The sequence below is a fragment of the Rhizobium sp. BK008 genome (assembly GCF_014197345.1).
GTDB classification, from domain to species: Bacteria; Pseudomonadota; Alphaproteobacteria; order Rhizobiales; family Rhizobiaceae; genus Rhizobium; species Rhizobium anhuiense.
Genome location: NZ_JACIFK010000005.1, coordinates 172,627 through 400,184, shown reverse-complemented (window position 1 = coordinate 400,184; position 227,558 = coordinate 172,627). Strand labels below are relative to the sequence as shown.

Annotated in this window: 217 protein-coding genes, 1 tRNA gene, 1 pseudogene and 1 riboswitch (2 of these 220 only partly in view); of the genes and pseudogenes, 90 read left to right on the top strand and 129 right to left on the bottom strand. The window is 61.4% G+C overall.

Annotation, left to right across the window (positions count from 1 at the left end; translation table 11 throughout):
* Window positions 1–939 carry the 3' portion of an acyltransferase family protein gene (locus FHT69_RS22245; protein ID WP_028755837.1) on the top strand. 282 nt of this gene lie to the left of the window's left edge, so only the last 939 of its 1,221 coding nucleotides appear in the window; its start codon lies off the left edge, out of view; the stop codon is at window positions 937–939.
* Between the two features lie 167 nt (window positions 940–1,106).
* The gene (locus FHT69_RS22240; RefSeq protein WP_028755838.1) at window positions 1,107–1,844 is read left to right on the top strand and encodes a sugar transferase; all 738 of its coding nucleotides are present in this window, start codon (window positions 1,107–1,109) and stop codon (window positions 1,842–1,844) included.
* 148 nt (window positions 1,845–1,992) lie between these two features.
* On the opposite strand, the gene FHT69_RS22235 is transcribed toward FHT69_RS22240, so the two are convergent.
* From FHT69_RS22235 to FHT69_RS22175, 13 genes are all read right to left on the bottom strand, one after another.
* Window positions 1,993–2,400 (bottom strand): F0F1 ATP synthase subunit epsilon, encoded by a 408-nt coding sequence (locus FHT69_RS22235; RefSeq protein WP_028755839.1) that lies wholly within the window; start codon window positions 2,398–2,400, stop codon window positions 1,993–1,995.
* Window positions 2,400–2,639 (bottom strand): hypothetical protein, encoded by a 240-nt coding sequence (locus FHT69_RS22230; RefSeq protein ID WP_027682592.1) that lies wholly within the window; start codon window positions 2,637–2,639, stop codon window positions 2,400–2,402. Before FHT69_RS22230 ends, FHT69_RS22235 begins: the two co-directional genes overlap by 1 nt.
* Window positions 2,639–4,075, bottom strand: a complete 1,437-nt coding sequence (gene atpD, locus FHT69_RS22225) for a F0F1 ATP synthase subunit beta (RefSeq protein ID WP_028755841.1) — start codon at window positions 4,073–4,075, stop codon at window positions 2,639–2,641. The genes FHT69_RS22230 and atpD overlap by 1 nt, the downstream gene beginning before the upstream one ends.
* Before the next feature lie 23 nt (window positions 4,076–4,098).
* On the bottom strand, window positions 4,099–4,983 hold the full coding sequence (locus FHT69_RS22220; protein ID WP_028755842.1) for a F0F1 ATP synthase subunit gamma: 885 nt from the start codon (window positions 4,981–4,983) through the stop codon (window positions 4,099–4,101).
* Window positions 4,984–5,011: 28 nt separating this feature from the next.
* On the bottom strand, window positions 5,012–6,541 hold the full coding sequence (atpA, locus tag FHT69_RS22215; RefSeq protein WP_028755843.1) for a F0F1 ATP synthase subunit alpha: 1,530 nt from the start codon (window positions 6,539–6,541) through the stop codon (window positions 5,012–5,014).
* Window positions 6,541–7,107 (bottom strand): F0F1 ATP synthase subunit delta, encoded by a 567-nt coding sequence (locus FHT69_RS22210; RefSeq protein WP_028755844.1) that lies wholly within the window; start codon window positions 7,105–7,107, stop codon window positions 6,541–6,543. Before FHT69_RS22210 ends, atpA begins: the two co-directional genes overlap by 1 nt.
* A gap of 255 nt (window positions 7,108–7,362) precedes the next feature.
* Entirely contained in the window at window positions 7,363–7,752 is a 390-nt protein-coding gene (locus FHT69_RS22205) for a DUF4345 family protein (RefSeq protein ID WP_028755845.1), read from the bottom strand.
* A gap of 78 nt (window positions 7,753–7,830) precedes the next feature.
* Complete coding sequence (locus FHT69_RS22200) at window positions 7,831–10,047, bottom strand: primosomal protein N' (RefSeq protein WP_183905963.1); 2,217 nt, start codon at window positions 10,045–10,047, stop codon at window positions 7,831–7,833.
* Between the two features lie 106 nt (window positions 10,048–10,153).
* Entirely contained in the window at window positions 10,154–11,044 is an 891-nt protein-coding gene (locus FHT69_RS22195) for an ABC transporter ATP-binding protein (protein ID WP_028755847.1), read from the bottom strand.
* Window positions 11,041–12,075, bottom strand: a complete 1,035-nt coding sequence (locus FHT69_RS22190) for an ABC transporter ATP-binding protein (protein ID WP_168333345.1) — start codon at window positions 12,073–12,075, stop codon at window positions 11,041–11,043. Before FHT69_RS22190 ends, FHT69_RS22195 begins: the two co-directional genes overlap by 4 nt.
* 4 nt (window positions 12,076–12,079) lie before the next feature.
* A complete protein-coding gene (locus FHT69_RS22185; RefSeq protein WP_028755849.1) occupies window positions 12,080–12,937 on the bottom strand; it encodes an ABC transporter permease in 858 nt (285 codons plus the stop codon).
* Window positions 12,938–12,943: 6 nt separating this feature from the next.
* A complete protein-coding gene (locus tag FHT69_RS22180) occupies window positions 12,944–13,948 on the bottom strand; it encodes an ABC transporter permease (protein ID WP_063473454.1) in 1,005 nt (334 codons plus the stop codon).
* 67 nt (window positions 13,949–14,015) lie between these two features.
* The gene (locus tag FHT69_RS22175) at window positions 14,016–15,917 is read right to left on the bottom strand and encodes an ABC transporter substrate-binding protein (protein ID WP_063473453.1); all 1,902 of its coding nucleotides are present in this window, start codon (window positions 15,915–15,917) and stop codon (window positions 14,016–14,018) included.
* 349 nt (window positions 15,918–16,266) lie between these two features.
* Between FHT69_RS22175 and FHT69_RS22170 the strand changes: the two genes are divergently transcribed.
* Window positions 16,267–17,892, top strand: a complete 1,626-nt coding sequence (locus FHT69_RS22170) for a GH39 family glycosyl hydrolase (protein WP_168333346.1) — start codon at window positions 16,267–16,269, stop codon at window positions 17,890–17,892.
* Window positions 17,893–17,951: 59 nt separating this feature from the next.
* Here the strand turns inward: FHT69_RS22170 and FHT69_RS22165 are convergent, their stop codons facing one another.
* Entirely contained in the window at window positions 17,952–18,623 is a 672-nt protein-coding gene (locus FHT69_RS22165) for a GntR family transcriptional regulator (RefSeq protein ID WP_028755853.1), read from the bottom strand.
* Window positions 18,624–18,653: 30 nt separating this feature from the next.
* Complete coding sequence (locus FHT69_RS22160; RefSeq protein WP_168333347.1) at window positions 18,654–19,679, bottom strand: Gfo/Idh/MocA family protein; 1,026 nt, start codon at window positions 19,677–19,679, stop codon at window positions 18,654–18,656.
* Window positions 19,680–19,922: 243 nt separating this feature from the next.
* Between FHT69_RS22160 and FHT69_RS22155 the strand changes: the two genes are divergently transcribed.
* Genes FHT69_RS22155 through FHT69_RS22145 form a run of 3 tightly spaced genes read left to right on the top strand, consistent with a single transcriptional unit; the run spans window position 19,923 to window position 23,451 of the window.
* The gene (locus FHT69_RS22155) at window positions 19,923–21,632 is read left to right on the top strand and encodes an IlvD/Edd family dehydratase (RefSeq protein ID WP_168333348.1); all 1,710 of its coding nucleotides are present in this window, start codon (window positions 19,923–19,925) and stop codon (window positions 21,630–21,632) included.
* Window positions 21,632–22,504, top strand: a complete 873-nt coding sequence (locus tag FHT69_RS22150; protein ID WP_028755856.1) for an amidohydrolase family protein — start codon at window positions 21,632–21,634, stop codon at window positions 22,502–22,504. Before FHT69_RS22155 ends, FHT69_RS22150 begins: the two co-directional genes overlap by 1 nt.
* Window positions 22,505–22,518: 14 nt before the next feature.
* Complete coding sequence (locus FHT69_RS22145) at window positions 22,519–23,451, top strand: dihydrodipicolinate synthase family protein (protein WP_047615565.1); 933 nt, start codon at window positions 22,519–22,521, stop codon at window positions 23,449–23,451.
* Here FHT69_RS22145 and FHT69_RS22140 read toward each other — a convergent pair.
* Together FHT69_RS22140 and FHT69_RS22135 are read right to left on the bottom strand one after the other, a co-directional pair.
* Window positions 23,432–23,896, bottom strand: coding sequence for a GNAT family N-acetyltransferase (locus FHT69_RS22140; RefSeq protein WP_168333349.1), 465 nt, complete (start codon window positions 23,894–23,896; stop codon window positions 23,432–23,434). The two genes, FHT69_RS22145 and FHT69_RS22140, sit on opposite strands and share 20 nt — an antisense overlap.
* A 14-nt stretch (window positions 23,897–23,910) precedes the next feature.
* Window positions 23,911–24,861, bottom strand: a complete 951-nt coding sequence (locus tag FHT69_RS22135) for a GNAT family N-acetyltransferase (protein ID WP_097543610.1) — start codon at window positions 24,859–24,861, stop codon at window positions 23,911–23,913.
* Between the two features lie 139 nt (window positions 24,862–25,000).
* Between FHT69_RS22135 and FHT69_RS22130 the strand changes: the two genes are divergently transcribed.
* The gene (locus tag FHT69_RS22130; RefSeq protein ID WP_047615569.1) at window positions 25,001–25,936 is read left to right on the top strand and encodes a tyrosine recombinase XerC; all 936 of its coding nucleotides are present in this window, start codon (window positions 25,001–25,003) and stop codon (window positions 25,934–25,936) included.
* Window positions 25,937–26,037: 101 nt separating this feature from the next.
* A complete protein-coding gene (locus tag FHT69_RS22125; RefSeq protein ID WP_063473447.1) occupies window positions 26,038–27,114 on the top strand; it encodes a TraB/GumN family protein in 1,077 nt (358 codons plus the stop codon).
* A gap of 12 nt (window positions 27,115–27,126) precedes the next feature.
* On the opposite strand, the gene FHT69_RS22120 is transcribed toward FHT69_RS22125, so the two are convergent.
* From FHT69_RS22120 to sdhC, 18 genes are all read right to left on the bottom strand, one after another.
* The gene (locus tag FHT69_RS22120) at window positions 27,127–27,627 is read right to left on the bottom strand and encodes a cytochrome b (protein WP_047615571.1); all 501 of its coding nucleotides are present in this window, start codon (window positions 27,625–27,627) and stop codon (window positions 27,127–27,129) included.
* A 105-nt stretch (window positions 27,628–27,732) separates the two neighbouring features.
* Window positions 27,733–29,139, bottom strand: coding sequence for a dihydrolipoyl dehydrogenase (gene lpdA / locus FHT69_RS22115; protein WP_127431283.1), 1,407 nt, complete (start codon window positions 29,137–29,139; stop codon window positions 27,733–27,735).
* Between the two features lie 97 nt (window positions 29,140–29,236).
* Window positions 29,237–29,989 carry an SDR family oxidoreductase gene (locus tag FHT69_RS22110; protein WP_097543605.1) on the bottom strand — a complete coding sequence of 251 codons (753 nt, stop codon included), beginning with the start codon at window positions 29,987–29,989 and terminating at the stop codon, window positions 29,237–29,239.
* The gene (locus FHT69_RS22105) at window positions 29,986–30,513 is read right to left on the bottom strand and encodes a hypothetical protein (protein ID WP_097543604.1); all 528 of its coding nucleotides are present in this window, start codon (window positions 30,511–30,513) and stop codon (window positions 29,986–29,988) included. The genes FHT69_RS22110 and FHT69_RS22105 overlap by 4 nt, the downstream gene beginning before the upstream one ends.
* Window positions 30,510–31,259, bottom strand: coding sequence for a DUF4241 domain-containing protein (locus tag FHT69_RS22100; RefSeq protein ID WP_097543603.1), 750 nt, complete (start codon window positions 31,257–31,259; stop codon window positions 30,510–30,512). The genes FHT69_RS22105 and FHT69_RS22100 overlap by 4 nt, the downstream gene beginning before the upstream one ends.
* A gap of 13 nt (window positions 31,260–31,272) precedes the next feature.
* Window positions 31,273–32,535 (bottom strand): 2-oxoglutarate dehydrogenase complex dihydrolipoyllysine-residue succinyltransferase, encoded by a 1,263-nt coding sequence (odhB, locus tag FHT69_RS22095; RefSeq protein ID WP_047615577.1) that lies wholly within the window; start codon window positions 32,533–32,535, stop codon window positions 31,273–31,275.
* A gap of 39 nt (window positions 32,536–32,574) precedes the next feature.
* Window positions 32,575–32,883, bottom strand: a complete 309-nt coding sequence (locus FHT69_RS22090) for a YciI family protein (protein ID WP_047615578.1) — start codon at window positions 32,881–32,883, stop codon at window positions 32,575–32,577.
* Window positions 32,884–32,898: 15 nt separating this feature from the next.
* A complete protein-coding gene (locus FHT69_RS22085; RefSeq protein WP_063473907.1) occupies window positions 32,899–35,883 on the bottom strand; it encodes a 2-oxoglutarate dehydrogenase E1 component in 2,985 nt (994 codons plus the stop codon).
* A gap of 172 nt (window positions 35,884–36,055) precedes the next feature.
* Window positions 36,056–36,958 carry a succinate--CoA ligase subunit alpha gene (sucD, locus tag FHT69_RS22080; protein WP_063473779.1) on the bottom strand — a complete coding sequence of 301 codons (903 nt, stop codon included), beginning with the start codon at window positions 36,956–36,958 and terminating at the stop codon, window positions 36,056–36,058.
* 13 nt (window positions 36,959–36,971) lie between these two features.
* Complete coding sequence (locus FHT69_RS22075; protein ID WP_063473780.1) at window positions 36,972–37,463, bottom strand: DUF1579 family protein; 492 nt, start codon at window positions 37,461–37,463, stop codon at window positions 36,972–36,974.
* Between the two features lie 8 nt (window positions 37,464–37,471).
* Entirely contained in the window at window positions 37,472–38,665 is a 1,194-nt protein-coding gene (gene sucC, locus FHT69_RS22070; protein WP_063473781.1) for an ADP-forming succinate--CoA ligase subunit beta, read from the bottom strand.
* 34 nt (window positions 38,666–38,699) lie between these two features.
* On the bottom strand, window positions 38,700–39,662 hold the full coding sequence (mdh, locus tag FHT69_RS22065; protein ID WP_007822364.1) for a malate dehydrogenase: 963 nt from the start codon (window positions 39,660–39,662) through the stop codon (window positions 38,700–38,702).
* A 177-nt stretch (window positions 39,663–39,839) separates the two neighbouring features.
* The gene (zapE, locus tag FHT69_RS22060; protein ID WP_183905962.1) at window positions 39,840–41,003 is read right to left on the bottom strand and encodes a cell division protein ZapE; all 1,164 of its coding nucleotides are present in this window, start codon (window positions 41,001–41,003) and stop codon (window positions 39,840–39,842) included.
* A 47-nt stretch (window positions 41,004–41,050) separates the two neighbouring features.
* Entirely contained in the window at window positions 41,051–41,569 is a 519-nt protein-coding gene (locus tag FHT69_RS22055; protein WP_183905961.1) for a protease inhibitor Inh/omp19 family protein, read from the bottom strand.
* A gap of 383 nt (window positions 41,570–41,952) precedes the next feature.
* Window positions 41,953–42,732 carry a succinate dehydrogenase iron-sulfur subunit gene (locus tag FHT69_RS22050; protein ID WP_003567268.1) on the bottom strand — a complete coding sequence of 260 codons (780 nt, stop codon included), beginning with the start codon at window positions 42,730–42,732 and terminating at the stop codon, window positions 41,953–41,955.
* Window positions 42,733–42,750: 18 nt separating this feature from the next.
* Window positions 42,751–44,592, bottom strand: a complete 1,842-nt coding sequence (gene sdhA / locus FHT69_RS22045; protein WP_047615587.1) for a succinate dehydrogenase flavoprotein subunit — start codon at window positions 44,590–44,592, stop codon at window positions 42,751–42,753.
* A gap of 7 nt (window positions 44,593–44,599) precedes the next feature.
* Window positions 44,600–44,980, bottom strand: coding sequence for a succinate dehydrogenase, hydrophobic membrane anchor protein (gene sdhD, locus FHT69_RS22040; RefSeq protein WP_047615588.1), 381 nt, complete (start codon window positions 44,978–44,980; stop codon window positions 44,600–44,602).
* Between the two features lie 10 nt (window positions 44,981–44,990).
* Complete coding sequence (gene sdhC, locus FHT69_RS22035; protein WP_047616030.1) at window positions 44,991–45,386, bottom strand: succinate dehydrogenase, cytochrome b556 subunit; 396 nt, start codon at window positions 45,384–45,386, stop codon at window positions 44,991–44,993.
* Window positions 45,387–45,701: 315 nt separating this feature from the next.
* On the opposite strand from sdhC, the gene FHT69_RS22030 reads away from it, so the two are divergent.
* Window positions 45,702–46,196, top strand: coding sequence for a hypothetical protein (locus FHT69_RS22030; protein ID WP_047615589.1), 495 nt, complete (start codon window positions 45,702–45,704; stop codon window positions 46,194–46,196).
* Between the two features lie 160 nt (window positions 46,197–46,356).
* On the opposite strand, the gene FHT69_RS22025 is transcribed toward FHT69_RS22030, so the two are convergent.
* From FHT69_RS22025 to FHT69_RS22000, 6 genes are all read right to left on the bottom strand, one after another.
* Window positions 46,357–46,710 carry a RidA family protein gene (locus FHT69_RS22025; RefSeq protein ID WP_047616031.1) on the bottom strand — a complete coding sequence of 118 codons (354 nt, stop codon included), beginning with the start codon at window positions 46,708–46,710 and terminating at the stop codon, window positions 46,357–46,359.
* 175 nt (window positions 46,711–46,885) lie between these two features.
* The gene (locus FHT69_RS22020; protein WP_183905960.1) at window positions 46,886–47,755 is read right to left on the bottom strand and encodes a LysR family transcriptional regulator; all 870 of its coding nucleotides are present in this window, start codon (window positions 47,753–47,755) and stop codon (window positions 46,886–46,888) included.
* Window positions 47,756–47,887: 132 nt separating this feature from the next.
* Window positions 47,888–48,952 (bottom strand): ABC transporter ATP-binding protein, encoded by a 1,065-nt coding sequence (locus tag FHT69_RS22015; protein ID WP_183905959.1) that lies wholly within the window; start codon window positions 48,950–48,952, stop codon window positions 47,888–47,890.
* A gap of 10 nt (window positions 48,953–48,962) precedes the next feature.
* On the bottom strand, window positions 48,963–49,802 hold the full coding sequence (locus tag FHT69_RS22010; RefSeq protein WP_047615593.1) for an ABC transporter permease: 840 nt from the start codon (window positions 49,800–49,802) through the stop codon (window positions 48,963–48,965).
* On the bottom strand, window positions 49,799–50,683 hold the full coding sequence (locus tag FHT69_RS22005) for an ABC transporter permease (protein WP_183905958.1): 885 nt from the start codon (window positions 50,681–50,683) through the stop codon (window positions 49,799–49,801). Before FHT69_RS22005 ends, FHT69_RS22010 begins: the two co-directional genes overlap by 4 nt.
* Window positions 50,684–50,776: 93 nt before the next feature.
* Window positions 50,777–51,853, bottom strand: a complete 1,077-nt coding sequence (locus tag FHT69_RS22000) for an extracellular solute-binding protein (RefSeq protein ID WP_183905957.1) — start codon at window positions 51,851–51,853, stop codon at window positions 50,777–50,779.
* 260 nt (window positions 51,854–52,113) lie between these two features.
* Between FHT69_RS22000 and speB the strand changes: the two genes are divergently transcribed.
* The 5 genes from speB to FHT69_RS21975 all read left to right on the top strand — a co-directional run bounded on the left by speB (window position 52,114) and on the right by FHT69_RS21975 (window position 56,643).
* Complete coding sequence (speB, locus tag FHT69_RS21995; protein WP_183905956.1) at window positions 52,114–53,175, top strand: agmatinase; 1,062 nt, start codon at window positions 52,114–52,116, stop codon at window positions 53,173–53,175.
* Window positions 53,176–53,260: 85 nt separating this feature from the next.
* Complete coding sequence (locus FHT69_RS21990) at window positions 53,261–54,058, top strand: transporter substrate-binding domain-containing protein (RefSeq protein WP_183905955.1); 798 nt, start codon at window positions 53,261–53,263, stop codon at window positions 54,056–54,058.
* 143 nt (window positions 54,059–54,201) lie between these two features.
* A complete protein-coding gene (locus FHT69_RS21985; RefSeq protein WP_063473787.1) occupies window positions 54,202–54,870 on the top strand; it encodes an amino acid ABC transporter permease in 669 nt (222 codons plus the stop codon).
* Complete coding sequence (locus tag FHT69_RS21980; RefSeq protein WP_063473788.1) at window positions 54,867–55,514, top strand: amino acid ABC transporter permease; 648 nt, start codon at window positions 54,867–54,869, stop codon at window positions 55,512–55,514. The genes FHT69_RS21985 and FHT69_RS21980 overlap by 4 nt, the downstream gene beginning before the upstream one ends.
* Window positions 55,515–55,671: 157 nt before the next feature.
* Window positions 55,672–56,643: an ornithine cyclodeaminase family protein gene (locus FHT69_RS21975; protein WP_183905954.1), complete on the top strand. Its 972-nt coding sequence runs from the start codon at window positions 55,672–55,674 to the stop codon at window positions 56,641–56,643.
* A gap of 135 nt (window positions 56,644–56,778) precedes the next feature.
* On the opposite strand, the gene FHT69_RS21970 is transcribed toward FHT69_RS21975, so the two are convergent.
* Complete coding sequence (locus tag FHT69_RS21970; RefSeq protein WP_063473790.1) at window positions 56,779–57,462, bottom strand: GntR family transcriptional regulator; 684 nt, start codon at window positions 57,460–57,462, stop codon at window positions 56,779–56,781.
* 112 nt (window positions 57,463–57,574) lie between these two features.
* Here FHT69_RS21970 and FHT69_RS21965 point away from each other — a divergent pair, with 112 nt between their 5' ends.
* The 10 genes and pseudogenes from FHT69_RS21965 to FHT69_RS21920 all read left to right on the top strand — a co-directional run bounded on the left by FHT69_RS21965 (window position 57,575) and on the right by FHT69_RS21920 (window position 68,994).
* Window positions 57,575–58,228, top strand: coding sequence for a GntR family transcriptional regulator (locus FHT69_RS21965; RefSeq protein ID WP_183905953.1), 654 nt, complete (start codon window positions 57,575–57,577; stop codon window positions 58,226–58,228).
* Between the two features lie 115 nt (window positions 58,229–58,343).
* Window positions 58,344–59,180, top strand: a complete 837-nt coding sequence (locus tag FHT69_RS21960; protein WP_063473792.1) for an ABC transporter substrate-binding protein — start codon at window positions 58,344–58,346, stop codon at window positions 59,178–59,180.
* A gap of 77 nt (window positions 59,181–59,257) precedes the next feature.
* Complete coding sequence (locus FHT69_RS21955) at window positions 59,258–59,950, top strand: amino acid ABC transporter permease (protein WP_127431289.1); 693 nt, start codon at window positions 59,258–59,260, stop codon at window positions 59,948–59,950.
* Window positions 59,951–59,965: 15 nt separating this feature from the next.
* Window positions 59,966–60,856 carry a 4-hydroxy-tetrahydrodipicolinate synthase gene (gene dapA / locus FHT69_RS21950; protein WP_063473794.1) on the top strand — a complete coding sequence of 297 codons (891 nt, stop codon included), beginning with the start codon at window positions 59,966–59,968 and terminating at the stop codon, window positions 60,854–60,856.
* Window positions 60,853–63,801, top strand: coding sequence for an FAD-dependent oxidoreductase (locus tag FHT69_RS21945; protein WP_183905969.1), 2,949 nt, complete (start codon window positions 60,853–60,855; stop codon window positions 63,799–63,801). The genes dapA and FHT69_RS21945 overlap by 4 nt, the downstream gene beginning before the upstream one ends.
* Window positions 63,798–64,526: an amino acid ABC transporter ATP-binding protein gene (locus FHT69_RS21940; RefSeq protein WP_063473796.1), complete on the top strand. Its 729-nt coding sequence runs from the start codon at window positions 63,798–63,800 to the stop codon at window positions 64,524–64,526. The genes FHT69_RS21945 and FHT69_RS21940 overlap by 4 nt, the downstream gene beginning before the upstream one ends.
* Before the next feature lie 11 nt (window positions 64,527–64,537).
* On the top strand, window positions 64,538–65,971 hold the full coding sequence (gene hydA / locus FHT69_RS21935; RefSeq protein ID WP_063473797.1) for a dihydropyrimidinase: 1,434 nt from the start codon (window positions 64,538–64,540) through the stop codon (window positions 65,969–65,971).
* Entirely contained in the window at window positions 65,968–66,381 is a 414-nt protein-coding gene (locus FHT69_RS21930) for a DUF3830 family protein (protein ID WP_183905952.1), read from the top strand. The genes hydA and FHT69_RS21930 overlap by 4 nt, the downstream gene beginning before the upstream one ends.
* A 476-nt stretch (window positions 66,382–66,857) precedes the next feature.
* Window positions 66,858–67,028: pseudogene (locus tag FHT69_RS21925) on the top strand (ornithine cyclodeaminase family protein); the annotation flags it as partial.
* 163 nt (window positions 67,029–67,191) lie between these two features.
* The gene (locus tag FHT69_RS21920) at window positions 67,192–68,994 is read left to right on the top strand and encodes an adenine deaminase (RefSeq protein ID WP_127431290.1); all 1,803 of its coding nucleotides are present in this window, start codon (window positions 67,192–67,194) and stop codon (window positions 68,992–68,994) included.
* An 83-nt stretch (window positions 68,995–69,077) separates the two neighbouring features.
* On the opposite strand, the gene FHT69_RS21915 is transcribed toward FHT69_RS21920, so the two are convergent.
* Genes FHT69_RS21915 through tsaD form a run of 5 tightly spaced genes read right to left on the bottom strand, consistent with a single transcriptional unit; the run spans window position 69,078 to window position 72,536 of the window.
* Window positions 69,078–69,725: a methyltransferase gene (locus tag FHT69_RS21915; RefSeq protein WP_183905951.1), complete on the bottom strand. Its 648-nt coding sequence runs from the start codon at window positions 69,723–69,725 to the stop codon at window positions 69,078–69,080.
* Complete coding sequence (locus tag FHT69_RS21910) at window positions 69,722–70,153, bottom strand: EVE domain-containing protein (RefSeq protein ID WP_127431292.1); 432 nt, start codon at window positions 70,151–70,153, stop codon at window positions 69,722–69,724. Before FHT69_RS21910 ends, FHT69_RS21915 begins: the two co-directional genes overlap by 4 nt.
* A gap of 2 nt (window positions 70,154–70,155) precedes the next feature.
* The gene (locus FHT69_RS21905) at window positions 70,156–70,449 is read right to left on the bottom strand and encodes a YciI-like protein (protein ID WP_132574315.1); all 294 of its coding nucleotides are present in this window, start codon (window positions 70,447–70,449) and stop codon (window positions 70,156–70,158) included.
* 9 nt (window positions 70,450–70,458) lie between these two features.
* Window positions 70,459–71,442: an NAD(P)H-dependent glycerol-3-phosphate dehydrogenase gene (locus tag FHT69_RS21900; RefSeq protein WP_127431294.1), complete on the bottom strand. Its 984-nt coding sequence runs from the start codon at window positions 71,440–71,442 to the stop codon at window positions 70,459–70,461.
* Window positions 71,439–72,536 (bottom strand): tRNA (adenosine(37)-N6)-threonylcarbamoyltransferase complex transferase subunit TsaD, encoded by a 1,098-nt coding sequence (gene tsaD / locus FHT69_RS21895; protein ID WP_127431295.1) that lies wholly within the window; start codon window positions 72,534–72,536, stop codon window positions 71,439–71,441. The genes FHT69_RS21900 and tsaD overlap by 4 nt, the downstream gene beginning before the upstream one ends.
* A gap of 72 nt (window positions 72,537–72,608) precedes the next feature.
* Between tsaD and hemC the strand changes: the two genes are divergently transcribed.
* The 6 genes from hemC (at window position 72,609) to FHT69_RS21865 (ending at window position 78,460) form a co-directional block, all read left to right on the top strand.
* Entirely contained in the window at window positions 72,609–73,538 is a 930-nt protein-coding gene (gene hemC / locus FHT69_RS21890) for a hydroxymethylbilane synthase (RefSeq protein WP_047615613.1), read from the top strand.
* 8 nt (window positions 73,539–73,546) lie between these two features.
* Window positions 73,547–74,254: a uroporphyrinogen-III synthase gene (locus FHT69_RS21885; RefSeq protein WP_183905950.1), complete on the top strand. Its 708-nt coding sequence runs from the start codon at window positions 73,547–73,549 to the stop codon at window positions 74,252–74,254.
* Window positions 74,255–74,322: 68 nt separating this feature from the next.
* Window positions 74,323–75,594, top strand: a complete 1,272-nt coding sequence (locus FHT69_RS21880; RefSeq protein ID WP_174824502.1) for a COG4223 family protein — start codon at window positions 74,323–74,325, stop codon at window positions 75,592–75,594.
* A 4-nt stretch (window positions 75,595–75,598) separates the two neighbouring features.
* Window positions 75,599–77,215, top strand: a complete 1,617-nt coding sequence (locus FHT69_RS21875; protein WP_168333354.1) for a heme biosynthesis protein HemY — start codon at window positions 75,599–75,601, stop codon at window positions 77,213–77,215.
* Window positions 77,216–77,232: 17 nt separating this feature from the next.
* Window positions 77,233–77,718 carry a TerB family tellurite resistance protein gene (locus FHT69_RS21870; RefSeq protein ID WP_028757788.1) on the top strand — a complete coding sequence of 162 codons (486 nt, stop codon included), beginning with the start codon at window positions 77,233–77,235 and terminating at the stop codon, window positions 77,716–77,718.
* The gene (locus FHT69_RS21865) at window positions 77,687–78,460 is read left to right on the top strand and encodes a glutamine amidotransferase (protein WP_047615617.1); all 774 of its coding nucleotides are present in this window, start codon (window positions 77,687–77,689) and stop codon (window positions 78,458–78,460) included. Before FHT69_RS21870 ends, FHT69_RS21865 begins: the two co-directional genes overlap by 32 nt.
* 22 nt (window positions 78,461–78,482) lie before the next feature.
* Here the strand turns inward: FHT69_RS21865 and FHT69_RS21860 are convergent, their stop codons facing one another.
* Complete coding sequence (locus tag FHT69_RS21860) at window positions 78,483–79,718, bottom strand: MFS transporter (RefSeq protein WP_097543593.1); 1,236 nt, start codon at window positions 79,716–79,718, stop codon at window positions 78,483–78,485.
* A gap of 140 nt (window positions 79,719–79,858) precedes the next feature.
* Between FHT69_RS21860 and FHT69_RS21855 the strand changes: the two genes are divergently transcribed.
* Window positions 79,859–80,149: a YggT family protein gene (locus tag FHT69_RS21855; RefSeq protein ID WP_028757791.1), complete on the top strand. Its 291-nt coding sequence runs from the start codon at window positions 79,859–79,861 to the stop codon at window positions 80,147–80,149.
* Complete coding sequence (locus FHT69_RS21850) at window positions 80,146–80,457, top strand: DUF167 domain-containing protein (protein ID WP_028757792.1); 312 nt, start codon at window positions 80,146–80,148, stop codon at window positions 80,455–80,457. The genes FHT69_RS21855 and FHT69_RS21850 overlap by 4 nt, the downstream gene beginning before the upstream one ends.
* A 4-nt stretch (window positions 80,458–80,461) precedes the next feature.
* Here FHT69_RS21850 and ppa read toward each other — a convergent pair whose 3' ends face one another.
* From ppa to FHT69_RS21830, 4 genes are all read right to left on the bottom strand, one after another.
* Entirely contained in the window at window positions 80,462–80,998 is a 537-nt protein-coding gene (ppa, locus tag FHT69_RS21845) for an inorganic diphosphatase (RefSeq protein WP_028757793.1), read from the bottom strand.
* A gap of 181 nt (window positions 80,999–81,179) precedes the next feature.
* Window positions 81,180–81,686 (bottom strand): GNAT family N-acetyltransferase, encoded by a 507-nt coding sequence (locus FHT69_RS21840; RefSeq protein WP_127431301.1) that lies wholly within the window; start codon window positions 81,684–81,686, stop codon window positions 81,180–81,182.
* A gap of 205 nt (window positions 81,687–81,891) precedes the next feature.
* Window positions 81,892–83,712, bottom strand: a complete 1,821-nt coding sequence (gene typA / locus FHT69_RS21835; protein WP_018243938.1) for a translational GTPase TypA — start codon at window positions 83,710–83,712, stop codon at window positions 81,892–81,894.
* 157 nt (window positions 83,713–83,869) lie between these two features.
* Window positions 83,870–85,957, bottom strand: a complete 2,088-nt coding sequence (locus FHT69_RS21830; protein WP_097543592.1) for a M3 family metallopeptidase — start codon at window positions 85,955–85,957, stop codon at window positions 83,870–83,872.
* Between the two features lie 229 nt (window positions 85,958–86,186).
* On the opposite strand from FHT69_RS21830, the gene FHT69_RS21825 reads away from it, so the two are divergent.
* Window positions 86,187–86,618 (top strand): hypothetical protein, encoded by a 432-nt coding sequence (locus tag FHT69_RS21825; protein WP_183905949.1) that lies wholly within the window; start codon window positions 86,187–86,189, stop codon window positions 86,616–86,618.
* A 26-nt stretch (window positions 86,619–86,644) separates the two neighbouring features.
* Here FHT69_RS21825 and FHT69_RS21820 read toward each other — a convergent pair whose 3' ends face one another.
* Window positions 86,645–87,286 (bottom strand): LysE family translocator, encoded by a 642-nt coding sequence (locus tag FHT69_RS21820; protein WP_168333356.1) that lies wholly within the window; start codon window positions 87,284–87,286, stop codon window positions 86,645–86,647.
* A 555-nt stretch (window positions 87,287–87,841) separates the two neighbouring features.
* Here FHT69_RS21820 and FHT69_RS21815 point away from each other — a divergent pair.
* Window positions 87,842–88,648 carry a class I SAM-dependent methyltransferase gene (locus tag FHT69_RS21815; RefSeq protein ID WP_168333357.1) on the top strand — a complete coding sequence of 269 codons (807 nt, stop codon included), beginning with the start codon at window positions 87,842–87,844 and terminating at the stop codon, window positions 88,646–88,648.
* 405 nt (window positions 88,649–89,053) lie between these two features.
* On the opposite strand, the gene FHT69_RS21810 is transcribed toward FHT69_RS21815, so the two are convergent.
* A complete protein-coding gene (locus FHT69_RS21810) occupies window positions 89,054–90,277 on the bottom strand; it encodes an argininosuccinate synthase (RefSeq protein ID WP_132574333.1) in 1,224 nt (407 codons plus the stop codon).
* Window positions 90,278–90,454: 177 nt separating this feature from the next.
* Between FHT69_RS21810 and FHT69_RS21805 the strand changes: the two genes are divergently transcribed.
* Both FHT69_RS21805 and FHT69_RS21800 read left to right on the top strand, forming a co-directional pair.
* Window positions 90,455–91,306: an SDR family NAD(P)-dependent oxidoreductase gene (locus FHT69_RS21805; RefSeq protein ID WP_127431306.1), complete on the top strand. Its 852-nt coding sequence runs from the start codon at window positions 90,455–90,457 to the stop codon at window positions 91,304–91,306.
* An 85-nt stretch (window positions 91,307–91,391) separates the two neighbouring features.
* Window positions 91,392–92,033, top strand: coding sequence for a LysE family translocator (locus tag FHT69_RS21800; RefSeq protein ID WP_028756603.1), 642 nt, complete (start codon window positions 91,392–91,394; stop codon window positions 92,031–92,033).
* Between the two features lie 33 nt (window positions 92,034–92,066).
* Here the strand turns inward: FHT69_RS21800 and FHT69_RS21795 are convergent, their stop codons facing one another.
* The 5 genes from FHT69_RS21795 to FHT69_RS21775 all read right to left on the bottom strand — a co-directional run bounded on the left by FHT69_RS21795 (window position 92,067) and on the right by FHT69_RS21775 (window position 96,989).
* A complete protein-coding gene (locus tag FHT69_RS21795; protein ID WP_028756602.1) occupies window positions 92,067–92,861 on the bottom strand; it encodes an ABC transporter ATP-binding protein in 795 nt (264 codons plus the stop codon).
* Window positions 92,858–93,736 (bottom strand): ABC transporter permease, encoded by an 879-nt coding sequence (locus FHT69_RS21790; protein WP_168333358.1) that lies wholly within the window; start codon window positions 93,734–93,736, stop codon window positions 92,858–92,860. Before FHT69_RS21790 ends, FHT69_RS21795 begins: the two co-directional genes overlap by 4 nt.
* A 121-nt stretch (window positions 93,737–93,857) precedes the next feature.
* Window positions 93,858–94,811: an ABC transporter substrate-binding protein gene (locus FHT69_RS21785; RefSeq protein ID WP_028756600.1), complete on the bottom strand. Its 954-nt coding sequence runs from the start codon at window positions 94,809–94,811 to the stop codon at window positions 93,858–93,860.
* A gap of 93 nt (window positions 94,812–94,904) precedes the next feature.
* On the bottom strand, window positions 94,905–96,131 hold the full coding sequence (rlmN, locus tag FHT69_RS21780; protein ID WP_097543589.1) for a 23S rRNA (adenine(2503)-C(2))-methyltransferase RlmN: 1,227 nt from the start codon (window positions 96,129–96,131) through the stop codon (window positions 94,905–94,907).
* A 348-nt stretch (window positions 96,132–96,479) separates the two neighbouring features.
* Window positions 96,480–96,989, bottom strand: a complete 510-nt coding sequence (locus tag FHT69_RS21775) for an invasion associated locus B family protein (RefSeq protein WP_028756598.1) — start codon at window positions 96,987–96,989, stop codon at window positions 96,480–96,482.
* A 336-nt stretch (window positions 96,990–97,325) separates the two neighbouring features.
* Here FHT69_RS21775 and FHT69_RS21770 point away from each other — a divergent pair, with 336 nt between their 5' ends.
* Window positions 97,326–97,886, top strand: a complete 561-nt coding sequence (locus FHT69_RS21770) for a sigma-70 family RNA polymerase sigma factor (protein ID WP_028756597.1) — start codon at window positions 97,326–97,328, stop codon at window positions 97,884–97,886.
* A gap of 21 nt (window positions 97,887–97,907) precedes the next feature.
* On the opposite strand, the gene FHT69_RS21765 is transcribed toward FHT69_RS21770, so the two are convergent.
* Both FHT69_RS21765 and FHT69_RS21760 read right to left on the bottom strand, forming a co-directional pair.
* A complete protein-coding gene (locus tag FHT69_RS21765; RefSeq protein ID WP_168333359.1) occupies window positions 97,908–98,300 on the bottom strand; it encodes a YkvA family protein in 393 nt (130 codons plus the stop codon).
* 66 nt (window positions 98,301–98,366) lie between these two features.
* Window positions 98,367–98,672 (bottom strand): 4a-hydroxytetrahydrobiopterin dehydratase, encoded by a 306-nt coding sequence (locus tag FHT69_RS21760; protein WP_028756595.1) that lies wholly within the window; start codon window positions 98,670–98,672, stop codon window positions 98,367–98,369.
* 35 nt (window positions 98,673–98,707) lie between these two features.
* Here FHT69_RS21760 and FHT69_RS21755 point away from each other — a divergent pair, with 35 nt between their 5' ends.
* Window positions 98,708–99,208, top strand: a complete 501-nt coding sequence (locus tag FHT69_RS21755) for a low molecular weight protein-tyrosine-phosphatase (RefSeq protein ID WP_080759901.1) — start codon at window positions 98,708–98,710, stop codon at window positions 99,206–99,208.
* On the opposite strand, the gene thpR is transcribed toward FHT69_RS21755, so the two are convergent.
* Entirely contained in the window at window positions 99,115–99,708 is a 594-nt protein-coding gene (gene thpR / locus FHT69_RS21750; protein WP_028756593.1) for an RNA 2',3'-cyclic phosphodiesterase, read from the bottom strand. The two genes, FHT69_RS21755 and thpR, sit on opposite strands and share 94 nt — an antisense overlap.
* 68 nt (window positions 99,709–99,776) lie before the next feature.
* Entirely contained in the window at window positions 99,777–100,421 is a 645-nt protein-coding gene (locus FHT69_RS21745) for an arylesterase (protein WP_168333360.1), read from the bottom strand.
* A 72-nt stretch (window positions 100,422–100,493) separates the two neighbouring features.
* Here FHT69_RS21745 and FHT69_RS21740 point away from each other — a divergent pair, with 72 nt between their 5' ends.
* From FHT69_RS21740 to FHT69_RS21725, 4 genes are all read left to right on the top strand, one after another.
* Window positions 100,494–101,201, top strand: coding sequence for an ABC transporter ATP-binding protein (locus FHT69_RS21740; protein WP_047615632.1), 708 nt, complete (start codon window positions 100,494–100,496; stop codon window positions 101,199–101,201).
* Entirely contained in the window at window positions 101,198–103,741 is a 2,544-nt protein-coding gene (locus FHT69_RS21735) for an ABC transporter permease (protein WP_168333361.1), read from the top strand. The genes FHT69_RS21740 and FHT69_RS21735 overlap by 4 nt, the downstream gene beginning before the upstream one ends.
* A 180-nt stretch (window positions 103,742–103,921) precedes the next feature.
* Entirely contained in the window at window positions 103,922–104,650 is a 729-nt protein-coding gene (locus tag FHT69_RS21730; RefSeq protein WP_028756589.1) for a Bax inhibitor-1/YccA family protein, read from the top strand.
* Between the two features lie 109 nt (window positions 104,651–104,759).
* The gene (locus FHT69_RS21725; RefSeq protein ID WP_028756588.1) at window positions 104,760–105,317 is read left to right on the top strand and encodes a GNAT family N-acetyltransferase; all 558 of its coding nucleotides are present in this window, start codon (window positions 104,760–104,762) and stop codon (window positions 105,315–105,317) included.
* 6 nt (window positions 105,318–105,323) lie between these two features.
* On the opposite strand, the gene FHT69_RS21720 is transcribed toward FHT69_RS21725, so the two are convergent.
* The 3 genes from FHT69_RS21720 to acnA form a co-directional block, all read right to left on the bottom strand.
* Window positions 105,324–105,725, bottom strand: a complete 402-nt coding sequence (locus tag FHT69_RS21720; protein ID WP_003582910.1) for a DUF2794 domain-containing protein — start codon at window positions 105,723–105,725, stop codon at window positions 105,324–105,326.
* Window positions 105,726–106,108: 383 nt separating this feature from the next.
* Window positions 106,109–106,849 (bottom strand): DUF1223 domain-containing protein, encoded by a 741-nt coding sequence (locus FHT69_RS21715; protein WP_028756587.1) that lies wholly within the window; start codon window positions 106,847–106,849, stop codon window positions 106,109–106,111.
* Between the two features lie 324 nt (window positions 106,850–107,173).
* Window positions 107,174–109,864 (bottom strand): aconitate hydratase AcnA, encoded by a 2,691-nt coding sequence (acnA, locus tag FHT69_RS21710; RefSeq protein WP_168333362.1) that lies wholly within the window; start codon window positions 109,862–109,864, stop codon window positions 107,174–107,176.
* A 262-nt stretch (window positions 109,865–110,126) separates the two neighbouring features.
* Here acnA and ccmA point away from each other — a divergent pair, with 262 nt between their 5' ends.
* The 5 genes from ccmA to FHT69_RS21685 are packed head-to-tail and all read left to right on the top strand — an operon-like array spanning window position 110,127 to window position 113,072.
* A complete protein-coding gene (gene ccmA, locus FHT69_RS21705; RefSeq protein WP_028756585.1) occupies window positions 110,127–110,774 on the top strand; it encodes a heme ABC exporter ATP-binding protein CcmA in 648 nt (215 codons plus the stop codon).
* A 52-nt stretch (window positions 110,775–110,826) separates the two neighbouring features.
* Window positions 110,827–111,486 (top strand): heme exporter protein CcmB, encoded by a 660-nt coding sequence (ccmB, locus tag FHT69_RS21700; protein ID WP_028756584.1) that lies wholly within the window; start codon window positions 110,827–110,829, stop codon window positions 111,484–111,486.
* A gap of 48 nt (window positions 111,487–111,534) precedes the next feature.
* On the top strand, window positions 111,535–112,296 hold the full coding sequence (locus FHT69_RS21695) for a heme ABC transporter permease (protein WP_183905948.1): 762 nt from the start codon (window positions 111,535–111,537) through the stop codon (window positions 112,294–112,296).
* Between the two features lie 3 nt (window positions 112,297–112,299).
* Window positions 112,300–112,467, top strand: a complete 168-nt coding sequence (gene ccmD, locus FHT69_RS21690) for a heme exporter protein CcmD (protein WP_028758040.1) — start codon at window positions 112,300–112,302, stop codon at window positions 112,465–112,467.
* Window positions 112,464–113,072: a DsbE family thiol:disulfide interchange protein gene (locus FHT69_RS21685; RefSeq protein ID WP_097631147.1), complete on the top strand. Its 609-nt coding sequence runs from the start codon at window positions 112,464–112,466 to the stop codon at window positions 113,070–113,072. Before ccmD ends, FHT69_RS21685 begins: the two co-directional genes overlap by 4 nt.
* A gap of 6 nt (window positions 113,073–113,078) precedes the next feature.
* Here FHT69_RS21685 and FHT69_RS21680 read toward each other — a convergent pair whose 3' ends face one another.
* From FHT69_RS21680 to FHT69_RS21655, 6 genes are all read right to left on the bottom strand, one after another.
* Entirely contained in the window at window positions 113,079–113,672 is a 594-nt protein-coding gene (locus tag FHT69_RS21680) for a DUF2585 domain-containing protein (protein WP_183905947.1), read from the bottom strand.
* Window positions 113,669–114,313 (bottom strand): septation protein A, encoded by a 645-nt coding sequence (locus tag FHT69_RS21675; RefSeq protein ID WP_028756579.1) that lies wholly within the window; start codon window positions 114,311–114,313, stop codon window positions 113,669–113,671. The genes FHT69_RS21680 and FHT69_RS21675 overlap by 4 nt, the downstream gene beginning before the upstream one ends.
* 78 nt (window positions 114,314–114,391) lie before the next feature.
* Window positions 114,392–115,957 (bottom strand): signal recognition particle-docking protein FtsY, encoded by a 1,566-nt coding sequence (gene ftsY / locus FHT69_RS21670; protein WP_127431317.1) that lies wholly within the window; start codon window positions 115,955–115,957, stop codon window positions 114,392–114,394.
* 16 nt (window positions 115,958–115,973) lie between these two features.
* Window positions 115,974–117,248, bottom strand: coding sequence for a tRNA (N(6)-L-threonylcarbamoyladenosine(37)-C(2))-methylthiotransferase MtaB (gene mtaB, locus FHT69_RS21665; protein WP_028758036.1), 1,275 nt, complete (start codon window positions 117,246–117,248; stop codon window positions 115,974–115,976).
* The gene (gene dapF / locus FHT69_RS21660) at window positions 117,245–118,150 is read right to left on the bottom strand and encodes a diaminopimelate epimerase (RefSeq protein ID WP_097631151.1); all 906 of its coding nucleotides are present in this window, start codon (window positions 118,148–118,150) and stop codon (window positions 117,245–117,247) included. The genes mtaB and dapF overlap by 4 nt, the downstream gene beginning before the upstream one ends.
* A 78-nt stretch (window positions 118,151–118,228) precedes the next feature.
* A complete protein-coding gene (locus FHT69_RS21655) occupies window positions 118,229–118,453 on the bottom strand; it encodes a hypothetical protein (RefSeq protein WP_028756611.1) in 225 nt (74 codons plus the stop codon).
* 492 nt (window positions 118,454–118,945) lie between these two features.
* Between FHT69_RS21655 and ffh the strand changes: the two genes are divergently transcribed.
* From ffh to FHT69_RS21595, 12 genes are all read left to right on the top strand, one after another.
* A complete protein-coding gene (gene ffh / locus FHT69_RS21650; RefSeq protein ID WP_028756610.1) occupies window positions 118,946–120,529 on the top strand; it encodes a signal recognition particle protein in 1,584 nt (527 codons plus the stop codon).
* Between the two features lie 16 nt (window positions 120,530–120,545).
* Window positions 120,546–120,866 carry a chorismate mutase gene (locus tag FHT69_RS21645; RefSeq protein ID WP_027682490.1) on the top strand — a complete coding sequence of 107 codons (321 nt, stop codon included), beginning with the start codon at window positions 120,546–120,548 and terminating at the stop codon, window positions 120,864–120,866.
* Between the two features lie 49 nt (window positions 120,867–120,915).
* A complete protein-coding gene (gene rpsP, locus FHT69_RS21640; protein ID WP_028756609.1) occupies window positions 120,916–121,287 on the top strand; it encodes a 30S ribosomal protein S16 in 372 nt (123 codons plus the stop codon).
* Between the two features lie 115 nt (window positions 121,288–121,402).
* Window positions 121,403–121,972 (top strand): ribosome maturation factor RimM, encoded by a 570-nt coding sequence (gene rimM, locus FHT69_RS21635; RefSeq protein ID WP_028758033.1) that lies wholly within the window; start codon window positions 121,403–121,405, stop codon window positions 121,970–121,972.
* Between the two features lie 4 nt (window positions 121,973–121,976).
* Window positions 121,977–122,678: a tRNA (guanosine(37)-N1)-methyltransferase TrmD gene (trmD, locus tag FHT69_RS21630; protein WP_132574361.1), complete on the top strand. Its 702-nt coding sequence runs from the start codon at window positions 121,977–121,979 to the stop codon at window positions 122,676–122,678.
* Window positions 122,679–122,892: 214 nt separating this feature from the next.
* Window positions 122,893–123,444 (top strand): 50S ribosomal protein L19, encoded by a 552-nt coding sequence (rplS, locus tag FHT69_RS21625; protein ID WP_132574363.1) that lies wholly within the window; start codon window positions 122,893–122,895, stop codon window positions 123,442–123,444.
* A gap of 164 nt (window positions 123,445–123,608) precedes the next feature.
* A complete protein-coding gene (locus tag FHT69_RS21620; RefSeq protein ID WP_063473818.1) occupies window positions 123,609–124,406 on the top strand; it encodes a basic amino acid ABC transporter substrate-binding protein in 798 nt (265 codons plus the stop codon).
* 21 nt (window positions 124,407–124,427) lie between these two features.
* Window positions 124,428–125,240 carry an amino acid ABC transporter permease gene (locus FHT69_RS21615; RefSeq protein ID WP_132574365.1) on the top strand — a complete coding sequence of 271 codons (813 nt, stop codon included), beginning with the start codon at window positions 124,428–124,430 and terminating at the stop codon, window positions 125,238–125,240.
* Between the two features lie 70 nt (window positions 125,241–125,310).
* Window positions 125,311–125,676, top strand: a complete 366-nt coding sequence (locus FHT69_RS21610) for a hypothetical protein (protein ID WP_132574367.1) — start codon at window positions 125,311–125,313, stop codon at window positions 125,674–125,676.
* Window positions 125,673–126,026: a hypothetical protein gene (locus FHT69_RS21605; protein WP_132574369.1), complete on the top strand. Its 354-nt coding sequence runs from the start codon at window positions 125,673–125,675 to the stop codon at window positions 126,024–126,026. Before FHT69_RS21610 ends, FHT69_RS21605 begins: the two co-directional genes overlap by 4 nt.
* Window positions 126,027–126,324: 298 nt before the next feature.
* Window positions 126,325–127,734, top strand: a complete 1,410-nt coding sequence (gene leuC / locus FHT69_RS21600) for a 3-isopropylmalate dehydratase large subunit (protein WP_028757783.1) — start codon at window positions 126,325–126,327, stop codon at window positions 127,732–127,734.
* A 312-nt stretch (window positions 127,735–128,046) separates the two neighbouring features.
* Window positions 128,047–128,400, top strand: coding sequence for a hypothetical protein (locus FHT69_RS21595; protein WP_047616056.1), 354 nt, complete (start codon window positions 128,047–128,049; stop codon window positions 128,398–128,400).
* Window positions 128,401–128,481: 81 nt separating this feature from the next.
* Here FHT69_RS21595 and FHT69_RS21590 read toward each other — a convergent pair whose 3' ends face one another.
* Window positions 128,482–129,312: an aldo/keto reductase gene (locus FHT69_RS21590; RefSeq protein ID WP_063473819.1), complete on the bottom strand. Its 831-nt coding sequence runs from the start codon at window positions 129,310–129,312 to the stop codon at window positions 128,482–128,484.
* 131 nt (window positions 129,313–129,443) lie between these two features.
* Complete coding sequence (locus FHT69_RS21585; RefSeq protein WP_063473820.1) at window positions 129,444–129,965, bottom strand: L,D-transpeptidase; 522 nt, start codon at window positions 129,963–129,965, stop codon at window positions 129,444–129,446.
* A 166-nt stretch (window positions 129,966–130,131) separates the two neighbouring features.
* Here FHT69_RS21585 and FHT69_RS21580 point away from each other — a divergent pair, with 166 nt between their 5' ends.
* Complete coding sequence (locus FHT69_RS21580; protein ID WP_003582964.1) at window positions 130,132–130,815, top strand: response regulator transcription factor; 684 nt, start codon at window positions 130,132–130,134, stop codon at window positions 130,813–130,815.
* Between the two features lie 97 nt (window positions 130,816–130,912).
* Window positions 130,913–131,368, top strand: a complete 456-nt coding sequence (locus tag FHT69_RS21575) for a cyclic nucleotide-binding domain-containing protein (protein WP_028757779.1) — start codon at window positions 130,913–130,915, stop codon at window positions 131,366–131,368.
* Between the two features lie 33 nt (window positions 131,369–131,401).
* On the opposite strand, the gene FHT69_RS21570 is transcribed toward FHT69_RS21575, so the two are convergent.
* The 6 genes from FHT69_RS21570 to tesB all read right to left on the bottom strand — a co-directional run bounded on the left by FHT69_RS21570 (window position 131,402) and on the right by tesB (window position 139,019).
* Window positions 131,402–132,205 (bottom strand): exodeoxyribonuclease III, encoded by an 804-nt coding sequence (locus FHT69_RS21570; RefSeq protein WP_028757778.1) that lies wholly within the window; start codon window positions 132,203–132,205, stop codon window positions 131,402–131,404.
* 133 nt (window positions 132,206–132,338) lie between these two features.
* The gene (locus tag FHT69_RS21565; protein ID WP_028757777.1) at window positions 132,339–133,007 is read right to left on the bottom strand and encodes an outer membrane lipoprotein carrier protein LolA; all 669 of its coding nucleotides are present in this window, start codon (window positions 133,005–133,007) and stop codon (window positions 132,339–132,341) included.
* Window positions 133,008–133,146: 139 nt separating this feature from the next.
* Entirely contained in the window at window positions 133,147–135,837 is a 2,691-nt protein-coding gene (locus FHT69_RS21560; protein ID WP_028757776.1) for a DNA translocase FtsK, read from the bottom strand.
* 281 nt (window positions 135,838–136,118) lie between these two features.
* Window positions 136,119–137,546, bottom strand: coding sequence for an ammonium transporter (locus tag FHT69_RS21555; RefSeq protein ID WP_028757775.1), 1,428 nt, complete (start codon window positions 137,544–137,546; stop codon window positions 136,119–136,121).
* Between the two features lie 27 nt (window positions 137,547–137,573).
* A complete protein-coding gene (locus tag FHT69_RS21550) occupies window positions 137,574–137,924 on the bottom strand; it encodes a P-II family nitrogen regulator (RefSeq protein WP_281414280.1) in 351 nt (116 codons plus the stop codon).
* A 210-nt stretch (window positions 137,925–138,134) separates the two neighbouring features.
* On the bottom strand, window positions 138,135–139,019 hold the full coding sequence (tesB, locus tag FHT69_RS21545; RefSeq protein ID WP_183905945.1) for an acyl-CoA thioesterase II: 885 nt from the start codon (window positions 139,017–139,019) through the stop codon (window positions 138,135–138,137).
* A gap of 84 nt (window positions 139,020–139,103) precedes the next feature.
* Between tesB and FHT69_RS21540 the strand changes: the two genes are divergently transcribed.
* Window positions 139,104–140,318 carry a ubiquinone biosynthesis hydroxylase gene (locus FHT69_RS21540; RefSeq protein WP_183905944.1) on the top strand — a complete coding sequence of 405 codons (1,215 nt, stop codon included), beginning with the start codon at window positions 139,104–139,106 and terminating at the stop codon, window positions 140,316–140,318.
* 15 nt (window positions 140,319–140,333) lie between these two features.
* On the opposite strand, the gene FHT69_RS21535 is transcribed toward FHT69_RS21540, so the two are convergent.
* From FHT69_RS21535 to FHT69_RS21520, 4 genes are all read right to left on the bottom strand, one after another.
* Complete coding sequence (locus FHT69_RS21535) at window positions 140,334–140,522, bottom strand: Trm112 family protein (RefSeq protein WP_017962471.1); 189 nt, start codon at window positions 140,520–140,522, stop codon at window positions 140,334–140,336.
* Between the two features lie 9 nt (window positions 140,523–140,531).
* Window positions 140,532–141,218 carry an LON peptidase substrate-binding domain-containing protein gene (locus FHT69_RS21530; RefSeq protein ID WP_025554693.1) on the bottom strand — a complete coding sequence of 229 codons (687 nt, stop codon included), beginning with the start codon at window positions 141,216–141,218 and terminating at the stop codon, window positions 140,532–140,534.
* Window positions 141,219–141,387: 169 nt separating this feature from the next.
* Window positions 141,388–142,362, bottom strand: coding sequence for a thioredoxin (gene trxA / locus FHT69_RS21525; RefSeq protein WP_028757772.1), 975 nt, complete (start codon window positions 142,360–142,362; stop codon window positions 141,388–141,390).
* A 160-nt stretch (window positions 142,363–142,522) separates the two neighbouring features.
* Entirely contained in the window at window positions 142,523–143,032 is a 510-nt protein-coding gene (locus FHT69_RS21520; RefSeq protein ID WP_028757771.1) for a prolyl-tRNA synthetase associated domain-containing protein, read from the bottom strand.
* Window positions 143,033–143,288: 256 nt separating this feature from the next.
* Between FHT69_RS21520 and FHT69_RS21515 the strand changes: the two genes are divergently transcribed.
* Window positions 143,289–143,363 (top strand) — tRNA-Gly (locus tag FHT69_RS21515).
* Between the two features lie 95 nt (window positions 143,364–143,458).
* Here the strand turns inward: FHT69_RS21515 and FHT69_RS21510 are convergent.
* Window positions 143,459–144,073 (bottom strand): TetR/AcrR family transcriptional regulator, encoded by a 615-nt coding sequence (locus tag FHT69_RS21510; RefSeq protein WP_028757769.1) that lies wholly within the window; start codon window positions 144,071–144,073, stop codon window positions 143,459–143,461.
* A gap of 96 nt (window positions 144,074–144,169) precedes the next feature.
* Between FHT69_RS21510 and FHT69_RS21505 the strand changes: the two genes are divergently transcribed.
* The 10 genes from FHT69_RS21505 to FHT69_RS21460 all read left to right on the top strand — a co-directional run bounded on the left by FHT69_RS21505 (window position 144,170) and on the right by FHT69_RS21460 (window position 157,052).
* Window positions 144,170–144,898: an NIPSNAP family protein gene (locus FHT69_RS21505; protein WP_028757768.1), complete on the top strand. Its 729-nt coding sequence runs from the start codon at window positions 144,170–144,172 to the stop codon at window positions 144,896–144,898.
* A 272-nt stretch (window positions 144,899–145,170) separates the two neighbouring features.
* On the top strand, window positions 145,171–146,613 hold the full coding sequence (locus FHT69_RS21500; RefSeq protein ID WP_183905943.1) for a M81 family metallopeptidase: 1,443 nt from the start codon (window positions 145,171–145,173) through the stop codon (window positions 146,611–146,613).
* Window positions 146,614–146,823: 210 nt separating this feature from the next.
* Window positions 146,824–147,555 (top strand): FadR/GntR family transcriptional regulator, encoded by a 732-nt coding sequence (locus FHT69_RS21495; protein WP_047615671.1) that lies wholly within the window; start codon window positions 146,824–146,826, stop codon window positions 147,553–147,555.
* 89 nt (window positions 147,556–147,644) lie between these two features.
* Window positions 147,645–149,153 carry an ABC transporter substrate-binding protein gene (locus FHT69_RS21490; RefSeq protein WP_183905942.1) on the top strand — a complete coding sequence of 503 codons (1,509 nt, stop codon included), beginning with the start codon at window positions 147,645–147,647 and terminating at the stop codon, window positions 149,151–149,153.
* A gap of 63 nt (window positions 149,154–149,216) precedes the next feature.
* Complete coding sequence (locus FHT69_RS21485) at window positions 149,217–150,164, top strand: ABC transporter permease (RefSeq protein WP_047615673.1); 948 nt, start codon at window positions 149,217–149,219, stop codon at window positions 150,162–150,164.
* The gene (locus FHT69_RS21480) at window positions 150,161–151,036 is read left to right on the top strand and encodes an ABC transporter permease (protein ID WP_047615675.1); all 876 of its coding nucleotides are present in this window, start codon (window positions 150,161–150,163) and stop codon (window positions 151,034–151,036) included. The genes FHT69_RS21485 and FHT69_RS21480 overlap by 4 nt, the downstream gene beginning before the upstream one ends.
* Window positions 151,037–151,057: 21 nt before the next feature.
* Window positions 151,058–152,842 (top strand): gamma-glutamyltransferase family protein, encoded by a 1,785-nt coding sequence (locus tag FHT69_RS21475; RefSeq protein ID WP_183905941.1) that lies wholly within the window; start codon window positions 151,058–151,060, stop codon window positions 152,840–152,842.
* A 2-nt stretch (window positions 152,843–152,844) separates the two neighbouring features.
* Window positions 152,845–153,600, top strand: coding sequence for a DUF1028 domain-containing protein (locus FHT69_RS21470; RefSeq protein WP_028757761.1), 756 nt, complete (start codon window positions 152,845–152,847; stop codon window positions 153,598–153,600).
* A gap of 24 nt (window positions 153,601–153,624) precedes the next feature.
* Window positions 153,625–155,463, top strand: coding sequence for an ABC transporter ATP-binding protein (locus tag FHT69_RS21465; RefSeq protein ID WP_047615680.1), 1,839 nt, complete (start codon window positions 153,625–153,627; stop codon window positions 155,461–155,463).
* Window positions 155,464–155,717: 254 nt separating this feature from the next.
* On the top strand, window positions 155,718–157,052 hold the full coding sequence (locus tag FHT69_RS21460) for a glucoamylase family protein (protein ID WP_028757759.1): 1,335 nt from the start codon (window positions 155,718–155,720) through the stop codon (window positions 157,050–157,052).
* A gap of 99 nt (window positions 157,053–157,151) precedes the next feature.
* Here the strand turns inward: FHT69_RS21460 and FHT69_RS21455 are convergent, their stop codons facing one another.
* From FHT69_RS21455 to FHT69_RS21430, 6 genes are all read right to left on the bottom strand, one after another.
* A complete protein-coding gene (locus FHT69_RS21455) occupies window positions 157,152–158,189 on the bottom strand; it encodes an ABC transporter ATP-binding protein (RefSeq protein ID WP_028757758.1) in 1,038 nt (345 codons plus the stop codon).
* The gene (locus FHT69_RS21450) at window positions 158,186–159,853 is read right to left on the bottom strand and encodes an iron ABC transporter permease (protein WP_183905940.1); all 1,668 of its coding nucleotides are present in this window, start codon (window positions 159,851–159,853) and stop codon (window positions 158,186–158,188) included. The genes FHT69_RS21455 and FHT69_RS21450 overlap by 4 nt, the downstream gene beginning before the upstream one ends.
* A gap of 63 nt (window positions 159,854–159,916) precedes the next feature.
* Window positions 159,917–160,933 (bottom strand): iron ABC transporter substrate-binding protein, encoded by a 1,017-nt coding sequence (locus tag FHT69_RS21445; RefSeq protein ID WP_028757756.1) that lies wholly within the window; start codon window positions 160,931–160,933, stop codon window positions 159,917–159,919.
* A gap of 202 nt (window positions 160,934–161,135) precedes the next feature.
* On the bottom strand, window positions 161,136–162,674 hold the full coding sequence (locus tag FHT69_RS21440; protein WP_028757755.1) for an aldehyde dehydrogenase family protein: 1,539 nt from the start codon (window positions 162,672–162,674) through the stop codon (window positions 161,136–161,138).
* A 25-nt stretch (window positions 162,675–162,699) separates the two neighbouring features.
* Window positions 162,700–163,983 carry an NAD(P)/FAD-dependent oxidoreductase gene (locus tag FHT69_RS21435; protein ID WP_063473830.1) on the bottom strand — a complete coding sequence of 428 codons (1,284 nt, stop codon included), beginning with the start codon at window positions 163,981–163,983 and terminating at the stop codon, window positions 162,700–162,702.
* 67 nt (window positions 163,984–164,050) lie between these two features.
* On the bottom strand, window positions 164,051–165,484 hold the full coding sequence (locus FHT69_RS21430; RefSeq protein ID WP_168333633.1) for a VOC family protein: 1,434 nt from the start codon (window positions 165,482–165,484) through the stop codon (window positions 164,051–164,053).
* A gap of 84 nt (window positions 165,485–165,568) precedes the next feature.
* Here FHT69_RS21430 and FHT69_RS21425 point away from each other — a divergent pair, with 84 nt between their 5' ends.
* From FHT69_RS21425 to FHT69_RS21415, 3 genes are all read left to right on the top strand, one after another.
* Entirely contained in the window at window positions 165,569–166,477 is a 909-nt protein-coding gene (locus tag FHT69_RS21425; protein WP_063473832.1) for a LysR family transcriptional regulator, read from the top strand.
* A 68-nt stretch (window positions 166,478–166,545) separates the two neighbouring features.
* The gene (locus FHT69_RS21420; RefSeq protein ID WP_003543721.1) at window positions 166,546–166,782 is read left to right on the top strand and encodes an Lrp/AsnC ligand binding domain-containing protein; all 237 of its coding nucleotides are present in this window, start codon (window positions 166,546–166,548) and stop codon (window positions 166,780–166,782) included.
* Between the two features lie 145 nt (window positions 166,783–166,927).
* Window positions 166,928–168,106 carry a glycosyltransferase family 4 protein gene (locus FHT69_RS21415; RefSeq protein ID WP_047616077.1) on the top strand — a complete coding sequence of 393 codons (1,179 nt, stop codon included), beginning with the start codon at window positions 166,928–166,930 and terminating at the stop codon, window positions 168,104–168,106.
* Window positions 168,107–168,119: 13 nt separating this feature from the next.
* Here FHT69_RS21415 and FHT69_RS21410 read toward each other — a convergent pair whose 3' ends face one another.
* The 9 genes from FHT69_RS21410 to epmA all read right to left on the bottom strand — a co-directional run bounded on the left by FHT69_RS21410 (window position 168,120) and on the right by epmA (window position 181,079).
* The gene (locus FHT69_RS21410) at window positions 168,120–171,431 is read right to left on the bottom strand and encodes an oligosaccharide flippase family protein (RefSeq protein ID WP_063473909.1); all 3,312 of its coding nucleotides are present in this window, start codon (window positions 171,429–171,431) and stop codon (window positions 168,120–168,122) included.
* Window positions 171,432–171,621: 190 nt separating this feature from the next.
* Window positions 171,622–172,800, bottom strand: a complete 1,179-nt coding sequence (locus FHT69_RS21405; RefSeq protein WP_063473833.1) for a glycosyltransferase family 4 protein — start codon at window positions 172,798–172,800, stop codon at window positions 171,622–171,624.
* A 94-nt stretch (window positions 172,801–172,894) separates the two neighbouring features.
* Window positions 172,895–175,369, bottom strand: coding sequence for a glycoside hydrolase family 2 protein (locus FHT69_RS21400; RefSeq protein ID WP_183905939.1), 2,475 nt, complete (start codon window positions 175,367–175,369; stop codon window positions 172,895–172,897).
* A 16-nt stretch (window positions 175,370–175,385) separates the two neighbouring features.
* Entirely contained in the window at window positions 175,386–176,348 is a 963-nt protein-coding gene (locus FHT69_RS21395) for a DUF1839 family protein (RefSeq protein ID WP_063473910.1), read from the bottom strand.
* A gap of 8 nt (window positions 176,349–176,356) precedes the next feature.
* A complete protein-coding gene (locus FHT69_RS21390; RefSeq protein WP_047615705.1) occupies window positions 176,357–177,265 on the bottom strand; it encodes an amino acid--[acyl-carrier-protein] ligase in 909 nt (302 codons plus the stop codon).
* Between the two features lie 5 nt (window positions 177,266–177,270).
* On the bottom strand, window positions 177,271–178,452 hold the full coding sequence (locus FHT69_RS21385) for an acyl-CoA dehydrogenase family protein (RefSeq protein WP_183905938.1): 1,182 nt from the start codon (window positions 178,450–178,452) through the stop codon (window positions 177,271–177,273).
* On the bottom strand, window positions 178,452–178,703 hold the full coding sequence (locus FHT69_RS21380; protein ID WP_028757744.1) for an acyl carrier protein: 252 nt from the start codon (window positions 178,701–178,703) through the stop codon (window positions 178,452–178,454). Before FHT69_RS21380 ends, FHT69_RS21385 begins: the two co-directional genes overlap by 1 nt.
* Before the next feature lie 265 nt (window positions 178,704–178,968).
* Entirely contained in the window at window positions 178,969–180,021 is a 1,053-nt protein-coding gene (locus FHT69_RS21375) for a lysine-2,3-aminomutase-like protein (RefSeq protein ID WP_097543562.1), read from the bottom strand.
* Window positions 180,018–181,079, bottom strand: a complete 1,062-nt coding sequence (gene epmA / locus FHT69_RS21370) for an EF-P lysine aminoacylase EpmA (RefSeq protein WP_097543561.1) — start codon at window positions 181,077–181,079, stop codon at window positions 180,018–180,020. The genes FHT69_RS21375 and epmA overlap by 4 nt, the downstream gene beginning before the upstream one ends.
* A 147-nt stretch (window positions 181,080–181,226) precedes the next feature.
* Here epmA and efp point away from each other — a divergent pair, with 147 nt between their 5' ends.
* Window positions 181,227–181,796, top strand: a complete 570-nt coding sequence (gene efp, locus FHT69_RS21365) for an elongation factor P (RefSeq protein WP_028758989.1) — start codon at window positions 181,227–181,229, stop codon at window positions 181,794–181,796.
* 109 nt (window positions 181,797–181,905) lie between these two features.
* On the opposite strand, the gene FHT69_RS21360 is transcribed toward efp, so the two are convergent.
* The 6 genes from FHT69_RS21360 to metA form a co-directional block, all read right to left on the bottom strand.
* The gene (locus FHT69_RS21360; protein ID WP_168333628.1) at window positions 181,906–182,634 is read right to left on the bottom strand and encodes an SIS domain-containing protein; all 729 of its coding nucleotides are present in this window, start codon (window positions 182,632–182,634) and stop codon (window positions 181,906–181,908) included.
* A gap of 17 nt (window positions 182,635–182,651) precedes the next feature.
* Window positions 182,652–183,803 (bottom strand): N-acetylglucosamine-6-phosphate deacetylase, encoded by a 1,152-nt coding sequence (gene nagA / locus FHT69_RS21355; protein ID WP_183905937.1) that lies wholly within the window; start codon window positions 183,801–183,803, stop codon window positions 182,652–182,654.
* The gene (locus FHT69_RS21350) at window positions 183,803–184,834 is read right to left on the bottom strand and encodes an SIS domain-containing protein (RefSeq protein ID WP_063473839.1); all 1,032 of its coding nucleotides are present in this window, start codon (window positions 184,832–184,834) and stop codon (window positions 183,803–183,805) included. The genes nagA and FHT69_RS21350 overlap by 1 nt, the downstream gene beginning before the upstream one ends.
* Window positions 184,831–185,604, bottom strand: coding sequence for a GntR family transcriptional regulator (locus FHT69_RS21345; protein ID WP_028759060.1), 774 nt, complete (start codon window positions 185,602–185,604; stop codon window positions 184,831–184,833). Before FHT69_RS21345 ends, FHT69_RS21350 begins: the two co-directional genes overlap by 4 nt.
* A gap of 130 nt (window positions 185,605–185,734) precedes the next feature.
* Window positions 185,735–186,757, bottom strand: coding sequence for an aldose epimerase family protein (locus tag FHT69_RS21340; RefSeq protein ID WP_028759059.1), 1,023 nt, complete (start codon window positions 186,755–186,757; stop codon window positions 185,735–185,737).
* A gap of 226 nt (window positions 186,758–186,983) precedes the next feature.
* Window positions 186,984–187,907, bottom strand: coding sequence for a homoserine O-succinyltransferase (gene metA, locus FHT69_RS21335; RefSeq protein ID WP_028759058.1), 924 nt, complete (start codon window positions 187,905–187,907; stop codon window positions 186,984–186,986).
* A gap of 48 nt (window positions 187,908–187,955) precedes the next feature.
* Window positions 187,956–188,033, bottom strand: a riboswitch (SAM riboswitch).
* Between the two features lie 114 nt (window positions 188,034–188,147).
* On the opposite strand from metA, the gene FHT69_RS21330 reads away from it, so the two are divergent.
* Entirely contained in the window at window positions 188,148–190,037 is a 1,890-nt protein-coding gene (locus FHT69_RS21330; protein ID WP_183905936.1) for an ABC transporter ATP-binding protein/permease, read from the top strand.
* Between the two features lie 73 nt (window positions 190,038–190,110).
* Here the strand turns inward: FHT69_RS21330 and FHT69_RS21325 are convergent, their stop codons facing one another.
* From FHT69_RS21325 to FHT69_RS21310, 4 genes are all read right to left on the bottom strand, one after another.
* Window positions 190,111–190,740, bottom strand: coding sequence for a hypothetical protein (locus FHT69_RS21325; protein WP_183905935.1), 630 nt, complete (start codon window positions 190,738–190,740; stop codon window positions 190,111–190,113).
* Window positions 190,741–190,859: 119 nt separating this feature from the next.
* Complete coding sequence (locus FHT69_RS21320; protein WP_168333624.1) at window positions 190,860–192,680, bottom strand: ABC-F family ATP-binding cassette domain-containing protein; 1,821 nt, start codon at window positions 192,678–192,680, stop codon at window positions 190,860–190,862.
* A 2-nt stretch (window positions 192,681–192,682) separates the two neighbouring features.
* Window positions 192,683–193,339, bottom strand: coding sequence for a thiamine diphosphokinase (locus FHT69_RS21315; RefSeq protein WP_183905934.1), 657 nt, complete (start codon window positions 193,337–193,339; stop codon window positions 192,683–192,685).
* Between the two features lie 57 nt (window positions 193,340–193,396).
* Window positions 193,397–193,924, bottom strand: a complete 528-nt coding sequence (locus tag FHT69_RS21310; protein ID WP_183905933.1) for a MarR family winged helix-turn-helix transcriptional regulator — start codon at window positions 193,922–193,924, stop codon at window positions 193,397–193,399.
* 115 nt (window positions 193,925–194,039) lie between these two features.
* Between FHT69_RS21310 and FHT69_RS21305 the strand changes: the two genes are divergently transcribed.
* Together FHT69_RS21305 and FHT69_RS21300 are read left to right on the top strand one after the other, a co-directional pair.
* Window positions 194,040–195,578 carry an MDR family MFS transporter gene (locus FHT69_RS21305; RefSeq protein ID WP_183905932.1) on the top strand — a complete coding sequence of 513 codons (1,539 nt, stop codon included), beginning with the start codon at window positions 194,040–194,042 and terminating at the stop codon, window positions 195,576–195,578.
* Between the two features lie 387 nt (window positions 195,579–195,965).
* Window positions 195,966–197,510 (top strand): M48 family metalloprotease, encoded by a 1,545-nt coding sequence (locus tag FHT69_RS21300; RefSeq protein ID WP_028756523.1) that lies wholly within the window; start codon window positions 195,966–195,968, stop codon window positions 197,508–197,510.
* Between the two features lie 153 nt (window positions 197,511–197,663).
* On the opposite strand, the gene FHT69_RS21295 is transcribed toward FHT69_RS21300, so the two are convergent.
* From FHT69_RS21295 to FHT69_RS21275, 5 genes are all read right to left on the bottom strand, one after another.
* Window positions 197,664–198,527 carry an RNA polymerase factor sigma-32 gene (locus FHT69_RS21295; protein WP_018244054.1) on the bottom strand — a complete coding sequence of 288 codons (864 nt, stop codon included), beginning with the start codon at window positions 198,525–198,527 and terminating at the stop codon, window positions 197,664–197,666.
* Window positions 198,528–198,905: 378 nt separating this feature from the next.
* Window positions 198,906–199,478, bottom strand: coding sequence for a CarD family transcriptional regulator (locus tag FHT69_RS21290; RefSeq protein ID WP_003543775.1), 573 nt, complete (start codon window positions 199,476–199,478; stop codon window positions 198,906–198,908).
* Window positions 199,479–200,145: 667 nt separating this feature from the next.
* On the bottom strand, window positions 200,146–200,484 hold the full coding sequence (gene fdxA, locus FHT69_RS21285; RefSeq protein ID WP_007632346.1) for a ferredoxin FdxA: 339 nt from the start codon (window positions 200,482–200,484) through the stop codon (window positions 200,146–200,148).
* Window positions 200,485–200,677: 193 nt separating this feature from the next.
* Window positions 200,678–201,082, bottom strand: a complete 405-nt coding sequence (locus FHT69_RS21280) for an RNA-binding S4 domain-containing protein (RefSeq protein WP_028756524.1) — start codon at window positions 201,080–201,082, stop codon at window positions 200,678–200,680.
* A 2-nt stretch (window positions 201,083–201,084) separates the two neighbouring features.
* Entirely contained in the window at window positions 201,085–204,294 is a 3,210-nt protein-coding gene (locus FHT69_RS21275) for a helicase-related protein (protein ID WP_028756525.1), read from the bottom strand.
* 807 nt (window positions 204,295–205,101) lie between these two features.
* On the opposite strand from FHT69_RS21275, the gene FHT69_RS21270 reads away from it, so the two are divergent.
* From FHT69_RS21270 to FHT69_RS21260, 3 genes are all read left to right on the top strand, one after another.
* Entirely contained in the window at window positions 205,102–205,257 is a 156-nt protein-coding gene (locus FHT69_RS21270; protein ID WP_017962528.1) for a DUF3309 family protein, read from the top strand.
* 27 nt (window positions 205,258–205,284) lie between these two features.
* The gene (locus tag FHT69_RS21265; protein ID WP_018244057.1) at window positions 205,285–205,542 is read left to right on the top strand and encodes a YMGG-like glycine zipper-containing protein; all 258 of its coding nucleotides are present in this window, start codon (window positions 205,285–205,287) and stop codon (window positions 205,540–205,542) included.
* Window positions 205,543–205,734: 192 nt separating this feature from the next.
* Complete coding sequence (locus FHT69_RS21260) at window positions 205,735–205,893, top strand: hypothetical protein (protein WP_168333622.1); 159 nt, start codon at window positions 205,735–205,737, stop codon at window positions 205,891–205,893.
* An 82-nt stretch (window positions 205,894–205,975) separates the two neighbouring features.
* On the opposite strand, the gene FHT69_RS21255 is transcribed toward FHT69_RS21260, so the two are convergent.
* Together FHT69_RS21255 and FHT69_RS21250 are read right to left on the bottom strand one after the other, a co-directional pair.
* The gene (locus FHT69_RS21255; RefSeq protein WP_028756526.1) at window positions 205,976–206,701 is read right to left on the bottom strand and encodes a beta-ketoacyl-ACP reductase; all 726 of its coding nucleotides are present in this window, start codon (window positions 206,699–206,701) and stop codon (window positions 205,976–205,978) included.
* Between the two features lie 71 nt (window positions 206,702–206,772).
* Window positions 206,773–207,954 carry an acetyl-CoA C-acetyltransferase gene (locus FHT69_RS21250; protein WP_028756527.1) on the bottom strand — a complete coding sequence of 394 codons (1,182 nt, stop codon included), beginning with the start codon at window positions 207,952–207,954 and terminating at the stop codon, window positions 206,773–206,775.
* A 239-nt stretch (window positions 207,955–208,193) separates the two neighbouring features.
* Between FHT69_RS21250 and phaR the strand changes: the two genes are divergently transcribed.
* Complete coding sequence (gene phaR / locus FHT69_RS21245; RefSeq protein ID WP_028756528.1) at window positions 208,194–208,766, top strand: polyhydroxyalkanoate synthesis repressor PhaR; 573 nt, start codon at window positions 208,194–208,196, stop codon at window positions 208,764–208,766.
* Here phaR and FHT69_RS21240 read toward each other — a convergent pair.
* From FHT69_RS21240 to mtgA, 5 genes are all read right to left on the bottom strand, one after another.
* Window positions 208,761–209,168, bottom strand: a complete 408-nt coding sequence (locus tag FHT69_RS21240; RefSeq protein ID WP_028756529.1) for a hypothetical protein — start codon at window positions 209,166–209,168, stop codon at window positions 208,761–208,763. The genes phaR and FHT69_RS21240 overlap by 6 nt on opposite strands.
* 143 nt (window positions 209,169–209,311) lie before the next feature.
* Window positions 209,312–209,497, bottom strand: a complete 186-nt coding sequence (gene rpmF, locus FHT69_RS21235; protein WP_003543812.1) for a 50S ribosomal protein L32 — start codon at window positions 209,495–209,497, stop codon at window positions 209,312–209,314.
* 155 nt (window positions 209,498–209,652) lie between these two features.
* Window positions 209,653–210,300: a glutathione S-transferase family protein gene (locus FHT69_RS21230; protein WP_183905931.1), complete on the bottom strand. Its 648-nt coding sequence runs from the start codon at window positions 210,298–210,300 to the stop codon at window positions 209,653–209,655.
* 13 nt (window positions 210,301–210,313) lie between these two features.
* A complete protein-coding gene (locus FHT69_RS21225; RefSeq protein WP_028756531.1) occupies window positions 210,314–211,036 on the bottom strand; it encodes a DUF1868 domain-containing protein in 723 nt (240 codons plus the stop codon).
* Between the two features lie 222 nt (window positions 211,037–211,258).
* Complete coding sequence (gene mtgA / locus FHT69_RS21220) at window positions 211,259–212,011, bottom strand: monofunctional biosynthetic peptidoglycan transglycosylase (protein WP_183905930.1); 753 nt, start codon at window positions 212,009–212,011, stop codon at window positions 211,259–211,261.
* Window positions 212,012–212,147: 136 nt separating this feature from the next.
* Here mtgA and FHT69_RS21215 point away from each other — a divergent pair, with 136 nt between their 5' ends.
* Window positions 212,148–213,062, top strand: coding sequence for a polyprenyl synthetase family protein (locus FHT69_RS21215; RefSeq protein WP_183905929.1), 915 nt, complete (start codon window positions 212,148–212,150; stop codon window positions 213,060–213,062).
* Window positions 213,063–213,197: 135 nt separating this feature from the next.
* Here FHT69_RS21215 and hisC read toward each other — a convergent pair whose 3' ends face one another.
* The 4 genes from hisC to FHT69_RS21195 all read right to left on the bottom strand — a co-directional run bounded on the left by hisC (window position 213,198) and on the right by FHT69_RS21195 (window position 217,758).
* Window positions 213,198–214,259 (bottom strand): histidinol-phosphate transaminase, encoded by a 1,062-nt coding sequence (gene hisC / locus FHT69_RS21210; protein WP_028756534.1) that lies wholly within the window; start codon window positions 214,257–214,259, stop codon window positions 213,198–213,200.
* 16 nt (window positions 214,260–214,275) lie between these two features.
* Window positions 214,276–215,526 (bottom strand): flavodoxin-dependent (E)-4-hydroxy-3-methylbut-2-enyl-diphosphate synthase, encoded by a 1,251-nt coding sequence (gene ispG / locus FHT69_RS21205; protein ID WP_183905928.1) that lies wholly within the window; start codon window positions 215,524–215,526, stop codon window positions 214,276–214,278.
* 199 nt (window positions 215,527–215,725) lie between these two features.
* Window positions 215,726–216,916: an MFS transporter gene (locus FHT69_RS21200; protein ID WP_028756536.1), complete on the bottom strand. Its 1,191-nt coding sequence runs from the start codon at window positions 216,914–216,916 to the stop codon at window positions 215,726–215,728.
* Window positions 216,917–216,981: 65 nt separating this feature from the next.
* Window positions 216,982–217,758, bottom strand: a complete 777-nt coding sequence (locus FHT69_RS21195; protein ID WP_028756537.1) for a DeoR/GlpR family DNA-binding transcription regulator — start codon at window positions 217,756–217,758, stop codon at window positions 216,982–216,984.
* Window positions 217,759–217,969: 211 nt separating this feature from the next.
* Between FHT69_RS21195 and FHT69_RS21190 the strand changes: the two genes are divergently transcribed.
* The 4 genes from FHT69_RS21190 (at window position 217,970) to FHT69_RS21175 (ending at window position 221,414) form a co-directional block, all read left to right on the top strand.
* The gene (locus FHT69_RS21190; RefSeq protein ID WP_183905927.1) at window positions 217,970–218,827 is read left to right on the top strand and encodes a DMT family transporter; all 858 of its coding nucleotides are present in this window, start codon (window positions 217,970–217,972) and stop codon (window positions 218,825–218,827) included.
* Between the two features lie 152 nt (window positions 218,828–218,979).
* A complete protein-coding gene (locus tag FHT69_RS21185; RefSeq protein ID WP_017995516.1) occupies window positions 218,980–219,753 on the top strand; it encodes an amino acid ABC transporter substrate-binding protein in 774 nt (257 codons plus the stop codon).
* 201 nt (window positions 219,754–219,954) lie between these two features.
* A complete protein-coding gene (locus FHT69_RS21180) occupies window positions 219,955–220,635 on the top strand; it encodes an amino acid ABC transporter permease (RefSeq protein ID WP_012759450.1) in 681 nt (226 codons plus the stop codon).
* Window positions 220,632–221,414, top strand: coding sequence for an amino acid ABC transporter ATP-binding protein (locus tag FHT69_RS21175; protein WP_183905926.1), 783 nt, complete (start codon window positions 220,632–220,634; stop codon window positions 221,412–221,414). Before FHT69_RS21180 ends, FHT69_RS21175 begins: the two co-directional genes overlap by 4 nt.
* 279 nt (window positions 221,415–221,693) lie before the next feature.
* On the opposite strand, the gene FHT69_RS21170 is transcribed toward FHT69_RS21175, so the two are convergent.
* The 3 genes from FHT69_RS21170 to FHT69_RS21160 form a co-directional block, all read right to left on the bottom strand.
* A complete protein-coding gene (locus FHT69_RS21170; RefSeq protein WP_183905925.1) occupies window positions 221,694–222,266 on the bottom strand; it encodes an NADPH-dependent FMN reductase in 573 nt (190 codons plus the stop codon).
* Between the two features lie 190 nt (window positions 222,267–222,456).
* Window positions 222,457–225,921 (bottom strand): pyruvate carboxylase, encoded by a 3,465-nt coding sequence (gene pyc / locus FHT69_RS21165; protein WP_183905924.1) that lies wholly within the window; start codon window positions 225,919–225,921, stop codon window positions 222,457–222,459.
* A gap of 216 nt (window positions 225,922–226,137) precedes the next feature.
* Window positions 226,138–226,893, bottom strand: coding sequence for a LuxR family transcriptional regulator (locus tag FHT69_RS21160; protein WP_168333616.1), 756 nt, complete (start codon window positions 226,891–226,893; stop codon window positions 226,138–226,140).
* A 323-nt stretch (window positions 226,894–227,216) separates the two neighbouring features.
* Here FHT69_RS21160 and FHT69_RS21155 point away from each other — a divergent pair, with 323 nt between their 5' ends.
* On the top strand, window positions 227,217–227,558 hold the 5' end (the start) of the coding sequence (locus tag FHT69_RS21155) for a glucan ABC transporter ATP-binding protein/ permease (RefSeq protein ID WP_028758321.1). Its footprint extends 1,422 nt past the window's final position; the window shows 342 of its 1,764 coding nt (coding positions 1–342); it begins with the start codon at window positions 227,217–227,219; its stop codon lies beyond the right edge, outside the window.

Sequence of the window (227,558 nt, the reverse complement as noted above, 5' to 3'; positions counted from 1 at the left end):
GGCTTCTGGGTTGCCGCCACCATCAGCTTCGCCCTCAGCCTGACGCTGCTTGCCCTGCCGCTGACACCGGAGCTTGCACTCCGCTATGTCTCCGGGCTGCTGTTCATGAGCCAGTGGCACTGGCGCACCTTCTTTCCTGTCGAAGCCGACGGGCCGCTCTGGTCCATTCCCTTCGAGGTCACCAGCTATGTGCTCCTGCCGGTCTGCTTTCTCCTGCTGTTTCGTTTGCCCATCCTGAGACAACGCCCGCTGCTTGCGCGCTTCGCCTGGCTATGCGTCATCACAGGCGTACTCCTGGCCCATCTGCTGATCCTCACCCTGTTTCCGCTCGGCGACATCGGACGCGGTTGGCAGTACGGCCTGCAGGGTGGGGCGAAGGAATGGATGCCGAGATATAATCCGATCGGCTTCTTCGCCGTCTTCGCGCTCGGTGCGCTCGCCGCCGGCCTCGAGACCATGCTCCCACGAAGACGCTCTTCCTGGTTCGATGCCGCAGCGCTTCTCGCCCTCGCCATTGCCGGCTACCGCCTCGTGATATCGCCCGGCGGCTCCGCCGAGGGTTACGGCTGGCTCGAAATCCCCTATGGCTTTCCGGTCTTCCCGCTGGCGGTCGGGGCGGCCCTCGTTTCGCTCAGCCATTCGCAACGGTTGGGCAGGCTGCTCGACAACGCGCCTGTCCGCTACGTCGCGAAGATCTCCTTCGGCATCTATATCTGGCAGGAGATTATCCTGCTATTGATCCAGAAGCTCGACCCGGGCTCGTTCGGCGCTTCCTCGGAAAATGTTGTGACCGGCTGGCTGCAGTCTTGCGGACTGGCGGCAGCGCTTATCCTTCTGGTAGCAAGCCTCAGCTACCATCTGCTGGAGAAACCGGCGATCGATTTCGGAAACCGGCTGACAGCTCGCCAATCCAATCGGGCTACTCCTTTCAAAGTATAAGTTTCCGGATAGCGCAACTACAGGCATTAAGGTTAACGCGAAATACTCCCATTTTTGGTGTCTTTAGGGTTACGGAATTCTTATTTATACCGATGACAAACGATACGTGACCATGTATCTGTCTCCTTGCTGTTCAGTATCGCATCTAAACTTGTGGACCTTGCGTAATGAATGCTTTTACTTCGAAGACGAATTCACGCTTCGATCCGTCTCAGCGTCAGGACAAAACCAAGACCCTGGTTATCGCGAACTCCAATATTCGCCAGCCGGATAGCTTTTCCCCTGTCGAAAGAAAAATGGCTGTGCGACTGAGCGTGAAGCGGTTGATCGACATCGTCGCCTCACTCAGCGCCCTCGTCGTGCTGGCGCCGATTTTTCTGGCAATCGCTCTTTTCATCAAACTCGATGATGGCGGTCCGGTGTTTTTCCGCCAAATCCGCTGGGGGCTGAACGGCCGGAAGATCACGATCTTCAAATTCCGATCGATGCGCGCGGAAGCTTGTGATCCCAGCGGCGTTCAACAGACCGTCAAGGGTGACAGCCGAGTGACCGGCATCGGCGCGGTGCTCCGCAAGACCAATATCGACGAGCTGCCGCAGCTCTTCAATGTCATCAGGGGCGACATGTCGCTGGTCGGCCCGCGCTGCCATGCCATCAACATGCGGGCAGCCGGCCGGCTCTACGAAGAACTGGTGCCGGACTATCATCACCGCCACATCATGCGTCCCGGCATCACCGGTCTTGCGCAGACGCGCGGCTGGCGCGGCCCGACGGCGCGACGGCTGGAAGCCCGCGCCCGCATTGCCTGCGATATCTATTATGTCAGGAATTTCAGCCTGCTGCTCGACTTGAAGATATTGTTCAAGACGATTGCCATCGAGCTACGCGGCGGAACCGGCTTCTGAGCCGAAGCCGGCCACTCGGTACACATCGGCAAAGCGGCCCCATCGGGCCGCTTCTTCATTTCAAGCCGCCCGCGCTATCGCGACAGCTGAACAGGCACAAAAAAGGGCGGCTGTTGCAGCCGCCCTTGATCGTCGCAGTCGATGGCGATCAATCCTGTTGGACGATGCCGCTCAGATGCGTCAGTTCCATGATGAAATGCTCGAGCTTCGACTTGTGCTCGTGCAGCTCGGCATGCTCGAGCTCCTGGCGGGCAGCCTCGATGCGGCGGGTCAGCTCGTCCTTGTGGAGTTCCTCGACCGGAACCGCGGATTCGGCAAGCAATGTGCAACCGGTCGGCAGGATATCGGCAAAACCGCCGAACACCACATAGTCCTGCTTCTTGCCGGAGGCCGAACGCACGCTCACGACACCCGGCTTGATCGTCGTCATCGTCGGCGCATGATTCGCCATGACCGTCATCTCGCCTTCAGTCGCGGGAATGACCACCTCGGTCACCATCTCCGACAACAGCAGACGCTCCGGCGAAACGAGCTCAAAGTTGAAATTGTCAGCCATCAGTGACTTACCTTCTCGGCTATGGCTTTCGCATCTTGCAATTTGGTCCCGCAGAACGGGCAGTGCATTATCGCTTGGTCGAGATAACCGAGGCCTTCCTCGCTCTGGACCAGACCCACCACCATCATCAGCACGCCGTTATCGGCGCGATAGATAGTCGGCGCGGCTGGTTCCGGAAGATCCGCCACGACCCCTTTCAGGGAGTCGCAGCAGAATATCTCGTCCAGCGCGTCGCTCATTAAGCAGCTGTGAGCTTCTTGGCCTTTTCGACCGCTTCTTCCATCGATCCGACCATATAGAAGGCAGATTCCGGCAGGTGATCATATTCGCCGTTAACGAGGCCCTTGAAGCCCTTGATCGTATCTTCGAGAGCAACGAGCTTGCCCGGCGAGCCGGTGAAGACTTCGGCGACGAAGAACGGCTGCGACAGGAAACGCTCGATCTTGCGGGCCCGGGCAACCGCGATCTTGTCCTCTTCGGACAGTTCGTCCATGCCAAGGATCGCGATGATGTCCTGCAAGGCCTTGTAACGCTGCAGCGTCGACTGGACCTTGCGGGCGACTTCGTAATGCTCTTCGCCGACGACCAGAGGGTCGAGCATGCGCGAGGTGGAGTCGAGCGGATCGACGGCCGGATAGATGCCCTTTTCGGCGATCGAGCGCGACAGAACCGTCGTTGCGTCAAGGTGCGCGAACGAGGTTGCCGGAGCCGGGTCGGTCAAGTCGTCGGCCGGGACGTAAATGGCCTGGACCGAGGTAATCGAGCCGGTCGTCGTCGTGGTGATGCGCTCCTGCATCTGGCCCATGTCGGTTGCGAGCGTCGGCTGATAGCCGACGGCCGACGGAATGCGGCCGAGCAGAGCCGACACTTCGGAACCTGCCTGCGTGAAGCGGAAGATGTTGTCGACGAAGAACAGAACGTCCTGGCCCTGGTCGCGGAAATGTTCAGCGACCGTCAGGCCGGTCAGGGCGACACGGGCGCGGGCGCCCGGCGGTTCGTTCATCTGGCCGTAAACCAGCGCAGCCTTCGAACCTTCGCCGCCGCCATGCTTGTTGACGTTCGATTCGATCATTTCGTGATAGAGGTCGTTGCCTTCGCGGGTACGTTCACCGACGCCCGCAAAAACCGAATAACCACCATGCGCCTTGGCGACGTTGTTGATCAGTTCCATGATCAAAACGGTCTTGCCGACGCCAGCGCCGCCGAACAGGCCGATCTTGCCGCCGCGTGCATAGGGAGCGAGAAGGTCAACGACCTTGATGCCGGTGACGAGAATCTGCGATTCCGTCGACTGCTCGACATAGGACGGCGCATCCTGGTGGATGGCGCGCTTGTGAGCGGTGACCAGCGGACCGGCTTCGTCGACCGGCTCGCCGATGACGTTCATGATGCGGCCGAGCGTCTCGTTGCCAACCGGAACCATGATCGGAGCGCCGGTATCGGCGACTTCCTGGCCGCGCACGAGACCGTCGCTCGAATCCATCGCGATGGTACGGACGACGTTTTCGCCAAGGTGTTGCGCAACTTCGAGAACCAGGCGGTTGCCATTGTTGCTGGTTTCCAGCGCATTCAGGATCTTCGGCAGTTCGCCTTCGAAAGCAACGTCGACGACGGCGCCGATAACCTGGGTGACTCTGCCGACAGAGCCGATCTTGGGGGTAGCTGCCTCAGCCATTTTCTGACCCTCTTTTCCTAGCCTCAGAGCGCTTCCGCGCCCGAAATGATTTCAATGAGTTCCTTGGTGATCTGCGCCTGACGCTGGCGGTTGTAGCTCAGCGTCAGCTTATTGATCATCTCACCGGCATTACGCGTCGCATTGTCCATCGCGCTCATCTTGGCGCCCATTTCACCCGCGACGTTCTCAAGAAGCGCGCGGAAGACCTGGACGGAGATGTTGCGCGGGATCAGATCTTCAAGGATCGATGCCGGATCCGGCTCGTATTCGTAGACAGCGCCTGCATGGGCGGCATCTTCGGCCTGCACAGCTCCCGTTGAAGCCGGGATGAGCTGCTGCGCCGTCGGAATCTGGCTGATCACCGATTTGAACTCGGAATAAAACAGCGTGCAGACGTCGAATTCGCCGGCAGCATACATCTCGATAAGGCGTTTACCGATCTGATCCGCATTCTCGAAGCCGACCCGCTTGACGTCCCGCAATTCCTTGCGCTCGATGATCAGCGAAGCGAATTCGCGGCGAAGGATGTCGTAACCCTTCTTGCCGACGGTGAAGATTTTCACCGTCTTGCCCTCGGCAACCAGCTTGCGCACATGTTCGCGCGCGAAGCGCGCAATCTGCGAGTTGAAACCGCCGCAAAGACCGCGTTCGGCCGTGCACACCACCAGCAGATGAACCTGGTCCTTGCCGGTGCCGGTCATCAGCGCCGGCGCGCCATCGGCGTCGGTGACAGCCTTGGCGATATTCGCCAGAACTGCACCCATGCGCTCCGAATATGGCCGAGCGGCCTCGGCCGCCTCCTGCGCGCGCCGAAGCTTCGCCGCGGCGACCATTTTCATCGCCTTGGTGATCTTCTGCGTCGCCTTGACGGAGGCGATCCGGTTTTTCAGATCCTTAAGTGAAGGCATCCGTTATCCGTCCTAACTTAGGGCCCGATTACGAGAAAGACTTTGCGAAGCTATCGAGAGCAGCGGTAAGCTTGCCCCTGGTATCGTCGCTGATTGCCTTTTCCGTGCGGATCGCGTCGAGGATGGCGGAGCCTTCCGAACGCAGATATGAGAGGAAGCCCTGCTCGAACTTGCCGACCGAAGCGACCGGCAGCTTGTCGAGATAGCCGTTGACGCCTGCAAAGATCACGGCGACCTGCTCTTCCGTCTTCAGCGGCGAGAACTGCGGCTGCTTCAGGAGTTCGGTCAGGCGTGCGCCGCGGTTCAGCAGGCGCTGCGTCGCAGCGTCGAGGTCCGAACCGAACTGGGCGAAGGCGGCCATTTCGCGATACTGGGCGAGTTCGCCCTTGATCGAGCCGGCAACCTGCTTCATCGCCTTGATCTGTGCCGCAGAGCCGACGCGGGAAACCGACAGACCGACGTTCACGGCCGGGCGGATACCCTGGTAGAACAGGTCGGTTTCAAGGAAGATCTGACCGTCGGTGATCGAGATCACGTTGGTCGGAATGAAGGCCGATACGTCGTTGCCCTGCGTTTCGATAACCGGCAGAGCGGTCAGCGAACCGGCGCCCTTGTCGTCGTTCATCTTCGCAGCGCGCTCGAGCAGGCGCGAGTGCAGGTAGAAAACGTCGCCCGGATATGCTTCGCGGCCCGGCGGGCGGCGCAGCAGCAGCGACATCTGGCGGTAGGACACGGCCTGCTTGGACAGGTCGTCGTAACCGATCAGCGCATGCATGCCGTTGTCACGGAAGTATTCGCCCATGGCGCAACCGGCAAACGGAGCCAGGAACTGCATCGGCGCCGGATCGGACGCGGTGGCGGCGACGATGATCGAGTACTTGAGCGCGCCGCGCTCTTCGAGCACCTTGACGAACTGCGCGACGGTCGAACGCTTCTGGCCGACAGCGACGTAGACGCAATAAAGCTTCTCGCCTTCCGGACCGTTGTCGTGAATAGCCTTCTGGTTGAGGAAGGCATCGAGAAGGATCGCGGTCTTGCCGGTCTGGCGGTCGCCGATAACAAGCTCGCGCTGGCCGCGGCCGACCGGGATCAGCGCGTCGATGGCCTTGAGGCCGGTCGACATCGGCTCGTGAACCGACTTGCGCGGAATGATGCCGGGAGCCTTGATGTCGACGCGCGAACGGCGCGTCGCGTTGATCGGGCCCTTGCCATCGATCGGATTACCGAGCGCGTCGACCACGCGGCCGAGCAGCTCAGGGCCGATCGGAACGTCGACGATGGCGCCAGTCCGCTTGACGGTGTCACCTTCCTTGATGTCGCGGTCGGCGCCGAAGATGACGACACCGACATTGTCGGCTTCAAGGTTCAGCGCCATGCCGCGGATGCCGCCCGGGAACTCGACCATTTCACCGGCCTGGACATTGTCCAGACCATAGACACGAGCGATACCGTCACCGACGGAGAGAACCTGGCCGACTTCCGAGACTTCTGCCTCTTTGCCGAAATTTTTAATCTGGTCTTTGAGAATTGCGGAAATTTCCGCGGCGCGGATATCCATCAGCCAACCTCTTTCAATGCGAGCTTAAGGGTAGAGAGTTTGGTACGAAGAGACGTATCAATCTGACGGGACCCGACCTTCACGATCAGACCACCAAGAATTGACGGATCAACCGTGACGGCAATCGTCACGTCTTTGCCGGTAACGCTCTTGAGTGCCACCTTCAATTCGGTTTCCTGCGCTTGTGAAAGCGCATGCGCCGAGGTGACCTCGGCGGAGATTTCACCGCGATGGTTCGCGGCGATGATGCGGAAGGCCTTGATCATGCCCGGCAGGGCGAACAGGCGGCGATTGCGCGCCACGACCTTCAGGAAATTGGCGAAGAAACCGCTGATGCCAGCCTTCTCGCTGATGGCGACGATCGCCTTCAGCTGGTCGTCGGCGGAGAAAACCGGGCTTACGACGAAGCGCTTAAGATCGGCGCTCTCATCCAGCATCGCCTGGAAACGGTCAAGATCTGCGGTTACGCTGTCCACGGCGCCCTGCTCGAGCGCCAGTTCGAAAAGCGACGAGGCATAGCGCTCGGCAACGCCAGAAGTAAGCTGGGACGTGTCTGCCACTGGCACAAATTTCCCTGATTTCAACCCAAAATCCGGCTCTCGGCGGGCGCCGAACCTATGATCTTGAATTCGTTTTGATTTCCCCCAGAAATCACAAGAGAAGCCTCTTGCTTCTTCCGAAATTCGGGGTCCGTCTAACATAGGATGTTCGGACTCGCAACACGCGTAATGCCCGAATACGCCTTTCACATGAATTTCTGTCCGCAAAATTGCGCAATGGCCTGAAAGCAGGCCACGGAAGCCGTCTGCCGGCAGCAAGAGTTACGTCTGGGTGAAGCCGAAAACGTAGAGCAGTGGTAACGCGGCCAAAGCGATCTGCACAACCAGGAGTAAATAGTTGACGATATTACTCCCCTTATCGGACAGGATCGAGATGATCCGGGCAAAGGCAGCCATGGCGAAGGAGGCACCGAGCGCCATGTAGATCCAGTCCTGGGCGAGCATGATCGCCGACAGGCCGAAGCCGAGATAAAAGCCGCCCATCGAGCGTCCCTCGCCGAAGCCTTCCGGCCGCCCCTCCTGTGCCTGCAGACCGAGGAGACGGAAAGTTTGGCCCGGGGCGAACATCATGATGAAGCCGGCGAGCGCCGTGAAAGCGGCGGAGCAAAAGGCAAGCTGCTCGCCAAGCTCGGTCGGAAAATAAAACTCCATGCGTCAGCCCCAAATCACCCGGATGAATCAGTGTTTTATGGCATGCGCCGAAAAAGGAGGAAATGGCGACGTTCTGTTTTAGAGAAAACTCTGCGGATCGATATCCAGCTGCACCTGCACCGATCCGCGCTCCTTGGGCGATTGCGACAGCATCACCCGCAAGAACCCCTGCATGTCGGAGTTCCGCCGCCCGTGCACCAGCAGGCGGAAACGGTGGCGGCCGCGCACCAGCGCGAGCGGCGCTTCGGCCGGGCCGAGGACCGAGATGCCCGACACCTGAGGTGCGGCGTTGCGCATGCCGCGCGCATGGTTTTCGGCGTCGTGGCGGGTTTCGGCCGAAACGATAATCGAGGCGAGCCGGCCGAAGGGCGGCAATACGGCGCGTTCGCGTTCGGTGATCTCGCGCTCATAGAAGGCGTCGGAATCGCCTGACACGATCGCCTGCATGACCGGATGCTGCGGCTGGTAGGTCTGCAGCAGCCCATGGCTCTTGAGGCCGGTGCGCCCGGCACGGCCGGTCACCTGCGACAAAAGCTGGAAGGTGCGCTCGGCCGCGCGCGGGTCGCCATTGGCAAGGCCGAGATCGGCATCGACGATGCCGACCAGTGTCATCAGTGGAAAATTATGCCCCTTGGCGACGAGCTGGGTGCCGATGACGATATCGGCCTCGCCCTTGGCGATCGCGTCCAGCTCCAGCCGCAGCCGCTTCACCCCGCCCATGATATCCGAGGAAAGAACGATCGTTCGCGCCTCCGGGAAATGCCGCTCCACCTCCTCGGCGATGCGCTCGACTCCCGGCCCGCAGGCGACGAGATGGTCGAGCGTACCGCATTCCGGGCACGCTTCCGGCGTGCGCTCGGCATGGCCGCATTGATGGCATTGCAGCTGCTTGCGGAAGCGATGCTCCACCAGCCAGCTCGAACATTGCGGGCACTGGAATCGGTGACCGCAGACCCGGCAGAGCGTCAGCGGCGCATAACCGCGCCGGTTGAGAAAGAGCAGTGCCTGTTCGCGCTTCTCCACCGTCTTGCCGATCGCCCGGATCAGCACCGGCGACAGGAAGCCGCCTCGCTCCGGCGCATGCCGGCGCATATCGATGAGATGCAGGTCCGGCAGCGCCGCATCGCCGAAACGCGTCGGCAGGTGAACGGTGCTGTAGCGGCCGCTCTGCCCGTTGACCTGGCTTTCGACCGACGGCGTCGCCGACACCAGAATGACGGGAAAATCGCCGATGCGGCCGCGCACGACGGCCATGTCGCGGGCATTGTAGAAGACGCGATCCTCCTGCTTGTAGGCGGGATCGTGTTCCTCGTCGACGATGATCAGACCGAGATCCTCGAAGGGCAGGAAGAGCGCCGAGCGGGCGCCCGCCACCACGCGCACTTCGCCGGTCACCGCCTGCCGCCAGACCTTTTCGCGCATGCGCGGCGCCAGATCGGAATGCCATTCGGCCGGCTTTGCCCCGAAACGATCCTGGAAGCGCTCCATGAAACTTGCCGTCAGCGCGATCTCCGGCAGCAGGATCAGCACCTGCTTGCCGCGTTTCAGCGTCTCGGCAATCGCCTCGAAATAGACCTCCGTCTTGCCGGAGCCGGTCACCCCGTCGATCAGCGACACCGAAAACTCGCCCTTGCGGACGTCGGAAACGATCTCCTCGGCCGCCTGCTTCTGGGGTCCTTCGAGACGGGCTGCGGCAAAATCCGGATCCGGCATCGCCACCACCGGCGGCGGCGGCAAAAATATCGTCTCGAAGATGCCGAGCGTGATCAGCCCATCGACGACGCTCGTCGAAACGCCCGCCGCATGCGCCAGGCCGCTGCGCGTCCAGGAAAAGCCGTCGGAGGCCGTGTCGAGCACCCGGGCGCGCGCCGGCGTCATCCGCTCCGGGTCGCCGCCGACGAACTTCAACCCCTCCACCATCGGTTCCGGCTCGAAGGCGTTCGGCGCCCGCAGCGCCATGCGCGCGACGAGGCCGGGCGGCGAGAGCGTATAGGTGGCCACCCAATCGATGAAATCCCGCATCTCTTTGGAAAGCGGCGGGCAATCGAAGACATGGCTGATCGGCCGGAGCTTCTTCGGATCGACGCCGTCCTCGCCGCCGTCCCAGACGACGCCGATCACCTGCCGCGGGCCGAGCGGCACCTTCACGACCGAGCCGGGCTCGACCGCCATGCCATCCGGCACCGAATAGGAATAGGGCTTTGGCGCCGGCATCGGCACCAGCACCGGAACCGTTCGGTTCGCGGGCGGTGCCTCGAAAAGCGCGCCAAAGAGATCGGACGAATCTGTGCTCATCGGGCGAGACCATGCCCGCAAATCGATGGAATTGGAACCGCAAAGACAGAGCGATGGGTTCCGGGGCGTCGCGACGATTTGACGACCGAAGCTCAGAGCGCCAGCTTCATCTGGCCAAGCGGTCGCCATCGCCGGAATAGGCTTCATTTGTCTCGCCGTTGCGCTGCCGCAAGCGGATGATCGCCGACGCGTCGCGAGGATTGGGCGGTAGCACCGCGTTCTTCAAGGCGATCGAATAGGCGTGTTTCGGATGTTCCAGCACGTCCCTGGCATCTCCGCTCTCCACCACCACACCCTTGCGCATGATCACCACGCGATCGGAAATGTAATAGGCGGTCGCAAGATCATGGGTGATGTAGACGATCGAGACGTTGAGAGAGTCGCGCAGATCGCGGAAGAGATTGACGATCGACATGCGAAGCGATGCGTCCACCATCGAGACGGGCTCATCGGCGACGATCAGCTTCGGCTCCGGTATCAGGGCGCGGGCGACGGCAATGCGCTGCAACTGACCGCCTGAAAGCTCATGCGAGAAACGACCTTTTATCTCCGCCATCGAAAGGCCGACGCGCTGAAGGGCAACGTCGGCAAGCGCCTCTTTCTCGGCGCGGCTCTTCGCGCCCTTGAAGCGATGGGCGGTGGCCAGCAGATACTCGTCGATCCGGGTCAGCGGATTGAAGGCCTCGAACGGATTTTGGAAGACCGGCTGGACCTTTGCCATGAAAGCCTCGCGGTCCCCGCGAGAATGCACCGACTTCACATCAGCGCCGTCGAAGCGGATGCTGCCCCGATCGGCCTTTTCATTACCGAGGATCATCTTTGCCAGCGTCGATTTGCCGGAACCGGATTCACCGACGATCGTGAATATCTCGGGCTTGTCGGCGGCAAGGGCGAAGCTGACATCGTTCACCGCCTTCATCTTTTCGCGCGAGAAGAAACCGCCGATCGGAAAGAGCTTGGTCACATGGTCGAGTTCGAGGAGGAAATGGCTGCTCATTGGATCTGGTACTCCCCGGCGCGGAAGCATGCGACCCGCCCGCCTGTGGCGCTCGGCAGCATGGCCGGCACTTCACGGGCGCATTTGTCGATCGCAATCGGACAGCGTGGATGGAACCGGCATCCTGAAGGCGGATCCGAAAGCGCCGGTGGCTTGCCTTTAAGGCTCTTTCGCGTCGAGACGTCGCCGATGCGCGGCAAGCTGCCGATCAGATGGACGGTATAGGGATGCTGGGGATTGTCGAAGATCGCCTGCGTCGGCCCCTCCTCCGCCAGCCGGCCCGCATACATGATGGCCAACCGGTCGGTGATGGCGGCATGCACGGACATATCGTGCGTCACGAAGATGACCGAGGACTGCATGCGCATCTGCACTTCCTTGATCAGCGCCAGCACGTCCTGCTGGACGAGCACGTCGAGCGCCGTCGTCGGCTCGTCGGCGATGATGAATTCCGGCTCGCAGACAGTTGCAAGGGCGATCGTCAGACGCTGGCGCATGCCGCCCGAAAGCTGGTGCGGAAAGGCATCGAGCACATGGGGATCGAGATGCAGCCGGGCAAGATGTGCTTCGACACGGGCGTGGAAGGCAGCGGGATCGAGGTTCATATGGCGGGAGGCGAAATCGGTGAAGGCGTGTTTGACCCTTCTGACCGGGTTCAGCACGTTCATCGAGCCCTGCATGATGTAGGAAAGGTGGCGCCAGCGTGCCGCCTTCATCTTGTCCGGTTCGGCATAGACATCGATAGGCCCGTCGGCAAAATTGAATTTCACCGTTCCGCCGACGACGCGCATCGGCGGGCGGATGGCGCCGGCCAAAGTCTTGATCAGCGATGTCTTGCCGCTCGAGGATTCGCCGGCAATGCCGTAGATCTCGTTTTTGTGGATGGTCAGGCTGATATCGTCGACGGCGCGGATCTCCCGCCGCACGCCGAAATAATCATTGACGTAGTAGCATTTCAGCCCATCGATCGTCAGGGCGTCCATGGCGTTTTCGGCAAGGGTCAACGGCCGCCTTCTCATCAGATTCTGCATCGCCTCAAGCTCCCATCCGGGCCAGGCGCGAACGCGGGTCGATATATTCGTTCACCGACATGGCGAGCATGAACAGGCCGAGGAACAGGATGACGACGAAGAGCATCGGGAAGGCGACCCACCACCATATGCCCGATACCATTGCGGAATGCGCATTGGCCCAGTAGATCATGCCGCCGATCGTCGGCCGGTTGATGTCGGAAAACCCAAGCACCGAGAGCGTCACCTCGAGGCCGATCGCCCAGATCAGGTTGTTCATCGTCGTGAAGAAGACGATCGGCATCACATAGGGCAGATGCTCGCGGATGAGGATCTGCCGTGTGCGCATGCCCGAGAAGACCGCGTGCCGGGTGAATTCCCGGTGGCGGAGAGACAGGGCGACGGAGCGGATCAGACGGCTGTCATGCGTCCATCCAAGCAGCGCTGCGGTGATCGCCAGCATGAACCACGTCATCTGGTCGCGAAGCACGAAAACCAGAAGCAGCAGGATCGGAATATTCGGCAGGGCGCCGAGCGTATCGTTGACCGCCATGATGATCTGGTCTGTCCGGCCGCCGATATAGCCCGAGATCAGCCCCACGGCGATGGCGATGATGCGGCTGACGAAAGCGACGATGATGCCGAAGAACAGCGTGTTGCGCATCGAGGCGGCGATCTGCCAGAAAACCTCCTGGCCGCGCGAGGTGGTGCCGAGCCAGAATTCGGCCGAAGGCGGCATGTCGGGCGCGACGACATAGATGGCGTTCTCGTCATAGGGCGAGAAGAACGATGCCACGATCAACGCCAGGATGAGGCAGATCAGGACGGTTCCGAGCAGGAACTCCTTGTTGTAGCGCAGCAGGTCTCTGAGGACTTTGAACATCACGGATTATCCCAGTTTCACGCGCGGATCGATCAGCGGATAGATGATGTCGATCACGAAAACCGCGGCGGCGACGGCGATGATGGCGATTGTGGTGACGCCGAGCACGAGGCTATAATCGCCGGAATAAATGCCGGAGATCAAAAGCTTGCCGATCCCGGGATAATTGAAGACGAACTCGACGATGACGGCGCCGCCGAAGACGTTGCCGAGACTGAGCGCCAGGCCGGTGACCTGCGGCAGCATGGCGTTGCGCGCGACATATTGTGAAAAGATGCTGCGCGAGCGCACGCCGCCGAGTTCAGCGTAAACGACATGATCGTCGGTGACGATGTTGGATACGAGCGAGCGCATCGAGATGAACCAGCCGCCGATGCCGACGAGCACGAGGGTCAGGGCCGGCAAGATGCCATGCTCGATCACCGAGCTGATGAAGGCCCAGTTGAAGCCGGGCGGGAGATTGACCTGTGCGCCGTCGCTGATCGGCAGGATAGGCCAGATGAAACCGAAGAGGATCACCAGGCTGAGGCCGATGATGTAGGTCGGGATCGGCTGTAGCGCCATGATGACGACACCGGCGACCTTCAGCAACTTACTGCTGTGGAAATAACCGGCAAGCGCGCCGAGGAAATTGCCGATGATCCAGGAAATGATCGTTGCGAGCGTCAGAAGCCCGACCGTCCAGGGAAGAGCCCGGCCGATCACGGTCATGACGGGGGTCGGGAAGGAAGAGAGCGACGGACCGAAATCGCCGGTCAGGACGCGGCCCCAGAAGGTGACGTACTGGTCCAGCAACGGCCCGCCGGTGCCGTAGAGTTCACGCAGCGATTCGCGAAGGATCTCGACGGCCTGCGGATCGGTGGAGCCGAAGCTCGTCAGCAGCGACACGGTCTGCTCGATCGGATCGACCGGCGAAAAATGCGCGATCAGGAAGGCCAGCGTGATGCCGGTGAAGACCACGAAGAGAAATTGCAGAAAACGTTTTGCCGCATAGATCAGAAAGCCATTCATGACATCGACCCTTCAATAGCAGAACGGAAACAGCCGGCGGCCGGCTGTCTCCCTTATGGTGCCCCGATCAAGGCTTCGGCGCATCAGGGTTGGCCTTCAGCCCGACCACCATGTAGCGGATGTTCGACCAGTTCGGACCCGAGGCCGAATAGGGATTGTCCGCGCTTGGATAATTGGTCCAATAGGTCGTATCGAGCGGCGCGAACTTGTTGTAGGCCATCAGCGGGATCATCGGCATTTCCTCGACGGCGAGCTTCAGGAAGTCCTGACCGAGCTTGGCGACATCCGGCGAATCGAAGGCGATCGATCGGTTCTTCTCGATGAGCAGGTCGAGACGCGGATCCTGCCAGCGCTGCAGATTGCGCGGCGGCTGGATCTGCCCGAGCGGCTTGATGAACTCCGAATGATAGCTGTCGAGGAAGAAGGAGAGATCGGGATGACCGCCCCAGGTCTCGATGCTCCAGTAGATCGCCGTCTCGAAATCGCCTGTGCTGAGGCGTTGACCGTTGGTTGGGCCGGCGACATCGACCTTGGTCGCGATGCCCGCCTGCGTCCATTGCTGGGCAATCACCGTGCCGGCGCGGGCCAGTGTCGGAATGGCATCGCCTTCCACCTGCAGACGGATCGTAAAGGGCGTTCCGTCAGGCTTTACCCACTGGCGACCGCTCTTCTTGAAGCCTGCCTTCTGCAGCAGTTCGGTGGCGGCCTGAACGTCCTTCTTCCACCAGCCGAAGCCGAATGTACGCTGTAGTTTGGCCGGATCCGTCGGGATCTGATCGGCCCATTGGCTGCGCACCATATTGGCGATCTGCGCCGAGATGTTCGGATCGTAAGGCTTGATCTTGCGGGAACCGGTGTCGAGCTCGAAATTCGTCAGCCAGTCTTGCATCGGTGCGTAATAGTCGTCAGGGGCAGAACCCGTCGGCGGAGTGGCTAGGGCTGCGATATTGGCCGCACCGCGATAGGAGCCGAGCGCCACTTCGCGGATATCGATCAGCAGCGCGAGAGCCCAGCGAACATCCTTATTGTCGAAGGGCGCCTTCTTCGTATTGAAGAGAACGGAAGGCAGCGTCGGATCCGGATGCGCGAAAGGGAAACCCTTCAGCCACGAGGCCGTACTCTTGCTGTCACGCATGATCGAGAACATGCCCTCGGGCGCCATGTCGTTGATGACATCGAGATTGTGGTTGCGCTGTTCGATAACGCGGGCTTCCGGATTGCCGGCGGCGCGATAGACGACATATTTGACCTCAGGCGGCTGTTTCGCAGCCAGGCCGATCGACGTGCGCTGCCAGTCGTCGCGCAGCCTCCAGATCGTCCAGTTGCCGCCCTTGTCATAGCTTTGCAGCTGATAGGGCCCGAGCGAGACCGGCGGGTTGTTGTTGTACGACAGCGGATCTGCAGCCTTCTCGAAGACATGCTTCGGCATGATCCAGGCGGCATTCCAGCGCACGGTGAAAAGCGTGTGGAAGCGCGAGTTCGGTTTCTTCAGATGGAAGACGACCGTTTGCGGATCCGGATTTTCCATGCTCGCGACATTGACGGTGAAGGGCGCGCTCCAAGCCATGCCGGGATGATCGATCTGCGTCTGCACGGTATAGACCACATCGTCGCTGGTGAATTCGACACCGTCGCTCCAGAAGATGCCCTTGCGCAGCTTCACCGTCATCTCGGTGAAATCGGCGTTGTAGCTCGGGGGCTCGCTGGCAAGGGCGTTCTGCCAGGCGTCCTTGCCGCCTTCGGGATTGATGAACCATAGCGTATCGGTGGTCAGCTGCTGCAGGCCGTTGAGGTTTGCCGCCGCCCCGCCCCCAGGAGCCCAGAGGTTGAACCAGTCGGCATTCTGCTGCGGCGTGCCTTGGATAATCAGCGTTTCGTTGCGCGGTATGCCGGCAATGAAATCCTGCGCAAATGCCGGAAGGGCCATAAGAGACATTAGCGCGATGGCTGCATATCTACGGAACTTCATCGGATGTTCCTCCTCCTCAACTCGCCACGGCGAGCGCTTCCCATAATCAATTGACGATGCGTCCAGCGAACCCCTGCCTGCGCGTGCCGCAGGGACACATGCACTCCTCGACGGCGGGCGAGCTCACGCTACAGTTATCGACAATTTTTCGAGAAACGGCAACCGATAATTTTGATGACTATAAAAAATAGCGCATTTTCAGGCATTTTTGACGCTCAATGATAAAGCATATTTTTATATTATTGACAAAGTGAGCATTTTGCTTAGCTTTTGCGGCGAGCGCGGCACCCTCCCAAGAGGCCGTACTTCATCACCAGACAGGTCGGCCGCTTTCGGGAGGGGCTTTGGCATGATCGTTCAAGAGGACACCACGATGAGCAGCCCTTATGACGTGACGATCTCCGTTCACGCCAACCGGCCGACCGGCAAATACGAACCCTTGTGGAACTGGTTCGGCTATGACGAGCCGAATTACACTTACTCCCCACACGGCAGGAAGCTGCTCAAGGAACTCACAGAACTCAGCCCCGAGCCGCCCCGCATCCGCGCGCACAATCTTCTGACCAGCGGCGACGGCCTGCCTGCCCTCAAATGGGGTTCGACCAATGCCTATACCGAGGATGCTGACGGCAATCCGGTCTACGACTGGACGATCATCGACAAGATCTTCGACACCTATGTCGAAGCCGGCAACATTCCGCTGATCCAGATCGGCTTCACACCGGAAGCTCTCTCCGATTTCAACGGTCCTTACCGTCACCAATGGGAGCCGGCCGATAAATACGCGACGATCACCACCGGCTGGACGGCTCCGCCGAAGGACCTGAAGAAATGGAGCGACCTGATCGAAGCATGGGCGCGCCATCTCGCCGAAAGATATGGCGAGGCCGTCGTTTCAAGCTGGCCGTGGGAAGTCTGGAACGAGCCGGACGGTCACTACTGGACCGGCACCATCCCGCAATTCTGCGAAATGTATGATGTCAGCGCCAAGGCTCTGAAGCGTGCCTTGCCGAATGCCCGTGTCGGCGGACCGCATACCTGTGGCGCCTTTGCCAACGAAAAGGCCCAGACCTTCCTGCGTGCCTTCCTCAAGCATGTCGTCGAGAACAAGTCGCCAATCGATTTCCTCGCTTTCCACGCCAAGGGCAATCCGGTGATCTATGAGGGTCACGTTCGGATGGGCCTGCACAAACAGCTCCGTGACATCGAGACAAACCTTGCCATCATCAATGAATTTCCGGAACTCCGGCACCTGCCCGTGGTAATCGGCGAATCCGATCCGGAAGGCTGCGCGGCCTGTTCCGCACGCGTCCATCCCCAGAACGGCTATCGCAATGGCCCGCTCTACGGCGTCTATATCGTCGAGAGTATGATCCGCACCTATGAGCTTGCAAGACGCGCCAACATCCATATCGAAGGGGCGGTCACCTGGGCCTTCCTCTTCGACGACCAGCCCTATTTCGACGGTTTCCGCGATCTTGCGACCAACGGCGTCGACAAGGCCGTTCTCAATGGCTTCCGCATGCTCGGCAAACTCGGCGGCGAGTGGCTGGAATCGGAAAGCGATTATCGCCGCGACATCGAGGATATCATGAACCACGGCGTGCGCGGCAAGCCCGATGTCAATGTCGTGGCGACCCGCGACGATAAGGGCGTTTCCATTCTGCTCTGGCATTATCACGACGATGATGAAGCCGGGCCGTCCGCAGACATTTCGGTCAATCTCGACGGCTGGGGCGACAAGTCCGCGTCACTCAGGCATTTCAGAATGGACGAGGAACATTCCAACGCCTTCGGCGTCTGGACGGCGATGGGCAAGCCGCAGAATCCGACCGGCGAAGGTTATGCCAGGCTGGAAGCGTCGGGAAAGCTCGCCGAGATCGACGAGGCATCGGTTAAGGTTGATGGCGGCAAGATCGTCCTCAAGGTCTCCCTACCGCGTCAAGGCGTGTCTCTGCTGCGCCTCGATTGGTGAGCCGGCAGGCGAAGGGAGCGCAATCGAACGATGCGCTCCCCTTCAAACGGCTAGCCGCGTCAATGATCGCTGACATAGGCGAGATAACGTTTCTTGCTGGGCTGCAGATGGTCGACGCAGAGCTGGGCAAGAACCCAGTTGTCAGTGCCGCGCAGCATCTCGATCATCAGCCGGTGATGCTCATGCGAGATGCGTAGCGACTCCTTGCTCGACATCGAATTGGCGCGCACCGGCAGGCTGAGACGCATATAGAGCTCGATCGATTGCACGAGATGCGCATTGCCGCAGGCGCCGAAAAGCGTCAGGTGGAATTTGTCGTTGGCCTCGTGCACGCCTCTGAGATAACCGGATTCGACGTGACGGCCATGCTCCTCGTGCAGCGCCAGCAGTTCCTCGATCAACGCTTCAGGTGCCGGCAACTTTATCCACAGCGCAGCCTGCCGTTGCAGCAACTCACGGACATCGTAGATTTCCTGAACCTGGCGAGCAGTCAGCGAGCGGACGGTCGCCCCTTTGTTGCGCTCCCGAACCACGATACCCATCGTCTCGAGCTGCACGATCGCCTGGCGGGCGAAATGGCGCGTGACGTGAAAGCGGGCTAGAAGCGCGTCTTCGGTCAGACGGGTCCCGGGCGCAAGCCGGCCGAAAATAATGTCCTCCTCCAGCGCGCGGGCAATGCTTAGATCATCATGCTCGATGCCGTCTTCGCGGCTTTCGTTGAGCGTCTGCAATGTCATCTCCTCTGACGGGCGCGCGCCATATTACCGTGGATTGCGCTCCGGGTCGAACCGGCTCAAGCGATAGATATCCTCGACAAGAGCAAGCGTCTTCATGTTATCGCCCGGCGATGTTTCCATCGCGACCTTTCCATCGAGACTGTCGAGGAAATGCGCAATGGTCGCGTCATAAGCGCCTTGGTAGGTCTCGTCGAGATCGAAGCTCTCCCGGCGCTGCTCCGCACCCTGCGCTAAGAGCAGATTGCCTTGGAGTTCGAGCGTGGCGCGCGTTCCGAAGATGCGTAAGTGATCACGCGGCACCGGCGGAGCGCCATGCGCGGCGAGATTGGCGTTGACGGTGACAAGAACGCCGTCGCCCAGCCGGCGCAGGACGACGCATGCCACATCCTCCGCGACGATATCGCGATTGCTCCTCTCAAGCCGCGCACCGACCACCTCCATCTCGCCCAGAAGATATCTCAGCGTATCGAGATGATGAATCATGACCTCCATGACCAGCAGCCGCTCCTGCGTCCGGAAGAAGGGTTGGCGCACCAGCGCCGGCCTTCGCCCCTCTGCATCCGCTAGCATGCCGCTGGACAGGAATTCGAACTGCGCCTGACGGACATCGCCTGCAAGTCCTTCGTCGAGCCATGCCTTCAGCCGCCGATAATAGGCGCGGAACCGCCAGTTCTCGTGGACCATCAGCCTGCCCTTGCCGGAGAGCTCTGCCAGCAGGTGAACAGCCTCGTCGTAGGAAGAGGCGAGCGGCTTCTGGCAGATAATATCGAGCCCCCTTGCCGCCGCCAGCCGGACCAGTTCGGCGTGAAACTCCCGCGGCGCGCAGATATCGACGGCATCGAGCTGCTCGGCTTCCAGCATCGCCTCAGCGCCCGCATAGTTGCGCGCGACCTCGAAGGCGGTCAGCCGGGCCTCGATCGCGCTCCGCGACGGGTCGGCGATCGCCACGACCTCGGCGCGATGCAATTGCCGCCTCCATGCCGATAGATGGTGGGCGCTGACCCAGCCGGCGCCGACCATTCCGATACGCCGCCGTCTCGTCCCCGTCATGGCGCTTCCCTCTGCTTCAAATTCATTTTATCAATAATCTATCCGGTTTCTTTATAAAAGCCAATCATCGACTCATCAAAATAAGGCGACGATCGATCGATATTTCCTTGGAAATTTATGGATATCGCTGAAGATATCCAAAAATACGATATGGTGACGCCATCTTATTTATTGACAATCCTCCATATCCCACTACGCTGACAGCACATTGGCCATGGTCAAGTTGGCGAGGGAGGAACAGGTTTGTCGAACGGTCTTCGTCGCAAGCTGACGAGTTATGGCGATCAGGGATTCTCCCTTTTCCTGCGCAAGGCATTCATCAAGGCCATGGGCTATTCTGACGATGCACTCGACCGTCCCATCGTCGGCATCGCCAATACTTACAGCGATTTCAATCCCTGTCACGGCAATGTGCCGCAACTCATCGAGGCCACCAAACGCGGCGTTATGCTGGCGGGCGCGATGCCTATGGTGTTTCCGACCATCTCGATCCACGAGAGCTTTGCCTCGCCGACCTCGATGTATCTGCGCAATCTGATGGCGATGGAAACGGAAGAGATGATCCGCGCCCAGCCGATGGATTCCGTCGTGCTGATTGGTGGCTGCGACAAGACCTTGCCGGCCCAGATCATGGCGGCCGCCAGCAGCGAGATACCGGCGATCTTCCTGCCGACCGGTCCGATGGCCGTCGGCCACCACAGGGGCGAACGGCTTGGTGCCTGCACGGATTGCCGCCGTTTCTGGGGGCGCTTCCGCGCCGGAGAGATCGACGAGGCCGAGATCACCGAGGTCAATAACAAGCTGGCCAGCTCGATCGGCACCTGCACGGTGATGGGCACGGCGAGCACCATGGCGAACCTGACCGAAGTCATGGGTCTCTGCCTTCCCCGCGCCGGTTCGGCACCCGCCGTCGAATCCGAACGCGTCCGCCTTGCCGAGGAGACCGGCCGTGTCGCCGCACGGCTCGCCGTGGATGAGGCCGCCCCGACGGTGCGCGAGATCCTGACGCCACAGGCGATCCGCAACGGCCTCGTGGCGCTGCAGGCGATGGGCGGCTCGACCAATGCCGTCGTGCATCTTGCCGCAATCACCGGCCGCCTCGGCCGTCGCCTCGACATGGCCGAACTCGACCGGCTGGGCCGGAGCATACCCCTGCTCGTCGACTTGCAGCCGTCCGGCCAGCATTATATGGAGCAGTTTCACGAGGCGGGCGGCGTCCCGGCGCTGTTGAAGGCGGTGCGTCATGAAATCGATGGCAGCGCCCCGACGGTCTACGGCAGGACGATCGGCGAGATTATCGACAACGTCGTCGACGAGCCGGGCCAGACGATCATCCGCACCGTCGAGAAACCGTTAAAGCCGATCGGCACGATCGCCGTCCTGCACGGCAATCTTGCGCCGCGCGGCGCCGTCATCAAACAATCCGCCGCCTCCAAGGATCTTCTCCAACATATTGGCCGCGCCGTCGTTTTTGATTCCGTCGAGGATATGACGCTGCGCATCGACAGCGACGATCTCGACGTCAAGGCCGACGATGTTCTGGTCCTGCGCAATGCCGGGCCGAAAGGCGCGCCCGGCATGCCGGAAGCCGGCTATCTACCCATTCCCCGCAAACTCGCCCGGCAGGGCGTGAAGGACATGGTGCGGATTTCCGATGCCCGGATGAGCGGCACGGCTTTCGGTACGATCATCCTCCACATCGCGCCTGAAGCCGCCGATGGCGGCCCGCTGGCGATCGTCCGTACCGGCGATCGCATTCGCCTCGATGTCGAGGGCCGGCGCATCGACATCGATATCGACCAGGCGGAATTCGATCGCCGCATGCTGGAGATCATCGACCGACCCTCCCCTGCCCCGTTGCGCGGCTATGCAAAACTTTATCAGGAACGCGTGCTCCAGGCTGACGAAGGCGCCGATTTCGATTTCCTGCAAAGCGACGAGCTCGACGCATGATGAGTACCGCTGATATAGAGGCCCCGCTTTGCCTGCCCCGCCGGCAACTGGCGCGCTTGCCGCGGCCGGCACTGCCGCAAGGCACGGTCGATACGCATTTCCACGTCTTTCGCGCCGACGCTCCGCTCAACACCCCGCGCAGCTATACGCCTGACATCGCGACGATTGCCGACTGGATCGAATTCTCAGAAAGCCTTGGCATCGCCAAGGGCGTATTGGTACAGCCAAGCGTCTATGGCCTCGACAATAGCGTGCTGCTGGAAGCGCTCGCCGCCTTTCCGGGCCGTTTGCGCGGCATCGTCGTCATTGATCCCGAAACTGGAGAGACCGAGATCGAGCGGCTCCACCGGCACGGCGTGCGCGGAGTGCGGATCAACACACGCAACAAGGGCGGCCTTCCCTTGGCTACCGCCAGGACACTGGCGGAAAGGATTGCGCCTTTCGGCTGGTCGCTGCAACTGCAGATCAATCCCGAACAGCTTCCCGATCTTCCGGCAACATTATCCGGCATCCGCCTGCCCATCGTTGTCGATCATCTCGGCTTCATTCCGCTTGCCACAGAGACGAGACCACGGCATGTCGATGCGCTGAAAAGGCTGATGGACGCGGCTGATGCCTATGTCAAAGTGACCGCGCCCTATCGGTTGACGAAGGAGACGAACGACCAAGGCTTCGCCGAGGTCACCCGCACGCTTGCCGCGAGCCATGGGGAGAGGCTGCTCTGGGGCAGCGATTGGCCGCACACCGAATTATGGGATGGCATGCCCGATGACGCCGAGTTGATCGAGGCCATGCAGGCCGCCATCGACGATCCCACGGCTGCCGAAAAGATTTTTGTTCGAAATGCCGAAGTGCTGTTCTTCGGCCGCTGAATGGGAGACCACGAATGGCCAGACTGACCGAAGATGCCAAGGGCGTCTATGTGATCGCCGTAACCCCCTTCACCGATGATGGCTCTCTCGATCTCGCCAGCATCGACAGCATGGTCGATTTCTACGAAGGCGCCGGCGTCACCGGGCTGACGGTGCTTGGTCAGCTCGGCGAGGCCCCGAAATTGACCGCCGAGGAATCGAGGGCCGTGGTCGAACGGGTGCTGAAGCGCCTTGACGGGCGCCTTCCCGTCGTTGTCGGCGTCTCGGCGCCGGGACTTGCGCCGATGCGCGAACTCGCCGAAGCCGTCATGGGGGCGGGTGCTGCCGGCGTCATGGTCGCGCCGCCCTGGACCGTCAAGACTGACGATCAGGCTTTCGCCTTCTACCAGTCGGTCGGCGAAACCCTTGGCGATACGCCCTTCGTGCTGCAGGATTATCCGCTCACCACCAATGTGACGATCGCGCCCAAGGTCATCGAGCGCATCGTCAACGAGGTGCCGAATTGCGTCATGCTCAAGCACGAGGATTGGCCGGGTCTTTCGAAAATATCAGCGCTTCGCGCTGCCAGCGACAGGGGCGCCATGCGGCGCATATCCATCCTTTGCGGCAATGGCGGGCTTTTCCTGCCCGAAGAGATGGGCCGCGGCGCCGATGGCGCCATGACCGGCTTTTGTTATCCGGAGATGATGGTCGGCGTCGTCGAGGCCTATGCGGCCGGAAATCCCGATCGCGCCCATGCGATCTTCGATGCCTATCTGCCGCTCGCCCGCTATGAACAGCAGCAGGGCATCGGCCTTGCCTCGCGCAAATACGTGCTCGCCAAGCGCGGCGTGATCAGGTCCGCCGCCCTGCGCAAGCCGGGCGCCGGGCTGTCGGCGCTCGATATTGCCGATGTCGAGCGGCTGCTGGCGCGCCAGGCCATCCGCCTCAACGAGATCGGGGCGTGAAGCTCGACCCATGCAGATCGAAACGATGTGTGTGTCCGCACTGCCCGTTGGCCTGAAATCCGAGCGACTCCCAGAATTTCGCCGCGCCATCGTTTCCCGCATGAACGGTGACGATGCAGCAGCACGACCGCGCATGGTCGAGCAGTGCCAGGGCAAGCATCCGGCCGATGCCGCGCCCGCGCATTGCGGGACTGATATAGAAACGCCGCATCCGCAACGCCCCTGACATGGCCGCTTCGACGGTCATGCCCCCGACGCCGGCAAGCACCGCATCGACATAAGCGCCGAGCAGCCTTTCGCCGTTACCCTCGAACCTGACATCGCCGGCCGACCATTCGTCGATAAGGCGGGTGATATGGCGATAACCTTCCTGCCGGGCCTCGCTTTCGAGATCTGCGATCTGCTGCGGCAATCGATCGCGGATCATGCGGATATCGACTGTCATGGTGGTGCGCGAATCTAGGCTGCAGGGACCGGAATCTCGCGGCGCACTGCCGCATCCGGCAGGCCGACCGGAGCGAAGGTCGCATCACCATCGACCGCCATGTCACGCACCGTATGTTTCTCCAGCGCTTTCGTCACCTCGGTGAGGTCGCCGTCCAGATGTTCGGCCGGGATGAGATTGCCGATCACGAAATCGAAGCGATCGCCGCGTTTGTTCAGCAGCTCGTGAAACACCGTCATGTCGCGAAGCTCGGTCGACCATTTCGCCAGCCAGTAGAACAGGCCGGAATTGCGCGCCGTCATATGGACGGGAAGGATCGGCAGATTGTATTTGCGCGCCAGTCCGACGGCCGAGGTCTTCCATGGGCGTTCGTTCAGCCGGCCGTTCGCCCAATAGGCGATGCGGCCTGAGGGAAAGAGCACGGTCGCCTTGCCCTCCTTCACCGCATGGTTCGTCAGTTGCAGCGTCTCGCGCGCCTTCAGCTTGCTCTTGTGCTCCTCCCGCCATTCGACGGGAATGATCATCTCGGCAAAGCGCGGATTGACGCGGATGGCATCGCGATTGGCAAAGAACATCATATCAGGCCGGCGTGCTTTCAGGAGATCGAACACGGCAACACCGTCGGCGATGCCGGTCGGATGGTTGCTGACGAGGATGAAGCCGCCGGTTTCCGGAATGCGTTCGCCATGGCTGATGCCGATGTCGAGTTTCAGCACGTCGCTCAGATATTCGAACGACTGGAAGCCCGGCATTTTCGCAACCGCATTGGCGAATTCGAGCGCCTTGTTGTAGCGCAGCAGCGTGTAGAGGAACGGTCGCATCACCGGCCAGAGTGGATTTTTGACGATCCTCTGGCCGCGTTCGGCAATCAGCGTGTCGACGATATGACCGGGCTTTCCCTGTGAAACGAGAGCGATCGCTTCCGCGAGCTGTCCGAAAGCCGTCATGGAATCGCGCCGTGCCATGAAAGATCCTGTCTATGGGGTATAAGCTATCGCAGTACAATATGATCGAAGGATGACAAAGGCTTGGCCGGCATTAGCAATTCCATAACCGTTCCTGCTTCAAATTGGCGGACTTGAAGGCAAATTCAAGGCTCGCGACGTGAACGAACTGCTTGTTATCGCCGATCCGCGCCTGATGGCGGAGCGGGCCGCATGGCTCGAAAACCTCGCCCGCGAGCGCCGTCTTTCCGAGCACACGCTGGACGCTTACGAACGCGACACCCGCCAGTTTCTGACCTTTCTGACCGGCCACCTCGCCGGACCGGCGACGCTTGGCGACATCAGGGAATTGCGCCCCGCCGATTTCCGCGCCTTCCTGGCCGCCCGACGCAAGCAGGGTTCCGGCGCCCGATCGCTCGGCCGCAATCTCGCCGGCCTTCGCTCGCTGCTGCGCCATCTCGAAAAGAAGGGCCTGGTCAATGCCGCCGGTGCTGCCGCGATACGCTCGCCGAAACAGCCGAAATCATTGCCCAAGCCACTCTCGGATACCCAGGCGATCACCGTCGTCAGCGACGAAGCCCAGCTCCATGACGAACCCTGGATCGCCGCGCGCGATGCGGCTGTGATGACGCTGCTCTACGGCTGCGGCCTGCGCATCTCCGAAGCGCTGGATCTCGTTCCCGCCGACCTGCAGAAGGGCGCGACGACACTGCGCATCACCGGCAAGGGCAACAAGACGCGGCTGGTGCCGCTGCTGCCCGTGGTCTTCGACGCGGTCGAGAAATATCGCGCGCTCTGCCCATATCACCTCGAAAGTAGCGAACCGCTGTTTCGCGGCGCCCGCGGCGGCAGGCTGCAGCCGGCGATCATTCAGCGGACCATGCAGAAGATGCGCAGCGCCTTCGGCCTGCCGGAGACGGCGACACCGCATGCGTTGCGCCATTCCTTTGCCACCCACCTGCTTGCCGGCGGCGGCGATCTGCGCACCATTCAGGAACTGCTCGGCCATGCCAGCCTTTCCACAACGCAGGTCTATACCGGCGTCGATGCGTCGCGGCTGCTCGAGGTGTATGATCGGGCGCATCCGCGCGCGTAACTTTTCGTTCGCAACTTTTCGTTAACGCATTCTCTTAAAGGAATATGCGCAAGCCGGGCGTAGAGCATGAAGCCACCAGAGCATGTGACGGAACACCCATCATGACGACATCAATCGGCCGCCGGACGTCTTACCTCGCAGTGCCGGCTCATCTGTTGCTCTGGCTGATTGCAGCCTTTCACATGCTGCTTCTTGCCGCGCTGTTTGTCGCTTTCCTGGCTGCAAGGCCGGCGGCGGCCGAAGAGGCGGCCTGCGCCGGCCGCAACCTGATGGTCGAGCTGCAGCAGAACGATCCCGCCCGCTACGCCGAGGCGCTGAAGGAAGCCGACGCCACGCCGAATGGCAAGGGCATTTTCTGGAAGATCGAAAAGCCGGGACTGGCACCCTCGTGGCTGCTCGGCAGCATGCATGTCACCGATCCGCGCGTGCTGGCTCTACCGCCCCGCGCCCAGGCCGCCCATGACGCCGCCGGCACGATCATCATCGAATCCGACGAGATCCTCGACGAGCGGAAGGCAACCGCAGCCCTGCTCGCAAAGCCTGAATTGACGATGTTTACCGATGGCACGACGATCGACAAGCTGCTTTCTCCCGAAGATTACAAGCGCCTTGAAGCCGGGCTGAAGCAGCGCGGCATTCCGCTCGGTGCCGTTTCCCGCATGCGGCCCTGGATGATTTCGAGCGCCGTCGCCCTGCCGGCCTGCGAAATCGCCCGCAAGGCGAAAGGCGTGCAGTTCCTCGACCAGAAGATCGCCACCGACGCCGTTGCTCAGGGCAAACAGGTCAAGGGGCTGGAAACCCTTGCCGAGCAGATCCAGGCCATGGCCGATCTGCCGATCGAATTCCATCTGAAGTCGCTGATCGAGACGTTGGAACTCGGCGACAAGATGAGCGATGTCGTCGAGACGATGACCGACCTCTACCTCTCCGGCGACATCGGCCTGACGATGCCGATGTTGAAAACGGTAACACCGGAAGACAAAGGCGAAACCAACGATTATGCGGCCTTCGAGCAGCGCGTCATCCTCGACCGCAACAAGGTGATGGCCGAGCGCGCCGCTCCCATCCTCGACGGCGGCAACGTCTTCATGGCCGTCGGCGCCCTGCACCTGCCCGGCAAGGACGGCGTCATCGAACTGCTGCGCCAGCAAGGCTTTACCGTCACCGCGATAAACTGAACCCGCCGACGGTCAGCCGAGCGTCATGCGGCGCAGCACGTTGCTTTTCCAATAGAACTGATGGACGAGGGCGCCGGCGACATGCGCCACGATCAGCGCCCAGAGAATAACCTTCATGATATCCGCGTGGAACGAACCGGCGGGAACGATGCCGAAGTAGTAGGCGGCGATGCCCGAAAGCGGCATCGCGAAGATCAGGATGTAGAGGCCGGCATGGGCAAGCCTGGCGGCAAGACGGAAGATCGCCGGCTCCTGCGCGACCTCGGCCGGCACGCCCTTGCTAAAACGCAGTCCCAGCCTGAGAACGGCAAGCAGCAGGATGGCGATGCCGACATAGGCGTGGATATTCGCCGACGAAATCTGTTCCGGCGTCGGCACCTCGCCTCTGCGTATCAGCCGACGCCAGGTATTCATGCCATCGGGAAACAGCAGGTTGAAGAAAATCAGCAGCGCGATCGCCCAGTGAAGAAAACGCTGGCTCAGGCTGTAACCCGCAATGGACGGCTGCTCCATTTTTCCTCACCTTCGTCCGATATTTGAATTCTGCAATGCGCAACAATTAAAACAGCCGCCTACCTCACGGCAAGCGGCTGCATGCTTTGTTACGAATATGTAAGATTACATATGGATCGGCTTGAAGAAGGTCGCGAGCGCAGCCTCCTTGACCGCTTCCGACATCGTGGGATGCGCATGGCAGGTCCGGCCGAGATCTTCTGACGAACCGCCGAACTCCATCAGCACGGCAATCTCGTGGATCATCTCGCCGGCGCCGAAGCCGACGATATGGCCGCCGAGCACCCGGTCGGTTTCCTTGTCGGCAAGGATCTTGACGAAGCCGTCGGTTGCCAGCATCGCGCGGGCGCGCCCGTTCGCAGTGAAGGGGAACTTGCCGACCTTATAGGCGACGCCTGCCGCTTTCAGCTCTTCCTCGGTCTTGCCGACGGAAGCGATTTCCGGCTGGGTGTAGACGACGCTCGGAATGACCTCGTAGTTCACATGGCCATGTTGCCCGGCGAGGATTTCGGCAAGCGCCACGCCCTCGTCTTCCGCCTTGTGCGCGAGCATCGGACCCTTGACCACATCGCCGATCGCATAGATGCCGTCGATATTGGTCTTGAAGTGACCGTCGATCTCCACGCGGCCGCGATTGTCGAGCACGACACCGGCCTCTTCCAGCCCGAGACCCGCCGTATAGGGCTTGCGGCCGGTGGCGATCAGCACGACTTCGGCGTCGAGTGTCACCTTGTCGCCGCCCTTGACCGGCTCGAACGTGACCTTGGCGCCCTTGTCGCCCTTTTCGACGCCGGTGACCTTGGCGCTGAGATTGAAATCGATGCCCTGCTTGGCGAGCATGCGCTGGAACTGCTTGGAGACTTCGCCGTCCATGCCGCCGAGGATGTTGTCGAGATATTCGACCACCGTCACCTTGGCGCCGAGGCGCGACCAGACCGAACCGAGCTCGAGGCCGATAACGCCGCCGCCGACGACGATCAGCGTTTCCGGCACCTTCTCCAGCGCGATGCCGCCGGTGGACGAGATGATGGTCTTTTCGTCGATTTCGACCTGCACACCGGGAATGCCGGCGACGTCCGAGCCGGTGGCGATGACGATGTTCTTACCCTCGATCTCCTGCACCTTGCCGTCGTCGGCGGTGACGGAAACCTTGCCGGCCGAAACGACCTTGCCGGTGCCCTGGAAGGCATCAATCTTGTTCTTCTTGAAGAGGAAGGCGACGCCGTCGACATTCGCCTTCACCGTCGCATCCTTGTGGGCCATCATATTGCCGAGGTTGAGCGTCGGCGCCGAGACGTCGATGCCGAGAGCGCCCATCCCGTGGCCGGCTTGATGGAACATTTCGGAGGCATGCAGCAGCGCCTTCGACGGAATGCAGCCGACGTTCAGGCAGGTGCCGCCATAGGTCGCCCGCTTTTCGACGACGGCGACCTTGAGGCCGAGCTGGGCTGCCTTTACAGCGCAGACATAGCCGCCCGGGCCGGTTCCGATAATGATCACATCGTAGGACATTGTTTCTTTCCCTTTGGATTTTTCGTTTAATCGGCCGCGCGCGACGTCAGGCCGAGGAATTCGAGAATATGCTGCATGCTGTTTTCACCCTGTCGCTCTAACGGCCGCCGCTCACATTGAGGATCGCGCCGGTGATATAGGAAGCCGAAGGTGACAGAAGATAGAGGATCGCATCGGCCACCTCCTCGGGCGTGCCCGCCCGCTGCATCGGGATCGACGGCGCCAGCTCGCGCGGGCGATCCGGCAAACCGCCGGAAGCATGGAGGTCGGTTTCGATGACACCCGGCCTTATGGCATTCACGCGGACGCCCTCGGCGGCAACCTCGCGCGCCAGCCCGACGGTGAACGTGTCGATCGCCGCTTTCGAGGCGGCATAATCGACATACTGCGTCGCTGAACCGAGCACCGCCGCCATCGACGAGATATTGACGATCGCGCCGCCCTGGCCGCCATGCCGACTCGACATGCGGCGTATCGCTTCTGCGGCGCAGAGGATGGAGCCGGTCACATTGACGCGCAGCATGCGCTCGATCCGCTCCACCGACATCTCGTCGATCCGCTGGGGATAGTCGACGATGCCGGCATTGTTGACGAGCCCGTCGAGGCGGCCGAAATGCCGGTCGACCGCCGCAAATATCGAGACGATATCCGCGGCCTTGCCGACGTCACCCTGGATCGCCACGGCCTCGCCGCCGGCCCCCGTGATCGAAGCCACGACGGCATCCGCGGCTTGACGGTTGGCGGCGTAATTCACCGCGACACGCCAGCGCTGGCGCGCGGCGAGCCGTGCGGCGGCAGCACCGATACCCCGACTTCCGCCGGTAATGAGAACAACAGGGGCATCGCTCATGTCGCACACTCCTTGAAAATCAGCACGTCCCAGGGGGCCACCATAGCCTTGCCCTCGCCCCAGGCGCTGGATTCGCGAATGGCGGGACCAAGGCCGGGGAGAACGACCTTTTCGGCCGCCGCGGCGCCCTCGGGCTGCAGATTGTCCATCTCGCCCTCGGCATCCATGCCATAGACGGCGCCCTGCCAGACCGTGCAGGCATTAAGATCGGCGCCGGTCGCATCACCCTCTGGGCAGTTGAACATCAGGATGCCGATGGCCCGCACCGGATCCTCCGATGGCATGACATAACCTTCCATCACGACTGACGTCTTGAGCGCGCTGATCTTGAATTGGTTGCTGGCGGCAGCCGACGGAGAATTCAGCGGCGCAAAGCGCAATTCATAGGCGCCGTCGCGATCGACGTAGACGGCTCGTTCCTGCTTGCAGGCGGCAGCAAAGGCGGACACCGGAGCGGCGAAAAACGCTGCGGCTGCGATTGCAGCCACGCCTTTCCCCGCCGTGATCCCGACCTTTCCGCTCATTGCAGCTTCGGCTCCTTCCGCCCGTCGGCATTCTCGACAACGCTGAAATCCGTCAGCAGCACCAGCGCGCGGCCGTCCTTGTCGAGGCCCCAAAAGACCGGATAAAAACCGTCGCCCCAGCCGCTCCAGAACACCGCGACATTGCCCTTCTTGCCGGCAACCGGCCGATGCAGCGCATAGGCGCCCTTGTTGGCATCGAGGTCCGAGGCCAGCACGTCGTCGTAATAATTGACGTCGGCATCGGTTTTTTGCGCCTGCGCCTGCGCTTCGCGCTCTCCGATCAGATCAAGCGTATCGGCATCCATGTAGCAGCCGAGGCCGGCATCGACGGGATAGCCGAAAATCTCTCCGTCCTTCAGCGTCGCCGGATCCTGCCCGGCCAGGACCGCAAGCTCCCAATGATCCGGCTTGCCCTCGGCAAACCGCATGCTGGCGGCAGCGATGCGCCCGAACGCCTGGTAGAGCGTCACCGGATATTCGCCCGGTGCAACCGTTCTGGCGAGCGCCGGACGATCGGGCTGGGCGAGCGGATCGGCCGCGACGATGCGCCCCGACGTCAATTCGACATTGCCCATATGGATCACGCCAATCGATCGGCCGGAGAGTTCGGCATCGGTGAGCGCCACCAGGTCGAAATTGCTGCTTGCCTTGCTGATGTCCCAGCCGGCGGCCGATGCGGAGACCGGGACATGCGCGGCGGCAGCGCAAAGAAGAAGGCGCGCCGCTCGCATGATCCGGTTCCGCATCGAAAGCGCTCCCTTAGAGATCGAGAACCAGACGTTCCGGATCTTCCAGGCTTTCCTTGACGCGCACGAGGAAGGTGACCGCTTCCTTGCCGTCGACGATGCGGTGATCGTAGGACAGCGCCAGATACATCATCGGACGGATGACCACCTGGCCGCCGATCGCGACCGGCCGCTCCTGGATCTTGTGCATGCCGAGAATGCCGGACTGCGGCGCGTTGAGGATCGGCGAAGACATGAGCGAACCGTAGACGCCGCCATTGGTGATGGTGAAGGTGCCGCCCTGCATGTCGGCCATGGAGAGCGAGCCATCACGGGCTGCCTTGGCAAGACGGCCGAGTTCCTTCTCGATTTCGGCGATCGACATCTGGTCGGCGTCGCGGATGACAGGAACGACGAGGCCCTTGTCCGTGCCGACGGCCATGCCGACATGGCAATAGTTCTTGTAGATGACGTCGGTGCCGTCGATCTCGGCATTAACAGCCGGCAGTTCCTTCAGCGCATGCGTCACCGCTTTGGTGAAGAAGCCCATGAAGCCGAGCTTGACGCCGTGCTTCTTCTCGAAAATGTCCTTGTACTTGTTGCGCAGATCCATGACCGCCTTCATGTCCACCTCATTGTAGGTGGTGAGCATGGCGGCAGTGTTCTGCGCGTCCTTGAGGCGCTTGGCGATCGTCTGGCGCAGGCGCGTCATCTTCACGCGTTCTTCGCGCGAGGCATCCTCGACCGTCGACGGGCCGCGTGCAGCAGCAGGGGCGGCGGGTGCGGCCGCCGGAGCGGAAATGCCCTTGGCGACGGCGGCGATGACATCGCCCTTCAGCACCTGGCCGCGCTTGCCGCTGCCGTCGACCTGGTCGGCGGAAAGATTGTTTTCAGCCAGCATCTTCGAAGCCGCCGGGGCCGGCGGCATGGTGGAGACGGAGGCGCTTGCCGACGATGCCGCCGCAGCGGCAACCGGTGCCGGCTGAGCGGGAGCAGCCGGGGCCGGCTGAGCAGGCGCGGCGGCCGGTGCAGCAGCAGCCGGCGCGGCAGCAGCGGCAGCGCCTTCGGCGATCTGGCCGAGCAGTGCGCCGAGACCGACGGTTTCGCCGGCGGCAGCGACGATTTCCGAAAGCGTGCCGGAGGCGGGTGCCGGAACTTCGATGGTCACCTTGTCGGTTTCAAGCTCGAGAATCGGCTCGTCGGCCTTGATGGCGTCGCCGACCTTCTTGAACCAGGTGCCGACGGTTGCCTCGCTGACGGATTCACCGAGAGTTGGAACGCGGATTTCTGTGGCCATTGTTCAAATCCTGATTTCGTGTGTTTTCGTTTATGCGTTTCAGACGGCGGGTGGCCGCGAGATGATCGAGGGCATCGGCAGGATATCGAAACGGAAACCGAAACCGGAAGCGATGATCGGATCGCCGTCGGCGAGGGCCTGTGCCGCCGCCTGATCCTCGACTTCGACGATTGCCATGCCCCAGGCGCCTTCACCCTCGAAGACGGGGCCGACTATAACAGCCGATCCCGCAAGGGCGTGCCGATGCCAGTATTCGACATGGCGTTTCATCGCCGCCATTTCCTCCCCGGTCCCGTCATGCGGGAAAGTGGGGCGCGGCGGCAGCAGTCTCAGAAAGAAATAAGCCATTGCGCCCCCCTAATTTTAGCCGCCCAATGCATCCTCGAGGAATGCGGCGAGCTGCGACAGATGCTTGGACATCAGGCCCGTCGCCGGCGAGGCGGCGGCCGGACGGCCGGTATAACGAACGCGCTGATACTTCGCGTCGATATGGGCGAGCACCCATTCGAGGAAGGGGTCGATGAACGACCATGCGCCCATGTTTTTCGGCTCTTCCTGGCACCAGACCATCTCGGCATTGCGGAAGCGCGACAGCTCGTTGATCAGCGCCTTTGCCGGGAACGGATAGAGCTGCTCGACACGCAGGAGATAGATGTCGTCGATGCCACGCTTCTCACGCTCTTCCAGAAGATCGTAATAGACCTTGCCGGAGCACATGACGACACGACGGATCTTGTTGTCCTTCTGCAGCTTGATCGGGCCGTCTTTGATCACCTCGGCATCATCCCAGAGCAGGCGATGGAAGGCGGATTCGCCGGCCATTTCGGCAAGGGTGGAGACTGCCCGCTTGTGGCGCAGTAGCGACTTCGGCGTCATCAGGATCAGCGGCTTGCGGAAGTCGCGCTTCAGCTGCCGGCGCAGGATGTGGAAGTAGTTCGCCGGCGTCGTGACGTTGGCGACCTGCATGTTGTCTTCGGCGCAAAGCTGTAGGAAACGCTCGAGGCGGGCCGAGGAGTGTTCCGGACCCTGGCCCTCATAGCCGTGCGGCAGCAGGCAGACGAGGCCCGACATGCGCAGCCACTTGCGTTCGCCCGACGAGATGAACTGGTCGAAGACCACCTGCGCGCCGTTGGCGAAATCGCCGAACTGCGCTTCCCAGAGCGTCAGCGCATTCGGGCGGGCGAGCGAATAGCCGTATTCGAAACCGAGCACGGCCTCTTCCGAAAGCATCGAATTGATGACTTCGTAGCGCCCCTGCGTCGGCGAAAGATTGGCGAGCGGGATGTAGCGCTCTTCGGTTTCCTGATCGTAGAGAACCGAGTGGCGCTGCGAGAAGGTGCCGCGTTCGCAATCCTGGCCGGACAGACGGATCTTGCTGCCTTCGACGCAGAGCGCGCCGAAAGACAGCGCTTCGGCCATCGCCCAGTCGATGCCCTCGCCGGTGGCGATCATGTTGGCGCGGTTTTCCATGAAGCGCTGGATCGTCCGGTGCACATTGAAGCCGGCCGGGATCTCGGACAGCTTGCGGCCAATCTCCTTCAGAGTCTTCATCGGCACGGCGGTCTTGCCGCGGCGCTGCTCGTCGGCATTGTCGGCCGTGCGCAGGCCCGACCACTCGCCGTCCAGCCAGTCGGCCTTGTTAGGCTTATACTGCTGGCCAGCCTCGAACTCCTGCTCGAGGTGGAGGCGCCAATCAGCCTTCATCTTCTCGACTTCGCCTTCAGTGAGCAGGCCCTCGGCGACGAGGCGGGCTGCATAGAGCTGCAGCACGGTCTTGTGGGCGCGGATCACCTTGTACATCTTCGGCTGCGTGAAGGACGGTTCGTCGCCTTCATTGTGGCCGTAGCGGCGATAGCAGAACATGTCGAGCACCACAGGCTTGTGGAACTTCATGCGGAATTCGGTGGCGATCTTCGCGGCATAGACCACCGCTTCCGGATCGTCGCCGTTGACGTGCAGGATCGGCGCCTCGATCATCTTGGCGACATCGGACGGATAGGGCGACGAGCGCGAGAAGGCCGGGTTCGTGGTAAAGCCGATCTGGTTGTTGATGATCACATGCATGGTGCCGGCGACGCGGTGGCCGCGCAGACCGGAAAGGCCGAGGATTTCGGCAATGACACCCTGACCGGCAAAAGCCGCGTCGCCGTGGATCAGCAGCGGCAGAACCTTGGCGCGTTCGGAAAGCGGGATGATGTCACCGTCCCAGACCGCGGCATTCATGTCCTGCTTGGCGCGGGCTTTGCCCATGACGACGGGATCGACGATTTCGAGATGCGACGGGTTCGCCGTCAGCGAAACGTGGATCTTGTTGCCGTCGAATTCGCGGTCTGAGGAGGCACCGAGATGGTACTTGACGTCGCCCGAGCCCTCGACCTCGTCGGGAGCGGCCGAGCCGCCCTTGAATTCGTGGAAGATCGCCCGGTGCGGCTTGCCCATGACCTGGGAGAGCACGTTCAGGCGGCCGCGATGGGCCATGCCGAACACGGCTTCCTTGAGGCCGAGATGGCCGCCGCGCTTGAGGATCTGTTCCAGCGCCGGGATCAGCGATTCGCCGCCATCGAGGCCGAAACGCTTCGTGCCCTTGAACTTGACGTCGAGGAACTGCTCGTAGCCTTCGGCTTCGACAAGTTTGGCAAGGATCGCCTTCTTGCCTTCCGGCGTGAAGGCCACGCCCTTGTCCGGTCCTTCGATGCGCTCCTGGATCCAGGCCTTTTCTTCAGGATTGGAGATATGCATGAATTCGACGCCGAGCGTCGAGCAATAGGTGCGCTCGAGGATTTCGATCATCTCACGGATGGTCGCGTATTCCAGGCCGAGCACGTTGTCGATGAAGATCTTGCGGTCGTAATCGGCGGCCGTGAAGCCGTAATTCTCCGCCGACAGCTCGCGATAATCGTCAACCGGAGCGGCGATGCCGAGCGGGTCGAGCTTGGCATGCAGGTGGCCACGCATGCGGTAGGCGCGGATCATCATGATGGCGCGCACGGAATCGCGCGTCGCCTGCAGCACCTCGGTGCTGTCGGCAGGCTTGCCTGCAGCTTCGGCCTTGGCCTTGACCTTTGTCTCGATCACCTTCTCGACGATGCCCCAGTCGCCATCGAGCGCCGAGACGAGATCGCCGCTTGCCTGCAGCGGCCAGTTCTTCTTGCGCCAGGAAGCGCCCTTGGCCGCCTTCTTCACATCGTTCGGATCGTCTTCCAGCGCCTTGAAGAAGGACCGCCACTGATCGTCGACCGAGTTGGGATCGTCTTCATAACGGGCGTAGAGCTGCTCGATATAGGCAGCATTGGCGCCATCCAGAAACGAGGTGATCTGAAATTGCTCGTTGGCTTCTTGCCGTGCCATGGTGATATGCGGACGCTTCCGTCCGCCTCCTGACTTTGATGAATTTGCCGGCTCGATCGCCGGCTGCCGCATTCCGATTGCCGCCTGTCCGCGGCGCATCTGCTGGTCTCGTACCGTCAAGGCCGGGCGGAAGGCGCAGATGCCGTTCCTCCGCCCGGGTCTTTAAGTGGTTTTAGCCCTTGAGGACTTCAACCAGCGTCTTGCCGAGGCGGGCCGGAGACGGCGACACTTTGATGCCTGCCGATTCCATCGCCGCGATCTTCGATTCCGCATCGCCCTTGCCGCCGGAAACCACAGCGCCGGCATGGCCCATGGTGCGGCCCTTCGGCGCCGTACGGCCGGCAATGAAGCCAGCCATCGGCTTCTTGCGGCCCTTCTTGGCTTCGTCCTTGAGGAACTGCGCAGCATCCTCTTCAGCCGAACCGCCGATTTCGCCGATCATGATGATCGATTGGGTAGCTGCGTCGGCCAGGAACATTTCCAGGACGTCGATGAACTCGGTGCCCTTGACCGGGTCGCCGCCGATGCCGACGGCCGTCGTCTGGCCGAGGCCTTCGTTTGACGTCTGGAAGACGGCTTCATAGGTCAGCGTGCCCGAGCGGGAAACGATACCGACCGAACCCTTGCGGAAGATCGAGCCCGGCATGATGCCGATCTTGCACTCTTCCGGCGTCAGGATACCCGGGCAGTTCGGGCCGAGCAGGCGCGACTTGGAGCGGTCGAGGCGCGCCTTGACACGCACCATGTCCATGACCGGGATGCCTTCGGTGATGCAGGTGATGAACGGGATCTCGGCGTCGATCGCCTCGATGATCGCATCGGCTGCGCCAGCCGGCGGAACATAGATGACCGTCGCATCAGCGCCGGTCTTTTCCTTGCCTTCGGCAACGGTTGCGAAGATCGGCAGGCTTTCGCCCTTTGCGCCGGTCCAGGTTTCGCCGCCCTTCTTCGGATGGATGCCGCCGACCATCTGGGTGCCGTAGTAAGCGAGCGCCTGTTCGGTGTGGAACGTGCCGGTCTTGCCGGTTAGGCCCTGAACGAGAACCTTGGTGTCTTTGTTGACGAGAATGGACATGCGAGGCCTTTGTTTAGGAGAGGTTGGAAGACGTGGAGGACGCGCGACGATAGACGCCGCTGACGACCTCCTGCCAAGTATCGCTGCCTGCAGGCGAAAAGCTGACGCCCATCCGGTAGCAGTCTTCATTTTCAAACGTGAATACGGTGCGCTGGCTGCCGCGCGGCGAAGTCTTCATCAGCACAAGCTCACTGCCGTTCCACTCGCCGGACGCCGGTACGGGCGGCGCAAAACCTGCGGTGTCGAACTGGTAGAGTTTGTAGGTCTGGTCCGAAGCATCGAAGCCGAAAATATTTCGCGCCTCGAACGAAACAGCACCATCCCGCGTCTGGCGATAGCGCTGCTCGAGGAAGAATCCGCCGAACAACGCCTCGCCGGAAAACTCAGCACTGGCCTTGCCTTCGCTCGTCCACGCCGACGCCGCGACGCGCTCGTCCCCTTCCCACACGCCGGCGAAGGCGTTGAGGCGGAAATGAGCAGCGGAGGGCGTGGACTGGAAGGCCATGATCGTCCTCAGCCGTTGATCGCCGCGACGATCTTCTTGGCCGCATCGTCCAAGTCGTCAGCCGCCGTGATCGCGAGACCCGACTCGTTCAGGATCTTCTTGCCGAGCTCGACATTGGTGCCCTCAAGGCGCACGACGAGCGGAACCTTGAGACCGACTTCCTTGACCGCGGCAATCACGCCCTCGGCGATGACATCGCATTTCATGATGCCGCCGAAGATGTTGACGAGAATACCTTCGACCTTGGGGTCCGCGGTGATGATCTTGAAAGCCGCTGCCACCTTCTCCTTGCCGGCGCCGCCGCCGACGTCGCAGAAGTTGGCCGGCTCCTTGCCGTAAAGCTTGATGATATCCATGGTCGCCATGGCAAGGCCGGCGCCGTTGACCATGCAGCCGATATTGCCGTCGAGCGCGACATAGGCGAGGTCCCACTTCGAGGCCTCGATTTCCTTGGCATCTTCTTCGGTCTCGTCGCGCAGCGTCTTGACGTCGTCGTGACGGAAAAGCGCGTTGCCATCGAAAGACATCTTGGCATCGAGGACGCGCAGATGGCCATCCTTCATGACGATCAGCGGATTGACTTCCAGGAGAGCCATGTCCTTTTCGCCGAAAGCCTTGTAGAGCGCCGGGAAGAGCGCCTTCGCATCTTCGGCGGCAGCGCCGTCAAGCTGAAGCGCCTTGGAGATCGCGGCAACGTCGGCAGCCGTCACGCCGGCTTCCGGATCGATGGCGATCGTCTGGATCTTTTCGGGTGTGTCGTGGGCGACGGCTTCGATGTCCATGCCGCCTTCGGTCGATACGACGAAGGCAACCCGGCCGACCGAGCGGTCGACCAGCAGCGAGCAATAGAGCTCGCGGGCGATGTCGGCGCCGTCTTCGATGTAAAGGCGGTTGACCTGCTTGCCGGCTTCGCCGGTCTGCGCGGTCACCAGCGTGTTTCCGAGCATTTCCTTGGCGTGGGAAACGACTTCCTCGATCGACTTGGCGAGGCGAACGCCGCCCTTGGCATCCGGACCGAGTTCCTTGAACTTGCCCTTGCCGCGGCCGCCGGCATGGATCTGGCTCTTGACCACGTAAAGCGGACCGGGAAGCGACTTGGCGGCAGCCTCGGCTTCTTCGACCTTGAGAATGGCCACACCCTCGGCAACCGGCGCGCCATAGCCCTTCAGCAGAGCCTTGGCCTGATATTCATGAATGTTCATGGGTCTATCCCTGTTTCGATTACTTCAGCGCCGATTACTTGAGGGCAGGCGCGATGTTGATGCAGGCCTCGCAGAGACCGGCGACGGCGCCGACGGACTTGTCGAAGGCTTCCTTCTCGGTCTTGTTGAGGTCGATCTCGATGATGCGCTCGACGCCGCCGGCGCCGATGACGGTGGGAACGCCGACATACATGTCCTTGACGCCGTACTGGCCGGTGAGATGGGCCGCGCAGGGCAGAACGCGCTTCTTGTCCTTGAGGTAGGATTCGGCCATCTCGATCGCCGAGGCGGCCGGCGCATAATAGGCCGAGCCGGTCTTCAGCAGGCCGACGATTTCGGCGCCGCCGTCACGGGTGCGCTGGATGATTTCTTCGAGGCGTTCCTTGGTGACCCAGCCCATGGTGACGAGATCGGTGAGCGGAATGCCACCGACCGTCGAGTAGCGGGCGAGCGGCACCATCGTGTCGCCATGACCACCGAGCACGAAGGCCGTGACATCCTGGACGGAGACGTTGAATTCCTTGGCTAGGAAAAGACGGAAACGCGAGGAGTCGAGAACGCCGGCCATGCCGACGACCTTGTTGGCCGGAAGGCCGGAGAATTTCTGCAGCGCCCAGACCATGGCGTCGAGCGGGTTGGTGATGCAGATCACGAAGGCGTTCGGCGCATACTTCTTGATGCCGGCACCGACCTGCTCCATGACCTTGAGGTTGATGCCGAGAAGGTCGTCGCGGCTCATGCCAGGCTTGCGCGGAACACCGGCAGTGACGATGCAGACGTCAGCGCCCTCAATCGCCGAATAGTCGCTGGCGCCGGTCAGATTGGCATCGAAGCCTTCGACCGGAGAGGACTGTGCGATGTCGAGGCCCTTGCCCTGGGGAATACCGTCCGCGATGTCGAACAGGACGATGTCGCCCAGTTCCTTCAGGCCGGCGAGGTGCGCCAGCGTGCCACCAATCATGCCAGAACCAATGAGTGCGATCTTGTTACGCGCCATTTCGCTGTTTCCTTTGCGATCAAATTCGTCGGACGGACGCAACAAGGCACCGCCCAATGACGCAATCGCATAGACCCAAAGCCAAAAAATGGCAATCCATTAATTTTGATGCAGCGTTTTCAATCGTTTAGATACAAAAATTCTTACGTAAACGTAAGACGTTTCGTCACCGGATTGTTACTCGGCGGCGCGTTTCTCATGGTGCAGCGCAAGATATTCTGCACTGCGCATCTCGAAAAGCCGCGACGTCGTGCGGTCGAATTCGAAACCTTCGGTACCCTTGCGGTGCACCAATAGTTCCTCCGGCATCGCCGCCGCGGAGATGTAAAGCCGCACGGCATGATCGTAGAGCGTATCGACCAGAATGATGAACCGTTTGATCTGGTTCCGCTTTTCCGGCCCGAGCAACGGAATGTGATCGACGAAGACCATATCGAAGCGTTCGGCGATTGCCAGAAAGTCGGCTGCTCCGAGCGGCTTGTCACAAAGATCGGTGAAGGAAAACCGCGCCATCCGGTCGACGGCGAACGGCACATGGATGTGGCGCCCCTTCATCGGGATATCCAGCGGCTGCGCCTTGCGCCCATGCAGCGCCTGCGTCCAGGACGCATCCATCGCCATGTCATTATGCTCGTTGATCGGCACCAGATAGACCGGCTGGCTGTTCAGCTTCTCCATCCGGTAATCGGTGGGCGAATCCAGCGTTACGACATCGACATGCTGCTTGAGTAAGGTGACGAAAGGCAGGAAGAGGCCGCGATTGAGGCCATCCTTATAGAGATTGTCGGGCTCGACGTTCGAGGTCGCGACCAGCACGCATCCGCGTGCGAAAAGCTCGGAGAACAGCCGCGACAGGATCATCGCATCGGCGATATCCGTGACCGTGAACTCGTCGAAGCAGAGAAGCTCGGCTTCCTCGTAAAGCGCGGCGGCGACGGGCGGCATCGGATCGGCCTGCTTCGTCTCGCCATTCTTGAGCTTCAGCCGGTGCGCGGCGATGCGGTTATGCACATCCGCCATGAATTCGTGGAAATGCGCCCGGCGCTTCTTCCTGCACGGCGCCATCGAGAAGAACATGTCCATCAGCATGGTCTTGCCGCGCCCGACGCTGCCGTGGATGTAAAGCCCCTTGTGGCCGTCGACGGATTTCTTCTTGGCGGCAAACAGCCAGCCAAGCGCGCTCGATTTTGCCGCCGGCCGCCGTTGCTTGAGCCCGGCAAGCACCCGGTCGAGGCTCTTTGCCACGTCCATCTGTGCGGAATCGACCTGAAGTGCCCCCGATGCTGTCAGCGCTTTAAGCTGTTCGCAGACGCTGAGCGCATAATCCGGCATTGGTTGCATGAGGGCATATCCGCCTGTCAGTCGTCGCAGCAGAGCTGCCGGAACATTTACCGGCTGAGGCTGATCGGCTGACCCGTGTTCGTCTGTCCGTCAAAGCGGTTGTCGGCCGTCTTGTAGACGCTGCCGATCTGGTTGCCCGAACGGTCCTTGAGCAGCACCTGCTTGCCGGAAACTTCCCAGGACCCCATTGCCGTCAGCTCGCCGACGCAGCCGCGGGTACCGCCGCGCGAACCGCTGCCGAGATTGGTCAGCGTCAGGAACATGTCGCAGCCGCCGTTGACGCGCCAGCTTCCGACCATCGATTCCTTGGTGACATCAAGCGCATTCGCCGCCATTGCGCCAGGCTGAGCGCCCGGCATCGGCGCCGTCGCCGTCGGCGCGGCCGGAAACTGCGAACTTCCGGTCGGTGGCGGAAGCTGCCCGCCCTGTACCGAGGGCACCGGCTGCGCCGTCAGCGGCGCCGGCGCGGCACTGGCGTTGTTGGAGCTGTAATCATATGCCGTACGCTGACAACCGGCTAGCGCGAGAGCCACCACCAGACCTGTCATCGCATATCGCAACTGCATCATCATACTCCTGAATTCGGCTATCGCCGTAGAGAAACGGGCGTGAGACAAGTCCGATTATCGTAATTCGCTTTGGTTAATCAAGTCGGGCTGCACAAATTGCCCGTGACAACAACTAACCGAAAAACGATACAGTTCAACTGTCCCGCTGCAAAACTTCCTGCACATAGAATTTGTCAGCAAGGTGTTGCGCGCGTTCATCTCTGTCAGGATGCCTGTCGAACTCGCGCAATGTCTCGGAAGAGCGCTCCAGCGAACTCAAGAGAATTGCACCATCACCATGATGCGAATGCCCTGTTCGTGCACAGATGCAAAGCCGCGACCTGATCTCTGTGACGGCTTCGGGATCGAAGCCGTCTATTCCGTCGTGGCATGCACGCTGATCAAACCCGGCGCTCGACCATCATCTTCTTGATTTCGGCGATCGCCTTGGCCGGGTTGAGGCCCTTCGGGCAGGTCTGCGCACAGTTCATGATCGTGTGGCAGCGATAGAGACGGAACGGATCCTCGAGATTGTCGAGGCGTTCGCCGGTCGCCTCGTCTCTGGAATCGATCAGCCAGCGATAGGCCTGCAACAAAACGGCCGGACCGAGATAACGGTCGCCATTCCACCAGTAGCTCGGACAGGAGGTCGAGCAGCAGGCGCAGAGGATGCATTCATACAGGCCGTCGAGCTTCTGCCGGTCCTCGTGGCTCTGCTTCCATTCCTTGGCCGGCGCCGGCGACACCGTCTTCAGCCACGGCTCGATCGAACGATGCTGGGCATAGAAGTTGGTGAGGTCGGGAACCAGATCCTTGACGACGGGTAGATGCGGCAGCGGATAGATCTTCACCGCACCCTTGATATCGTCGAGGCCCTTGGTGCAGGCGAGCGTGTTGGTGCCGTCGATATTCATCGCGCAGGATCCGCAGATGCCCTCGCGACAGGAACGGCGCAGCGTCAGCGTCGGGTCGATCTTGTTCTTGATGTAGAGCAGACCGTCGAGCACCATCGGCCCGCAATCGTCGACATCGATGTAGAACGTATCGATCGACGGGTTCTGGCCGTCATCCGGGCTCCAGCGATAGACGCGAAACTCGCGGGTGTTCTTGGCACCCGCCGGCTTCGGCCAGACCTTGCCTTCGCGCATCTGAGAATTCTTGGGGAGAGCGAGTTCAACCATAGCAGGTTCCTCTTGAGATCAGTACACGCGAGCCTTCGGCGCGATCTTCTGCGGATCGATGCCTTCGGCGATGAGCTCGGTGTGAACCGGCCGGTAGTCGAGTTTCACGTCGCCTGCCTCGTTGACCCAGGCGAGCGTGTGCTTGCGCCAGTTGACGTCGTCGCGGCCGGCGAATGCACCCTCGGTATAGTCCTCGCGCGCATGCGAACCACGGCTCTCCTTGCGGGCCTCGGCGCCGTAGATCGTCGTGATGGCGTTGGCCATCAGGTTCTGCAGCTCGAGTGTTTCCACGAGATCGGAGTTCCAGATCATCGAACGGTCGGTGACCTTCAGATCGCCCATTTCCTGCCAGATCGCCGAAATGCGCCGGCAACCGGATTCCAGCGATTCCTGCGTGCGGAAGACGGCGGCGTCTTCCTGCATGGCGCGCTGCATCTTCTCGCGCAGTTCCGCCGTCGGCGTGGCGCCGCTGGCGTGGCGCAGACCGTCGAAGCGGTCCATGATCCTGTCGCAGGCTGCGACGTTGAGATGCGGGACCGGCGCTGCGCGGTCGATCACCTCGCCGGCGCGGATCGCAGCGGCGCGGCCGAAGACCACGAGGTCGATCAGCGAGTTGGAGCCGAGGCGGTTGGCGCCGTGCACCGAAGCGCAGCCGGCTTCACCCACGGCCATCAGGCCGGGGATGATCCGTTCCGGATTGGCGCTGTCGGCGTTCAGCACTTCGCCCCAATAATTCGTCGGAATGCCGCCCATATTGTAATGAACGGTCGGCAGAACCGGGATCGGCTCGCGCGTGACGTCGACGCCAGCGAAGATCTTGGCGCTCTCGGAAATCCCCGGCAGGCGTTCATGCAGAACGGCCGGATCGAGATGGTCGAGATGCAGGAAGATGTGGTCCTTGTTCTTGCCGACGCCCCGGCCCTCGCGGATCTCAAGCGTCATGCAGCGCGAAACGACGTCGCGCGAGGCAAGGTCCTTGGCCGAAGGCGCGTAACGCTCCATGAAGCGCTCACCCTCGGAGTTGACGAGGTAACCGCCTTCGCCGCGGGCGCCTTCGGTGATCAGACAGCCCGAACCATAGATGCCGGTCGGGTGGAACTGCACGAATTCCATATCCTGCAGCGGCAGGCCGGCACGCGCCACCATGCCGCCGCCGTCGCCGGTGCAGGTGTGGGCCGACGTTGCCGAGAAATAGGCGCGGCCGTAACCGCCGGTCGCCAGCACCACCATCTTGGCGGCGAAGCGATGGATCGTGCCGTCGTCGAGGCACCAGGCGACGACGCCGGTGCAGCGGCTGCCGTCTTCCGACATGATCAGGTCGAGCGCGAAATACTCGATGAAGAATTCGGCATTGTTGCGCAGCGACTGACCGTAGAGCGTATGCAGGATGGCGTGGCCGGTACGGTCGGCAACGGCGCAGGTGCGCTGGACCGGCGGGCCTTCGCCGTAATTCTGCATGTGGCCGCCGAACGGGCGCTGGTAGATCTTGCCTTCCTCGTTGCGCGAGAACGGCACGCCGTAATGCTCGAGCTCATAGACCGCCTTCGGCGCTTCCATGGTGAGATACTGCATGGCGTCGACGTCGCCGAGCCAGTCGGAACCCTTGACGGTGTCGTAGAGGTGCCACTGCCAGCTGTCCGGCGTCATGTTGCGCAGCGAGGCGGCGATGCCGCCCTGGGCCGCGACCGTGTGCGAACGGGTCGGGAATACTTTGGTGATGCACGCCGTGCGAAAACCCTGCTCGGCCATCCCCAGCGTGGCGCGCAAGCCGGCGCCGCCGGCGCCGACGACGATCACGTCGTAGGAGTGATCGACATACTTGTAGGCCTTGCCATTCTGGGCGGGTGAAGTCGGTGCCATATCAAGCTTATCCTACGAATGCGATTTTCAGAATGGCGAAGAGACAGAGGCCGGCGATCAGGATTGCAAAGAACGTGTTCAGCATCAGCAGCGCGATCTTGCCGAACTCACCGTGCACGTAATCCTCGATGATGACCTGCATGCCGAGTTTCATGTGGATGACGCCGGAGATCACCATCAGCCCCATGACAACAGCGACGAAGGGGTTCGACAGCGCGCGAACCACATCCGCATAAGGCGCGCCGGCATAGACGAGCATGAAGATGAGAAAGAAGAGGATGAGCGGAACATTGGCGACGGCCGTCAGCCGCTGGCGCCAGAAATGGTCCGTGCCGTCCTTGGCGGAGCCGAGCCCGCGAACCTTGCCGAGGGGGGTGCGCATATCCATGAGAGGACCTTCAGAAGCGAATGAGGAAGCCGATCACCCAGACCAGCACGGTCAGACAGAGCGACCCGATGATGTTGGCGATGGCGAGCTTGGTCGAGAATTCCTTCCCGAAACCGTAACCGAGATCCCACATGAAGTGGCGAAAGCCGCCGAGCATGTGGTGCAGCAGCGCCCAGGTGTAACCGAGAAGCACGAGCTTGCCGAGAAGGCTGCCAAGCACCCAGTTGGCCCAGTCATAGGAGCCCTGGCCGCTTGCCGCCGCGATCAGCCACCAGGCGACGAGCAGCGTGCCGACGTAGAGCGCGCCACCGGTAATGCGGTGGACGATGGACATGATCATGGTGGGAATAGGTTTGTAAATCTGCAGATGCGGCGATAGGGGCCGGTTATTTGTCACGTTCGCCATCAGAACCTCGCGGCGGCTTCTCTGCGCTCCCGGATTTCGGAGCATGCTCAGTCAACCACACGAATGACAAAATTCTCTGTGTGCGTTGCATCAATTGCGACGTTTAATCACCGGAAACGCCGACGACAAGCACAATCGCTGTCTGCTTTTAATTTAATCGATTCGCGTTACCGGGAAGTTTGCAGGCTAAAGAAACTGGTCTCCTCCGCTCAAATTTGATGCCGATGCTCGGACCTGAATGGACAAGCTTCGGCTTTTGGCGCAATCTGGCGTTAACGATTTGTTAAGGATCGGAATTCCGGAGGCCGGCCACCCATGTTTCGCAGTTTGTCCGCAGTCACCCTGCTTGCCCTGTCCGCACTTGCCGCTTTGCCCGCCGAAGCCGGCGACCGCCGCAGCGATCATCGCTTTCCCGGCCATCGCCACGCTGTCCACGGCGGATTGTTCCTCGGCGAACGTGTCGGCTGGCGCGATCGCGGCATCCGTTTCGACAATGCCTATCGGTATCGCAACCGCAAAGAGCGGATGCCGTTCCTGAAACAGTTTTCATCGCCGGCGACAAATCGCATCGCCCGCAGCAATCTCATCTTCGTCCTGCCCCAAGCGCAGGGTGGCGACAGCGGCGGCACCTATGCCGGCTCTTCCTATGCCTATCAGGTCGATGGCGGAACCTATGTCGGCGGCGACGGCTATGGTTTCTATCCGGCCCCGCGGCCTGAACAGCTGGCGCCGAAGGCGAAGGTCATCGACGTCGCCGTGCAGGACGATCCCTGCGCCTACGAGGCCAATGTCTGCATCATCCGGCCTTAATGCATGTCGCCCAAAAGTGTACAGCGGTTTTGGGACAACGACATGCATAAAACAATGACTTAAAGCGCGTCGCATGATTCCGATTTGACGCGACGCGCTTTAGAGCCTTTCCCTGGTCAGCTTTGCTGACAGGAATATGAAGATGACGAACGCCGGCGGCTCAAATTTGCCCGGCCCCACTCTTTCGCGACGCGGCTACGTCAATACGGATGGCGCACATCGGCGGGAGATTCTTGTCCTCAAACGTCGCCCGCCGTGGCGTTCCGCTATCCGGCATCCAAGCATCCCAGGCTCTGTTCATTTCCTCGAATGAGGCAAGGTCGCTGAGCCAAATGTTGGCGAGAATGATCTCCGCCTTATCGGTCCCTTCGCGCAGCAGCATGTCATCGATGCGCTCCAGTATTTCGTTGGTTTGCGCCATCACGCTCGCTCCTCTCGTCAGGTTTGCGACCTGACCGGGCAGATAGGCGGCATCTGCGAGGAGAGTTTCGTCAACTTTGGCTTGCCCCATCATCGTATTCGCGACTTCCATGAATGCTTGAGATTGGGCCGTTCGACCCTTCATTGGAATCACTGTGGGGCTTGGCTGGCCATTCCGGTAGAGGGAATTAAGTTGAGCCGATATAATAGAAGCTGAACGCTCCTAAAGCCTTCCTGGTCAGATTGAAGCATTCTGTTGGCTCAAGGCTTTAGCTGGACAAAATGGCCGTATGCCGCGAAATGAAGTCCACAAGATAGCGCGCGCCCTCGGCCGTCTCGGACTGAGCATAGAGACCGATCTCGATGCGCACCGGCCCGGGCAGATCCGCCGATTTGTCAAGCGTCCGGCAGCCCTCCGGTTTCGTGTTGAGCATCATCGGTGCGATACCGATACCGACGCGAACCGCGGTCGCCATGGCCACCAGCGTCGATGCGACGCACGCCGTCTTCCACTTGATGTTCCGCTGAGACAGAGCGGCAATCGTCGGGAGCGTCCAGGGACACTCCTCCTCGAACATAATGATGGGAAGCGGTTTTTCCGCATCCGCCACAAAGTCGGATCTGACCGTCCACATCAAATATTCGGTCCAGATCAGGGTCGGTTTTCGCGAGAGGCAGGTGATGTCGCAAACCACGAGATCCAGCTTCCTGTCTTCAAACAGGCTGGCGAGGCGGCGATTCGGCTCGACGATGATATCGATCTCGACCTTCGGGTTCTGGGCTCTGAAGTCGCTAAGAATGTCGATCAGGTGGCCGGCTGCGAAGTCCTCAACGACGCCGAGGCGGATGCGGTCCTCGATCATCTTGCCTGTCAGCCTTTTCTCGACCTCGTCGCTGAGGGCGACCATTTCGCGGGCATAAGCCAGCATGATCTGCCCATGGCTCGTGAGCTCGAGGCCTTTTGACGAACGCGAAAACAGCGTAACGCCGACAAGCTCCTCCAGCTTGCGGATCTGCATGCTCACCGCCGCCTGCGTTCTGTTCAGCTTGGCGGCTGCTCCATTGACGGTGCCGATCTCCGCGACGGTCAGAAATGCACGAAGCAGATAGGAATCAAGATCAAGCATCTGGAGCCGCATTCCATACTTTGTGGCGCTCGAGAGCCGAGGGCCTCTCTGCCGATAAGCGGATATTGGACGAACCATGTTCTTCCGGCAACCGGCGATCCTTTGCCCGGGGCGCAGCGCAAGCTGCGTCCCGTCAATGCCAGCTTATCGCGCGAAGAGGACGCATGCCTCCGGCGGAATGGAAACGCTGATCTCCTGCCCGCGAGCGAAGGCTATGTCTGGACGGTTAGGGCAAGCCGAGATTATGCGGTCACCGCTGACGAGGTCCAGAACGATATGCCTGAACGCACCGAGTGTCACAACGTCGGCAACGCGTCCGGGCATGGCCGCGGCTCCCGGAGCGCCGGACGATATCTCGACGCTTTCCGGCCTCACGCAAATCTCGGCGGCACCGGAAAGGCTTCCCGTGGACGCGACCGGAAACTCCCAGCCGGATTCGGAGCGAAATTTGCGCGCCGATCCGCCCGCTGCCAAAATCGAGCCGTGAATCCAATTCGTCCGTCCCATGAAATCCGCGACGAAACGCGAGTCTGGACGCCAATACACATCATCCGGCCTGCCGGATTGCATGATTGCTCCACGGTTCATCACGAATATGCGCTCTCCCAGGCTCATCGCCTCTTCCTGGTCGTGGGTTACCACGATTGCGGTCGAGCCGACCGCGGCGAGCACATCCTTTAATTCAGTGCGCAACTCATGCCGAAGCTTGGCGTCGAGGGCCGACAAGGGCTCATCCAGAAGAACAAGGCTCGGATGGGTGGCAAGCGCCCGCGCCAGCGCAACACGCTGCTGCTGGCCGCCGCTCAACTGGTGCGGCCGCCGCTGTCCGAAACCGACGAGCCGGACGAGCTCAAGCATCTCGGCAATGCGGCGAGGTATTTGCTCCGGCGGATGGTTGCGATGGCGAAGTCCGTAGCCGATGTTCTGTTCGACGGTCATATGCGGGAAAAGAGCGTAATGCTGGAACAGCAGCCCGACATTGCGCTCATAGGGTTTCAATCCGGCCATCGGCTCGCCGTCGATCAAGATCGAGCCTTTGTCGGGCCGCTCGAATCCGGCAATGAGCCGAAGAATGGTGGTCTTGCCGCAGCCGCTTGGTCCGAGCAGTGCGATTGTTTCACCTGGATTCACCGAGAAGGAGATATTACCGAGGGCGACGGTTTCGCCGAAGCGCTTGCTGACCCCTTGAAATTCCACGGCAGAAATCATCGTATTGTCCTCAAGAACGAAACAAACCCTGGCCGACGACAGTGTCGAAGCCGACGACCCGGTCCAGCACGACGATCAGCAACGCGGTGACGGCAATCAGGACCACGGCCGCCGCAGCGATCGTCAGGTCGAAAGCCGCCCGCATGTTGCTGACCAGCGTAACAGGCAAGGTCGTTGCGGACGGATCGCTCAGAAAGAGACTGATCGATACGTCATCTATCGAAATGGCGAAGGCGAAGATCGCCCCGGTGACGACGCCCGTCCGCATAAGCGGCAGGGTAATGGTCCAGAAGGCCTGGCGCTCGGTGGCGCCGAGAACCATTGCGGCTTCCGTCAATCGTTGATCGCTGCCGAGAAGGCTGGCGAGACTGGTCCTTATGCAATAGGGCAACGTCACGATCACGTGGCCGAGGAGCAGGCGCGCCATACCATTCGTGATGCCGGCCTTGGAAAGAAAAAGCAGCAGGCCGAATCCAATGACGACGGGCGGGACGATGAGTGGCGAGAGAAAGGCCGAAGTCAGGGCCGCCTTTCCTGGAAAATTGCCACGGGCAAGCCCAACAGCCGCCGCAGTTCCAATCGTGACGGACAGAACCGTCGTGAGCACCGCCAAGATGAGGCTGGTGCGTAGGCTGGTAAGGATATCCGCCTGGGAAACCAGCCGTTCGAACCAGTGAAGCGACAAGGCAGGTGGCGGCATTGGACCAAGGTAGGTCCTGGCGTCAAAAGCCATGATGCATGTTATCACCAACGGGATGGCGAGGAACGCCAATCCAAGGCCGATGACACCGTAGGCAAGGGAAACGGCGATCCGGTCTCCGGTTCGCGCTGCAAGAGACTGTCTGCTCATCGGGAAACCTTCCAGGCCTGCGCAAACGTTATGACAGCGACCACCGCCAACGCCGCCGCAAGCATGACGAGTGAGATCGCCGCGCCGCTCGGATAGTTGGCGATATCGCTGAACCGGGTGTAGATGACGTTCGATATGAAAAGCACCCGGCCCCTCCCGAGCACCTTGGGAATGACGAAGGCGCTGATCGCGAAAGTCAGCGAGACAAGCGTGCTTGAGATCAGAGCCGGGAAGCTCAGGGGAAGCGTGATCGACAGATGGGCTTTCCATCCCGGCGCGCCGAGCGACTGGGCTGCATCGAGCAGACGCGGATCGATCGATTGCATCGCGCCAATCAGCGTCAGCGTTGCGACCGGTATGATCGAGTGAACCAGACCCGCAGTCACGACGATATTGATATATTCGCGGCTGTTTGGCGAAAGGCCAAGTGTCAAGAGGAAGGGGCGGAAGATGCCGACCGACCCGAAGGTCAGTTCGATCGCATAGGTCTTGATCAGGACGCTGGAGAGAACAAGCGTAATCAAAAAGCCGAGAGTGAGCGCCCGCATCCGCGGGGGAATGCGCCGTACGATGAAGTAGGCCAGCGGGAATGCCACGAGCTGGCCGATGATCGCGGCAGCTCCACCGATCCAGAAAGTCGTCAGCAGGACGCTCGCAAACGCCTGGTTTGCAAGCTCGTAGTAGTTTTGAACTGTCGCCGCGGCATTTTCAACGGAACCGACGCGCCCCGGCGTAAACTCCTTGAAGCTTTCGATTGCCAGATTGACTAATGGCGACAGAAAACCGAAGGCGAATACTAGGACGGCTGGTCCGAGCGTCAGGGCGACATCTCGGCGATCAGGAATAGAAATGGCAACGGGTTGCCGCATTGCTTTGGTCATGGTGGAACAGCCTTTTCCTCGCCCTTGCGGGGCATGAGAAAGGGAGGTTATCGAAGCCCGCGCCGCGCCTTCGATAACCTGCCCGGAGGTGCTTTAGAGCAACGGGGCGATGTCCTGTTCCCAGCGTTTCGACCAGGCATCCTGCTGTTCGAGAACGACATTGTAGTCTGGCACATAGACGAAGCTCGAAAACTCGTCCGACGTGAAGGACAGATGCTTGAGATTGTCGGGCGTGACCGCCTTGCTGTTCAACGGCGCTTCGCCCGCCACCTTGGCGTAGAGCGAGTTCATGTCCGGGCTGATCGCGAAGTTGACGAAATCGAGCGTTGCCTTGGTGTTCGGCCTATTCTTCAGCACGCCGAAACCGCTCTGGTAGAGGAAGGCCTTGAAGTTACTGTCCTTGGTGAAACGCGTAACCGGGAAGTTCTTCGCCACGGCCGCCCAGCCGGGCTCAGCGAAGAAGCCGACGGAGGTCTCGCCCGACGTCAACGAATTGGTGAAATCGATATCGGTGATGGCGACGCGGCCGATATTGCCGGATTTCGCCAGTTCCGTCATGAGCTTCCACCCGGGTTCCATATTCGTTTCACTGCCGCCGGCGTGAAGGGCGAGCGCGACGATCTGGAGCATCATGCTCTGTGTCGGGCCTGGCCAGCAGATCGCCCCCTTAAGATCGGGGCTCAGCAGATCATCGATGGTCTTCACAGCGATCGGAGCCGTGTCGGTTCGGGCGCCGAAATACATGCCGCCAACGGCGCGTGGGACCGCTTTGATATTCCCCCTGCCGTCCCGAATGATGATTTTCTCGGGAATATTCGCAAGGTTGGGAACATCGGCAGGATTGATGGTCTCGAGCCAATCCTCCTTCACCATGCTGTTGAATGAGCCCTCCCAGCCGGCGACGTAGTCGTAGTCGACATTCGGCCAGACGGCCTTGATCTTTGGCAGGATCGCGCCCGCGCCGCCCTGATGGAGAACCCAGTTGAACGTCGCCGCATTCTGGTCGGCGGCAATCTGCTTCATGGCCTCGACGACATCGCCGCCCCATTCAACGGCGGTCAGATTGCCGCTGCCGGCTGCGGCGGATCTCGCAAACCCGGTCATCGTGCCGGCAATCCCCGCGGCAGCGGCGGATCCGAGGAAGCGGCGGCGTGTCATATCGTGCAACATGGTAGGTTCCCTTTGTTGTCGGCCCTCTGCCGGACCGTTCGTATCGGAGACTGCTGGGAGGTTGCCGACCGCGGTAGTGGGAAAATTCTCGCCGGGTTATAAAGTTTTCTGAACGTACCGATGAACGCACGACCCGCATCGCGGCGCCTCGGCGGATCCGAGCTATCAGCAATCGTTATATCCCCTCTCGAATTTTCGCGGTTCCAAGAGAAGCGTGCGGCGCTGATGATGATGGCAGCATCAATACGTGGGAGCCTGCCTTGACCATTGATCGGGATTTTCTGGAAAACTTGAGAAAGCGCTTCGGCAGCGCCGCAGGCGGGGAGATGGAAGATCCGCACTTCCGCGCCGTGGCGGCGAGCGTATTCAAGGACGGCGACAGCCGCAAATGGCCCTTTGCCGATCCTGCGACCTTTCTGGACGCCCGTTTCATCGAGAATGGCTTGCGGCCCGAGGTGCTTGAGGCGCTTGACGTGGCTCTGATCGGTGTGCCGATGGACCTCGGCGTCACCAATCGCGCCGGCGCGCGGCTGGGGCCGCGGGCCGTCCGGGCGATCGAGCGTGTCGGCCCCTACGAGCATGTTCTGCGTGTCGCGCCGATGGGAGGGTTAAAAGTCGCCGATGTCGGCGACGTGCCGATGCGCAGCCGGTTCGACCTGGCCGAATGCCATGCCGACATCGAGGCCTGCTACCGGATGATCGCGGCAACCGGGGTCATCCCGCTGTCGGTCGGCGGCGACCATTCGATCTCCGGCGCCATTCTCAAGGGCCTGGCGGCCAGCGAGCCCGTAGGCATGATCCACATCGACGCTCATTGCGACACCGCAGGTCCCTATGAGGGCTCCAAGTTCCATCACGGCGCGCCGTTCCGCGAGGCGGTTCTGGCCGGTGTGCTCGATCCGAAGCGGACGATCCAGATCGGCATCCGCGGCGGCGGCGAATATCTCTGGGAGTTCTCCTTTGCCTCCGGCATGACCGTCATCCACGCGGAAGAGGTGGCGGAGATGGGCCTCAAGGCCGTGATCGCAAAGGCTCTGGAGGTTGTCGGCGCCGGTCCGACCTATCTCAGTTTCGACGTGGACAGCCTCGATCCGGCCTTCGCTCCGGGAACCGGCACGCCGGAAGTGGGCGGGCTTCAGCCGAGGGAGGCCTTGACCCTGCTGCGCGGCTTCAAAGGCATCAACCTCGTCGGCGGCGACGTCGTGGAAATCGCGCCGCAATACGACAACACCACCAACACCGCGCAGATCGCCGCGCAGGTCCTGTTCGAACTCCTGTGCCTCGCGTTGTTCAGTCCCGCGGTCAGGACAAACATGACCTGAGAACCAGCTTCACACCGGCAGCGTGCCTCGTGTCCGCTGCCATCCATCACCTGTCGCACAACACGTCTCAAAAAAGGGGAACGACATGACTGCTCTTATGAAATTGCGCTACGCCGCCACCGCGGCAATTGCCGTATTCGGCATCCTGGCAGGGGCCGCACAGGCTGACGAACTTGCCGATATCAAAGCCGCAGGCGAGATCAACATCGGCATCTTCTCCGATTTCCCGCCCTTCTCTTCGGCAAGCGCCGATATGAGCATCAAAGGCTATGACGTCGACGTCGCCCAGAAGATCGCCGACGGGCTCGGCGTGAAACTCAATCTCGTGAGCGTGACTGGTCAGAACAGGATCGCCTACCTGAACGACGACCGCGTCGATCTGCTGATGAGCGTCGGCTATTCGAAGGAGCGTGCCAAGGTTATCGATTTTGCAGCCCCGTACGCCCCCTACTATATCGCCGTCATCGGTCCGGCTGCGCTGAAGGTGAGCGGCAAGGAAGACCTTGCCGACAAGACCGTTGCCGTCAATCGTGGGACGCTCGAAGACACCTCGCTGACGGCCGCCGCCCCCGGCTCGGCTGCGATCCAGCGTTTCGAGAACTACAATTCGGTCATCCAGGCTTTCATATCCGGCCAGACCCAGTTGATGGTCGTCGGCAACGATGTCGGTGCGCAGGTTCTGGCACGACAGGACGAACTGAAGCCGGAGCAGAAATTCCAGCTCCTCAGCTCGCCCTCGCATATCGCGCTCCGCAAGGGCGAGGAGGGCCTGAAGAAGGCCGTCAATGACAGCGTCGCCGCAATGATCGCCGATGGTTCACTCGACGCAAGCTCGAAAAGCTGGCTGAAAGCACCGCTCAACCCTGAAAACCTGAAGGACTGACGAGGCGGTCTCCCACCCACCAGAGCATGATGTCGAAAACCGCAAGCGATTCCGGCGGCATCATGCTCCAATTCTTTGGTTGAGAGGCGGATCCAGATTTCGGGCCGACCCAACCCAGATCATCCGGCTCCAAAGGACAAGCGATGAGATACAGCCTCGATTTCAATTGGCTATGGGACGGAATGGGCGCTCTGGCTTATGGCGCGGGCACGACGCTTGCACTGACGGCCTCCACATCGGTCCTCGGGATCGTTCTCAGCGTTCTCGGCGCGGCCGCGCGCCGGGGACCTTATCCATGGTTGCGCAAGGCCGTCGGCCTGTATGTGGAAGTCATGCGCAATACGCCATTCCTGGTGCAGCTGTTCTTCATCTTCTTTGGCTTGCCCAGCCTCGGCATTCGCCTTGATCCGATCTCTGCCGCAGTTCTTGCCATGACCCTCAACATGGCGGCCTACACGATCGAGGTGGTCGGGGCCGGGCTCGATGCCATACCGAGAGGCCAGAAGGAGGCGGCACAGGCACTCGGCCTCAGACCTCGGCTGGTGTTCTTCAAGATCATTCTGCCGCAAGCGCTCGCCATCATTTTTCCGGCGCTGACGAGCCAGATCATCATCATGATGCTGGAATCGGCGGTGGTTTCGCAAATATCCGTCCGCGAGCTGGCGCAGGAGGCCGATCTGCTTCAGTCGCGCACCTTCCGCTCCTTCGAGACCTATCTGGTGGCGACGTTGATCTACCTTTCGATGTCCGCCGCACTTCGCCGGCTTCTTTTCGCCGGGAAACGCCGTTTTCTGGGAGCCGGTCTGGCATGATTGAGTTCACCTTCTGGGACATTCTGCGCAATCTTGTCTTCGCAACACGCTGGACCCTGCTGCTTTCGCTCGCAGCCTTTGCCGGCGGCGCCATCGTTGGCCTGGCGATCCTCTCTGCACGGATATCGAAAACGCGCTGGTCGCGCAGCTTCGCGTCCGGCTACATTGCCCTGTTTCAGGGAACGCCGCTCCTGATGCAGCTCTTTCTGATGTTCTTCGGCCTGCCGATGCTGGGTTTCCGCATCGAGTCATGGACTGCCGCCGTCTGCGGCCTGACGTTCTATGCCAGCGCCTATCTTGCCGAAATCTGGCGGAGCGGCGTCGAGGCGGTGCCGCGCGGACAATGGGACGCAGCAGCCAGCCTGGGCCTGCACCGTCTCCTCGAACTTCGCCTTGTCATCCTGCCGCAGGCTTTCCGGATCACGCGCGCGCCGACCGTCGGGTTCTTGGTCCAGTTGATCAAGAGCACCGCACTGGCCTCGATCCTCGGCTTCGAAGAACTGCTGAAGACCGCAAACGCCATCAACAACGCGACCTTCGAACCTTTCAAGGTCTACGGTCTCGTCGCCGTGATCTTCTTCGCCCTGTGCTATCCGCTGACGCAATACGCCAGAATTCTGGAGAAAAAGGCGGCGTTTGGCTGAGCGGTGCCGAGTTGCCCCGCATTCCGATCGCAACGGAGTGTCCAAAGGGCCGATGCCGGTTGAAAAGCTGGTGCGCCGCGCAGCGGCGACGCGGCCTCGTTCAATCACACAGAACTCGCTTTATCCAGCAGTCAGAACTCACTGAGAGATCGCTTCAATGACCGACACACAAATCCGTATTCTCGATGCCCGGACAACGGGCGAGCTTCTGCCTTTCGACGCGCTGGTTGCGACTTTGCGGCAAGCATTTGCCGAAGGCTGTGTTGTGCCGGTACGGCATCACCACACGATAGCCAATAGCGGCGAGCCGGATGCGACGCTGCTTCTGATGCCGGCCTGGCATGAAACGCACCGGTCGGAGCGCTACCTTGGCATCAAGATCGTTACCGTCTTTCCCGGAAACACGGCGCGCGGCATTCCCGGTTTGACCTCGACCTATATGCTCTATGATGGCCGGACCGGGATGCAGCTTGCGCTCCTTGACGGCAACACGATCACGGCGCGCCGTACGGTGGCGGCATCGGCCCTTGCCGCGGATTATCTCGCTCGAAAGGACGCGCACCGTCTGCTGGTGATCGGCGCAGGCCGCGTCGCGAGCCTCATACCCGATGCCTACCGCGCCGTCCGGCCGATCGCGCATGTCGATATCTGGGATATCGATCCCGCCAGCGCGGAACGGCTGGCGCAGAGCCTCCGGCAACGCGGCCTCCAGGCCACCGCCGTCACGGATCTGGAAGCCGCGACGCGGCAAGCCGATATCGTCAGCGCAGCGACGCTGGCGACCGCACCGCTTATCCGAGGCGAATGGCTGAAGCCGGGCACCCATGTCGATCTGATCGGCGGCTTCACGCCGGCGATGCGCGAGGCCGATGACGAAGCGCTTCGGCGCTCCTCGGTCTATATCGACACGCACGAAGCCCTTCACGAAGCAGGCGATCTGGTTCAGCCGATCAGGGCTGGCGTCATGTCTACAGATGCAGTGCGTGCGACACTTGACGAGCTGTGCCGCCGGGATATTCCGGTGCGGACGTCCAACGACGAGATCACTCTCTACAAGGCAGTCGGAACGGCGTTGGCTGATCTTGCCGCCGCGACGATGGTCTATGAAGCCGCCTTGATCGCCGGCTGACGTCTTTTGGTCCGGGCGATGCCCAGCGAAAAGAAGATGGCTGATCGAGGCATCGAGGACTTTGACTCGAACAAAAGCCTCTGATTGAGGCTCCATCATCGTTTCACCGGGCTGCTCCTACGGTCCACTCGATCGCTAGAGGTCAGCGACGTGTAGATGCATCCGGGTAAATGCGATTAAGCTTTCGATGTGGTGGGCGACAGCTCGGCGAGTTTCCTCGACGTCGCCCCGGTCGATCGCCTCGATGATAACGAGGTGTTCCGTGGAGTCCGGCTTCAGGCGATCTTTCAGGCGGTCGATTTCGAAGAGACGCGTGGTCGCCCGAAGCTCCCGTAGTACCTTGGCCATTACCGCGTTGCCGCAATGATCGATGATCATATTATGGAGATTGTCGTCCGAGAACCAATGGGCGTCTGTGTGATACGCCGTGGCGTCCAGAAGGTCGTGGATTTCCTGCCGGACGCTCATCAAAAGTCGTCGCGGAATAGCGTTTATCGACAGTACTGCTGCTTCAGGTTCGATCAACAACCTCAGTTTCAAGCTTTGAAGATACTCGCCGACATCCACCTGTCGCACGACGTAGTTTCGGCCGTCGCCCTTGCGAACCAGGCCTTCGCCCTCCAACCTCTGCAGCGCTTCCCGCAGCGGCGTCCTCGAAATCCCAAGTGTCTCGGCAAGCCTTGCCTCAACGATGACATGCCCGCCTTTCAGCCGGCGATGCCGGATCATGTCGGACACGGCCTTGTAGGTCAGCGATGCAAGATTATGCTGCCCTTTCTCCGCAATTTTCCGACCCGAGGCCTCTAAGGCGTCTGTCACCGTTTGCCATTTCCTTGTTCTTTAGGTCGTTGGCCGCTCGACGCGGCATCGTGCTTTCCTTACGCGATCACTTGTTACATATGATAGCCGATTTGGAAAAGGACTGGAACGAGTGCAGATGGACGATGGTCTGAATGAAGTTGGCGACTCCAGCCTTGCTGACGAAACCTACCGTTCCCTGCTGGCCGATATTCTATCAGCCAGGCTCGCGGGGGGATCGGTCGTCCAGCAACGTCGCCTGGCGACCAAACATGCTGTTTCGCGTTCTCCTATGCGTCACGCGCTGGGACGTCTCGAAGGGGAAGGACTTCTTGTCAGAAACGAAAAAGGCGTTCTCTCGGTCAGGGTCATCAGTCTCAAGGACTACCTTGACAGCCTCACCATGAGGATGCTGCTCGAACCAACTGCGGCCGCGCTCGCCAGTCCCCACGTTTCGCGACTTGAACTGGACGCTTTGACAGGGATGCTTGACGAGATCGAGGACGACCCCGAACCTGACCCTGAGGTAGTCTGGGCGTTTGACGATGCGCTTCACAACTATATCGCAAGCGAGAGCCGCAACCCCTTTATGGCAACCACGATCGCGGAGATGCGGCGCTACACAACGATCTTCGAGCGACAGCTGCCTGTCGTACGCGCGAAGCCGGGCGTGCGAGAACATCGAGCGATCCTGCTTGCCTTGGCCTCCAGCGATGCCGAGGCGGCTCGCCAAGCCATGACCGATCATCTCGAAGTCGTACGTCAGGGCGTCCTAGCAAACTACTGAATCGATGAATTGAGAATGCACTTGCATCAACGGTGAACTTTTGTATAAAAGTGGGATCCCACTTGAATGCAAGGTTGGGATCCAACGATAAAGAACCGAACTCCAGAGGCTCTCCATGCTCCGTTCACACTTCTCTCGCAGCATTCTTTCCGCGTCCTTCCTGTCGATCACAGCGTCTTTTGCCTTCGCTCAATCCTGCGAACCAAAAGTGGCGGCAGGCGAGTTGATCAAGCCCGGCACGCTCGTCATGTCGACCAATCCAACGCTTCCGCCGCTCCAATTCATCGACTCCACGGGTGATCTGAAGGGCATGCGCATCGACCTCGGCAAAGAGATCGCCAAGCGCCTTTGCCTTGAGCCCGAATATGTCCGCATCGAATTCTCCGCGATGGTTCCGGGCCTGCAGGCTGGCCGCTGGGACATGATCAATACGGGCATTTTCTTCACCGAAGAACGCGCCAAGATCATGCAGATGATCCCCTATGAAGATCAGGCCATCAGCATCTCCGTGGCACCAGATTCGAAGAAAAACGTCGCCGCAAAAGATGATCTGGCCGGCATGACGATCGGTGTCGAAATTGGTGGTTTCGAGGAAACAAAGACACGCCTTCTCGACAAGGAACTGCGTGACGCTGGCAAAGAAGGCTTGACCATCCAGACGTTCGATAATTTCGCCCTGGCCTACCAGGCTCTGCGGGCGGGCCAGGTGCAGGGTGTCGTGTCGATCGACGCCGTCGCCAAGGAGTACGATTCTCGCGGGGACTTCAAACGGGCAATCAGTGGCCTCTACCCCGCTCCGGTTTCTGTCGCATTCAAAAGCCCGGCTTTGGCTGATGCCGTGTCTGCGACGTTGAAAGACATGAAGGCGGATGGATCTCTGAAGGCGCTCTTTGACAAATACGGTCTGCCGATGGTCGCGGGTGACTATTCGGTCAAAGGCCCCGGTCGCTGAACTGATTTCAAAGATCGTTTAGAGATGAGGCGGGACGCGACCACGTCGCGCCAAACCTCTCGCAGAAAGTCGTCTTCATGTCGCTTTGGAACTGGTCTGGTTTTTTCGGTTATCTGTTCAACCCCTTTATACTTGGCGGGGTGTTCACGACCGTTTGGCTCACCATCGTCTCGTTGGTTGCGGGGCTTATTCTGGGCTTTGCTCTTGCATTGATGCGGCGATCGTCGCGGCGGGTGCCATACTACATTGCCAAGGCGTATATCTGGCTTTTTCGCGGCACGCCGCTTCTCGTACAGTTGATTGCGATCTATACGGCGCTTCCGCTGTTCGGCATCAAGTTCACCGTCATAGAAGCGGCGTTGCTCGGATTGGCTCTCAACGAGGCAGCTTATCTCGCGGAGATCATTCGCGCCGGTATCGAAGCCGTGCCGGAAGGCCAGACCAGGGCAGCGCGCGCGCTCGGCATGACGGAGCGTCAGATCATGCGCTACATCGTGATGCCGCAAGCCTTCAAAGTGATTGTTCCGCCTCTCGGCAATTCGGTGAACGGTCTCTTGAAAACGACTTCTGTCACCTCCGTCATCTCGGTCGAAGAACTCCTTCGCCGGACTCAGGTTCTCATCCAGGAGCGGTTCATGGTGCTCGAACTGTTTGCTGTCGCGGCGATTTATTACCTCCTCCTCACAACACTCTGGGACTTCTTCCAGAGCCACATCGAAAAGCGTCTCGGTCAAGCCGGATCTCGGCTTTCCATTAACGAGAAGCGCTAGAACCAGGATTTTCAAATGCAGAAGACGTTCCGCGGTGTCTACACCGTGATGATTACGCCCTTGGATCCCAGCGGCGCGGTAGATCTGAAGGGGCTGGCTGCCTTTACCGACTGGCAGGTCAAGGAAGGTATCCATGGCCTGATCCCTCTTGGATCGACGGGTGAGTTTCTATCGCTCAGCGAGGATGAGCGCGATAGTGTGGCGAGGATCGTCATAGAAACTGTCGCGGGACGAGTGCCTGTTCTGATCGGCACGGGAGCGGAAGATACGCGGGAGTCCATTCGCCTTAGCGTCAAGGCCGAGGCAATGGGAGCTGACGGTGTCATGATTATTCCGCCGTTCTATTCCACCCCAACGGATGACGAACTCGTTCATCACTACAAGAGCATTGCGTCTGCCGTGGCCATCCCGATTATGGTCTACAACAATCCCGCGACCGCAAACGTCGACCTGACGCCGGAGTTGGTCAAGCGCATCGCCGAAATCGACGGCTGCGACTATATCAAGGAGTCCACCCTCGAAGTGACACGCGTGCGCGATATCATCCGGCTGGCTGGCGACGATATGACTGTGTTTGGCGGTATTCTCGGGTTTGAGTCTTTCGTTATGGGTGCGCAGGGCTGGGTGGCAGTGGCTTCAAATGTTGCGCCAGGACCGATGGCGCGGATCTTCGAACTTGTTGCAAATGAGAAAAAGTTCGATGAGGCAAGAGAGCTTTACCTCAAATGGTTGCCCGTCATTCAGGCGGTCGGCGGCCAGGCCTATGTCGCAGGAACGAAGTCACTGCTGACCCACATGGGATTTGGCGCAGGCCTGCCGCGGCCGCCGCGCCTACCGTTGCCGCCCGCGCAGGACGCCGCCATGAAGACGCTGGTGGCCGATTTCGGTCTGACGTTCGGCGCCTGAGGAATTCCATGATGCCCGTCGCTTCCATAAACCAGAGCTTGAGACCCGACGATGCGCGGGTCAGGCTCTCGGTCGACGGTCTGCAGATATTTGCCGAAAAGGGCATGTCTGTTGCCGCTGCCATCGAGGCGACGGGGCGGCATGAATTTTCCCGAGGCATCAAAGGCGAAGGCCGTGGCCTCTTCTGCGGAATGGGTGTCTGTCACGATTGCCTCGTGACGATCGACGGGAAAGTCAGCCAGCGGGCCTGCATGACCATCGTCGGTGAGGACATGCAGGTCCTGCGTCCTGCTGCGCGGCCCGACCTTGCCACTGGTCAGATTGCCGATCTCTGCAGTGTGCCGCATTCCTTAGCGACAAGGACGATGGACGTTCTCATTGTCGGAGCGGGGCCTGCGGGACTGGCCGCAGCTAAGGTCCTTGCTGCGGCCGGCGCCAAGGTGACTGTCATTGATGAACGGCCGTCTGCCGGCGGGCAGTATTTCAAGCAACCCTCGACACGCAGCGCCGCCGAGCGATTGAGTGGCGACGAGCAGGCTTTATCCGGCGCAGCGCTTATAGGGGAAGTGCGCGACCATGGCGTGACATTTCTAACCGCTACAGTGGTGTGGGGTGCCGCACGTGACGACGACGGTTCGCCTATTATCGCCTGCTATGGGTCCGGCCATGCGTTTTACTGCAAGCCGAAAATACTCATCATCGCGACGGGGGCCTACGAACGCCCAACGCCAGTGAGGGGTTGGACACTTCCTGGTGCGATGACAACAGGGGCCGCCCAGACGTTGCTGAGGAGCTATGGAACCGTTCCCGGCCGAAGGATCATCATCGCCGGAAACGGTCCTTTGAATATGCAGGTCGCAAACGAACTTCGAAAGGCGGGAGCCTCCATAGTCGCTTTGCTGGAAGCAGCACCGCCACCGTGGTCTCGGCCTGTCGCAGCCCTCGGCCTTCTGACAACGGATCCCGCTCTCGCCCGTCACGGATTGCGCCAGATATCAACGCTCAGGTCCGCGGGCGTCAAGATAGGCTGGAATAGCGTGCTTACCTCGATCAACGGTTCTCAGTGTGTGGAGAGCGTCACCTTCGCCGGACCAAGCGGTGAGACCAATCTCGAAGCTGACACGGTCCTTATCGGCGGCAATTTCGCATCCTCCAATGAGCTGTCCCGGCTGCTCGGCTGCGGCCATGAGGTCGTCGGCGGCGATCTGCGGGCAGTGCGAGATCTCGACGGTCAGACAACGCTTGCAAACGTGCATGTTGTCGGTGAAGCGGCGCATTTCGGCGGCGCGCATGTTGCGATGGCAGAAGGGCAGATCGCCGCCGCGGCGATTGCGCGAAAACTGGGCCTCCTTGTCCAAACTGACGAAAGCGTGGTGAAAAGGCTTGCCCGCCATCGACGGTTTCAAGAAGCCCTTTGGCAGGTCTTTGCGCCGAAGGACGATGCAGGGACAAAGACGGCAATTCTGCCAGACGATGCATTGATCTGCCGTTGCGAAGGGGTGACTTACGGTGTCTTGAGGACGCTCAGCGCAAATAGTGCGCAGGACATTTCGACATTAAAGCGCCTGTCGCGTGCGGGCATGGGGCGATGTCAGAGCCGCTACTGCGGCAAAGCGATCGCTGACGTCACGAAAGAACGGCACCTCACTGGCGAAACAAGCGGTTTTCTGGCTCCGCAAATGCCACTTCGACCTATTCCGCTGGCGGCGCTTGCGGTCGAAAAGCCGGAATGGGGCGGCCACAAGCGCGCACTTTTGCCGGAAAAACCCCCAGTGGCGAATTCTCAAGCTTTGCCGGTGACGGAAACGTCCACGCTGGTAATCGGCGCAGGCATTGCGGGCCTTTCGACGGCGCTCTTCCTTGCCAGGGAAGGCGAGGACGTTGTGGTGGTGGAGCGCGCTTTTACGAACTCGCTGGCATCTGGAGGTAATGCAGGAAGCCTTCATGCCCAGTTGCTTTCCTTCGACCACGGTGCCCGTGCCGAAGGTGGCGGCGGAGCGGCCGCTCAAACGCTTCCCCTCCAGCGTGATTCAATCGCTCTTTGGGCCGCACTGCAAAGCGAGATCGGACAGGATTTCGAGATGAAGGTTACAGGCGGCCTCATGGTGGCCGAAACCAATGACCACATGCGTTTTCTGGCGGAAAAGGTCAGGGTGGAGTGCGCGGCCGGGATCGATTGCCGCTTGATCGGGCAAGAGGAACTGCGCTGCCTGGAGCCTGCTCTGTCTTCTCATTTCGTCGGCGCTGCCTACTGCTCCCAGGAGGGCAAGATCAATCCTCTCGTCGCTACGCAATATATATTGGAGGCGGCACGGCGAGACAGCGCGCAAGTCTTCGAAAATTGCGAGGTCACCGGAATAAGAACCTCGGACGACGGGTTCGAGGTCAAGACATCGAGGGGCATCTTGCGGACAAGACGCATCGTCAATGCAGCCGGAGCCTTCGCTTCAAGGATCGGCGCGATGCTCGGTGTCGACGTGCCGGTCTTTGGTGCTCCGCTGCAGATGGTGGTTACCGAGGCCGCAGCACCTTTGATCTCGTGTCTCGTCGCCCATGCCGACCGCCATTTGACCCTGAAGCAGGCGGCAAACGGGAACTTCATCATCGGCGGTGGCTGGACCGCAGGCCTCGATCCCGTCCATCAACATCCACGCCCGCTGCTGTCGAGCCTTGAGGGGAACCTTTGGGTTGCCCAGCACGTCGTTCCTGCTCTGCGCAAACTTCACGTCATCCGAAGCTGGGCGGCGATGAACATCAACATCGACGGTGCGCCGATCCTCGGCGAACATCCGTCAATGCCGGGGTTCTTCAACGCCGTCACTTCAAACGGCTATACGCTCGGCCCGATCGTCGGCCAGTTAACATCTCGGCTCGTTCTCGGTCGCGAGACCGATAGAGCCTTGCAACCCTTTTCCATCGCGCGTTTCCAGAAAGGCCGGGCATGATTGAGATCACTGGCGTTACCAAATATTATGGACAGTTCGCTGTCCTTAAGAACTGCTCGGTGAACGTCGAACGCGGTGAGGTCGTGGTTGTCTGCGGTCCCTCGGGGTCGGGCAAATCGACATTGATCAAATGCGTCAATGGGCTCGAGCAGTTTCAGGAAGGTTCGATCCGGGTGCATGGTATCGAAGTCGGCGACCCGAAGACCGACCTGCCGAACCTTCGCACGCGGGTAGGTATGGTCTTCCAGAACTTCGAGTTGTTTCCTCATCTGACGATCATCGACAATATCATGCTGGCGCAGAAGATTGTCATTGGCCGCAGCGAAACGGCAGCTCACACCAAGGCCATGGCGCTTCTTGATCGGGTCGGGCTGACGGACCACGCGAAAAAATATCCAAGCCAACTCTCCGGCGGGCAGCAGCAGCGCGTGGCGATCGCGCGGGCGCTCGCGATGGATCCGCTCGCCATGCTCTTCGACGAGCCGACCTCCGCGCTTGATCCAGAGATGATTTCCGAAGTGCTCGACGTCATGACCGGACTGGCAAAGGACGGCATGACGATGATGGTCGTCACCCATGAGATGGGATTTGCCCGCCGGGTGGCGACACGCGTGATTTTCATCGATCAGGGCGAGATCGTCGAGGATCGTCCGAGCGAGGAGTTTTTCGCGGGAAAACACAACCCACGAACCGAAGCCTTCCTTGGCAAAATCCTGCAACACTGAAGGTCAGGCTTGTGAGCAACTACGATCTCATCATTCAGAACGGCACGGTGGCGACTGCTGCGGATGTTTTCCAGGCGGATATCGGCATTAAAGACGGCAAGATTGTCCAGATCGGGCAAAGCCTGTCGGGCGCTGCGCACACGATCGACGCCTCGGGCAAATATGTCCTTCCAGGCGGCATCGACAGCCATGTCCATATCTCCCAGCCTTCGGGCGACGGGATCGAGATGGCGGACGACTTCGAGAGCGGAACGCTGTCGGCGGTGTTCGGCGGCAATACGACCGTCATGCCGTTCTGCCTTCAGGAAAAGGGCAAGTCGCTGCGAGAGGTGCTAACGGCCTATCATGCGCTCGCAGAGGGCCAGTGTTATACCGACGTCAGTTTTCATCTGATCATATCCGACCCGAGCGACGCCGTGCTGGGGCAGGAGTTGCCAGCGCTTGTGGCCGACGGCTATCCGTCGCTGAAGGTTTTCATGACCTATGAGAGCCTGCGCCTTGATGACGCACAGATCCTGAAGACGCTCGATGTCGCGCGACGGACGGGCGCCACCGTCATGGTCCATTGTGAAAACGAGGACGCAATCAGGTTCCTGATCGAAAAACACGAGCTGGCGGGCGACGTTGCCCCACGCGCTCATGCCTCCACCCGTCCGGTCGCCGTCGAACGCGAAGCTACGCACCGCGCCCTGACGCTGGCCGAAATCGTGGACGTTCCCGTTGTCATTGTGCATGTCTCGAACGGCGAGGCCATGGAAGAGATCGCTCGCGCAAGGATGAGAGGCGTCAAAGTCGTCGGGGAAACCTGCCCGCAATATCTGACGCTCACCGCCAAGGACCTCGACGGCATGGATTGGGAGGGCGCCAAACTTGTCTGCTCTCCGCCGCCGCGCGATGAAGATGCCCAGAAGGAATGCTGGCGCGGGATCGAGACCGGGGCATTCGAACTCTTTTCATCCGATCATTGTCCATTCCGTTACGACGACCAGCACGGGAAGCTTAATCCCAAAGGTCGCATGAATTTCAGGCACATCCCCAATGGCATTCCAGGCGTCGAAACCCGCCTTCCCATCCTATTTTCGCAAGGGTTCATGGCCGGGCGCATCGATCTGCCGCGCTTTGTCGCCCTGACATCAACGAACCATGCAAAGACCTATGGCCTCTATCCACAAAAGGGAACGATTGCCGTAGGGGCGGATGCAGACATCGCGATCTGGGATCCAACCATCGAGCGGACCATCCGTCATGCGGAACTGCATGATGGCGCAGACTATTCGCCCTACGAGGGGATCGAGATCACCGGCTGGCCGATAACGACAATTGTCGCCGGAAAGCCTGTGGTCGAAAACGGCGTCCTAGTGGGTACTAAGGGCCACGGGCAATATCGGAAAGCCGCGGCGAGACAAATCAACAAACGGTCAAATCTAACAAGAGCGACATCATGAAACTGAAAATTACAGCAGGGCCATTCATCTTCGACGCTCTCCTGGAAACTGCCAGAGCGCCCAAAACCTGTGACGCATTCATCAAGCAGATGCCGTTCGATGGTAAAATCGTGCACGTTCGCTGGTCTGGCGAGGGCGTTTGGATTCCGCTTGGCGACCATGATTTCGGCGTCGGTTATGAGAACCATACGAGCCATCCGGCCCCCGGTCATATCATCCTTTACCCAGGAGGCATTAGCGAAACGGAAATCCTGCTTGCCTATGGAGGTGTCGATTTTTCATCGAAAATGGGCCAACTGGCTGGCAATCATTTCATCACAATCACATCCAATCTCGACCAACTCGCCGAAATAGGGCGCCTCACGCTGTGGGAAGGCGCGCAATCCATTCGATTTGAGGCCGTATCCTAGAGCATGATGCCGAAAAGTGTGGGCGGTTTTCGGATGACATCATGCTCTAACTATCTAATTTAGAACAGGATTCAGATTTTAGGCCGACGCGGCCTAAAATCATTCTGTTCTAGGCGCAATAGCGCGAGACGACAGGGTTGACGCCGGCGTGCCAGCACCGCCTAACGTAGCGGTTGGCACGTTTCCTGCATTCTAGTCTTCGAGATTTCCAAATGGTGGACGAGGCCCGAAATGTCTTTTGATTTTGACTTCGAACTTGCGAAAAGAGCGGCGCAAGAACTGCCTCCGCCGCAGAAGCAGCCAAAACCGCGTAAGATGTCTCTTCTACAGAGACTCATGGCTTCGCCGCCAAGTCCTCCTCGTCCGTCTCTCAGCATTCCGCGCCCATATAGAGGTGGTGATGCGCGATGACGCTGTGATACCCCTGTTGAGCAGATAAGGCGGTGCTGTGCACACGGTTCTATTCCCGTCAAGGCGGTGTCCTTTCCACAGATGTGGTGCGTGCAACACTTGACGAGCTGTGTCGCCGGGATGTTCCAGCGCGGACGTCCAACGACGAGATCACTCTCTACAAGGCAGTCGGAACGGCGTTGGCTGATCTTGCCGCCGCGACGATGGTCTATGAAGCCGCCTTGATTGCCGGCTGACGCCTTCTGGCCCGGGCGATCGCGCATGATCGGAACGCGGCTGTTGCCCGGTTCCAGCAGCCAGGGACCCGCGCCAGAAGCAAGAACTATTCGTGCTTCCCTCCCCCGACGGCGTTCCCTACACTCTGGCCTGTCCTCCCCGAGTCCTGGAAATGAGGTTTTCATGAGCACGCTTACCCGCTTCTCCGTTCAGCCGCTCTCGACCATGACCCGCCGTCTTGCGGATGTCGCCTCAGCTCGTCGCGAACCCGACCTGGTCATCCAGGGCGCGCGCGTCCTGTCTACCTATTCGGAGCGCTTTCTCGACGGACGCGAAATCTGGATTTCGGGGGGCCGCATTGCAGCCGTCAAGCCGGCCGGCAGCTACAGAGGCGGGAGCGCCAAGCTCTACGACGCCAGAGGCGGCATCATCGCCCCCGGCCTGGTCGATCCGCATATCCATATCGAATCCTCGATGGTCACGGCCTGCGCCTATGCGGAAGCGGCACTCCTCAACGGCACGACGACGATCTTCTGCGACAGCCACGAGATCGGCAACGTCATGGACGTCGCCGGCGTCGAGGCCATGCTCGAGGATGCGCGGCAGGCGCCGCTGTCGATCTTCCTGACCGTGCCGAGCACCGTGCCGGCGACGACGCCGGACCTGGAAACAGCCGGCGGCGACCTGACGCCGGACAAGATCGCCGCCCTGTTCGACAAATGGCCGGAAGCCGTGGCTCTCGGTGAGAAGATGGATTTCGTCCCCGTTGCGATGGGCGACGAGCGCAGCCATGCGATCCTGGCTGCAGCACTCGAGCGCGGCAGGCCGGTGTCGGGCCATGTCTACGGACGAGAGTTCGTTGCCGCCTATGCCGCATCCGGCGTTACCGACACGCATGAAGCCATCGACCGCGATATTGCCGACGACCTGCTGGAAGCCGGCGTGTGGATCTTCCTGCGCGGCGGCCCGCCGACGACTCCCTGGCATTCGCTGCCGCAGGCGATCAAGACGATCACCGAGCTCGGCGCCTCCCACAAGCGCGTCGCCGTCTGCACCGACGACCGTGATGCGGAAGATCTGCTCGCCTTCGGCCTGGACTGGGTGACGCGCGAAGCCGTGAAATACGGCATGAGGCCGGAAGAGGCCTGGGCGATGGGTTCGCTGCACGGCGCGACGCGGTTCGGCATGGAAGGCGAAATCGGCGGTCTGGGCGGCGGGCGCCGGGCCGATCTGGTGCTTCTCAGCGACGACCTTACGCCGGTCAGCACCTGGTATGGTGGCGAACTCGTCGTCGACGGCAAGAAGATCACGCCGATCCTCGACGAAGCTCTGTCGAAACCGTACCGCTATCCGGATGCCGCCTACCACACGGTCAAGCTGCCCAAAAATCTCAAGCTGACACCGGACCTGCCGACGGAGACGGTCGTCGCTCATACGATCAAGACGGAGCTGCCCGGCATTACCCTCGGCCACGTCACCGTCACGCTGGAGCCGGCCAATGACTGGCAGGCGCATTTCGACAGGCACGACCTCTGCTTCGTGACGGTGGTGGAGCGCCACGGCAAGTCAGCCGGCAATGTCGCCCACGGACTGCTCAACGGCTTCGGGCTCAGACAAGGCGCGGTCGCATCCTCGGTCGGCCACGACAGCCACAACATCATCGTCGCCGGCACCAATGCCGCCGACATGCAGGTGGCGCTGGACGCGATCGAAGAAAGGCAGGGTGGCGTCTGTGTCGTCATGGACGGCAAGGTGACGGCCATGGTGCCGCTGCCGATCGCCGGGCTCTTGTCCGACCAGCGCGTGCACCAGGTCGCGGACGAAGTAAAGGCCTTGAAGCTCGAATGGGAAAAGGCAGGCTGCACCATCGCCTATATGGGCTTCAACCTCATCCCGTTGTCGGTCATCCCGGAAATCCGGATAACCGACAAGGGCCTGGTGCTGGTGCCGGACATGGTGATCTCGCCGCTCTTCGAAAAGGCTTGACCGGCAAAAACCAGCCGGCGAGTGCTTGCTGGAATGCCAACATAGAATAGCCCGCGTGATCGAAACCTGAATGTCGGCCCGACCTAGGGAGCGAAGCGCCACACCGTCGTCCTCTTGATTTCGCTGTCCTCCAGCGCCCGCGTCACCGGCACCTCGTAAACCGCGCAAAATTCCAGCCGATCCCGCGGCAGGTAACTGCGTCCGGGATCGCCGACCAGCACCGCCTTGCCCTCGGCCGCCAGCATCGCGAACCAGGGAACGAGCGCGTCGGCGAAAGCGCGGTCGTAGAAGACGTCGCCGGCAAGCACGATATCCGCATCGACGGCCTGGCCGATCAGATCGGCGCCGGTAAATCCGAGCAAAACGCGATTGGCCTCGGCATTCATCCGGACTGCGGCTTGCGCCCAGGGATCGATATCGCAGGCGGTGACCTTGCGGGCACCGGCCATCACAGCCGCAATGCCGACAAGGCCGGAACCGCTGGCGAAATCGAGCACGCGCTTGCCGCGCACCGTTTCCGGTTGGTCGAGGATGTAGCGCGCCAGTCCCTGACCGCCCGCCCAGGCAAAAGCCCAGAAGGGTGGCGGCAGACCGATCGCCTCCAGCTCCTCCTCCGTCTTCAGCCAGAGTTCATGCGCCTCGCTCGCCAGATAGAGCGAAATCTCCGGCACATGCGGCGGCGGCATCAGGCTGGTATTGGCGCGGATGAAGGCTTCGGGATCGGTCTTCAATGCGGCGGATTGTCCAGCCCGCCCATGCGGCAGACTTCGAGATATTCTTCTTCCGTCACCGGCTGCACCGACAGCCGCATCGAGGTGACGAGCGCCATCTTGGCAAGCTTCTCGCTCGCCTTGACATCCTTCAGCGTCACCGGCTTCGGCATGTCCATGACGGCGCGGATATCGACGCAATCCCACTTCGGATCGCCCTTGGCGGAAGAATCGGGATGGGAGAGGGCGCAGACTTCGACGATGCCGACAATCTCCAGCCCGTCATTGGAATGATAGAAGAAGCCTTTGTCGCCGATCTGCATCGCTCGCATATTGTTGCGCGCCAGATAGTTGCGGACGCCGGTCCATTCCGTGCCCTTTTCGCCGGCAGCCTTCTGCTGCTCCCAGGACCAGGAGGCGGGTTCGGATTTATAGAGCCAGTGCGCCATGCTCACGCCTCCGGTTTGTTGAAGACCCAGTTGTAGGCCTGGACCTCGACGCTTTCGAACAGTCCGGCCTTGGCGTAAGGGTCGGCATCGGCAAGCGCCCGCGCCGCCTCTTTCGATTCCGCCTCGACGATGATCAGGCTGCCGCAGGGCTTGCCGTCATCGTCGAGAAACGGGCCGGCGATCTTCAGCGTGCCCTCGGCATTCAGCTTGTTCAGATGCTCGATATGCGTCGGACGCGTATCCATGCGCACGTTCAGATGTCCCGGTTTGTCCTTGCAGAGAAGGGCGAAAAGCATGTCTGTCTCCTATTCGGTGGTGATCGGACGCGTCATCAGCTGCTCGATCGCCTCTGATATATCGAGCCTGCCGTCGATGATGGCGGAAACGGCATCGGTGATCGGCATGCTGACCTTCAATTCCGCCGCAAGCCGCGAGGCGACGGAGGCGGCAAACGCGCCTTCCACCAGCGCACCATGCAGGGGATCGGTTTTGTCGCCGCGCCCGAGTGCGATGCCGAAGCGCAGGTTGCGCGATTGATGGCTGGTCGCCGTCAGCACCAGATCGCCGAGGCCGGAAAGCCCGCGCACCGTATCCGCCTGCCCGCCCTTGGCGACGACGAAACGCGACATTTCCGCAAGCCCGCGCGCAATCAGCGCCGCACGCGCGGAATCGCCGATGCCGCGGCCTTCGACGATGCCGCAGGCGATCGCCAGCACGTTCTTGAGCGCGCCGCCGAGCTGCACGCCGATCCGGTCGCTGGAGGCATAGAGCCGGAAGGTCCGGCCTGATATCGCCTGCGCCAGCCGCTCCGCCGTCTCCATGTCGGCTGCCGCAATCGCCATCGCCGTCGGCAGGCCCTTGGCGATATCGGCGGCAAAACCCGGGCCTGAGAGCACGGCGACGGAATGGTCCGGCAGTTCCCGTTCCAGCATGTCGGTCAGAAGATTGCCCGTCGCCCGCTCGATGCCCTTGGCGCAGGTGACGACGACGGCATCTTTGGCAAGATAGGGGCCATATTGCCGCGCCGCATCGGCCTGCGCCTGCGATGGCATCGCAAAAAGCACAATGGAGGCGCCGGTGATTGCATCCGCCTCGGCGGAAAATTCCAGCGTGTCAGGCAGAGAAATGCCGGGCAGCACCGCATCATGCAGCCGCTCGCTCTTCAGATCTTCCATCAGCGCCGGATTGCGCCCGACAAGCGTCACCGCACTGCGCCCGGCAAGGGCGATGACGGCGGCAAGCGCCGTGCCGAAAGCCCCCGATCCAACGACGGCGATGGTCTCGCTCATGCCTTGGCTCCTCTTTTTCCGAAACCGACCAGCCTTTCCGCGTTGGAATCGAGCGGCCAGCGCGACCGCGGCTGTACGTCGAGCGCATCCGGCGCGGCACCCGCTGCCATCCGCTCCAGTCCCGCCCAGGCGATCATCACGGCATTGTCGGTGCAGAGGTGCAGCGGCGGTGCAATAAAACGGAAGCCATTCTTGTCGCACAGCGCCTGCAGCGTGCCGCGCAGTTCGAGATTGGCGGCGACGCCGCCGGCAACGACGAGCGCCGGCTTTTCGCTTGCAGCAGGGAATTCCGTCTTGAACCGCTGCAGGCCGCGGCCGATGCGATCCTTCAGCGTCCGCGAAATCGCCTTCTGGAACGAGGCGCAGATATCCGCCACGTCCTGATCGCTGAGCGGCGCGATATCCTGTGCCGCCTGCCGCACGGCCGTCTTCAAACCGGAGAAGGAGAAATCGAGCCTTGCCTCACCGACCAGCGGCCGCGGAAAATTGAAACGATCGGGATTGCCGTCCCGCGCCATGCGCTCCACCGCCGGTCCGCCGGGATAGGACAGGCCGAGCAGCTTTGCCGTCTTGTCGAAGGCTTCGCCGAGCGCATCGTCGATCGTCGTGCCCCAGCGCTCGTATTGCCCGACGCCGCGCACCAGGATGAGCTGGGTATGGCCGCCGGAGACGAGCAGCATCAGATAGGGAAAGGTGAGCCCGTCCGTCAGCCGCGCCGTCAGCGCATGGCCTTCGAGATGGTTGACCGCATAGAGCGGCTTGCCGGCGGCTCTGGCGATCGCCTTGCCGGTCATCAGCCCCACAAGCAGCCCGCCGATCAGCCCCGGCCCCGAGGTGGCGGCAATGGCGTCGACATCGCCCAGCGACACATTGGCGCGCTTCAGCGCCTCTTCGATCAGCTCGTCCAGCGCCTCGACATGGGCGCGCGCGGCGATCTCCGGCACCACGCCGCCATAGGCGCTGTGCTCGTCGAGCTGCGACAGCACCACGTCCGACAGCACGTTGGAATGCCCCTCCGCATCGCGCTCGACGACGGCGGCGGCGGTCTCGTCGCAGCTTGTTTCGATGCCAAGGATGCGTAGAAAGGGAACCATGAAGCCTGTTCGTTGATTGCGATGGGATGGAAACCCGTTTACGAGAACTCCGGTAACAACGGAATTGAGCGGATGCAAACAAAACCTTTCCGGATCGGCACGCGGGGTAGCCCGCTGGCGCTTGCCCAAGCGCATGAGGCCCGCGACAGGCTGATGGCGGCGCATCATCTGCCCGAAGAAATGTTCGAGATCGTCGTGCTGACGACCAAGGGCGACCGCATCACCGACCGGTCGCTTTCCGAGATTGGCGGCAAGGGCCTCTTCACCGAAGAGCTCGAACAGAAGCTTGCCGCTGGCGAGCTGGATTTCGCCGTGCACTCCGCCAAGGACATGCCGACGCACCTGCCCGAGGGCCTTCATCTTTCCGCCTATCTGCCGCGCGAGGATATCCGCGACGCCGTCATCGGTCGCACCGCGCGCAAACTGATCGACCTGCCGCATGGCGCCACCGTTGGTTCCTCGTCGCTGCGCCGCCAGGCGCTGATCCGCCGCATGCGGCCTGATATCAACGTCATCACCTTCCGCGGCTTGGTGGAAACGCGCCTGCGCAAGCTCGAGGAGGGCCAGGTGGACGCGACCCTGCTGGCGCTGGCCGGCCTGAAGCGTCTCGGCAAGGTCGATGTGCTGACCGATATCCTCGATCCCGACACCTTCCCGCCGGCGCCGGCGCAGGGGGCGATCTGCATCGAAAGCCGCATCGGCGATGCCAGGGTCGACGATCTGCTGGCACCGGTCAACGATATCACGACTTTCGACACTGTCTCCTGCGAACGCGCCTTCCTCGCCGCACTCGACGGCTCCTGCCGCACGCCGATCGGCGGTTATGCCGTCTGCGAAGGCGACCTGATCCGCTTCTCCGGCCTCATCATCACCCCCGACGGCCGCAGCCAGCATGCCGTGACGACCGACGGCCACCGCCGCGACGCGGCAGCACTCGGCACCCGCGCCGGCCAGGACGTGCGCGCAAGGGCAGGCAGCGCCTTTTTCGACGATTGGCACTGAGGCGGCTGATGCGCGTGCTCGTCACCCGCCCCGCCCATTCGGCGACGAGAACCGCACAACGTTTGCGCGATATGGGCCACGAGCCCTTGCTGCTGCCGCTGCGTCAGCCGCTGCACGACAGCGCCGCCGCCGCAGCGGCCCTGGCGACCACCAGCGGCGCAATCGCGGTGACCAGCGCCGAAGCGATCAGGGTCGTTTCCGCCCTCGGTGAGCAGCTTCGTCCGCATCTTACCCGCCCGTTTTTCGCGGTCGGAGAGACGACGGCGGGAGAGGCGCGCAGCCTTGGCTTCCGATATGTCGCCGCATCCGCGGGCAACGGCCGCGATCTTGCCGATCTCATCGCGGCGCAGGGAGCCGACGGGTTGCTCTATCTTGCCGGCACCCCGCGTGCCGAAACTTTCGAAGGAAGATTGCGCGAACTTGGCATCCAATTTTCCGTCGCCGAATGTTATCGCATGCAATCGGCCGTCCCCGATTCTGCCGAGGTCGACGCGATCTTCGCTGACGGTGGCCCGGACGTCATCCTCTTCTATTCCCGCCAGACGGCTGAGGATTTCTTTCGTCTGCCGGAGCCGCGGTCCGCCCTACCGAAGCGCAGCACAATTCGCCTCCTTTGCCTGAGCGAGGCGGTGGCGGGGGCCGTTCCGGCAGTACTTCGAAAAAACGTGACGATTGCGCCGATGCCGGATGAGAGAAGCCTTTTGTCGCTGCTTTGAAGGCTCTAACTGCCCAAATTTGATCTAACCTCTTCCCTTAACTGGGATCACTGTCTAGTTTCGTTGCAATGCAGGATAAAGAGGACCTCATGGTATCGGGAAACCCGCCACGCCATTCGAAGAGCGCCGACGAGCCGGTCACGATCGACCTCGATGCACAGGAATTCGCCTCCGCAGCCGATACCGAAAAGCCGGTAGAGAGCCCAGCCGGTGATGCCGACACTACCGCCGCCACGGACGACGGCCTGACGCCCGAAACCGAAGCTGCCTCGCATGCCGAATATGAAGAAAAGCCTGCGGCGGAGGCGCTTGAGGAGGAACCGGTAGCTTCGGAACCGTCCTACACCCCTCCTCCCGAACAGCCCGCGCCGAAGAGCGCCGGCACCTCCGGTCTCATTGCCGCCGGCATCTTCGGCGGCCTCGTGGCGCTGCTCGGCGCCGGCGCCATCCAGTATGCCGGTTACCTCCCGAGCTCGTCTGCGCCACAGGCGACCTCGCCGGAGACCGCCGAGCTTTCCGGCGAGATCGACGGCCTGAAACAGGCCGTCGCCAACCTTGCCGCCAACCCGGCGAGCACGGATGACGGCGCGCTCGAGAAGCGCGTCGCTGCGCTGGAATCGGCGGCGAAGGCTCCCGCAGCCGGTGCACCGGCCGATTCGGCAAATGTCGAGGCGCTCAACCAGAAGATTGCGGAACTGACCGGCCAGGTCGATCAGCTGCGCGCCACACTTGCCCAGTCTTCCGAACAGCAGACGACGAACGGCGCCGATATATCCAAGCGCCTCGAAGAGGCCGAAAAGAAGCTGAACGAGCCGCGCGAGGACGTCGCCGTCGCCCGGGCGATCGCGGCCGCCGCCCTTAAGGCGGCGATCGATCGCGGCGGTCCGTTTGTGGCCGAACTCGACACTTTCGCCGGCGTCGCGCCCGACGATCCTGCTGTCGCCGACCTCCGCGCCTTTGCCGAGACCGGCATTCCCTCACGCGCCGAACTGGTGGCAGCGGTTCCCGATGTCGCCACCGCGATCGTCGAAGCCGTCAACCAGCCGGATCCGAACCAGAGCTGGTCGGACCGGCTGATGTCGAGCGCCAAGTCGCTGGTGAGCGTTCGCCCCGTCGGCAATATAGAGGGTGAAAGCGTCGAAGCCATTGCTGCCCGCATGGAGGACAAAGTGAAGAGCGGTGACCTGCCCGGCGCTTCCGCCGAATGGAACAATCTGCCCGCCCTCGGCAAGCAGGCGTCGACCGCCTTCAAGCAATCACTCGAAGCGCGCATCCGCGTCGAGGAACTGGTCGGGGGCGCGCTGTCGAAAGCCGTTTCCGGCACCGGCAAGGAAGGATAAGACCATGCTGATCCGCCTTGTCGCCTTCGCCCTCTTCGTGCTGCTTCTCGCCTATGGCTTCTCCTGGCTTGCCGATCGCCCCGGCGATCTCTCGCTGATCTGGGAGGGCCAGATCTACCAGACGAAGCTGATCGTTGCCGCCAGCGCCATCATCGCTCTCATCGCCGCCGTGATGATCGCATGGTGGTTCGTCCGCCTGGTCTGGACTTCGCCGCATTCGGTGACGCGATATTTCCGCGCCCGCAAGCGCGACCGCGGTTATCAGGCGCTGTCCACCGGCCTGATCGCCGCCGGCGCCGGCAATGCCCTGCTTGCCCGCAAGATGGCCGCCCGCTCGCGCGGCCTCATCCGCGCCGATCAGGAACCGCTGATCAACCTGCTCGAAGCTCAGGCCGCCCTGATCGAGGGCCGCCATGACGAGGCGCGCGCCAAGTTCGAGGCCATGGCCAACGATCCCGAGACGCGCGAACTCGGCCTGCGCGGCCTTTATCTCGAAGCCCGCCGTCTCGGGGCCAACGAGGCGGCCCGCCAATATGCTGAAAAGGCGGCCGACAACGCGCCCTATCTGCCTTGGGCCGCCCAGGCGACGCTCGAATATCGCAGCCAGGCCGGCCGCTGGGACGATGCGATCCGCCTGCTCGAACAGCAGAAGGCTGCCCGCGTCGTCGAAAAGGCCGAAGCCAACCGTTTGCACGCCGTCCTGCTGACGGCGCGCGCCGGCGAGAAGCTGGAAAGCAACCCGGCCGGTGCCCGCGACGACGCCCAGCAGGCGCTGAAGCTCGCCGCCGATTTCATTCCGGCAGCTCTCGTCGCTGCAAAGGCGCTGTTCCGCGAAGGCGGCGTGCGCAAAGCCGCCTCGATCCTCGAACAGGCATGGAAATCGGCACCGCATCCGGAGATCGGCCAGGCCTATGTCAGGGCCCGCAGCGGCGATTCCACGCTCGACCGGCTGAAGCGTGCCGAACGGCTGGAAGGGCTGCGCCCGAACAATGTCGAATCCCTTCTCGTCGTCGCGCAGGCGGCACTCGACGCGCAGGAATTCGCCAAGGCGCGCACCAAGGCGGAAGCGGCGGCACGCATGCAGCCGCGTGAAGCCGCCTTCCTGCTCTTGGCCGACATCGAAGAGGCCGAGACCGGCGACCAGGGCCGCGTGCGCCACTGGCTGGCCCAGGCGCTCAAGGCGCCGCGCGATCCGGCCTGGGTGGCGGATGGTTTCGTCTCCGACAAATGGCTGCCGATATCGCCGGTGACCGGCCGTCTCGACGCCTTCGAATGGAAGGCGCCTTTCGGCCAGATCGAAGGTCCGCTCGAAGACGGTTCGACGCCGGCCTCGATCGAAACAGCTCTGAAGACGCTGCCGCCGCTGCGTGACGTCAGGCCGGAAAGCCCCGTCAACGACCATCGCATCATCGAGCTGGAACGCGCTGCGACGATTGCCGAGGCTGTGCGCCCCACGCCGGCACCAGCGCCGGCAAAATCGAAACCCGTCGAACCGGCCGTGAGCGATAAAGCGCCGGCGCCGAATGAGGCAAAACCTTTCTTTGGCGGGTTGCCGGATGATCCCGGCGTTCGCGATCCCAGGGTGGAACCGGAACCCAAGACACGGCTCCGCCTTTTCTGAAATGGAACGAAAACCGCATGTTCGAACGCTTTCAGGCATTCTTCCAAAAGCTCACCGCCGACCACCCGAAGAAAGGATTTGCCCCTGATGATCCGCGCATCGCAGTGGCAGCGCTCTGCATGCAGGTCATGGAGGCCGACGGTCAGATCAAAGCCAGCGAGAAGAAGCGGCTGCGCAAGCTCCTGAAGGAGCAGTATGCCCTCGACGGCAAGCAGCTCGATGCTCTGATGGCCGCTGGTCTGGAGGCGGAAAGCACCGCCGTCGACTATTATCGCTTCACCGCCGACCTGAAACGCCATCTCAATACCGAGCAACGGCTGGAGCTGATCGGCATCCTCTGGGACATCGTCTATGCCGATGGCGAACGCAGCGAGATGGAAGACCATGTGATCTGGCGTATCGCCGATCTGCTCGGCGTCTCCTCGCGCGAGCGCATCCAGAAGCGGCAAGAGGCCGCCGCCAGGGTGACGGATGTCCAGGTTGCGCAAGATGATGCCGACTGAGCAGAACCCGAACCGCGACGGGCGCCCGATCCTCATCGTCCTGCATCAGGAGCGATCGAGCCCCGGCCGTGTCGGCCAATTGCTCGTCGAAAAGGGCTACCGCCTCGATATTCGTCGCCCGGTTCTCGGCGAGCCGCTTCCGACGACGCTCGAAGACCATGCCGGCGCCGTGGTCTTCGGCGGGCCGATGAGCGCCAATGATCCCGATGACTTCATCAAGAAGGAGATCGACTGGATCGATATTCCGCTGCGGGAAAAACGCCCCTATCTCGGCATCTGCCTCGGCGCGCAGATGCTGGTGCATCATCTCGGCGGCAAGGTGCAGCCGAATGCCGACGGCTCGACGGAGATCGGCTGGTATCCGCTGCACCCGACCGAGAAGGGCCGGTTGCTGATGCACTGGCCGAAGATGGTCTATCATTTCCATCGCGAGGGTTTCGAACTGCCGCGCGGCGCCGACCTGCTGGCCGAAGGCGATGCCTATCCGAACCAGGCCTTCCGCTACGACGGCAACGCCTGGGGCCTGCAGTTCCATGCCGAGCTCACTCGGGTGATGATGCATCGCTGGGTCGTGCATGGCGCCCATCGCTTCATCCTGCCGAACGCCCAGCAGGGCCGCGAACATCTCGAAGGCCGCATGCTGTTCGACGCGCCGCTGAGAGCCTGGCTGACCGAATTCCTCGACATCGTCTTCGAGGGAAAGGCGGCGAAGGCGACGTCTTCTATCGCTCTTCGCGCATAATCGGTTTCGAAATCGATCCCGACTATGCGGTGGGCGCGTCGAGCGTATCGATCTGCCGCAATTTCGGGAAACTCGAAGCCCAGATCGCCGCCACAGCAAGCGTTCCGATCCCGCCGATAACAACCGCCGGCACCGCACCGAAGATCGATGCCATCGTTCCTGCCCTGAATTCCCCGAGTTCGTTTGAAGCACCGACGAAGACCATGTTGACGGCGTTGACCCGGCCGCGCAGATGATCCGGCGTCCAGAGCGCAATCAGGCTCTCGCGCACATAGACCGACACCATGTCGGCCGCCCCCATCAGCGCCAGCGCCGCGATCGAGACCTCGGTGTTGGTCGACACGCCGAAAATGATCGTTCCAAGGCCGAACAGGGCGACGCCGATGAACATGTAGATGCCGGCGCGGTGTTTGAGCGGGTAGGCGGCCAGGAAGATCGCCATGACGATGGCGCCAAGGCCGGGTGCGGCACGCAACAGCCCGAGCCCCCAGGGACCGAGTGTCAGAATATCACGCGCAAAAATCGGCATCAGCGCCGTCGCGCCGCCGAGCAATACGGCGAAGAGATCGAGTGAGATCGCCCCGAGCACCACCCTTTCGGCGCGGATGAAGCTGAAGCCACCGAGGATCATCGCCCAGCTCTTGGTTTCGCCCGTCGTCTTCTGTTCCGGCTTCGGGATCATGTAGAGAAGGGCTGCACCGAGCACGGAAAAGATCACCGCCACACTATAGGCGGTCGTCGCGCTGACGCCGTAGAGCAGGCCGCCGAGCACCGGCCCGGTGATCGCCGCAAGCTGCCAGGACGACGAATTCCAGGCGATCGCATTGGAAAGAGCCTGCTCCGGCACGAGATTGGGCGCCAGCGACTGCACCGCCGGCGACATGAAGGCACGTTCGATGCCGAAGATCAAAAGGACGGCGAAAACAGGCAGAGGTGTAAAGGTGCCCATGATAGTCATGACCAGCAGCGCCAGTGTGCAGAGCGCGCTCACCAGCGAGCAGAGCGCGGCGATCGCCCGGCGATTGTACCGGTCGGCCACCGAGCCGGTGACGAGCATGAGCAGCAGCGACGGCAGGAATTGCACGAGACCGATCAGGCCGAGATAGATCGCCTTGCCCGTCTGGTCGTACATCTGCCAGCCGACGGCAACGCTGACGATCTGCTGCGAGAAGGAAAGCAGGAAGCGCGCGAAGAAGAACCGCGTGTAGGACGAATGCCGAAACGCGGCAAAACGGTCTCCGGTGGGCGCAAACGACATGGATGTTTTCCGAGGAGACGGGCGCCGCAATAGCTGCAGAGCCGCCCGTTAAACATGATTCACCGCGCGTCTCCACACGGCACTTGCTCGTTTAGTCGCCAATGTCTACATGTCTGTCAACAACGAATTTGGAGATGACGATGTTTGCGCTGTTTCAAACCATTGATTTGGCTTTGAATATTTACACCTGGATCCTGATTGGCAGTGCCATTTTTTCCTGGCTCTATGCCTTTAACGTCATCAACTCCAGCAATCAGTTCGTCAATTCGGTCGGCACTTTTCTCTATAACGTCACCGAACCGGCGCTGAAGCCGATCCGCCGCTTTCTGCCGAACCTTGGCGGCATCGACATTTCGCCGATCATCCTGCTGCTGATCATCTTCTTCCTGCGCACCTTGCTGTGGACCACGCTGTACCCGCTGGTCGCTTGAGCCGTCCCTGGCGCCTTTTCGATGACCATCTGCGCCTCGCCGTCCGGCTGACGCCGAATGGCGGGCGTGACGCAATCGATGGCATCGAGGCCGACGGCGAGGGTGAAGCCCTCCTGAAGGCGCGCGTCACATCGGTCCCGGAAAAGGGCAAGGCAAACAAGGCCCTCATCCTGCTGATCGCGCAATCGCTGCGCATTCCCAAATCCAGCGTCAGCTTTGTCTCCGGCGAGACCGCACGCAAAAAAATCCTCCGGATCGACGGCGACCCGGAGGATTTGGCAAGAAAGCTCGAAGCGTTTCTTCGCTGAACGATCAGCCCTTCGTCGTCTTGGCGCGCTCGACGGCTTCGAGGATCAGTTCACCGGCTTCCTTGGAGTCGCCCCAGCCGAAGATTTTCACCCACTTGCCGGGCTCCAGATCCTTGTAGTGCTCGAAGAAGTGCTCGATCTGCTTCAGCGTGATCTCGGGAAGATCGGTGTAGTCCTTCACCTTCTCGTAGCGCAGCGTCAGCTTCGGCGACGGCACGGCGATGATCTTCTCGTCCTTGCCGGAATTGTCTTCCATCTTCAGGACGCCGATCGGGCGGACATTGATGACGCAGCCGGGAACCAGCGGGCGGGTGCTGGCGATCAGCACATCGATCGGGTCGCCGTCTTCCGACAGTGTGTGCGGCACGAAACCATAATTGCCGGGATAGGTCATCGGCGTATAGAGGAAACGATCGACCACCAGCGTGCCGGCTTCCTTGTCCATCTCATACTTGATGGGATGACCGCCGACCGGAACCTCGACGATAACGTTGACGTCCTCAGGTGGATTATTACCGATGGAAATAGCGTCGATGCGCATAAGAAACTCCCGCGAGGTTGAATTTGCTCGCAGCCAGATAATCAGTTTCATGTGGCAACGCAACATCGCACAGCGCCAATGCTTGACTGCAGCGGCGCACATTCACATCAAAAACTTCCGGTAAGAGATAGACGAAGGCACGACTCTCGCGCCGTGCGTCTTTTCAGACGCTAGGGATTGATCAGCTCCAGATGAAGCCGATCTTCTTCAATTGCCTGTGGTCGAAGCTTTCCATGCCTTCGCAGAAATCGACACCGCCATGATGGCGGTAGAAGCGGCTGGCGGTCTCGTTTTCCTCAAGGCACCAGACGACCAGCCCGTTGCAGCCAAGCGACTTCAACAGCCGGCGCGCCTCGCCGAACAGCATTCTGCCGAGGCCGATGCCCTGATATTCGGGCCGAAGGTAAAGCTCGTAGATTTCGCCTTCCTGCGGCAGAGCGCGGGCGCGGTTCAGGCCAAGCGTCGCATAGCCGGCGACAGTGCCGGCGACATCGAGAACCAGCAGCGTTGCCGGACCGCGCGTCGCCTTGCGCCACCAGCTTTCGCCGCGCCGCTCGATCATCTGCGTCAGCGCACGATGCGGAATGATGCCCGCATAGGTGTGCTGCCAGGCGAGCCTGTGTGTTTCCGATATGGCGCGGGCATCATGCGGCTCGGCCCGCCGGACATCGATCGACAACGTCTTCATAACGTTTACTCTGGTCCCGCCAGAGGCAATTAACCATATGCGATACCGCATTCCGGTCCATTGCCCACAGACTTAACATGTGGACGATGGTCAAAAGTTAACGCTTTTTTAACGATTGTCACAAGATGGAATCGACGCGGCGCACAACAAAAACCCCGGCGCGAGGGCCGGGGTTTTAAGGACTTCTCTAAACTGCGCCAGGCTCTCAGAGGGCCGCCTTCGACTTTTCGAAACGCTTGCGATCGTTTGCGTCGAGATACATCTTGCGCAGACGAATATTCTTCGGCGTCACTTCCATCAGCTCGTCGTCCTGGATCCAGGAGAGTGCGCGATCAAGCGTCATGCGGATCGGCGGCGTCAGCTTCACCGCTTCGTCCTTGCCGGCGGCGCGGATGTTGGTGAGCTGCTTGCCCTTCAGGACGTTGACTTCAAGGTCGTTGTCGCGCGAATGGATGCCGATGATCATGCCGGCATAGACCTTTTCGCCCGGCTCGATGATCATCGGGCCGCGATCTTCCAGGTTGAACATCGCATAGGCGACGGCTTCGCCGGGAGCGTTGGCGAGCAGCACGCCGTTGACGCGGCCACCGATCACACCCTTGTAGGGCTGGTAGTCGTGGAACAGGCGGTTCATGATCGCCGTGCCGCGCGTATCCGTCAGCAGCTCCGACTGGTAGCCGATCAGGCCGCGGGTCGGTGCGTAGAAACGCAGGCGGAGACGGTTGCCGCCCGACGGACGCAGCTCGACCATTTCGGCCTTGCGCTCGGACATCTTCTGCACGACGACACCGGAATGTTCTTCGTCGACGTCGATGACGACCTCTTCGACCGGCTCCAGAAGCTGGCCGCTTTCATCCTTGTGCATCACGACACGCGGACGCGACACGGCAAGCTCGAAGCCTTCGCGACGCATGGTTTCGATGAGGACGGCGAGCTGAAGTTCGCCGCGGCCGGACACGTAGAACGAATCCTTGCCTTCGGCTTCTTCGATCTTCAGGGCGACGTTGCCCTCCGCTTCCTTGAAGAGGCGGTCGCGGATGACGCGGCTCGTGACCTTGTCGCCTTCGGTGCCCGCCAGCGGGCTATCGTTGACGATGAAGGACATGGTGACGGTCGGCGGATCGATCGGCTGCGCCGGCAGCGGTGCTGTGATCGAAGGATCGCAGAAGGTGTCGGCGACCGTGCCCTTGGAAAGGCCGGCGATCGCAATGATGTCACCTTGATGCGCTTCTTCGATCGGCTGGCGTTCGATGCCGCGGAAGGCGAGGATCTTGGAAATGCGGCCGGTTTCAATCGTCTTGCCGTCGGCGTGGAGAACCTTCACCGCCTGGTTCGGCTTGATGGAACCGGAATTGATGCGGCCGGTGATGATGCGACCGAGGAAGGGGTTGGCTTCGAGGATCGTGCCGATCATCGTAAACGGACCTTCGTGGACGGTCGGCTCCGGAACATGCTTGAGCACCAGGTCGAGAAGCGGGGTAAGACCCTGATCCTTCGGACCTTCTGGATTGACGTTCATCCAGCCATCGCGGCCCGAACCGTAGAGGATCGGAAAGTCGAGCTGCTCGTCGGTCGCGTCGAGGTTTGCAAAGAGGTCGAAGACTTCGTTGATGACTTCTTCGTGGCGGCCGTCGGGACGGTCGATCTTGTTGATCGCGACGATCGGGCGAAGGCCGACCTTCAGCGCCTTGCCGACGACGAATTTCGTTTGCGGCATCGGGCCTTCCGAGGCATCAACGAGAACGATCGCGCCATCCACCATCGAGAGAATGCGCTCGACTTCACCGCCGAAGTCGGCGTGGCCGGGGGTGTCGACGATGTTGATGCGGACACCCTTCCATTCCACCGAGGTCGCCTTGGCGAGAATGGTGATGCCGCGTTCCTTTTCGAGATCGTTCGAGTCCATCACGCGTTCAGCGACACGCTGATTTTCGCGGAACGAGCCGGACTGCTTGAGAAGCTCATCCACCAGGGTCGTTTTGCCATGGTCAACGTGCGCGATGATCGCGATATTGCGAAGTGCCATATGTGAAATCTCTGAGGCTGGGGCGCACGCTCTAGAGGACGCGCCTATTAGTTTGGGGCGTCCATACAGTTTTTTTTGCGTTTGCGAAAGGGGGGAACGCGCAAAAGCTGCGGCAAGGCTTTCGCCCCGCCGCATCACAGCGTGTCATCAAATTGTCTTAGGCGTCGCTGCCTGTCAATTCCTCGAAGGTCGAAAGTCCTTTTTTGACGAGCATCGCATCCGGGCTCGGCAGCTTGCCGCGGAAGGCCTTATAGGCATCCTCTGGATCGACCGAGCCGCCGACGGAATAGATATTCTCCTTGAGCTTGCGCGCCATCTCGCCGTTGAAGGCGTCGCCCGTCTCCTCGAAGGCGGCGAAGGCGTCGGCGTCGAGCACCTCCGACCACATGTAGGAGTAATAGCCGGCCGAATACCCGCCGGAGAAGATGTGCTGGAAGTGCGGCGTTGCGTGGCGCATGACGATAGACTTCGGCATGCCGATCTCGGCCAGCACCTCCGCCTGCACCGCCATCGGGTCCTCGACGGTCGTTCTCGTGTGAAACGCCATATCGACCAACGCCGACGAGGTGAATTCCACGGTATTGAAACCGGCATTGAAGGTTCGCGCGGCCAGCACCTTGTCGAGCAAGGCCTGCGGCATCGGCTCGCCGGTCTCGAAATGCACGGCATAGCGCTTCAGGATAGCGGGCACCGTCAGCCAGTGCTCATAAAGCTGCGACGGCAGCTCGACGAAATCGCGCGAAACACTGGTGCCGGAAACGGAAGGGTAGGTAACATTCGACAGCATGCCGTGCAGCGCGTGGCCGAATTCGTGGAACAGCGTGCGCGCGTCGTCGAGCGACAACAGCGCCGGCTTGCCTTCCGCCGGCTTGGCGAAGTTGCAGACATTATAGATGATTGGCAATTCGCCGTGGCGGCCGTTCTTCAGCTCAAGCCGGTGCTGCGACTGCAATGAGCTCATCCAGGCGCCGGAACGTTTCGAGCTGCGGGCGAAATAATCGCCGAGGAACAGGGCGACCAGCCGGTCCTCGCGGTCCCTGATTTCGAATACCCTGACGTCAGGATGATAGGCGGCCACACCCTTCTTCTCGACGGCGCGGATGCCGAACAGCCGCCCGGCCACATCGAAGCAGGCCTCGATGATCTTCTCGAGCTGCAGATAGGGCTTGAGTTCGGCCTCGGAGAAATCGAACTTTTGTGTCCGGATCTTTTCGGCATAGTGGCGCCAGTCCCAGGGCATCACCTCATGGTTCCGGCCCTCGTCTGATATCAGCGCCGCAATATCGGCCTCCTCCTCGCCGGCGCGTTTCACCGCCCGCGCCCAGACGGCTTTGAGCAGGCCGTTCACCGCCTCCGCCGTCTTCGCCATCGTGTTGTCGAGCTTCAGCTCGGCGAAATTGCCGTAGCCGAGCAGCGTCGCCACCTGATGGCGCAGCGCCAGCGTTTCCTTGATGACGGCGCGGTTGTCCGTCTCCCCGTCATTTTCGCCGCGCGCCACCCACGCCTTGAAAGCCTGCTCGCGCAGATCGCGGCGCTCCGAAAAGGTGAGGAACGGCTCGATGATCGAGCGTGACAGCGTCACCGCATATTTGCCCTCTTCGCCGCGTTCGCGCGCGGCCGCCGCCATCGCGTCGCGAAGGAATTCCGGCAGCCCGGCGAGCTCGGCGCCGTCGGAAAGCAGCAGTGCCCAGGCCTTCTCGTCGGCCAGCACGTTCTGGCCGAATTGCGTCCCGAGGCCGGCAAGCTTTTCGTTGATCGCGGCGAGCTTCTCCTGCTCGGCCTTGTCAAGCTTGGCGCCCGACTTGACGAAGCCTTTCCAATGGCGTTCCAGCACGCGCGTCTGTTCGAGCGTCAGGCCAAGGCTCTCGCGTCTCTCCCAGAGCGTATCGATGCGGGCAAAAAGCGCAGCATTCATCCCGATCTTGGAATAGTGGCGCGACATTTTCGGCGAGATCTCCCGCTCCAGCGCCTGAATCACATCATTGGTATGGGCGCCCGCCTTGTTCCAGAACAACGCCGAAACGCGCGACAGTGCGTCGCCGGCAATCTCCAGCGCCACGACTGTATTGTCGAATGTCGGCGCATCGCCGTTTCCGGCGATCTCGTCGATCTCCCTTTCATGCGCAGCAAGGGCGGCTTCGAAGGCGGCGGCAAAGTCGCCGTCATCAACGGCATCGAAGCGCGGCAGGCCGTGAAGACCGTCCCAGCTTACCAGCGCCGGATTGAAATCATGTGGAGAAGGCATTGGAAAATTCCTTTTTGGCATGCAGGTGGATCGTCAATATAGGAGAGCAGCCATGGAATTGGTATGTTGGCGGGGAAGACCTTTTGCCTCGTCCACCAAATCTGGCGAACGCCTGCCAAATCCGGTGGACAAAAGTTGACGCGTGACAATTAACCAATCGTTAACGATTGACGCGAATCACGCGCAAGCGCTAGTTTTCAGGTGTTCTTCTTGTAAGGGGACATGCGCCATGGAAATTTTTTCTGTGCGGTCTTCTCAGAGTTTGCTATTTAAAAACAATCCTAATAACGCAAAAAGTTCGAAGACCTCTGATATTCAAATCGAGACCAAAGCTCCGGCCCCGGCCTCGTTCCAGATCGAAGACAATGTTGACGAAGGGCCTGATTTTACCGCGGTCAGCCCTGGAGAGCTGCGCAATTACGCGCGCCAGAGTTTCGACAGCGGCCTGATCGATCAGAACACCTATGCCGCGATCTCCGAGCCGCTGCCGATGCATGCGATCGATCCGCATGGCAACGTCATCGATCTCTCCAGCGTCACCGACGGCACCAGCTTCAATTTCCTCGATTATTACAAGAACCAGCTCCAGATCGCCATGTCGATCGGTGACCCCGACGAGGTCCAGACACTGAAATCGATCGTCAACTTCCTGGACGGCTGATCAGAACAGGATGCGCCCTCTTCTGATCAAGCCTTGCGCCAGCCGAGCAGGCCGGGTGTGGCATGCCAGAGCGCCTGGGCGGCAAACCCCATGAAGAGTACGCCGGAGCAGCGCACGATCAGCCGCTCATGGGCGCGGTAGAAGCGGCGGACCGCGCCCGCGCCGATGACGCCGATCAGGATGATATCGGCAGTGACGAAACCGACGAACGACACGCCGAGAAGCACCGGCAACGCCTCGAAATCGAGCGCGCCGGCCGAGCCCGCGACCAGCGCCGTGAAGGTCGCGAGCGCCACCGGATAACCCTTCGGATTGGTGACGCCGAAAATCAGGCCGCGACGAAACGGCCGCTCGACCACGACAAGCGCCTGCCCTTCGGCTTTCGGCTTGGCATTGACGGCACTCCAGCCGATCCAGGCGAGATAGAAACCGCAGGCAAGGCCGAGCAGATCGAAGACGAAGGTTCCGATCGTCTTCGCGCCGACGATCGCGATCAGCGCTAGCGACGACCAGATGATATCTCCGACCAGATGCCCCATCATGAAGAAGGCGCCGGCCTTGCGGCCCTGCCCGGCGCCGATGCCGAGCAGTTGCAGGAAGGCGGGGCCTGGAATGAGCACATAGAAGAGCGCCGCCAGAAAGGCGCCGAAGAGCAAGGAGTGCGTCATAAAAATGCTCCGGAGGATGATCGCATGAGACTAAGCGATCACAGCCATCCGTCAAGGGTGGTGCACTGCCATGAAAAGCGGGATCAGGTGGCAAACGCTACCGGAGGCGGCTTTCGGCCCGAGGCGGACATCTGTTCGTTGAAGGATGCGAATGCTTTGCGCCCCTTTAGCAATCATTCAGCAAGCTGCTTTGCGGCCCTTTAGCAATCATTCAGCAACGGGATTCTCGCGCTAATAGCGAACGCTGTTCAGCGATCCGCAGCTCTGGCTGGCAATTGATCCTTTTGACCACGGGCCGGGCTGAAGGATTGCAGTTAGTGGGCGAAGCGGGCTCCCACCGTGCGACCTACGCGGATCACACTAGTCAAACCAACCAAGCGGCACCTCGGAGTCCCCCCGAGGCGAAGGCCAGTGTGTTTTCAGGGGTTCCCGCTGTGTCATATTTTCTTGAGAAGCGTTAACAAGGTTCCGCTGGATTGCTCGGTGTGACGGCGATACGCGCGACCCGAATGGCCGTGTTACGGTCCATTCTTGATCGAGAGAGGATGGCAAGCCATGGAAGCCGCAGAACTACGATATAATTGGGCTGATCCCAACGTCTACGAGACATTCATCGGGCGCTGGAGCGAACATCTGGCAAGTCCATTTCTCACACGGGCCAATATTGCTCCGGGCAGTCGCGTGCTCGATGTAGCATGTGGGACAGGTGTGTTGTCGAAAGCACTGGCCGAGGCGGGAGCGCATGTGATCGGTGTTGACGCGTCGGAGGGATACCTGGAAGGAGCCCGCCGTCGACGATCCCACCCCAATATCGCATATGAACACGGCGATGTCCGGCAGATGCGGTTCGACACTAACTTTTTCGATGCGGCCGTTTCCACGCTGGCTCTGGACGTTATCCCGGAAATTGAACATGTAGTTGCCGAGATGAAGCGCGTGACCCGTCCAGGCGGCGTGGTCGCGTCCGCCGTTACTCAGTTCTTGGGCGGCATGCCCGCCTTCGATCTCGTCATTAACACCGGCGCCGTGCTTGAGACCGACTTCGCCAGGCTGAGATCCATGCGGGCGGGGCGCCAGCTCTTCTGGCCTAATGGTCAGGCGACGTTGTGGCGGAAGATCGGCCTCGTCGACGTAACGGAGATTCCCGTTGTCGTGGATTGCGAGTATGCGTCCTTCGCGGATTATTGGGCTACGTTCACCGACGGCCCAGGCAGCACCACAAGCACATTGATGGCACTTTCGGACGACGCCCGTGGTTCGATCGAACAGCATGTTCGTGCCGGGTATCTGGTTGACTTGCCCGATGGACCCCGGTCATTTCCCATGATGTTCCGTGTGGTGCGTGGCTTGGTCCCAGCCTGATTCTGCAGAGCATGCAATGGGCCTGCGAGGGGCCGGTGTGGGCCGTCCTCAGACCTTAACCCCGCGGGTTGATCATCAGCTGTCGTTCCTCGGCAGCCAAAAAGCTACCAGGCCGCTAACGACCCCGAAGCAGTCATTCGAATGCTGGCGGCAAAGAATATCGAGCATTCCGTTTTTCGTAATCTGTAAGCGGAGCGCGGCTTAGTACCCCCCGATATTTCTGAAGAACCCAGTCACCGAGATCGGGCGAGATTCGGCTCATTGTTTCGACTGTTGGTGCCATCCAGTTCCAACGGGAATAGCCATCATCTTTGATGCCGTTCGGAAGCGGGGCTACCTCGTCGTAAGAAAAAGCCCGCGCGGCAAGGCCGGCGGGCTCTTATCCAATTCAAAACAGAACCGTGATTACTTCACGAGATTGCGCTTGCCGAGCGTGCGCAGGCGCAGCGCATTGAGCTTGATGAAACCGGCAGCATCCTTCTGGTCGTAGGCACCCTGATCGTCCTCGAACGTGACAAGCTTGTCGGAATAGAGCGACTTTTCGCTCTCGCGGCCGATGACCATGACATTGCCCTTGTAGAGCTTCAGCGTCACTTCGCCTTCGACATGCTCCTGGCTCTTGTCGATCAGCGCCTGCAGCATTTCGCGCTCCGGCGAGAACCAGAAGCCGTAATAGATCAGCTCGGCGTAGCGCGGCATGATCTCGTCCTTGAGATGGGCAGCACCGCGGTCGAGCGTGATCGATTCGATGGCGCGATGCGCCGAGAGCAGGATCGTGCCACCTGGCGTTTCGTAGACGCCGCGCGACTTCATGCCGACGAAGCGGTTCTCGACGAGGTCGAGACGGCCGATGCCGTTGTCGCGGCCGTAATTGTTGAGCGTCGCGAGCAGCGTCGCCGGCGACATCTCGACACCGTTGATCGAGACCGCATCGCCCTTGCGGAATCCGACCTTGATGGTGGTCGCCTTGTCGGGCGCAGCCTCAGGCGAGATCGTGCGCATATGCACATATTCCGGCGCCTCCTGGGCGGGGTCCTCGAGAACCTTGCCCTCGGAAGAGGAATGCAGAAGGTTGGCGTCGACGGAGAACGGCGCTTCGCCCTTCTTGTCCTTGGCAACCGGGATCTGATGCTGTTCGGCAAAGGCCAGCAGGTCGGTGCGGCTCTTGAAGGCCCAGTCGCGCCACGGCGCGATGATCTTGATGTCGGGGTTCAGGGCATAGGCGGACAGTTCGAAACGAACCTGGTCGTTGCCCTTGCCGGTGGCGCCGTGGGCGATCGCATCCGCGCCCGTCTTGCGGGCGATGTCGATCAGATGCTTGGAAATCAAAGGACGGGCGATCGAGGTGCCGAGCAGATAGACGCCCTCATAGACGGCATTGGCGCGGAACATCGGGAAGACGAAATCGCGCACGAATTCCTCGCGCACGTCCTCGATGTAGATCTCCTTGATGCCGAGCATCTCGGCCTTCTTGCGCGCCGGCTCCAGCTCTTCGCCCTGGCCGAGATCGGCGGTGAAGGTGACGACTTCGGCGCCGAGTTCCGTCTGCAGCCACTTCAGGATGATCGAGGTGTCGAGGCCGCCGGAATAGGCGAGCACGACTTTCTTCACGTCTTTGTATGATGCCATGATGATGAGGTCCGTTGCATAATAGGCCGGCGAAAACCCGGTGTCGCGGCACTTTTAGCGAGATTGGCGCGTGACGCAAGGCCAAGTGCGACAGCGACCGTGCCGATACCGTTTGACAGCGCGAAAGCGGAGCCCATATTCGCCAGCGTCCGCAAATGCTCGAGGAGAGGCTGCCCCGTGACGAATATTCAAGACATTTTCAAGAAGTCGAATGTTGCCGTCATCACCGGCGGCGCTTCCGGCATCGGCCTTGCCGCGGCGAAATATTTCGCCGCACGCGGCATGAGCGTCGCCATCGCCGATCTCGGCGGCGACCGGCTGGCCGCGGCCGCCGACGAACTCAAGGCCATTGCCGGCGAGGAAAATGTGATGGCGGTCGAGACCGACGTCGCCGTCAAGGAATCCCTGGAAGCGCTCGAACGCGCCGTGCTCCAGCGTTTCGGCCGTGTGCACGTGCTGATGAACAATGCCGGCATCGGCCCGGAAACCTCAATCTTCAGCCCGCAGGCGAACTGGGACCATATCTTCGCCGTCAACCTGATGGGCGTGATCAACGGTACGCGCACCTTCGGCCCGAAGATGCTGTCGCATGGCGAGCCCGGCCTCATCATCAACACCGGCTCCAAGCAGGGCATCACCACGCCGCCCGGCAACCCCGCCTACAATATCTCCAAGGCGGGTGTGAAGGTCTTCACCGAAGCCTTGCAGCATGAGCTTCGCAATACCGAAGGCGGAAAGATCTCCGCCCATCTTCTGATCCCCGGCTTCGTCTTCACCGGCCTCACCAAGGGCGACCGCGCGGAAAAACCGGCCGCCGCCTGGACACCAGAGCAGACGGTCGATTTCATGGTCGAAAGCCTCGAACGCGGTGATTTCTATATTCTCTGCCCCGACAATGACGTGGCGCGTCCGGTCGACGAACGCCGGATGGCCTGGGCCGCCGGCGACATCATCGAGAACCGTCCGCCGCTGTCGCGCTGGCACAAGGACTACGCCGACAAATTCAAAGCCTTCCTCGAACAGAAGTGATCGGCGCCATCATCAGGTTTGATTGGTAATTTTCCGAAAGCCGGGTAAGAGATCGTCAGGTCTTTCCCGGCTTTCAGAGAGTGCCATGGATTTCCTGCCCAGCCTACCGACCCTTCTCGCCTTTGCCGCCGCGACGCTGCTGCTCGCGGCGACCCCAGGCCCCGACATGACGCTGTCGATCAGCCGTGCGCTCGCCCAGGGCAAGAAGGCAGCCCTCTTCGTCGTCGTCGGCACCAGCCTCGGCATCGTCGTCCACACCATGCTGGTCGCTTTCGGCATTTCGGCGCTGATCACCGCCTCGCCGACCGCTTTCCTGATCCTGAAGACCGGCGGCGCCGCCTATCTGTTCTGGCTGGCGGTGCAGGCGATCCGCTTCGGCTCCAAGCTTACGGTCGCCAAGGTCGAGGAGCAGAAGGGCACGGCACTTTCCAACATCTCGTCGGGCTTCTGGGTCAATCTCCTGAACCCCAAGGTCATCATCTTCTTCATGACCTTCCTGCCGCAATTCGTCAGCGCCGGCGATCCGGCCGTCACGCACAAGCTGCTTTTCCTCGGGCTTTGCTTCATCCTGATCGGCATGCCGGTCAATGCCAGCGTGGTCTTTGCCGCCGACTGGCTGGCCTCATGGCTGCAGAGCAACAAGAAAGTGCTGCGTGGCATGGACTATACCTTCGCGGGCGTCTTCTCGATCTTCGCCGCGAAGATCCTGCTCACCCAGGCGAAATAATCAGCGGTCGGGTACCGAACCGCCGCTGTCGCCTCAGCCGATCAGCAGCGCATCGTCATCCAACGTCTGGCCGCGCATCTTGCGGAACATGGCGATCAGGTCCTCGACCTGCAGGTTCTTCCTGTTGTCGCCCGCGACATCGAGAACGATCTCGCCGCCATGCAGCATGATCGTGCGGTGGCCGTAATCCAGCGCCTGGCGCATGGAATGCGTCACCATCATCGTCGTCAGCTTGCGTTCGGCGACGATCTTCTGCGTGAGGTTCATCACGAACTCAGCCATGCCGGGGTCGAGTGCCGCCGTATGTTCGTCGAGCAGCAGCACTTCCGATCCCGCAAGCGTCGCCATGACGAGCGAAACGGCCTGCCGTTGGCCACCGGAGAGAAGATCCATGCGGTCCTTCAGCCGGTTCTCCAGCCCAAGATTGAGCTCGGCGATCCGTTCCTTGAAATAGTCGCGCCTGTTTCCGCCGAGCGCCGATGCCAGCCCGCGCTTCTCGCCGCGCCGGGCAGCCAGAGCAAGGTTCTCCTCGATCGACAATGCGCCGCAGCTTCCCGTCAGCGGATCCTGGAAGACACGCGCCACAAGGCCGGCGCGCGCCGCCGTCGACTTGCGCGTCACGTCGCTCTTGCCGATCAGCACCTGCCCTTCGCTCGGAATGACGTCGCCGGCGAGCACGCCGAGCAGCGTCGATTTGCCGGCGCCGTTCGAACCGATGACGGTGACGAAGGAGCCTTGCTCGATGGTCAGGCTGACGCCGTTCAGCGCCTGTTTCTGCAGCGGCGTGCCGCGTCCGAAAACGACTTTGATGTCCTTGACGCTGATCACGATGCGGTACCTCCGCGAAGACGGGGAAGGATGAGCGCCACGGTCACCAGCACGGCGGTCACGAAATTGAGGTCGGACGCCTGCAGACCGATGACGTCACTGGAAAGCGCCAGCTGGATCGCGATGCGATAGAGGATCGACCCGAGCACGCAGCCGATCAACGCGATCAACAGACCACGCCGCCCGAGCAGGGTCTCGCCGATGATGACCGCGGCAAGCCCGACGACGATCGTGCCGACGCCCGAGGTGACGTCGGCAAAGCCGTTCGTCTGGGCAAACAGCGCGCCGCCGAGCGCCACCAGCGCATTGGAGATCGCCATGCCGAGATAGATCTGTCGGCTGGTATCGACGCCCTGGGCGCGGGCCATCCGCGCATTGGCGCCGGTCGCCCGCATGGCAAGCCCGGCATCGCTTTCCAGGAAACGCCAGACCAGGATAAGAGCGACGACGACCAAAACCCCGACAAAGAGCGGCCGCACGTAGAAATCGCGAAGGCCATGGCCGAAGAACGGGCTGATCATCGTATCGGCATTGATGAGCGCGACATTGGGTTTGCCCATCACCCTCAGATTGACGGAAAACAGCGCGATCATCGTCAGGATCGAGGCCAGCAGGTTGAGGATCTTGAAGCGCACATTGAGCAGCGCCGTCACCATGCCCGCCGCGGCCCCGGCCGCCATGGCGATCAGCGCCGCAAGCCAGGCATTGACGCCGGCAATGATCAGCACGGCCGTGACCGCCGCGCCAAGCGGAAAGGAGCCATCGACCGTCAGGTCGGGAAAGTCGAGAACGCGAAAGGCGAGATAGACGCCGAGAGCGACGAAAGAATAGACCAGGCCGAGCTCGACGGCCCCCCAGAATGCGATTTGGCTCAAGGCTTTCAGCCCCTTTTGATTTCTGTTTCGCCCGTCGCGAAACCGCAGCTTTTAATACGAAGAGCCGCCCCCGTGCAAACAGGAGCGGCTGTATCCAACTAAACGTTGAAGGGACGGCCGATTATTCAATGACCTTGTTGGCGCGGGAAAGTACGCTCTCAGGCAGGGTGACGCCCATCTTCTGAGCCGCGGCCTTGTTGACGACGAGATCACTGCCGGCAGCCGTCTTGACGGCGATATCGCCAGGGTTTTCGCCCTTCAGCACGCGCACGACGATCTCGCCGGTCTGCTTGCCGACATCGTAATAGTTGAAGCCGAGAGCAGCGATCGAGCCGCGCGAAACCGAATCCGTATCGGCGGTGAAGAGCGGCAGCTTACTCTCTTCGGCCACCGCGACGGCGCCTTCTAGCGCGGAGATGATAGTGTTGTCGGTCGGAATATAGATCGCATCGGCGCGGCCGACGAGGGCGCGCGCCGCACCCTGAACCTCGGCCGACTTGGTGGCGGCTGATTCCACCACCTTCAGGCCGGCCTTTTCGGCCTCGGCCTGCAGGACGGCGAGCAGCGAAACGGAATTCGCCTCGCCGGAATTGTAGAGATAGCCGATGGTTTTCACATCAGGCAGGATTTCCTTGATCAGCGCCAGATGCTCGGCGACCGGCGACATGTCGGAAAGACCGGTGACATTGCCGCCGGGCTTGTCCATGTTCTTGACGAGTTGGGCGCCAAGCGGATCGGAGACAGCCGTGAAGACGACGGGAATGTCACGCGTCGAAGAGACGACCGCCTGGGCCGAGGGCGTCGAAATCGGAACGATGACATTGGGCTCGTCGCCGGCAAACTGGCGGGCGATCTGGGCTGCCGTCGCCGGATTGCCCTGCGCCGATTCGAACACGAATTTCAGGTTCTCGCCCTCTTTATAGCCCGCGGCCGTCAGCGCATCGAGAACGCCCTTGCGCGCTGCATCCAGCGCCGGATGTTCGACGATCGCCGTCACGGCGACGGTCACGTCATCAGCCTTTGCGGGCAGGGAAAGCGCCAAACTGGCGGCGAGAGCGAGCAGAACCGAACGCATGGGTATCCTCCTGAATGATTTTGGCGGCACTATTAGGAAAAGCGCATGCTTAAATCAATGCAGGAGAATTGTAGCGAGGATCAAACTTGCTGATCAGTCGTCGGCGCCGTGATTGGCGATCATCATCGCTTCGAAGGCTAGGCGTTCGGTCTTGCGCATGCGTTCGGATTCCGATTTCAGCTGGCCGCAGGCGGCAAGAATGTCGCGGCCGCGCGGCGTGCGGATCGGCGAAGCATAACCTGCCGAGTTGATGAAATCGGCGAATTTCTCGATCTGCTCCCAGTCCGAACACTGGTAATTGGTGCCGGGCCAGGGATTGAACGGGATGAGGTTGATCTTTGCCGGCACGCCCTTCAAGAGCTTGATCAGCCCCTTGGCGTCTTCCAGGCTATCGTTGACGTCCTTCAGCATCACATATTCGAAGGTGATGCGCCGTGCGTTCGAAAGACCGGGATAGGCCCGGCAGGCTTCGATCAGTTCCTTCAGCGGGTACTTCTTGTTGATCGGCACCAGAATGTCGCGCAGGTCGTCGCGCACCGCATGCAGCGAGATTGCCAGCATGACGCCAATTTCTTCGCCGGTGCGGAAGATCTCCGGCACGACGCCGGAGGTGGACAAGGTCACGCGGCGCCTGGACAGCGACAGGCCGTCGCCATCCGTGGCGATCAGCAATGCCTGCTTGACGGCATCGAAGTTATAGAGCGGCTCGCCCATGCCCATCATGACGATGTTGCTGACCTTGCGGCCCTCGGCAGGCATGATCGTACCCTGCGGCGCTTCACGATCCGGGAAGTCTCCAAGCCGGTCGCGGGCAAGCAGCAGCTGGGAAAGAATTTCCTCCGCCGTCAGGTTGCGCACCAGACGCTGCGTGCCGGTATGACAGAAGGAACAGGTGAGCGTGCAGCCGACCTGGCTGGAGATACAGAGCGTGCCGCGGCCCTCTTCCGGAATGTAGACGGCCTCGATCTCGACGGGACGTCCGGCGCCGCGGGCGGGAAAGCGCAGCAGCCATTTGCGCGTGCCGTCGTTGGAGACCTGCTCCTCGACGATCTCGGGACGTGCGATGGTGAAATGCTGCTTCAGCATCTCGCGCATGTCCTTGGCGACATTGGTCATATGGTCGAAATCGGAGACGCCGCGCACATAGATCCAGTTCCAGAGCTGCGAGACGCGCATCTTGATCTGCTTCTCGGCCACCCCTTTTTCCCGCAGTGCCGCCGCCATCTCTTCGCGCGACAGCCCGATCAAGGACGGCTTCTCGAGGCTGGCGGAGGTGCGCGCCTGCGGCTTGGTCACATCTATCGCATCCATGACGGACATAGGCATTCATCCCGAATTCGAACACGTAACCGCCCCGCAAGCCCTGCGAACTTCAGGGCAAAGCCGGAAGACTGGCGGGTGCATGACGGCACATTGGCAGAAATTGAATGGCGGAACGGCGACTGAAATCGCGATCTGTCCGCTGTTGCGCGGCCTTTAGCATCATTTTGCCCGCGCGTCACTATCAAGCATGTCGCGCAAAACTGTGCAGCGGTTTTGCGACGACGACATGCTGAAATCAAAGACCTAAAGCGCGGCAGGCAGATCTGAAAGATCGCCGCGCTTTGGATGGAAACGACGAAGGCCGGCGCAAGGCCGGCCCTGGAAGCTCTGCGAACAAAAAAGCGCTTATTTGCAGGTTTCGATCTGCTTCAGCGCAGCCGAGATACCCGAGAGCGAATAGCTGTAGGAGGTGCCGGTGCCCTTGCGCGAAACGGCATTCACCGTCATCGAATGACCCGTTTTCATCGCCGCGACGAGGGCTGGCTCCTGGGCAGCATTCTCGACCCAGCCGGCCTTGTCCTTGGTGAACATCACGAAGGTCTTGTTGTCGATGACCACGTTGATCTTTGAATTTTCCTTCACCGTATAGCCCATCATGGCCTGCGGCTCATAGGAGATGTTCTGGCCGGGGCGCTGCGAGACGATGAAGAAATTGTCACCGTGATCGACGCTTGCCGGCTGCTTTGCCGTCGGAACGGACAACACGTAGCACACGGTGCTCTTGCCCGACTTGTAGGAATAGGCGCCCCATGCCTGGAACTGCTGGATGCGGTTCGGCGCGGCCTGCTGCGCTTCCGCAACTCCGGCCATGGTCAGGGTGAGTGCGAGAGCGGATACGATACTTTTTACAAACATGGATTCCTGCCGGTTCTTGCGATTCAAGGCCCGAAGCGATCATAGCGGGCGCCGCATAATCACGATCTGCTTTATTTTGACTTAATTCAGGTTACCAAATGGTCAACAATAGCTGCGATTTGTATCTGCCTGTGTCATTTCAGCTCGAGTGTCAATTTTCGCACCTTTGACGGTATAGGCCGCGACATCGTGCCCCGATGGCACTGGCCGTCCGTTCGGGTGAATTTAAGACACAAAGATTCAGGCAAGAGTTTGACCTTTCCCAAATCCGTTGTACCTCATTAAGACTTGGAAATCCGGGACGAAATTATTGCCGCAGGGGGCTTGTGAGGAGACATGGATGCCGAGGAAAGACAGCGTTTCGCTGCCCTCGCCAAGGCCGTCGCGGATGATCGCGACCAGCAGGCCTTTTCCATCCTGTTCGACTATTTCGCACCCCGCCTGAAGGCCTGGCTGATGCGCCAGAAGATGACACCAGGCGAGGCCGAGGAACTGGTCCAGGAGATCATGATCGTGCTCTGGCACAAGGCGGATCTCTATGATGCCACGCGATCTTCGCTCTCAACCTGGCTTTTCCGCATTGCCCGCAACCGCCGCATCGACATGCAACGCCGCGCCAATACCCGCATCTTCGACGAGACCGACCCGGCCCTGCAGCCGCCCGCGGATATCGGCGCGGAGGAAATTATCGCCAATGACGATCGCGACGCCAGGATACGCGCCGCCGTCGGGCAGTTGCCGGAGGAACAGCGCGACATGCTGCGCGCCGCCTTCTTCCTCGGCCAATCGCATTCGGAGATCGCCGAATCAACCGGGCTGCCGCTCGGTACGGTGAAGTCGCGCATCCGGCTTGCCTTTGGCAAGCTCCGCAAGGTGCTGGAACGCGAAATCGCCTGACTCTTCAATTTAGAACGGGATTCAGATCGTCTTCATCGCTTCTTCCGGCCGGTCGGCAAGAACGCGGTCGGCCGCTTCGTAATGGCCCAGCCTTATATGGCCACGCACCATAGCGAAGGCGGCCGAAAGCACGGCGATGTCGTCGGAAAAGCCGATGACGGCGAAAACATCCGGGATCATGTCGATCGGCATGACAAAATAGGCGAGCGCCGCGAGCAGCACGCCGCGCACCTTCGTCGGCGTCTGCGGATCGAGCGCGCAATAGAAACCGGCAACCACATCGCGCGAGAACGGGATCTGCCGCACGGCCCGCCGGAAGGTCGGCCAGAATTTCTGCCTTACGGTCTTCTCGCGCCGGCTCTGGGTGTCCTCGTCGCCCGGCAACAGGATTTCCCCGAATTTAACCTCGTCCATCCCTGCATCCCTTTCATCCAAGCGAACATATGGTGATGGCGGACCGGCTTTCAATCGGCCCCGCTGTCAAACGATACGGCGCGCCGCAGCCTTCTCCATGGCTTTGGCGAGCTTGAAATCCAGCTCCGTCAGTCCGCCGGCATCATGTGTGTTCAGCGTCACCTCCACCCTAGAATAGACGTTGAACCATTCGGGATGATGATTGAGCTTCTCGGCCGCAAGTGCTGCCTCCGTCATGAACCCGAAAGCCTCGATGAAATTTGCGAACTTGTACGTCTTCGAGATCGAAGAACCCGCATCATTGAGCGCCCAGCCTGCAAGTCCGGCCAGTTGCGCCTCGGCCGCCGTCCGTTCCAGTCTTTCCATTTTCATGCCATGGTCCTCTTCTCTGTCCGACAGGTTTACCGATGAAACGCATCAGCATCCTCTTCGTTTGCATGGGCAATATATGCCGTTCTCCGCTCGCGGAAGGAATTTTTGGCCATCTCGTCGCCGAAGCGGGTTTGACCGGCGATTTTACCATCGATTCCGCCGGCACCGGCGGCTGGCATGAAGGCGAGCCACCCGACCGGCGTTCGATCGCCGCTGCGAAAAACCACGGCATCGACATATCGGGGCAACGCGCCCGCCGCATCCAATCGAGGGATTTCAGGGATTTCGATCTGATCCTCGCCATGGACCGCGACAATGTGGCGGCGCTCGAAAAAAGCGCGCCGCATGGGGCGAATATCCGCCTTTTCGGGGATGCCGCGCTCGGAACCGGAGAGGATATCCCCGATCCCTATTATGGCGGCCCGGGCGGCTTCGAGCTGGTCTACACCAGGCTCTTGGCCGGCTGCAGCAGCCTGCTCGATACGCTGGGCGTCGAACGGGCCTCATGCAGCGGGAACACTTCCTCGGTGAGGTAGGGCCCGCCGCCGACCGATTCGCGCGACGAAAGCAGCACGAAGCGCGGCGCGGTGAAAGTTGCGGTGTGGAAGTTGCCGCGTCCCGCCAGATATTGCACGACATCGTCGAGCCGCGAGGATTTGAGCCGCGCCAGCGTCACATGCGGCATGAACTTGCGGGGATCGGGCGGCAGGCCGATGCGCTGGCAGATGCGCTCGATCTCGCCCTGCAGGGCATACATTTCAGGCGATTGCGAAACGCCGGCCCAGACCGAATGCGGTTTCTTCGAGCCGAAGGAACCGATTCCTTCGAGCCGGAACTGGAATTCCGGCCGATCGATCCGGTCGAGGCGTTCAACGATTTCATCGGCCGTGCGGCCGTCGACATCACCGATGAAACGCAGGGTGATGTGGTAATTCTCCACATCGATCCATCGTGCTCCGGGGAGGCCACCGCGCAGCAATGAAAGGCTCATCGCCGCATTGCGCGGAATTTCGAGGGCGGTAAACAGTCTCGGCATCACGAGCACTCCCCGAATCTTTTGCAGGTGCTCACACGGAATCACGCAATCAACAACCGCGCAAGCCCCTATTTCTTCACAGAAGAAATCGTTTCGACGAAATTTGTGACAGCAGGCGCCATCTTTTCGACCATGACGTCGATGCCTTTCGCATTTGGATGCATGCCGTCTTCAAGCTTCAACCCGGGCTCCAGCGCGACGCCGTCGAGAAAGAAGGCATAGAGCGGAAGCCCATGTTTTTCCGAAAGTTTCTGATAGATCGGGTTGAATCGTGCGGCATAGTCCGCCCCCATGTTCGGCGGCGCCATCATGCCGGCGAGCAGCACGGCAATCCCGCGCTCCTTTAGCCGGATAATCATCTGATCGAGATTCTTCTCGCTCTCCTCGGGCGGGATGCCGCGCAGCGCATCATTGGCGCCGAGCTCCAGAATGACGCCGTCGGTGCCGTCGGGCACCGACCAGTCGATGCGCGCAAGGCCCGCTGCCGTCGTATCGCCGGAGACCCCGGCATTGGCGACGGTGACGTCGAGCCCCTTCGCCTTCAGGGCTGCCTGCAGCTTTTCCGGAAAGCCGTTGCCGGCCGGCAACTGATAGCCCGCCATCAAACTGTCCCCAAAACCGACCAGATTGATCGTCCGGGCACTGGCCGCAGCGGCAAAGATCAGCGAGACGGCAATGACGGTGAATTGAAGGGCGGCAACTTTAAATCTCATTCTGGCTTCCCTAGATTGGCGAAGTGCCGTTATGCGGCCATTCTGTTGGGGATTTATATAGGGCGATTTCTGTTGGCAAAAACCATTATCGAGTTGAAGAGCGCCGATCTGACCCTTGGCAGCGCAGCCGCCTCCGTCCACGTGCTGAAGGGCATCGATCTCGATGTCGCGGCCGGCGAATCCGTCGGCATCGTCGGCCCTTCCGGCTCCGGCAAATCCACCCTGCTGATGGTGCTTGCCGGGCTGGAGAAACTCGACAGCGGCGAGATCAATATCAACGACACGCCGCTCCATAGCCTCAGCGAGGATGAGGTCGCCGATTTCCGCGGCCGCAACATCGGCATCGTCTTCCAGTCCTTCCACCTGATCGCCAACATGACGGCGCTGGAAAACGTCGCCGTGCCGCTCGAGCTCGCCAATGTCCGCAACGCCTTCGAGATCGCCCATCGCGAGCTGAAATCGGTCGGCCTCGGTGAACGGCTGAACCACTATCCCGGCCAGCTTTCCGGCGGCGAGCAGCAGCGCGTGGCGATCGCCAGGGCGCTCGCCCCCTCGCCCGCCCTGCTGATCGCCGACGAACCCACAGGCAATCTCGACACCGAGACCGGCCGCCAGATCGCCGACCTTCTGTTCTCCAAGCAGACCGAACGCGGCATGACCCTGCTTCTCGTCACCCACGACGTCGCGCTGGCAAACCGCTGCTCACGCCAGATCCGCGTCCGCTCCGGCAGGATCGAGGGCGACAGCGCCGCCCGCCACAGCGAGGCGGCGATCGCATGAGAATGATCACGCCGCGCGTCTCGCTTGCTTTTCGCCTGGCGCTCCGCGAGTTGCGCGGCGGCATCCGCGGCTTCTACATTTTCCTTGCCTGCATCGCTCTCGGCACCGGCGCGATTGCCGCCGTCAATTCCGTCTCGCAGTCGATCACCGACACGATCGCCTCGCAGGGGCAGGAGCTGCTGGCCGGCGACGTCCGCTTCGAACTCAACAACCGCGAAGCCACGCCTCAGGAGTTGGGCTTCCTCGAAAGCCTCGGCACCGTTTCGGTTTCAACTGGCCTGCGCTCGATGGCCCGCAAGCCTGACGGCTCCGATCAGGCGCTGGTCGAGGTCAAGGCCGTCGACGACGGCTACCCGCTCTACGGCAGATTCGTGGCCGAACCGGACTATCCGCTTGCAGCGCTGCTTTCCGGCCAAGGCGGCACCTATGGTGCAGTGGCAGCGCCCCTGCTTCTCGATCGTCTCGGGCTTGCCGTCGGCGACGAATTGCTGCTCGGCAACGTCAAGCTCAGCATCACCGGCACGGTGAAAACCGAGCCGGATGCGCTGTCGGAAGGCTTCGGTTTCGCGCCGCGCCTGCTGGTCAGCCGCCAGGCGCTCCAGGCCTCCGGGCTGATCCAGACGGGAAGCCTTGTCGAACATGCCTACAAGATCCGGCTGGAAGACAAGGGCGCGATGTCGGGCATCCAGGCGCGCGCCTCCAAGGAATTCCCCTCCGCCGGCTGGGCGATCCGCACCAGCGATCGCGCAGCGCCCTCGCTCACCGAAAACATTACCCGCTTCTCGCAGTTCCTGACGCTGGTCGGTCTCACCGCGCTGATCGTCGGCGGCGTCGGCGTGGCCAATGCCGTGCGCGCCTTCCTCGATGCCAAGCGCACGACCATCGCCACCTTCAAATGTCTCGGCGCCCCGGCCCAGGTCGTCGTCCTGATCTATCTTTTCCAGATCGCCATTATCGCCCTCGGCGGCATCCTCATCGGCCTCGTCATCGGCGCGTTGTCGCCGATCTTCGCCGCGCAGTTCCTGGCGCAATTCCTGCCGGTCTCCACGACGCCGACCCTCTATCCCGGCGCCCTGCTGCTCGCCACGCTCTTCGGTATCCTGACGACGCTGGCCTTCGCCATCCTGCCGCTCGGCCATGCCCGCGAAGTGCCGGCGACCGCCCTCTTCCGCGAGCAGGGCTTCGAGGCCCGCCGCCTGCCCTCCTGGCCCTATATCCTACTTGCCACGCTCTTCATGGCCGCCCTTGCCGGCCTTGCCATCCTGACCGCCTATGACCGTTTCATCGCCGTCGTCTTCGTCGGTGCGATCGTCTTCGCCTTCGTCGTCCTGCGCCTCGTCGCAGCAGCGATCGCCTGGCTCGCGCGCCGCAGCCCGCGCGTCAATTCACCGGCCTTGCGGCTGGCGATCGGCAATATCCACCGCCCCGGCGCACTGACGCCCTCGGTCGTGCTGTCGCTTGGCCTCGGACTGGCATTGCTGGTGACGCTGACCCTGATCGACGGCAACCTGCGCCAGCAGCTGACCGGCCGCATGAACGAGGGCGCACCGAACTTTTTCTTCGTCGATATCCAGAGCGCCGAGGTCGGCGCATTCCGCGATCTCGTCCAGGCGCAGGCGCCTCAGGGAAAGCTCGTCGAAGTGCCGATGTTGCGCGGCCGGATCGTCGCCTTCAACGGCGAGGACGTCAGCAAACTGACCGTGCCGGCGGCCGGTCGCTGGGTGCTGAACGGCGATCGCGGCATCACCTATGCCGAGACCCTGCCGGAGAACGCCGCCCTCACCGAAGGCAGCTGGTGGGACAAGGATTACGGCGGCCAGCCGCTCGTTTCCTTCTCCTCGGAAGAGGCGCATGAGCTCGGCCTGAAGATCGGCGATACCGTCACCGTCAACGTGCTCGGCCGCAACATCACGGCGAAGATCGCCAATCTGCGCCGCGTCGAGTGGGAATCGCTGTCGATCAATTTCGTCATGGTCTTCTCGCCGAACACATTTCGCGGCGCTCCGCATGCCTGGCTGGCGACGCTGACCGATCCCTCGTCGACGCCCGCCGAAGATGCGGCAATCCTAAAATCCGTCACCAACACCTATCCGACGATCACCAGCGTGCGGGTCAAGGACGCGATCGATATCGTCAACCAGCTGGTCGCGCAGCTGGCGACCGCGATCCGCGCCGCCGCCTCTGTCGCCCTCATCGCCTCGATCCTCGTCCTTGCCGGGGCGCTTGCTGCCGGAAACCGGGCGCGCACCCACGACGCGGTGGTGCTGAAGACGCTCGGCGCCACGCGCGCCATGCTGATCCGCGCCTTCAGCTACGAATATCTGATCCTTGGGCTTGCGACCGCGATCTTCGCGCTGATCGCCGGCAGCGTCGCCGCCTGGTTCATCGTCGCCCGCATCATGCGTCTGCCGTCGACCTTTCTGCCCGACGTGGCGGGGCTGACGCTTGTGACCGCGCTCGTCCTGACCGTCGGCATCGGCCTGATCGGCACCTGGCGCATCCTTGGGCAAAAGGCGGCCCCCGTTTTGCGCGAGCTTTGACCGGGCAGCGGCACTCAAACCCTTCACCTTACGGCGATTTAACCGGCCGAGCCTTTGCAAGCCTCTTGTTTGCAATGGGCGAAAGCCTCATATTATCCGCAGGCATGCTGGAGCTCCGCAGCGGCGCCCGGGTCGAAAACCCCGACACCGTATTTCCATCGGAGCTTGTAAGAGGAAACTATGGCTGATCTTCGTAACTATCAAAGCCGCGCTCAGACCGGCGAGATGATTGATCAAGGCCTGCGCGCTTATATGCTCAAGGTCTACAACCTGATGGCGCTGGGTCTGGCGATCACCGGTGTGGCCGCATATCTGTCGTTCCAATTCGCCTTCGCCAATGGCGAGCTGACCGCTTTCGGTCAGGCGATCTATGTGAGCCCGCTGAAGTGGGTGGTCATTCTGGCGCCGCTGGCTCTGGTGTTCTTCCTGAGCTTCCGGATTCACACCATGACGGTGGCCGCCGCCCAGACGACCTTTGCGGTCTACGCCGCGCTCGTCGGCCTGTCGCTCTCGTCGATCTTCCTGATCTACACCGGCCAGAGCGTGGTTCAGACCTTCTTCGTCACCGCCGCCTCCTTCGGCGCGCTGTCGCTTTACGGCTACACGACGAAGCGTGACCTGTCGGCGATGGGCTCGTTCCTGATCATGGGTCTGTTCGGCCTGATCATCGCTTCGCTTGTTAACATCTTCCTGGCTTCGTCGGCTGTGCAGTTCGCGATCTCCGTGGTCGGCGTTCTGATCTTCGCAGGCCTCACCGCCTACGATACGCAGCGGATCAAGGAACTGTACCTGGAAGCCGATGACGTTGCCGTGGCCGGCCGCAAGGCGATCATGGGTGCGCTGACGCTCTATCTCGACTTCATCAACCTCTTCATGTTCCTGCTGCAGTTCATGGGCAATCGTAAATAAGCAGGGCAGACTGAGATCGAAAAGGCGGCTTCGGCCGCCTTTTTTGTTGCGCAGGCTTTCGCGGAGTGGTTTTAGGAAACCTTCCTTTTCCCCGATGGATGCCGCCGAAATGTCATTCCGCCTGCGCGATGCCTCCCAAGCCGATATCCCCTCCATTGCCGATATCTATCGCGAATCCGTCCTGAACGGCGTCGCGAGCTACGAGATCGTGCCGCCTTCCGAGGCCGAGATGGCGCGGCGTTTTTCGACGATCGTCAGCCAGCAATATCCCTACATCGCGGCCATCGGCACGGACGGAACCCTGCTCGGCTACGCCTATGCTTCGGCTTTTCGCACGCGTCCGGCCTATCGCTGGATGGTCGAGGACTCGATCTATCTCGCGCCTGAGGCCCGCGGCCGGGGCATCGGCAAGGCGTTGCTTGCCGAGCTGATCGAGCGCTGCACCGGCCTCGGCTTTCGGCAGATGACGGCCGTCATCGGCGGCGCCAGCCCCGCCTCGATCGCGCTTCACAGGAAGGCCGGCTTCGAGGAGGTCGGTCTGATGCGGGGCACCGGCTATAAGCACGGCCGCTGGCTGGATACGATGTTGATGCAGCGTGGCCTCGGCGAGGGGATGACGACCGATCCGGATCCGTCCGCCTATCCCGGCACGCTGTTTACCGGTTGATGCGGCTTATTTGTCGACCAGCTTCAGGGCCTTGTCGAACACCTTCAGCACCTGGTTCAGCTCGTGACCGCGCTTCAGGATCGTGCCGTGGACGTTGATGACGGAATAGGCGCCCTGCTTGGCGGCGAGCTTCGGGTTTTTCTCGATGCGGAAGAGCGGCATTTCGCCGGAACGCTTGAAGACGGAAAAGACCGCCCTGTCCTTCAGGTGATCAATGGCGTAGTCGCGCCATTCACCGTCACCGACCATGCGGCCGTAGATCCAGAGGATCGCGTCCAGTTCGCGCCGGTGGAAGGTCACCGGAAGCGGGTCCTTGCTTTGCTTGTATTCCCTGAGATCGACGACGACTGAGGAACTATTGTCGACGGAGCGGCTTTCGCCGTGTCGCAAATCCGGCTGATCTGTCATCAGTCTCCCAAGGCCTCCGCATGTGACAGGAGAGTGACAGTTTGCCCGAGCCGCCGCAAATTGCAAGAGCGCCAGCCGTCACATTCGGCCGCACCACAGCGCCGCGCGTCTCTCGCGCAAAGACGCTGCAGCACTTTGAATCTGCGCATCATGCCTTCTAAAAGTTGGGTCCGAATTCGGAAAGCATGATGTCCTGGATAGGCTCACGCTTTCTCCGCAGCGCCGCATTTCAGTCAAAACAGCGCCTCATTTGCAGGAGATTTATGAATTCCAGTTTGGCGCCAGCGCGCCAAAGGGCCCGGCGGAGCGTATCGACCTTAACCCCAGCCCCGAATACGCTCGGCCGGGCCGCCCCAGCACTTCATCTACTACCGGATGAAATCTCAGATATTTTTGCCAGCCATGACAACGGTCGCGCCGAGGATCGCAGCCGGATCGCCGTCTGCGGTCGCCGATTGCAGCAGGATCGCGCAGCCCTCGAGCTGCGGCCGCTGCAACACGCTGGCCGGCAGCGTCAGACTGGTTGCCTTGCCGTCCCACATGCCGATGGTTTCGACATTGGTGACGCTGTGCAGGTAGGAAAGCTTCCGGCCGCTGTTCTCGCCCTTTTCGACGTCGATGGTCTTTTCCTTGTCGAAATAGACCATCACGACATTGGCCTTGCCCTGTCCCGCACCGATCTTGATCTCCAGCTCGTCGCCGCGCATCGCGGCGTTGATCGGAACGGTCAGCCCGTTGCCTTCGCTGCTGTAGGTGTCGATCTTGCTGTTGATGCCGTTGAGATCGGCGCCGGCCAGATGGCCGCGTCCGTTGACGATCGCCTGCGGCGTGTAGACGTTGCTGCGGCCCATCGTTCTGGCATAGCCATATTGCCGTTCGGTGTTTTCCTTGGAGCTCAGCGTATCGGCCCAGCCGAGATAATTCCAGTAATCGACATGATAGGCGAGCGCGATGACATCGCCCTGATTCACCAGCGTGCGGAAAGCCGCATCAGCCGGAGGACAGGAGGAGCAGCCCTGCGCCGTGAAGAGTTCAACGACACCTTTCGGCGTGCCGTCTTCGGCCTGCAGCGGGCCTGACAGAACAACGCCAGCGATCAGCGGAATCAAAAAACGGGGGGACATTCACCTGCACCTCTTTTTCAGCGCCGACAGCGTGTTGGAACCGCAGGCCCTGACATATGAACGTACGAATAATCCTTCCGGGTCCAAACGAAAAGTCACGAACGGGTGAGACGGAGCTCCACCGGAACTTGCGGAAAACAAATCATCGTGAGCCCGTCCGAATACTGTCGCCACACAGAAAAGCCGCCGGAAACTGCTCTCCGGCGGCCATTATCAATCAAGTCTCCTAAATCCGGATGAATCTGAATCCGGATCTATATCAAAGAAGAAGAGCATGATGTCGTCCGAAAACCGCTCACACTTTTCGGCATCATGCTCTGAAAATCAGGCAGCGAGATCGCGCAGAACCGTCTGCAGGATGCCGCCATTGTTGAGGTAGATCACTTCGTCGAGCGTATCGACGCGCGACAGCAGCGGAACCTCCTTCACGGTGCCGTCGCCATAAGTGATCTTGGCGATCTTCTTCTCGCGCGGCTTGATCTTTTCCAGACCTTCGATGGTGACGAGTTCATCACCCTTGAGGCCGAGGCTCTGCCAGGTCGTGCCCTCTTCGAAGACGAAGGGAATGATACCCATGCCGACCAGGTTCGAACGATGGATGCGCTCGAAGGACTGGGCGATCACCGCCTTGACGCCGAGCAGGTTGGTGCCCTTGGCAGCCCAGTCGCGCGAAGAGCCGTTGCCATATTCGACACCGGCGAAGATGACCAGCGGCACGCCTTCCTGCTTGTACTGCATCGCCGCGTCGTAGATCGAGGTTTCGTCCTTCGACGGATAGTGGATGGTGTAACCGCCTTCCTTGCCGTTCGGGCCGAGCATGTGGTTGCGGATGCGGATATTGGCAAAGGTGCCGCGCATCATCACTTCATGGTTGCCGCGGCGCGTGCCGTACTGATTGAAGTCGGCAACGGCGACGTCGTGACCGAGCAGATAGGCGCCTGCCGGCGATGCCGCCTTGATCGAACCGGCCGGCGAGATGTGGTCGGTGGTGATCTTGTCGCCGAACAGGCCAAGCACGCGGGCGCCCTTGATGTCGGAAACGCCGGTGCCCTTCTTGCCCATGCCGACGAAGTAAGGCGGGTTCTGGACATAGGTCGAATTGTCGTCCCAGGCATAGGTCTGGCCCGGCGGAACCTGGACGGCTTGCCAGTTGACGTCGCCCTTGAAGACGTCGGCATATTTGCTTTCGTAGAGTTCGCGCGTCACGTATTTCAGGATGAACTCCTGGACCTCCTTCGAGGTCGGCCAGATGTCCTTCAGGTAAACGGGATTACCGTTCTGGTCCTCGCCGATCGGCTCCTTGGTCAGATCCTTCTGCACCGTACCGGCCAGCGCATAAGCGACGACGAGCGGCGGAGAGGCCAGATAGTTCGCCTGTACGTCGGGCGAGATACGGCCTTCGAAGTTGCGGTTGCCGGAGAGAACGCCGGAAACGATGAGGCCCTTGTCGTTGATCGTCTTCGAGATCGGCGCCGGCAGCGGACCGGAATTGCCGATGCAGGTGGTGCAGCCGAAGCCGACGAGGTTGAAGCCGAGCTTGTCGAGGTCGGCCTGCAGGCCCGACTTGGCGAGATATTCGCCGACGACCTGGCTTCCCGGTGCCAGCGAGGTCTTCACCCACGGCTTCGTCTTCAGGCCCTTGGCAACAGCGTTGCGGGCAAGCAGGCCGGCAGCGATCAGGACCGACGGATTGGAGGTGTTGGTGCAGGAGGTGATGGCAGCGATCGCCACGTCGCCATGGCCAAGATCGAAATCCGTGCCTTCGACGGCATAGCGGTTCGAAAGCTGACCGGGCTTCTTGTAGTCCGTGTCCATCGAGCCGGCGAAACCGGAAGCGATGTTCTCCAGCGAAATGCGGCCTTCCGGACGCTTCGGGCCGGCCATCGATGGCACGACGTCACCGAGATCGAGTTCCAGCGTGTCGGTGAAGACGAGCTCGGAGCCATCGCCCTCACGCCACATGCCCTGCGCCTTCGAATAGGCTTCGACGAGCGCGATACGGTCCTTGGTGCGGCCGGACATGTTGAGATAGTTGATCGTTTCGCCGTCGACCGGGAAGAAGCCGCAGGTGGCGCCGTATTCCGGGCCCATATTGCCGATCGTCGCACGGTCGGCGAGCGGCATGTTGTCCATGCCGGGGCCGAAGAATTCGACGAACTTCGAAACGACGCCCTTCTTGCGCAGCATCTGCACGACGGTGAGAACGAGGTCGGTCGCGGTGACGCCTTCCTTGAGCTTGCCGGTCAGCTTGAAGCCGATGACCTCAGGCAGCAGCATCGAGACCGGCTGGCCGAGCATCGCCGCTTCCGCTTCGATACCGCCAACACCCCAGCCGAGAACGCCGAGACCGTTGATCATCGTCGTGTGGCTGTCTGTGCCGACGCAAGTATCGGGATAGGCGATCGTCTCGCCGTCCTCTTCCTTGGTCCAGACGGTCTGACCGAGATATTCGAGATTGACCTGATGACAGATACCGGTGCCGGGAGGCACGACGCGGAAGTTCTTGAAGGCCTGCTGGCCCCACTTCAGGAAGCGGTAGCGCTCGCCGTTGCGCTGGTATTCCAGCTCGACGTTACGGGCGAAAGCCTGCGGCGTGCCGAATTCGTCGACGATGACGGAGTGGTCGATGACGAGATCGACGGGAACGAGCGGGTTGATCTTCTCGGGATCGCCGCCGAGCGACACCATCGCGTCGCGCATCGCGGCAAGATCGACGACGGCGGGAACGCCGGTGAAGTCCTGCATCAGCACGCGCGCCGGGCGATAGGCGATTTCGTTTTCGACCGCACCCTTGTTGTTCAGCCATTCGGCGACGGCCAGGATGTGCTGCTTGGTGACCGACTGGCCGTCTTCGAAGCGCAGCAGGTTTTCGAGCAGCACTTTCATCGAATAGGGAAGCTTCGACACGCCGGCCAGACCGTTTGCCTCAGCCTTGGGCAGGCTGTAATAGACATAGTCCTTCCCGTTCACGGAAAGCGTGGAACGACAATTGAAACTGTCAAGAGATTTAGACACGAGAGACCCCGTTTCTGATAGCCAACACAGTCGTGCGAACGCCTATGCACTTAATGCACATCAGGATGCGGGTACGGCCATTTCCGCTGTCCGCACGTGGAACAGACGCTCCAAGTTCGGCGCAAGGATGAAATTCACGCCGACCGCTGGCGTGGTTGCAGGTCTTATAGATAATTTCCTAAAAACTTGCCATACCCGAAAACAGTCAAAACCGGACATTTTTTGACCCCGCCGCAAGCCGAAACCAAGAAAGAGCCGACGCATGCATTTCACCGCCGAAAATCTGGCTGCAAGGCGCGGTGAGGATCTGATTTTCGTAAACATTTCCTTCCACTTGGCGGCCGGCGAGGCGCTTGTCCTCACGGGAAGAAATGGATCGGGAAAATCCACATTGCTGCGCGTCGCCGCCGGCCTCCTGAGACCGGAAAAAGGCACTGTCATCTTCCGCGACGAAAAGGGCGGGGAAGACCGCCATCCGGGCGAGGTCAGTCACTACCTTGGTCATCGAAACGCAATGAAGAATGAACTTACGGTTGCAGAAAACCTCGACTTCTGGCGCGCCTTTCTCGGCAATCCAGGCGGTGCTGCCGGCCTCTCCGTCGAGGACGCCGCCGACGCCGTCGGCCTTTCGGGAATCACCCATCTTCCCTTCGGTTATCTCTCCGCCGGCCAGCAGCGCCGGATGGCCTTCGCCAAGCTGCTCGTCGCCCACCGCCCCATCTGGATCCTCGACGAACCCACAGCGGCGCTCGATGCCAGCGCCGACCGGCTGTTTGCCGAATTGATTGCCGCACATCTGACCAAGGGGGGCATCGTGCTGGCGGCAACACATCAGCCGCTGGGGGTGGAGAATGCGCGGGAATTGAAGATGACGGGCTTTGCCGGCGTGGATGCGGGGGTATGGGGGTGATGTTTCTCGACGTGGGTGCCTCATCCATCGCACATTCAGAAAGCCGCCGCGCATGACCGCCCTCTTCCTTCGCGACCTGAAACTTTCCATCCGCGCCGGCGGCGGTGCGCTGATCGGCGTGCTGTTCTTCCTGACCATCGTCGCCGTCATCCCTTTCGGCGTCGGTCCCGATCTCAAGCTGCTGTCGCGCATCGGTCCCGCCATCGTCTGGATCGGCGCACTGCTTGCCGCCCTGCTCGGCCTCGACCGCCTGTTTCAGGCCGAGCGCGATGACGGATCGCTCGACCTGATGCTGATGCAGGAAACACCGCTTGTCCTCACCGTGTTGGTCAAATGCGTCGCCCACTGGACGGCCACCAGCCTGCCGCTCGTCATCGCCTCGCCGCTGCTCGGCCTGTTCATGAATATGGACGAGACGGCGATTGCTGCCACCATGCTGACGCTGCTCGTCGGATCGCCCGCCATCACCTTCATCGGCGCGGTCGGTGCCGCTGTCGCCGTGGCGCTGCCCCGCGGCGGCCTGCTGGTCTCGATCCTCGTGCTGCCGCTGACCATTCCGGTGCTGATCTTCGGCGTCAGCGCCGCCTATGCCGCGGTCGAGGATCCCGCCCCGTTCCTGCCGCCCTTCCTCATCCTGATTGCGCTGACGCTCTTCTTCGCCGTCATCGGTCCGGCCGCCGCCGCCCTGGCGCTGCGAAACACAGCGGATTGATGGGCCATTCGATTGCGGGAAAAGCCGGATCAAGGTATGGAAGCGGACATGAGCGAAACGAGCCTTGCCATCAGCAAATTCAGCGATCTCGCCAACCCGACACGGTTTCTGGCGCTGGCGGCGCGCGCCATTCCATGGCTGGCCGGCATCACCGCCCTCTGTTTTATCGTCGGCCTCTATCTGAGCTTCGCCACCGAAGGCGACTACCAGCAGGGCGAGACCGTCCGCATCATGTATGTGCATGTGCCCTCGGCCTGGCTTTCGATGATGTGCTATACGATCATGAGCTTCTCGGCGATCGGCACGCTGGTCTGGCGCCATCCGCTGGCCGATGTCTCTGCCAAGGCTGCAGCCCCGCTCGGCGCCGCCTTCACCCTGCTCGCCCTCGTCACCGGCTCGCTGTGGGGCAAGCCGATGTGGGGGACCTGGTGGGTCTGGGATGCTCGGCTGACCTCCGTCTTCGTTCTCTTCCTGATGTATCTCGGGCTGATTGCGCTCGGGCGCGCCATCGACGACCCGTCTAAGGCCGCACGCGTCAGCGCCGTGCTCATCCTCGTCGGCTTCGTCAACATCCCGATCATCAAATTCTCGGTCGAGTGGTGGAACACCTTGCACCAGTCGGCAAGCGTGCTGCGCCTCGACGGCCCGGCGATCGATCCGGAATTCCTGCGGCCGCTCTTCATCATGGCGATCGCTTTCACGCTGCTCTTCTTCACGCTGCACATCATGGCGATGAGGAACGAGATCTGGCGCCGCCGCATCGCCGCCCAGCGCCGCCTTGCCGCCCGCATGGCCAGCCGGGAGGAATAGACCGTGACGCATGCCTTCTACGTCTACGCCTCCTATGGCTTCGCAGCCCTGGTGACGGTCGCCGTCACGGCCTGGACCTGGGCCGACGGTCGCGCCCGCCGCCGGGAACTTGCTGCCCTCGAGGCCGCCGGTATCCGCCGCCGCTCGGCGCGTGTAAGGGATGGCGAATGAGCGACACGCCGGAAAAGACGACCGACAAGCCACGGGCGCTTGGTCGCTACACCTTGGCGCTTCTGCCGCTGATCGTCTTCGGCGGCATTGCGGCCACCGCCGCCAAGATGCTCTACGACCAGGATTTCCATGGCAAGAACATCACCGAAATCCCCTCCGCCCTGATCGGCACCAAGGCACCGGCGCTGAACCTTCCGCCGCTCGACGGCGCCAACCTGCCGGCGCTGACCGATGCCGCCATCAAGGGCAAGCTGACCCTCGTCAACGTCTTCGCCTCCTGGTGCCTCCCCTGCCGGGACGAACACCCCGTCTTGAAAGAACTGGCGAAGGACGGACGGCTGAACATCGTCGCCATCAACTACAAGGATCAGAGCGACAACGCCCTGCGTTTCCTCGGCGAGCTCGGCAACCCCTACCAGGCAATCGGCATCGATCCGAACGGCAAGGCGGCGATCGACTGGGGCGTCTACGGCATTCCGGAAAGCTACCTAGTCGGCCCCGACGGCACGATCCTCTACAAGCGTGTCGGCCCCTTCGACGATACCAGCCTGAAGGAAGGGCTGTTTCCAGCGATGGAGAAGGCGCTCGGCAAGCCCGCTTCGTAGCGGGGTCTATCCTTGCACCCCGCCTTGCCAGACCTTGATCGCCTCGACCGGCCAGATCAGCATGACAACGTTGAGCGTCAGGTTGTCGCGGATCATGTAGCCGGTGAAAATCTCGAAGAAGATGGCGATCGCCACCGTCAGCGCCACCGGCGCGCGCCGCGCGAAGAAGAAGCCGATGCACATGAAGACGGTGTCCATCGCCGAATTCAGGATGCTGTCGCCGTAATAATCGAGCGCGATCGTCGCGGTGCGGTAGCGGTCGATGATGAGCGGCGAATTCTCGAGCAGCTCCCAGCCGGATTCGATCAACAGCGCCAGCAGCAGCCTTGCCGCCAGCGGCTTGCCGCGCAGCAGGAGATGCGCGAGCCCGTAGAACAGGAAGCCGTGGATGATATGCGACGGTGTGTACCAATCCGACAGATGCTGCGAATTGCCGCTGGTATTGACCCCGCCCTCCCAGAGCTTGACGTAACCGCAGGCGCAGATCGGCACGCGGCCCATCATATATTCAGCGGCGATCTGAATGATCAGCACCGCAAGGCAGGCGACAAACCAGAAGGTCTGGTGCTTTACGCGATATTCGGCCTCTGCAGCGCTCACTTTTCGCCGTCCGTTTCCAGGTTGACGCTATGCTTCAGCACCAGCGGCATCTGCGCCAGCGTAAAGATGATGGTGATCGGCATCGTGCCCCAGACCTTGAAGGCGACCCAAGTATCGTCCGAAAAATTGCGCCAGACGACTTCGTTCAGCACGGCGAGGAAGAGAAAGAAGATGCCCCACCGGATGGTCAGCTTGCGCCAGCCTTCGGCATCGAGCTGGAAGGCGGCGTTGAACACATAACCGAGCAGCGACCTGCCGAAGGCCAGCCCGCCGAGCAGCGCCACTCCGAAAAGCGCGTTGACGATGGTCGGCTTCATCTTGATGAAGGTCTCGTTCTGCAGCCAGATCGACAGCGAGCCGAAGATGACGACGACGATGCCGGATACGAAGGGCATGATCGGCAGATGGCCGAGCACGATCTTCGAAACGATCAGCGAGAGGATCGTCGCCGCCATGAAGAGCCCGGTCGCGACGAACAGCGGTCCGCCGAGTTCGGAAAGAGCGGGAAACTTCTCCACCAGCCACTGGCCGCGCAGATTGGCGAAGAAGAAGATCATCAGCGGCCCGAGTTCCAGCGCCAGTTTCAGCAGCGGATGATGCCGGTCGGCGGCGCTCGGGGTGATATCGCTCTCTGTGCTCATGCGTTCTTCAAACCTGTTTTTCCTGGAAACCTGTTTCCCGGCCGTGCCCTGCAGGCTTTCGGCGGCATATCTGTGGCATCATTGCCCAAGTCCGGCAATGGCATGGGCAAAATCCTCGGCCTCGAACGGCTCCAGATCCTCGACACCCTCGCCGACGCCGATGAAATAGACCGGCAGCTTATGCTTGGCGGAAATAGCGACGAGAATGCCGCCGCGCGCCGTGCCGTCGAGCTTGGTCATGATCAGCCCGTTGACGCCGGCGACGTTGCGGAAGATCTCGACCTGGCTGAGCGCATTCTGCCCCGTCGTGGCGTCCAGCGTCTGCAGCACGGTGTGCGGCGCATCGGGATCGAGCTTGCCGAGCACGCGCACAATCTTCTCGAGCTCGGCCATCAGCTCGGCCTTGTTCTGCAGGCGGCCGGCGGTATCGACGATCAGCACGTCGCATTTTTTTGCCTTTGCCTGTTCGAAGGCGTCATAGGCGAGGCCTGCGGCATCGGCGCCGAGCTTGGTGCCGATGAATTCGGATTTCGTCCGGTCGGCCCAGATTTTCAGCTGCTCGATCGCCGCCGCACGGAAAGTATCGCCGGCAGCCAGCATCACCTTCAGCCCGGCGCCGGAAAGTTTCGCCGCGAGCTTGCCGATCGTCGTCGTCTTGCCGGTGCCGTTCACGCCGACAACGAGGATGACATGCGGCTTGTGCGAAAGGTCGAGCTGCAGCGGCTTGGCGACCGGCTTCAGGACCTTGGCAATTTCGGACGCCATGATGCGGCTGACATCCTCACCGGTGACATCCTTGCCATAACGCTCGGAAGCGAGCGTATCGGTGACGCGCATCGCGGTCTCGACGCCGAGATCGGCCTGGATCAGCAGGTCTTCGAGATCCTGCAGCGTCTCGTCATCGAGCTTGCGCTTGGTGAAGAGCGCAGTGATCTGGCTGGACAGCTGCGAGGAGGTGCGCGCAAGACCGTTGCGCAGGCGCTGGAACCAGCTGAGCCTCGGTTGCGGGACAATCGGCTCCGGCTCGACGACCTTCGGACCCGTGGCAAAGCCTTTTGGGAGGATGGGAGAGCCGGTCTCCGGTTCTGCCGCGGGGTTTTCCCCTTCTGTCCTGCCGGGAATCTCCCCCACAGGGGAGGAGATAGGCTGAACGGAGATGTCTTGCTCTACGTCGGTCTCAGGTGAAATCTCTTCGGGAAGCACTTCGGCGATCTCTTCGATCGAAGCCGGCGCGTCAGTCTCCGGATGATCTCCTCCCTTGTCGGGGAGATATCCCCAAGGGACAGAGGGGGGGGCTTCCGCAACGTTGCCGGCGGCCGGCCGGGTTTCCATCTCCGCTTCCGCGGCCGCCTCGGCTTCCAGCAATGACAGCGGCACGACGCCCATATCGCTCAATTGGTCGGCCGCGGGCAGGATTGCGGATTCGTCATCATCTTCAGCAACCGGCGCATCCACTGCGCCCTCGTCGATATCGGCAGCCGGCCCGCCGGCCGTATCCATTTCCTCGGGTAGAACAGGATCATCCGCGATTGGCAGATCTTCGTCGCGCGAACGCGGCTCCAGCTCCCTTTCCACGGCCGCAGGCACAGCTTCTTCAGCCGGCTTGCCGAAGGTGAAGACCTTTTTGATGAAACTGAGCGCCATGGGGATTCCGTGAAAGTCAGGCCGCAGCGGCGGCCGTCAATTGCATGTCGAGATGCTTGCCATTGTGGCCGGTGATCGTGACCGGCACAAGTTCGCCGGGACGAAGGCCGGGCGCGGCAACCAGCGTGAAGTTCTCCGTATGCGCCAGGCCGTTGTTTTCAACAAGCAGCCATTGCCGGGTTCCGATCATCCGATCGAGATGGGACTGATGCAGCATATGTCCAGCGGCGCGCAGCCTGGCGGCGCGATCCTTGACCAGCGAGCGGTCGAGCTGCGGCATGCGGGCGGCCGGCGTGCCGGGACGCGGGCTGTAGGGGAAGACGTGCAGATGGGCGATATCAGCCTCTTCAGCCAGTCGCACGGCATTGTCGAACATCTCTTCGGTTTCGGTGGGAAAACCGGCGATCATATCGGCGCCGAAGCTCATCTCGGGTCGGAGACGGCGCGCATCCTCGATGAAACGCAGCGCGTCGGCGCGTAAATGCCGCCGCTTCATGCGCTTCAGGATCATGTCGTCGCCATGCTGCAGCGACAGATGCAGATGCGGCATGAAACGCGGCTCGTCGGCAATCAGATCCATCAGGTGGGCATCGGCCTCGATGCTGTCGATCGAGGAAAGCCTGAGGCGGCGGATATCGGGGAGCTGCTTCAGCAGTGTCTTGGCCAGGAGGCCGAGCGTCGGGGCGCCGGGCAGATCGCCGCCATAGCTGGTGGCGTCGACACCGGTCAGCACGATCTCGCGATAACCACCGGCGACGAGATTGCGGGCCTGGTCGACGACGGCGCCCATCGGCACGGAGCGGGAATTGCCGCGACCATAGGGAATGATGCAGAAGGTGCAGCGGTGATCGCAGCCGTTCTGCACCTGGATGAAAGCGCGCACATGGCCGTCGATATGCCTGACCATCTGCGGCGCCGTCGCCTTGACGCTCATGATGTCGTTGACGCGGAGCTTCTCTTCGGCCGAGACGCCGAAATCCGGCAGGCTGCGATAGGAGGCGCTGGTCAGCTTCTCCTCATTGCCGAGCACGGCATCGACCTCTGCCATTTCGGCAAAGGCCTGCTTTTCCGTCTGCGCGGCGCAGCCGGTGACGATGATGCGGGCATGCGGATTGTCGCGCCGCGCCCGGCGGATCGCCTGGCGGGCCTGGCGCACGGCCTCGCCGGTGACGGCACAGGTATTGACCAGGATGGCATTGTTGAGCCCGGCCTTTTCAGCCTGCGCCTTCATCACTTCGGATTCATATGTGTTGAGGCGGCAGCCGAAGGTAATGACCTCGATACCGCTCACTGCGCCTCCGCCTCTCGGGTACCATCGCGCGACCAGAGACCCGTCGAAGGATCGAGTCTGCCCGACCATTCCCATTCGGCCGGGCCGGTCATGATGACGTGATCGTCGCGCTCGCGCCATTCGATGGAAAGTGCGGCCGGCGGCTTGGCGCTTGCCACATTGATCGTCACCTTGCGGCCGGTGCGGCCGGTGCGCGCAGCGCTGACGGCAGCCGAACAGGCGGCCGAGCCGCAGGCGAGCGTCAGTCCCGCGCCCCGCTCCCAGGTGCGCGTCGTCAGGGATGTCGGCGAGGTCACCTGCGCCAGCGTGATATTGGCGCGCTCGGGAAACATCGGATGATTTTCGAGCAGCGGTCCGAAACGGGCAAGATCATAGGACATCACGTCCCTGTCGACCCAGAAGATCGCATGCGGATTGCCCATCGACATCGCCGATGGCGAATGCAGCACCGGATTGTCGATCGGGCCGATCTGCAGTTCGATGCGGCTGGTGTCGTGGAATTCTTCCGCCAGCGGAATCCTGTCCCAATCAAAGACCGGCCGGCCCATATCGACCGAGATCGTCCCGTCCTCGTGCTCGACGGCATTGAGGATGCCGGCCACCGTCTGGAAGGTGAAGACCTTCCGGCCGGTTTCGGCGGCAAGCGCCTGCACGACGCAACGTGTACCGTTGCCGCAGGCCTGCGCCTTCGAACCATCGGAATTCAGGATATCGATGAAAGCATCGGTGCCTTCGGCCTTCGGATCATGGATCGCCATGATCTGGTCGAACTCGGTCTGCGGATCGGCATTGAGCGCGACTGCCGCCGCCGGCGTCACCTTGTCCGGCCGGCCGCGCATGTCGACGACCAGGATCTTGTTGCCAAGCCCGTTCATCCTCGCGAATTCGACCGTTGCACTCATGGTATCGTTCCGTCTGTCTTTCCGGTGTATATGGCGGAAATGCGCGGGAATTACCAGTGGGTGAGTGCCGGGCAGGCGTTACCGCTGCACACCGTCGCGATCGAAGGACGCAGCATGGGCTTCGACGATCGCTGCGGTGATGACCTTCCTCAACTCGTAGACCAGCGAGCGGGACCGTTTGCGATCCAGATCCTGTGCCGCCTTCGCAAGATTCAAGCCTTCGTTCAGAACAATATGATGAGCCCGCGCCAGCGCCCAGCTCTCAATATCAGGATCTATCATTCGATATCTCCGCCGATTCATTCGGCATCAAGGATATTCACGAATCATTTTACAGGAGGCACTTAAGTAGAAAATAGAATCATAAGCGGAATATTTTGCAACTGGCCCGCCCAGGGAATCCAGGCCGACAAGCGGAATTTTTGCCGGCAAAATCGGAAGAACCAAGCGGAACGCGCAATGCTATACACAAGTCGACTTGAACATGTACTTTCATGCCCTGTCCGCCGGCACATCCGCCGCGCCCACGTCAAACGGCCTTTGAAAAGCCGCCACGCGGTCATTTGTCCGCATTCACCTTGACTTTCGTGCAGCTTTCCTGTTTATCGCGCCCAATCCGCGACGAGCCGCATGACTCCGAGCCGCCGACCGGGACCCTGAGATCCCGGAGGTCAACACCCGACAGCGCGATGCGCCCTCGGGTGCTTTTTGGCTTTGCGTCTTGTTTTCGTCAAGGAAAAGCACGACGTTTCCGGGCATATCCCAACCCGCCCGAAACGTATCAAGGAAGAGCCGATGTTTGAAAACCTCCAGGACCGTCTTGGATCCATTCTGAATGGACTGACAGGCCGTGGCGCGCTTTCGGAAGCCGATGTTTCCGCAGCGCTGCGCGAGGTTCGCCGTGCGTTGCTGGAGGCCGACGTCGCGCTCGACGTCGTGCGTTCCTTCACTGACCGCGTGCGAGAAAAGGCCGTCGGCGCCGAGATCCTGAAGTCGATCAAGCCCGGCCAGATGGTCGTCAAGATCGTCCATGACGAACTGATCGAGATGCTGGGCGGCGAAGGGGTCGGCATCGACCTGCATGCGCCCGCCCCCGTCGTCGTCATGATGGTCGGTCTGCAGGGCTCCGGCAAGACGACGACGACGGCGAAGATCGCCAATCGCCTGTCGACGCGCGAGAAGAAGAAGGTGCTGATGGCGTCGCTCGACACGCGCCGTCCGGCAGCCCAGGAGCAGCTTCGCCAGCTTGGCGCCCAGGCCAATATCGATACGCTGCCCATCATTTCAGGCCAGTCGCCGACGGATATTGCCGCGCGCGCCGTACAGGCGGCCAAGCTCGGCGGCCATGACGTCGTCATCCTCGATACCGCCGGCCGCACGCATATCGACGAGCCCTTGATGGTCGAGATGGCCGACATCAAGAAGCGCTCGAACCCGCATGAAATCCTGCTGGTCGCCGACAGCCTCACCGGCCAGGACGCCGTCAACCTCGCCCGCAATTTCGACGAACGCGTCGGCATCACCGGTCTGGTGCTGACCCGCATGGACGGCGACGGCCGCGGTGGTGCGGCCCTTTCGATGCGCGCCGTCACCGGCAAGCCGATCAAGCTGATCGGCGTCGGCGAGAAGATGAGCGAGCTGGAGGAATTCCATCCCCGCCGCATCGCCGACCGCATCCTCGGCATGGGCGACATCGTCTCGCTCGTCGAGCGCGCTGCGGAGAATATCGACGCCGAGAAGGCGGCCGCCATGGCCGCCAAGATGGCCAAGGGCAAGTTCGACCTCGACGACCTCGCCGATCAGCTGCGCCAGATGCAGAAGATGGGCGGCATGGGCGGCATCATGGGCATGATGCCCGGCATGGCCGGCATGAAGGACAAGATGGCCGCAGCCGGCCTCGACGACAAGCTTTTCGGCCGCCAGATCGCCATCATCCAGTCGATGACCAAGGCCGAGCGCGCCAATCCCGACCTGCTCAAGCATTCGCGTAAGAAGCGCATCGCCGCCGGTTCCGGCACCGATGCCGCCGCCATCAACAAGCTTCTGAAGATGCACCGCCAGATGGCGGACATGATGAAGATGATGGGCGGCAAGGGCAAAGGCGGCATGATGAAGCAGATGATGGGCGGCCTTGCCGGCAAGATGGGGCTGGGCGGCTTGGGCGGCATGGGCGGCGGCATGCCCGATCTCTCGAATATCGATCCCCGGCAGCTCGAGGCCCTGCAGAAGCAGGCGGAAGCGGCGGGACTTGGAAAACCGGGTGGGGGTATGCCCGGTCTCGGCGGTCTGCCGGGTGGTTTGCCAGGCCTCGGCGGCGCCAAGCTGCCGGGCCTTGGCGGTGGGTTCCCGGGATTGCCCGGATTGCCGAAGAAGAAGTGAAAGGATCGCTTGCCCCATGATTGATCCAAACGTCAAAGCCCAGCTCGCGAGCTATCGTCAGTCGATCGACAATATCGATGCCGCTCTCGTGCACATGCTGGCCGAACGCTTCCGCTGCACCAAAGAGGTCGGCGTGCTGAAGGCCAAATACAATCTGCCGCCGGCCGACCCGGCGCGCGAGGAATACCAGATCGAACGCCTTCGCCAGCTGGCGAAAACCGCCAATCTGGATCCGGATTTCGCTGAGAAGTTCCTGAACTTCGTCATCAAGGAAGTCATCCGGCATCATGAGCAGATCGCTGCGGATCACGCTGAACAGAGCGCTGCAGCCCGATAACCCGTACCACCGAACCAGGTGGTCAAGAAAAGCCTAAGGAGTAAAGAACATGGCACTGAAAATTCGTCTCGCCCGCGGTGGCTCCAAGAAGCGCCCGTACTACCACGTCGTTCTCGCCGATGCGCGCAGCCCGCGTGACGGCCGCTTCCTGGAAAACCTCGGTTCCTGGAACCCGATGCTTGCCAAGGACGACGAGAAGCGCGTTCAGCTGAACGCCGAGCGCATCAAGCACTGGATCGAAAACGGCGCCCAGCCGACCGACCGTGTTCTGCGCTTCCTCGATGAAGCCGGCGTTGCCAAGCGCGAAACCAAGAACAACCCGATCAAGGCAAAGCCGGGCAAGCGCGCCCAGGAGCGCGCCGCCGAAAAGGCTCAGAAGGTTGCCGACGCAGCCGCTGCTGCTGCCGACGCCGCGGAATAATCGGGACTTCCCTCGATCGAGCGGGCGGCATGGCGACATGCCGCCCGTTTTCGTTTCCAATCTTGCGCACTTCGTTTATGAGAAACCTGTCTTTCGGCTTCACATGAAGGAACCCATGACAAAGCTTGAAAACCCCGTTCTGATGGCGACGATCGGTGGCGCGCAGGGCCTCCGGGGCGAGGTGCGCGCCAAGGCCTATACGGCCGATCCCAGCGCGCTTGGCGACTACGGCCATCTCCACAGCATGGACGGCCGCAGTTTCGAAGTCCTCGAAATCCGCGAGACCAAGAATGTCGTCGTCGTCCGTTTCCGCGGCGTCAACGACCGCAATGCCGCCGAGGCGCTGAACGGACTTGAGCTCTATATCGAACGCGACAACCTGCCGGACGAGGAACTGGAGGACGACGAGTTCTACTATGCCGATCTCGAAGGGCTCGAAGCGCTAGATGACAAGGGTGTCAGCTACGGCACGGTCACCGGCGTCTTCGATTTCGGCGCCGGCGATCTCCTGGAACTCAAAGGCCCGGGCAAGCGCCCAGTGCTGATCCCCTTCTCCGAAGCCTCGGTGCTGGAGATCGATCTCGAGGCCGGCACACTGCTGATCGATCCGCTGGCGGCGGGACTGGTCGACGATCCCGAAGAGCTTTCGAAATTCACCGCGGACAAGCCGAAAAAGAAGAAGTGACGCCATGGCTTTCCGGGCGAGCGTGCTGACACTCTATCCGGAGATGTTTCCGGGACATCTGGGCTTCTCGCTCGCCGGCAAGGCGATGGAGCGCGGGCAATGGTCGCTGGACGCGGTGCAGATCCGCGACTTCGCCACCGACAGGCACCGCAGCGTCGACGACACCCCTGCCGGCGGCGGCGCCGGAATGGTGCTGAAACCCGACGTTCTCGCCCGTGCGATCGACAGCGTCTCGGAAAACGATACCCGCCCGCGGCTGCTGATGAGCCCGCGCGGCCGGCCGCTGACACAGGAGCGTGTGCGCGCGCTCGCGGCAGGCGACGGCGTCATCATCGTCTGCGGCCGTTTCGAGGGTGTCGACCAGCGGGTGATTGAGGCGCGCGGACTGGAAGAGGTCTCGATCGGCGACTATGTGCTGTCAGGCGGCGAGCCGGCCGCATTGATCGTCCTCGATGCGATCATCCGCATCCTGCCAGGCGTCATGGGCAACGATCTTTCCGGCCTGCACGAAAGCTTCGAAGGCGGACTGCTGGAACATCCCCATTATACCCGGCCGCAGGAGTGGGAAGGCCGCGAAATTCCCTCCGTCCTCACCTCGGGCAACCACGGCGCCATCGAGAAATGGCGGCACCAGGAGGCGGTGCGGCTGACCGAGCTGCGCCGCCCGGATCTGCTCGAAAAGGCCAGAAACGAGAAAAACGGCTGATTTCGCGGCCCTTTTCACAAAAATGCCGTCCAAGGGATGACAAGCCCTGGCCTTTCGTGTATTGGCGCACGCGGAAATGGGGTTTATCCCCGTCTGCCAGCAAACAAAGAATGGCGAATCCGCTCCCGCCCTTGATGGGCAAAGTCCTGAGGCCAGTTCCGAAGGATCAGTGTCGAGCGCTCTGGCTGTTTCAGAAGAACCAAAGGTTAAGACGATGAACATCATTCAGCAGCTTGAGGCCGAACAGGCCGCCAAGATCGAAGCCAAGCGCACGCTTCCCGAATTTTCCCCGGGCGACACCGTCCGCGTCAACGTGAAGGTCACGGAAGGCAACCGTACCCGCGTTCAGGCCTATGAAGGCGTCTGCATCGCCCGCTCCGGCGGCGGCCTGCAGGAAAACTTCACGGTCCGCAAGATCTCCTACGGCGAAGGCGTCGAGCGCGTATTCCCGGTCTACTCGCCGATGATCGAAAGCGTCGACGTCGTTCGCCGCGGTAAGGTCCGTCGCGCCAAGCTCTATTACCTCCGCGACCGTCGCGGCAAGTCTGCCCGTATCGTTGAAGACACCGGCGTCCGCGCCCGCAAGCTCAACGACGCCGAGCGCGCCGCCATTGCCGAGGAAAAGGCACGCATCGAAGCTGAAAAGGTTGCAGCAGCCCAGGCGCTCGCCGCCGAGAAGGCAGCAGCAGAAGCTGCGGAAGCCAAGGCCGCTGCTGAAGCAGCAGCCGCTGCCGCTGCCGCTGCAGCGGAACCGGCAGCAGAATAAGATCTGCACCACGCAAAATTCTTTGCTTGAAGCAAAATTCTTCGCTTGGAAAGGCGGCCTCCGGGTCGCCTTTTCTATTTTTTGTTTGGCCACGCAGCTGGCGGCCTTGCCTCGGGCCTATCTTCCGTGACAGTTTTTGCCGTTCAATTTTTAGGAACCATTCAATGTTGTTTCGTCGTACCGTTCTTGCGAGCTTCGCCGCCCTTGCTCTTGCCCCCCTGGCCGCATCGGCCGCCGAATTGCCTGATCTCGGCGGCAAGAGTGTCGTCGTCGTGACCGAGAATGCCTATCCACCGCTGCAATTCGTCGATCCGAAATCGGGCAAGGCGATCGGCTGGGAATATGATGCGATGAACGAGATCGCCAAGCGGCTGAATTTCAAGGTCGAATACCAGAACACCAGCTGGGACGCGATGATCCAGGCAGTGTCCGACGGCCAGTACAACATCGGCATGACCGGCATCACCATCAAGGAAGACCGCAAGCAGAAGGTGGATTTCTCCGACCCCTATATGCGCTCGCAGCAGTTCATGCTGGTGCGCGGCGACGAGAAGCGTTTCACCGATGCCAAGTCCTTCGGCGAATTCAAGGATGGCCTGGTCGGCGCGCAGCCCGGCACCACGCCCTTCTACACCGCTGTCTATGAAGTGCTGGATGGCAACGAGCAGAACCCGCGCATCAAGCTCTTCGAAACCTTCGGCGCCACCGTCCAGGCATTGAAGGCCGGCGACGTCGACGTCGTGCTGACCGATGGCACCGCCGGCAAAGGATATGTCGATGCTTCAGGCGGCGCCCTGAAGCTGATCGGCGAGCCGCTCGGCACCGAGGATTTCGGCTTCATCTTCCCGAAGGGGTCCGATCTCGTCGCCCCCGTCAACGCCGCCATTTCAGCACTCAAGGCCGACGGCACGCTGGATGGGCTGAACAAGAAGTGGTTCCTCGACTACAAGATGGGCGAATGATGCCGAGCAGCCGCTAGACGAATGGCCCTGCAAACATCTTCCCACAGACCCGTCAAGGACGACTATCCCTGGTGGCTGGTCGCGCTCGTCGCGATCGGCATCGTCCTTGCCGTTGTCATCATCACCAACGATATCTATGCTCAGGTCTTTCGCACCGTCGTCAACGGTGTCGGCATCACCGTCTTCGTGACGCTGGTCGCCTTCGTGCTCGCCACCGTGCTCGGCCTCGGCATCTGCCTGCTCGGCATGGCCGACAGCCCGGTGTTGCGCCAGATCGCACGGTTCTACATCGAGATCATCCGCGGCATCCCAATCCTCGTGCTGCTGTTCTATGTCGCCTTCGTCGGTGCGCCGGCACTGGTCGCAGCCTATAATTTCCTGATTTCGCCGCTGGTGACGTCAGGCATGGCCGAGCCCATCCTGGTGCGCGATCTCTCACTGATGTGGCGGGCGGTCATCGCGCTGACGATCGGTTATTCCTCCTTCATCGCCGAGATCTTTCGGGCCGGTTTCCAGTCGGTCGATATCGGCCAGATCGAGGCGGCCAAGGCGCTCGGTCTCTCGCGCTACCGGCGTTTCCGCTCCGTCGTCTTTCCGCAGGCGATCCGGGTGATCTTCCCGCCGCTCTCCAACGATTTCGTTTCGATGGTCAAGGACAGCTCGCTCGTCTCCGTGCTCGGCGTCGCCGACATCACCCAGATGGGCAAGGTCTACGCCGCCGGCTCCTTCCGCTTCTTCGAGACCTATTCGATCGTCACCTATATCTACCTGATCCTGACGATCGGCCTGTCGCTGGTCCTGCGGCGGACGGAGAAGTGGCTGAAGTCGCGGTGAACGAAGCCAACTTTTTGCCTGCGTCTTTTTCAGGAGCAATTTCTAGGTTGCAAAGTCTTGGAGTCTTTAGATGACCGCGCCTCTCCCGTTTTTCTTGGCGATCGTTGTTTTTGCCAGCACGATATCATTTCCGGCTGAAGCCACCGAATTTCCCGCGTTTCAAGGGGAATTTTGTACGGAAGTCGCAAAGCAGCCGATAAAGCCCGCCGACCGCTTCCTTGCTCTTATACAATGCAATCGCTCCGAAAATCGCTTTAAGGAGCAATTGCAGAAACATTGGTTCCTGGTTACCGACGATGACATGAAATTCTGTATGAAATCTAAGGGAACCATGGATGAGATTAAATCCTATCAGCAGCTCATGGGATGCCTTTCATCTATCGTTGGTCAAAAATGCTATTCGGGAACACTGACTTGTCGCGGAAAAACGCTGTGACGATACGATTCCTAGAGTTTTCGGTCGCCGCGCTTCTTTTGGTAGCCACTATTGGAGAACCGTATTCTGTAGAAGCAGCAGAGTTGCCTGAATATGACGACTCATACTGTGTCCGGCTAACCTCAAAGATGCTGAATGCGGATGAAAAAAACATCGAGACAAACAAGTGTCTTCAGGATGAGGCTGACGCAAAGAAGAAGCTCGCTGAGCACTGGACGATCGTCTCGGAAAAATCATTCGCCTACTGCCGCACTTTGGGCCAGGGATCTTATCGGCCGCTCCTACGCTGCTTGGCAGGCAATGTCGGCTATCGTTGCTTTGAAGACGAACTAAGCTGTAACTGGAATTGAGGCCGACAGTTCACCCAGGGATATTCGACTCTGTAATCCGATTTATCCACTGGAGCATGTGACTTAGCAGAACATTGCTCAGGCGGTGGAAAGTTGATATATGCAGGCGATGGAATCCAAGTTCAGATGCACTGGCGCGCATATTTTCGTGCTGCAGGACCATTATCGCCTGCCGGCGCGGTTTTTTGCCTGCGTGTCCGGTGCGCTCAACAGCCGACTTCGTTGATCGAATGACGGCCGCGGAGCCTGATCCGCATTCTCGATTTTCCAAAGCTTCCAAAAAAACGGACTTAACGCCATGAGCGCACCGCGTACCCTCTACGACAAGATCTGGGACGATCATCTGGTCGACGAACAAGCAGACGGCACCTGTCTTCTCTACATCGACCGCCATCTGGTCCACGAAGTCACCTCGCCGCAGGCGTTCGAAGGCCTGCGCATGACCGGCCGCAAGGTTCGCGCCCCGGAAAAGACGCTGGCCGTCGTCGACCATAACGTCCCGACCTCGCCCGATCGCCACCTCGGCATCAAGAACGAGGAAAGCCGCATCCAGGTGGAGGCGCTCGCCACCAACGCCGCCGAATTCGGCGTCGAATATTATTCGGCAAGCGACAAGCGCCAGGGCATCGTTCACATCGTCGGCCCGGAACAGGGCTTCACCCTGCCCGGCATGACCATCGTCTGCGGTGACAGCCACACCTCGACGCACGGCGCCTTCGGCGCGCTGGCGCATGGCATCGGCACCTCCGAGGTCGAGCATGTTCTGGCGACCCAGACGCTGATCCAGAAGAAGGCGAAGAACATGCTGGTGCGTGTCGACGGCCTGCTTCCGCCGCACGTTACCGCCAAGGACATCATCCTTGCCATCATCGGCGAGATCGGCACCGCCGGCGGCACCGGCCACGTCATCGAATTTGCCGGCGAAGCGATCCGCGCGCTGTCGATGGAAGGCCGCATGACCATCTGCAACATGACGATCGAAGGCGGCGCCCGCGCCGGCCTCATCGCGCCTGACGAAAAGACCTTCGAATACATCAAGGGCAAGCCGCGCGCGCCGAAGGGCGAGGCGCTGGAACAGGCGATCGCTTATTGGAAGACGCTGCAGACCGACGAAGGCGCTCACTATGACCGCGTCGTCGTCCTCGACGCCGCCAGCCTGCCGCCGATCGTCTCCTGGGGCTCCTCGCCCGAGGACGTCATCTCCGTCCAGGGCATCGTTCCGAACCCCGACGATATCCAGGACGAAACCAAACGCACCTCCAAGTGGCGCGCGCTCGACTATATGGGCCTGAAGCCGGGCACGAAGATGACCGACATCACGCTCGACCGCGTCTTCATCGGCTCCTGCACCAACGGCCGTATCGAGGATCTGCGCGAAGTCGCCAAGGTCGTCGAAGGCAAGACGGTTGCCCCGACCGTCGACGCGATGATCGTTCCGGGCTCAGGCCTCGTCAAGGAACAAGCGGAAGCCGAAGGTCTCGACAAGATCTTCAAGGCCGCCGGTTTCGACTGGCGCGAGCCGGGCTGCTCCATGTGCCTTGCCATGAACGACGACCGCCTGAAGCCGGGCGAACGCTGTGCCTCGACCTCGAACCGCAACTTCGAAGGCCGTCAGGGCTTCAAGGGCCGCACGCATCTCGTCTCGCCGGCAATGGCAGCGGCAGCCGCGATCGCCGGACACTTCGTCGATATCCGCGAGTGGAATTGATCCGTCAAAACGGATGACAGTCCGAAGCCCCCGATGCCTCCTGAAGGCATCGGGGGCTTCGCATTTTATGGTACCCTGTCTCATCGGGCGATGCCCCATATCCGTGTCAGTGCATGACCCGAGTTCCCGATTTCACCCGTTCGGGCAATCGACATCGAAGAATGCCTGTGGCTTCATCGACATGGCGCTTTCAGGCGCAACTCGCGCGACGTTCGACAGGCACCGCTTTCGGGCGTCCGTTACCGGCCTCGGCGATCAACTGGCCTGGCTGCACCAGGAAAGCTCCGCGTTGTGTGATCTGGGAGAATAGCCATGAGACCGAAAATGGCAGGACGCCTGCCGCGAACCATCCTGGGCGTATTCGTATCGCTGGCATCGATCGATGTCGCTGCTGCCGCGCCGATCCATCCGACACCGCCGCCGGTGATCTCTTCCGCCCTGCTGCAACAGGTCGCGCAAAGCAAGATACCGTCCCTCAACGGGTATCGCGGCTACAGCAGCGCCCGGGCTGGCTATATCAGGAGCTCGAACGGCTACTGGTATCCCGCGCGCGCTTTCAATGCTTCGGACGAATATACCGGCTCGATCGGACGGCCGCAGCGCCTGAACAATGCCTGCAACTTCGGTTTTACCCCGACCAACGGCTCGTCCAAATGTAATTATTGATGCGACCGCCATACAAAGGCCGCCGCGGGCGATCTCTCCCGGGGCGGCCGCTGATTGGCTTAGCAATGATTGGGACGGCGATCAGAAGGTTGCTGTGTGCGGATCCGGTCCCATGCGGGCGTCGGCGCTGTCGAGCTTGGCGATCGCCGCCATGTCATCGGCATCAAGCTTGAAGTCGAACACCTTAAAATTCTCCTCGATGCGCGATGGCGTCACCGATTTCGGGATGACGACGAGGCCGGTGTCGATGTGCCAGCGGATGATCACCTGTGCCGGCGTCTTCTGATGCTTTTTGGCGATCTCGCCGATCACGGCGTTCGAGATGAACTTGCCCTGGCCGAGTGGGCTCCAGGATTCGGTGACGATGTTAAGTTTCTGATGAGCCTCCTGCGCCGCCTTCTGCTGGAAGTCGGGGTGCAGCTCGATCTGGTTGATGACGGGAACGACGCCGGTTTCGCCGATGATGCGCTCCAGATGTTCGGGATAGAAATTCGACACGCCGATCGAACGGGCGCGGCCCTCTTCCCGGATGCGCACGAAAGCTTTCCAGGTCTCGGTATAAAGACCGCGATGCGGCGACGGCCAGTGGATGAGATAGAGATCGACATACTCCGAACCGAGCTTCTTCAGGCTGCCGTCGAAGGCGCGCAGCGCATTGTCGTAGCCCTGGTCGGTATTCCTGAGCTTGGTGGTGACGAAGATGTCCTTGCGGTCGAGGCCGGAGGAGCGAATGCCTTCGCCGACGCCCTCTTCATTGTCGTAGCCGGAAGCAGTATCGATATGGCGGTAGCCTGCGGCGATCGCCGTCCGCACCGTCGGAGCGGCGATCTCCTGCGGCGTCTGCCAGACACCGAGGCCGACCTGGGGAATGGAATGTCCGTCATGGAAAGTGATGATAGGTTGAGCGGTCACACTATATCTCCGGGAGTTTGAAGAATTGGACGAGGCATGAATTGCGTCCGCACCTGCGGGCGTCCCGGAACGCATTTCAGCCGGAGCGTTCGGTCACCGAAAACATATAGGCGGCCGCATCCGGAAGACAATCAGACGACCCGGACAATCGTTCCCTGTCGAAGGTGCGGCAGCAGGCGGCGCATGTCGCGCAGGCTCACCGCGACGCAGCCGGCCGTCGGCTCATAGCCTGGCCGGATCAGATGGAAGAAGATCGCCGAGCCGCGATTGCGCGCACGCGAGGAAATGTTCCAGTCCATCACCAGGCAGATATCGTAGAGCCCGTCGCTGCGCCGCATCTCCTCATGACTTGCGCCGAACGGCGCCCTGACGAGACGGTTGTAGCTGGCATTGCCGGACTGATCGCACCAGAGCATGTCGGCACGTATGCGGCGGATGGGAAGCGGCGTGACGAGCCGGCCGTTCCGCTCGCCCCGCCGGAAGCCTGATATCAGCCTCATCGAGGCGATCGGCGTGGCGCCGTCGCCCTCGCGTTTCATGACCGTGCGGCCGGAACGGCCGATCGCGGCAGGCACGGTGATCGCGCCAAGCCGGACGATCGCCCGGCTCTTACGCCCCGGCGCAGGGCGCACCACGATCGTCGATGGCGTCATGCCCCGTCCCTGCCTTGTTTTTTCCATTTTTCTCGCATGTCTTGCATTGTCTGGGGCTTTGATTGAAATCATATGAAAACCTGCGCGGCAACAGCCTGCGCCCGATCCTTGCCAAACCAGGAATTTGGCGTAGGACTAGGGGACTTAACATGAGGAAAGCAAGGGCATGACCGCACGCACCATTCTTCTGGTGGATGACGACGATGACCTTCGTCAGACCCTGACGGAGCAATTGTCGCTGTATGAGGAATTTTCGGTTTTGCAGGAAGCCAACGCCGGCAAGGGTGTTGCGACCGCCCGCTCAACACCGGTCGATCTGCTGATCATGGATGTCGGCCTGCCCGATATGGACGGCCGCGAGGCGGTGAAACTGCTGCGCAAGGGCGGCTTCAAGGCGCCGATCATCATGCTGACCGGCCACGATACCGATTCGGACACGATCCTCGGCCTCGAAGCCGGCGCCAACGACTATGTCACCAAGCCCTTCCGTTTCGCCGTTCTGCTCGCGCGTATCCGGGTGCAACTGCGCCAGCACGAGCAGAGCGAGGATGCGACCTTCACCGTCGGCCCCTACCTCTTCAAGCCGAGCCAGAAGTTGCTCACCACCGACAATGGTCAGAAGATCCGGCTGACGGAAAAGGAAGCGGCGATCATCCGCTATCTCTACCGTGCCGAACAGAAGGTGGTCACCCGCGACGTGCTTCTCGAGGAAGTCTGGGGCTATAATTCCGGCGTAACGACGCATACGCTGGAAACCCACGTCTACCGCCTGCGCCAGAAGATCGAGCGCGACCCCTCCAATGCCGAAATCCTCGTCACGGAAAACGGCGGCTACAAGATCATACCCTAGAGCATTTCCGTTTTCTCCGAATCACCGAAATGCTCTATCTCTGCGTTTCACGCAATTCCGGACGCAAAATCGCTCCGTACTAAGGCGAAAAGCCCGCATGGCGCTGACCGACGATATCAACCTGCTCGCGCAGCTTCCTCTGTTCAAGGACATGAACGAGGATCAGCTGCGGTTGATCGCCTTCGGCGCCGACCGGCGCATGATCGCCGCCGGCCAGATGCTGTTTCGCCAGGGCTCGCCCGCCGAGAGCGCCTACGTCATCCTCAGCGGTAGCCTGGAACTGAGCGCGACGAGCAGCGACGGCATGCAGAGGACAGAGGGGGTCGCCGGTCCCGGAACGCTGGTTTCCGAGCTGGCGCTGGTCACCTTGGTGGAGCGCAAGTTCACAGCTATCGCCCGCGAAGACACCAGCATCATCCGCATCACCCGTGCCCTCTTCCACCGGCTGATCGAGGAATATCCGGACGCAGCCCGACTGATCGAGAACCGCATCCGCGACAATCTCGCCGAACTTGCGGCAAAGGCCGCAAGTCAGTTCTACCGCTTCAGCTAAGACTGATAGAGACAGCGCGTCCGAAAGGACGCGCTAGAAATCGAAATGCGCCGTCACCGGCACGTGGTCGGAGGGCCGGTCCCAGCCGCGCGCCTCCTTCAGGATCTCGATCCGCTTCAGATGCGGCCCGAGATCCGATGACGACCAGATATGGTCGAGACGGCGGCCGCGATCGGCGGCTTCCCAGTCCTTGGCGCGGTAACTCCACCAGGTGTAGAGCTTCTCGCTGGCCGGCACATGCTGGCGCATCAGATCGAGCCAGGCGCCGCGCTTCATCACCTCGAGCAGCCCCTCGGTTTCGACCGGCGTATGGCTGACGATCTTCAGAAGCTGCTTGTGCGACCAGACGTCGTGCTCCAGCGGCGCGATATTGAGGTCGCCGACGAGGATGGCCGAGGTATTGGCCTCGCCATTGGCTTTCAGCAGCTTCATCTCCTCGATGAAATCGAGCTTGTGGCCGAATTTCGGATTGATCGTCCGATCGGGCTCGTCGCCGCCGGCCGGGACGTAGAAATTGTGCAGCCGGACGCGGCGATTGCCGTGCTCGAAGATCGCCGAGATGTGGCGGGCATCGCCGACGCCGCAATAATCCTGGCGGTGATCCTCGGTCAGCGGAATGCGCGAAGCGATCGCCACGCCGTGATAGCCCTTCTGACCGTGGATGATGATGTGGTTATAGCCCATCGCCCGCAGCGGTGCCGCCGGAAACAGCTCGTTCGTCACCTTGGTTTCCTGCAGGCACAGGATATCAGGCCTGTGCTTGAGGACGAGTTGCTCGACGATCGGCATGCGCAGCCGCACCGAGTTGATGTTCCAGGTGGTGATCGAAAAACCCATGCCCGATGCCCTCTCGCGTCCAATGCCCGCGTGTCGGCCGAGCTGCAGCTCGACGCGACGCGCTTTCATGAAAGGGCTTTAGAATAAACGCGGACGCGAGGGAACCGGCCGCGTGCGAAAGCAACCGAAAAGCTCAGTCGCGCGACTGAGGCGTGCCTGGGATGCTCTCATACGGCACGCGGAAGACGCGATCATCGAACTGCATGCCCGTCTTGACGTTGAAGATCATCACCGAGGTGTCCTTGCCCTGATTGTCGGTGATCGTCCATTGACGCAGGTCGTAGGTCTTCGGGTCGAACATCATGGTGATGGTCGAGTTTCCAAACACCGTATTGTTGCCGAGCGCAATCGTCGTCAGGTCCGACTCTTCCTTCACGCCCTTCACCATGCCGGCCGACAGGTCGATGCGCTGCGCCAGGAGCAGGCTGAGCGGGGTCTTGGAGAGCGGATAGAGATCCCAGGTCTTGAGCTTCGTATTGCCGATGGCGACGTTCTTGCCGTCGGCGATCACCCGCATCGGCGACGGGTCGTCATAGTTGAAGCGCAGCTTGCCTGGGCGCTGGATGAAGAACTTCCCGCCGGTCTGCTCGCCGCGCGGGCCGAACTGCACGAATTCGCCCTGCATCGTCGTGACGCCGGAAAAATGGTCGGCGATCGCCTGCGCGGTGCCGGAGGCGGGAGCCGCCGCCTGAGCGTAAGCGCCGAGGGGAATGGCGCTCGCCACCGCAGCGACGGCAAAGGCGCCGAGCAGATCGCGGCGCGTTACCGTCAGGCCGGAGAGGAAGGTATCGGAGTGACTCATCTAAATCTCCTTTATGCGATCTGCATGCTGCCGAAAGGCGGCGTCTTCAAGGCATTGCGATCGGCCTGCGAGAGGTAACGGCTTCGATGCTGTCAGGTTTCCGCAAAAGCGGCTGCATCGGAAATATATGGCTGTTCTGTCAGCGGTCGAGGATGTCGCCTTCGGTGGGAACGAGAATCTCGCGTTTGCCGGCATGGTTGGCCGGTCCGATGATGCCTTCCTTCTCCATGCGCTCGACGAGCGAGGCGGCGCGGTTGTAGCCGATGCCGAGTCGGCGCTGGACGTAGGAGGTCGAGGCCTTGCCGTCGCGTAGCACGATGGCGACCGCCTGGTCGTAGGGATCTTCCGAATCGGACAGGTTGGAGGTGCCGGCCGGACCGCCGCCACCGCCGCCGTAATCGCCGTCGTCATCGTCATCGGCAGTGATCGCGTCGAGATATTGCGGCGAGCCCTGGGTCTTCAAGTAGGAGACGATCTCTTCCACCTCGACATCCGAAACGAACGGGCCGTGCACGCGCTGGATACGCCCGCCGCCCGCCATATAAAGCATGTCGCCCATGCCGAGCAGCTGCTCGGCGCCCTGTTCGCCGAGAATGGTGCGGCTGTCGATCTTCGAGGTCACCTGGAAGGAAATGCGGGTCGGGAAGTTTGCCTTGATCGTGCCCGTGATGACATCGACCGATGGGCGCTGTGTGGCCATGATCACGTGGATGCCGGCGGCGCGCGCCATCTGCGCCAGCCGCTGCACGGCGCCTTCGATGTCCTTGCCGGCGACCATCATCAGGTCAGCCATCTCGTCGATGATGACGACGATATAGGGCATCGGCCTGAGATCGAATTCTTCGGTCTCGTACATCGCCTCGCCGGTATGGCGATCGAAGCCGGTCTGCACCGTGCGCGAGATCGCCTCGCCCTTCGACAGCGCCTGCTCGACGCGGGTGTTGAAGCCGTCGATGTTGCGCACGCCGATCTTCGACATCTTCTTGTAGCGCTCTTCCATCTCGCGCACGGTCCATTTGAGCGCGACGACGGCCTTCTTCGGATCGGTGACGACAGGCGAAAGCAGATGCGGGATGCCGTCATAGACGGACAGTTCGAGCATCTTCGGGTCGATCATGATCAGCCGGCATTGTTCCGGCGTCATGCGGTAGAGCAGGGACAGGATCATCGTATTGATGGCGACCGACTTGCCCGAGCCGGTGGTGCCGGCAACAAGCAGATGCGGCATCTTGGCGAGGTCGGCGATGACGGCTTCGCCGCCGATCGTCTTGCCCAGCGCCATGGCGAGCTTCGCCTTGCTGCCTTCGAAATCCCGGGAGGCGATGAGTTCGCGCAGATAGACGGTCTCGCGCGTCTGGTTGGGCAATTCGATGCCGATCGCGTTGCGGCCGGGCACGACGGCGACACGGGCGGCAATGGCGCTCATCGAGCGGGCGATATCGTCGGCAAGGCCGATGACCCGCGACGACTTGATGCCGGGCGCCGGCTCCAGTTCGTAGAGTGTTACGACAGGGCCGGGGCGGACATGGATGATGTCGCCCTTGACGCCGAAATCTTCGAGCACGCCTTCGAGCATGCGGGCATTCTGCTCCAGCGCGTCGGCCGAGAGCGTGGAATCGCGCACGACATTCTTGGGTTCGGCGAGCAGATGCATCGAGGGAAGCTGGAAACCCTCGGGACGGATGAACGAGCCCTGTGCCTCGCGCTCGATGCGGGCGCTGGGCTTCGGACGCGCCACCACGGGAACGACGCGCGGTTCCGGCTTGCCGGCGGGTTTTGCCGGGGCGCGGATCATCCAGTCGTCGTCATCGTCGTCGGGCAGGATATCGGCCGGGCGAGGCGGCATGTCGGCATCGAAGGGCAGATCGTCGTCATCATCGTCGTCATCGATGGAGAGCGACGGCGCAGAGACGATGCGGCGCGGTGATGCCGCCCTTGCCCCCATCGATGGCTCCATCGACGGTTCCATACGCTCGCCGCGGACGGTTGGCGCCTTGGCGCGCACGGGTTCGTTCAGCGTGCCGAACTCGTCATCGTTGAAATCATAGGGTGATTCGTAATCACCCTGGCGCCGCTTGCGCGGCCCCATGCCGAAGAGCCGGCGCAGCCGGCCCTGGCTCATGTACCAGGCATGCGTCATGGCGCCGCTGAAAGCCACCCAGCGGGACTCGTCGTCCTCCTCGTCCTCGTCTCCGACGACGCGGGCCTTGCTACGCGTTTCGACGTAATCCTCCTCGATTTCCTCGTCGACGTCGCTGCGGCCGACAAGGCCCGATGCAAAGAGCATCAGCCAGGCGGTCGGCGCGGCGAAGATGCAGCCGACGACCATGGCGAAGGTGCCTGTGGGATAGGTGCCGACGAAAAGTGCGGGAAAACGCAGGATCATATCGCCGACGACACCGCCGATGCCGTTCGGGATCGGCCAGGTAAGCGGCGGCGGAAAACAGCCGAGGACGGCGCAGGAAAGCACCGAACCGCCGAACCAGGCGCCGGCACGGGCGGGAATACGGCTGAAGCGACGGCCCGAGATCAGCGTCAGCGCCCAGGCGACGATCGGCAGCATCGAAACGACGCTGGCAAGGCCGAGGAACTGCATGACGATATCGGCAAAGGCCGCACCGCTATAACCGAGAATATTCGTCGGCAGGTTGGCGGTCGCGTAGGAATAGCTCGGATCCGCGACATTCCATGTCGCCAGCGCCGCGACGCAGAACGCCAGCAGCAGAAAGATCGCAAAGCCGATGAGCGCCTGGATCTGCCGCAGCATGAATGCCGAGAAGGAGAACCGATCCGGACGGCCATCCATTGCCGGCGACGTGCTTCTTGCCATGTGTCTAACCCGTCCAATGCCTGAGGACACGCGAATCGCTGAAGCTTCGTCGTGCCAAAATGCGTCCGCTCTACCTAATCAGAGCCGGGTTAAAGCGATGTTAACCATGCATGCCTGGACGACAATTCCGGACAGGGGAAATGAAAAAGACCCGAACCTTGGAAGGTTCGGGCCAAATGCGGTCTATGGCAGCTTTTCCGGGTCTAACCCGGAAAAGCTCTAGATAGGCCGCGACGGGCCATGCAGCGGCGCCCTTTTGCCGGGCGCCGCAAACCCTGTGATCAGGAAGAGTGGTAGGCGGCTTCGCCGTGGGTCGAAAGGTCGAGACCTTCGCGCTCGGCTTCGACGGTGACGCGCAGGCCGATGACGACGTCGACGATCTTGTAGAGGATCGCCGAACCGATACCCGACCACAGCAGCGTCGTCAGCACGCCCTTGGCCTGGTTCAAGACCTGGGTTGCCGTACCGGCATAGGAGGCTGCGAAATCGGCTGTCGAATAATCGACGATGCCTGCACCGCCGAGCGCCGGGTTGACGAGGATACCGGTGCCGAGAGCGCCGATGATGCCGCCGACGCAATGGACGCCGAAGACATCGAGGCTGTCATCGTAGTTGAACTTGTTCTTTACGACGTCGACGAAGAAGTAGCAGACCGGCGAAACGATGAGGCCGAGAACGATCGAACCCATCGGGCCGGCAAAGCCTGCCGCCGGGGTGATGGCGACGAGACCGGCGACGGCGCCGGAAGCACCACCGAGCATGGAAGCCTTGCCGCGGGTGAGGGTTTCGACGATGCACCAGGACACAGCGGCGGCAGCCGTTGCGACGAAGGTGTTGATAAAGGCAAGCGAGGCATAGGAATTGGCTTCGAGGTTGGAGCCGGCATTGAAGCCGAACCAGCCGACCCAGAGCAGCGAGGCGCCGACCATGGTCAGCGTCATCGAATGCGGAGCCATGATTTCCTTCTTATAGCCCGTGCGCTTGCCGAGCATGATGGCGCCGACGAGGCCCGCGATACCGGCATTGATGTGAACGACCGTGCCGCCGGCAAAGTCGATTGCGCCATAGGAGAAGATCAGGCCGGCTGGCGACGTGTAGGAGCTCGGACCACCCCAGAACCAGACCATATGCGCCATCGGGAAGTAGATGAAGGTGACCCAAAGCACGACGAAGAGCATGACGGCCGAGAACTTGATGCGCTCGGCGAATGCGCCGACGATCAGGCCGGGCGTGATGCAGGCGAAGGTCATCTGGAATACGATGAAGGTGTATTCCGGAATGGCGACGCCCTTCGAGAAGGTTTCGACGAGCGACGTGGTGTTGACGCCGGCCAGGAACGCCTTGGAGAAGCCGCCGACGAAGCTGTTCAGCGAGCCGCCATCGGTGAAGGCGAGCGAATAGCCGTAGGTCACCCAGATCAGCGCCACGACGGCGGTGATCATGAAGACCTGCATCAGCACGGAGAGCATGTTCTTGGCGCGGACGAGACCGCCGTAGAAAAGCGCAAGGCCGGGGATGGTCATCAGCAGGACGAGCGCCGAGGAGACGAGCATCCAGGTATTGTCACCCTTGTCCATGGTGAGAGCAGGAGCGGCAGCAGCGGCAGCGGCTGGCGCAGCCTCCTGCGCAAAAGCCACAGCCGGCGCCAGAAGGGCAGCCGTTGCTGCGCAAGTCAGCGCAAAGGCGGAAGAAAACTTCGAAAGTGACATTGGAAAAAGCTCCTTGATCTGCCGTTCTTACAGCGCTTCTGAATCGGTTTCGCCCGTACGGATGCGCACGGCATGGTCGATCGAATGGACGAAAATCTTGCCGTCGCCGATCTGACCGGTCTTGGCCGATGCCGCGATGGCTTCGACCGCCCTGTCGACGAGTTCCGATGCAACGGCGATTTCGATCTTGAGCTTCGGCAGGAAGCTGACCGCATATTCGGTGCCGCGATAGATTTCGGTATGTCCCTTCTGGCGCCCGTAGCCCTTCACTTCGGTCACGGTCAGCCCCTGAATACCGATCGCCGTAAGAGCTTCGCGGACCTCATCGAGCTTGAACGGCTTGATAATGGCCATCACAATTTTCATCTGGTTTCCCATCCTTCGTTATCCTCGGCGCGGAGCCGACTCTCCTTGCCGCTGACGTTCCTGAACAGCGACCGGCGATATACATTCAAGGGGCGTGCCAGATTCGAGGCAACTTATAAGTTATTGAAAAATAAAGATTATAATAAGTAATGCCAATAAACAGGCAATTGACCGGCCAATAAGCGCACAAATAATGCGCAAATTTACAAATATGCACATTATTTATTCATTTGCCTTTTTCCGAATCAGACCTTCCTGCGCGACGGAGGCGATCAGCTCACCCGTTCGGGTAAACAGACAGCCCCGGGTCAACCCCCTGGCGCCCGAAGCCGACGGGCTATCCTGCGTATAGAGCAGCCAGTCGTCGAGCTTGCAGGGTCGGTGGAACCACATGGAATGATCGAGGCTCGCCACCTGCAGGCTCTGGTCGAAGATGGACGTGCCGTGCGCATAGAGCGACGTATCGAGCAGAGTCATATCCGAAAGATAGGCAAGCACCGCCGCCTGATAGAGTCGGTCGTCGGGAACCGGGCCGGTGGCGCGCACCCAGACGTCCTGCCTCGGATCGAGCTTCTTGTCGGAAAAATAATGCGTCAGCGAGACCGGGCGGATCTCGATCGGCCGCTCGCACTGCCAGTATTTTCGGATCGCCTCCGGCGCATGCGCAAGATATTCTTCCTTGATCTGCTGTTCGCCGAGCAGCGCTTCGGGCATTTCGACCTCGGGCATTGCGATCTGGTGCTCGAAGCCCGGCTCCTCCACCTGGAAGGAGGCCGACAGCGCAAAGATCGCCTTGCCGTGCTGGATGGCGACGACACGCCGCGTGTTGAAGCTCGATCCGTCGCGGATGCGCTCCGCCTGGTAGACGATCGGCACCGAGGGATCGCCGGGGCGCATGAAATAGGCATGCAGCGAATGGACGAAACGCTCGCCTTCGATGGTGCGCTGCGCCGCCATCAGCGCCTGGCCGATCACCTGCCCCCCGAAGACCCGCTGCCAGCCGACCTTGGGACTGCGACCGCGGAAGATATCGACCTCGATCGGCTCAAGGTCGAGCGTCGAAAGCAACGTCTCCATCGCCGAAGGTCCTGATGTCTCGCGCGTCATTTTCTATGTCTCCCGGCGGTAGGAAGTGAAGTTGCGATGATCTATATAGATCACATCTGAGGCACAAGGTACGGGAGCGGCGCGATGCTGGACATGCTGGTTGTGGGCGGGGGTTATGTCGGCCTGTCCGCTGCTGTCGCGGTCAAACAGGCAGCACCCCATCTGAATGTCGCGGTCGTCGAGGCGGCTCCCGAGCATGTCTGGAAAAACGATACGCGCGCCTCCGCCATCATCGCGGCGGCGGCAAAGATGCTCGAGGTCTTCGGCATCTGGGACGAGATCGAGCCGGAGGCCCAGCCGATCACCAAAATGATCGTCACCGACTCCAGGACTTCTGATCCGGTGCGCCCGGTTTTTCTGACCTTCGACGGCGAAGTCGCCGAAGGCCGGCCCTTCGCCCACATGATCCCGAATGTCGCAATGGTCGCAGCGCTGCGCGGCGCCTGCGAGCGGCTCGGCATCGACATCCGCCACGGGCTCGGCGCCACCGAGCTGAAGACCCACGACACCCATGCCACCGTCACGCTTTCGGACGGCAGCGCGCTGGAGACCCGGCTGCTGGTTGCCTGCGACGGCGTGCGCTCGACGTTGCGCGATCTCGCCGGCATCAGGACCGTCACCTGGGACTACGGCCAGTCTGGCATCGTCGCGACCGTCGAACACGAGCGGCCGCATGACGGATGCGCCGAGGAGCATTTTCTGCCGGCCGGCCCCTTCGCCATCCTGCCGCTGAAGAACAACCGCTCCTCTCTCGTCTGGACGGAGCGGACGCCGGATGCCAACCGGCTGGTCGCCGCCGACGATCTGATCTTCGAGGAAGAGCTCGAACGCCGCTTCGGCCACAAACTTGGGAGCTTGAAAGTCATCGGCGACAAGCGTGCCTTCCCGCTCGGCCTCACCCTGGCGCGCTCCTTCGTCGCGCCGCGTTTTGCGCTGGCCGGCGACGCCGCCCACGGCATCCATCCGATCTCGGGCCAGGGCCTCAATCTCGGCTTCAAGGATGTGGCGGCACTTGCCGAAACCATTGTCGACGCCGATCGCCTCGGCCTCGACATCGGCTCGATCAACATCCTCGAACGCTACCAGACCTGGCGGCGCTTCGACACGTTCCGCATGGGCGTGACCACCGACGTGCTGAACCGGCTCTTTTCCAACGATGCAACGCCGATCCGCATCGCCCGCGACGTCGGCCTCGGTCTCGTCGACCGGCTGCCCCGCCTCAAATCCTTCTTCATCGGCCAGGCGGCCGGAACGACGGCAAAGGACAATCCGCGCCTGCTGGCCGGCGAGACGATTTGACGATTTGAAGAAACGTTAGTCGTCGAGGCGGCGGGCTTCGGACACCAGCATGATCGGAATGCCGTCGCGGATCGGATAGGCCAGCCGCGCCTTTTCCGAGACAAGCTCATTGTGCTCGCGATCATAGGAAAGCCGCCCCTTGGAGAGCGGGCAGACCAGGAGATCGAGCAGCTTCGGATCGACGCGGCTGAGTTTTTCGTCCATGCCTGAAGTCTACTGCAGAACCGTGTCGGAGTCACCGAAGACACGCGCCAGCACGATTTCGGTAATGGCGATCAGCGTCTCGGCCCGCGTCTTCAGGTCGGGCGCCTCGAGCAGCGCCTGTTTTTCCGCCGGCCCGAAGGGCGACATCATCGCGAGAGAATTGACGAGCGTCAGATTGCTCGCCCGCTCGACGCTCTCCCAGTCGGCCTCCAGCTTGTTGGCATCGAGATAGGCCTTGAAGGCAGTCAGAAGCGCAGCGCGGTCGACCGCGTCCTCCTCGTTCGCGGCCGAGAGATCGGCGATGAACGGGGCGATCCGGAAGGTGCGGAAGGGATCGCTGGTGGCTTTCTCCTCCAAGAGCCGGAAGCGGCAGACACCGGTCAGTGAAACGATATAGCGCCCGTCGCCGGTCTCGGCGAAGGAGGTGATGCGGCCGAGGCAGCCGACAGCGGCAAGATTGGGCTCGCCGCCCTTGTCCTCGTGCTCGCCGAGCGCCGGCTGCACCATGCCGATCAGCCGGTTTCCGGTCAGCGCCGCATCCAGCATCGCCAGATAGCGCGGCTCGAAAATGTTGAGGGGAAGCTGCCCGGCCGGCAGGAGAAGGGCGCCGGTCAGGGGGAAGACGGCGATTGAATCAGGCAGATCGCCCGGCTTCAGGTATCTGGCATTCCCGACTTGCATGAAACCGTCCCGCATTCTTGTAACGGGCATGCCCGTTCTGACGAGAATGTGGTGCCCCCGTCCGAAAACGCAAGGGCAGATACTCGAAACTTAGCGCTAACCCCAAAAATCGGGGTCGATATTGCCCGGCGCGTCCTGCCGGACACGCCGCGCTCCAAAGCAATTCCAGGAAAGCCGAGCCGCCCTAGGAGAACAGCATCGCCGAAAGCTTGCGGCGGGCGGCAACCGTCGCCGGATCCTTGAAGCCCCAGACCTCGAAGAACTGCAGCAGCTGCCGACGGGCGCCATCATCGTCGAAGGCACGATCCTTGCGCATGATCAGAAGCAGATGTTCGGCCGCTTCGTCGCGCCGGCCTTCGACATTGAGGATCTTGGCGAGCTTCAGCCGCGCCGCGTGATCATCGGGATTGGCGGCAAGGTCGCGTTCGAGCGCAATGGGGTCGCCGAGCTTGCGGGCCTCCTCGATCTGCTCGAGCTTCTTCAGCACCGCCTGGATGCCGGCATCTTTCGACAGCTCTTCCGGCAACTCGGTCAACACCTGGCGCGCCCGCTCATGCTGGTTTGCGGCAATCATGCATTCGGCCATGCCGGCGAGCGCCTTGGCATTTTCGGGATCGGCCTGCATGACGGCGCCATAGAGCTGGGCGGCTTCGTCGATATTGTCGGCGGCAAGCAGTTCTGCCGCTTCCGCAAGCACGGCTTCGATCTCGGCCGCCTCATCGGCGCCGGCCGGACCGGCGATGCGGTCGATGAACTGCTGGATCTGGCTTTCCGGCACCGCACCCATGAAGCCGTCGGCCGGACGACCGTTGACGAAGGCGATGACGGCCGGGATCGACTGGATGCCGAGCTGGCCGGCGATCGAGGGATGATCGTCGATGTTCATCTTGACCAGCCGGACCCGGCCCTTGGCTTCGTTGATCACCTTTTCCAGGACCGGCGTCAGCTGCTTGCACGGACCGCACCAGGGCGCCCAGAAATCGACCAGCACCGGTTGCTTGCGCGATTCCTCGATGACGTCCTTGCCGAAATTCGCGGTCGTCGTTTCCGTGATGTAGCTGCCGGCCGCAGCTGCGGGTGCCGTTGCTGCGCCGAAGCTTGTCGTCGCCGTCATCTGATTTCCGAAGGAACCGTTATAGGGGTTGTCGCTGCCGCTCATAGGTATCTCCCGCCGCGCCGATCCTGCCGGCGTCTTTGCCAAAGCATGTCGCGCAAAACTGTGGTGCGGTTTTACGACAAGGACATGCGCAAAACCAAAGACTAAAGCGCCGCAAGCCAATCTGAAAGATCACGACGCGCTTTAGCGCTAAAATCGTATGTCAGGACGTCACTTTCAAGACAAGCGGCTTGTGCCCGGTCGCCTCCATGAAACGGATGAGATCGCTGCTCGCAATCGAGGTCGTCGCATCGTTGGACAGCGGATGGCAGTTGACGATCTCTTCGCGCATCAGATCGGCATCGAGCACGAAGGTGACATTCTCCGAGGTATCGTTGATCGCGCCGAACGCGGTGACGGCCCCGGGAATGACGCCGAGATATTCCATCAGCTTTTCCGCCCTGCCGAAGGAAACCCGGCCGGACCCGCCGATCAGATTGTGCACCTGTTTGAGGTCGACCTCGGCATTTTCCTCCACGGTCAGCAGAAAATACCTGTCCTTCTTGTCCTTGATGAAGAGGTTCTTGGTGTGACCGCCGGGGATCTCGTCACGAAGGGCAACCGATTCGGCGACGGTGAAAACCGGCGCATGATCGACCGTCTTATGGGCAATGCCGAGGCCGTCGAGAAAGGCAAACAAATCTTCTCTTGTCTTGGGGGTATTTTCGGACATCGGGCAATCCATTCGGCGGAATAACAAAATCGAGGCGCCCTGCTTAAGTCCGTCCACATCGTTTGGCAATCGTCGGAACCGACGCTCTACCCCCACATTTGCGGCCTTTCCGCCCGTCCTCCTCTGAGACCAGAATTTTTTCTTCGCTTCTCCGTCATTTCCCTGTTGCATTTGAAAACCCGTTAGGCCATATAGCGCCCGTCGCCACGAGGCGGCACCCACGGTCCAACAACTACCCCGGACCGATGTGGATTGAGCGGGTGTAGCTCAGGGGTAGAGCACAACCTTGCCAAGGTTGGGGTCGAGGGTTCGAATCCCTTCGCCCGCTCCAGTTCTTCCTTGTCAGGTCAGGCACATGCGATCTCAGCGTCTTTGCCGAGATCTACCTGCAACTTTTACCAATCCTTCCGAGAAGAATGTCCGTCGTCAACGCAGGCGATATTTCGCCGCGAGCAACGCCGCCAGTTCCATGCGGCAATCGATCAGTGGGCTGACATCCTGTCGTGCCTTTGCCATCGCCATGGCGCCGGAATAGGCTGCGATGACAAGCGTGGCGAGGCTGTGCGGATTGAGCTCGCTCGCGTGTTTTTCCTCCGCGTCTCTCGCAAACTTGGCGGACAGTGCCTCGTGCCAGGCGCCGAATACGGCGCTGACAACCTCGCGCATCTCCGAGTCATGATGGGATACGTCCATTGCCATGTTGTTGAGCGGGCAACCGGAGACCCGGCCGTTATGCATCAGTTCATTGATGATGTTCTCAAAGATCAAGTCTATGGCGGCCGGCACATCTGCACTTGTGTGGAGCGGCGCGATCCATGTTTGCCGAACGGCTTCAGCCACGCGATCGCGAATGACCGCAAGTCCGAGGTCGCGCTTGGCCGGAAAATGATGCGCCATGGCACCACCGGATACTGAAGCCCTTTCGCGCAATTCCAGCATGCCGGTTGCGAGATAACCCTGGGTAACGAAGGCGTCGTAGGCGGCATCAATGATCCGGCGACGTACGCCTTCGGGATCATTGGTTCTTTTGTTTTCGGTCATGGTTTCTCAACTCGTCCTGCGCGCACATTAGCACCTTGACATAACAGGTCAATTGTCCTGTTATGAATACAGGACAATTGACCTGTTGAGGAAGCCATGAATCCGCATTCCGTATTCGAACTTCGCCGTTATCGGCTTCTCCCGGAAGGCAGAGAATCATTGATCGATCTGTTTGACAGGGAATTTGTTGAACCTCAGGAGGCCCTGGGCATGCGCGTCGAAGGGGAGTTCCGCGATCTTGACGATCCCGATTCCTTTGTGTGGGTTCGCTCTTTCAAGGATATGGAAACTCGAACGGAGGCTCTCGCATCCTTTTATTCAAGCCCGACCTGGAAAGAACATGGGCCGGCAGCCAACGCGACGATGCTCAATTCGGATAATGTCCTGCTCTTGAAGCCGGCGGTAGGCGTCCACCCGTTCGTGCATAATCTGCCAAGGGACAAGGAGGTGAGCCGCTCCAAGGTGCAGGGTCTTATCAGGCTGAATATCTGCTCGCTCGCCCCTGGGACAGAGGAGGATTTTGCCAGGTTTTTCCGCGACGATGCACTCCCGGCCATGCGGGATGCCGGTGCGCGCATCGATGCTCTGTTTGTGACGGAGCGAAGTAAGAACGATTTTCCCAGGCTGCCGGTTCGCGAGGGAGAAACCGTATTTGTCTGGTTTGAATGTCACGAAGATCAAGACCGTGCCACCGACTACGAGCGCCGCTTGCGGCGCAGTCTCATCTGGGGACGCGAGATTTATCCACGGATGGACAGCCGGTGCTGGCGTAGGATCGAGGTCTCCCACTTGACGCCGACTCCGCGGTCGCTTTGCGCTTGGTAAGCGACGTTACCAACTCGTCTACACAAAAAATGTCCGCCTCGGCTGCTTTCGGATAGTCTACCAGGCCGATCTGGATCGATTTTGTAATTTATTGCCGTTGATCGATTCATTTTGCGAACTATCATCGATCAGATAGCGACGGCGCGTCTTCGGATCAAAACCCTTTATGTTCAGTTCATCGCAGCGCGAGCTTCTGCGGATCATCGATCAGGGGACGCCGCCAGCATCGCCGCCCATAACGTCCTGATTGCTCCCAACTCCTGAGGTATCCCATGCGCATCGCCGTCGGTGGCATTCATATCGAATGCAGCACATACAATCCCGTCCTGAACGAGGAGAAGGATTTTCGCGTGCTGCGCGGCGCGGCGCTGCTGGAAGCGCCGTATTTCGCCTTCCTCAGGGATTACGATGCCGAGTTCCTGCCGACGATCCATGCGCGCGCCATTGCCGGCGGCCCGGTTTCGCGCGCCACCTACGAGGCCTTCAAGGGCGAATTCCTCGAGCGATTGAAGCCGTTGCTGCCGCTTGACGGTCTCTATCTCGCCATGCATGGCGCCATGTATGTCGAAGGCATGGAGGATGCCGAAGGCGACTGGATCAGTGCGGCGCGCGCGCTGGTCGGCGAGGATTGCACGGTTTCGGCCAGCTATGACCTGCACGGCAACGTCACGCAGCGCATCATCGATGCGCTCGACATCTATTCCACCTATCGCACTGCGCCGCATATCGATGTCGAGGAGACGATGCGCCGCTCGGTCTTCATGCTGGTCAAGAGCCTGAAGACCGGCGAGAGGCCGATCGTTCTCTGGGCGCCGATCCCGGTGGTGCTGCCCGGCGAGCGCACCAGCACCGTCGATGAGCCGGCAAAGAGCCTCTATGACATGCTGCCTGGGATCGATGCGATCGACGGCGTCTGGGATGCATCGCTGATGGTCGGTTATGTCTGGGCCGATGAACCGCGCGCCACCGCCGCTGCCATCATGACTGGCACCGACCGCACCGTACTGGAGCGCGAGGCCAAACGCCTCGCCAAGGCCTATTGGGATGTGCGCGAAGACTTCGTCTTCGGCTGCGAGACCGGCTCGCTCGAGGAATGCGTCGCGAGAGCAATCGCAAGCCCGACCGCCCCTGTCGTGCTGGCCGAATCCGGCGACAACCCCACAGGTGGCGGCGTCGGGGACCGGGCCGACGTGCTGGCCGAGCTGATCGCCAGGGGCGCCACCGGCGTCGTCTTCGCCGGCATCGCCGACAAGGCGGCGACCGAGGCCTGTTATGCCGCCGGCATCGGTGCGGAACTGGAGCTCAGCGTCGGCGCCTCGCTCGACACCAAGGGCAGCAAACCGGTCACCGCCTGCTTCACCGTCAAATTCCTCCACGAAACATCGGATGCCGCCGACCGTCAGGCGGTGGTTTCGGTCAGTGGCATCGATCTTGTGCTTTCCGCAAAGCGCCGGCCCTATCACAACATCGTCGATTTCACCCGGCTCGGCCTCGACCCGCATCGGGCGAAGATCATCGTCGTCAAATCGGGCTATCTCTCGCCGGAACTGGCGCCGATCGCCAATCCGAACCTGATGGCGCTATCGACGGGTGTCGTCGACCAGTTCGTCGAGCGCCTGCCGCGGCTGCGCAAGCAGCATCCGACCTACCCGTTCGACAAGGATTTTGCCTTCGAACCGCAGGTCTTCATCTCCGCACGTTCACGGCAGGCCTGAAGTTCGCCTGAACCAATTGCGCTTTCCTGGATGATATTGTCGATCGCGGCACCGCCCTGTCGCCACGAGCGACTGTTTTTCCGCATCGCGGCAATGGCCGTGTTTGAGCAAAAAATGGGCATACTTCGATTTGCACAAAAAAGCGCTTGACGGTCGGGACGATTTGGTTTGCACTGAACCAATAGAAAATTGGTACGGACCATTTAGCGAATGCCGATGGATGAGACGCAGGGCAATTCGAATTATGCGCTGGAGAAGCTGCGGGCCCTCCTGCAGTCCGACAGTCTCGACGCCGACGGCAAGCTGCCGACCGAGCGCGCCCTTTCGGAAATGCTTGGCGTCGGCCGTCGCGCCGTCCGCCGCGCCCTCGAAGTGCTGGAGGCCGAGGGCCGCATCTGGCGCCGCCAGGGCTCCGGCACCTATGCCGGCCCGCGCCCCGACGGCTGGAGCGATCATGTCGGCTCCATCGTCGCCGGCACCGATCTCATGGAAGTCATGGAAGTGCGCCTGCGCATCGAGCCGCAGCTCGCCCAGCTTGCCGCCATGCGCGCCAAGGCCGCCGATATCGAGCGCATGTATGATCTGGTGAAGAAGATCTACGAAAGCACCGATGCCGACGGGCGCGAACTCTGGGACGGGGCGCTGCACCGCCAGATTGCCCAATGCGCCGGCAACGGTTTCTTCCTCACCATCTTCGACGTCATCAACCGGGTGCGGCAGGACGAGGCCTGGCAGACGATCCGCGAGCGCGCCCGCAGCGCCAGCCGGACGCGGTCCGTCACCTTCGGCCAGCACACGGCGATCGTCGATGCCATCGCCGCCCATGATCCTGCCAGGGCGGGCGAAGCCATGCGCCAGCATCTGCTGACGCTGCAGGAAAGCCTCATCCGCATCACCTCGCTCGATCACAGCGAAACGGAGGTCGACAAGACCCTCGCCTGAACAGGGAGGTGAGCAGAGAAAAAAGCAGAGCGGGCCATAACCGCCGGTTGGAAGCAAAAACCAAGCAAAATAGAACAGAGGAGAATGGAATGAAGATCGCCAAATTGCTGACCGCCACCGTTGCCGGCGCCCTGTTTGCGCTTCCTGCCTTCGCCGTCGACCTGAAGATCGGCCTGCAGGACGATGCCGACGTGCTCGATCCCGCGCAGTCGCGCACCTTCGTCGGCCGCATCGTCTATACTGCGATGTGCGACAAGCTGGTCGACGTCTCACCGGACCTGAAGATCGTGCCGCAGCTTGCCACCGAATGGAGCTGGTCGGCCGACGGCAAAGAACTCACCATGAAGCTGCGCCAAGGCGTCAAGTTCCATGACGAGACCCCGTTCAACGCCGAAGCCGTCGTCGCAACCATCGAGCGCAACATCACCCTGCCGGAATCACGCCGCAAGAGCGAGCTGAGTTCGGTCGCAAAGGTCGAGGCGACAAGCGAATACGAGGTCAAGTTCACCCTCAAGGCGCCTGACGTCACCCTTCTTGCCCAGCTTTCCGACCGCGCCGGCATGATCGTCTCGCCGAAGGCCGCCAAAGAACTCGGCGCCAAGTTTGGTGATCATCCGGTCTGCGCCGGACCGTTCAAGTTCGTCGAGCGCGTCCAGCAGGACCGCATCGTGCTCGAAAAGTTCCAGGACTACTGGAACAAGGACAAGATCTTCATCGACAAGCTCACCTATCTGCCGATCCCGGATACGACGGTGCGCCTCGCGAATCTGCGGTCCGGCGATCTCGACATGATCGAGCGCCTGGCGGCGACCGACGCTGAAGCCGTGAAGGCGGATTCGAGCCTGGTCTATGCCGACGCCGTCGGCACCGGCTACATGGCCCTCTATACCAATATCGGCAATGGTGCGCGTGCCGACAATCCTTTCGGCAAGGACAAGCGCCTGCGCCAGGCCTTCTCGCTGGCGATCGACCGCGATGCTGTCAACCAGATCGTCTATGAAGGCACGGCGGTTGCCGGCAACCAGCCCTTCCCGCCAAGCAGCCCGTGGTTCGACAAGGATATTCCCGTCCCTGCCCGCAATCTCGACAAGGCCAAGGCCCTGATCAAGGAAGCCGGCTTCGACCGCGTGCCGATCGAGCTGCAGATCCCGAATAATCCGGTTGCCATGCAGATGATGCAGATCATCCAGTCGATGGTCGGCGAAGCCGGCTTCGACGTCAGCCTGAAATCGACGGAATTCGCCACGCTGCTGAGTGAGCAGACGGCCGGCAACTATCAGCTCAGCCGTTCCGACTGGTCCGGTCGTGTCGATCCCGATGGCAACATCCATCAGTTCATCACCTGCAAGGGTGGCATCAACGACACGAAATACTGCAATCCCGAGGTGGACAAGCTGCTGAACGAAGCCCGTGCCTCGACCGACGATGCCGTGCGCAAGGAGAAGTATGATGCCGCCGCCGTCATCCTGAACGACGATCTGCCGATCATCTATCTCGGCCACCAGTCCTGGATCTGGGCGCTGCACAAGAACATCACCGGCTTCACTCCCTCGCCGGATGGCATGATCCGCCTCGTCGGCGTCAAGAAAGCCGGCTGACCAGAAGCCGATCATACGGCGGAAACCCTCCGCCGCATGATCCCAGTCGTGTCAGGATCGCCCATGTACACTTACATCGCCAAACGGCTCTTGGTCGCCATACCGACGCTTTTGATCATTTCGATCTTCGTCTTCTCGCTGCAGAAGTTGCTGCCCGGTGATCCGATCCTCGCCATGGCTGGTGAGGAACGTGACCCGCAGGTTCTCGAATTCCTGCGCGAGAAATACCGGCTGAACGATCCCGTGCCCTATCAATATGTCCATTGGCTGGGTGCGGCCCTTCAGGGCGATCTTGGCATCTCGCTGCGCACCAACCAGCCGGTTCTGCAGCTCGTCGGCGAAAAACTGCCGGTCACCATCCAGCTCGCCATCATGTCGATGATCTTCGCCTTTGCGATCGGCGTGCCGATGGGCATCCTGGCGGCCGTCAAGAAGAACACGATGATCGACTATATCGCCAACATCATCGCGCTGACCGGTCTGTCGATCCCGAATTTCTGGCTCGGCATCATGCTGATCCTGCTGGTCTCGGTCAATCTCGGCTGGCTGCCGGCATCCGGCTACGAACCCTTCTTCAGTAATCCGCTGCGTTCGCTGGAAACCATGCTGATGCCCTCCTTCGTGCTCGGCAACGCGCTGGCCGCGACCCTGATGCGGCACACCCGCTCGGCCATGCTCAGTGTGCTCAGCGCCGATTACATCCGCACCGCCCGCGCCAAGGGCCTGCCGGAAAGCACCGTCGTGCTCGAACACAGTTTTCGCAATGCGGTGCTGCCGATCGTGACGTTGACCGCCCTGCTTTTCGGCGAACTGCTCGCCGGCGCCGTGCTGACCGAGCAGATCTTCACCATTCCGGGTTTTGGAAAGCTCATCGTCGACGCCGTCTTCAACCGCGACTACGCCGTCGTCCAGGGCGTCGTGATCTGCACCGCGATCGGCTTCATTCTGATGAACCTCCTGGCCGACATTCTCTATGTCCTGCTCAACCCGCGCATGAGGGCCGCCCTATGACCGCGATCGGAGAGACGGGCATTCCGGCCGCGATCGACCGCACGCCGAGTCGCGCCTGGCGCAAGCTGAAGGCCAACAAGGGCGCCCTCGTCGGCCTTGTTATCATCGCCTTTTTCGCGATCCTGGCGGTCGCCGCCCCCCTCCTTCCAATTCCCGATCCGAACGCCACAAGCTGGTCGGCGATCCGCAAGGCCCCGTCCGCCGCCCATTGGCTCGGCACCGACGACATCGGCCGCGACATTCTTTCCCGGATGATCTGGGGCGCGCAGGCGTCGCTGATGGCAGGCGTCTTCTCGGTGGCGATCGCCGTTGTCATCGGCGTGCCCTTCGGCCTTATCTCCGGTTATTTCGGCGGCTGGATCGACATGGTGATCTCCCGCATCACCGAAGCCTTTCTCGCCATGCCTTTCCTCATCACCGCGATCGCGCTTGCAGCCTTTCTCGGTCCGAGCCTGACCAATGCGATGATCGCCATCGGCCTTTCGGCCATGCCCGTCTTCGTACGGCTGACGCGCGGCCAGGTGCTCTCGGTCAAGACCGAGGAATATGTCGAGGGCGCCCGCTCGATCGGTCTCCGGTCTTCGAGCATCATCACCCGCTATATCCTGCCGAACGTCTTTGCACCGATCCTCGTGCAGGCGACGTTGACCGTCGCCACCGCGATCATCGCCGAGGCGAGCCTCTCCTTCCTCGGCCTTGGACAGCAGCCGCCGGCCCCGAGCTGGGGCTCGATGCTGAATGTCGCCAAGAACTTCCTCTCCCAAGCACCATGGATGGCGATGTGGCCGGGTGCCGCGATCTTCCTCGTCGTCATCGGTTTCAATCTTTTAGGCGATGGCCTGCGCGATGCGCTCGATCCGCGCGAAGCATGATTTCTTGAAAGGACATTTGACATGACCGCATTCACGACCCGTCCAGAAATCCTCGGCACCTTCGGCGTCGTCACCTCCACGCACTGGATCGCCTCGGCGGTCGGCATGAGCATTCTCGAAAAGGGCGGCAATGCCTTCGACGCGGCGGTGGCGACGGGCTTCGTGCTGCAGATCGTCGAGCCGCACCTTTGCGGTCCGGGCGGCGACCTGCCGGCGGTGATCTATTCGACGAGGAAGGACAAGGTCGAGGTCATCTGCGCGCAAGGCCCCGCACCCGCTGGCGCAACGATCGAACACTATACGGCGGAAGGCCTGAGCCTGATCCCCGGCGACGGGCTGCTTGCGACCGTCATCCCCGGCTCCTTCGATGGCTGGATGCTGATGCTGCGCGACTACGGCTCGATGAGCGTGCGCGATGTGCTGGAACCGGCGATCTATTACGCCGAGCGCGGTCATCCGATGCTGCCGCGCGTCTCCGCCACCATCAAGGGGCTCGCCGCCTTCTTCGAGAAGGAATGGCCGACCTCCTACGAGACCTGGTTGCCGAATGGCAGCGTCCCCGAAGCGCATGCGAATTTCAGGAATCCGGTGCTTGCCGAAACCTGGAAGCGCATCATCGCCGAGGCCGAGGCGAAAAGCGGGCGGGAAGCGCAGGTCGAGGCGGCCCGCGACGCCTTCTATCGCGGCTTCGTCGCCGAGAAGATCGACGACTACCTCAAAACCGCCGAGGTGATGGATGCGAGCGGCAACCGCCACAAGGGCGTACTGACCGCCAACGACATGGCGAACTGGTCGGCAACGATCGAGGAGCCGCTGACCTATGATTATCATGGCTGGACGATCGCCAAGATCGGTCCCTGGGGCCAGGGTCCGGTCTTCCTGCAGAGCCTGTCGATCCTCAAAGGCTTCGATCTCGCCGCGATGAACCCCACCGGCGCCGATTTCGTCCATACCGTCGTCGAGGCGATGAAGCTCGCTTTCGCCGATCGCGAAGTCTATTACGGCGATCCTGATTTCTCGGAAATCCCCGTCGCGCACCTGCTGTCGGAGACCTATGCCGCCGAGCGCCGCAAGCTGGTCGGCGCAGACGCCTCCTTCGATCTTCGCCCCGGCATCGTGCCTGGCTTCGAGGCGCAGCATGATCTGACGATGACGATGCTCGGCGCGGATTCCAAGACCGGCGCCGTCTACGAGCCGACTATGGCGCATCTTTCCGAAAAGCGCGGCGACACCGTGCATATCGACGTGATCGATCGCGACGGCAACATGGTCTCCGTCACGCCGTCCGGCGGCTGGCTGCAATCCTCGCCGACCGTGCCCGGCCTCGGCTTCTGCCTCAATTCCCGCGCCCAGATGTTCTGGCTGAAACCGGGCCTGCCGACCTCGCTTGCCCCCGGCAAACGGCCGCGCACGACGCTGACGCCGTCGCTCGGCCTTTATGAGGGCCGCCCGACGCTGGCCTTCGGCACACCCGGCGGCGACCAGCAGGAGCAGTGGCAGCTCTCCTTCTTCCTGCGCTACGCCCATCACAAGCTGAACCTGCAGGCGGCGATCGACCAGCCGCTGTTCCACACCTCGCATTTTCCGGGCTCCTTCTATCCGCGCACCCGTGAACCCGGCAGCCTCATGGCGGAAGCGAATTTCCGCCCCGACGTCCTTGATGCCCTGCGCCGCAAGGGCCACAAGCTGACGGTCGCCGATGTCTGGACGATCGGCCGGCTGACTGCCGCAAGACGCGATGCCGATGGGCTGTTGCGTGCCGCAGCCACCCCGCGCCTGATGCAGGCCTATGCGGTCGGGAGATAGACATGACCTGGTCAATCGTCGCCCGTGACCCTTTGACCGGTCATCTCGGCATTGCCGTCGCGACCCGCTTCTTCGCCGTCGGCGCTCTCGTGCCGCATATTCGCGGCGGCATCGGCGCCGTTGCGACCCAGGCCTTTGTCAGCCCGCTTTACGGCGTCGACGGCCTGTCGCTGCTGGCCGCCGGCAGGGCGCCCGAGGAAATCATCGCCGAACTGACCGGGCGTGACGCCGGCCGTAATCAGCGGCAACTGCACCTTATCGATGCGAAGGGACGCAACGCCGCCTTCACCGGCGCCGCATGCATCGACTGGGCGGGACATCTGATCGATGAAAACGTCTCGGTTGCCGGCAACATGCTCGCGGGACCTGACGTCGTCACCAAAACGCTTGCCACCTACAACAAGGCGCTGGACAAGCCCTTGGCCGAACGCCTGCTCTTGGCGATGCAGGCAGGCGAAGATGCCGGCGGCGACAAGCGCGGCAGGCAGTCCGCCGCCCTCGTCATCCACCGCGATCAGGATTATCCGTGGCTGAGTATCCGCGCCGACGATCATCCCGATCCGCTCGGCGAACTTGTCCGCCTCCATGCAGTGGCCAGTGAACGCTACCTGCATGTCGCGGAGACAATGGCGACGCGACAAAATCCGAACGGCATGACCGACAGGCGCGAGATCGATGAAAAGATCGCGACGCTGGAAGCGGCCCGCATCGCGGCAGGCAGGCCCTCCGCCTCCTTCGCCACGCCTTTGAAGACGTAACCCAGAGAAAACCAAGGGAACGACATGAGTGATGTTTCTTCAGCACCCGCCTCTCCTGTTCTCTCCGTCCGGAACCTGACGACCTCCTTCCTCGTCGATGGTGACTGGAAGCCGGTGGTGCGTGATGTCTCCTTCGACGTCATGCCAGGCGAAACGGTGGCAATCGTCGGCGAAAGCGGCTCGGGCAAGAGCGTCACCTCCCTTTCGATCATGCGGTTGCTTGCCAAGGGATCGAGCCGCATCGATGGCGCCGTCACCTTGAACGGCAAGGATGTACTCGCCCTTTCGGAAAAGGAGATGCGCCGGGTGCGCGGCAACGACGCCGCCATGATCTTCCAGGAGCCGATGACGTCCCTCAACCCGATCTTCACCATCGGCCGCCAGATCTCCGAAGCGCTCACCTGCCATGGCGAGATCGGCAAGGCGGAGGCGCGGGCCGAAACCGTCCGCCTGCTGGAAAAGGTCCGCATCCCCAACGCCGCCGCGCGCTTCGACGAATTTCCGCACCAGTTCTCAGGCGGCATGCGCCAGCGGGTGATGATCGCCATGGCGCTCGCCAGCCGGCCGAAATTGCTGATCGCCGACGAGCCGACGACGGCGCTCGATGTGACGATCCAGGGCCAGATCCTCGATCTGATCAAGATGCTGCAGGAAGAAGAGGGCATGTCCGTGCTCTTCATCACCCACGACATGGGTGTCGTCGCCGAAATCGCTGACCGCACCATCGTCATGTATCGCGGCGAGGCGGTGGAAACCGGCACGACCGACGATATCTTCCGTCGCGGCAGGCATCCCTATACCCGCGCTTTGCTCTCCGCCGTGCCACGCCTCGGCTCGATGGCCGACCGGAAGTGGCCGCTGCGTTTTCCCGTCGTCGACACCACGACCGGCGAACGCCGCGAGCCGATCGAGGTGGCCGATACGGTCGACCGCCGCCAGACGCCGATCCTCGAAGTCAAGAACCTCGTTACCCGTTTCGATATCCGCGGCGGGCTGCTCGGCCGCAAGACGGGCGCGATCCACGCGGTCGAGGACGTCTCCTTCGATCTCTTCCAGGGCGAGACATTATCGCTCGTCGGCGAATCCGGCTGCGGCAAATCGACCACCGGTCGCTCGATCACCCGCCTCGTCCAGCCGAACGGCGGCAGTGTCAGCCTCGACGGCTATGACGTGCTGAGCCTTGACGCGGTCAGCCTCAGACGGATGCGCCGCAGCATCCAGATGATCTTTCAGGACCCCTTCGCCAGCCTCAACCCGCGCATGACCGTCGGCGCCGCCGTCGCCGAACCGATTACCGAACACCGCCTCGGCACAGGTGCCCAGGCCCGCGACAAGGCGGCCGATCTTCTCGAACGCGTCGGGCTTAAACCCGACATGATGAAACGCTATCCGCACGAATTCTCCGGCGGCCAGCGCCAGCGCATCTGCATCGCCCGCGCGCTCGCGCTCGATCCGAAGGTCATCGTCGCCGACGAAAGCGTTTCGGCCCTCGATGTCTCGATCAAGGCACAGGTCTGCAATCTGCTGATGGACCTGCAGCAAAACCTCAACCTCGCTTTCCTGTTCATTTCCCACGATATGGCGGTGGTCGAACGTGTCAGTCATCGGGTCGCGGTGATGTATCTCGGCGAAATCGTCGAGATCGGCCCGCGCGCGGAATTGTTCAGCAACCCGCAGCACGCCTACACGAAGAAGCTGATGGCAGCCGTCCCCGTGCCCGACCCCTCACGTCGCGGCATCAAGCGCAACCTCGGAACCGACGAGCTCAACAGCCCCGTTCGCCCGGTTGGCTACGTCGCGCCGCCACGCCGATACCGGGAAGTGACGGCAGGCCATCTGGTGCGGGTCGATGAAGCCGCGTGAGCGTGCAAAACCCACTCTTTAAGCATCTGAAAAACAAGTATTGCGGGAAAATAACCCGTGCCGGTGGCGCGCGGGCCACCCTTTTTGCTGCACCGCTTATATGACTTTTGCTAGATATTATTTCATCGATAATTCTTAACGACCGATTCCACCGATTTGTGTTCTCTTATCCCTACGAATCAAAAAGGTTTGATTTGCCCGGGGACGGCCACCATGTTGAAGCATGGGGCGATGCAACAGTTGGGTAGGAGCCTATGCTGCAACGGATCGAAGACATTGATGCAGCGCTCGTCGACAGGCTGCAGCATTCGGCGTTCAAGTACTTCCTGAAATATTCCAATCCCGAAAACGGCCTGGTGGCGGACACCTCGATCGGCGGCGTGCCGGCGAGCATCGCGGCCGTCGGCTTTGCGCTGTCCTCCTATCCCGTCGGTGTCGAGCGTTGCTGGATCAGCCGCGAGGAAGCAGCCGAGCGCACGGTCAATACGCTGCGTTTCTTCGCCGAGGCGCGCCAGGGCGAGGAGCGCCACGCGACCGGTCACCGCGGCTTCTTCTACCACTTCCTGCATATGGATACCGGCCATCGCGCCTGGAACAGCGAACTTTCGACCATCGATACCGCCCTGCTTGTCGCCGGCATTCTCACGGCTGCGCAATATTTCGATCGCGAAGACGACGAAACGGAGACTGAAATCCGTGAACTCGCGACCTTCATCTATGAGCGCGTCGACTGGCGCTGGGCGCTGAACAAGGGGGACACGATTGCCATGGGTTGGAAGCCCTCTTCCGGCTTCCTGCGCTGGCGCTATCACGGTTTCGACGAGGCGATCATCCTCTACACGCTGGCGCTTGCCTCGCCGACGCACCCCATCCCGCAATCAAGCTACGACGCCTTCACGTCAAGCTATTCCTGGATGCTGCATGGCGAGCAGTCCTATCTCTATGCCGGGCCGCTCTTCATCCACCTCTTCTCGCATGCCTGGATCGATTTCCGCACCATCCAGGACAAGCCGATGGCGGAGCGGAACTGGGATTATTTCCGCAACACGCAGGTGATGATCAACGTCCAGCGCGACTATGCCGAACGCAATCCCGGGCAGTTCGTCGGCTATAACAGGAATATCTGGGGATTCTCCGCCTGTGACGGTCCGCCGCCGACACGGCGCATGCGCGGCGGTCGCCAGCCGAAGGTTCTGGGTTATGCCGCGCGCGGCGCTCCGCTTGGCCCGGATGACGGCACAATCGCACCCTGGGCAGCCCTTGCCTGCCTGCCCTACGACAAGCAGGCCGCTCTCGACGGCACCAAGGCGCTTCTGACCACCTATCCGAACCTGCTCTTGGAAGGCGGCTTTCCCGGCGGCTTCAATCCCACGGTCAAGACCAAGCGCCCGGAAGGCTGGGTCGACGACCGCACTGTCGGCATTGATCAAGGTCTTGTCGTCATGACCGTCGAGAACGAGCGCTCCGACTTCATCTGGAAGCTGATGCGGCAATCGCCGGTCATCCGCCTCGGGCTCGAGCGCGCCGGCTTTACCGGCGGCTGGCTCGAAGGCATCGAGCCGGCAGATGTAGTGCGCAAGTTCGGCTAGCGCATAAGCCCGGAAATCGAAATGGATTTCCGGAAAGAACGACACGAAAACGAAAAATGATAGAGCCCGCGCGTCCAACAGGAGGTGCGGGCTCTTGGTTTAGTTCTCGAAGACATGCGCCTTGCCGGCGATATCGAGGCGAACGAGATCGCCTCGCGCCGGAAGCGCAACGCTCGAAGTCTTGATCAGGATCGGCGGCAGCGCAACGCCGTCGAGCGAAACGGCAACGGTGCAGACGGCGCCGCCGAATTCCACCTCAACGACACGCCCGCCATAGTCGCGATCGCTCTCATCGGCAACGACGCGGATCTGCTCGGGTCGCAGCATGATCTCCGCCTTGCCTTGACGACTGCCCTCGACGGCCACGCGGCCAAGGGCGCAATCGGCAAGGCCGTTGCGGATGATGGCGGGAAGCAGCACGGCATCGCCGAGGAACAGCGCCGTCTCACGGTCGCGCGGATGCAGATACAATGATTGCGGCGATCCGGCCTGGATCAGCCGTCCCTCCCTGAGCACCGCCACCTGATCGGCAAAGGTCAGCGCCTCTTCCTGATCATGCGTAACGAGAATGGTCGTAATGCCGGCCGCCTGCAGCACGCGCGCCACCGCCTTGCGCATGTTTTCCCGCAGGCCGGTATCGAGTGCCGAGAAAGGTTCGTCGAGCAGCATCAGCCGCGGCTTGCGGCCAAGCGCGCGGGCGAGCGCCACACGCTGCTGCTGCCCGCCGGAAAGCTGATGCGGGCGCCGCGCCAGCATCCCGCGGTCGAGTTCGACCATGTCGAGCAGCTCGAGGATGCGTTTCTCACGATCGGCCGCGCCGCGTTCGAACCCGAAGCCGATATTCTCGGCAACGCTTAAGTGCGGAAACAGCGCGCCGTCCTGCGAGACGATGCCGATGCCGCGCTTGTGCGCCGGCACCGCCGCCGGACCGTCCGCAAGCAGGTCGCCATCCAGCGTCACCCGGCCGACATCGGGTTGCTCGAAACCGGCAATGATGCGCAGCAGCGTCGTCTTGCCGGAGCCGGACGGGCCGACGACGGCGGTGCGGCTGCCCGCCGAGACGTCGAGCGAAATATCCTTCAGCGCCTGGACGGGACCGTAGCGCTTGCTGATGTTCTCGATCGTAAGCAGCGTCATTGGCCGGCAGTCCGTTTCGATTGAGTATAGAGCATAAGGGTGAGCGGCAGCGACAGCACGACCATCATGAAGGCGTAAGGAGCAGCCGAGACATAATCGATCTCGCTGGTCAACGACCAGAATTTCGTCGCCAGCGTATCGACGCCGTTGGGCGACAGCATCAGTGTCGCCGTCAGTTCATTGGTAATGCCGAGTGCAGCCAGCGCGACGCTGGCGGCCGCTCCCGGTGCCGCAAGGCGCATGGTGATCTGCCGCACCGCCTGGCCCGGGGTGCGGCCGAGGCCCATCGCAGCGCGTTCCAGCTCCACCGGCGCCTGGGCGATGCTGGCGCGCAGCCCGACCATGGCGCGCGGCAGGAAAAGCAACACATAGGCGACGAGCAGCGTTGCGAAGGTTTGATAGAGCGGCAGCACGAGGCGCACGGTGATCGTCACCAGCGCCAGCGCCACGACGACGCCCGGCAGCGAGCCAACATAATAATGGCAGGCCTCGAGCACGCGCTGGAGGCGGCCGGGTGCCCGCACCGAAAGCCAGGCCATCGGCGCTGCGGCGATCGTCGCCAGCACGCCGCCGACAATGGCAAGTACGATCGTCTGCAGAAAAGCGCTGCCGACTTCGATGCGCCAGATATCGGTGCCGCCGAGATAGAGCCAGCGGCCAAGCGTCACCAGCGGCACGCCGAGCGTCAGTATTGCGAGGATGACAGGCAGCAAGACGGCCGGCACCACGAACCAGCCGAGCCGGCGGCGGTCCGCCGGACGGGGCGAGCCGGAGCCGACGCGGGCGTAACGTTCGTTGCCGCGCACCAGCACCTCGAAGCCGAGCAGAAAGAGACAGCAGGCGACAAGCACGCCGCCGAGCATGTTGGACGCCGGGCTGTTGTAGGAAGACTGGAACTGGTCGACGATCGCCGTCGCGAAAGTGTCGAACCGGATCATGACGAACAGGCCGTATTCCGAAAGCAAATGCAACGCGATCAGCAGCGAGCCGCCGCAGATGGCAAGCCTGAGCTGCGGCAGCACGGCGCGGAAGAAGACCCGCCAGGGATTGAGGCCCAGCGAGGCCGCGGCATCTTCGATGGCCGGATCGAGACGGCGCAATGCGGCGGCGACCGGCAGGTAGAGGAACGGATAATAGGCGAGCACCGAGACGAAAACGCCGCTCTGCAGGCCGCGCATGCCGGGAATGAGGCTGACCCAGGCATAGCTGTGGACGAAGGCGGGCACGGCGAGCGGAGCGATCGCCAGCCAGGCCCAGAGCCGCGCCAAAGGAATGTCCGTCCGTTCGGTCAGCCAGGCGAGCGTCACCGCAAGCGCGATCGACAGCGGGATGGTGATCGATTCCAGGAGAATCGTATTGACGAGGAGTTCGCCGACACGCGGCCGGAAGACCAGGGCCTTCACCGTTTCCCAGCCGACATCATAGGTGACCCAGCCGATGAAGCCGAGCGGCACAAGACTGAGGATCGCGACCACCGTTGCAAGCAGGATCACGGAAGCGTGCGGCATGCGTCCGCGCGGCAACACCATGCGCGCGGCCCTTAGCGCGACCGGCGCCTCGTTGCCGGATGCGAGCAATCTGTTGTCCTGCAGCAAGGCCGATGCCTTTACACGCTGAAAAAGGAAGGCAACCGCCTTTGAAGGACGGTTGCCGGATATCGTCATGCCCTAAGGTTTTCTTGAGCCAAAAGCAACAGTTTTGGCCGAGGCAAGCCTGCGGCAGAAAAGTTAGATCAGGCCGGCGGCGGTCATCAGCTCCACGACCTTCTTGCTGTCGAGGGTGGAAGCTTCGACCTTCGGAGCATTGAGGTCGGCAAGCGGAGTGAGCTTGTCGTTGGAGGGCGCATCCTTGCCGATGGCATATTCATAAGAGGTGCCGTCCTTGAGAATTGCCTGGCCAGCCTTGCTGGTGAGGAACTTCAGGAAAGCCTGGGCTTCCTTCATGTGCTGCGTGGACTTCAGGACGCCGCCGCCCGAAACGCTGACGAAAGCGCCCGGATCCTGGTTCTTGAAATAGTGCATGCCGACATTCTTGCTGTTCTCGCCGGTTTTGGCCTGATCGCCGAACCAGTAATAATGATAGATGACCGCACCTTCGACTTCGCCGGCGTTGACAGCCTTCATGGCGACGCTGTTGCCCTTATAGGGCGTGGCGTTTTCCTTGAGACCCTTCAGCCAGTCGGCGGTCGACTGCTCGCCCTTCAACTGCAGCAGGGCAGCAACGATGGCCTGGAAGTCGGCGCCGGCGGGTGCCGCACCCCAGCGGCCCTTCCAGGCCGGATCTGCGAGGTCGAGCAACGACTTCGGCAGCTTGTCTTCGGTGAGCTTCGTCTTGTCGTAGGCAAAGACCGTGGTGCGGGCGGCAATGCCGGTCCACATGCCGTCAGCCGGGCGATACTGCTCCGGAACCTGATCCAGCGTTTCCTTTTCGATGGGGGCAAACAGGCCCGCGCCATCGACCAGCGTCATTGCCGGCGAATTCTCGGTCAGGAATACGTCCGCCGGCGAGGCATCGCCTTCCTGGATGATCTGGTTGGCGAATTGCATGTCGCTGCCCTGGCGCATGGTGACCTTGATGCCGGTCTCCTTGGTGAAGGCATCGATCCATTCGCGGCCGAGGCTTTCGTGCTGGGCATTGTAAACGACGAGACCTTCGTCCTGCGCATTGGCGCTGCCTGCAAGCGCGGTGGCGGAGAGAAGCGAAGCGGCGAGCGCGAGGGAAAAGCGGTTAAGAGCAATGTTCATGATGGCCTCCGTAGCAATGTCACCCGAGCTCTCCAAGGGCGATGAGAGGCGTATATTTTTCCTGACTACCAATTTCAAGTTTCGCTTGGCCGGAAAAGTCATCACAATATCTTGACTAAATATTTCATATTACAGGGGAATAAATCTCGATTTGGCCAAAAAGGCGGCACTCCCCGAGCGCCGCCCCTCCTTTGCAGCTGGCTTATTCGACGTCGAACTTGACGCCCTGCGCCAGCGGCAGCGTTCTGCCGTAGTTGATGGTGTTGGTGGAGCGGCGCATATAGGCCTTCCAGGCATCCGAGCCGGATTCACGGCCGCCGCCGGTTTCCTTCTCGCCGCCGAAGGCGCCGCCGATCTCGGCACCGGATGGCCCGAGATTGACGTTGGCGATGCCGCAATCCGAACCGCGGGCCGAGACGAAGGTTTCGGCCTCGCGCATGTCATTGGTGAAGATCGACGACGACAGTCCCTGCGGCACGGCATTGTGCAGCGCCAGCACGGCGTCGAAGTCGCTGTATTTCATCACATAGAGGATCGGCGCGAAAGTCTCGTGCTCGACCGGTCCGGTCTGATCCGGCATTTCGACAAGCGCCGGGCGAACGTAGAAGGCGTCAGCCGAGCCATTGTCGACGCGTTCGCCGCCGGTCACCTTGCCGCCGGCCGATTTGGCCTCACCCAGCGCTGCCTGCATCTTCTCGAAAGCCTGGCCGTCGATCAGCGGTCCGACCAGCGTACCGCTTTCCAACGGATTGCCGATGGTGACGGAGCCATAGGCCTTCTGCAGACGCGGCACCAGCTGGTCGTAGACGCTGTCATGGACGAAGAGACGGCGCAGCGTCGTGCAGCGCTGTCCGGCCGTGCCCATGGCGGAGAATGCGACGCCGCGCAGCGTCAGGTCGAGGTCGGCCGACGGGCAGACGATCGCCGCGTTGTTGCCGCCGAGTTCGAGAATGGCGCGGGCAAAACGCTGCGACAGGCGCGGACCGACGGCGCGGCCCATGGCCGTCGAGCCGGTGGCGGAAACCAGCGGGATCTTCGGATGATCGACCAGCACTTCGCCGACCTCGCGGCCGCCGATGATCAGCGTCGACAGATTGGCCGGTGCGGTACCGCCCTCGGCGACGAAACGCTTCAGCGCCTTTTCGAACAGTGCCTGTACGGCAAGCGCCGTCAACGGCGTCTTTTCCGAAGGCTTCCAGACGGTGGAATTGCCGCAGACCATCGCCAGCGCGGCATTCCACGACCAGACGGCAACCGGGAAGTTGAAGGCCGAGATGATGCCGATCACCCCGAGCGGATGCCAGCTCTCCATCATCCGGTGCTCGGAGCGTTCGGTGGCGATCGTCAGGCCGTAGAGCTGACGGGAAAGGCCGACCGCGAAATCGCAGATGTCGATCATCTCCTGCACTTCGCCCAGACCTTCCGAAGTGATCTTGCCGACCTCGATCGAAACGAGACGGCCGAGCGCCGCCTTGGAGGCGCGCAGTTCCTCGCCGAGCAGGCGGACCAGTTCGCCGCGCTTCGGCGCCGGCACGGCACGCCATTCGAGGAAGGCCTGGTGCGCCGCTTCGATCGCCGCCTTCGTTTCGGAAACGGAATGTTCCCTGAGTTTGCCGATTTCCTTGCCGGTGACCGGCGAGGTGACGGAAAGCGTGCCGCCGTGATAGCGGCCGGCATCGACGCCGAGTTCGGCAAGCAGCTTGGCAGTTTCGGTGGCGAGATCGAGGACGGCGATGGTCATTGTCGTGTTTCCAATCTTATAATTCTCAGAAGCGGGCATCGGCGAAATGGGCGACCTGAGCGCCGGCTTCGTACCATATTTCCTTGAGTGCACGAAAGCTCGGCTCGGTGGGCGACGTCAGCGGCAGCGGCAGATCGGCTTCCGGAAGCCGGCCGAGGATATGCTCCGCCAGCGTACGGCCGAAGACCGTACCGGGGGCAATGCCGCGGCCATTGTAGCCCGAAAAGCCGATGACACCAGGCGCGAATTTGTGGAAGCGCGGCAGCGCATTGTCGGTCATGCCGATCTGGCCATACCATTCACACTCGAATTCGACATCACCGATAATGGGGAAGAGCCGCTTCAATGCGCGCTTGGCCCAGCCCTTGTGTACGGCAAGTCCGGTATTGCGTAGCGCCCCGACACTGCCGAAAACGAGGCGGCCGGCCTGGTCCATGCGGAAGGAGGAGAGGATTTCCTTGGTATCCCATGCGCCTTCCCGCCCGGGCAGGATCGACTGGCGCAGATTATGGCCGAGCGGCACGGTGGCGAAATTGAAATAGGGCAGATGCACCTGTTCGTTGCGCACCTGCTCCCATGGGCCGGTGCTGTAGGCATCCGTCGCGACGATGATCCATTCGGCGCTGACTTCGCCGCTTGCCGTCTTCACGGTCCAGCTTCTGCCATTGCGTTCCGTTGAAACGACCGGGCTGGACGTATGAACGGCGACGCCGGCCTTGACGGCGGCATGGGCAAGGCCGCGTGCATAGGCAAGCGGCTGCAGGGTACCGGCGCGTTTGTCGAGCAGCGAACCGGTATAGGCATCGCTGCCGATGCGTTTGGCCGTTTCCGCCGCATCGAGCAGCGTCACGGCTGCGCCGCGGGCGGCCCATTGCGCGGCGCGATTCTCGATCTCCTTCAGCCCGTTTTCGCCGACCGCGCAATGCAGCGTGCCATTGCGTTCGAGTTCGCAGGCAATCTGATGCTTGTCGATCAACTCCATGACGAGCTTCGGCGCGTTGCCGAGCAGATCGAGCAGACGTTCGCCATGCACCGGACCGAGCACGCCGGGCAGATCGTTGGGCATCACCCACATGCCGGCATTGATCAGGCCGACATTGCGGCCGGCGCCGCCGAAGCCGATCTCCTTCGCCTCCAGCAGCACCACCTTCGACCCGGCTTCGGCAAGATGCAGCGCGGAAGAGAGGCCGGTGTAGCCGCCGCCGACGATGACGACATCGGCCGATACGGCGCCTTCGAGCGACGAGGTCGCCGGCGGTTCGGGTGCGGTCTTTTCCCAAAGTCCGTGGGAGCGCGGATCATTCAGCATGGCTCAGTCCGATCGGATCGAAATCGCGCTACTTTAGTGCATAAAACCAAGACTTGAAGCGGCCCTTTCAGGCAACGGTCTTCAGCAGCAAGCCGGCGAGACCGAGCGCCTCCATCGCTGCATCCAGCGATGCCGCCTGACGTTCGGCATAAAGCGCCAGCTCGTCCTGAACGGTCGCACCCAGGGCCGCCTCGAAGGCGTCGCGGTTCGAGCGGGTTGCGTAGTTCTGCTGCTGATCGGTGCCGAGGTTAGACTGGAAGATTCCGGCTGCGCTGACGGGCAGGAAGTCTTCATAGACGATCGGGGCAAAGGCGAGATAACCCTTGGCGATCAGCGCCTCCGGATCATTCGGCAGCGTGCCGCCGGCCGCGGCGGCAATGCCCGCAGGCGTCGCGGAATAGCGGAAGAAGGCCAGACCTTGCCCGCGCAACTCGTCCCAGCTGTCCGGCAGCGCCTTGAAACGCTCGGCAAGTTCCTGGTCGTAGGCACCGGCCTTGGCGCCACCGGCGCCCACCTGCACCTCGCCGCGAACCGAGGCGAGCAGCCGGTCGTAGAGCGCCCGGCCCTTCGCCGTCAGCGCCACGCCGCGCTGTTCGATCTCGCCGAAACGCGCGGTATGCGTTCCTCGAACCGCGCCGTCGTCATCACCGGAAAAGGCGATCGTTTCTTCGAGCGCCTTGAAGCTCGTCTGCCGCAGCAGGATATCGCAATTGCGGCGCGGCGGCCCTTCGATGACGGCCTTCGGCGTGATGCCGCGCTCCGGCATGCGGGCCTGGACCGCGTCGATATCGAGCGTGCGCGGCGTCAGGTGGTTGATATGCGGTCCCTTGAAGCTGACGACGTCGGCGATCAGCCGATGGGCGTCATGCAGCCGCTTGTAGGTTTCGGCGCTGACCGTCGCTTCGCCATGCCAGCGGAAGGTTTCAAGCGCCTCGGCGACGAACTCCGTCGCTTCCGCCTCGGTCAAGCCGCCGTTTCGCTCGTGGCGCTCGATCAGCGCGACGGCGCGCGGCGTATAGATCCGCCGCTGAGCCAGGATGGTTTCGGCTTCGCCACGCAGCTTCTCGTCCTCGATCAGCTCCAATCGCAGCAACGAGGTGAAGACCCGGAATGGATTGACGTTGAGCGCCGCCTCGTCGATCGGCCGAAAGCTGGTGGAATGAACCGGCACGCCGGCGACCGAGAGATCGTAGTAGCCGACCGGCTGCATGCCCATGACCGCAAACAGCCGGCGGATGGTGAAAAGCTCCTCTGCCGTGCCGAGCCGGATGGCGCCGTGGCGCTCGACATCGATGCGCTCCAGCTCGCCGGCTTGGGCCAGGCGCTGGCGCAGATCGGGATCGTTTTCGAGGCAGCCGGCATTCACGTCCGCCACCAGTTCGATCAACGTGCCGTATTGCGGCACCTCGGCCCGGTACATCTGCGACATCGCCTCGGTGAACAGCGATCGGATGCGGTCTGTGGAAACGAAGGCTTGCGGCATCGGGAAACTCCGGATCATTCCGTTTTTGCAGGATGAGTCTCTTTACACGCGTGACAAAGCCGAAAATATCGCTATTTCGGAAATAGCCCATTCTGAAATGGAATGACCATGCTGACATCTCGACGTTTTCTGCCATCGATTTCGCATCTTGCCGCCTTCGAGGCGGTTGCCCGCACCGGCAGCGTGACGGCAGCGGCGCGCGAACTCGATCTGACGCAGAGCGCCGTCAGCCGCCAGGTGAGCGCGCTGGAGGAGCAGCTTGGCGTCGAGCTCTTCCTGCGCGAACGCCAGACCATGCGGCTGACGCTTGCCGGCGACGGATATGCCCGCGAAATCCGCGAAGCGCTGCGGCGCATATCGAGCGCTTCGCTGAATCTGCGCGCCAATCCGCATGGCGGCACGCTCAATCTCGCCATCCTGCCGACCTTCGGCACGCGTTGGCTGGCGCCGCGCCTCGGGCGCTTCCTCGCCGCCAATCCCGGCGTGACCATCAATCTGGTGACCCGGCTTTCGCCCTTCGATTTCCGCCTCGATTCAATCGACGCCGCCATCCATTTCGGCCATCCCCACTGGCCGGGCGCCGAACTCGTCTTCCTGATGTCCGAGCACACAGTGCCGGCCTGCAGCCCTGATTTTCTGGAGCGATACGCGATCAAGACGCCGGAGGATCTGCTTGCCGTTCCGCTTCTGCATTTGACGACGCGCCCTGACGCCTGGGAGCAATGGTTTGCCGGCAACGGCGTTTCCTTCGAAAACGTCCACGGTATGCTCTTCGACCAATTCGCCACCGCCGCGCAGGCGGCGATCGCCGGCCTCGGCATCGCCCTGCTGCCGACATTCCTGATGCAGGAGGAGGTCAGGCGCGGCGATCTCGTCGCCGCTGTCGACCGTGAAATGGAAAGCCGCGAGCGCTATTATCTCGCCTTTCCCAGAGAGCGCGCCGACTATGCGCCGCTTGCGGCCTTTCGCGACTGGATCGTCGCGGAAGCCGCCGCCAATCCGGCTGCGTGACGAACGGCTTGCATCGGCATGGCGCTTTCGACCATTATGCCGGCCAAACAACTTTGCAGGAAATCTCCATGAAGCCGATCTTCGTCCAGCTCCAATGCGCACCCGGCAAGACCTATGATGTCGCCGACGCCATCTACCAGACCGAACTGGTCTCGGAGCTCTATTCCACAAGCGGCGACTACGACCTGCTGCTGAAGGTCTATATCGAGGAAGGCCAGGATATCGGCAAGTTCATCAACGACAACATCGCCAATATTCCCGGCATCGTCCGTTCGCTGACGACACTGACGTTCAAGGCCTTCTGAAAGCCCATCAGATACGGTTAACCTTTTTCGCGAAGAATCGCCCTCTCAACAGGCCGCTTAAACCGCGCCTTAACGCCGGGCATATCTGGTCGTTGCTAGTATAAGCCCGCGTCAACACGGGCCGGCGGGCAGCGATAGGTGAAAAATGGCGATCGTCGAGGCAGATAGGGTGCGCGAGAACCCGCAGTTGGGAGAGGCCCCGCTGATCGTCCATGTCGTGCGCCAGTTCCTGCCCAATCGCGGCGGTCTGGAAGACGTGGTCGCCAATCTCGGCCGCCAGACCGTGCGCCGCGGCTATCGCGTCCGCGTCGTCACGCTCGATTCGCTCTTCACTGCGCCGCAGGACAAGCTGCCGCCTCGCGAAAATATCGACGGCATCGAGGTGGTGCGCATCCCCTGGTCGGGCAGCAGCCGTTATCCGCTGGCGCCTGAGGTTTTCCGCCATCTCGGCGATGCCGATCTCGTGCATGTCCATGCCATCGACTTCTTCTTCGATGCGCTCGCCTGGGGCCGGCTGCTGCATCGCAAGCCGATGATCGTCACCACCCATGGCGGCTTCTTCCACACGCAGAAATACGCGGCGATCAAGAAGATCTGGTTCCGGACGCTGACCCGCGCTTCGGCGATGGCCTACCGCCGCGTCGTCTGCTGCAGCGCCTCCGACCTCAGGCAATTTTCCGAGATCGTGCCCGATAGCCTGCTGATCGAAAACGGCGCCGATATCGGTAAGTTCGCCGACATCGCTTCGCGCCGGCCAAAGCGCCGCATCGTCACGATCGGCCGCTTCTCGGTGAACAAGCGGCTCGACCATCTGCTCGATGCGATGGCCGCGCTGACGACCCGCGACCCCGAATGGCATCTAGACATCGTCGGGGCCGAATCCGACCTGAACCGGGCCGATGTCGAAGCCGCGATCGAAAGCCGCAGCCTTTCCGGCCGCGTTACCCTGCATGTATCACCCGACAACGGCGCCATCCGGCGTATCATCACCGAGGCCTCGCTCTTTGCCTCCGCCTCGGAATATGAAGGTTTCGGCCTGGTGGCGCTGGAGGCGATGAGCGCCGGTCTCCTCCCGGTGCTGAACGCCAACGATGCCTTTGCGACGCTTGCCGACCGGCATCCTGTTATCGCGCTTGCCGACTTCACCAATGCCCAGACCGCGGCGACAGTGATCGAAACGGCCTATGAAGACCTTTCGCGCCAACCGGACGCCGTGCGCGCCGGGCTTCTCGACGCCGCGCGCGGCTATTCCTGGGATATCGTGGCCGGACGTTATATCGATCTCTACAGATCGCTGGATGTCGTCGCCGCGGAAAACATCTGAGCTGCAATTCCGGTCATGCTCTGGCGAGACGGATGATCTCGTCGAGCACGAATTTGCGCGATTGTGGCGGCGTCAGATTGTGATCGGCATCCGGCAGCATCAGCAACCGCACGTTCGGATAGCGCGAAAGCCGACCGCCGCGCGGCCCGAAGTGGAAATAGACGTGGTCGAGCCCGACATCGCCCTCGCTGTAGATCAGCGTCAGCGGCACCTTGCGCTTGCCGAACAGCGCAAAGGAGTGCCGGACCTCGCGGGCGATATGGCGCCGGTCGGGAAGCAGCTCGAGCAGCGGCGCGATCCACGGCGATAGCCGGCGGCCGGCGGCGATGACGATATTCTGCAGGGCCGCAACGACGTCCACCTGGCCGCGCAACAGCCGCTTCAGCGTGTCGAGCCGCGCCATGCGCTGGCCGTAGTCGTCAAGGCTGCGTGGAACGGAGACGACATGCTCCCTACGCACCGGCATCTTCGGATCCCAGTAATAGACGAAGGGATTGATCGACACGACAGCCTTCAAGCGCTCGTCGGCGACGCCGGCCCGGAAGGCGACGTAACCGCCGCTGCATCGGCCGGCGACCATCACGGGACCGGCGACCACACTTTCGAGCAGATCGAGCGAGGCGACCGCATCCGCCGTCTGCGTATCCGAATAGAGCACCTGTTCCGGTGCATCCGGCCGCGGCGGGCTGTCACCGACATTGGCGGAATCGAAGCGCAGCGAAACGACGCCCTGGCGGGCAAGCGCGCGCGCCATATCCACCGTCGTCCGTCCCCAGCCGGCATGCCGGTCATAGGCTGTCGACAGGAAGAGCACGGCATTGCCCTTGATCTCACCGAGTGGCCGGCTGACGACGCCGATCAGATGATTGTGGCTGCCGAAACGCACCGGCGTTTCGGCAAAACCCTCGCCGGCAAGCGGCGGATTCTCGATCACATCAGGCGAATGCGCCGCAGATGTCTCCGTCGTCGTCGCCTCCAGCCAGGTCGTCAGCAGCTCGACGACAGCCATCGGCGTCTTGGCAAACAGCGGATTGGTGGCGAGCTCGTCATAGCCTTCGAAAGCCTTCTGCTCGACATCGGCGCCAAGCGCCTTCAGCGCATCGGCAAAACCGGTATCCTCGGCCTTCGCGGGACGTTCGAGGATCAGATAGCGGGAGGCTGCGAGCCCCTGTGGCGAGGCGATGGTAAGCTTGCCGAGCTCGGCGGCAATCTCTTCGGGCATGACGAGCCCGGCGATCTGCACCTTCGCGGTTTGAACATGTTCCTTGCCGAGGCCGAGATCGGCATCGATGATCTTCGACCACATGTTGAGTTCGCGCAGATAGGCCCGGCCGCTCAGCACCGGCGCCAGCATGACGAGGCTGTCGACGCCTTCGATCGAGGAACCGATGCGATGGGCAAGCGTTGCGCCGAGGCCCTGTGCGATGAGGATGATACGGTCGCAGCCGCTCAGCGATTTCAGCTTGACGGCGGCGGCACGAATCGAATTTTCCCAGGTTTCCAGCCGTGCTGGCAGCGCATCGAAATCGAGCGCATCGCCGGTGCCGCGATAGTCGAAGCGCAGGCTCGGCACGCCGATATCGGCGAAATGCTCGGCCGCGACGCGGAAGAATTTGCGGCTGCACATCTCCTCGAACCCCCAGGGGCTGACGAAAAGCACGGCGGCCGAACGTTTCTTCACGAGAGGATTCTCCGGCATGAACAGCCCGATCGTGCCGTCGAAGACGACGGGCAGGGCAGCACTGCGTCCCGCGCCCTCGGCTGGTTCGAGCGAGAATTCGCCGGGCGCGACCTTGGCGCGATCGGGATCGCCGGGAAGCCGCGGCGCGATGAAATTGATCGCGTGGCCGAACGGCCGGCGCAGCAGGGACGGCATCTTGTCGAGAATGGAGTGCATGACGTCGACATCCTCGCCCGGCACGGCGCGCAGCACGCGCAGTGCCGCGAAATAGCAGAACGCACCGGCAATGATCGCGCCGACGAGACCGGCCGGACCCCCGACGAATTCCAGCACCGAAATCGCTCCGCAAGCACACAGCACGGAGGCGAGCGTCACCTTCGTCAGGCTTGCGTAGAGACCCGATAGTTGGGATCCGAATCCTGTCTGTCTGATCATCATCACCGACATCGCAACGAAGACGAGGATGCGCACGAGTGCGGCACCCTCGGCGGCAAGCCTAGGTACGATCAGTAAACAACCCGCTACCATCAGTAGGCCACCTATGACACTGATATTCAGGCGGGAGCGGGCCCTGTCCATCGACAGCAAATAGAGGCTGAGGATCTGCATGAAGGTATAGGCGGGCGCGACCAGCGCAAGCAGCGCCACCACCGTCCCACTGCGGCGGAACGCTTCGCCGAACACCACGATCACCAGTTCGCTGGAGATCGCCGCAAGCCCGAGGCTCATCGGCAGCACGATATAGGCCATGGAGCGGGTGACGGCGGCGAAGACCTCGACCGGCAATGTCGAGTCGTCGCTGTTATGCCGCCGCTCGGAATAATAGGGCAGCAGGCTGCCGGTCATCTGGATCGGCAACTGCAGCGCAATATTGGCGATCGACAGGCCGACGGCATAATAGCCGACCATCTCCACCGACCAGAACTGCTGCAGGAAGAGCAGTTCGAGCCGGTTGAGGAAGATGGAATCGATGATGAACTGGATCGACAGGATGGCGGAGGAGGAGGCGAGATATTTGAGCGAGACCCCGCACCAGTCGCGCCGCGCAAGAAGGATCGGCAGCGTAGCGAAAAACAACACGAGCTGGCCGAGCGCATAACCGACGAGGACGCCTTCGACGCCATAGAGAACGGCGCCGACGGCAACGCCGGCAAGCTGCACGATCGAAACGGCGACCGTCAGCCGGAAGAAGGCGCCGAGTTTCTTCTCGCCGATCAGGTAGAATTTGACGAAGGAACCGATCGCCTGGACGAAAAACAGCACGCCCGTGACCAGAGCGACGGATGGCGCGGTCTCCGCCCAGTGCATCTTTTCCGAGGTCAGGAAGAACAGCGCATAGAGCGCCAGCAGCGCGACGGTCGAGAACATCATGAAGCTGACGAGGATCGCGGCAAAACCCCGCCGGCGGCGTGTATCGTAGCCCTCCGCCGAAAGCTGCGGCAAGGTCTTCAGCAGCGTGATGCTGGAACCGAGTTCGGCGATCGAGGCGCCCGTGACCACCAGCCACAGCGAGAAAGCGACGATGCCGTTGGCTTCCGGCCCGAGCAGCCGCGCAGTTATGATCGAGGAAACGAAGCCCGTCAGAAGCAGCAGCATGCCTGCCGCCGCATTCATCACCGAGTTTGCGATAATACCCTTCGACATCCATCCATCCGTCAGCATCGGCCTAAAGCGCGTCACGATCTTCAGATCGCTTCTCGCACTTTAGGTTTTTGTTTTTACCCATGTCGTTATCGCAAAACCGCTGCACACTTTTGCGCGCCATGCTCTAAAGTCGCATACCCGCCATCTCTAATGCGAAAATGTTAAAATAAAGCGGAGTGACGACCTCACCTTAGCTGGCTTGCATCGCCGACAGCCTCTGGAGCGCCTTCTCATAGCTGTTCTCTGCGAGGTATCTCAGCAGGAACTCCCGCGCCTTCTCGGCCTTCTCTCGTGCACGCTGGGGCGCGAGGAAGATGTCCCGCAAGTGCGCAGCCGCCGCCTCTGGAGAAGGGTCAGCCCAGACCGCGCCTGCGAGCCCGGCAAATTCGGGATGTGTATCGACGACCGGAATGAGTGGAGAGGCGACCAGCCAGCTATTATCGGGATCGCAGAAATCCACCGTGCCCGACCAGGCGGTGGAAATCACCGGCGTGCGCTGCATGATCGCCTCGGCCACCGTCAGCCCGAAACCCTCGGAACGATGCAGCGAAAGATAGGCGTCTGAACAGCGGATGAGGCCGTTGATATCGGCGTCCGACAGCCTGTCGGTGACGATCTTGATCCGGGGGTTGCCGGCGACCGAAGCGATCAGTTCGCGCAGGCCTTCATCCCTATCGATATTGCCACTGGCCTTCATCAACAGGAAGGCGCTTGGGGCTTCGGCGACGAAGATCCTGAAGGCCTCGATGATGGCCTGCGGATTCTTCCGGTTGATCGAGGAGCCGGCACTGAAGATGAAGCTGACGAGAAAGGCGTCTTCCTCGATGCCGAATTTCTGGCGCATGCCTTCCGTCGCCGGCTTCTCCGTGACGGGATGCGGAACCACGATGACGGGTGCCGCGGTCAGCGGCGCAATCGTCCGCCGGGTGAATTCCGACGGCACGAAGACCGCATTCATGTAATGCATCGCATTGCGCCATTCCGCCGGCACAACTTCGAGCTCCCAGGCGAAATAGCCGATGTTGAAGGCGCGGGTGAAATTTCCAACGCCCTTCTTCAGGATGGCGCGCGGCAGCATCGGCGGATTGAGATGCCAGATCCGGCTTCCCGCGGGTTCGGTGGAAAGGTGCGACGGCATCCATCCGGCGAAGGCATTCTCGTCGGGATGCGTGCTGACGTCGGAAAGCGCAATCGCCCGCCCCGCCTCCGACAACGCGCCGGCGCAGAGCCTTGCCGATTCGCCGACGCCGACCGCCATCGAGAGATAGCCGACGATCTCCACCGGCTTGCGCGGATTGAAGGCAAGACGCGCGCGTGGAATCAGCCGCTGCAGGACATGGGCGCGCAGAAAGCGGTATATCGTTCTCAAATCACGGTCTTTCCAAATGGATCGGCATCAGCCCCAGAGCATGATGCCGAAAAGTGTGCGCGGTTTTCGGACGGCAGCATGCTCTATCTCTTTTCTAGAACGCGACACGATGCGAACTGCCTAGACTTCTGATCTCACCCGTAGGCGGAACATCGCTTTCCGCGCTCAGGAGCGCATGCAGCTTCACGCGCCGCGCCACGCCGGGAGCGAGATGGAACCAGTCGTCGTCGGCCCGATAGCCTTCGACGTCGATATGCACCGATTGCGCCAGCCGGTCGGTCCTCAAATCGACGAACCAGTCGTCGCCATCTCTGCCGAGTGACGCTTCGATCCCTGCGTCATGGAGCGCCTTCCCCCGGCCGCACGGGAAGTGGAAGCTTTCGGCGAGAATGGCGCCATCTGCCAGCGAGCGCAGACGCGCCACGCTTGCGTCGTGCGATGGTGGTCCAAAACGGAAGGCATAGGTCGTATCGAAGAAGGCGCCGAACAGCGTTGTGCAGGCAAAACGCTCCGTGCTCCTTGCCGCCAGCTTGAAGGCCATGCTGCCGCTGACGACCTGTTGCTTGCCGTCCCGCAGGCAGACAACTTCGAGTTCCACGTCGAGCGCGGCGTCCGCCTCGTTGACGACATGCACGTCGAGACCGTTGGTTCCCTCGTCGGTGAAGACCACTTGCACCGGCCGGAAGGCACGGCGCATCGCATACCAGACGGGCTTCGGCTCTCCGGTGGAATCGATCACCCCCCAGCCGGGACCGGGCAACAGGTCTTGCAGCGTCCAGACGAGCGCGCCGTTGCAGCTGGAGTCTTTGCGCCGCCATTCGGCAAAAGCCTCCTCGATCACCTCGCCGGTGACGGCGCGGGAGAGATCGAGATAGTGTTCCGGATCCTCACGGCGCAATTGGGCCGGATCGAACCCGTAGAGAAGCTGCAGATAGAAGTCGCGAACATCCTCGAAATCCCACGATGCGCTGCGGTCGCGCGGCACGCGGGCCTTCCAGAGCGGGCTATGGACGGCGGGCACGTCGAGATGACGCTGCAGCGTCCTTTGCTGCGGCACATGCGCGAAGGCGAGGCTTTCGGAGGCAAACCGCACATCGGCGCGGCGCGCATCGGCAATCGGCCGCATATAGGCGCCGACGCCGTAATAATGCGCAATTCCGGCATTGGGTGAAAAAGGCATGGCCCCGCCATAGGGCGAATTCGGGACATAGGGCACGTCGGGACGCATGCGCGCGACGACCGCCGGGATGATCTCGTCGGTGACCGGCCCGCTCCAGAATTCCGCCGGCAGGCCGAGCATCGCCGCCTGCTGGTGGATTTCGCTGCCGCCGCAGAGCACGGCGAGGGAAGGCGACGCCTGGACACCGTGCAGAAATTCCTCGACCTCCGCATGCACATGGCCAAGAAAGGCCTTGTCGTTGCGCGGATAATCGAAATTGGCGAACATGAAATCCTGCCAGACGAGCAGGCCGAGTTCATCGCAGACCGCGAAGAAATCCGGCGTCTCATAGGCCATGGTGCCGCCGATGCGGATCATGTTCATCCCGGCCTCCGCGGCAAGCCGCAGGAACGGTTCGTAATCCGCCCGGCCGCCCGGCAATCGCACGATATCGGCCGTCGTCCACACCGCGCCGCGGCAGAAGATGCATTCGCCGTTGACGGTGAGCGCGAAGTTATCACCATCGGCACCGCGGTCGACATCGATCCGGCGGAAGCCGGTCGTGCCGAGCGGATATTCGACGCCGTCGGAAACCAGTGTCAGCTCGTAGAGACGCGGAGCGCCGTGGGTGTGCGGCCACCATGGCTCGATGTCGGGAAGCTTGAGAATAGCCGAGTAATGACTGTCGCCGACCTTCTCGAAAGGCTGCTCCATTCCGCCGCAGCGCAGCAGCATGGCGGGATCCTCGGCATTGCTATGCAGCGATACGCTGAGACGGCCGGCGCCGCTCTCCGCCAAGAGGGCGCGGATGGAGACGTTGTCGATCGAGACGGGATTACGCCGCACCATGGAAATCGGTCGCCACGGCCCGATAGCATGAATATCGGGGCACCAGCCCGGCATATGGCCGAGCAGCGTCGTGCGAAAATTCTTCAGGCCCGCCGGCGTGATCATCTGCGGCCGCCAGCGCGCGCGCGGGCCGGGCTCCGACAGACGGGGGCCGAGCGCCCGGAAGCAGAGCGCCAGTTCGTCGCCGCCCGACAGCGTCACCGGAATCTCGTGCGCCGTGAACATGCTCTCGGAAAACAGGATTTCCTGGCCGTTCAGGAAGACATGGCAGAGCGTCGCGAGCCCTTGGAAATGCAGGATCGCTTCGCCGGGCTCGGCATCGAAAAGCCGGCAGAGATACCAGGCATCCCGCGTGTTCAGCGGCTCGGGATTTTCACGGTCGAAGAGCCCAGCCTTTTCGAGCGCCGCGGCGACAGTGCCGGGAACGGGCGCGGGAATGAACTGGGCGGAAAGGTGAATGTCGTGCGGCACGGCGCAGGCGCCCGGCTCCGTCAGGATCAGGTTCCAGCCTTCGGAAAGCAGGATTTCCTCGGCACCGATGCTTGCCAAACGCCCCCGCATGGTCAGATCTCCGGCTTCAGATTCGCCCCGCAAGCGACGCCATCATGGAATCCCATGCATCGGCGGCCGGATCAAGTGCTGCCTGCAACGGCTCGAACTTCCTGCGGGTGACGGCGCGGGCAAGCTGGAACTGCACCGATTTCGCCACCTCGGAAATGCGCCTGGCATGCTCGGCGGCAGCCGCGAATTCACCGGCGGAAAGCCAGGTGAGGTAATCGGCCGCCAGCTCGAAATTGGCGCCTACCTGGCGAAGCGTGTTGAAGGCGTATTTGTGGAAGAAGCCGAACGGCCGTTCCGCTACCGCTTCGACCTGCTGCGGAAAGACGCTTGCAAAGGCGCGGATCGGGTTTTCGCGGGGACGCCTGATGAAATGAAAGCCGGCAAGCTGCCGCGCGGTCTTCCGCAGATGCGTTTCATCAGCCGGCTTTTCCGGAAACCGCGCAAATTCCGTATAGGGCAGGAACGGCGGATCGTTCTCCGTCAGATGCAGCTGGAACAGCCCGTCGAAATCCTCGCCTTCCAGGCGGAAATAACCGGCATTGTGAAAATAATCGACGCGCTTGGCCGCAACATCCAGCCGGTTGATCGCCACCGTCGTCTTGCCGTGCTCCTGCCGGTAGGCGGTGCCGCGCGTGTCCGGCATGTAGAAGGAATCCATCTCGATCAGGCAGAGACGGGCACGGGCGATCTGAACCTCGACATGGCGTTCGACACGGTCGTAGATGGCAAGCTCGGTGGCGCGAATACCGTAGAGCGCTTCGAGATCCTCGAGCGGCACCTTGAAGAAGGTGAACTGGTCGCCCTCGAAATCCTGCGTCAGGGTAAAACCCAGCATCGCCTCGGGCGCGACACCGGATGATGCCAGCACCTCGATCCAGAGATCGACATAGCAATTGGTTTCCGGCCAGGCGCGCTCACTGGAATGCAGCGCATGCGCCCGGTAGGTTTCCGGGTCGATTCCCGAAAATACCGATGTCATGGATGTGCTCAGCCCCACAGCGCTTTCCGTACGCTGGCCGGCCATTGCTTCACATCGAGCCCGTGATGGTGGAAGAGGGCAAGCGCGATGCGCTCCAGCCCGAAGCCGACGCAGGCGGTGTGCGCGACGCTGCCGTCTTCGAGATTGAGACCCCATTTCGTGCCGAAGGCATCCTGATGGTAGTTGAAGCTCATGCAGGCGGTCGGATTGGCAGCCGAGGTGATCGGGATCAGCAACTCGAATTTCAGGTTCTGGTCGCGCTGATTGTTGGCGAGCATCTTGCCGGCGCGGCCGAAGAACGGATCGTTGGCGACGTCGATCGTCACGTCGAGACCGACGGCCTTCATCATCTCGACGCCGCGATCCATCCAGCGCTGGCGGAAATCGGTGACGTGCTGTTCAGTGCCCATGCAGATATATTCGCGCATGCGGAACAGCTGCTGGCGGGCAGGATCCTTCGACGGCTCATGGCGGAAGCAATAGGATTGCAGGTCGAAGAGGCCGCCCGTCTTTGGCAGATTGCCGCGCTTGGCGATCGTCGGATAGAGCGGATAGCAGGCAGCCGGCGTCAGCACGATGTCGGTCGCCTCCTGCCCCTTGGTCCAGTCCTCGCCGACTTCCATGCATTGCAGCAGGCTGACATGATCGAGTTCGCTGCCGCAGAAACTGTGCACCGTGCCAGCCAGTTGCGGGAAGCTCTTCATGTAACCGCTCTTTTCGAAAAAGGCGCGGTTCATGCCCGGCGGGAAGCGCATCGCCTCCGCGCCGTCGGCGCCGCCGAACCTGTCGATCAGCCGCTCGAAGGCAGCGATCACGTCTTCGAACTGGCCGCTGCGGCCATAGAGCCCGTCGATGCCGGTATCGATCAGCAGGCCGGATTCGAAAAGCCGGTCCAGAAACGAGGTCTGCATATCCATGACTGTCACCCCAGTAGGCTAGTGTCCTGCTTATGGACAAGAAGCATGCTCGACGTATTGCCGAGGATGCGGTCGTTCGAGATCATCAGCTGTGCGGAATGCGCGTCGCGCAGATGGCGTCCGAGGCTGAACGGCGTGCCGTTCTTGTAGCCCATGATGCCGCAGATCAGCATGGCATGGTTGACGATCTCCAGGATCGTCTCGGACGAGGCGATCTTGACGTTGTTCATCGCCACCGCAAAGCCCATCGAGGACAGCCTGTCGACATCGGCCTTGGCATCCTCGTAGGCCTTGAGGCCGGCAACCACATTGGATTTCACCATCTGCAGCAGGTTCGAAACCTCGGCGAGGCGCAACGCGCCCGGCGGCTGGGCATCCGGCGCCTTGCGGGCGGCGGCGCGCACGAAGGCCTGGGCACGTGCGACGGCATCGACTGCGATGCCGTACCAGACGCCACTCCACAACAGGTGCGAGGAGGCGAGCATGGATTGCGCCGCGATCTCGGCGAAAGGCTTCGGCAGGATCTGATGCGCCGGCGCCTCGCCCTTGAACAGGAAGCCGTCGGAGCAGGTGCCGCGCATGCCCAGCGTATTCCAGACATGGGTCTTCTCGAGCGTGTACTGATCCTTGAGGAAGGCCGTCAGCACCTGATCGGAGGAAGCCGCCTGCGCGTGGGCACGCGACGTGATGAGGATCGCGTCGGCATGCGAGCCGTAGGAAATGACGGTCGCATCCTTTTCGAGGCGGCAAGTATCGCCATCGACCTCGACCGAGCAGATGCTGTTGCGCAGGTTTCCGCCGATGCCGCCTTCGGTGGTGGCGGAAGCAATCAGCAGCTGCTCTGCGGCGATGCGGCGCATGAAGCTGCGATGCCATTCGCTGTCGGCGCCGTGTTCAACGAGGCTCGACAGCTTGATGTGATGCATGGCGAAGACCATGGCGCTTGCCGCGCAGGCCTGGCCGAGCATCGAGCACAATTCGGCGATCTCGGTGATCGAGGCGGATTCACCGCCGAGATGGCGCGGCACCTGGATGCCGAGCAGCCTTTCGGCCTTCATCGCCTCCACGGCTTCGCGGGGAAAGCGGCCTTCGACATCGACGGCATCGGCGTGCTTTGCCGCGATTTCGGCGACGCGGGCCACTCTTGCGACAAGACCGTCCTGCATGATCTTGACGGGGAAATTCATCAGGCGACCTTCCGGCTGTCCCGGATGAGATCGACGGTCCTGGCGATGGCCGAGATGCTCGCGAAGGATTTGCGGTTCAGGAGATTGTCGGGAAATTCGATGTCGAAGGCCTCTTCGATGCCAAGCATCAGCTGCACGGAAGCAAAGGACGTCAAACCTGCCGCATAAAGATCGGCATCGTCGCCAACCTGGTCGATCGACACAGGAAGCTTGCCGAATTTGGCTACGAGGTCGCGGATTGTCGTATTCATCCCATCACTCCAAGATTCTCATGATCCCGAACCGGCGTTCATCGCCTTGTCATGAGCGTTCTTTTAGTGCGGAAAACAGAACATTCCGCTAATTTGTTGGGTTAAATATGACTAAGGCTCACAGTTAGGATTTTAGCGATCATTCCGGCATTGTCGCAAACAACGATTTTCTATCAACGACTTAGGACAATCTTGCCGCTGCGACACACAATAGCTTCTGGCGTGACGAGTACAGAAATGACACGCAAACGCGCCGCTTTTTGTCTCAATCGGCCGGCGGATAGGAATGCTCGCCGCCGCGATAATCGGTGATGGAATAACATCCGTCGCCTGTCGCCCGGATAGCGCTCCCACTGATGACGGCCTTGCCGTGACCGCCTGGAATATCGAGAATGTAAGTCGGCTGGCAGAGACCGGAAATCCGCCCGCGCAACGCCGCGACGATCTCCTGCCCCTCCTCGATCGTCACTCTGAAATGACCGGTGCCGGGCGCCAGATCCGGATGATGCAGGTAATAGGGTTTGACGCGGATTTCGACGAAGGCCTTCATCAGCGCCGCAAGCACGTCGGGATCGTCGTTGACGCCCTTGAGCAGCACCGACTGGCTGAGCATGGCGATGCCGGCATCGACAAGGCGGGCGCAGGCTGCGCGCGCTTCCATCGTCAGTTCCCTGACATGGTTGGCGTGCAGCGCCACATAGACCGTCTTGCCGCTTGCTTTCAGCGCGGCGACCAGCGCCGCATCGATCCTCTCCGGATCGACGACCGGAACACGCGTGTGGAAACGCACGATCTTCACATGGGCGATCCCGGCAAGCGTCTCCATGATGTCGTGGAGACGGCGCGGAGAAAGCACCAGCGGATCGCCGCCGGTGAGGATGACCTCCCAGATCTCCTCATGACCCCGGATATAGTCGAAAGCGGCCTGCATCGCCGCGGCATCGAGCGTGCCGAGGCCCTGCGGTCCGACCATTTCGCGCCGGAAGCAAAAACGGCAATAGACCGGGCAGACATGCACGGCCTTCAGCAACACACGATCGGGATAGCGGTGAACGATGCCTTCGACGGGGCTGTGGGCATGATCGCCGATCGGATCGGCGCGTTCCTCGCTGGCGATCGTGAGTTCGGCGATATCGGGCACGAACTGCCGGGCGATCGGATCATCGGGATCGGTGCGGTCGATGAGCCTGCTGATCACCGGCGTCAGCGCGATCGCATAGCGCGCGGCAACCTCTTCGAGCGTTGCGCGATCGGCAGACGCGGCGAGCCCTGCCTTCACAAGATCGTCGACGCTCTTGATCGGTTTGACGACATTCATCTTCCATACTCCGCAACCGGCGCCCAGAGCACCTGGTCGATGCGCGATGCTCCCGTTGCCAGCATCACCAGCCGGTCGAAACCGAGCGCGATGCCGCTTGCCTCAGGCATCAACGCCAGCGCGGCGAGGAAATCCTCGTCGATCGGATAGGTCTCGCCGTAGACCCGCGCCTTCTCGGCCATCTCGATCTCGAACCGTCGCCGCTGTTCGGCAGCGTTGGTGAGCTCGCCGAAGCCGTTCGCAAGCTCGACGCCGCAGGCATAGAGCTCGAAACGCTCGGCGACCCTGGGGTCGCGTGCCGAGGGACGCGCAAGTGCCGCCTCCGAGACCGGATATTCGTCGAGGATGGTGATGCGGCCGAAGCCGAGACGTGGTTCGATCTTTTCGACCAGCACCCGGCTGAAGAGATCGGCCCAGCCGTCGTCATCGGCAACCCGCATGCCGACGCGCCTGAGTTCGGCTGCCAGATGGTTGCGATCGGTCGAACCATCGGTGGCGACCGAGGCAAGAAGATCGATGCCGGCATGCCGCTCGAAGGCTTCGGCAACGCTGACCCGCTCCGGCCCGGCAAAGGGATCGCTCTCGCCGCCGCGATAGGCAAGCGTCCCAGTCTTTACCGTTTCTGCCGCCAGCGCCAGGATCCGCACGCAATCCATCATCAAGCTCTCATAGCTTTCGCCGGCCCGATACCATTCGAGCATGGTGAATTCGGGATGATGCAGCGGCCCGCGCTCGCGATTGCGATAGACATGGGCAAAACATGAGATCCGTTCCTCGCCCGCCGCAAGCAGCTTCTTGCAGGCGAATTCCGGCGAGGTGTGCAGGTAAAATGGCGCCCTTTGCCCGTCCGTCGTCAGCGCTTCCGTCGCGAAGGCATGCAGATGCGCCTCATTGCCGGGAGAGACCTGCAGCACCGCCGTATCCACCTCGATGAAATCCTCGCGCGCGAAAAACCCGCGCAACGCCGCCTGGATCGCATTGCGCCCGATCAGGAACGGACGGCGATCGGCATGTACGGACGAGGTCCACCAGGGGGACGCTTTGGCCGAAGAGTTCATTCCAAGCTTTCTTCGCCGGAGAAGCCGGTATGGGGTGGCTATTTCCCGGATTTTAGGTTAGTTGCGCCCCCAAAGAAAAACATTTGCGTCTTCGGGGCGTCTCGACAGTCCTCTACGACGCCGAAAGCCGAGTTACAAGGAAGTCTTATGGTCAAGGTCATCGCCTCTTCGGTCCGCAAGGGCAACGTTCTCGACGTCGACGGCAAGCTCTACGTCGTCCTCACCGCCCAGAACTTTCATCCGGGCAAAGGCACGCCGGTCACCCAGGTCGACATGCGCCGCATCGTCGACGGCGTGAAGGTTTCCGAGCGTTGGCGCACCACCGAACAGGTCGAGCGCGCCTTCGTCGAAGACGTGAACCATCAGTTCCTCTACGAGGACGGCGAAGGCTTTCACTTCATGAACCCTGGAAACTACGATCAGGTCGTCGTCGATGTCGAGACGATGGGTGACGACAAGGCTTATCTGCAGGAAGGCATGACCTGCGTTCTCTCAATGCATGAAGGCATTGCGCTGGCGATCCAGATGCCGCGTCACGTCACGCTCGAAATCACCGAGACGGAACCGGTCGTCAAGGGCCAGACGGCGTCGTCTTCCTACAAGCCGGCCATGCTTTCGAACGGCGTGCGCACCATGGTGCCGCCGCACATCAATGCCGGCACCCGCGTCGTCATCGCCACGGAAGACAATTCCTACGTCGAACGCGCCAAGGATTGATCCTGAGTTACAACTCTTGAAGAGGCCGGCTTATGCCGGCCTTTTTGTATCCGCCTTCTTTGCAGCATGATGTTGTCCGAAAACCGCTCACACTTTTCGGCATCATGCTCTAGAGATGCGGGTTGCGCGGCCGGTATTTCTTGACGAGCTTCTGGTTGATCTCGGCCGCACCCGGCATGTTGGCGCTGAGATAAATTGGCGCATCGCCGGATTTCGAAAGCTGCGAGGCGACTTCGGCGAAGACCGCATTGATCACCGTTACCCCGACCGCCGTCGAGACTGGCCCAACTCGAAGCCCCGTGCCTTCGAGATCGACAACGGCATCACCCGGTGGCAGCCCGTTGTCGAGCACCACATCGGCCACGTCGGCGAGCCGCCGGCGACCATTGGCGATCGCTGAGGAATAGGCGATCGACGTGATGGCAATCACCTTTGCGCCGATTTCGCGCGCATAGTCGGCCGCCTCGATCGGCGCGGCGTTCACGCCCGAATTGGAAGCGATGATGATGACATCGCCCGGCTGCATGCCGTAGCGCTCCAGCATCGGCCGCACCAGGCCCTGCGTGCGCTCATAGACCGAACTGATGACCGCACCCTCATGCAGCATGGCCGAGCCGACGAGCACCGGCACGGTGAAGGCGAGCCCGCCGGCACGATAGTGCACCTCTTCCGCCAGCATATGCGAATGGCCGGTGCCGAAGACATAGACGCGCTTGTCGCCGTGGGCAGCATCGAGGATGACGGCCGCGGCCTGCGCCATCGGCTCGGCAAGCGCCTGCTTCAGCTCTTCCAGCCGGCCGATGAGGTTAGTGAAATAGGCATCGGTAATGTCGGTCATCCCACGTCTCCTTGATGTCAGGCCGCTTCGCTGCCGAGCCAGGTGGCGGTGACGGCAAGCGCATCGGTGAGATGCACGAGATCGGCACGCATGCCCGGCGAGAGATGACCGCGATCGGCAAGCCTGAGGAAGCGGGCGGGATAAAGGGTCGCCATGCGCAGGGCCTCGGCGAGCGTCAGGTCGAGATAGGTGACGCCGTACCGGATCGTCGAGATCATATCGACGTCGGAACCGGCGAGCGTGCCGTCGGAAAGCACCAGCTTCGAGCAGAAGCCACCCCTTTCTCGCCGGACGGTGCGCCCGTTCAGCGTGAACGAGTCTTTCTCCGAGCCGACGAGCGACATCGCGTCGGTGACGAAGAACAGCTTGCCTTCGCCGCGCTTGGCGCGCAGGGCCGTGCGCAAGGCCTTCGGATCGACGTGATGGCCATCGGCGATGATGCCGCACCAGGTCGAGGGATGGTCGATTGCCGCGCCGACGAGGCCGGGTGTGCGGTGTCCCAGCTGGCTCATGGCGTTGAAGAGATGCGTGACGCCGCGTGCGCCGGCATCGAAGCGTTCTTCCGCCGCCTCGCTCGAACAATCGGAATGCCCGATGCTGACCGTGACGCCGGCTTCCGCAAGCTCGCGCACCTGGGCAACCGTCACCTGCTCGGCCGCCATGGTGACGAGCAACGTGCCGATCTCCTCGCGTGCTCGGATGAAGGTCTTGACGTCACGTTCCTCCACCGGCCGCATCAGCTCGGCCAGATGCGCGCCTTTTCTGGCCGGCGCCAGATGCGGGCCTTCGAGATGCAGGCCAGCGACGCCGCGGCTCGCCTTGACCGCCTCCTTGGCCGCCTCGATCGCGGCAATGGAGGCTTCCGATGTATCGGTGATCAGCGTCGGCAGCAGCGACGTCGTGCCATAGGGCCGGTGTCCTCCGGCGATGATGTCCATCGAAGCGGCGGAAGGCTCGTCGTTCAGCATTCGCCCGCCGCCGCCATTGACCTGCGCATCGATGAAACCGGCCGACAGAACCCCGCCCGCAAGTGTCACGACCTCGCCGTCCGGCAGATCGTTTCTTGCGACGATCGCTTCGACTCGGCCGCCGGCAGTGATGAGCGCCTTGTCGTCATGGAAGCGTTCGCCGTCGAAGATGCGGGCGCCAAGGAAGATCTTGCGGGCCATCAGACCGTCTCCGTCACCTTGAGCAGGTTTGCCGGTCTGTCGGGATCGAAGCCCTTGCGTCGCGTCACCGACTCGATCAGCCGGTAATAGACGAGCAGCGACACCAGCGGATCGACGAGGCCGCTGCCCGTGGTCGGCACGCGCAGATGGACGCCGGACAGCGGCTGCGCCGAGAAGCCGACGGTGGTGGCGCCGAGCTTCTGCAGGCGCTCCAGTGCCTGGACGTTGTTGGCGAAGGCGGCATCGTCGGGCGTAAAGGCGACGATCGGAAAGCCCGGCTGCACCAGGCGCATCGGACCATGCATCAGTTCCGCCAGCGAGAAGGCCTCGGCATGCAAGCCGGAGGTCTCCTTAGCCTTCAGCGCCGCTTCGAGCGCGATCGCGAAAGCTGGGCCGCGGCCGGCCGTATAGAGCGAGGTTGCGTTGAAGAGCACCTCCTCGGCCGCCGCCGTGTCGATCCCGGCAGTTGCCGACAGCGCCTCCGGCAGCTTGTCGAGCGCAGTCTGCAGATCGGATGCGCCGCCGATCGCAGCCGTCACCCCGGAAAGGGCGGCGACCGAGGCAATGAAGGATTTCGTCGCCGCGACACTCTTTTCGGCACCGGCATTGAGGCCGAGAACGATATCGGCCTGTTTCGCAAGCGGGCTGTCGGTGACGTTGACGACGGCGATCGTCGTCGCTCCGCCCTTCTTCGCCGCATCCTGCAGCGCAACGATATCGGGGCTGGCGCCCGACTGCGAGACGGTGAAATGGACGCCGCCCTTCAGATGCAGCGCGGCACCATAGACGGAAGCGATTGACGGACCGACTGAGGCGACCGGAACGCCGCAGGTGATCTCGAAGAGATACTTGAAGAAGGTGGCGGCATGGTCGGAGGAGCCGCGCGCCGCCGTGGTCACCACGCTCGGGCGGGCGGACGAAAACAGCCGGGCGATCTCGGCAAAGACCGGCTTTTCCTTTTCGAGAAGCGTGGCCACCACCTCTGGCGACTGGCCGGCTTCCTGCAGCATCAGCGACTGGTTCTCACTCATAGGTCATCTCCAATTCTCAATTCGGCAACAAAATCATAGGCATCGCCGCGATAATGCGAGCGGGTGTATTCGACGACGCGCTGGTCTTCCAGGCGCGAGACACGTTCGATCAGAAGCGCCGGCGCGCCTGATTTGACGTTCAGGATCGCCGCAGAAGACGGGTCGAGCGTAACCGCAGTGAGCCGCTGCAGCGCGCGCACGGGCCTGTGGCCGCTGGCCGTCAGCGCATCGTAGAGCGATCCCTCGCCACCGGCATCGTGCCCAAGGAACTTGATCGGCACCACGGCGCGTTCAATCGCCAGCGGCAGGCCATCGGCAAGGCGCAAGCGGTCGAGTCTCAGCACCGGCTCGTCGCCGCCGAGGCCGAGCAGGAAGGATTCCTCCGGCGACGGCGTATTGACCGCCCGCGACAATACCCGCGCAGCCGGCAGACGCCCGCGCGAGCGCATGTCGGCGGAGAAGGAGGAAAGCCGCCAGAGCGACTGCTCCATGCGTTCCACTCTGCTCGAGACGAAAGTACCGCTTCCGTGGCGCGATTCCAGCGCCCCTGAAGCCATCAGATCGCGATAGGCGGTGCGCACGGTGACGCGTCCGAGCTTCAGTGCCTCGGCAAGGTCGCGCTCGCCCGGCAGCGCAGTGCCCGGCTTCAGCAATCCTTCCTGAATGAGACCGGTCAGCGTCTGCGCCAGCCGCTTGTAGAGCGGCCCGGTCAGCGCCTCGTCACGCAGGCCGCGGTTCTTCAGTTCCGCTATCAGACTGGTTCTATCCATGGGCGCATAATAGAACCTATCTAGAACCAATCGGCAAGACGGAATCGAGCATAGAAAGAAAAAACCCTCACCGGTGGACCGGCAAGGGTTTCATAGCAATCAAATTTGACAGCCGTGCGTGCGCAGAAACTCAGTTCTTGGTGAAGATATAATCCGTCTCCTGGCGAAGCACCTCGCCGGGACGCAGGACGGCATTCGGAAAACCTTGGTGATTGATGGCATCCGGCCAGACCTGCGTCTCCAGGCAGAACCCGGCGAATGGACCATATTTGCGCCCGCCGATGCCGAGCGCCTCGGTATTAAGCTTGAAACCGGCATAGAACTGCACGCCCGGCTCAGTGCTGCGCACTTCCAGCGACACCCCGGAATAGAGGCTGCGGGCAAGCGCGACGCTCCGCTTGGCGGTGCGCTCGGCGGACAGGCAGAAATTATGATCGTACAACACTTGTTCGCTGCCGACGAAACGCTTCATCGGCGCCATCTCGCGGAAATCGAATTCCGTGCCGTCGACGGAACGGATCTCCCCGGTCGGCACCTGCTTCTCATCGGTCGGCAGATAGTGATCGGCGGCAATCATGATGTCGTGGCCAAGCGCATCTTCGCGACCGTCGAGATTGAAATAGGCGTGCTGGCAGACATTGGCGAGCGTCGGCTGGTCGCTGGTCGATTCGTAGGTGATCGACAGTTCGCCATTGCCATGCACCCGGAAAGTCGCCTGGATGGTGCAATTGCCGGGATAGCCCGCACGGCCATCGGGATCGACGATCTTCAGCACCACGCGGTCGACGTCATGCTCGACGATCGTCCAGTTGCGTTTGGCGATATTGTCGCTGCCGCCATGCAGATGCGTCACGCCATTTTCGTTCAGCTCGAGCTGATGGTCCTTTTCGTCAAGCGTGAATTTGCCGCCGCCGACACGGTTGGCGCAGCGGCCGGGGGTCGCGCCGAAGTAGGCCGAATAAAGGGGATAGCTGTCGAAATCGTCAAAGCCGAGCTGCAGCGGAGCGTCATGTCCCTCAAGGCGCAGATCCTGGATGACCGCACCCCAGGTCATAATCTTGGCCGTCAGCCCGCCGCCCTTGATCTCGACGCGATAGACGGTCTCGCCCGCCTTCGTCTGCCCGAAAACATCCCGCTTCAACTTATCCGACATCATCGACCGTCCATTCTATCCCGGCTGCCTATTCCTCATCGAAATCGATTTAGGAATTTCAGCGATTCAAACTGTTGCAGCGTCCTTGCACGGCTGACAAAGACGCGCGGGCGCTGTGGTGTTCCGGACCGGAACCTGCCCGCATTTGTTCCAAACCGCAACCGGGCGGAGTAGAAAGAAATGCCGCAGCAGCGATGCGGCATCGGCTCAAGGCGCGATGGTGCCCTCAGAGGTCCATGCCGATCTCTTCCACGTCATAGGGCGTCGTCTGGTAGATTTCGTTGATCCAGTTGCCGAACAGCAAATGCGCATGGCTGCGCCAGCGATTCTGCGGCGCAAGCGCCGGATCGTTATGCGGGAAGTAGTTGTGCGGCATCTTGATCGGCACGCCGGCATCGACGTCACGGAAATACTCGTCGGAGAGCGAGGTGGAATCATATTCGACATGGTTGAACATGTAGAGCCGCCGGCCCTTCTTCTCGTGCACGAGGCACACGCCCATCTCGGCTGATTCCATCAGGATCTCCAGATCTTCGGATTTCTCGATATCGGCGCGGCGCACTTCGGTCCAGCGCGACACCGGCACTTCGAAATTGTCGGAAAAGCCGTTGAGATAGATGGAGGAAGGCTTCAGGTTCCGGTGGCGATAAACCCCGAAGGCCTTCTCCTTCAACTCGTATTTCGGAACGCCGTGGAAATGATAGATCGCAGCCATCGCGCCCCAGCAGACGTTCATCGTCGAATGGACATTCGTTTCCGTCCAGTCGAGGATCTGCTGCATTTCCGCCCAATAGGTGACGTCCTCATAGGGCAAAAGCTCGATCGGCGCCCCGGTGATGATGAAGCCGTCGAACTTGCGCTGCTTCACCTCTTCCCAGGTCTGATAGAAGGAAAGCAGATGGTCTTCGGAGGTATTCTTCGCCTTGTGGCCGCCGATGCGGATCAGCGACAGCTCCACCTGCAGCGGCGAGGCGCCGACGAGGCGGGCCATCTGCAGCTCGGTCTTGATCTTGTTCGGCATGAGGTTGAGCAGCCCGATCTGCAACGGACGGATATCCTGACGGATCGCCATCGTCTCGGTCATCACCCGCACACCTTCCTGAACCAGGGTTTCGAAGGCGGGCAACGTATCGGGGATCTTGATGGGCATTGCGGTCACTCGATCAAAAACAAAAAACCGGCGGCGAAAAAAATCGCTACCGGTCCGCACGCGGCCCTTTAGCGACTTTTTTAACGTGGCTGCAAGCCGGCCGGCCAAATCACCACGGAGCACTTTAATTAGCCCCAGTCGGACCGCGAATCAATGGCGAAAGCATGCAGGCACGGCCCATGCAAGCATCATCACACTTTAATGACTGATAGAATCTGTTGATAGACCGGTAACGCCACCATGTTAATAATGGGGGCATGGGCGGTGTGGAAAAGTGTAATGGCAGATAAGATCGAGAGGAGGCCGGGAATCCGGAGGCAGGATAGGGTAGGGTATGATCTCAGCCTGACATATCGCCTCGGGGTGATGTTCTCAGCATTCTGGAATTCGGAAGTGCGTGGCAAGGTGCTGTTTCTGGCGACCGTGCTGATTCTCGTCATCTTGGCGACGTCCTACGGCCAGGTCATCCTCAATGAATGGAATGCTCCGTTCTACGACTCGCTGGAGCGCCGCGACCTCGGCGAATTCTTCCACCAGCTTGAAATCTTCGCGATGATCGCCGGCACGCTGCTGCTGCTCAACGTGCTGCAGGCGTGGCTGAACCAGATGACCGCGCTCTATATGCGCGAAGGTCTGTCGCGTGATCTCGTCGACCAGTGGTTGAAGCGCAAGCGGGCGCTGCGGCTTGCTTCCAGTGGCCTGATCGGCGTCAATCCGGACCAGCGCCTGCACGAGGATTCCCGCAATCTCGCCGAAAGCACGACAGGGCTCGTTCTCGGCCTGCTGCAGTCGACCATTCTTCTGGTGAGCTTCATCGGCGTGCTCTGGGAGCTTTCGAGCGGATTCATCTTCCGCATCAGCGGCCATAGCTTCTCCATTCCGGGCTACATGGTCTGGGCGGCGATCTTCTATGCCGCTTCCGCCTCGGTGCTGAGCCAGGTCGTCGGCCGCAAGCTGGTGAAGCTCAATGCCGACCGGTTCTCGAAGGAAGCCGAGCTTCGCTTCACGCTGATGCATGCCAATGAGAACATGCCGGCGATCACCGTCGCCCGCGGCGAGGAAAACGAGCGTCGGCGCATCAACACCGATATCAGCTCGGTACTGAGGGTCGTCAAGCGGCTCGCCATGGCCAATACCAACCTCACCTGGGTTTCGGCCGGCTACGGCTGGCTGGTGATCGTCATCCCGATCATCGTCGCCGCCCCCGCCTATTTCTCCGGCGGCCTCACCCTTGGCCAGCTGATGATGTCCGTCGGCGCCTTCAATCAGGTCAACACGGCATTGCGCTGGTACGTCGCCAATTTCGGCCCGATCGCCGAATGGCGCGCCACGCTGATGCGCGTCACCGATTTCCGTCAGGCGCTGCTCGACATGGACGAGGACTTCGACCTGAAGGACAGCATCGCCTATGAAAGCACCGCGCCCGATACGCTGACACTGACGGATGTGGTGATCGTCGCCAAGATCGGCGAAGACATCGACGAATGCGGCGGTTTCCGCCTGCGTGAAACCAATGTCGTGATCAAGGCCGGCGAAAAAGTCATGATCAACGGCGATCACAGCGTCAATCGTAAGCTGCTGTTCCAGGCGATGGCCGGCCTCTGGCCGTGCGGCAGCGGCACGATGGGGCTGCCGCCGGTCGACGACATGCTGTTCGTGCCGCAGATCGCCTATGTTCCCGGCGGCACACTGCGCGAGGCGCTGGCCTTTCCCGAAAGTCCTGATGCCTACGAGAAAGCCGCCGTCGAGGCTGCCCTCGAGAAGGCCGGCCTGCATTCGCTGATCGCCAGGCTCGATACCCGCGCCCGCTGGGACAAGCTGCTCGACAGCGACGAGCAGAAGGCGATCGGCTTCGCCCGCCTGCTGCTCGTACGCCCGCGCTGGATCATTTTCGACGAGGTGCTGGAAGGCATGGAGCCGGAATGGCAGGAAACCATGGCCAAACTGCTCACCACCCTGCCCGAAAGCGGCATGATCTATATCGGCCGTTCCGAAGCCTATCTCGAGGTGCTGAAGCCGCGCGTGCTGCATCTGCAGGCGCTGCCGTCAAGATCCGAGGAACCGCCTGTCGCCCAGACTGGCGCCAGCGCCAGTGCAGGCGCTGCCGCCGTGCCCGCGCCGGCGCTTTGATGCGTGCCGCCCCAAAGTGTAGAGCGGTTTTGGCATAACGGAATGCGTTAAGATAAAGATATGAGCCGGCCGCTCACATCGGCGGCGTGATGCCGTTGAGGCCCACGGCCACCTGGCTGGCCGAGATACTGCCGTCAGCCGCCTTCTCGCCGGTGACGATAACGCCGGCGCCAGTCTTCAAATCATCCTTGGTCGCCGGCGCCAGTGTCACGATCGGTGTCGCATCGGCAATAGTGATGGTCTTTTCCTTGCCCTGATAGGTCAGCGTGATCGTGTGGCCTTCGACGGATTTGACGGCGTTGCTGACGGTCGCGTTGGTCATCTGGCTGTTCGGCTGCGCATCCCAGGGACGGTTGCCCTCGCCGGTGCCTTTCATCGACGCCGGAAAGATCAGCACTTCGATCGCCCCATCCGGGCCGTTGCCCTTCGGAAGTGAGGCAACGCCGACGAAATCGCCGGGCTTGATATCCTCGACCGAGGCTTTCCGGATACCGCCGACTTTCCAGCCGGCTTTCAGCGTGATCGTCGCATCGCTGCCTTCGCGCGTCTTGACAACGAGTTGATCACCGCTGAGGCTTTCGATGGCGCCGCGAATGCGGACGCGCTGGCCATCCTGCGCCTCGACGGCCTGCGATAGGGCAAGCGCGACAATGCCGCCGGCGGCAAGGGTTGTGAAAATTTTGGAATTGGGCTTGCGAGACATATGACTTTTCCTTGTCGCCATTGCGATCGGCAATATCCCCGGCTGCCGGGCGGCACTCTATGCCGCACGACGATCAACTGGCGAATCAAGGAAAGGTGAGCCGGCGCGTTTGGGAAACCTCAGCCTTCCAGCTCTTCGCGCAGCATTTCGAGCTCCAGCCACTCCTCCTCCATTTTGGTCAGGCTGGAGCGCAGTTTTTCCATCTCGGCGGCAAGCCGGTTGAAGGCCGCGGCATCGCGCGTAAACAGATTGGGATCGGCCATCGCCTGTTCGCGCTTGGCGATCTCGGCTTCGGCTTTCGCCATCTCCTTCGGCAGATTGTCAAGCGCGAATTTCTGCTTGAAGGAAAGCTTGGTCTTGGCACTTCCTGCGGACGGCGCTGCCTCTTGCGTCTTCGGCTTCTCCGCCGCTTTCTCCGCCCTCTTGCGCTCCTCAAGCGCGCCCTTGCGCTGCGCAAGCATGTCGGAATAGCCGCCGGCATATTCGATCCAGCGACCGTCAGGCGCATCCGGCACGGCAGGCGCGATCGTCGAGGTCACGGTGCGGTCGAGGAAATCGCGGTCGTGGCTGACGAGAATGACGGTGCCGGGAAAGCCGGCGACGATTTCCTGCAGCAGATCGAGCGTTTCGATATCGAGATCGTTGGTCGGCTCGTCGAGGATCAGGAGGTTCGCCGGACGCGAGAGGATACGTGCCAGCATCAGCCGGGCGCGCTCGCCGCCGGAGAGGCTTTTGATCGGCGTCCGCGCCTGTTCCGGTTGGAACAGGAACTCCTTCATATAGCCGGTAACATGACGCTGCTCGCCGTTGACGAGCAGGTTTTCGCCGCGCCCGTCCGTCAGGTAGTTGGCAAGCGTATTCTCGGGATCGAGATCCTCGCGCTTCTGGTCGAGCGTCGCGATCTCCAGATTGGTGCCAAGCTTTATCGTGCCGCTATCCGGGGAAAGCTGCCCGGTCAGCATCTTCAACAGCGTCGTCTTGCCGGCGCCGTTCGGCCCGACCAGACCGATGCAGTCACCGCGATGCACGCGGATCGAGAAGGGCATGACGATTGTCCGGTCGCCGAAGCTCTTGGTGATCTTGTCGGCCTCGATCACCAGCTTGCCGGATTCCTGCGCGTCCGAAACGGTCGCCTGCACGGTACCTTGTGGCCCTTTGTGGCCACGATATTGCGAGCGCATCGTCTGCAGTTCACCGAGGCGGCGCATGTTGCGCTTGCGTCGCGCCGTGACGCCATAGCGCAACCAGTGCTCCTCGCGCTCGATCGCCTTGCCGAGCTTGTGCTGCTCCAGCTCCTCGGCCTCCAGCACCTGGTCGCGCCAGGCTTCGAAATGCGCAAAGCCCCTGTCGAGCCGGCGTGAGGTGCCGCGGTCGAGCCAGACGGTTGCGGTCGAGACCTTTTCGAGAAAACGCCGGTCGTGCGAGATCAGCACCAAAGCGCTGCGGGTCTTCTGCAACTCGCCTTCCAGCCATTCGATTGTGGGAAGGTCGAGATGGTTGGTCGGTTCGTCGAGCAGGAGAATGTCGGGCTCCGGCGCCAGGACGCGGGCAAGGGCGGCCCGGCGCGATTCGCCGCCGGAAAGGGTCTTCGGATCTTCCTCGCCGGTCAGCCCGAGATGGGAGAGCAAATAGGTGACGCGGTAAGGATCATCGCCCGGCCCGAGACCGGCCTCGGCATAGGCCTGAACCGTGTTGAAGCCGGCAAAATCCGGCGCCTGTTCGAGATAACGCACCGTCGAGGACGGATGGCGGAAGACCTCGCCGGACTGTGCCTCGACCAGGCCGGCGGCGATCTTCAGCAGCGTCGATTTTCCCGAGCCGTTGCGGCCGACGAGACAGATCTTGTCACCAGGCTCGATCTGCAGCGCCGCCCCCGCGAGGAGCGGCGCACCGCCGAAGCTCAGGAAGATATCGTCGAGTTTCAGAATGGGAGGGGCCAAAATCAGACTCCGGAAAGATCATAGGGCCTGGCGAGCACGATCGCCTGGCCGCTGCGGAGCGAAAAGCGAACCTTGCCTTCCGCGACGTTGGAAATGGTGCGCGACGAGCCGAAAGGCAGATGAAAATCGGCCAGCGGATAACGCGCATTCTCGATGGAAAGCCCGATCAGCTCGCTGAACCCGGGCACGGAAAACAGGCTGCCCTTGGGAAGGTCCAGTTCGATCGTCCCGGCAATCAACGGCACGGCCTCTTCCTTGCCCGAGGTCAGCAGCACGTCGAAGCCCTCTTCCGCCAGGCTGACGGCCGACAGCAGATGCTGAAGCGCATGGTCCGAGCGTTCGCCGCCGAGCGCACCGGCCAGAATCAGCCGCCGCGCACCGCGCGCGATCGCTTCCGACACTGCGATTTCGCCATCGGTCGCCGCCTTCGCTGCGGGATAGGGCTGTTTCGGCACATCGGGAAATGCATCCTCGAGATCGGCGGGGGTCGAATCGAAATCGCCGACCCAGAGCTCGGGCATAATGCCGAGCGCTGCCGCATGCCGCATGCCGCCATCGGCCGCAATGAAGCGGCTGTCGCCGATGGCATGGCGCAGGCGCTCCGTCAGGCTGAGTTCGCCGCCAAGGAGAATGGTGAAGGTGGATTGGCTCATGGGCATTGCCCTTAGCGCAAACGGGGGGTCGAGGGGAAGGGGCGCCGAACGACGTGCCTCGCCTCAGCCCGGCGTATCCTTGTCGCGCGACAGGAAGACCGCCTCGTAACCGCCGATGAAACGCTCGAAAAGTATCGCGAAGCGATCGATATCTTCCTGCGGCCAGTCGGCGACGATCTCGGAGATGATCGCGAGCTTCTGCGCGACGATCTCGGCAAGCAGAGCCTGGCCGACCTCGGTCGTGACGACGACGATCCGCCGCGCGTCGGCCTGCGAGGCCTCGCGGCGCAGGACGTTCCGTCCGACCATGTCGGCCACCACGCGGCTTGCCCGTGACGGATCGATGCGCAGCATCTCCGCGATCATGCCGACCGTGACCTCGCCGGCGGGCTGCGCCCTCCGCACGGCATCGAGCACGTCGAGATGCGAAAGTTCAAGGCCCGGTGCGGCACTCTGGATCGCCAGCCGGCCGATCAGCCGCCGACCGGTCATCAATCGCATGCGCGCCATGCTGCGGCCGATACGAGGCACGTTTTCCTCATTCGGCGTGGCGGATTGCGCGGAAATGGTCTTGGTCAGCACGTCACTCATGACGAGACCATAACAGAGCCGATGCGGAATTTGAACATGCTGATGTCAATAATGTGCTGTTGACAAGTATATGCTGTTAGCACATAAAAGTCCATCAAACCCGGAATGACGCTCCATGGACATGCAACTCGCGCCTGCGCCGCTCGTGACGGATCCTCGTCGCCGGCTTATCCTGTTCTTCTTCCTGATGACGGCCATGTTCATGGCGACACTGGATAATCAGATCGTTTCCACGGCGCTGCCGACGATCGTAGGCGAATTCGGCCATCTTGAGCGCTTCGGCTGGATCGGTTCGGCCTATCTCCTGTCGCTGAGCGCCGTCATGCCGCTTTACGGCAAGCTCGGCGATCTCTTCGGCCGCAAATATGTGATGATGACGGCGATCACGATCTTCACCGTCGGCTCCGCGGTCTGCGGCCTTGCGGTCTCGATGGACACGCTGATCGCCGCCCGCGTGCTTCAGGGCCTTGGCGGCGGCGGCATCATGGTGTCGATCTTCGCCGTCAACGCCGATCTGTTCGAGCCGCGCGAGCGGGCACGCTATCAAAGCTATTCGAGCCTCGTGCTGATGGCATCCGGCGCGATCGGCCCGGTGCTCGGCGGTACGATGAGCGATCTCTTCGGCTGGCGCTCGATCTTCCTCGTCAATGTGCCGATCGGCTTCATCGTACTTGCCGGCCTTGCTTTCATGTTGCCGTACCGAAAACCGCATCGCCGGCCCAAGATCGATTATGCCGGTGCGCTCCTGCTTGCCATGACGACGACAAGCATCGTGCTTGCCACCGACAGCAGCGAACTGTTCGGCGCATTGATCTCACCCCAGAGCGTCGGCATCGTCGCCTTCGGTGTGATCTGTGCCGTCATCTGGGTTTTCACGGAGCGCCGCGCGCCGGAGCCGATCGTTCCCCTGCAGCTCTTTCGCAATTCGACCTTCAGCCTGCTCCTGGTGATCTCGATCATGGGCGGCGCCATCGCCATCGGCATGGTCAATTATCTCGCCCTCTTCCTGCAGACCACCACAGGCCTTTCACCGTCCGCCGCCGGCCTGCTCTTCATCCTCCTGACCGGCGGCCTCGTCTGCGGATCGTTGACGGCAGGCCGCATCATCTCGAGGACGGGGCGCTACAAGCCCTTCGCCATCGCAAGCCTCACCTGCAGCGCCACCGCCTTTGCGCTGTTGTCGCAGGTCCATGCGGGAACGCCGATCGCCTTCATCGGCGCGATCATGATGCTGCACGGTATCGGCATCGGCCTTGCCCAGCAGGTTCCCATCATCGGCGTGCAGAATGCAGCACCGGCCCGCGACGTCGGTGCGGCCACCGGCTCGGTGACGCTGTCGCGCATGGGAGGCGCTTCGATCGCCATCTCGATCTACGGCGCGATCATTGCCTCTGGGCTCGGCACGGTCGGCATTTCCATTCCCGGCGTCACCGATATCGAGCAACTGACGCCAAAGATGATGGCTGCCCTTCCCGAGCCAAGCCGCCAGGCCGTGGCCGATATCTATGCTGCCGCTTTCTCGTCGCTCTTCATGACCTCCTGCGCCATTGCACTGATCGGCCTTGTGGCTGCCATCATGCTGAAGCCAGTGCAATTGCCCCGCGCCGGCGAGACGGAGAAGCCGCAAGCGGCGACGGCGGAAGCTGCCGAATAGTCGAATCGCCCCGCGGAAATGCCTCACCAAGAGGCGCCCCCTCACAAAGAACATATTTCTGGTTGCGCTTTTCGCGCATGGCTGTCGCGGCCGCGCGGGTTAATTCAATCGGCCCGTTCTTTTTCCGCGCCGTTGACGAATCTCCGCTCTGTGACGGAACTTTCGCCATAATTTCATCCGAGCGAAGGGAGGCCTCAATGCCCGAGGCTTGCCAAAATGCAACGGCGCCACATTTAAACAGAGTCTCGCTATGCAACCGATGCGTAAATCAGCTACAGCAAGGACTTGTATCGGCCGATTGTGCAGCGCGAGATCAGGGGTGCGCACCTGTTGAATTCCCCTTGCCACGGTCGGTTTGAATCTGCGGCAAACCGGCAAAACAGCGATATGATGCGGAGAAACAGACTGGACAGCTTGACGACGTGGAAATCGCCCGCGCTTTCCAGTGATGCCATCTCCACGCCGCGGCGCTTCGCGCGTCGCCTGATGCTGCTTTCAGCCCTCGCAATGGCGCTGAATGGCTGTCAATCGCTGATCGACCAATCCTATCAGCCGAGTGTTTCGCCTTCTTCCAATCCGCAGATCGTCGACGAGGTGCAGAAGAACGACCCGCGCGCGGCGATGGGCGCCCGTGAGCATCCGCGCATCGTGGCAAGCTACGGCGGCGAATACAAGGATGCCAAGACCGAACGCCTCGTTGCCCGCATCGCCGGCGCGCTGACGGCGGTGTCGGAAAATCCGAGCCAGTCCTACCGCATCACCATCCTGAATTCGCCGGCGATCAACGCCTTTGCGCTGCCGGGCGGTTATCTCTATGTCACCCGCGGCCTGCTCGCCCTTGCCAACGACGCCTCGGAAGTCGCCGCCGTGCTGTCGCACGAGATGGGCCATGTGACGGCGAACCACGGCATCGAGCGGCAGAAGCGCGAAGAGGCTGAGGTCATCGCCAGCCGCGTCGTCGCCGAGGTGCTTTCCAGCGACATCGCAGGCAAGCAGGCGCTGGCCCGCGGCAAGCTGCGGCTCGCCGCCTTCTCCCGCCAGCAGGAGCTGCAGGCCGATGTCATCGGCGTGCGCATGCTCGGCGAAGCCGGCTACGATCCCTATGCCGCAGCCCGTTTCCTCGATTCGATGGCGGCATACAGCCGCTTCATGTCGGTCGATCCCGAAGCCGACCAGAGCCTCGACTTCCTGTCGAGCCACCCGAACTCCGCCCAGCGCATCGAGCTTGCCCGCACCCACGCCCGCGCTTTCGGCCAGGAAGGTTCCGTCGGCGACAAGGGCCGCGATTATTATCTCGATGGCATAGATGGACTGCTCTACGGCGACAGCCCGGAGGAAGGCTATGTGCGCGGCCAGACCTTCCTGCATGGCGGTCTCGGGATCCGCTTCGACGTGCCACCGGATTTCCACATCGACAACAAGGTCGAAGCCGTGATGGCCACCGGCCCGAACGACATCGCCGTCCGCTTCGACGGCGTCGCCGACAATCAGAACCAGAGCCTCACCAACTATATCTCCAGCGGCTGGGTGACCGGTCTCGACCCCTCGACCATCCAGCCGATCACCATCAACGGCATGGAAGCAGCCACCGCGCGCGCAAGCGCCGACCGCTGGGATTTCGATGTCACCGTGATCCGCAACAATTCGCAAATCTTCCGCTTCCTGACCGCCGTGCCGAAAGGCAGTGACGCCCTTGAGCCGACGGCCAATGTCCTGCGTGCGAGTTTCCGGCGTATGACGCCGGCAGAGGCAGCCTCGCTGAAGCCGCTGCGCATCCGCGTCGTCACCGTCCGGCCGGGGGAGAACATCTCAACGCTCGCCGCCCGCATGATGGGCACCGACCGCAAGCTCGATCTCTTCAAGCTCATCAACGCCCTGCCCACGGGCGCAGCCGTTTCACCGGGCGACCGCGTCAAGATCATCGCCGAATAAAAGAGGCCCGGCTTACGCCGGGCCAGTCTGTGCTGCTGGAGGGGACAAAGCATGTCGCGCAAAACTGTGCAGCGGTTTTACGATAACGACATGCGTAAAACAAAGACCTGAAGCGCGAGGAGCGAATCTGAAGGATCGCGACGCGCTTTGGGTTCAAGCATATGCGGCCATATGCGGATCGGCGCTAACGAGCGCGCTGCGAAGCTTCTCCATCGCCCGGCTTTCGATCTGACGCACGCGTTCCTTGGAAATGCCGAGGTCGGCGCCGAGTTCTTCGAGCGTGGCTCCGTCCTCCGCCAGACGCCGGGCACTGATGATCTTCATCTCGCGTTCGTTGAGATGTTTCAGCGCCGAGGCGAGCCAGACGCGGCGGCGCTCGCCGTCGATCATGTTGGAAACCTGCTCGTCCGGCAAGGGATCGTCACTGACGAGGAAATCCATCTTCTCCGCACTCTCGGCATCGCCGGAAACCGAAGGCGCCTGCAGCGAGGCATCGTTGCCAGAAAGCCTGGCATCCATGGTCTGTACATCGGCGAGGCTGACCCCGAGGGCAGCGGCGATTTCCTGGTGAATGGATTGCAGCGTCAGCTGCGTGTCACCCTTGGCGAGCTTGGCGCGCAGGCGACGCAGATTGAAGAACAGCGCCTTCTGCGCCGAACTCGTGCCGCCGCGCACGATCGACCAGTTGCGCAGGATATAATCCTGGATCGAAGCCCTGATCCACCAGCTTGCATAGGTCGAAAAGCGCACGTCGCGTTCCGGTTCGAAGCGGGCGGCGGCCTCCAGCAGCCCGACATAGCCCTCCTGCACGAGATCGCTCATCGGCAGGCCGAAGTTGCGGAACTTGCCGGCCATAGAGATGACCAGGCGCATATGGGCCATGGCGATCTGGTTGCGGGCACCGCGATCGTCGTGATCCTTCCAACGAGTGGCAAGATCGTGCTCTTCCTGACGGGCGAGATAGGGGGCGGCCATCGCGATTTTGATCATGCGCCGATCTGCAGACATGTTCTTCATTTCGATCTCCTGAAACAGGCCTCTCGCCCTAAAATGAACAATAAAACGCACCTTCCGGAACATCGTTGTTCCAGACTGAATGGGGTTCTGAATGCATAAAGGCCTCGCCCCTGGACTTTTCAGGGGGAGGCCCTATTTCTCATCATGTGCCGCTAAGACGGCCGGGCTGGACCTGTTTCTTCACGTTGCCGGATGGGCAATATTGAAAAGGCATGATCCGCTCCTCATCGAACATTGACGGAATAGCAGTTCGCCCGTCGAGGCCATTGCCCGCGAGCAGTCCGCAATTACGTGTGTTAAACGCGGCAGTCGGGAAAAAGTTCCAATAAAAAAACCCGGCGCGAAGGCCGGGTTTTTTGACAGGAAAACAGGCTCGCCTTATGCGGCTTCGTCCTGCGAATCGTCTTCTTCGATTGCCTTTCCGCGCTTCGGACCCTTGTTGAGATTGGTCTCGACGAGACGGACGGCTTCGGTTTCCGACATCTTGTTGACGGCGGCGATTTCGCGCGCCATGCGATCGAGCGCAGCCTCATAAAGCTGACGCTCGGAATAGGACTGTTCGGGCTGGTTCTCGGCACGATAGAGATCACGCACGACCTCAGCGATGGAAATCAGGTCGCCGGAATTGATCTTGGCATCATATTCCTGGGCGCGACGGGACCACATGGTGCGCTTGACGCGCGCCTTGCCCTGCACGACCTTCAAAGCACGCTCGACGAAATCCGTTTCCGAAAGCTTGCGCATACCGATGCTCATGGCCTTCGCGACCGGAACCTTCAGACGCATCTTGTCCTTCTCGAAATCGATAACGAAAAGTTCGAGCTTCATGCCGGCAACTTCTTGCTCTTCGATAGCGGTGATGGTACCGACGCCATGAGCGGGGTAGACGATCGATTCACCGGTCTTGAAGCCGTGACGTGCTGTAGAAGGCTTTTTCTGCTGAGTCGTCATTCTATTCAAAAACTCCCTGTTACGCATCCGGCGGCGGCCGGAGCCGGGTCAGTCAGGCCCGGGTGAGACGGTAGTATCCGTCGGGTGACTTCACTCTGGTCCTATCGGGCAAAAGCAAAGACTTTTTGCGCACGATCTTGGGACCCGGCGCTCAAAGCGTTGATATGTCACGGAAACCGCGTACGGATTTGTTTTGCTTTCGTGATGGTTTTGGGCATGCGTCATGCCACAAATGGAACAGTAGACAAAACCTATCATAAAAATATGAGGAAATCAATAATTTGCTTCGCTTGAGTCATGCGGGCAACACATGTCACCCATATGCCTCACGCAGCTTTTAGAGCCTTTCCTGGTCAGATTGAAGCATTCTGTTGGCTCAAACGGAGTCGGATGGTGACCGGCCGGCGCGCGTCGTAGCCCAGATCTACGGCCAAACCGGCCGATCGATCAGACGGCCCGCTTCAGCCAACCCTCTTGCAGATTTGCTTGGCAAATCTGCAAGACCTTAGAATCGCCGGACGCACCTGTTGCTTCGCCTGGCGAAGCAGTGCGGCCGGTGGGCCGGGCATCTCTATGCCAGGTCAGAATGCTGCAATCTGACCAGGAAAGGCTCCAAACGTTTCGCCCCGCCACCGCCCGAATCCGGAGGCCGAATGTGGGCGCTGTCTCAATCGCCGGAACCGGGCTTCTCGGAGAAATACTTCTCGAATTTTCCGGTCTCGCCATCCATTTCCTTGGCCTCAGGCAACGGCTCCTTCTTGACCGTGATATTCGGCCAGATCGTCGCATATTCGGTATTGATCTTCAGCCATTTATCGAGACCCGGCTCGGTATCGGGCTTGATCGCCTCGGCGGGACATTCGGGTTCGCAGACGCCGCAATCGATGCATTCGTCGGGATGAATAACGAGAAAGTTCTCGCCCTCATAGAAGCAGTCGACAGGGCAGACTTCCACGCAATCGGTGTATTTGCACTTGATGCAATTGTCGGTCACGACATAGGTCATGAAGAACTCCAGGATTTCCATGCGATGGGGCCGGGCAACCTGGAACGTCGCGCCTATCCCCGTGCCGGAGGAAAAGCGTGGGCAGGCTTGGGCGGCAAGCACGCTTCCGGCAGGTTGACAGTGACCTATCGGCTTTGGCGCCGGATTTCAAGGATAAACGATCTGCAAAAGCCGCCAGCGCAGACAGAGTTTTCTAATCCTCGTCCGACATCAGCCTGTCGATTGCACGTCTTTCCTTTTTGGTCGGACGGCCGGTACCGGTCGCCCGGATCGCCTGTTCGTAGGGCGTGAGACGTTTTGCCTCATCAGGCGGCGGCGATTGATCGTCATACAGCAGGCGCGCCTCCTCGTAAGGTCCCCGCCGCTCACCGGCGAGGCGCACCACGAGAACGACGTCGCGCCGTTCCAGCGTCATCTCGATACGGTCACCCGGCTTGACCATCTGGCTCGGATGGCTGCAGCGTTCGCCGTTGATGCGCACATGGCCGGATTGGATTTGGCTCTGCGCCAATGAACGCGACTTCACCATGCGCGCGAAGAACAGCCACTTGTCGATGCGCTGGCGCGAACCGCTTGTCGGCTGTGTCTCCGCGCTCATGATTACTTCTTCATCTGCTCCTTGAGAGCCGCGAGCTTGGCGAAAGGCGAATCCGGATCGATCGGCTTCTCCTTGCGCGGCGGCTTGGCCTCGAAGCGCAGCGGCTGCGAGCCGCCGCGATTGTTGTTGCGGTCGTTACGATCGTTGCGGTCACCGCGATCCTTGCGGTCACCACGGTCCTGCCGGTCGCCGCGCGGCTGATCGCCCCGTGGCTGATTGTTGCGATCGCCCCTTGCCTGCTGCGGCCGGCCGCCATCGCGACCGCCGCCGTCCTTGCCGCGATTGTTGCGATTGTTGTCACGGCCTTCGCCGCGATTGCCCTCGCCGCCTTCACCGCCGCCCGGCCGACGATTGCGGTCGCCGCGTTCCTGGCCCTGGCCGCCACGGCGTTCGCCATGCCCGCCGCGCGCCTGGCGCTGATTGTCGTTGCGGCCGCCGAGACGCCACAGAAGAACCGGCTTCGGTTCGACCGGCTCGCCGGCGTCCTCAGCAGCGGATACCGCCGTCTCGGCAGACGCTTCCACCGAAGCGGCTGTCTCGGCTGCTTCGACAGGAGCAGGGGTTTGGACCGTTTCGGCCACGGGCGCGTCGGCAGCCACGGGCGCCGCCTCGGTTGCGGGCGCTTCGGCAGCAGTCTCTTCCGCCGCCCCGTCGGCATCGTCGTGATCGGCCTTTTCGGCTGTCTCATCCGCCGACGTTTCCGCGGTGGCGGCGGGCACTGAGGCCGCATCCTGCGCCGCAAGATGTGCCGATGCCTCTTCCGCCTTCACGGCATCGGCGCGATAGCCGAGACCCTTGAGGATTTCTTCCATGTCCTCGAGCGTCGCACCAAGAATCGACAGCATAGCCGTCGTCGTCGTGAAACGGCGGCCGTCATAGGCGCCCTCCGGACGATTATTCTGACCGGGCTTCCACTGCAGCAGCGGACGGATGATGTCGGCAAGCCGTTCCAGGATGTCGATTCGCACGGCACGCTTGCCGAGGAACCGGAAGCCGGCGAGCTTATAGAACATCCGCTCGAAGCTCGGGTCGGTGACGACGGAGGTGCGGCCGGCGGCAAGCACGGGAATGAGATCGCCGTAGCCCGGTTTGTCGAGACCGTCGTTCTTCAGCGCCCAGAGCAGCGTGATGAGCTCGGCCGGCGCCGGCTTCAGAAGTGCCGGAACGAAGATATGATAGGCGCCGAAACGCACGCCGTAGCGGCGCATGGAGGCGCGGGCATCCTGGTCCAGCGACTTCACCTCCTCGGTCACGTCGCGTCGGAACAGCACGCCGAGATTTTCGACGAGCTGGAAGGCAAGCCCCTTGGCAAGACCCTGCAGATCCTCGGCGCGCGACAGATCATCGAGCGGTTTCAGCACCGTGCTGATATGATGGTTGACGAAGCGTTCGATGCGGGCCGCAACGTGATCCCGGGCATTGCCCGTCAACTGCTCGTCGGCCAGCAGAAGCACGCGCGGACGCATGACGTGATCACTGCCCGAAAGCCGCGCCACCGGGTCGCCCAGCCAACGAATCAACCCATCCGAGCCGATCGCCAGATCACTATTGCCGGCGGCATGCATCCGCGCCGCGCGGGCTTCGAATTCGAGCGCGAGCGCCTTCTGCGACGCAGCCTGAACCGCCTTGGCATCCGGTCCGTCCGTTCCCGCCACCGGCGTGAAACGGAATCCGCTCAATTGCCCTACATGATGTCCTTCAACGAAGACATCACCATTCACACTGATTTCAGCTTCCAGCATCGCATTCTCTCTCAGGCGCTTCATGAGCACAGATGTCCTGCGATCAACAAAGCGTTTCGTCAACCTTTCATGTAACGCGTCGGACAATCGATCTTCGATTTCCCGCGTCTTTTCCTGCCAGTGTGTCGGATCGGCAAGCCAGCCAGGCCGATTCGAAACGTAGGTCCAGGTCCTTATCTGCGCGATTCGCGCCGAAAGCGTGTCAATTTCCCCATCTGTCCGATCGGAGCGATGCACCTGCTCCGCGAGAAACTGCTCATTCACCGTGCCATAGCGGACGAGATCGGAAAAGAGGGTCGAGATAAGATCGGCGTGTTGCGCAGGAGTGATACGCCGGTAATCGGGAAGCGCGCAAGCCTCCCAGAGTTTTTCGACGCGCGCCGGCCTGTCGGCGAGATCGATGACCTCTGGATAACGCGAAAGCTGTTCCAGCGCCTGCTGGTCGACAGCAGGCAGCGCTCGCGTCAGTCCCGGCACGCGCGGTCCCGCCTCAAGGCTTGTCCGCAAGGATTGAATCGAGGAGAAGTCCATCTCCGTCGTGCGCCATTGCAAAACCTTGACGTTGTCGAATTCGTGCCCCTCGATACGTTGCACCAATTCATCGTCGAAGGGCGAGACCTGTCCGGTGACGCCGAAGGTCCCGTCCCGCACGTGCCGCCCGGCGCGCCCGGCGACCTGGCCGAGTTCGCCCGGATTGAGATTGCGGAACTGGTAACCGTCGAATTTCCGGTCTTGGGCAAAGGCGACGTGATCGACATCGAGGTTGAGGCCCATGCCGATCGCATCGGTCGCCACCAGATATTCGACGTCGCCCGCCTGATAGAGTGCGACCTGCGCATTGCGGGTGCGCGGGCTGAGCGCGCCGAGCACGACAGCCGCGCCGCCACGCTGGCGGCGGATGAGCTCGGCGATGGCATAGACCTCGTCGGCCGAAAACGCGACGATGGCAGAACGCTGCGGCAGCCGGGTGATCTTCTTCTGGCCGGCATAGAAAAGATGCGAAAGCCGCGGCCGCTCGACGACAGTGATGCCCGGCAGGAGCTGCTGCAGGATCGGCCGCATCGTCGCCGCGCCAAGCAGCAGCGTTTCCTCACGGCCGCGAAGATGCAGGATGCGGTCGGTGAAGATATGACCGCGCTCGAGATCGCCGGCGAGCTGAACCTCGTCGATGGCAACGAAGGCGGCCTTGGTCTCACGCGGCATCGCCTCGACGGTACAGACGGAAAAACGCGCATTGGGCGGCGAAATCTTTTCCTCACCGGTGACCAGCGCCACATTCTGCACGCCGACCTTCTCCACCACCCGCGTATAGACCTCGCGCGCCAGCAGCCTGAGCGGCAAGCCGATCACGCCGGTCCCGTGCGCGACCATGCGCTCGATGGCATAATGGGTCTTGCCGGTATTGGTCGGTCCGAGCACCGCGGTCACACCGCGTCCACTCAGAATCATCGGCTGCGAAGTCAGAGTCATGGGTCCATGCAAATGAGGCGGGTGGCCCCAGGAAAATCTCAGCCCCACGAGGGAAGCTAAAGAACACATGGACAGCTGCCGCCGCAAACGCAAGGGCAGATTTCAAAATGCACCGGGGATTACGACCTTTGCGAGTCTTGTGGAACGTCTGAATTCACGATTCGGAACAGCGTGAGAACGAATCAGCGACGAATCGCTGACTCCAGCTGATTCAGCTTTTGTTCACGGCTAAGTATTGATTTTGAATCACTTTTTCCCACTAGATGCTGAATCGCGAGACTCCCTCCCATTCGCATTTTCGCCGTCGTGAGCGACGATTCCCGCGCCGATTTTGAACAGGCGAGAGCGTCCCGAAATTAACCTCTCGACCAAAGCCGGAACGAATCGGAGACGAATCGCTGACTCCGCGGTTTTCGCCTTTCGTTCACGACCAAATCTGGTGGCATCACCAGGTCCGGACGCTAGATGCGGAATCGGCAGCGGAACTCTTCGCCCGCCTCCTGGCATAGGTATTAATCTTTTTGAAGCCGGATTCAGACAGCGTTAAGTCAAGGCGGCCAATCGCGATGGGTCGATCAAAAGCGGAACGAATCGCTGACGAATCGGCGACACCGCGGCTTTCCCTCTTTGTTCACCGCAACATATTGTATTTAAATGTAATTTTAACCATAGCGGCAATTTTCCGAGATGACGGAAATTAACCGTGAATCACGCCCTCGTCACATTTCCAAGCTTAACCGGGAACAAAAATCGCCAATGCGTGTTTCTGGTCCATCCAAATTGCGGATGAAATGAAGGAAACACACCATGCTTGGCACGATACTTCTAATTATCCTCATTCTGCTCTTAATCGGAGCCTTGCCGAATTGGGGTTACAGCCGTGGCTGGGGCTATGGACCTTCTGGCGGTTTGGGGCTAGTTCTCGTGATTATCATTATCCTTGTACTAATGGGCCGCATCTAAAGGCCAACGAACCTGGGGAGTTACGACATGATGAAGAAGATTGTTCTTATTGGTGCGCTGGTCGGCGCTCTGGCATCCTGCACAGCAACCGAGCAAGGTACGGCGATCGGCGCCGGCACCGGTGCGGTCATCGGCGGTGTCGTCACCAACAGCTGGGGCGGTGCCGCCGTCGGCGCCGTGGCCGGCGGTCTAACCGGCGCTCTCATCGGCCACTCGGTCGAACGCCGCGGCTACTGCGTCTATCGCGACCGCTACGGCCGCCGCTACGAGGCTCGTTGCCGCTAATCGGCAAAACCATATCGGACTCCCAACGGGCGCTTCTGCGCCCGTTTTTTTGGCCTGCCGCATCCGTCAACGAGACGTTGACAATCGGTTATGAAAGCCACACCTACTGCTACCCAACAGGCAGGCACATATTTCCTTCACCAGCGCAACGGACAGGCACAGCCGCCCGGCGCACCGGAAAGGAACGCTTTCATGATCCAGATTTTCCTGAATTCCCTTGTCGCCGTTCTCATCGCATCGGCCTTTCTGACGACTGCGATAACAGCCCTTAGCAGCCAGGATCGCTCGCTGCGGAAAGTACCGGTCAAGGTTCGGACAGAGCGGCAACCAAATGCCGACCGCCGCTCTTAATCCCGTAAATAATCAAAGCGATGGCGCGTCCTGCCGGACGCGCCATCGCTTTGAATCTGCGTATAACCGTTTAAAGGAATAATTAGGCGAAGAACTGTCCGCCATTGGCCGTCAGCGTCGAACCGGTGATGAAGCCGGCATCGTCGGAGACGAGGAAGGTGACGCAGCGCGCGATCTCTTCCGGCTCGCCGAGACGGCCGACGGGGATCTGCGGAATGATGCGTTCGTTCAGCACCTTCTCCGGCACGGCAAGCACCATTTCCGTGCCGATGTAACCGGGGCAGATGGCGTTGACGGTGATGTTCTTGGCTGCCCCTTCCTGGGCCAGCGCCTTGGTGAAGCCGAGATCGCCCGCCTTGGCCGCCGAATAATTCACCTGGCCCATCTGGCCCTTCTGGCCGTTGATCGACGAGATATTGACGATGCGGCCGAAGCCGCGATCGCGCATGCCGGTCCAGACCTGATGCGTCATGTTGAACAGGCCGGTGAGGTTGGTATTGATCACCTCGTGCCACTGCTGCGGCGTCATCTTGTGGAACATCGCGTCGCGGGTGATGCCGGCATTGTTGACGAGGATTTCGACCGGCCCGATCTCGCTTTCGATCCTGGCGATCCCTTCGCCGCAGGCAGCGTAGTCGGAAACATCCCATTTGAACACCGGAACGCCGGTGACATCGTGAAAGGCTTTGGCCTTCTCGTCGTTGCCGGCATAGCTGGCCGCGACCCTGTATCCGGCATTTTTCAGTGCCATGGATATTGCCGCGCCGATGCCGCGTGTACCCCCGGTGACCACAGCCACTCTGCTCATGCTTCGCTCCCCTTTTGTTTTTCGCCCCGCCGCATGGCGGGATTTTCAATCAATCCTGGATCGTATGCTATTTAAAGTGCTTCAAAGCACATGGCCACACCCATGCCGCCTCCGATGCAGAGCGTGGCGAGACCCTTCTTGGCGCCGCGGCGCTTCATTTCGAACAGCAGCGTGTTGAGAACGCGCGCGCCGGACGCGCCGATCGGATGGCCGATCGCGATCGCGCCGCCATTGACGTTGACGATCGCCGGGTCCCATCCGAGATCCTTGGTGACAGCGCAGGCTTGCGCCGCGAAAGCTTCGTTCGCTTCGACGAGATCGAGATCGTTCACCGACCAGCCGGCCTTTTCGAGCGCCTTGCGCGAAGCCGGGATCGGCCCGGTGCCCATAATGGAAGGATCGACGCCCGCCGTTGCCCAGGAAACGATGCGGGCGAGCGGCTGGATGCCGCGCCGGACGGCTTCCGCTTCGCTCATCAGCACCGCCGCAGCGGCGCCGTCGTTAAGGCCGGATGCATTCGCGGCCGTCACAGTGCCGTCCTTGTCGAAGGCCGGGCGCAATTTCCCCATCGCTTCCAGTGTGGCGCCGTGACGGATATATTCGTCGGCATCGACCGTAACGTCGCCCTTACGTGTCTTGATGACGTAGGGGATGATCTCGTCGGCAAAACGGCCGGCCTTTTGCGCCGCTTCCGCCTTGTTCTGCGAAGCCACGGCGAACTGATCCTGGTCGTCGCGCGACAGTTGCCACTGACGCGCGACATTTTCGGCGGTGATGCCCATGTGATAACCATGGAAGGCGTCGGTCAAACCGTCCTTGATCATCGTGTCGACCATCTTCATGTCGCCCATCTTGACGCCGCTGCGTAAGTGCGCGGCATGCGGGGCCATCGACATGGATTCCTGGCCGCCGGCAACGATGATCTTGGCGTCGCCGGTGGCGATCTGCTGCATGCCGAGCGCGACCGCGCGCAGGCCCGAGCCGCAGAGCTGGTTGACGCCCCAGGCAGTCGCCTCCTTCGGAATGCCGGCCTTTATCGCCGCCTGGCGGGCCGGGTTCTGGCCCTCGCCGGCGGCAAGCACCTGGCCGAGGATCACCTCATCCACCTCGCCGGCATCGACGCCGGCGCGCTCGAGCGCCCCCTTTATGACCGCCGCCCCGAGCTCATGCGCGAGGACCGTCGCGAAAGCGCCGTTGAACGAGCCGACTGCTGTTCGCCCTGCACTGGCGATGACGATGGATGAATTGCTCATGGGGACGCTCCTCGTTTTCGTCTCACTTACATAAGGAGAAACTGGCAAAGCTTGGAGCACAAGTCAAACGCGAAGACCGGCTGCCGCCATTTTTCAGCCGAAGCGCTCCCAAGCCCGATTCATCTGCTCTGTTAAAGGTTTGCCGCATCGCACAAAGAGATTGTCACCGGCCTTCTTTTGCGTTTACAGTCTCAAGTGGAGGAAGATCCATAAATCAGACGGGGGTTCAGGAGACTGATATGGCGAAGCATGAGGGTCAGATCGTTATCAAGAAATACGCCAATCGCCGCCTATACAACACCGGCACCAGCACCTATGTGACGCTGGAAGACTTGGCGGAGATGGTGAAGAAAGGCGAAGACTTCACCGTACAGGATGCAAAAAGCGGAGATGACATCACCCATTCGGTGCTGACCCAGATCATTTTCGAACAGGAATCGAAGACCGGCAACACGTTGCTCCCGATCTCCTTCCTGCGCCAGCTCATCACCTATTACGGCGACCAGATGCAGATGGTGGTGCCGAGCTTTCTCGAACATTCGATGCGCGCCTTCACCGAACAGCAGTCGCAGATGCGCGAGCAGGTGAACCGCGCCTTCGGCGAGACGCCGCTCGGCAAGAACCTGCAATTGCCGATGCAGATGGTCGAAGATCAGGTTCGCCGCAACACCGAGCTGTTTCAGCAGGCGATGCAGATGTTCTCGCCCTTCATGACGCCGCCTGCCAAGGAAAGCCGCAAGGCCGAGGCCAAGGATATCGATGAGCTGAAGGAACAGCTCCGCGCCCTTCAGAACAAACTCGACAACCTATAATCCGATCGAGACATCACGCCCGGCGCTCCGGATCGAGACGGCAAAACCGCCGATCACATCGATCAGGGCGATCGTCATCAAAATGAAGAATACCTGCGTCGCAGCATCCCGGACGAGCAGAAACTCGACCAGGAAGGCGATGAACACCAGCATCGACAACATATGGTTGACGAGATTGCCGGGGCCGGTTCTGGTCGCCTTGAGGATTTCGAAGAACAGCACGACAAGGGCGATGACGATGAACAGATCGCCGAGCGCCATGCTCCAGATCGCGCCCGAGATCATCGACAGCACGATGACATCATGCTGCAGGGCCGGAATGCCGCCATCGCCCATCAGGCCCAGCATCGCCAGATTGTAAAGAATAAACGGGATAATCATCAGCGGCATTGCGGCTATCATCGGCAGTCTCCTCAGCGCAAGAAGAATACTGCCGCAAACCGCTGCCAGACCGCAAGTCATTGCAAATATTATACCGTCGAAATAGAAAAGGCCGGCGTGACGCCGGCCTTGAAACTTTCGATCGGACAAGCCGGACCAGGAAATTATGCGCTTTCCTTCGGCGTCAGAACCTGGCGGCCGCGATACATACCGGTCTTCAGGTCGATATGGTGCGGGCGGCGCAGTTCGCCGGAGTTCTTGTCTTCGACATAGGTCGGAGCCTTCAGTGCATCTGCCGAACGGCGCATACCGCGCTTGGACGGGCTTGTTTTTCTCTTCGGTACAGCCATTTCTCTTACTCCACTTGCGGGCAAAACATTCCCACGGCCAGACTGGCGGCCGAAACGGACATGTCGCGATTTCGGAATTTGGCGCGCTTATACATGCAAGGGGTGGCCTTGACCAGTCCCCATGCGTATTTTTTGCGAAGCCGATGATTCCGGGCTCAGACTTCGTCTTCCGGCACGATCCAAGGCTCCGCGCGGGCCGCCTCTTCCCATTTTCGCCAGGCCGGATGCGCCTTCATGGTCTCCATATAGACCAGCGTATCGTTTCGGCTGACGAGATCATAAATGTCGAAGCGGTTGACGACGGGCGCAAACATCGCATCCGCCCCGCTGAACGCACCAAAGAGAAACGGTCCGCCGGATTGCTGCAACAGGTCGCGCCAGATTGTCTCGATGCGGCTGATATCGGCGTCGACACCATCCGGCAATGCGATCTTGGCCTTCGGCCGGCGGATATTCATCGGGCAGGCGTTGCGCAGCGCCCGAAAGCTCGAGAGCATTTCCATCGAAACCGAACGGGCAAGCGCCCGCTCGGCCCGATCCCCAGGCAGAAGGCCGGCCTCCGGATAAAGCTCGGCGGCGTATTCGATGATCGCCAGCGATTCCCAGATCTTCAACGCGCCGTGCTTGAGAAGCGGCACTCGCCCGGTCGGCGAAACCGCCTTGATATGGGGATTGCCACCAGGATAATCGAAGGGGATCAGCACTTCCTCGAAATCGATGCCGACGCCCGTCAGCGCCATCCAGGGCCGAAACGACCAGGAGGAATAGTTCTTGTTGGCGATATAGAGCGTCGGTTTGTCCATGGGCCTCCTCCGTTCAGGCTTCGAAATCAAAGATCAGCAATTCGTGGAAATGGTTCATATCCTCGAACACGCAGAATGCCGGCGGGGTAAGCTCGAAAACGGGAGCCTTGCGGCGGATATCCTCGGCCACGTCATCGAGCATCGCCTGCCAGCGCGGCAAGGCTTCGTCCTCAAGCCGTTCGACCGCATAGGCGAAGGTCATGTGGAACTTATAATCCTCGTGGTTCGGCTGGCGATAGCCGAGAAGATCGGCCAGCGCGTTGCGCCAGGCGCGCATGACCTTGCGGTCCGTCTCCGTCGCCCCGTCGACGAGCAGGCCCGACGGGCGAGCTTCGACGATCGCGACCCTGAAGGGGTCAGCCATCGAGAAACCTTCGAGCCTGGCCGCCATCAACTCGGTCATGTCTTCGATGGGCGTATCGAGCGGCAGATCGCCCGGCCAGCAATCCTGCCGGCGCCGGGTTTCGATGACGCCTTCGAAAAGTGTCATGTGAAGACTTGATATCGGCGTGAAGAGGAACTGCGGAGCCTCGGGCATGGCCAGATATGTCTCGCGCGCCTCGATCAGCGCCATCTGCGTCTGCGAACCCTTCTCGATATGGCAGACGATGGTGTTGCCGGCTTCCGGGAGAAAGCCGCCGATTTTGCGATAGCGGCTGCCGAGATGGGCGGGCGGGTTCGGATTGTGCGTCTTCGAATAAGAGAGAAGCTCGGGCGAAAATGTCGTGATGGTCATGGGCGAATCGGGGCTCTGGTTGGACTGCATCCGTCCATATGGCAGAACCAAGAATGTCAGATGACGCTTACCGCCTCTAGAGCATGATGCCGAAAAGTGTGCGCGGTTTTCTCATGACATCACGCTCTCACAATATAATTTAGAACAGGATTCAGATTTTAGGCCGCCCCTGGACTAAAATCATCCTGTTCTGACGACAAGTTCTGATGTCAATCTCTGATGTCAATCATAGATGCACTTGATGTAATCGCCCGAACCTTGCGCACGCCTCTCAATCACGCCGGCAAGCCGGCGAAGGCCGCGTCCGGGCTTGCCGGCATTGCGGTCGATCGGGTTCGGCAGCGAGACGGCTAGCAGCGATGCCTGGCGCCGCGTCAGCTTCGAGGCCGGCACCTTGAAATGATGCTGGGCGGCCGCCTCGATGCCGTAGATGCCGGGACCCCATTCGGCGATATTGAGATAGATTTCCATCAGCCGCCGTTTCGACAGGACGAAATCCGTGGCGACCGCGAGTGGAAGCTCCAGCGCCTTGCGCACGAAGGAGCGGCTGTTCCAGAGGAAGAGGTTTTTCGCCGTCTGCATCGGGATGGTGCTGCCGCCGCGCGTCGCCTGGCCTTTCAGCGTATCCTCGACCAGCATGCGCATTTCAGCCCAGTCGACGCCGCCGTGAAAGCAATATTGCCCATCCTCCGACATCATCACCGACTGCACCACGACCGGGGCGATGTGATCCAGCGACACCCATTGTCTGTCGTAACCGCGCAGCAGCAGGAGATCGCGCAGCATCAGCGTCGAGATGGGGTGAATGAAGGGCAGCAGATAGAAAAAGATCAACGCGTAGGGAAGGATCAGAAAGACCAGGACGGCAAGAACAATGCGTTTCAACACGCGCCGATCTCCGAACCGCCGATCTCCGAACCATTGCCGACGAACCGGCATGTCGACGCTGTCCTCTCTCTCCGGCGCTATATCCAATGTTCCCCAGTCCGATTTCGCTCCTCTCGTTCTCATAGCGCCTGTACAGAGCTTATGCCAGAGTGCGTGGTGAATCTTGCCGCTGTCATCGACAATTCCGTTGCAAGCCCAGGGGCGCTCATGCCAAACAGCGCCCATGGACGCGAACCGGGACACTTTCGAAACGAGGCTGAAGAACAACGCCCACGAGATCGAGGCGCTGCTCGACGCATTGCTTTCACCAAGCATCCTTTCCGATGAAATCGCCAGGCCCGAAAGGCTGCGCGATGCCATGCATTATGCCGTGCTGAACGGCGGCAAGCGGCTGCGCCCATTCCTGGTCGTCGAAAGCGCTGCCCTTCTCGGCGGCAACGCTGAGGCAGCACTTCGCGTCGGCGCGGCACTCGAATGCGTCCACTGCTATTCCCTCGTCCATGACGACCTGCCGGCCATGGACGATGACGACCTGCGCCGCGGCAAACCAACGGTACACATTAAATTCGATGAAGCGACCGCGATCCTCGCCGGCGACAGCCTGCTGACCTACGCCTTCGATATCGTCGCCGCGCCGGAAACGGCGCTTCCCGATACCAGCAAGGCATCGCTGGTGCTGGCCCTTGCCCGCGCCGCCGGTCTTGGCGGCATGACCGGCGGCCAGGCCCTCGATCTGGCAGCGGAAAAACAAGCCCCTGACGAGGCCGGCATCATCCGCCTGCAGGCGATGAAAACGGGCGCGTTGATCCGCTTCGCCTGCGAAGCCGGCGCCATCATCTCGGCAAGTGCGCCGGAAGACCGCCGCCGCCTGCGCGCCTTCGGCGAAAAGATCGGCCTTGCCTTCCAGCTGGCCGACGACATTCTTGACCTGACTTCGGACACCGAGACCATGGGCAAGGCGACCGGCAAGGACGCAGCCCGGGGCAAGGGAACGCTCGTCGCCCTGCGCGGTATGGAATGGGCCGAGCGCCAGCTCCACCAGCATGTCCGCGATGCCGAGGCGCTGCTTACCCCTTACGGCGCCCGTGCCTCGACCCTTACCGCTGCGGCGCATTTCATCGCCGACCGGAAGAGCTAGAGCAATTCCAGGAAAAGTGCGAAGCGGTTTTCCCAGGCAAAGCGCGAAGCGTTTTTACCGGGAATTACGTAAAACAAAGGAATAGAGTGGTTCTGCGCTTCCGTTAAAAGCTGAACCGCTCTATCCCTTTCCAGGTCAGGCTGCCAATATTTCCGTGAGAGCCGAAACCAGGCGGGCACATTCCTCGTCCGTGCCGATGCTGATCCGCAGGAAGTCCGAAATACGCGGCTTGGCAAAAAGCCGGACGAGAATGTTCCGCTCGCGAAGGGCGGTGAGAAGCGCTGCACCCGACTGACTTTGGTGCCTTGCGAAAACGAAATTCGCCTGGGACGGCAAGACCTCGAAATCCAGCGCTTGGAGTTCGGAGACGAGGTTTTCCCGGCTGGCGATAAGCTTCCTCCGGCATGTCTCGAACCACGCCTCGTCCTTGATCGCCGCCGTCGCGGCGACCTGCGCCAGGCGATCGAGCGGATAGGAATTGAAACTGTCCTTGACGCGCACCAGCGCCTCGATCAGTTCCCGCTGCCCCAGCGCGAAGCCGACGCGCAGGCCTGCGAACGAGCGGGATTTCGACAGGGTCTGAATGACAAGCAGATTGGGATATTTTGAAATGAGCGGGACGGCGCTTTCGCCGCCGAAATCGACATAGGCCTCGTCGATCACGACGACCGCATCCGGGTGAGCGGCGACAAGCGCCTCTATGTCGGCACGCGGCAGGCCGATCCCGGTCGGTGCATTCGGATTGGGGATGATGATCGCGCCGCACGGCCTGTCGTAATCCGCCAGTCGGATCTGGAACCCGTGATCGACAGGCACTTCGATCGCTTCGACATCGTATAGCAGGCTATATGTCGGGTAGAAGCTATAGGTCACATCGGGATAGAGAAGCGGCCGTTCGTGTTTCAACAGCGCCTGAAACGCGAGGGCGAGGACCTCGTCGGAGCCGTTGCCAACGAATACTTCTTCCGCCATCAGGCCGAAACGGGCGGCGATCGTCTCGCGCAATTCCGTCGCCGCGGGATCGGGATAGAGCCGCAGACGATCGTCCGTCGCTTGCCGGATTGCCTCGAGTGCCTTCGGAGACGGCCCGTAGGGATTCTCGTTAGTGTTGAGCTTGACCAAGCCGGCGATACGCGGCTGCTCTCCGGCGACATAGGGCCGAAGCTTGCTGACGATATCAGACCAATACCGGCTCATTCGAACTCGAAGGCGTTCATTCCGCCGCCGTCCGCCGGCCGAAACGCTTCTCGATATAATCGACGACAAGCGCCTCGAAGTCGGCGGCGATATTGGGGCCGCGCAGCGTCAGCGCCTTACGGCCATCGATGAAAACAGGGGCGGCCGGCGTCTCGCCGGTGCCGGGAAGCGAAATGCCGATATCGGCATGTTTGCTTTCACCCGGCCCGTTGACGATGCAGCCCATGACGGCGACGTTCAGCGCCTCGACTCCGGGATACTTTTCGCGCCAGACCGGCATGTTCTTGCGAATGTCGTTCTGGATGTTCTGGGCAAGCTCCTGGAACACCGTCGAGGTCGTGCGTCCGCAGCCCGGACAGGCGGCAACGACCGGTATGAACTGGCGGAAGCCCATGACCTGCAGGATCTCCTGCGCCACCTGGACTTCGCGGGTGCGGTCGCCATTCGGCTCGGGCGTCAGCGACACGCGGATCGTATCGCCGATGCCATGCTGCAACACGAAGCCCATAGCCGCCGACGAGGCGACGATGCCCTTGGTGCCCATGCCGGCTTCGGTCAGACCGAGATGCAGCGCGTGATTGGAGCGTTCGGCGAGCATCGAATTGACGGCGATCAGATCCTGCACCTGGCTGACCTTGGCCGACAGGATGATGCGGTTGCGCGGCAGGCCGATCTCCTCGGCAAGGGCTGCCGAAAGCAGCGCCGACTGCACGATCGCCTCGCGCGTCACCTGCCGGGCCGAAAGCGGCGAACCGGCCGCGGCATTCTGGTCCATCAGCGCCGTCAGCAGATCCTGGTCGAGCGAACCCCAGTTGACGCCGATACGCACCGGCTTGTCATGGCGGATCGCCATCTCGATGATCTCGGCGAACTGCTTGTCCTTCTTGTCCTTGAAGCCGACATTGCCGGGGTTGATGCGGTATTTCGCCAGCGCCGCGGCACAATCGGGATGATCGGCGAGCAGCTTGTGGCCGATATAGTGGAAGTCGCCGATCAATGGCACGTCCATGCCGAGCCGCAGCAGCCGCTCGCGGATCTTCGGCACGGCGGCCGCACTCTCGTCACGGTCGACGGTGATACGCACAAGCTCCGAGCCAGCCCGGAACAGGGCGGCGACCTGCGCGACGGTCGAGTCGATATCGGCCGTATCGGTATTCGTCATGGATTGCACGACGACCGGCGCCCCGCCGCCGACGATGACGCCGCCGACATCGACGGCAACGGAAGCGCGGCGCGGTTTCGGATCAAAATCGGCGGCTGACAACATGAAGAGTTCTTGCACCCCTAAAGCATGTCGCGCAAAAGTATGCAGCGGTTTTGCGATCACGACATGCGCAAAATAAAGACCTAAAGCGCGAGAAGCAAATCTGAAAGATTGCGACGCGCTTTAGAAACAGCGCCTTTCAGGTGGATCATGACCGCTTTCTTGTCAACCGCCCCCGATATCACTTTTGGTTGGAGGCGGTTCAGTGGCCGCCTCCGGAGGTCCCATCGGCATAATGGGCCAGTTTGGAAAACAGGAGGACGACGAGCAGCAGCACCGGCAGCGCCATGAAGACCGCAGCGAAGCCGACATGCTCGGCGACGAAGCCGATCAAGGACGGTGCGACCAGCATGCCGGAGTAGCCCATGGTCGTGACGACCGAGATGCCGATGCCAGGCTTGAGGCCGGGAATATTGCCCGCCGCCGAGAAAGCGATCGGCACCATGTTGGAAATCCCGATCCCGCAAAAGGCAAAACCCAGGATAGCGATCTCGGCATTGGGGGCCAAGCCTGCAAGCAGCATGCCGACGATCGCAAACAGCGTGCAGATGCGCAGCGTCTTGACGCCGCCCAGACGGTCGCGCACCAGATCGCCGGCAAAGCGCATGATCGCCATGGTCGCCGAAAAGGCTGCGAAACCAAGACCGGAAAGTGCCACGGATGCATCCATTTCCTGCCGGAGATAGAGCGCGCCCCAGTCGAGAACCGCACCTTCCGGCACCATGCTGAACAGCGCCATCAATCCGAGCAGCCACGGCAGCGGCACCATCGGCAGCTTCGTCTTTTCCTTCTTGGTGTCGGGATGCGGCGGGTCCGCAAGGATCATCGGCCATGCCAGAGCAAGGAAGATTGCCGCCAGCACCGTCGCCAGTTCCGCATGACCGAGAATACCGAGCTTGGAAATCACGATGCCGCCGAGACCTGAGCCGATCAGTCCACCAAGACTCCAGAACGCATGGCAGGACGACATGATGGCGCGGCGCATGGATTTCTCGACCGACACCGCATTGGCATTCATCGCCACATCCATTGCGCCAATGAAGCCGCCGAACAGGAAGAGCGAGATGGCCCCGGTGATCACATTTGGCGCGAGCGTCAATGCCAGCAGCAACGGCAGCACGCAGACAGCCGTCACCTGAACGACGATACGCGAGCCGTGCTTGGCAATCTGCGCACCGGCAATCGGCATCATGACCAGCGAGCCGACGCCGAAGACGAGGATCATCAGCCCAAGCTCGAACTTGCTCAGCGCCAGACGCTCGGCAAAGTCCGGAATCTTCGGCGCCCAGCAGCCGACGACGAAGCCATTCATGAGAAAGAGCAGGGAAACCGCCGCCCTGCTTCTGGTAACGAAGCCGCTCCGGACCCCCGGCGCACTTACATGACTGTCCATTTCTCGGTCTTTCCTCATTGCCGGGCTTGCAAGCGCCCGATTTCCCTAAACTCTGTGACGTCGCCTCAGTTCGTTTTCTCGGCGATAACAGTCCTGCATCCGCGCTCGCGGTAGCGGCCGAGAATTGCCGGATCGGCATCGTGTTCGACCACCAGACATTCGCAATGGGCAACCGGCAGGACACTATGGGGGGCGGCAGTGCCGAATTTCTCCGAGGTTGCAGCCACCAGCACCCTTTTGCTCCTCGACGTCGCAAACCGCTTGAACTCCGCATCCTCGAAACCGAACACCGTGATGCCGGCCTCAAGGTCGACGCCGCAGGCGCCGAGAATGCAGAGGTCGGGCGAAATCTGCTCCATATCGCGCAGGGCCTTGGCGCCGAGCGCACCGCCCGTCTGCCGATCGACCATCCCGCCGATCAGGATGACGTTGATGGCAGGCTTGTCGATCAGCGCTGCGGCAATCGCCGGCGCATTCGTCGCAGCCGTCAGCGCAAGATCGGCCGGCAATGCATGGGCAATCGCCAGATTGGTGCTGCCGGCATCGAAGAACACGGTCGAACCGGCGGCGATCTGCTGTGCCGCAGCGCGCGCCAGCGCCTGTTTCCGGTCGGCGGCAAAGCCGATGCGCTGCGTCAGGCTTCCATGCGCCGGCGAGACCGGCAATGCGCCGCCATAGACCCGCTCGCAGAGCCCCGCGGCCGCCATCTCGCGCAGATCGCGCCGCACCGTATCCTCGGAGACGCCGAATTCGAGCGCAAGTTCCGCCGCCAGCACGCGGCCATTCATCCGCAACCTCTCGGAAATCACCCCTTGACGCTCGCGTAATAGAAAATCCTGCATGTTCCTACCGGATCGACATCTCACAAATCCAGAAACGTGCATAAACACTTATGATCGTGCAAGCAATACGCATTGCTACACGTTTTCTGACGTTTTGAAACAAAGTCACTACCAGAGCGAAATATGTCCTATTGACCGGTCTAAGAGGCAGGAATATCGATTCATCATTCCCGATTCCCTCCGGCATATCCGCCATCTGGTGCGTCTTCCTGTGAAAAACTCCGTCAGCCTGGGCATCCTGCTCACGACCGTCGCCTATATGGCGTTTACCTTCCATGACGCGATCATCAAGATCCTGACTTCAAGCATTCCCGTCTGGCAGATCCTGTTTTTCCGCAGCCTCACGATCTTCCTCGGTTGTCTCGCCTATGGTCGCGGCAAACTCGTTCGCCAAACGATCACATCGCCGATCGTCAAGCCGATGATCCTTCTTCTTTGTGCCTGGCTTTCCTATTATTCCGCGGCAAGCCGCCTGCAGCTTGCCGAAGTGACGACGCTTTATTACGCCGCACCTGTCGTCGGTACCCTGCTCGCATGGGTCATCCTGAAGGAAGAGGTCACGCCGGCGCGCTGGCTGGCCGTCGGCGTCGGTTTCGTCGGTGTCTTGATCGCCTGCAATCCGGTCGGCCTCACCATTTCCTGGCCGGTCTATCTTGCGCTGCAGGCGGCCGTCCTCTGGGCATCCGCCATGGTGCTGCTGCGCAAGACCTCGCTGCACGAAAAGACCATCGTGCAGCTCACCGTTTCCAACGTCTTTTTTCTTGCCCTGACCGGCCTTGCCGTTCTCTACACCTGGCAGACCCCCGATATGACGCAGCTCGCGCTGCTCATTGCCACAGGCATCGTTGCCGGCTGCGCCCAATTCGCCCTTTTCGAAGGCATGCGCCAGGCGCCCGTCTCCGTGCTTGCACCATTCGAATACAGCTCTCTCGTCTGGGCCTTCCTCCTGGGCTATCTGATCTGGGCCGACATCCCAACGCACAATGTGGTCGTCGGCGCGGCCCTGATCCTCAGCGCCGGATTGATCATCATCGTCAGCGAAAGGCTGCGCCGCCGGGCCGGAGCATGATGCCTGTTTCTGCAGGATTCATGGTTGGAACGGCCGCTTGAGAAAATTATTTGCAGTTGCTGCTTTTATTCGCAGTTTTCTACGCTTCCGGCGCCATAATTTTCTGCAAAGTATCCCCATCCGATGACAACCTCCCAAGGATGGATAAAACAATGAACTGGTTGAAAACCGTCGCCGCTGCCGCCCTCATTCAGGCTGCGGCCCTCCTGCCTGCCCATGCCGGCGAGAACCTCGCCGCCATCAAATCGGCCGGCGTCTTCAAGATCGGTACCGAAGGCACGTATGCGCCCTTCACCTATCATGACGAAAGCGGCAAGCTCGTCGGCTTCGATGTCGAGATCGGCGAAGCGATCGCCGCCAAGCTCGGCGTCAAGGCCGAGTTCGTCGAAGGCAAGTGGGACGGCCTGATCGCCGGCCTCGACGCCAAGCGCTACGACACCGTCATCAATCAGGTCGGCATCACCGAAACCCGCAAGCAGAAATATGATTTCTCCGAGCCCTATATTGCCTCCAAGGCCGTGCTGATCGCCCGTGACGGCGATGACAGCATCAAGTCCTTCGCCGATCTGAAGGGCAAGAAGGCCGCCCAATCACTGACCAGCAACTTCGGCAAGCTCGCCACCGAAGCCGGCGCCGAACTCGTCGGCACCGACGGTTTCGATCAGTCGATCCAGCTCGTGCTGACCAAGCGCGCCGACGCCACGATCAACGACAGCCTCTCCTTCCTCGATTTCAAGAAGCACAAGCCGGACGCGCCGGTGAAGATCGTCGCCGAACAGGAAAATGCCGACTACTCCGGCGTCATCATCCGCAAGAACGAGCCGGAGCTTCTCGCCGAAATCAACAAGGCGCTTGCCGACATCAAGGCCGACGGCACCTATAAGAAGATCGCCGACAAGTATTTCGGCCAGGACGTTTCCAAGTAAGCTTCGTTCAAGAAAAGAACCCCCTCCCCCACAAGGGCAAGGGGGTTCGATGCCGCGCCGCCTCATCTCAGAACAGCCTCCCCGCCATAGTACGGTCGCTATTTGGCGCGCCGAAGGCCCCGATAAGCCCCTCCCCCTTGTGGGGAGGGGTTGGGGAGGGGTATTCCACTTCGACGCACCAACCGACCAGAAGGAATTCCCTTGGCGCACTGGCTCCAACTGATGGCGGAATCGCTGCCTTCGCTCCTGTGGGCGGGGCTGATCTTCACCATTCCGCTGACCCTGCTCTCCTTCGTCTTTGGCCTGGCCCTCGGGCTCGCCACCGCGATCGCCCGACTCTTCGGGCCGATGCCGCTCTCCGCCGTCGCGCGCTTCTATGTCTGGGTCATCCGCGGCACGCCGCTGCTCGTTCAGCTCTTTGTCATCTTCTACGGCCTGCCGAGCCTCGGCATCCTGCTCGATGCCTTCCCGGCCGCCCTCATCGGCTTCACCCTGAATATCGGCGCCTATAGCTCCGAGATCATCCGCGCCGTCATTTCCTCGGTGCCGAAAGGCCAGTGGGAAGCTGCCTATTCGATCGGCATGAGCTGGCGCCAGGCGATGAGCCGCACCATCCTGCCGCAGGCCGCCCGTGTCGCCGTGCCGCCTTTGTCGAATACTTTCATCTCGCTGGTCAAAGACACGTCGCTTGCCGCCGCCATCACCGTGCCGGAACTCTTCCAGGCGGCGCAGCGCATCGTCGCCACCACTTATGAGCCGTTGATCCTCTATATCGAGGCGGCGCTGATCTATCTCGTCCTGAGCTCCGTCCTCTCGCAGTTGCAAGTGCGGCTGGAACGCCGCTTCGCGCGTTATGGCGGTATGCTGGAGGCAAATGCATGATCGAGCTTTCCAACATCGAAAAGCGCTTCGGCGATGCGGTCATCCTGAAGGATATCAGCATCCGCATCCCCGAAGGCAGCGTCACCGCGCTGGTCGGACCTTCCGGCGGCGGCAAGAGCACGCTGCTGCGCTGCATCAACCTGCTCGAAATTCCGACAACAGGCGCGATCCGCCTGGGAGAGGAAACGCTGGCCTTTACCCCGGACAAACGAACGAGCTGGCAGGCGATCCAGAAGATCCGCCGCCAGACCGGCATGGTCTTCCAGAACTTCCAGCTCTTCCCGCATCAGACCGCGATCGAGAATGTCATGGAAGGTCTGGTGACGGTGCTGAGATGGCCGAGGGAAAAGGCCCGCGAACGCGCAATGGAATTGCTGACCAAGGTCGGCATGACCCACAAGGCCGACGCCTGGCCTTCGACACTATCGGGTGGCCAGCAGCAGCGCGTCGCAATTGCCCGGGCACTGGCGCCATCGCCGCGCGTGCTTCTTTGCGACGAGCCGACATCCGCGCTCGATCCCGAACTTTCGGCCGAGGTGGTCGATGTGCTTGGCAAGCTTGCCAGCGAAGGCACGACGATGGTGATGGCGACCCATGATCTCCGGCTCGCCTCGAAGATCGCCAATGACGTCGTTTTCCTGGAAGCCGGAAGCGTGGTGGAAACGGGCAGCGCCAGGGCGATCTTCAATACGCCGGAGCGCGAGCGCACCAAGCGCTTCATCTCGACGATCAACGCCGCCAATACTTACGATATCTGCGCTAGAGCCTTTCCGGGTTAGATTGCAGCATTCTGTTGGCTCAAACGGAGTCGGATGGTCGACCGGCCGGCGCGCGTCGTAGCCCGGCTCTACGGCCAAGCCGGCCCGTTTCAGCCAACCCTCCCGCAGATTTGCCTTGCAAATCTGCAAGACTTTAGAAGCGCCGGACGCACCTATTGCTTCGCATAGTGAAGCAGTGCGGCCGGTGGGCCGGGCATCTTTGCGCCGGCAGAATGCTGCAATCCAACCGGGAAAGGCTCTGGTGCCGGGATGCGAACATCCCGGCATCGCTCGCTGCAATCAGGAGGCCGTAACGACGGCGCGCGCGGCCTTCAGCGCATTGCCCCACCATGTGAGCTGATCGAGCATGTTCTTGGCGGCCTCATTGAGATGGGCGTAATCACCGAGGCTCTTGCCTTCCTTGAGAACCGCAAGATATTCGCTGAACGCGATGTGGACGGCGGTCTTGACGGACGCTGCGCTCATTTCGACGAAGATCAGGCGAAGCTGCTCGACCGCACGTGCGCCGCCGACGCCGCCGTAACCGACGAAACCGACCGGCTTCTGAATGAATTCGCCGAGATCGAGCGCGTTCTTCAGAACCGCGGTCGGCGCATGGTTATATTCGGCGGCGGTAAAAATGAAGCCGTCGAACTCGCGCAGCTTCTTCTTCCAGTTCTCTGCGGTTTCGCTTTCCGCCGTGGTGGCGCGCTCTTCCCCGAAGAAATGCATGGGGTAGTCGAGAAGGTCGAGAACTTCGACTTCGAGATCAGAGCGCTGGCTGGCGAAATCTGCGATCCACTTGGCCGGATGCTGGGCAAAACGGCCAATACGCGTGCTGCCGACAATGACGGCAATCTTCAACTTGCTCATAGACGATTTCCTGATGGGTCTTGGGGGCGGGTGGTGAGCGTGCCAATCTATGAGAAAGCCTCCTCGCCGGGCAAGGCAAGGAGGCCGCTCACTTTTCACAAAATCAGCTTTTTAACAGCCCGACCGTACACAATCGGGTGATCGGTAGCATGGCCGAATGCAACCCTTCGGAAACATCGACCCCGCCTGCTCAGCCGGCGTAGACGACGAGCAGGTCCTTGGCGTCGATCTGATCGCCGGCGCGCACCAGCACCTCGGAAATCGTGCCATCCTTTTCCGCGTGCAGCGCCGTTTCCATCTTCATCGCCTCGATGGAGACGAGCACGTCGCCGGCATTGACGACCTGGCCGGGCGAGACGAAGACACGGCTGATGACACCCGGCATCGGCGCACCGACATGGATGGCATTGCCCGGCTCAGCCTTGCGGCGGACGGCGGCACCCGTCGCCCCATGAGCCCGGTCCGGCACCTTGATGCGGCGCGGCTGGCCGTTGAGCTCGAAGAAGATGGTCACCATGCCCTGGCTGTCCGTCGCGCTCATCGCCTGGTTGACGATGACGAGCGTCTTGCCGCGTTCGATATCGGCAAACAGTTCCTCGCCATCCTTGAGACCGTAGAAATAGGCCGGCGTCGGCAGCACCGAGACCGGGCCGTAGGTATCGGAGGCGAGCGCGAAGTCGGTGAAGACCTTCGGATACATCAGATAGGAGGCAAACTCGAAGTCGCTGATCTCTCGCTCGAGTTTCGTCTCGATGACTTTACGCTCGGCATCGAGATCGGCCTCCTTGAGCAGCGAGCCGGGGCGCACGGTATAGGGCTTGTCACCCTTCAACGCCTTCTTCTGCAGCGCTTCGGGCCATCCAGACGGCGGCTGACCGAGATCACCCTTCAGCATCGATACGACCGATTCCGGGAAGGAGACTTCCTTGTCGGGGCTGACGACATCGGCGACCGTCAGGTCCTGCGAAACCATCATCAGCGCCATGTCGCCGACGACCTTGGAAGACGGCGTCACCTTGACGATATCGCCGAACATCTGGTTGGCGTCGGCATAGGCCTGCGCCACCTGATGCCAGCGGGTCTCGAGGCCGAGCGAGCGCGCCTGTTCCTTGAGGTTGGTGAACTGGCCGCCCGGCATTTCGTGCAGATAGACTTCGGATGCCGGACCCTTCAGATCGCTTTCGAAGGCCGCATACTGGTTGCGCGCCGCTTCCCAATAGAAGGAAATACGGCGGATCCATTCCGGATCGAGGCCCGGATCGCGCTCCGTACCGCGCAGCGCCTCGACGATCGAACCGAGACAGGGCTGCGAAGTATTGCCGGAAAGCGCATCCATGGCCGCATCGACGGCATCGACACCGGCATCGACGGCGGCAAGGACGGTCGCAGCCGCAATACCCGATGTATCATGCGTGTGGAAATGGATCGGCAGGCCGGTCGCCTCACGCAGCGCCTTGAACAGAACCTTGGCAGCCGCGGGCTTGAGCAGGCCCGCCATATCCTTGAGCGCGATGATGTGAGCGCCGGCCTTTTCGAGCTCGACCGCAAGGTCGGTATAGTATTTCAGATCATATTTCGGACGGGCCGAGTTCAGGATATCGCCGGTATAGCAGATCGCCGCCTCGCAGAGCTTGTTCTCCTCGGCAATGGCATCCATCGAGACGCGCATGTTCTCGACCCAGTTGAGGCAGTCGAAGACGCGGAAGAGATCGATGCCGCCCTTGGCCGCCTGGCGAACGAAATACTTGACGACATTGTCGGGATAATTGGTGTAGCCGACGCCGTTGGCGCCGCGCAGCAGCATCTGCAGCAGAAGGTTCGGCGCCCCCTCGCGGATCAGTGCCAGGCGCTCCCACGGATCCTCGGTCAGAAAGCGCATGGAAACGTCGAAGGTCGCGCCGCCCCAGCATTCGAGCGACAAAAGATTCGGCAGCGCATGCGCATAGGTGCCGGCGATGCGGGCGATGTCATAGGTGCGCATGCGGGTGGCGAGCAGCGACTGGTGGCCGTCGCGCATCGTCGTGTCGGTCAAGAGCACGCGCTTTTCGTTGCGCATCCATTCGCCGAATTTCTTCGGACCGAGCGTGTCGAGGAACTGCTTCGTACCGTCCTTGACCGTATTGCCGTTGGCATAGGGAACCACCGGTTCGGCCGCATTATCAAGCGGCCGCGGCCGGTCCTTGGCCTCGGGATGGCCATTGACGGTGACGTCGGCGAGATAGGTGAGCAGCTTCGTGGCGCGATCCTGGCGCTTGACCTGCTGGAAAAGCTCCGGCGTCGTATCGATGAAGCGGGTCGTGTAGCTGTTATCCCGGAACTTCGGATGGCCGATGATCGCTTCGAGGAAGGTCAGGTTGGTGGCGACGCCGCGAATGCGGAATTCGCGCAGCGCCCGGTCCATGCGGGAAATCGCTTCGGATGGATTTGGCGCCCATGCCGTGACCTTGACGAGAAGCGGATCGTAAAAGCGGGTGATGATGGCGCCGGAATAGGAGGTGCCGCCGTCGAGCCGGATGCCGAAACCGGAGGCCGAGCGATAGGCGGTGATCCGACCGTAATCCGGAATGAAATTATGCTCCGGATCTTCCGTGGTGATGCGGCACTGCAGCGCATGGCCGTTGAGACGGATATCCTTCTGCTCGGGCACGCCCGATTCCGGCGTGCCGATTGCAAAGCCGTCGAGGATGTGGATCTGCGCCTTGACGATGTCGATGCCGGTGACAACTTCGGTCACCGTATGCTCGACCTGGATACGCGGATTGACTTCGATGAAGTAGAATTTGCCGGTATCGGCATCCATCAGGTATTCGACGGTGCCGGCGCCGATATAATTGGTCGCCGCCGCAATCTTCAACGAATAGGCGGCAAGCTCCTGGCGCTGCGCTTCCGAGAGGTAGGGGGCCGGTGCGCGCTCGACGACCTTCTGGTTACGGCGCTGGATCGAGCAGTCACGCTCGAAGAGATGCACGACATTGCCGTGCGTATCGCCGAGAACCTGGCTTTCCACATGGCGGGCGCGCTCGACGAGCTTTTCCAGATAGACCTCGTCCTTGCCGAAGGCGGCCATCGCCTCGCGTTTGGCCTCCGTCACTTCGCGGGCAAGGTCCTTCGGATCGCGGATGGCGCGCATGCCGCGCCCGCCGCCGCCCCAGGAAGCCTTGAGCATGACGGGATAGCCGATCTCCTCGGCCATCTTGGCCACTTCGGCCATATCCTCGGGCAGGGGGCCGGTGGCCGGCACCACAGGCACGCCGACCGAGATCGCCAGGTTGCGCGCTGCAACCTTGTTGCCGAGCTGGCGCATCGTATCGGCCTTCGGGCCGATGAAGATGATGCCGGCCTTGTTGCAGGCATCGACGAATTCGGGGCTTTCCGACAGAAGGCCGTAGCCGGGATGGATCGCGTCCGCGCCCGAAAGCTTGGCGACGCGGATCACCTCCTCGATCGAGAGATAGCTCTCGATCGGACCCATATCCTTGGCAAGATGCGGGCCGCGGCCGACCTGATAGCTCTCGTCCGCCTTGAAGCGGTGCAGGGCCAGCTTGTCCTCTTCCGCCCAGATGGCCACCGTTTTTATTCCAAGTTCGTTGGCCGCGCGGAACACGCGAATGGCAATTTCGGAGCGGTTGGCAACGAGAATCTTGGAAATGGGCAAAACGGTCTCCTCAGACGTTCAGACGCGGGCATGCTGCACCCGCGAAGAAAATTCTTAACTTCTTGTCACAGGAAGTTCAATTTCTCTTGCGACTGCGAAATGCACTTTCTCGCCATTCTGAAGCGCATAGCATCGGACTCGCGTCATTTGACGCGCTTTTCTTATGATCATGCATGTCGTTGTCCAAAGCCGCTGCCCCGTTTTGGACGACATGCATCAGCTTATCAGGCCATGGCGGAAGGCAAGCGCCACCGCTTGCTGCCTGTTTTTCGCCTTCAGCTTGTCCTGCAGGCCATTCATATACCAATCGACGGTATGGTTTGAGATCTTCAGCATCTTGCTGATCTCCATCGAGGTCATCCCTTCGGCGAGATAGTGCAGGATTTCCATCTCGCGTCGGGTCAGCGGCGTCTCGGCCGGCAGCACGGTCTCCAGCGCCTGCACTTCGCCTTTCAGGTCGAGCAACCGCCAGAAGGCCTTGCGCGCCACCGCCTCGAACAGTGCGATCTCCACCGGCGACAGCTCGATTGGCTTGCCGGCGAGATTGAGGCTGCCGAGAATGCCGTTTCGTCCGTGGATCGGAAAGATGTAGCCATCTTCCAGTCCATGGCCGAAGGCATCGACCATCATCTGCTCCATACGGCGTTGCTGCCCATCCTTGCTGAACGCCGCCATGCTGTCTCGCCAGCGGAAAGGCCGCTGGGCATGGGCGAGATAACGCACCATCGGATCGATCAGCACATATTTTTTCGCGGTATATATCTGCGGCCATTGTTCCGGCCAGCGGCCGGCAAGCGCCGCAGCCCAGGGTTCCGGATTCGGCTGCGCCGGATTCTGCGGCACATGGCGCAGCAGGCCGTAATAGTCGAAGCCGCAATCGTGGATGCCCTGCTCCAACTCGGTGACGACGACCTCAGGATTTGAACATTCTTCCAGAATTATAAGCAATTGAATTAACGAATTAATATTCACAAAAATGCCCCTTGCCCGGACTTGACGCCCGCATCGAGGCCGTCGGCGGCTTTTCAAATTGGTCGCGAAACGGTCTTCTTCAAAAAATGCAGTCACTAATTTAATGCTGTGCTAAACATTTAATAAAATGCAAGCGCAAATTGTTGCGAGATATGTTCATGCAGCAATTTCAGCGCCATAGCCATCTCGTCGCATCCTGCGATAGTACGATCGGGTTTAATCGTCGCGACGATCGAAGCCTGAATGCTCCGTTAATCGCCGGTTCAGGTAGCCTTTTGTAGCATCGCATCATCCCGTTTTCGCAGATGCACAAGAGGTTCGACGTGACGCTATTCAAGGTCTATGCAAGAGCTCTGCGCTATCTTGGCGCCTACAAGCTGCGCGTATCCCTGGTCGTTATCGCAAACATTGTTCTGGCGACGATCACCATTGCGGAGCCGATCCTGTTCGGCCGCATCATCGATGCGATTTCCGGCAAGGGAGAGGTGAAGCCTATCCTCTTCATGTGGGCGACTTTCGCCGTCTTCAACACCATCGCCTTCGTCCTGGTGGCCCGCGAGGCCGACAGGCTGGCGCATGGACGCCGGGCAACGCTGCTGACGGAAGCCTTTGGCCGCATCATCTCCATGCCGCTTGGCTGGCACCACCAGCGCGGCACCTCCAAC

Excerpts from the sequence above, each read along its gene's own strand:
- FHT69_RS22240 (WP_028755838.1), top strand. The coding sequence starts at position 1,107 with ATGAATGCTTTTACTTCGAAGACGAATTCACGCTTCGATCCGTCTCAG.
- FHT69_RS22235 (WP_028755839.1), bottom strand. The coding sequence starts at position 2,400 with ATGGCTGACAATTTCAACTTTGAGCTCGTTTCGCCGGAGCGTCTGCTG.
- FHT69_RS22230 (WP_027682592.1), bottom strand. The coding sequence starts at position 2,639 with ATGAGCGACGCGCTGGACGAGATATTCTGCTGCGACTCCCTGAAAGGG.
- atpD (WP_028755841.1), bottom strand. The coding sequence starts at position 4,075 with ATGGCTGAGGCAGCTACCCCCAAGATCGGCTCTGTCGGCAGAGTCACC.
- FHT69_RS22220 (WP_028755842.1), bottom strand. The coding sequence starts at position 4,983 with ATGCCTTCACTTAAGGATCTGAAAAACCGGATCGCCTCCGTCAAGGCG.
- atpA (WP_028755843.1), bottom strand. The coding sequence starts at position 6,541 with ATGGATATCCGCGCCGCGGAAATTTCCGCAATTCTCAAAGACCAGATT.
- FHT69_RS22205 (WP_028755845.1), bottom strand. The coding sequence starts at position 7,752 with ATGGAGTTTTATTTTCCGACCGAGCTTGGCGAGCAGCTTGCCTTTTGC.
- FHT69_RS22200 (WP_183905963.1), bottom strand. The coding sequence starts at position 10,047 with ATGAGCACAGATTCGTCCGATCTCTTTGGCGCGCTTTTCGAGGCACCG.
- FHT69_RS22195 (WP_028755847.1), bottom strand. The coding sequence starts at position 11,044 with ATGAGCAGCCATTTCCTCCTCGAACTCGACCATGTGACCAAGCTCTTT.
- FHT69_RS22190 (WP_168333345.1), bottom strand. The coding sequence starts at position 12,075 with ATGCAGAATCTGATGAGAAGGCGGCCGTTGACCCTTGCCGAAAACGCC.
- FHT69_RS22185 (WP_028755849.1), bottom strand. The coding sequence starts at position 12,937 with ATGTTCAAAGTCCTCAGAGACCTGCTGCGCTACAACAAGGAGTTCCTG.
- FHT69_RS22180 (WP_063473454.1), bottom strand. The coding sequence starts at position 13,948 with ATGAATGGCTTTCTGATCTATGCGGCAAAACGTTTTCTGCAATTTCTC.
- FHT69_RS22175 (WP_063473453.1), bottom strand. The coding sequence starts at position 15,917 with ATGAAGTTCCGTAGATATGCAGCCATCGCGCTAATGTCTCTTATGGCC.
- FHT69_RS22170 (WP_168333346.1), top strand. The coding sequence starts at position 16,267 with ATGATCGTTCAAGAGGACACCACGATGAGCAGCCCTTATGACGTGACG.
- FHT69_RS22160 (WP_168333347.1), bottom strand. The coding sequence starts at position 19,679 with ATGACGGGGACGAGACGGCGGCGTATCGGAATGGTCGGCGCCGGCTGG.
- FHT69_RS22150 (WP_028755856.1), top strand. The coding sequence starts at position 21,632 with ATGAGTACCGCTGATATAGAGGCCCCGCTTTGCCTGCCCCGCCGGCAA.
- FHT69_RS22145 (WP_047615565.1), top strand. The coding sequence starts at position 22,519 with ATGGCCAGACTGACCGAAGATGCCAAGGGCGTCTATGTGATCGCCGTA.
- FHT69_RS22140 (WP_168333349.1), bottom strand. The coding sequence starts at position 23,896 with ATGACAGTCGATATCCGCATGATCCGCGATCGATTGCCGCAGCAGATC.
- FHT69_RS22135 (WP_097543610.1), bottom strand. The coding sequence starts at position 24,861 with ATGGCACGGCGCGATTCCATGACGGCTTTCGGACAGCTCGCGGAAGCG.
- FHT69_RS22125 (WP_063473447.1), top strand. The coding sequence starts at position 26,038 with ATGACGACATCAATCGGCCGCCGGACGTCTTACCTCGCAGTGCCGGCT.
- FHT69_RS22120 (WP_047615571.1), bottom strand. The coding sequence starts at position 27,627 with ATGGAGCAGCCGTCCATTGCGGGTTACAGCCTGAGCCAGCGTTTTCTT.
- lpdA (WP_127431283.1), bottom strand. The coding sequence starts at position 29,139 with ATGTCCTACGATGTGATCATTATCGGAACCGGCCCGGGCGGCTATGTC.
- FHT69_RS22110 (WP_097543605.1), bottom strand. The coding sequence starts at position 29,989 with ATGAGCGATGCCCCTGTTGTTCTCATTACCGGCGGAAGTCGGGGTATC.
- FHT69_RS22105 (WP_097543604.1), bottom strand. The coding sequence starts at position 30,513 with ATGAGCGGAAAGGTCGGGATCACGGCGGGGAAAGGCGTGGCTGCAATC.
- FHT69_RS22100 (WP_097543603.1), bottom strand. The coding sequence starts at position 31,259 with ATGCGGAACCGGATCATGCGAGCGGCGCGCCTTCTTCTTTGCGCTGCC.
- odhB (WP_047615577.1), bottom strand. The coding sequence starts at position 32,535 with ATGGCCACAGAAATCCGCGTTCCAACTCTCGGTGAATCCGTCAGCGAG.
- FHT69_RS22090 (WP_047615578.1), bottom strand. The coding sequence starts at position 32,883 with ATGGCTTATTTCTTTCTGAGACTGCTGCCGCCGCGCCCCACTTTCCCG.
- FHT69_RS22085 (WP_063473907.1), bottom strand. The coding sequence starts at position 35,883 with ATGGCACGGCAAGAAGCCAACGAGCAATTTCAGATCACCTCGTTTCTG.
- sucD (WP_063473779.1), bottom strand. The coding sequence starts at position 36,958 with ATGTCCATTCTCGTCAACAAAGACACCAAGGTTCTCGTTCAGGGCCTA.
- FHT69_RS22075 (WP_063473780.1), bottom strand. The coding sequence starts at position 37,463 with ATGGCCTTCCAGTCCACGCCCTCCGCTGCTCATTTCCGCCTCAACGCC.
- sucC (WP_063473781.1), bottom strand. The coding sequence starts at position 38,665 with ATGAACATTCATGAATATCAGGCCAAGGCTCTGCTGAAGGGCTATGGC.
- mdh (WP_007822364.1), bottom strand. The coding sequence starts at position 39,662 with ATGGCGCGTAACAAGATCGCACTCATTGGTTCTGGCATGATTGGTGGC.
- zapE (WP_183905962.1), bottom strand. The coding sequence starts at position 41,003 with ATGCAACCAATGCCGGATTATGCGCTCAGCGTCTGCGAACAGCTTAAA.
- FHT69_RS22055 (WP_183905961.1), bottom strand. The coding sequence starts at position 41,569 with ATGCAGTTGCGATATGCGATGACAGGTCTGGTGGTGGCTCTCGCGCTA.
- FHT69_RS22050 (WP_003567268.1), bottom strand. The coding sequence starts at position 42,732 with ATGGTTGAACTCGCTCTCCCCAAGAATTCTCAGATGCGCGAAGGCAAG.
- sdhA (WP_047615587.1), bottom strand. The coding sequence starts at position 44,592 with ATGGCACCGACTTCACCCGCCCAGAATGGCAAGGCCTACAAGTATGTC.
- sdhD (WP_047615588.1), bottom strand. The coding sequence starts at position 44,980 with ATGGATATGCGCACCCCCCTCGGCAAGGTTCGCGGGCTCGGCTCCGCC.
- sdhC (WP_047616030.1), bottom strand. The coding sequence starts at position 45,386 with ATGGCGAACGTGACAAATAACCGGCCCCTATCGCCGCATCTGCAGATT.
- FHT69_RS22030 (WP_047615589.1), top strand. The coding sequence starts at position 45,702 with ATGTTTCGCAGTTTGTCCGCAGTCACCCTGCTTGCCCTGTCCGCACTT.
- FHT69_RS22025 (WP_047616031.1), bottom strand. The coding sequence starts at position 46,710 with ATGATGGGGCAAGCCAAAGTTGACGAAACTCTCCTCGCAGATGCCGCC.
- FHT69_RS22020 (WP_183905960.1), bottom strand. The coding sequence starts at position 47,755 with ATGCGGCTCCAGATGCTTGATCTTGATTCCTATCTGCTTCGTGCATTT.
- FHT69_RS22015 (WP_183905959.1), bottom strand. The coding sequence starts at position 48,952 with ATGATTTCTGCCGTGGAATTTCAAGGGGTCAGCAAGCGCTTCGGCGAA.
- FHT69_RS22010 (WP_047615593.1), bottom strand. The coding sequence starts at position 49,802 with ATGAGCAGACAGTCTCTTGCAGCGCGAACCGGAGACCGGATCGCCGTT.
- FHT69_RS22005 (WP_183905958.1), bottom strand. The coding sequence starts at position 50,683 with ATGACCAAAGCAATGCGGCAACCCGTTGCCATTTCTATTCCTGATCGC.
- FHT69_RS22000 (WP_183905957.1), bottom strand. The coding sequence starts at position 51,853 with ATGTTGCACGATATGACACGCCGCCGCTTCCTCGGATCCGCCGCTGCC.
- FHT69_RS21990 (WP_183905955.1), top strand. The coding sequence starts at position 53,261 with ATGACTGCTCTTATGAAATTGCGCTACGCCGCCACCGCGGCAATTGCC.
- FHT69_RS21985 (WP_063473787.1), top strand. The coding sequence starts at position 54,202 with ATGAGATACAGCCTCGATTTCAATTGGCTATGGGACGGAATGGGCGCT.
- FHT69_RS21980 (WP_063473788.1), top strand. The coding sequence starts at position 54,867 with ATGATTGAGTTCACCTTCTGGGACATTCTGCGCAATCTTGTCTTCGCA.
- FHT69_RS21975 (WP_183905954.1), top strand. The coding sequence starts at position 55,672 with ATGACCGACACACAAATCCGTATTCTCGATGCCCGGACAACGGGCGAG.
- FHT69_RS21960 (WP_063473792.1), top strand. The coding sequence starts at position 58,344 with ATGCTCCGTTCACACTTCTCTCGCAGCATTCTTTCCGCGTCCTTCCTG.
- FHT69_RS21955 (WP_127431289.1), top strand. The coding sequence starts at position 59,258 with ATGTCGCTTTGGAACTGGTCTGGTTTTTTCGGTTATCTGTTCAACCCC.
- dapA (WP_063473794.1), top strand. The coding sequence starts at position 59,966 with ATGCAGAAGACGTTCCGCGGTGTCTACACCGTGATGATTACGCCCTTG.
- FHT69_RS21940 (WP_063473796.1), top strand. The coding sequence starts at position 63,798 with ATGATTGAGATCACTGGCGTTACCAAATATTATGGACAGTTCGCTGTC.
- FHT69_RS21930 (WP_183905952.1), top strand. The coding sequence starts at position 65,968 with ATGAAACTGAAAATTACAGCAGGGCCATTCATCTTCGACGCTCTCCTG.
- FHT69_RS21920 (WP_127431290.1), top strand. The coding sequence starts at position 67,192 with ATGAGCACGCTTACCCGCTTCTCCGTTCAGCCGCTCTCGACCATGACC.
- FHT69_RS21910 (WP_127431292.1), bottom strand. The coding sequence starts at position 70,153 with ATGGCGCACTGGCTCTATAAATCCGAACCCGCCTCCTGGTCCTGGGAG.
- FHT69_RS21905 (WP_132574315.1), bottom strand. The coding sequence starts at position 70,449 with ATGCTTTTCGCCCTTCTCTGCAAGGACAAACCGGGACATCTGAACGTG.
- FHT69_RS21900 (WP_127431294.1), bottom strand. The coding sequence starts at position 71,442 with ATGAGCGAGACCATCGCCGTCGTTGGATCGGGGGCTTTCGGCACGGCG.
- tsaD (WP_127431295.1), bottom strand. The coding sequence starts at position 72,536 with ATGGTTCCCTTTCTACGCATCCTTGGCATCGAAACAAGCTGCGACGAG.
- hemC (WP_047615613.1), top strand. The coding sequence starts at position 72,609 with ATGCAAACAAAACCTTTCCGGATCGGCACGCGGGGTAGCCCGCTGGCG.
- FHT69_RS21885 (WP_183905950.1), top strand. The coding sequence starts at position 73,547 with ATGCGCGTGCTCGTCACCCGCCCCGCCCATTCGGCGACGAGAACCGCA.
- FHT69_RS21880 (WP_174824502.1), top strand. The coding sequence starts at position 74,323 with ATGCAGGATAAAGAGGACCTCATGGTATCGGGAAACCCGCCACGCCAT.
- FHT69_RS21875 (WP_168333354.1), top strand. The coding sequence starts at position 75,599 with ATGCTGATCCGCCTTGTCGCCTTCGCCCTCTTCGTGCTGCTTCTCGCC.
- FHT69_RS21870 (WP_028757788.1), top strand. The coding sequence starts at position 77,233 with ATGTTCGAACGCTTTCAGGCATTCTTCCAAAAGCTCACCGCCGACCAC.
- FHT69_RS21865 (WP_047615617.1), top strand. The coding sequence starts at position 77,687 with ATGTCCAGGTTGCGCAAGATGATGCCGACTGAGCAGAACCCGAACCGC.
- FHT69_RS21860 (WP_097543593.1), bottom strand. The coding sequence starts at position 79,718 with ATGTCGTTTGCGCCCACCGGAGACCGTTTTGCCGCGTTTCGGCATTCG.
- FHT69_RS21855 (WP_028757791.1), top strand. The coding sequence starts at position 79,859 with ATGTTTGCGCTGTTTCAAACCATTGATTTGGCTTTGAATATTTACACC.
- ppa (WP_028757793.1), bottom strand. The coding sequence starts at position 80,998 with ATGCGCATCGACGCTATTTCCATCGGTAATAATCCACCTGAGGACGTC.
- FHT69_RS21840 (WP_127431301.1), bottom strand. The coding sequence starts at position 81,686 with ATGAAGACGTTGTCGATCGATGTCCGGCGGGCCGAGCCGCATGATGCC.
- typA (WP_018243938.1), bottom strand. The coding sequence starts at position 83,712 with ATGGCACTTCGCAATATCGCGATCATCGCGCACGTTGACCATGGCAAA.
- FHT69_RS21830 (WP_097543592.1), bottom strand. The coding sequence starts at position 85,957 with ATGCCTTCTCCACATGATTTCAATCCGGCGCTGGTAAGCTGGGACGGT.
- FHT69_RS21825 (WP_183905949.1), top strand. The coding sequence starts at position 86,187 with ATGGAAATTTTTTCTGTGCGGTCTTCTCAGAGTTTGCTATTTAAAAAC.
- FHT69_RS21820 (WP_168333356.1), bottom strand. The coding sequence starts at position 87,286 with ATGACGCACTCCTTGCTCTTCGGCGCCTTTCTGGCGGCGCTCTTCTAT.
- FHT69_RS21815 (WP_168333357.1), top strand. The coding sequence starts at position 87,842 with ATGGAAGCCGCAGAACTACGATATAATTGGGCTGATCCCAACGTCTAC.
- FHT69_RS21810 (WP_132574333.1), bottom strand. The coding sequence starts at position 90,277 with ATGGCATCATACAAAGACGTGAAGAAAGTCGTGCTCGCCTATTCCGGC.
- FHT69_RS21800 (WP_028756603.1), top strand. The coding sequence starts at position 91,392 with ATGGATTTCCTGCCCAGCCTACCGACCCTTCTCGCCTTTGCCGCCGCG.
- FHT69_RS21785 (WP_028756600.1), bottom strand. The coding sequence starts at position 94,811 with ATGCGTTCGGTTCTGCTCGCTCTCGCCGCCAGTTTGGCGCTTTCCCTG.
- rlmN (WP_097543589.1), bottom strand. The coding sequence starts at position 96,131 with ATGTCCGTCATGGATGCGATAGATGTGACCAAGCCGCAGGCGCGCACC.
- FHT69_RS21775 (WP_028756598.1), bottom strand. The coding sequence starts at position 96,989 with ATGTTTGTAAAAAGTATCGTATCCGCTCTCGCACTCACCCTGACCATG.
- FHT69_RS21770 (WP_028756597.1), top strand. The coding sequence starts at position 97,326 with ATGGATGCCGAGGAAAGACAGCGTTTCGCTGCCCTCGCCAAGGCCGTC.
- FHT69_RS21765 (WP_168333359.1), bottom strand. The coding sequence starts at position 98,300 with ATGGACGAGGTTAAATTCGGGGAAATCCTGTTGCCGGGCGACGAGGAC.
- FHT69_RS21760 (WP_028756595.1), bottom strand. The coding sequence starts at position 98,672 with ATGAAAATGGAAAGACTGGAACGGACGGCGGCCGAGGCGCAACTGGCC.
- FHT69_RS21755 (WP_080759901.1), top strand. The coding sequence starts at position 98,708 with ATGAAACGCATCAGCATCCTCTTCGTTTGCATGGGCAATATATGCCGT.
- thpR (WP_028756593.1), bottom strand. The coding sequence starts at position 99,708 with ATGCCGAGACTGTTTACCGCCCTCGAAATTCCGCGCAATGCGGCGATG.
- FHT69_RS21745 (WP_168333360.1), bottom strand. The coding sequence starts at position 100,421 with ATGAGATTTAAAGTTGCCGCCCTTCAATTCACCGTCATTGCCGTCTCG.
- FHT69_RS21735 (WP_168333361.1), top strand. The coding sequence starts at position 101,198 with ATGAGAATGATCACGCCGCGCGTCTCGCTTGCTTTTCGCCTGGCGCTC.
- FHT69_RS21730 (WP_028756589.1), top strand. The coding sequence starts at position 103,922 with ATGGCTGATCTTCGTAACTATCAAAGCCGCGCTCAGACCGGCGAGATG.
- FHT69_RS21725 (WP_028756588.1), top strand. The coding sequence starts at position 104,760 with ATGTCATTCCGCCTGCGCGATGCCTCCCAAGCCGATATCCCCTCCATT.
- FHT69_RS21720 (WP_003582910.1), bottom strand. The coding sequence starts at position 105,725 with ATGACAGATCAGCCGGATTTGCGACACGGCGAAAGCCGCTCCGTCGAC.
- FHT69_RS21715 (WP_028756587.1), bottom strand. The coding sequence starts at position 106,849 with ATGTCCCCCCGTTTTTTGATTCCGCTGATCGCTGGCGTTGTTCTGTCA.
- ccmA (WP_028756585.1), top strand. The coding sequence starts at position 110,127 with ATGCATTTCACCGCCGAAAATCTGGCTGCAAGGCGCGGTGAGGATCTG.
- ccmB (WP_028756584.1), top strand. The coding sequence starts at position 110,827 with ATGACCGCCCTCTTCCTTCGCGACCTGAAACTTTCCATCCGCGCCGGC.
- FHT69_RS21695 (WP_183905948.1), top strand. The coding sequence starts at position 111,535 with ATGAGCGAAACGAGCCTTGCCATCAGCAAATTCAGCGATCTCGCCAAC.
- FHT69_RS21685 (WP_097631147.1), top strand. The coding sequence starts at position 112,464 with ATGAGCGACACGCCGGAAAAGACGACCGACAAGCCACGGGCGCTTGGT.
- FHT69_RS21675 (WP_028756579.1), bottom strand. The coding sequence starts at position 114,313 with ATGAGCACAGAGAGCGATATCACCCCGAGCGCCGCCGACCGGCATCAT.
- ftsY (WP_127431317.1), bottom strand. The coding sequence starts at position 115,957 with ATGGCGCTCAGTTTCATCAAAAAGGTCTTCACCTTCGGCAAGCCGGCT.
- dapF (WP_097631151.1), bottom strand. The coding sequence starts at position 118,150 with ATGAGTGCAACGGTCGAATTCGCGAGGATGAACGGGCTTGGCAACAAG.
- FHT69_RS21655 (WP_028756611.1), bottom strand. The coding sequence starts at position 118,453 with ATGAATCGGCGGAGATATCGAATGATAGATCCTGATATTGAGAGCTGG.
- ffh (WP_028756610.1), top strand. The coding sequence starts at position 118,946 with ATGTTTGAAAACCTCCAGGACCGTCTTGGATCCATTCTGAATGGACTG.
- FHT69_RS21645 (WP_027682490.1), top strand. The coding sequence starts at position 120,546 with ATGATTGATCCAAACGTCAAAGCCCAGCTCGCGAGCTATCGTCAGTCG.
- rpsP (WP_028756609.1), top strand. The coding sequence starts at position 120,916 with ATGGCACTGAAAATTCGTCTCGCCCGCGGTGGCTCCAAGAAGCGCCCG.
- rimM (WP_028758033.1), top strand. The coding sequence starts at position 121,403 with ATGACAAAGCTTGAAAACCCCGTTCTGATGGCGACGATCGGTGGCGCG.
- trmD (WP_132574361.1), top strand. The coding sequence starts at position 121,977 with ATGGCTTTCCGGGCGAGCGTGCTGACACTCTATCCGGAGATGTTTCCG.
- rplS (WP_132574363.1), top strand. The coding sequence starts at position 122,893 with ATGAACATCATTCAGCAGCTTGAGGCCGAACAGGCCGCCAAGATCGAA.
- FHT69_RS21620 (WP_063473818.1), top strand. The coding sequence starts at position 123,609 with ATGTTGTTTCGTCGTACCGTTCTTGCGAGCTTCGCCGCCCTTGCTCTT.
- FHT69_RS21615 (WP_132574365.1), top strand. The coding sequence starts at position 124,428 with ATGGCCCTGCAAACATCTTCCCACAGACCCGTCAAGGACGACTATCCC.
- FHT69_RS21610 (WP_132574367.1), top strand. The coding sequence starts at position 125,311 with ATGACCGCGCCTCTCCCGTTTTTCTTGGCGATCGTTGTTTTTGCCAGC.
- leuC (WP_028757783.1), top strand. The coding sequence starts at position 126,325 with ATGAGCGCACCGCGTACCCTCTACGACAAGATCTGGGACGATCATCTG.
- FHT69_RS21595 (WP_047616056.1), top strand. The coding sequence starts at position 128,047 with ATGAGACCGAAAATGGCAGGACGCCTGCCGCGAACCATCCTGGGCGTA.
- FHT69_RS21585 (WP_063473820.1), bottom strand. The coding sequence starts at position 129,965 with ATGACGCCATCGACGATCGTGGTGCGCCCTGCGCCGGGGCGTAAGAGC.
- FHT69_RS21580 (WP_003582964.1), top strand. The coding sequence starts at position 130,132 with ATGACCGCACGCACCATTCTTCTGGTGGATGACGACGATGACCTTCGT.
- FHT69_RS21575 (WP_028757779.1), top strand. The coding sequence starts at position 130,913 with ATGGCGCTGACCGACGATATCAACCTGCTCGCGCAGCTTCCTCTGTTC.
- FHT69_RS21570 (WP_028757778.1), bottom strand. The coding sequence starts at position 132,205 with ATGGGTTTTTCGATCACCACCTGGAACATCAACTCGGTGCGGCTGCGC.
- FHT69_RS21565 (WP_028757777.1), bottom strand. The coding sequence starts at position 133,007 with ATGAGTCACTCCGATACCTTCCTCTCCGGCCTGACGGTAACGCGCCGC.
- FHT69_RS21560 (WP_028757776.1), bottom strand. The coding sequence starts at position 135,837 with ATGGCAAGAAGCACGTCGCCGGCAATGGATGGCCGTCCGGATCGGTTC.
- FHT69_RS21555 (WP_028757775.1), bottom strand. The coding sequence starts at position 137,546 with ATGTCACTTTCGAAGTTTTCTTCCGCCTTTGCGCTGACTTGCGCAGCA.
- FHT69_RS21550 (WP_281414280.1), bottom strand. The coding sequence starts at position 137,924 with ATGGGAAACCAGATGAAAATTGTGATGGCCATTATCAAGCCGTTCAAG.
- tesB (WP_183905945.1), bottom strand. The coding sequence starts at position 139,019 with ATGACGCGCGAGACATCAGGACCTTCGGCGATGGAGACGTTGCTTTCG.
- FHT69_RS21540 (WP_183905944.1), top strand. The coding sequence starts at position 139,104 with ATGCTGGACATGCTGGTTGTGGGCGGGGGTTATGTCGGCCTGTCCGCT.
- FHT69_RS21535 (WP_017962471.1), bottom strand. The coding sequence starts at position 140,522 with ATGGACGAAAAACTCAGCCGCGTCGATCCGAAGCTGCTCGATCTCCTG.
- FHT69_RS21530 (WP_025554693.1), bottom strand. The coding sequence starts at position 141,218 with ATGCGGGACGGTTTCATGCAAGTCGGGAATGCCAGATACCTGAAGCCG.
- trxA (WP_028757772.1), bottom strand. The coding sequence starts at position 142,362 with ATGAGCGGCAGCGACAACCCCTATAACGGTTCCTTCGGAAATCAGATG.
- FHT69_RS21520 (WP_028757771.1), bottom strand. The coding sequence starts at position 143,032 with ATGTCCGAAAATACCCCCAAGACAAGAGAAGATTTGTTTGCCTTTCTC.
- FHT69_RS21510 (WP_028757769.1), bottom strand. The coding sequence starts at position 144,073 with ATGACCGAAAACAAAAGAACCAATGATCCCGAAGGCGTACGTCGCCGG.
- FHT69_RS21505 (WP_028757768.1), top strand. The coding sequence starts at position 144,170 with ATGAATCCGCATTCCGTATTCGAACTTCGCCGTTATCGGCTTCTCCCG.
- FHT69_RS21500 (WP_183905943.1), top strand. The coding sequence starts at position 145,171 with ATGCGCATCGCCGTCGGTGGCATTCATATCGAATGCAGCACATACAAT.
- FHT69_RS21495 (WP_047615671.1), top strand. The coding sequence starts at position 146,824 with ATGCCGATGGATGAGACGCAGGGCAATTCGAATTATGCGCTGGAGAAG.
- FHT69_RS21490 (WP_183905942.1), top strand. The coding sequence starts at position 147,645 with ATGAAGATCGCCAAATTGCTGACCGCCACCGTTGCCGGCGCCCTGTTT.
- FHT69_RS21485 (WP_047615673.1), top strand. The coding sequence starts at position 149,217 with ATGTACACTTACATCGCCAAACGGCTCTTGGTCGCCATACCGACGCTT.
- FHT69_RS21480 (WP_047615675.1), top strand. The coding sequence starts at position 150,161 with ATGACCGCGATCGGAGAGACGGGCATTCCGGCCGCGATCGACCGCACG.
- FHT69_RS21475 (WP_183905941.1), top strand. The coding sequence starts at position 151,058 with ATGACCGCATTCACGACCCGTCCAGAAATCCTCGGCACCTTCGGCGTC.
- FHT69_RS21470 (WP_028757761.1), top strand. The coding sequence starts at position 152,845 with ATGACCTGGTCAATCGTCGCCCGTGACCCTTTGACCGGTCATCTCGGC.
- FHT69_RS21465 (WP_047615680.1), top strand. The coding sequence starts at position 153,625 with ATGAGTGATGTTTCTTCAGCACCCGCCTCTCCTGTTCTCTCCGTCCGG.
- FHT69_RS21460 (WP_028757759.1), top strand. The coding sequence starts at position 155,718 with ATGCTGCAACGGATCGAAGACATTGATGCAGCGCTCGTCGACAGGCTG.
- FHT69_RS21455 (WP_028757758.1), bottom strand. The coding sequence starts at position 158,189 with ATGACGCTGCTTACGATCGAGAACATCAGCAAGCGCTACGGTCCCGTC.
- FHT69_RS21450 (WP_183905940.1), bottom strand. The coding sequence starts at position 159,853 with ATGACGATATCCGGCAACCGTCCTTCAAAGGCGGTTGCCTTCCTTTTT.
- FHT69_RS21445 (WP_028757756.1), bottom strand. The coding sequence starts at position 160,933 with ATGAACATTGCTCTTAACCGCTTTTCCCTCGCGCTCGCCGCTTCGCTT.
- FHT69_RS21440 (WP_028757755.1), bottom strand. The coding sequence starts at position 162,674 with ATGACCATCGCCGTCCTCGATCTCGCCACCGAAACTGCCAAGCTGCTT.
- FHT69_RS21435 (WP_063473830.1), bottom strand. The coding sequence starts at position 163,983 with ATGCTGAATGATCCGCGCTCCCACGGACTTTGGGAAAAGACCGCACCC.
- FHT69_RS21430 (WP_168333633.1), bottom strand. The coding sequence starts at position 165,484 with ATGATCCGGAGTTTCCCGATGCCGCAAGCCTTCGTTTCCACAGACCGC.
- FHT69_RS21425 (WP_063473832.1), top strand. The coding sequence starts at position 165,569 with ATGACCATGCTGACATCTCGACGTTTTCTGCCATCGATTTCGCATCTT.
- FHT69_RS21420 (WP_003543721.1), top strand. The coding sequence starts at position 166,546 with ATGAAGCCGATCTTCGTCCAGCTCCAATGCGCACCCGGCAAGACCTAT.
- FHT69_RS21415 (WP_047616077.1), top strand. The coding sequence starts at position 166,928 with ATGGCGATCGTCGAGGCAGATAGGGTGCGCGAGAACCCGCAGTTGGGA.
- FHT69_RS21410 (WP_063473909.1), bottom strand. The coding sequence starts at position 171,431 with ATGTCGAAGGGTATTATCGCAAACTCGGTGATGAATGCGGCGGCAGGC.
- FHT69_RS21400 (WP_183905939.1), bottom strand. The coding sequence starts at position 175,369 with ATGCGGGGGCGTTTGGCAAGCATCGGTGCCGAGGAAATCCTGCTTTCC.
- FHT69_RS21395 (WP_063473910.1), bottom strand. The coding sequence starts at position 176,348 with ATGACATCGGTATTTTCGGGAATCGACCCGGAAACCTACCGGGCGCAT.
- FHT69_RS21390 (WP_047615705.1), bottom strand. The coding sequence starts at position 177,265 with ATGGATATGCAGACCTCGTTTCTGGACCGGCTTTTCGAATCCGGCCTG.
- FHT69_RS21385 (WP_183905938.1), bottom strand. The coding sequence starts at position 178,452 with ATGAATTTCCCCGTCAAGATCATGCAGGACGGTCTTGTCGCAAGAGTG.
- FHT69_RS21380 (WP_028757744.1), bottom strand. The coding sequence starts at position 178,703 with ATGAATACGACAATCCGCGACCTCGTAGCCAAATTCGGCAAGCTTCCT.
- FHT69_RS21375 (WP_097543562.1), bottom strand. The coding sequence starts at position 180,021 with ATGAATGTCGTCAAACCGATCAAGAGCGTCGACGATCTTGTGAAGGCA.
- epmA (WP_097543561.1), bottom strand. The coding sequence starts at position 181,079 with ATGAACTCTTCGGCCAAAGCGTCCCCCTGGTGGACCTCGTCCGTACAT.
- efp (WP_028758989.1), top strand. The coding sequence starts at position 181,227 with ATGGTCAAGGTCATCGCCTCTTCGGTCCGCAAGGGCAACGTTCTCGAC.
- FHT69_RS21360 (WP_168333628.1), bottom strand. The coding sequence starts at position 182,634 with ATGACCGACATTACCGATGCCTATTTCACTAACCTCATCGGCCGGCTG.
- nagA (WP_183905937.1), bottom strand. The coding sequence starts at position 183,803 with ATGGCCCGCAAGATCTTCCTTGGCGCCCGCATCTTCGACGGCGAACGC.
- FHT69_RS21350 (WP_063473839.1), bottom strand. The coding sequence starts at position 184,834 with ATGAGTGAGAACCAGTCGCTGATGCTGCAGGAAGCCGGCCAGTCGCCA.
- FHT69_RS21345 (WP_028759060.1), bottom strand. The coding sequence starts at position 185,604 with ATGGATAGAACCAGTCTGATAGCGGAACTGAAGAACCGCGGCCTGCGT.
- FHT69_RS21340 (WP_028759059.1), bottom strand. The coding sequence starts at position 186,757 with ATGTCGGATAAGTTGAAGCGGGATGTTTTCGGGCAGACGAAGGCGGGC.
- metA (WP_028759058.1), bottom strand. The coding sequence starts at position 187,907 with ATGCCCATCAAGATCCCCGATACGTTGCCCGCCTTCGAAACCCTGGTT.
- FHT69_RS21330 (WP_183905936.1), top strand. The coding sequence starts at position 188,148 with ATGTTAATAATGGGGGCATGGGCGGTGTGGAAAAGTGTAATGGCAGAT.
- FHT69_RS21325 (WP_183905935.1), bottom strand. The coding sequence starts at position 190,740 with ATGTCTCGCAAGCCCAATTCCAAAATTTTCACAACCCTTGCCGCCGGC.
- FHT69_RS21315 (WP_183905934.1), bottom strand. The coding sequence starts at position 193,339 with ATGCCCATGAGCCAATCCACCTTCACCATTCTCCTTGGCGGCGAACTC.
- FHT69_RS21310 (WP_183905933.1), bottom strand. The coding sequence starts at position 193,924 with ATGAGTGACGTGCTGACCAAGACCATTTCCGCGCAATCCGCCACGCCG.
- FHT69_RS21305 (WP_183905932.1), top strand. The coding sequence starts at position 194,040 with ATGGACATGCAACTCGCGCCTGCGCCGCTCGTGACGGATCCTCGTCGC.
- FHT69_RS21300 (WP_028756523.1), top strand. The coding sequence starts at position 195,966 with ATGATGCGGAGAAACAGACTGGACAGCTTGACGACGTGGAAATCGCCC.
- FHT69_RS21295 (WP_018244054.1), bottom strand. The coding sequence starts at position 198,527 with ATGAAGAACATGTCTGCAGATCGGCGCATGATCAAAATCGCGATGGCC.
- FHT69_RS21290 (WP_003543775.1), bottom strand. The coding sequence starts at position 199,478 with ATGACGACTCAGCAGAAAAAGCCTTCTACAGCACGTCACGGCTTCAAG.
- fdxA (WP_007632346.1), bottom strand. The coding sequence starts at position 200,484 with ATGACCTATGTCGTGACCGACAATTGCATCAAGTGCAAATACACCGAT.
- FHT69_RS21280 (WP_028756524.1), bottom strand. The coding sequence starts at position 201,082 with ATGAGCGCGGAGACACAGCCGACAAGCGGTTCGCGCCAGCGCATCGAC.
- FHT69_RS21275 (WP_028756525.1), bottom strand. The coding sequence starts at position 204,294 with ATGACTCTGACTTCGCAGCCGATGATTCTGAGTGGACGCGGTGTGACC.
- FHT69_RS21270 (WP_017962528.1), top strand. The coding sequence starts at position 205,102 with ATGCTTGGCACGATACTTCTAATTATCCTCATTCTGCTCTTAATCGGA.
- FHT69_RS21265 (WP_018244057.1), top strand. The coding sequence starts at position 205,285 with ATGATGAAGAAGATTGTTCTTATTGGTGCGCTGGTCGGCGCTCTGGCA.
- FHT69_RS21260 (WP_168333622.1), top strand. The coding sequence starts at position 205,735 with ATGATCCAGATTTTCCTGAATTCCCTTGTCGCCGTTCTCATCGCATCG.
- FHT69_RS21255 (WP_028756526.1), bottom strand. The coding sequence starts at position 206,701 with ATGAGCAGAGTGGCTGTGGTCACCGGGGGTACACGCGGCATCGGCGCG.
- FHT69_RS21250 (WP_028756527.1), bottom strand. The coding sequence starts at position 207,954 with ATGAGCAATTCATCCATCGTCATCGCCAGTGCAGGGCGAACAGCAGTC.
- phaR (WP_028756528.1), top strand. The coding sequence starts at position 208,194 with ATGGCGAAGCATGAGGGTCAGATCGTTATCAAGAAATACGCCAATCGC.
- FHT69_RS21240 (WP_028756529.1), bottom strand. The coding sequence starts at position 209,168 with ATGATAGCCGCAATGCCGCTGATGATTATCCCGTTTATTCTTTACAAT.
- rpmF (WP_003543812.1), bottom strand. The coding sequence starts at position 209,497 with ATGGCTGTACCGAAGAGAAAAACAAGCCCGTCCAAGCGCGGTATGCGC.
- FHT69_RS21230 (WP_183905931.1), bottom strand. The coding sequence starts at position 210,300 with ATGGACAAACCGACGCTCTATATCGCCAACAAGAACTATTCCTCCTGG.
- FHT69_RS21225 (WP_028756531.1), bottom strand. The coding sequence starts at position 211,036 with ATGACCATCACGACATTTTCGCCCGAGCTTCTCTCTTATTCGAAGACG.
- FHT69_RS21215 (WP_183905929.1), top strand. The coding sequence starts at position 212,148 with ATGGACGCGAACCGGGACACTTTCGAAACGAGGCTGAAGAACAACGCC.
- hisC (WP_028756534.1), bottom strand. The coding sequence starts at position 214,259 with ATGAGCCGGTATTGGTCTGATATCGTCAGCAAGCTTCGGCCCTATGTC.
- ispG (WP_183905928.1), bottom strand. The coding sequence starts at position 215,526 with ATGTTGTCAGCCGCCGATTTTGATCCGAAACCGCGCCGCGCTTCCGTT.
- FHT69_RS21200 (WP_028756536.1), bottom strand. The coding sequence starts at position 216,916 with ATGGACAGTCATGTAAGTGCGCCGGGGGTCCGGAGCGGCTTCGTTACC.
- FHT69_RS21195 (WP_028756537.1), bottom strand. The coding sequence starts at position 217,758 with ATGCAGGATTTTCTATTACGCGAGCGTCAAGGGGTGATTTCCGAGAGG.
- FHT69_RS21185 (WP_017995516.1), top strand. The coding sequence starts at position 218,980 with ATGAACTGGTTGAAAACCGTCGCCGCTGCCGCCCTCATTCAGGCTGCG.
- FHT69_RS21175 (WP_183905926.1), top strand. The coding sequence starts at position 220,632 with ATGATCGAGCTTTCCAACATCGAAAAGCGCTTCGGCGATGCGGTCATC.
- FHT69_RS21170 (WP_183905925.1), bottom strand. The coding sequence starts at position 222,266 with ATGAGCAAGTTGAAGATTGCCGTCATTGTCGGCAGCACGCGTATTGGC.